The 228096-nt window shown below is 71.9% G+C and carries 216 protein-coding genes, 1 tRNA gene, 4 pseudogenes and 2 riboswitches (1 of these 223 only partly in view); of the genes and pseudogenes, 98 read left to right on the top strand and 123 right to left on the bottom strand.

What is annotated here, in order from left to right; translation table 11 throughout:
* A protein-coding gene (gene metH / locus ABZU69_RS12865) for a methionine synthase (protein WP_354964635.1) crosses the window boundary here: on the bottom strand, positions 1-3262 show its 5' portion. It extends 353 nt beyond the left edge of the window; 3262 of the gene's 3615 nt are visible here — the first part of the coding sequence; the start codon lies at positions 3260-3262; its stop codon lies off the left edge, out of view.
* Between the two features lie 26 nt (positions 3263-3288).
* A riboswitch (S-adenosyl-L-homocysteine riboswitch) is annotated at positions 3289-3364 on the bottom strand.
* Positions 3365-3743: 379 nt separating this feature from the next.
* On the opposite strand from metH, the gene ABZU69_RS12860 reads away from it, so the two are divergent.
* The 3 genes from ABZU69_RS12860 to ABZU69_RS12850 all read left to right on the top strand — a co-directional run bounded on the left by ABZU69_RS12860 (position 3744) and on the right by ABZU69_RS12850 (position 5055).
* Entirely contained in the window at positions 3744-3851 is a 108-nt protein-coding gene (locus ABZU69_RS12860; RefSeq protein WP_354964532.1) for a winged helix-turn-helix domain-containing protein, read from the top strand.
* Positions 3852-3934: 83 nt separating this feature from the next.
* Entirely contained in the window at positions 3935-4264 is a 330-nt protein-coding gene (locus ABZU69_RS12855) for a hypothetical protein (protein WP_354964531.1), read from the top strand.
* Positions 4265-4497: 233 nt separating this feature from the next.
* Positions 4498-5055 (top strand): integrase core domain-containing protein, encoded by a 558-nt coding sequence (locus ABZU69_RS12850; protein WP_354964530.1) that lies wholly within the window; start codon positions 4498-4500, stop codon positions 5053-5055.
* 86 nt (positions 5056-5141) lie between these two features.
* On the opposite strand, the gene ABZU69_RS12845 is transcribed toward ABZU69_RS12850, so the two are convergent.
* Complete coding sequence (locus tag ABZU69_RS12845; RefSeq protein ID WP_354964529.1) at positions 5142-5915, bottom strand: IclR family transcriptional regulator; 774 nt, start codon at positions 5913-5915, stop codon at positions 5142-5144.
* 203 nt (positions 5916-6118) lie between these two features.
* Between ABZU69_RS12845 and ABZU69_RS12840 the strand changes: the two genes are divergently transcribed.
* The 7 genes from ABZU69_RS12840 (at position 6119) to ABZU69_RS12810 (ending at position 11469) form a co-directional block, all read left to right on the top strand.
* Positions 6119-7252, top strand: coding sequence for a cupin domain-containing protein (locus ABZU69_RS12840; RefSeq protein WP_354964528.1), 1134 nt, complete (start codon positions 6119-6121; stop codon positions 7250-7252).
* Complete coding sequence (locus ABZU69_RS12835) at positions 7249-8133, top strand: fumarylacetoacetate hydrolase family protein (RefSeq protein ID WP_354964527.1); 885 nt, start codon at positions 7249-7251, stop codon at positions 8131-8133. The genes ABZU69_RS12840 and ABZU69_RS12835 overlap by 4 nt, the downstream gene beginning before the upstream one ends.
* Positions 8130-8843, top strand: coding sequence for a maleylpyruvate isomerase family mycothiol-dependent enzyme (locus tag ABZU69_RS12830; protein WP_354964526.1), 714 nt, complete (start codon positions 8130-8132; stop codon positions 8841-8843). Before ABZU69_RS12835 ends, ABZU69_RS12830 begins: the two co-directional genes overlap by 4 nt.
* Positions 8844-9007: 164 nt before the next feature.
* Positions 9008-9277, top strand: coding sequence for a hypothetical protein (locus ABZU69_RS12825; RefSeq protein WP_354964525.1), 270 nt, complete (start codon positions 9008-9010; stop codon positions 9275-9277).
* Positions 9255-10400, top strand: a complete 1146-nt coding sequence (locus tag ABZU69_RS12820; RefSeq protein WP_354964524.1) for an MFS transporter — start codon at positions 9255-9257, stop codon at positions 10398-10400. Before ABZU69_RS12825 ends, ABZU69_RS12820 begins: the two co-directional genes overlap by 23 nt.
* A 5-nt stretch (positions 10401-10405) precedes the next feature.
* The gene (locus ABZU69_RS12815; RefSeq protein ID WP_354964523.1) at positions 10406-10924 is read left to right on the top strand and encodes a nuclear transport factor 2 family protein; all 519 of its coding nucleotides are present in this window, start codon (positions 10406-10408) and stop codon (positions 10922-10924) included.
* 2 nt (positions 10925-10926) lie between these two features.
* Positions 10927-11469 (top strand): nuclear transport factor 2 family protein, encoded by a 543-nt coding sequence (locus ABZU69_RS12810; RefSeq protein WP_354964522.1) that lies wholly within the window; start codon positions 10927-10929, stop codon positions 11467-11469.
* A gap of 42 nt (positions 11470-11511) precedes the next feature.
* Here ABZU69_RS12810 and ABZU69_RS12805 read toward each other — a convergent pair whose 3' ends face one another.
* Positions 11512-11928: a transposase gene (locus tag ABZU69_RS12805; RefSeq protein ID WP_354964521.1), complete on the bottom strand. Its 417-nt coding sequence runs from the start codon at positions 11926-11928 to the stop codon at positions 11512-11514.
* Between the two features lie 17 nt (positions 11929-11945).
* A complete protein-coding gene (locus ABZU69_RS12800; RefSeq protein ID WP_354964520.1) occupies positions 11946-12824 on the bottom strand; it encodes an ISL3 family transposase in 879 nt (292 codons plus the stop codon).
* Positions 12825-13189: 365 nt separating this feature from the next.
* Between ABZU69_RS12800 and ABZU69_RS12795 the strand changes: the two genes are divergently transcribed.
* Positions 13190-13339 carry a hypothetical protein gene (locus ABZU69_RS12795; RefSeq protein WP_354964519.1) on the top strand — a complete coding sequence of 50 codons (150 nt, stop codon included), beginning with the start codon at positions 13190-13192 and terminating at the stop codon, positions 13337-13339.
* Positions 13340-13403: 64 nt separating this feature from the next.
* Here ABZU69_RS12795 and ABZU69_RS12790 read toward each other — a convergent pair whose 3' ends face one another.
* Genes ABZU69_RS12790 through ABZU69_RS12760 form a run of 7 tightly spaced genes read right to left on the bottom strand, consistent with a single transcriptional unit; the run spans position 13404 to position 22535 of the window.
* Entirely contained in the window at positions 13404-14549 is a 1146-nt protein-coding gene (locus ABZU69_RS12790) for an alanine racemase (RefSeq protein WP_354964518.1), read from the bottom strand.
* Entirely contained in the window at positions 14546-16144 is a 1599-nt protein-coding gene (locus ABZU69_RS12785; RefSeq protein WP_354964517.1) for an IucA/IucC family protein, read from the bottom strand. The genes ABZU69_RS12790 and ABZU69_RS12785 overlap by 4 nt, the downstream gene beginning before the upstream one ends.
* Positions 16141-17766: an IucA/IucC family siderophore biosynthesis protein gene (locus tag ABZU69_RS12780; RefSeq protein ID WP_354964516.1), complete on the bottom strand. Its 1626-nt coding sequence runs from the start codon at positions 17764-17766 to the stop codon at positions 16141-16143. The genes ABZU69_RS12785 and ABZU69_RS12780 overlap by 4 nt, the downstream gene beginning before the upstream one ends.
* Positions 17763-18932: a siderophore biosynthesis protein gene (locus ABZU69_RS12775; RefSeq protein WP_354964515.1), complete on the bottom strand. Its 1170-nt coding sequence runs from the start codon at positions 18930-18932 to the stop codon at positions 17763-17765. Before ABZU69_RS12775 ends, ABZU69_RS12780 begins: the two co-directional genes overlap by 4 nt.
* A gap of 32 nt (positions 18933-18964) precedes the next feature.
* Positions 18965-20581: an MFS transporter gene (locus ABZU69_RS12770; protein WP_354964514.1), complete on the bottom strand. Its 1617-nt coding sequence runs from the start codon at positions 20579-20581 to the stop codon at positions 18965-18967.
* The gene (locus ABZU69_RS12765) at positions 20578-21828 is read right to left on the bottom strand and encodes an MFS transporter (protein ID WP_354964513.1); all 1251 of its coding nucleotides are present in this window, start codon (positions 21826-21828) and stop codon (positions 20578-20580) included. The genes ABZU69_RS12770 and ABZU69_RS12765 overlap by 4 nt, the downstream gene beginning before the upstream one ends.
* Positions 21825-22535 (bottom strand): siderophore-interacting protein, encoded by a 711-nt coding sequence (locus ABZU69_RS12760; protein WP_354964512.1) that lies wholly within the window; start codon positions 22533-22535, stop codon positions 21825-21827. The genes ABZU69_RS12765 and ABZU69_RS12760 overlap by 4 nt, the downstream gene beginning before the upstream one ends.
* Positions 22536-22738: 203 nt before the next feature.
* On the opposite strand from ABZU69_RS12760, the gene ABZU69_RS12755 reads away from it, so the two are divergent.
* The 3 genes from ABZU69_RS12755 (at position 22739) to ABZU69_RS12745 (ending at position 24934) form a co-directional block, all read left to right on the top strand.
* On the top strand, positions 22739-23299 hold the full coding sequence (locus tag ABZU69_RS12755) for a GNAT family N-acetyltransferase (protein WP_354964511.1): 561 nt from the start codon (positions 22739-22741) through the stop codon (positions 23297-23299).
* 227 nt (positions 23300-23526) lie between these two features.
* A complete protein-coding gene (locus ABZU69_RS12750) occupies positions 23527-23712 on the top strand; it encodes a hypothetical protein (RefSeq protein WP_354964510.1) in 186 nt (61 codons plus the stop codon).
* Between the two features lie 421 nt (positions 23713-24133).
* Positions 24134-24934 (top strand): SDR family oxidoreductase, encoded by an 801-nt coding sequence (locus ABZU69_RS12745; RefSeq protein WP_354964509.1) that lies wholly within the window; start codon positions 24134-24136, stop codon positions 24932-24934.
* A gap of 23 nt (positions 24935-24957) precedes the next feature.
* On the opposite strand, the gene ABZU69_RS12740 is transcribed toward ABZU69_RS12745, so the two are convergent.
* The 4 genes from ABZU69_RS12740 to ABZU69_RS12725 all read right to left on the bottom strand — a co-directional run bounded on the left by ABZU69_RS12740 (position 24958) and on the right by ABZU69_RS12725 (position 27713).
* Complete coding sequence (locus ABZU69_RS12740; protein ID WP_354964508.1) at positions 24958-26025, bottom strand: DUF2855 family protein; 1068 nt, start codon at positions 26023-26025, stop codon at positions 24958-24960.
* A gap of 60 nt (positions 26026-26085) precedes the next feature.
* Positions 26086-26259, bottom strand: a complete 174-nt coding sequence (locus tag ABZU69_RS12735; protein WP_354964507.1) for a hypothetical protein — start codon at positions 26257-26259, stop codon at positions 26086-26088.
* A gap of 297 nt (positions 26260-26556) precedes the next feature.
* The gene (locus tag ABZU69_RS12730) at positions 26557-26889 is read right to left on the bottom strand and encodes a nuclear transport factor 2 family protein (protein WP_354964506.1); all 333 of its coding nucleotides are present in this window, start codon (positions 26887-26889) and stop codon (positions 26557-26559) included.
* A 32-nt stretch (positions 26890-26921) separates the two neighbouring features.
* The gene (locus ABZU69_RS12725; RefSeq protein ID WP_354964505.1) at positions 26922-27713 is read right to left on the bottom strand and encodes an SDR family oxidoreductase; all 792 of its coding nucleotides are present in this window, start codon (positions 27711-27713) and stop codon (positions 26922-26924) included.
* A gap of 115 nt (positions 27714-27828) precedes the next feature.
* Between ABZU69_RS12725 and ABZU69_RS12720 the strand changes: the two genes are divergently transcribed.
* Complete coding sequence (locus ABZU69_RS12720) at positions 27829-28332, top strand: helix-turn-helix domain-containing protein (RefSeq protein WP_354964504.1); 504 nt, start codon at positions 27829-27831, stop codon at positions 28330-28332.
* A gap of 54 nt (positions 28333-28386) precedes the next feature.
* Here the strand turns inward: ABZU69_RS12720 and ABZU69_RS12715 are convergent, their stop codons facing one another.
* The 3 genes from ABZU69_RS12715 to ABZU69_RS12705 form a co-directional block, all read right to left on the bottom strand.
* Positions 28387-29568 (bottom strand): FAD-dependent oxidoreductase, encoded by a 1182-nt coding sequence (locus tag ABZU69_RS12715; protein WP_354964503.1) that lies wholly within the window; start codon positions 29566-29568, stop codon positions 28387-28389.
* An 80-nt stretch (positions 29569-29648) separates the two neighbouring features.
* Positions 29649-30593 carry an RNA polymerase sigma-70 factor gene (locus ABZU69_RS12710; RefSeq protein ID WP_354964502.1) on the bottom strand — a complete coding sequence of 315 codons (945 nt, stop codon included), beginning with the start codon at positions 30591-30593 and terminating at the stop codon, positions 29649-29651.
* A 145-nt stretch (positions 30594-30738) separates the two neighbouring features.
* The gene (locus ABZU69_RS12705) at positions 30739-32208 is read right to left on the bottom strand and encodes an MFS transporter (protein ID WP_354964501.1); all 1470 of its coding nucleotides are present in this window, start codon (positions 32206-32208) and stop codon (positions 30739-30741) included.
* A gap of 281 nt (positions 32209-32489) precedes the next feature.
* On the opposite strand from ABZU69_RS12705, the gene ABZU69_RS12700 reads away from it, so the two are divergent.
* Positions 32490-32969, top strand: coding sequence for a helix-turn-helix domain-containing protein (locus tag ABZU69_RS12700; RefSeq protein ID WP_354964500.1), 480 nt, complete (start codon positions 32490-32492; stop codon positions 32967-32969).
* 9 nt (positions 32970-32978) lie between these two features.
* On the opposite strand, the gene ABZU69_RS12695 is transcribed toward ABZU69_RS12700, so the two are convergent.
* A complete protein-coding gene (locus ABZU69_RS12695; RefSeq protein WP_354964499.1) occupies positions 32979-34154 on the bottom strand; it encodes a zinc-dependent alcohol dehydrogenase in 1176 nt (391 codons plus the stop codon).
* A gap of 262 nt (positions 34155-34416) precedes the next feature.
* Here ABZU69_RS12695 and ABZU69_RS12690 point away from each other — a divergent pair, with 262 nt between their 5' ends.
* Positions 34417-34575: a hypothetical protein gene (locus ABZU69_RS12690; RefSeq protein ID WP_354964498.1), complete on the top strand. Its 159-nt coding sequence runs from the start codon at positions 34417-34419 to the stop codon at positions 34573-34575.
* A gap of 50 nt (positions 34576-34625) precedes the next feature.
* Here the strand turns inward: ABZU69_RS12690 and ABZU69_RS12685 are convergent, their stop codons facing one another.
* Genes ABZU69_RS12685 through ABZU69_RS12665 form a run of 5 tightly spaced genes read right to left on the bottom strand, consistent with a single transcriptional unit; the run spans position 34626 to position 41989 of the window.
* A complete protein-coding gene (locus ABZU69_RS12685; protein ID WP_354964497.1) occupies positions 34626-36815 on the bottom strand; it encodes a glycoside hydrolase family 27 protein in 2190 nt (729 codons plus the stop codon).
* Between the two features lie 48 nt (positions 36816-36863).
* Entirely contained in the window at positions 36864-38957 is a 2094-nt protein-coding gene (locus ABZU69_RS12680; RefSeq protein WP_354964496.1) for an alpha-galactosidase, read from the bottom strand.
* A complete protein-coding gene (locus ABZU69_RS12675) occupies positions 38954-39775 on the bottom strand; it encodes a carbohydrate ABC transporter permease (RefSeq protein WP_354964495.1) in 822 nt (273 codons plus the stop codon). Before ABZU69_RS12675 ends, ABZU69_RS12680 begins: the two co-directional genes overlap by 4 nt.
* Positions 39775-40692 (bottom strand): sugar ABC transporter permease, encoded by a 918-nt coding sequence (locus tag ABZU69_RS12670; protein WP_354964494.1) that lies wholly within the window; start codon positions 40690-40692, stop codon positions 39775-39777. The genes ABZU69_RS12675 and ABZU69_RS12670 overlap by 1 nt, the downstream gene beginning before the upstream one ends.
* A 1-nt stretch (position 40693) precedes the next feature.
* Positions 40694-41989, bottom strand: a complete 1296-nt coding sequence (locus ABZU69_RS12665; RefSeq protein ID WP_354964493.1) for an extracellular solute-binding protein — start codon at positions 41987-41989, stop codon at positions 40694-40696.
* A gap of 158 nt (positions 41990-42147) precedes the next feature.
* Here ABZU69_RS12665 and ABZU69_RS12660 point away from each other — a divergent pair, with 158 nt between their 5' ends.
* The 8 genes from ABZU69_RS12660 (at position 42148) to ABZU69_RS12625 (ending at position 49337) form a co-directional block, all read left to right on the top strand.
* Positions 42148-42894: an SDR family oxidoreductase gene (locus ABZU69_RS12660; RefSeq protein WP_354964492.1), complete on the top strand. Its 747-nt coding sequence runs from the start codon at positions 42148-42150 to the stop codon at positions 42892-42894.
* Between the two features lie 37 nt (positions 42895-42931).
* Entirely contained in the window at positions 42932-43642 is a 711-nt protein-coding gene (locus ABZU69_RS12655) for a FadR/GntR family transcriptional regulator (RefSeq protein ID WP_354964491.1), read from the top strand.
* Positions 43639-44784 carry a galactonate dehydratase gene (gene dgoD / locus ABZU69_RS12650; protein ID WP_354964490.1) on the top strand — a complete coding sequence of 382 codons (1146 nt, stop codon included), beginning with the start codon at positions 43639-43641 and terminating at the stop codon, positions 44782-44784. The genes ABZU69_RS12655 and dgoD overlap by 4 nt, the downstream gene beginning before the upstream one ends.
* Positions 44778-45626, top strand: a complete 849-nt coding sequence (locus ABZU69_RS12645; RefSeq protein ID WP_354964489.1) for a hypothetical protein — start codon at positions 44778-44780, stop codon at positions 45624-45626. The genes dgoD and ABZU69_RS12645 overlap by 7 nt, the downstream gene beginning before the upstream one ends.
* Before the next feature lie 11 nt (positions 45627-45637).
* Positions 45638-46261: an aldolase gene (locus tag ABZU69_RS12640; RefSeq protein WP_354964488.1), complete on the top strand. Its 624-nt coding sequence runs from the start codon at positions 45638-45640 to the stop codon at positions 46259-46261.
* Positions 46258-47199: a sugar kinase gene (locus tag ABZU69_RS12635; protein WP_354964487.1), complete on the top strand. Its 942-nt coding sequence runs from the start codon at positions 46258-46260 to the stop codon at positions 47197-47199. The genes ABZU69_RS12640 and ABZU69_RS12635 overlap by 4 nt, the downstream gene beginning before the upstream one ends.
* A 46-nt stretch (positions 47200-47245) precedes the next feature.
* Complete coding sequence (locus ABZU69_RS12630; protein ID WP_354964486.1) at positions 47246-48130, top strand: SMP-30/gluconolactonase/LRE family protein; 885 nt, start codon at positions 47246-47248, stop codon at positions 48128-48130.
* A gap of 103 nt (positions 48131-48233) precedes the next feature.
* Positions 48234-49337 (top strand): L-dopachrome tautomerase-related protein, encoded by a 1104-nt coding sequence (locus ABZU69_RS12625; protein WP_354964485.1) that lies wholly within the window; start codon positions 48234-48236, stop codon positions 49335-49337.
* A 5-nt stretch (positions 49338-49342) separates the two neighbouring features.
* Here ABZU69_RS12625 and ABZU69_RS12620 read toward each other — a convergent pair whose 3' ends face one another.
* Positions 49343-50098 carry a dienelactone hydrolase family protein gene (locus ABZU69_RS12620; protein ID WP_354964484.1) on the bottom strand — a complete coding sequence of 252 codons (756 nt, stop codon included), beginning with the start codon at positions 50096-50098 and terminating at the stop codon, positions 49343-49345.
* Between the two features lie 166 nt (positions 50099-50264).
* Here ABZU69_RS12620 and ABZU69_RS12615 point away from each other — a divergent pair, with 166 nt between their 5' ends.
* Genes ABZU69_RS12615 through ABZU69_RS12605 form a run of 3 tightly spaced genes read left to right on the top strand, consistent with a single transcriptional unit; the run spans position 50265 to position 51642 of the window.
* Complete coding sequence (locus ABZU69_RS12615) at positions 50265-50714, top strand: hypothetical protein (protein ID WP_354964483.1); 450 nt, start codon at positions 50265-50267, stop codon at positions 50712-50714.
* Positions 50711-51214: a universal stress protein gene (locus ABZU69_RS12610; RefSeq protein WP_354964482.1), complete on the top strand. Its 504-nt coding sequence runs from the start codon at positions 50711-50713 to the stop codon at positions 51212-51214. The genes ABZU69_RS12615 and ABZU69_RS12610 overlap by 4 nt, the downstream gene beginning before the upstream one ends.
* 44 nt (positions 51215-51258) lie before the next feature.
* Positions 51259-51642 carry an SAV_915 family protein gene (locus ABZU69_RS12605; RefSeq protein ID WP_354964481.1) on the top strand — a complete coding sequence of 128 codons (384 nt, stop codon included), beginning with the start codon at positions 51259-51261 and terminating at the stop codon, positions 51640-51642.
* Here the strand turns inward: ABZU69_RS12605 and ABZU69_RS12600 are convergent.
* The 7 genes from ABZU69_RS12600 to ABZU69_RS12570 form a co-directional block, all read right to left on the bottom strand.
* Positions 51630-52310 carry a response regulator gene (locus ABZU69_RS12600; protein WP_354964480.1) on the bottom strand — a complete coding sequence of 227 codons (681 nt, stop codon included), beginning with the start codon at positions 52308-52310 and terminating at the stop codon, positions 51630-51632. The two genes, ABZU69_RS12605 and ABZU69_RS12600, sit on opposite strands and share 13 nt — an antisense overlap.
* On the bottom strand, positions 52307-54859 hold the full coding sequence (locus tag ABZU69_RS12595) for a DUF4118 domain-containing protein (protein ID WP_354964479.1): 2553 nt from the start codon (positions 54857-54859) through the stop codon (positions 52307-52309). Before ABZU69_RS12595 ends, ABZU69_RS12600 begins: the two co-directional genes overlap by 4 nt.
* Positions 54860-54935: 76 nt before the next feature.
* Positions 54936-55817: a potassium-transporting ATPase subunit C gene (locus ABZU69_RS12590; RefSeq protein WP_354964478.1), complete on the bottom strand. Its 882-nt coding sequence runs from the start codon at positions 55815-55817 to the stop codon at positions 54936-54938.
* Positions 55817-58024 carry a potassium-transporting ATPase subunit KdpB gene (gene kdpB, locus ABZU69_RS12585; RefSeq protein ID WP_354964477.1) on the bottom strand — a complete coding sequence of 736 codons (2208 nt, stop codon included), beginning with the start codon at positions 58022-58024 and terminating at the stop codon, positions 55817-55819. The genes ABZU69_RS12590 and kdpB overlap by 1 nt, the downstream gene beginning before the upstream one ends.
* Before the next feature lie 20 nt (positions 58025-58044).
* Positions 58045-59700: a potassium-transporting ATPase subunit KdpA gene (kdpA, locus tag ABZU69_RS12580; protein ID WP_354964476.1), complete on the bottom strand. Its 1656-nt coding sequence runs from the start codon at positions 59698-59700 to the stop codon at positions 58045-58047.
* The gene (kdpF, locus tag ABZU69_RS12575; protein ID WP_089017935.1) at positions 59700-59789 is read right to left on the bottom strand and encodes a K(+)-transporting ATPase subunit F; all 90 of its coding nucleotides are present in this window, start codon (positions 59787-59789) and stop codon (positions 59700-59702) included. The genes kdpA and kdpF overlap by 1 nt, the downstream gene beginning before the upstream one ends.
* A 335-nt stretch (positions 59790-60124) precedes the next feature.
* The gene (locus ABZU69_RS12570) at positions 60125-61165 is read right to left on the bottom strand and encodes an SAM-dependent methyltransferase (protein WP_354964475.1); all 1041 of its coding nucleotides are present in this window, start codon (positions 61163-61165) and stop codon (positions 60125-60127) included.
* Positions 61166-61237: 72 nt separating this feature from the next.
* On the opposite strand from ABZU69_RS12570, the gene ABZU69_RS12565 reads away from it, so the two are divergent.
* A complete protein-coding gene (locus ABZU69_RS12565; RefSeq protein ID WP_354964634.1) occupies positions 61238-62032 on the top strand; it encodes a zf-HC2 domain-containing protein in 795 nt (264 codons plus the stop codon).
* 20 nt (positions 62033-62052) lie between these two features.
* Here the strand turns inward: ABZU69_RS12565 and ABZU69_RS12560 are convergent, their stop codons facing one another.
* Entirely contained in the window at positions 62053-62697 is a 645-nt protein-coding gene (locus ABZU69_RS12560; RefSeq protein ID WP_354964474.1) for a TetR/AcrR family transcriptional regulator, read from the bottom strand.
* A 467-nt stretch (positions 62698-63164) separates the two neighbouring features.
* On the opposite strand from ABZU69_RS12560, the gene ABZU69_RS12555 reads away from it, so the two are divergent.
* From ABZU69_RS12555 to ABZU69_RS12515, 9 genes are all read left to right on the top strand, one after another.
* Positions 63165-64331 carry an acyl-CoA dehydrogenase family protein gene (locus tag ABZU69_RS12555; RefSeq protein WP_354964473.1) on the top strand — a complete coding sequence of 389 codons (1167 nt, stop codon included), beginning with the start codon at positions 63165-63167 and terminating at the stop codon, positions 64329-64331.
* Complete coding sequence (locus tag ABZU69_RS12550) at positions 64321-65535, top strand: acetyl-CoA C-acetyltransferase (RefSeq protein WP_354964472.1); 1215 nt, start codon at positions 64321-64323, stop codon at positions 65533-65535. Before ABZU69_RS12555 ends, ABZU69_RS12550 begins: the two co-directional genes overlap by 11 nt.
* Positions 65536-65549: 14 nt before the next feature.
* Entirely contained in the window at positions 65550-67718 is a 2169-nt protein-coding gene (locus ABZU69_RS12545) for a 3-hydroxyacyl-CoA dehydrogenase NAD-binding domain-containing protein (RefSeq protein ID WP_354964471.1), read from the top strand.
* Positions 67715-68872, top strand: a complete 1158-nt coding sequence (locus tag ABZU69_RS12540; RefSeq protein ID WP_354964470.1) for a CaiB/BaiF CoA-transferase family protein — start codon at positions 67715-67717, stop codon at positions 68870-68872. Before ABZU69_RS12545 ends, ABZU69_RS12540 begins: the two co-directional genes overlap by 4 nt.
* A gap of 253 nt (positions 68873-69125) precedes the next feature.
* On the top strand, positions 69126-70445 hold the full coding sequence (locus ABZU69_RS12535; protein ID WP_354964469.1) for a reverse transcriptase family protein: 1320 nt from the start codon (positions 69126-69128) through the stop codon (positions 70443-70445).
* A 136-nt stretch (positions 70446-70581) separates the two neighbouring features.
* Positions 70582-71040, top strand: a complete 459-nt coding sequence (locus tag ABZU69_RS12530) for a YbaB/EbfC family nucleoid-associated protein (protein ID WP_354964468.1) — start codon at positions 70582-70584, stop codon at positions 71038-71040.
* A gap of 4 nt (positions 71041-71044) precedes the next feature.
* Complete coding sequence (locus ABZU69_RS12525) at positions 71045-71386, top strand: hypothetical protein (RefSeq protein WP_354964467.1); 342 nt, start codon at positions 71045-71047, stop codon at positions 71384-71386.
* The gene (locus ABZU69_RS12520) at positions 71370-72449 is read left to right on the top strand and encodes a hypothetical protein (RefSeq protein ID WP_354964466.1); all 1080 of its coding nucleotides are present in this window, start codon (positions 71370-71372) and stop codon (positions 72447-72449) included. Before ABZU69_RS12525 ends, ABZU69_RS12520 begins: the two co-directional genes overlap by 17 nt.
* 14 nt (positions 72450-72463) lie before the next feature.
* Positions 72464-72733, top strand: coding sequence for a hypothetical protein (locus ABZU69_RS12515; protein ID WP_354964465.1), 270 nt, complete (start codon positions 72464-72466; stop codon positions 72731-72733).
* Positions 72734-72754: 21 nt separating this feature from the next.
* Here ABZU69_RS12515 and ABZU69_RS12510 read toward each other — a convergent pair whose 3' ends face one another.
* Both ABZU69_RS12510 and ABZU69_RS12505 read right to left on the bottom strand, forming a co-directional pair.
* A complete protein-coding gene (locus ABZU69_RS12510; RefSeq protein ID WP_354964464.1) occupies positions 72755-73588 on the bottom strand; it encodes a cytochrome c oxidase assembly protein in 834 nt (277 codons plus the stop codon).
* A gap of 43 nt (positions 73589-73631) precedes the next feature.
* On the bottom strand, positions 73632-74123 hold the full coding sequence (locus ABZU69_RS12505) for a DUF2243 domain-containing protein (RefSeq protein ID WP_354964463.1): 492 nt from the start codon (positions 74121-74123) through the stop codon (positions 73632-73634).
* Positions 74124-74401: 278 nt separating this feature from the next.
* Between ABZU69_RS12505 and ABZU69_RS12500 the strand changes: the two genes are divergently transcribed.
* From ABZU69_RS12500 to ABZU69_RS12485, 4 genes are all read left to right on the top strand, one after another.
* A complete protein-coding gene (locus tag ABZU69_RS12500; RefSeq protein WP_354964462.1) occupies positions 74402-75658 on the top strand; it encodes a DUF2786 domain-containing protein in 1257 nt (418 codons plus the stop codon).
* Positions 75659-75806: 148 nt separating this feature from the next.
* On the top strand, positions 75807-76163 hold the full coding sequence (locus tag ABZU69_RS12495; protein WP_354964633.1) for a YciI family protein: 357 nt from the start codon (positions 75807-75809) through the stop codon (positions 76161-76163).
* Positions 76160-77413, top strand: a complete 1254-nt coding sequence (locus tag ABZU69_RS12490; RefSeq protein WP_354964461.1) for a DUF6596 domain-containing protein — start codon at positions 76160-76162, stop codon at positions 77411-77413. Before ABZU69_RS12495 ends, ABZU69_RS12490 begins: the two co-directional genes overlap by 4 nt.
* A 35-nt stretch (positions 77414-77448) precedes the next feature.
* Positions 77449-78075: a dihydrofolate reductase family protein gene (locus tag ABZU69_RS12485; protein WP_354964632.1), complete on the top strand. Its 627-nt coding sequence runs from the start codon at positions 77449-77451 to the stop codon at positions 78073-78075.
* A gap of 20 nt (positions 78076-78095) precedes the next feature.
* Here ABZU69_RS12485 and ABZU69_RS12480 read toward each other — a convergent pair whose 3' ends face one another.
* The 7 genes from ABZU69_RS12480 to ABZU69_RS12450 all read right to left on the bottom strand — a co-directional run bounded on the left by ABZU69_RS12480 (position 78096) and on the right by ABZU69_RS12450 (position 84211).
* Positions 78096-79571, bottom strand: coding sequence for an alpha/beta hydrolase (locus ABZU69_RS12480; RefSeq protein WP_354964460.1), 1476 nt, complete (start codon positions 79569-79571; stop codon positions 78096-78098).
* Positions 79572-79693: 122 nt separating this feature from the next.
* Positions 79694-79963, bottom strand: a complete 270-nt coding sequence (locus ABZU69_RS12475) for a hypothetical protein (RefSeq protein ID WP_354964459.1) — start codon at positions 79961-79963, stop codon at positions 79694-79696.
* Positions 79960-80307, bottom strand: coding sequence for a helix-turn-helix domain-containing protein (locus ABZU69_RS12470; RefSeq protein WP_354964458.1), 348 nt, complete (start codon positions 80305-80307; stop codon positions 79960-79962). The genes ABZU69_RS12475 and ABZU69_RS12470 overlap by 4 nt, the downstream gene beginning before the upstream one ends.
* 161 nt (positions 80308-80468) lie before the next feature.
* Complete coding sequence (locus tag ABZU69_RS12465; RefSeq protein WP_121656519.1) at positions 80469-80642, bottom strand: CsbD family protein; 174 nt, start codon at positions 80640-80642, stop codon at positions 80469-80471.
* 72 nt (positions 80643-80714) lie between these two features.
* Positions 80715-82970, bottom strand: coding sequence for a heavy metal translocating P-type ATPase (locus tag ABZU69_RS12460; RefSeq protein ID WP_354964457.1), 2256 nt, complete (start codon positions 82968-82970; stop codon positions 80715-80717).
* 12 nt (positions 82971-82982) lie between these two features.
* A complete protein-coding gene (locus ABZU69_RS12455) occupies positions 82983-83987 on the bottom strand; it encodes a hypothetical protein (protein ID WP_354964456.1) in 1005 nt (334 codons plus the stop codon).
* Between the two features lie 14 nt (positions 83988-84001).
* The gene (locus ABZU69_RS12450; protein WP_354964455.1) at positions 84002-84211 is read right to left on the bottom strand and encodes a copper ion binding protein; all 210 of its coding nucleotides are present in this window, start codon (positions 84209-84211) and stop codon (positions 84002-84004) included.
* 153 nt (positions 84212-84364) lie between these two features.
* Here ABZU69_RS12450 and ABZU69_RS12445 point away from each other — a divergent pair, with 153 nt between their 5' ends.
* Positions 84365-84661, top strand: coding sequence for a metal-sensitive transcriptional regulator (locus ABZU69_RS12445; protein WP_030329541.1), 297 nt, complete (start codon positions 84365-84367; stop codon positions 84659-84661).
* Positions 84662-84700: 39 nt separating this feature from the next.
* Here the strand turns inward: ABZU69_RS12445 and ABZU69_RS12440 are convergent, their stop codons facing one another.
* The gene (locus ABZU69_RS12440; RefSeq protein ID WP_354964631.1) at positions 84701-86662 is read right to left on the bottom strand and encodes a heavy metal translocating P-type ATPase; all 1962 of its coding nucleotides are present in this window, start codon (positions 86660-86662) and stop codon (positions 84701-84703) included.
* 442 nt (positions 86663-87104) lie between these two features.
* On the opposite strand from ABZU69_RS12440, the gene ABZU69_RS12435 reads away from it, so the two are divergent.
* Together ABZU69_RS12435 and ABZU69_RS12430 are read left to right on the top strand one after the other, a co-directional pair.
* A complete protein-coding gene (locus tag ABZU69_RS12435) occupies positions 87105-88481 on the top strand; it encodes a YibE/F family protein (protein ID WP_354964454.1) in 1377 nt (458 codons plus the stop codon).
* Positions 88482-88647: 166 nt separating this feature from the next.
* A riboswitch (cyclic di-AMP (ydaO/yuaA leader) is annotated at positions 88648-88778 on the top strand.
* A 4-nt stretch (positions 88779-88782) separates the two neighbouring features.
* Complete coding sequence (locus tag ABZU69_RS12430; RefSeq protein ID WP_354964453.1) at positions 88783-89802, top strand: hypothetical protein; 1020 nt, start codon at positions 88783-88785, stop codon at positions 89800-89802.
* A gap of 55 nt (positions 89803-89857) precedes the next feature.
* Here the strand turns inward: ABZU69_RS12430 and ABZU69_RS12425 are convergent, their stop codons facing one another.
* Positions 89858-90586: a carbonic anhydrase gene (locus ABZU69_RS12425; RefSeq protein WP_354964452.1), complete on the bottom strand. Its 729-nt coding sequence runs from the start codon at positions 90584-90586 to the stop codon at positions 89858-89860.
* 199 nt (positions 90587-90785) lie between these two features.
* Between ABZU69_RS12425 and ABZU69_RS12420 the strand changes: the two genes are divergently transcribed.
* Complete coding sequence (locus ABZU69_RS12420) at positions 90786-91124, top strand: helix-turn-helix domain-containing protein (RefSeq protein WP_354964451.1); 339 nt, start codon at positions 90786-90788, stop codon at positions 91122-91124.
* Between the two features lie 51 nt (positions 91125-91175).
* Entirely contained in the window at positions 91176-92423 is a 1248-nt protein-coding gene (gene mycP, locus ABZU69_RS12415; protein ID WP_354964450.1) for a type VII secretion-associated serine protease mycosin, read from the top strand.
* A gap of 96 nt (positions 92424-92519) precedes the next feature.
* On the opposite strand, the gene ABZU69_RS12410 is transcribed toward mycP, so the two are convergent.
* From ABZU69_RS12410 to eccCa, 6 genes are all read right to left on the bottom strand, one after another.
* Positions 92520-93884 carry a hypothetical protein gene (locus tag ABZU69_RS12410; RefSeq protein ID WP_354964449.1) on the bottom strand — a complete coding sequence of 455 codons (1365 nt, stop codon included), beginning with the start codon at positions 93882-93884 and terminating at the stop codon, positions 92520-92522.
* 16 nt (positions 93885-93900) lie between these two features.
* Positions 93901-94467: a hypothetical protein gene (locus ABZU69_RS12405; RefSeq protein ID WP_354964448.1), complete on the bottom strand. Its 567-nt coding sequence runs from the start codon at positions 94465-94467 to the stop codon at positions 93901-93903.
* A gap of 37 nt (positions 94468-94504) precedes the next feature.
* Positions 94505-95962, bottom strand: a complete 1458-nt coding sequence (locus tag ABZU69_RS12400; protein ID WP_354964447.1) for a S8 family serine peptidase — start codon at positions 95960-95962, stop codon at positions 94505-94507.
* Positions 95963-96114: 152 nt separating this feature from the next.
* The gene (locus tag ABZU69_RS12395) at positions 96115-96393 is read right to left on the bottom strand and encodes a WXG100 family type VII secretion target (RefSeq protein ID WP_074316323.1); all 279 of its coding nucleotides are present in this window, start codon (positions 96391-96393) and stop codon (positions 96115-96117) included.
* 26 nt (positions 96394-96419) lie between these two features.
* A complete protein-coding gene (locus ABZU69_RS12390; protein ID WP_074316322.1) occupies positions 96420-96728 on the bottom strand; it encodes a WXG100 family type VII secretion target in 309 nt (102 codons plus the stop codon).
* Between the two features lie 250 nt (positions 96729-96978).
* Positions 96979-100944, bottom strand: a complete 3966-nt coding sequence (gene eccCa, locus ABZU69_RS12385) for a type VII secretion protein EccCa (RefSeq protein WP_354964446.1) — start codon at positions 100942-100944, stop codon at positions 96979-96981.
* Positions 100945-101113: 169 nt separating this feature from the next.
* Here eccCa and eccD point away from each other — a divergent pair, with 169 nt between their 5' ends.
* Positions 101114-102511, top strand: a complete 1398-nt coding sequence (gene eccD / locus ABZU69_RS12380; RefSeq protein ID WP_354964445.1) for a type VII secretion integral membrane protein EccD — start codon at positions 101114-101116, stop codon at positions 102509-102511.
* 58 nt (positions 102512-102569) lie between these two features.
* Here the strand turns inward: eccD and ABZU69_RS12375 are convergent, their stop codons facing one another.
* Positions 102570-103757, bottom strand: coding sequence for a type VII secretion protein EccE (locus tag ABZU69_RS12375; RefSeq protein ID WP_354964444.1), 1188 nt, complete (start codon positions 103755-103757; stop codon positions 102570-102572).
* Between the two features lie 162 nt (positions 103758-103919).
* Between ABZU69_RS12375 and eccB the strand changes: the two genes are divergently transcribed.
* From eccB to ABZU69_RS12335, 8 genes are all read left to right on the top strand, one after another.
* Complete coding sequence (gene eccB / locus ABZU69_RS12370; protein WP_354964443.1) at positions 103920-105446, top strand: type VII secretion protein EccB; 1527 nt, start codon at positions 103920-103922, stop codon at positions 105444-105446.
* 88 nt (positions 105447-105534) lie between these two features.
* Complete coding sequence (locus tag ABZU69_RS12365) at positions 105535-105903, top strand: hypothetical protein (RefSeq protein WP_354964442.1); 369 nt, start codon at positions 105535-105537, stop codon at positions 105901-105903.
* On the top strand, positions 105896-107191 hold the full coding sequence (locus ABZU69_RS12360) for a WXG100 family type VII secretion target (RefSeq protein WP_354964441.1): 1296 nt from the start codon (positions 105896-105898) through the stop codon (positions 107189-107191). The genes ABZU69_RS12365 and ABZU69_RS12360 overlap by 8 nt, the downstream gene beginning before the upstream one ends.
* Before the next feature lie 194 nt (positions 107192-107385).
* Positions 107386-107745: a hypothetical protein gene (locus ABZU69_RS12355; protein WP_354964440.1), complete on the top strand. Its 360-nt coding sequence runs from the start codon at positions 107386-107388 to the stop codon at positions 107743-107745.
* Between the two features lie 156 nt (positions 107746-107901).
* Positions 107902-108696, top strand: coding sequence for a hypothetical protein (locus ABZU69_RS12350; protein ID WP_354964439.1), 795 nt, complete (start codon positions 107902-107904; stop codon positions 108694-108696).
* Between the two features lie 109 nt (positions 108697-108805).
* Complete coding sequence (locus tag ABZU69_RS12345) at positions 108806-109147, top strand: YkvA family protein (RefSeq protein ID WP_354964438.1); 342 nt, start codon at positions 108806-108808, stop codon at positions 109145-109147.
* 31 nt (positions 109148-109178) lie between these two features.
* Positions 109179-109586 (top strand): TIGR03618 family F420-dependent PPOX class oxidoreductase, encoded by a 408-nt coding sequence (locus ABZU69_RS12340; protein WP_354964437.1) that lies wholly within the window; start codon positions 109179-109181, stop codon positions 109584-109586.
* A gap of 240 nt (positions 109587-109826) precedes the next feature.
* The gene (locus ABZU69_RS12335; protein WP_354964436.1) at positions 109827-110471 is read left to right on the top strand and encodes a C39 family peptidase; all 645 of its coding nucleotides are present in this window, start codon (positions 109827-109829) and stop codon (positions 110469-110471) included.
* 9 nt (positions 110472-110480) lie between these two features.
* Here the strand turns inward: ABZU69_RS12335 and ABZU69_RS12330 are convergent, their stop codons facing one another.
* Positions 110481-111785, bottom strand: coding sequence for an FUSC family protein (locus ABZU69_RS12330; protein ID WP_354964435.1), 1305 nt, complete (start codon positions 111783-111785; stop codon positions 110481-110483).
* Between the two features lie 154 nt (positions 111786-111939).
* Positions 111940-112122, bottom strand: coding sequence for an antitoxin (locus tag ABZU69_RS12325; RefSeq protein ID WP_354964434.1), 183 nt, complete (start codon positions 112120-112122; stop codon positions 111940-111942).
* A 190-nt stretch (positions 112123-112312) separates the two neighbouring features.
* On the opposite strand from ABZU69_RS12325, the gene ABZU69_RS12320 reads away from it, so the two are divergent.
* Complete coding sequence (locus ABZU69_RS12320) at positions 112313-113446, top strand: AI-2E family transporter (RefSeq protein WP_354964433.1); 1134 nt, start codon at positions 112313-112315, stop codon at positions 113444-113446.
* Here the strand turns inward: ABZU69_RS12320 and ABZU69_RS12315 are convergent.
* Complete coding sequence (locus tag ABZU69_RS12315; RefSeq protein WP_354964432.1) at positions 113441-114118, bottom strand: dienelactone hydrolase family protein; 678 nt, start codon at positions 114116-114118, stop codon at positions 113441-113443. The genes ABZU69_RS12320 and ABZU69_RS12315 overlap by 6 nt on opposite strands.
* 222 nt (positions 114119-114340) lie before the next feature.
* Between ABZU69_RS12315 and ABZU69_RS12310 the strand changes: the two genes are divergently transcribed.
* Complete coding sequence (locus ABZU69_RS12310) at positions 114341-114520, top strand: hypothetical protein (RefSeq protein WP_210911137.1); 180 nt, start codon at positions 114341-114343, stop codon at positions 114518-114520.
* A 108-nt stretch (positions 114521-114628) separates the two neighbouring features.
* Here the strand turns inward: ABZU69_RS12310 and ABZU69_RS12305 are convergent, their stop codons facing one another.
* The 10 genes from ABZU69_RS12305 to ABZU69_RS12260 form a co-directional block, all read right to left on the bottom strand.
* The gene (locus tag ABZU69_RS12305; RefSeq protein ID WP_354964431.1) at positions 114629-117001 is read right to left on the bottom strand and encodes a glycoside hydrolase family 65 protein; all 2373 of its coding nucleotides are present in this window, start codon (positions 116999-117001) and stop codon (positions 114629-114631) included.
* A complete protein-coding gene (locus tag ABZU69_RS12300) occupies positions 116998-117792 on the bottom strand; it encodes a beta-phosphoglucomutase family hydrolase (protein ID WP_354964430.1) in 795 nt (264 codons plus the stop codon). The genes ABZU69_RS12305 and ABZU69_RS12300 overlap by 4 nt, the downstream gene beginning before the upstream one ends.
* A gap of 59 nt (positions 117793-117851) precedes the next feature.
* Positions 117852-118316: a DUF4442 domain-containing protein gene (locus ABZU69_RS12295; RefSeq protein ID WP_354964429.1), complete on the bottom strand. Its 465-nt coding sequence runs from the start codon at positions 118314-118316 to the stop codon at positions 117852-117854.
* Positions 118317-118378: 62 nt separating this feature from the next.
* Positions 118379-119389, bottom strand: a complete 1011-nt coding sequence (locus ABZU69_RS12290) for a hypothetical protein (protein ID WP_354964428.1) — start codon at positions 119387-119389, stop codon at positions 118379-118381.
* Between the two features lie 92 nt (positions 119390-119481).
* Positions 119482-120777: an ABC transporter ATP-binding protein gene (locus tag ABZU69_RS12285; RefSeq protein WP_354964630.1), complete on the bottom strand. Its 1296-nt coding sequence runs from the start codon at positions 120775-120777 to the stop codon at positions 119482-119484.
* A 128-nt stretch (positions 120778-120905) separates the two neighbouring features.
* Positions 120906-123116: a bifunctional glycosyltransferase family 2 protein/CDP-glycerol:glycerophosphate glycerophosphotransferase gene (locus ABZU69_RS12280; protein ID WP_354964427.1), complete on the bottom strand. Its 2211-nt coding sequence runs from the start codon at positions 123114-123116 to the stop codon at positions 120906-120908.
* Between the two features lie 15 nt (positions 123117-123131).
* Positions 123132-125156 (bottom strand): DUF5941 domain-containing protein, encoded by a 2025-nt coding sequence (locus tag ABZU69_RS12275; protein WP_354964629.1) that lies wholly within the window; start codon positions 125154-125156, stop codon positions 123132-123134.
* 41 nt (positions 125157-125197) lie between these two features.
* Positions 125198-125944, bottom strand: coding sequence for an ABC transporter ATP-binding protein (locus ABZU69_RS12270; protein WP_074316275.1), 747 nt, complete (start codon positions 125942-125944; stop codon positions 125198-125200).
* A gap of 1 nt (position 125945) precedes the next feature.
* The gene (locus ABZU69_RS12265; protein WP_354964426.1) at positions 125946-126773 is read right to left on the bottom strand and encodes an ABC transporter permease; all 828 of its coding nucleotides are present in this window, start codon (positions 126771-126773) and stop codon (positions 125946-125948) included.
* Positions 126774-126843: 70 nt separating this feature from the next.
* Positions 126844-128214 (bottom strand): L-serine ammonia-lyase, encoded by a 1371-nt coding sequence (locus tag ABZU69_RS12260; RefSeq protein ID WP_354964425.1) that lies wholly within the window; start codon positions 128212-128214, stop codon positions 126844-126846.
* 571 nt (positions 128215-128785) lie between these two features.
* On the opposite strand from ABZU69_RS12260, the gene ABZU69_RS12255 reads away from it, so the two are divergent.
* Positions 128786-128995: a PspC domain-containing protein gene (locus ABZU69_RS12255; RefSeq protein ID WP_354964424.1), complete on the top strand. Its 210-nt coding sequence runs from the start codon at positions 128786-128788 to the stop codon at positions 128993-128995.
* Positions 128996-129237: 242 nt separating this feature from the next.
* On the opposite strand, the gene ABZU69_RS12250 is transcribed toward ABZU69_RS12255, so the two are convergent.
* From ABZU69_RS12250 to pdxH, 7 genes are all read right to left on the bottom strand, one after another.
* Positions 129238-130053 carry a DUF4230 domain-containing protein gene (locus tag ABZU69_RS12250; protein ID WP_354964423.1) on the bottom strand — a complete coding sequence of 272 codons (816 nt, stop codon included), beginning with the start codon at positions 130051-130053 and terminating at the stop codon, positions 129238-129240.
* Between the two features lie 99 nt (positions 130054-130152).
* Positions 130153-131316 (bottom strand): acyl-CoA dehydrogenase family protein, encoded by a 1164-nt coding sequence (locus ABZU69_RS12245; RefSeq protein ID WP_354964422.1) that lies wholly within the window; start codon positions 131314-131316, stop codon positions 130153-130155.
* Between the two features lie 44 nt (positions 131317-131360).
* Positions 131361-131666 carry a type II toxin-antitoxin system VapB family antitoxin gene (locus ABZU69_RS12240; protein WP_007454850.1) on the bottom strand — a complete coding sequence of 102 codons (306 nt, stop codon included), beginning with the start codon at positions 131664-131666 and terminating at the stop codon, positions 131361-131363.
* A 188-nt stretch (positions 131667-131854) separates the two neighbouring features.
* A complete protein-coding gene (locus ABZU69_RS12235; RefSeq protein WP_354964421.1) occupies positions 131855-132457 on the bottom strand; it encodes a nitroreductase family protein in 603 nt (200 codons plus the stop codon).
* A 23-nt stretch (positions 132458-132480) separates the two neighbouring features.
* Positions 132481-133410: an aldose 1-epimerase family protein gene (locus ABZU69_RS12230; protein ID WP_354964420.1), complete on the bottom strand. Its 930-nt coding sequence runs from the start codon at positions 133408-133410 to the stop codon at positions 132481-132483.
* A gap of 18 nt (positions 133411-133428) precedes the next feature.
* Entirely contained in the window at positions 133429-134727 is a 1299-nt protein-coding gene (locus tag ABZU69_RS12225) for an MFS transporter (protein ID WP_354964419.1), read from the bottom strand.
* Positions 134724-135353 carry a pyridoxamine 5'-phosphate oxidase gene (gene pdxH, locus ABZU69_RS12220; protein WP_354964628.1) on the bottom strand — a complete coding sequence of 210 codons (630 nt, stop codon included), beginning with the start codon at positions 135351-135353 and terminating at the stop codon, positions 134724-134726. The genes ABZU69_RS12225 and pdxH overlap by 4 nt, the downstream gene beginning before the upstream one ends.
* A 280-nt stretch (positions 135354-135633) precedes the next feature.
* Between pdxH and ABZU69_RS12215 the strand changes: the two genes are divergently transcribed.
* The 3 genes from ABZU69_RS12215 to sepH all read left to right on the top strand — a co-directional run bounded on the left by ABZU69_RS12215 (position 135634) and on the right by sepH (position 139399).
* Entirely contained in the window at positions 135634-136740 is a 1107-nt protein-coding gene (locus ABZU69_RS12215) for a citrate synthase 2 (protein WP_354964418.1), read from the top strand.
* Positions 136741-137006: 266 nt separating this feature from the next.
* Positions 137007-138134, top strand: coding sequence for a phosphoserine transaminase (gene serC, locus ABZU69_RS12210; RefSeq protein ID WP_354964417.1), 1128 nt, complete (start codon positions 137007-137009; stop codon positions 138132-138134).
* A 185-nt stretch (positions 138135-138319) separates the two neighbouring features.
* Entirely contained in the window at positions 138320-139399 is a 1080-nt protein-coding gene (gene sepH, locus ABZU69_RS12205) for a septation protein SepH (protein ID WP_354964416.1), read from the top strand.
* Between the two features lie 84 nt (positions 139400-139483).
* Here sepH and thpR read toward each other — a convergent pair whose 3' ends face one another.
* The 5 genes from thpR to ABZU69_RS12180 form a co-directional block, all read right to left on the bottom strand.
* The gene (gene thpR, locus ABZU69_RS12200; RefSeq protein ID WP_354964415.1) at positions 139484-140062 is read right to left on the bottom strand and encodes an RNA 2',3'-cyclic phosphodiesterase; all 579 of its coding nucleotides are present in this window, start codon (positions 140060-140062) and stop codon (positions 139484-139486) included.
* An 11-nt stretch (positions 140063-140073) separates the two neighbouring features.
* Positions 140074-140583, bottom strand: coding sequence for a hypothetical protein (locus ABZU69_RS12195; protein WP_354964414.1), 510 nt, complete (start codon positions 140581-140583; stop codon positions 140074-140076).
* Between the two features lie 147 nt (positions 140584-140730).
* Positions 140731-142014: an MFS transporter gene (locus tag ABZU69_RS12190; protein ID WP_354964413.1), complete on the bottom strand. Its 1284-nt coding sequence runs from the start codon at positions 142012-142014 to the stop codon at positions 140731-140733.
* A gap of 72 nt (positions 142015-142086) precedes the next feature.
* Positions 142087-142536: a MarR family transcriptional regulator gene (locus ABZU69_RS12185; protein WP_354964412.1), complete on the bottom strand. Its 450-nt coding sequence runs from the start codon at positions 142534-142536 to the stop codon at positions 142087-142089.
* 118 nt (positions 142537-142654) lie between these two features.
* The gene (locus tag ABZU69_RS12180) at positions 142655-144133 is read right to left on the bottom strand and encodes an NCS2 family permease (RefSeq protein WP_354964627.1); all 1479 of its coding nucleotides are present in this window, start codon (positions 144131-144133) and stop codon (positions 142655-142657) included.
* Between the two features lie 88 nt (positions 144134-144221).
* On the opposite strand from ABZU69_RS12180, the gene ABZU69_RS12175 reads away from it, so the two are divergent.
* Positions 144222-144467, top strand: a complete 246-nt coding sequence (locus ABZU69_RS12175) for a DUF2530 domain-containing protein (RefSeq protein WP_354964411.1) — start codon at positions 144222-144224, stop codon at positions 144465-144467.
* Positions 144468-144502: 35 nt separating this feature from the next.
* Here ABZU69_RS12175 and ABZU69_RS12170 read toward each other — a convergent pair whose 3' ends face one another.
* Positions 144503-145342 (bottom strand): DUF3027 domain-containing protein, encoded by an 840-nt coding sequence (locus tag ABZU69_RS12170; RefSeq protein ID WP_354964410.1) that lies wholly within the window; start codon positions 145340-145342, stop codon positions 144503-144505.
* Positions 145343-145429: 87 nt separating this feature from the next.
* Between ABZU69_RS12170 and ABZU69_RS12165 the strand changes: the two genes are divergently transcribed.
* Positions 145430-147031, top strand: a complete 1602-nt coding sequence (locus ABZU69_RS12165) for an MFS transporter (RefSeq protein WP_354964409.1) — start codon at positions 145430-145432, stop codon at positions 147029-147031.
* Positions 147028-147678, top strand: a complete 651-nt coding sequence (locus ABZU69_RS12160) for a futalosine hydrolase (RefSeq protein WP_354964408.1) — start codon at positions 147028-147030, stop codon at positions 147676-147678. The genes ABZU69_RS12165 and ABZU69_RS12160 overlap by 4 nt, the downstream gene beginning before the upstream one ends.
* A 15-nt stretch (positions 147679-147693) precedes the next feature.
* Here ABZU69_RS12160 and ABZU69_RS12155 read toward each other — a convergent pair whose 3' ends face one another.
* Positions 147694-148524, bottom strand: coding sequence for a GNAT family N-acetyltransferase (locus ABZU69_RS12155; protein ID WP_354964407.1), 831 nt, complete (start codon positions 148522-148524; stop codon positions 147694-147696).
* Positions 148525-149001: 477 nt separating this feature from the next.
* On the opposite strand from ABZU69_RS12155, the gene ABZU69_RS12150 reads away from it, so the two are divergent.
* A complete protein-coding gene (locus ABZU69_RS12150; RefSeq protein ID WP_354964406.1) occupies positions 149002-149850 on the top strand; it encodes a 1,4-dihydroxy-6-naphthoate synthase in 849 nt (282 codons plus the stop codon).
* Here ABZU69_RS12150 and ABZU69_RS12145 read toward each other — a convergent pair.
* Together ABZU69_RS12145 and ABZU69_RS12140 are read right to left on the bottom strand one after the other, a co-directional pair.
* Entirely contained in the window at positions 149811-150197 is a 387-nt protein-coding gene (locus ABZU69_RS12145) for a cold shock domain-containing protein (RefSeq protein ID WP_088986676.1), read from the bottom strand. The two genes, ABZU69_RS12150 and ABZU69_RS12145, sit on opposite strands and share 40 nt — an antisense overlap.
* A gap of 27 nt (positions 150198-150224) precedes the next feature.
* The gene (locus ABZU69_RS12140) at positions 150225-150848 is read right to left on the bottom strand and encodes an HAD family hydrolase (protein ID WP_354964405.1); all 624 of its coding nucleotides are present in this window, start codon (positions 150846-150848) and stop codon (positions 150225-150227) included.
* A gap of 83 nt (positions 150849-150931) precedes the next feature.
* Here ABZU69_RS12140 and ABZU69_RS12135 point away from each other — a divergent pair, with 83 nt between their 5' ends.
* Positions 150932-153418 carry a helicase-associated domain-containing protein gene (locus tag ABZU69_RS12135; protein WP_354964404.1) on the top strand — a complete coding sequence of 829 codons (2487 nt, stop codon included), beginning with the start codon at positions 150932-150934 and terminating at the stop codon, positions 153416-153418.
* 35 nt (positions 153419-153453) lie between these two features.
* Here ABZU69_RS12135 and ABZU69_RS12130 read toward each other — a convergent pair whose 3' ends face one another.
* Positions 153454-153690: a hypothetical protein gene (locus tag ABZU69_RS12130; protein WP_354964403.1), complete on the bottom strand. Its 237-nt coding sequence runs from the start codon at positions 153688-153690 to the stop codon at positions 153454-153456.
* 98 nt (positions 153691-153788) lie between these two features.
* A complete protein-coding gene (locus ABZU69_RS12125) occupies positions 153789-154679 on the bottom strand; it encodes a L,D-transpeptidase family protein (protein ID WP_354964402.1) in 891 nt (296 codons plus the stop codon).
* Between the two features lie 173 nt (positions 154680-154852).
* On the opposite strand from ABZU69_RS12125, the gene ABZU69_RS12120 reads away from it, so the two are divergent.
* Positions 154853-156532, top strand: a complete 1680-nt coding sequence (locus ABZU69_RS12120; protein ID WP_354964401.1) for a DNA repair helicase XPB — start codon at positions 154853-154855, stop codon at positions 156530-156532.
* Positions 156533-156543: 11 nt separating this feature from the next.
* Here ABZU69_RS12120 and ABZU69_RS12115 read toward each other — a convergent pair whose 3' ends face one another.
* Positions 156544-157263 (bottom strand): hypothetical protein, encoded by a 720-nt coding sequence (locus ABZU69_RS12115; RefSeq protein ID WP_354964400.1) that lies wholly within the window; start codon positions 157261-157263, stop codon positions 156544-156546.
* A gap of 176 nt (positions 157264-157439) precedes the next feature.
* Complete coding sequence (locus ABZU69_RS12110) at positions 157440-158396, bottom strand: zinc metalloprotease (RefSeq protein WP_354964399.1); 957 nt, start codon at positions 158394-158396, stop codon at positions 157440-157442.
* A gap of 247 nt (positions 158397-158643) precedes the next feature.
* Between ABZU69_RS12110 and ABZU69_RS12105 the strand changes: the two genes are divergently transcribed.
* Positions 158644-159129 carry a carboxymuconolactone decarboxylase family protein gene (locus tag ABZU69_RS12105; protein WP_354964398.1) on the top strand — a complete coding sequence of 162 codons (486 nt, stop codon included), beginning with the start codon at positions 158644-158646 and terminating at the stop codon, positions 159127-159129.
* 27 nt (positions 159130-159156) lie between these two features.
* On the opposite strand, the gene ABZU69_RS12100 is transcribed toward ABZU69_RS12105, so the two are convergent.
* Positions 159157-159909 (bottom strand): TIGR03089 family protein, encoded by a 753-nt coding sequence (locus tag ABZU69_RS12100; RefSeq protein WP_354964397.1) that lies wholly within the window; start codon positions 159907-159909, stop codon positions 159157-159159.
* A 141-nt stretch (positions 159910-160050) separates the two neighbouring features.
* Here ABZU69_RS12100 and ABZU69_RS12095 point away from each other — a divergent pair, with 141 nt between their 5' ends.
* Both ABZU69_RS12095 and ABZU69_RS12090 read left to right on the top strand, forming a co-directional pair.
* Positions 160051-161100 carry a hypothetical protein gene (locus ABZU69_RS12095; protein WP_354964396.1) on the top strand — a complete coding sequence of 350 codons (1050 nt, stop codon included), beginning with the start codon at positions 160051-160053 and terminating at the stop codon, positions 161098-161100.
* 54 nt (positions 161101-161154) lie between these two features.
* Positions 161155-163464, top strand: coding sequence for an esterase-like activity of phytase family protein (locus tag ABZU69_RS12090; protein ID WP_354964395.1), 2310 nt, complete (start codon positions 161155-161157; stop codon positions 163462-163464).
* A gap of 328 nt (positions 163465-163792) precedes the next feature.
* Here the strand turns inward: ABZU69_RS12090 and ABZU69_RS12085 are convergent, their stop codons facing one another.
* From ABZU69_RS12085 to ligD (ABZU69_RS12075), 3 genes are read right to left on the bottom strand one after another with little or no spacing between them, the layout of a single operon-like run.
* On the bottom strand, positions 163793-164737 hold the full coding sequence (locus ABZU69_RS12085; RefSeq protein WP_354964394.1) for an inositol-3-phosphate synthase: 945 nt from the start codon (positions 164735-164737) through the stop codon (positions 163793-163795).
* Between the two features lie 30 nt (positions 164738-164767).
* Positions 164768-165679, bottom strand: coding sequence for a non-homologous end-joining DNA ligase (gene ligD, locus ABZU69_RS12080; protein WP_354964393.1), 912 nt, complete (start codon positions 165677-165679; stop codon positions 164768-164770).
* A complete protein-coding gene (ligD, locus tag ABZU69_RS12075) occupies positions 165669-166610 on the bottom strand; it encodes a non-homologous end-joining DNA ligase (RefSeq protein WP_354964392.1) in 942 nt (313 codons plus the stop codon). Before ligD (ABZU69_RS12075) ends, ligD (ABZU69_RS12080) begins: the two co-directional genes overlap by 11 nt.
* An 85-nt stretch (positions 166611-166695) precedes the next feature.
* Here ligD (ABZU69_RS12075) and ABZU69_RS12070 point away from each other — a divergent pair, with 85 nt between their 5' ends.
* The 6 genes from ABZU69_RS12070 to ABZU69_RS12045 all read left to right on the top strand — a co-directional run bounded on the left by ABZU69_RS12070 (position 166696) and on the right by ABZU69_RS12045 (position 172134).
* Entirely contained in the window at positions 166696-167727 is a 1032-nt protein-coding gene (locus tag ABZU69_RS12070; RefSeq protein WP_354964391.1) for a Ku protein, read from the top strand.
* A gap of 73 nt (positions 167728-167800) precedes the next feature.
* Positions 167801-168439, top strand: coding sequence for a DUF4241 domain-containing protein (locus ABZU69_RS12065; protein WP_354964390.1), 639 nt, complete (start codon positions 167801-167803; stop codon positions 168437-168439).
* Positions 168440-168550: 111 nt separating this feature from the next.
* Positions 168551-169264: an FKBP-type peptidyl-prolyl cis-trans isomerase gene (locus ABZU69_RS12060; RefSeq protein ID WP_354964626.1), complete on the top strand. Its 714-nt coding sequence runs from the start codon at positions 168551-168553 to the stop codon at positions 169262-169264.
* A gap of 187 nt (positions 169265-169451) precedes the next feature.
* Positions 169452-170276 carry a hypothetical protein gene (locus tag ABZU69_RS12055; protein ID WP_354964625.1) on the top strand — a complete coding sequence of 275 codons (825 nt, stop codon included), beginning with the start codon at positions 169452-169454 and terminating at the stop codon, positions 170274-170276.
* Between the two features lie 31 nt (positions 170277-170307).
* Positions 170308-170964 carry an HAD family phosphatase gene (locus tag ABZU69_RS12050; protein WP_354964389.1) on the top strand — a complete coding sequence of 219 codons (657 nt, stop codon included), beginning with the start codon at positions 170308-170310 and terminating at the stop codon, positions 170962-170964.
* Between the two features lie 159 nt (positions 170965-171123).
* Positions 171124-172134, top strand: coding sequence for an NADPH:quinone reductase (locus tag ABZU69_RS12045; RefSeq protein ID WP_354964388.1), 1011 nt, complete (start codon positions 171124-171126; stop codon positions 172132-172134).
* A gap of 186 nt (positions 172135-172320) precedes the next feature.
* Here ABZU69_RS12045 and ABZU69_RS12040 read toward each other — a convergent pair whose 3' ends face one another.
* Positions 172321-173970 (bottom strand): fatty acid--CoA ligase, encoded by a 1650-nt coding sequence (locus tag ABZU69_RS12040; protein ID WP_354964387.1) that lies wholly within the window; start codon positions 173968-173970, stop codon positions 172321-172323.
* Between the two features lie 56 nt (positions 173971-174026).
* Between ABZU69_RS12040 and ABZU69_RS12035 the strand changes: the two genes are divergently transcribed.
* Positions 174027-174518 (top strand): NUDIX domain-containing protein, encoded by a 492-nt coding sequence (locus ABZU69_RS12035; RefSeq protein WP_354964386.1) that lies wholly within the window; start codon positions 174027-174029, stop codon positions 174516-174518.
* A 58-nt stretch (positions 174519-174576) separates the two neighbouring features.
* Here ABZU69_RS12035 and ABZU69_RS12030 read toward each other — a convergent pair whose 3' ends face one another.
* Positions 174577-175608: an aldo/keto reductase gene (locus ABZU69_RS12030; RefSeq protein WP_354964385.1), complete on the bottom strand. Its 1032-nt coding sequence runs from the start codon at positions 175606-175608 to the stop codon at positions 174577-174579.
* A gap of 120 nt (positions 175609-175728) precedes the next feature.
* On the opposite strand from ABZU69_RS12030, the gene ABZU69_RS12025 reads away from it, so the two are divergent.
* Positions 175729-176361 (top strand): TetR/AcrR family transcriptional regulator, encoded by a 633-nt coding sequence (locus ABZU69_RS12025; protein WP_354964384.1) that lies wholly within the window; start codon positions 175729-175731, stop codon positions 176359-176361.
* 45 nt (positions 176362-176406) lie between these two features.
* Here ABZU69_RS12025 and ABZU69_RS12020 read toward each other — a convergent pair whose 3' ends face one another.
* Positions 176407-178083 (bottom strand): MDR family MFS transporter, encoded by a 1677-nt coding sequence (locus ABZU69_RS12020; protein ID WP_354964383.1) that lies wholly within the window; start codon positions 178081-178083, stop codon positions 176407-176409.
* Between the two features lie 126 nt (positions 178084-178209).
* Here ABZU69_RS12020 and rfaE2 point away from each other — a divergent pair, with 126 nt between their 5' ends.
* Both rfaE2 and ABZU69_RS12010 read left to right on the top strand, forming a co-directional pair.
* The gene (rfaE2, locus tag ABZU69_RS12015; protein WP_354964382.1) at positions 178210-180054 is read left to right on the top strand and encodes a D-glycero-beta-D-manno-heptose 1-phosphate adenylyltransferase; all 1845 of its coding nucleotides are present in this window, start codon (positions 178210-178212) and stop codon (positions 180052-180054) included.
* The gene (locus ABZU69_RS12010) at positions 180051-180929 is read left to right on the top strand and encodes a glycosyltransferase (RefSeq protein WP_354964381.1); all 879 of its coding nucleotides are present in this window, start codon (positions 180051-180053) and stop codon (positions 180927-180929) included. The genes rfaE2 and ABZU69_RS12010 overlap by 4 nt, the downstream gene beginning before the upstream one ends.
* Positions 180930-180943: 14 nt before the next feature.
* On the opposite strand, the gene ABZU69_RS12005 is transcribed toward ABZU69_RS12010, so the two are convergent.
* The 3 genes from ABZU69_RS12005 to ABZU69_RS11995 are packed head-to-tail and all read right to left on the bottom strand — an operon-like array spanning position 180944 to position 183111.
* Entirely contained in the window at positions 180944-182050 is a 1107-nt protein-coding gene (locus tag ABZU69_RS12005; RefSeq protein WP_354964380.1) for a glycosyltransferase family 9 protein, read from the bottom strand.
* Positions 182051-182059: 9 nt separating this feature from the next.
* Complete coding sequence (locus ABZU69_RS12000; RefSeq protein ID WP_354964379.1) at positions 182060-182608, bottom strand: Hsp20/alpha crystallin family protein; 549 nt, start codon at positions 182606-182608, stop codon at positions 182060-182062.
* Positions 182608-183111 (bottom strand): DUF2231 domain-containing protein, encoded by a 504-nt coding sequence (locus ABZU69_RS11995; RefSeq protein WP_354964378.1) that lies wholly within the window; start codon positions 183109-183111, stop codon positions 182608-182610. The genes ABZU69_RS12000 and ABZU69_RS11995 overlap by 1 nt, the downstream gene beginning before the upstream one ends.
* 178 nt (positions 183112-183289) lie before the next feature.
* Here ABZU69_RS11995 and ABZU69_RS11990 point away from each other — a divergent pair, with 178 nt between their 5' ends.
* Positions 183290-183907, top strand: a complete 618-nt coding sequence (locus ABZU69_RS11990) for a pyridoxamine 5'-phosphate oxidase family protein (RefSeq protein ID WP_354964377.1) — start codon at positions 183290-183292, stop codon at positions 183905-183907.
* A gap of 19 nt (positions 183908-183926) precedes the next feature.
* Here the strand turns inward: ABZU69_RS11990 and ABZU69_RS11985 are convergent, their stop codons facing one another.
* The 3 genes from ABZU69_RS11985 to ABZU69_RS11975 all read right to left on the bottom strand — a co-directional run bounded on the left by ABZU69_RS11985 (position 183927) and on the right by ABZU69_RS11975 (position 186092).
* Complete coding sequence (locus ABZU69_RS11985) at positions 183927-184334, bottom strand: VOC family protein (protein WP_354964376.1); 408 nt, start codon at positions 184332-184334, stop codon at positions 183927-183929.
* 134 nt (positions 184335-184468) lie between these two features.
* Positions 184469-185569 carry a hypothetical protein gene (locus ABZU69_RS11980; RefSeq protein WP_354964375.1) on the bottom strand — a complete coding sequence of 367 codons (1101 nt, stop codon included), beginning with the start codon at positions 185567-185569 and terminating at the stop codon, positions 184469-184471.
* Positions 185559-186092 carry a SigE family RNA polymerase sigma factor gene (locus ABZU69_RS11975; RefSeq protein ID WP_354964374.1) on the bottom strand — a complete coding sequence of 178 codons (534 nt, stop codon included), beginning with the start codon at positions 186090-186092 and terminating at the stop codon, positions 185559-185561. The genes ABZU69_RS11980 and ABZU69_RS11975 overlap by 11 nt, the downstream gene beginning before the upstream one ends.
* 351 nt (positions 186093-186443) lie before the next feature.
* Between ABZU69_RS11975 and ABZU69_RS11970 the strand changes: the two genes are divergently transcribed.
* Positions 186444-186989, top strand: a complete 546-nt coding sequence (locus ABZU69_RS11970) for a 2'-5' RNA ligase family protein (RefSeq protein WP_354964373.1) — start codon at positions 186444-186446, stop codon at positions 186987-186989.
* 69 nt (positions 186990-187058) lie between these two features.
* Here ABZU69_RS11970 and ABZU69_RS11965 read toward each other — a convergent pair whose 3' ends face one another.
* The gene (locus ABZU69_RS11965; protein WP_354964624.1) at positions 187059-187223 is read right to left on the bottom strand and encodes a VOC family protein; all 165 of its coding nucleotides are present in this window, start codon (positions 187221-187223) and stop codon (positions 187059-187061) included.
* Between the two features lie 560 nt (positions 187224-187783).
* Here ABZU69_RS11965 and ABZU69_RS11960 point away from each other — a divergent pair.
* The 3 genes from ABZU69_RS11960 to ABZU69_RS11950 all read left to right on the top strand — a co-directional run bounded on the left by ABZU69_RS11960 (position 187784) and on the right by ABZU69_RS11950 (position 189853).
* Positions 187784-188353 carry a YcxB family protein gene (locus ABZU69_RS11960; protein WP_354964372.1) on the top strand — a complete coding sequence of 190 codons (570 nt, stop codon included), beginning with the start codon at positions 187784-187786 and terminating at the stop codon, positions 188351-188353.
* A gap of 234 nt (positions 188354-188587) precedes the next feature.
* Positions 188588-188899: a hypothetical protein gene (locus ABZU69_RS11955; protein WP_354964371.1), complete on the top strand. Its 312-nt coding sequence runs from the start codon at positions 188588-188590 to the stop codon at positions 188897-188899.
* Between the two features lie 189 nt (positions 188900-189088).
* Positions 189089-189853 carry an alpha/beta hydrolase gene (locus ABZU69_RS11950; protein ID WP_354964370.1) on the top strand — a complete coding sequence of 255 codons (765 nt, stop codon included), beginning with the start codon at positions 189089-189091 and terminating at the stop codon, positions 189851-189853.
* 335 nt (positions 189854-190188) lie between these two features.
* On the opposite strand, the gene ABZU69_RS11945 is transcribed toward ABZU69_RS11950, so the two are convergent.
* A complete protein-coding gene (locus tag ABZU69_RS11945; RefSeq protein WP_354964369.1) occupies positions 190189-190647 on the bottom strand; it encodes a GNAT family N-acetyltransferase in 459 nt (152 codons plus the stop codon).
* A 388-nt stretch (positions 190648-191035) separates the two neighbouring features.
* On the opposite strand from ABZU69_RS11945, the gene ABZU69_RS11940 reads away from it, so the two are divergent.
* Both ABZU69_RS11940 and ABZU69_RS11935 read left to right on the top strand, forming a co-directional pair.
* Entirely contained in the window at positions 191036-191869 is an 834-nt protein-coding gene (locus tag ABZU69_RS11940) for a hypothetical protein (protein ID WP_354964368.1), read from the top strand.
* A gap of 554 nt (positions 191870-192423) precedes the next feature.
* Positions 192424-193035 carry a hypothetical protein gene (locus ABZU69_RS11935; RefSeq protein WP_354964367.1) on the top strand — a complete coding sequence of 204 codons (612 nt, stop codon included), beginning with the start codon at positions 192424-192426 and terminating at the stop codon, positions 193033-193035.
* Between the two features lie 208 nt (positions 193036-193243).
* On the opposite strand, the gene ABZU69_RS11930 is transcribed toward ABZU69_RS11935, so the two are convergent.
* The 3 genes from ABZU69_RS11930 to ABZU69_RS11920 all read right to left on the bottom strand — a co-directional run bounded on the left by ABZU69_RS11930 (position 193244) and on the right by ABZU69_RS11920 (position 195932).
* A complete protein-coding gene (locus ABZU69_RS11930; protein ID WP_354964366.1) occupies positions 193244-193783 on the bottom strand; it encodes a TetR/AcrR family transcriptional regulator in 540 nt (179 codons plus the stop codon).
* 22 nt (positions 193784-193805) lie between these two features.
* The gene (locus ABZU69_RS11925) at positions 193806-194255 is read right to left on the bottom strand and encodes a hypothetical protein (RefSeq protein ID WP_354964365.1); all 450 of its coding nucleotides are present in this window, start codon (positions 194253-194255) and stop codon (positions 193806-193808) included.
* 459 nt (positions 194256-194714) lie between these two features.
* A complete protein-coding gene (locus tag ABZU69_RS11920; RefSeq protein WP_354964364.1) occupies positions 194715-195932 on the bottom strand; it encodes a low temperature requirement protein A in 1218 nt (405 codons plus the stop codon).
* A 238-nt stretch (positions 195933-196170) separates the two neighbouring features.
* Between ABZU69_RS11920 and ABZU69_RS11915 the strand changes: the two genes are divergently transcribed.
* Entirely contained in the window at positions 196171-196392 is a 222-nt protein-coding gene (locus tag ABZU69_RS11915; RefSeq protein ID WP_354964363.1) for a hypothetical protein, read from the top strand.
* A gap of 17 nt (positions 196393-196409) precedes the next feature.
* On the opposite strand, the gene ABZU69_RS11910 is transcribed toward ABZU69_RS11915, so the two are convergent.
* Positions 196410-196483: transfer RNA gene (locus tag ABZU69_RS11910), tRNA-Thr, on the bottom strand.
* Between the two features lie 233 nt (positions 196484-196716).
* Here ABZU69_RS11910 and ABZU69_RS11905 point away from each other — a divergent pair.
* Positions 196717-198393: a metallophosphoesterase gene (locus tag ABZU69_RS11905; RefSeq protein ID WP_354964623.1), complete on the top strand. Its 1677-nt coding sequence runs from the start codon at positions 196717-196719 to the stop codon at positions 198391-198393.
* Between the two features lie 24 nt (positions 198394-198417).
* Here ABZU69_RS11905 and ricT read toward each other — a convergent pair whose 3' ends face one another.
* The 6 genes from ricT to tmk all read right to left on the bottom strand — a co-directional run bounded on the left by ricT (position 198418) and on the right by tmk (position 204542).
* Positions 198418-199257 (bottom strand): regulatory iron-sulfur-containing complex subunit RicT, encoded by an 840-nt coding sequence (gene ricT, locus ABZU69_RS11900; protein WP_354964362.1) that lies wholly within the window; start codon positions 199255-199257, stop codon positions 198418-198420.
* Between the two features lie 299 nt (positions 199258-199556).
* On the bottom strand, positions 199557-200237 hold the full coding sequence (locus tag ABZU69_RS11895) for a hypothetical protein (protein ID WP_354964361.1): 681 nt from the start codon (positions 200235-200237) through the stop codon (positions 199557-199559).
* Positions 200237-200542, bottom strand: a complete 306-nt coding sequence (locus ABZU69_RS11890) for a hypothetical protein (RefSeq protein ID WP_354964360.1) — start codon at positions 200540-200542, stop codon at positions 200237-200239. Before ABZU69_RS11890 ends, ABZU69_RS11895 begins: the two co-directional genes overlap by 1 nt.
* Position 200543: 1 nt before the next feature.
* A complete protein-coding gene (locus ABZU69_RS11885) occupies positions 200544-200873 on the bottom strand; it encodes a YbaB/EbfC family nucleoid-associated protein (protein WP_053659404.1) in 330 nt (109 codons plus the stop codon).
* Positions 200874-201018: 145 nt separating this feature from the next.
* Positions 201019-202284 carry a DNA polymerase III subunit delta' gene (locus tag ABZU69_RS11880; protein ID WP_354964359.1) on the bottom strand — a complete coding sequence of 422 codons (1266 nt, stop codon included), beginning with the start codon at positions 202282-202284 and terminating at the stop codon, positions 201019-201021.
* Positions 202284-204542, bottom strand: a complete 2259-nt coding sequence (tmk, locus tag ABZU69_RS11875; RefSeq protein WP_354964358.1) for a dTMP kinase — start codon at positions 204540-204542, stop codon at positions 202284-202286. Before tmk ends, ABZU69_RS11880 begins: the two co-directional genes overlap by 1 nt.
* Positions 204543-204692: 150 nt before the next feature.
* Here tmk and ABZU69_RS11870 point away from each other — a divergent pair, with 150 nt between their 5' ends.
* Entirely contained in the window at positions 204693-205901 is a 1209-nt protein-coding gene (locus ABZU69_RS11870; protein WP_354964357.1) for an amino acid deaminase/aldolase, read from the top strand.
* A gap of 41 nt (positions 205902-205942) precedes the next feature.
* Here the strand turns inward: ABZU69_RS11870 and ABZU69_RS11865 are convergent, their stop codons facing one another.
* A complete protein-coding gene (locus ABZU69_RS11865; RefSeq protein ID WP_354964622.1) occupies positions 205943-206548 on the bottom strand; it encodes a TetR/AcrR family transcriptional regulator in 606 nt (201 codons plus the stop codon).
* A gap of 226 nt (positions 206549-206774) precedes the next feature.
* Between ABZU69_RS11865 and ABZU69_RS11860 the strand changes: the two genes are divergently transcribed.
* Positions 206775-208118, top strand: coding sequence for a D-arabinono-1,4-lactone oxidase (locus ABZU69_RS11860; RefSeq protein WP_354964356.1), 1344 nt, complete (start codon positions 206775-206777; stop codon positions 208116-208118).
* Here ABZU69_RS11860 and ABZU69_RS11855 read toward each other — a convergent pair.
* The 7 genes from ABZU69_RS11855 to ABZU69_RS11825 all read right to left on the bottom strand — a co-directional run bounded on the left by ABZU69_RS11855 (position 208094) and on the right by ABZU69_RS11825 (position 217458).
* The gene (locus ABZU69_RS11855; RefSeq protein ID WP_354964355.1) at positions 208094-209320 is read right to left on the bottom strand and encodes a CapA family protein; all 1227 of its coding nucleotides are present in this window, start codon (positions 209318-209320) and stop codon (positions 208094-208096) included. The genes ABZU69_RS11860 and ABZU69_RS11855 overlap by 25 nt on opposite strands.
* 80 nt (positions 209321-209400) lie before the next feature.
* The gene (topA, locus tag ABZU69_RS11850; RefSeq protein ID WP_354964354.1) at positions 209401-212220 is read right to left on the bottom strand and encodes a type I DNA topoisomerase; all 2820 of its coding nucleotides are present in this window, start codon (positions 212218-212220) and stop codon (positions 209401-209403) included.
* A gap of 372 nt (positions 212221-212592) precedes the next feature.
* Positions 212593-213342, bottom strand: a complete 750-nt coding sequence (locus ABZU69_RS11845; RefSeq protein ID WP_354964353.1) for a hypothetical protein — start codon at positions 213340-213342, stop codon at positions 212593-212595.
* Positions 213333-213875, bottom strand: a complete 543-nt coding sequence (locus ABZU69_RS11840; protein ID WP_354964352.1) for a hypothetical protein — start codon at positions 213873-213875, stop codon at positions 213333-213335. The genes ABZU69_RS11845 and ABZU69_RS11840 overlap by 10 nt, the downstream gene beginning before the upstream one ends.
* 116 nt (positions 213876-213991) lie before the next feature.
* The gene (locus ABZU69_RS11835; RefSeq protein ID WP_354964351.1) at positions 213992-216340 is read right to left on the bottom strand and encodes a sodium-translocating pyrophosphatase; all 2349 of its coding nucleotides are present in this window, start codon (positions 216338-216340) and stop codon (positions 213992-213994) included.
* A 327-nt stretch (positions 216341-216667) separates the two neighbouring features.
* Positions 216668-217105: an ATP-binding protein gene (locus ABZU69_RS11830; RefSeq protein ID WP_354964350.1), complete on the bottom strand. Its 438-nt coding sequence runs from the start codon at positions 217103-217105 to the stop codon at positions 216668-216670.
* Positions 217102-217458: an STAS domain-containing protein gene (locus ABZU69_RS11825; RefSeq protein WP_354964349.1), complete on the bottom strand. Its 357-nt coding sequence runs from the start codon at positions 217456-217458 to the stop codon at positions 217102-217104. Before ABZU69_RS11825 ends, ABZU69_RS11830 begins: the two co-directional genes overlap by 4 nt.
* Positions 217459-217598: 140 nt before the next feature.
* On the opposite strand from ABZU69_RS11825, the gene ABZU69_RS11820 reads away from it, so the two are divergent.
* From ABZU69_RS11820 to ABZU69_RS11810, 3 genes are all read left to right on the top strand, one after another.
* Positions 217599-219977, top strand: coding sequence for a DEAD/DEAH box helicase (locus ABZU69_RS11820; protein ID WP_354964348.1), 2379 nt, complete (start codon positions 217599-217601; stop codon positions 219975-219977).
* 97 nt (positions 219978-220074) lie between these two features.
* Positions 220075-220278 (top strand): hypothetical protein, encoded by a 204-nt coding sequence (locus tag ABZU69_RS11815; RefSeq protein WP_354964347.1) that lies wholly within the window; start codon positions 220075-220077, stop codon positions 220276-220278.
* Between the two features lie 109 nt (positions 220279-220387).
* Positions 220388-220966: a hypothetical protein gene (locus ABZU69_RS11810; protein ID WP_354964346.1), complete on the top strand. Its 579-nt coding sequence runs from the start codon at positions 220388-220390 to the stop codon at positions 220964-220966.
* Positions 220967-221142: 176 nt separating this feature from the next.
* Here the strand turns inward: ABZU69_RS11810 and ABZU69_RS11805 are convergent.
* The 3 genes and pseudogenes from ABZU69_RS11805 to ABZU69_RS11795 all read right to left on the bottom strand — a co-directional run.
* Positions 221143-221481: pseudogene (locus ABZU69_RS11805) on the bottom strand (Rv3654c family TadE-like protein); the annotation flags it as partial.
* A 284-nt stretch (positions 221482-221765) separates the two neighbouring features.
* Positions 221766-222083, bottom strand: coding sequence for a TadE family type IV pilus minor pilin (locus ABZU69_RS11800; protein WP_354964621.1), 318 nt, complete (start codon positions 222081-222083; stop codon positions 221766-221768).
* A 125-nt stretch (positions 222084-222208) separates the two neighbouring features.
* Positions 222209-222364 (bottom strand): DUF4244 domain-containing protein, encoded by a 156-nt coding sequence (locus ABZU69_RS11795; protein WP_354964345.1) that lies wholly within the window; start codon positions 222362-222364, stop codon positions 222209-222211.
* 4 nt (positions 222365-222368) lie between these two features.
* Between ABZU69_RS11795 and ABZU69_RS11790 the strand changes: the two are divergent.
* Positions 222369-223643: pseudogene (locus ABZU69_RS11790) on the top strand (TGS domain-containing protein); the annotation flags it as partial.
* A gap of 740 nt (positions 223644-224383) precedes the next feature.
* Here the strand turns inward: ABZU69_RS11790 and ABZU69_RS11785 are convergent.
* Entirely contained in the window at positions 224384-225532 is a 1149-nt protein-coding gene (locus tag ABZU69_RS11785) for a hypothetical protein (RefSeq protein WP_354964344.1), read from the bottom strand.
* Between the two features lie 308 nt (positions 225533-225840).
* A pseudogene (locus ABZU69_RS11780) lies at positions 225841-226251 on the bottom strand (zinc-binding dehydrogenase); the annotation flags it as partial.
* 12 nt (positions 226252-226263) lie between these two features.
* Here ABZU69_RS11780 and ABZU69_RS11775 point away from each other — a divergent pair.
* Positions 226264-226503, top strand: a complete 240-nt coding sequence (locus ABZU69_RS11775) for a hypothetical protein (protein WP_354964638.1) — start codon at positions 226264-226266, stop codon at positions 226501-226503.
* A 57-nt stretch (positions 226504-226560) separates the two neighbouring features.
* Here ABZU69_RS11775 and ABZU69_RS11770 read toward each other — a convergent pair.
* Positions 226561-226716: pseudogene (locus ABZU69_RS11770) on the bottom strand (alcohol dehydrogenase catalytic domain-containing protein); the annotation flags it as partial.
* On the opposite strand from ABZU69_RS11770, the gene ABZU69_RS11765 reads away from it, so the two are divergent.
* On the top strand, positions 226663-227847 hold the full coding sequence (locus tag ABZU69_RS11765) for a helix-turn-helix domain-containing protein (RefSeq protein ID WP_354964343.1): 1185 nt from the start codon (positions 226663-226665) through the stop codon (positions 227845-227847). The pseudogene ABZU69_RS11770 and the gene ABZU69_RS11765 sit on opposite strands and share 54 nt — an antisense overlap.
* The last annotated feature ends 249 nt before the right edge of the window (positions 227848-228096 follow it).

The following is a 228096-nucleotide window of genomic DNA, read 5'->3' as shown; positions in this document are numbered from 1 at the left end:
GGGCCTTCAGGTGGATGTACTCGGCGAAGGCCTCGGCAAGCCTGTCGGCCAGCGCCTTAACCATGATCGCGCGGTAGTCGTCGTGCCGGGCCTCATAGTGCGCGGCCAGGGAATCGGCGCCGTGGATAGTCACGGCGAAGCCACCCAGGTGGTCACCGTCGGGGGCCACGTAGTCGGCCAGGCAGCGGTTGTCGCGGCCGGCCGGTTTCACCGTCTGCTGGCGCAGCATCGGCAGGCGCACCCCGCTGCCGAGGACAATGTCGTCGCCCTCGGAGTGCGCGGGCCAGAAGCCGTAGACGCCTCGGGCCTGGAAGGAGTCGTCCTTCGTGATCTTTTCCAACAGTGTGTTGGCGTCGTCGTAGAGCTCGCGGGCGACCGGCTGATCCAGGATCGCCGGGAACTTGCCCTTGAGTTCCCAGGCCAGAAACAGGAACTGCCAGTCGATCATCTCGCGCAGCTCGGGAAGGGTGGGCTGGACCGTCCGCCGGCCGGTGAAGTCCGGGGTCGGCAGATCGCTGAAGTCGACCTCCTCGCGGTTGGCGCGAGCCTCAGCCAAGCCGAGCATCGGCTGGGAGCGCCGGTTGGCATGCGCCTCGCGCAACTGCTCCTGCTCGACGCGGTTGGCGCGGTCCAGCTCGCGGGCCCGGCCATCGTCGAGCAGGTCGGACACCACGCCGACGACCCGGGACGCGTCGAGCACGTGCACGGTTGTGCCGTCGTACGAGGGGGCGATGCGGACGGCGGTGTGTTGACGCGATGTCGTGGCCCCGCCGATCAGCAGGGGCACCTTGAGGCCGCGGCGCTGCATCTCGGCGCCGACTGTGACCATCTCGTCCAGCGATGGCGTGATCAGGCCGGACAGGCCGATGGCGTCAGCGCCTTCGGCGACGGCCATGTCCAGAATCCGGCCGGCCGGAACCATCACGCCCAGGTCGATGACCTCGTAGCTGTTGCAGCCCAGGACCACGCCGACGATGTTCTTGCCGATGTCGTGCACATCTCCCTTCACGGTCGCCAGCACGACCTTGCCCTGCCCGCGGCCCGGGTCGACCCGGCCCTCCAGGCGGGCCTGCTCCCTCTCGGCCGCCATGAACGGCTCGAGGTAGGCGACCGAGCGCTTCATCACCCGGGCGCTCTTGACCACCTGCGGCAGGAACATCTTGCCGGCGCCGAACAGGTCGCCGACGATCTTCATCCCGTTCATCAGCGGACCCTCGATAACATCGAGAGGTCGGGCCAGGCCCTGCCGGGCCTCCTCCGTGTCCTGCTCGATGAAGTCGACGATGCCGTGGACCAGCGCGTACGACAGCCGCTCGGTCACTGGTGCCTCGCGCCAGGACAGGTCGACCTCGCGCTTCGTGCCGGAACCGGTAACGGTCGACGCGAAGGTGACCAGGCGGTCGGTGGCGTCCGGGCGCCGGTCGAAGATCACGTCCTCGACGAGTTCGACGAGGTCGGCGGGGATATCGGCGTACACGGCGAGCTGGCCGGCGTTGACGATGCCCATGTCCAACCCCGCGCGGACCGCGTGCAACAGGAACGCGGAATGCATGGCCTCGCGAACCACGTCGTTGCCTCGGAAGGAGAAAGACAGGTTGGAGATGCCGCCGCTGGTGCGAGCACCCGGGCAGCGCGCCTTGATCAGCGGGAGGGCGTCGATGAACGCCTTCGCGTATCCGTTGTGCTCGGCGATGCCGGTGGCGACCGCGAGGACGTTCGGGTCGAAGATGATGTCCTCCGGCGCGAACCCGGCCTGCTCGACGAGCAGATCGTAGGCCCGGCCGCAGATGGACATCTTGCGTTCGGTGGTGTCGGCCTGGCCGTGTTCGTCGAAGGCCATCACCACCACGCCGGCGCCGTAATCGTGGATCCGGCGGGCCTGAGCCAGGAATGACTCCGCGCCCTCCTTAAGGCTGATCGAGTTGACCACGCCCTTGCCCTGCACGCACTTGAGGCCGGCTTCGAGGACCGTCCACTTCGAACTATCGATCATCACTGGGATCCGGGCGACCTCGGGCTCGGCGGCGATGAGGTTGAGGAAGGTCGTCATGGCGCGCTCGCTGTCGAGCAGGTCGGCGTCCATGTTGACGTCGAGCAGGTTGGCGCCGCCGCGGACCTGCTCCAGGGCCACGTCGACCGCGCCCTGATAGTTGTCCGACTCGATGAGCCGGCGGAACTTGGCCGAGCCGGTGACGTTGGTGCGCTCACCGATCATCACGAACCCGGTGTCTGGTCCGATCGTGAACGGCTCCAGCCCACTGAACCGGGTGGTGTCAGCCGGGACGGCAACTGTCCGTGGCGGTGTGCCGGCCACGGCGGCGACGATCCGGGCGACGTGGGCCGGTGAGGTGCCGCAGCAGCCGCCGACGATGTTGACCAAGCCGGACGCGGCAAACTCGCCGATCAGGCCGGCGGTCTCCTCCGGCGTCTGGTCGTAGCCGCCGAAAGCGTTCGGCAGACCGGCGTTAGGGTGACACGCCACATAGGTACCGGCGATCTTGGAAAGCTCCTCGACGTGCGGGCGCATCTCGGCCGCGCCCAGCGAGCAGTTAACGCCGACGACCAGCGGTTCGGCCCGCTCTATCGAGCGCCAGAAAGCCTCCACGGTCTGCCCCGACAGGGTCCGGCCGCTGAGGTCGACGATGGTGACGGAGATCCACAGCGGCAGATGCGGCGCGACCTCACGGGCCGCGGCGATTGCGGCTTTCGCGTTCAACGTGTCGAAAATCGTCTCGATCAAAAGCAGGTCGACACCGCCCTCGGCCAGGGCCGAGATCTGCTCGGCGTACGCCGCGCGCACTTCGTCGAAGTCGACGGCGCGATACGCCGGATCCTCGACCTGCGGCGATAGCGACAACGTCAGGTTCAGCGGCCCGACCGAGCCGGCCACGAACCGCCCACCAAACTCGTCCGCCGCCTGCCGGGCCAGCCGCGCACCCTGAACGTTCATCTGATGAACCAGTGACTGGAGCCCGTAGTCGGCCTGGCCGATCCTCGTCGCCGTGAAGGTATTGGTGGTGGTGATGTCGGCGCCGGCGGCCAGATACTGCCGATGTACGTCCACAATGACGTCCGGCCGCGTAAGGTTGAGCAGGTCCGGATCACCGCTAACGTCCTGCGGATGGTCGACAATCAGGTCGCCTCGGTAGTCCGCGGCGGTGAGCTGCGCGCCCTGCAACATCGTTCCCCAGGCGCCGTCCAACACCAGAATACGCTGGGACATCAGCTGCCGCAGCGACGATGCAGTGCTTCTCTGGCTCAATAGCGCGCTCAAGCAGCCGCCTCCGAAGCTCGGAGGCGCCCTTGTTGAAGAAATGAAGGCCGAGCGTGGCGGGCTCCGCCCGTCGCAGCGCCTCTCGACCCGACAGGCAGATAGTACCCAGACCCGCTTGTCTAGACGTCCCGGTGAGAACCCGACGTCTGACGGCTGCGGTCACGCGGCAAGCCCGATCATGACGAGCACCCGCCCTTCACGGGCGATGTGGCGGCGGGGCCACATCGCCGCCACGAAACGATGACGCGGCGTTATCGGCTCAGTAGGGGGTCCGAACTCGGCACCGTCCCGCCGGCACGGATCGCTTCTGAGCTGCGGGTTTCGGAGAAGTCGGCACGGCAGGGCGGCGCGGATTTACGGCCGGAGGGCTGGCGGCTCTAGCCTCGTCCGAGCCCGACGGCGCGGACTGTAGACCCACGGCTGAGCAGCGCGCAAATAGCTTGCCGGGTTGCTAGACGAAGGTCTGGTCGTGCCGGGGTGTGTTGACGCTCGGTGGACGTTGGCTCGGGTCGCGAGATTGATCGAGCGCCGGTTCGGCGTCGCCTACACGCTGCGCGGGGTGTCCTATTTGCTGTGACGGATGTCCGGCTTGTACCGTGCCGAAACTCGTCGCACAGGGTGTGAGCTGCTGTTTCGCGGCAGTGACGCAGGATGGCAGGGGTGTTGGTTCGGCTGCTGTACCTGAGTGCGGTGCGGATGTTCGGCTGGTTGCCGCTGGCCACGCGCAGCGAGTCCGCGCTGGTCGCAGAGTTGCTGGTGCTGCGCCACGAGGTGGCGGTGCTACGCCGTCAGGTCGGTCGGCCGCGCCTGTCCTGGCCGGAGCGGGCGGTGTTGTCCGCGCTGGTCCGGGCCCTGCCACGGGAACTCTCAGGCATCGGATCGTCACCCCGGCCACCCTGCTGGCCTGGCATCGCCGGCTGGTCCGCCGGCACTGGACCTACCCGAGCCGGCCCGGACGACCACCGATCAGCGACGATGTCCGGGACCTGATCCTGCGCCTGGCCAGGGAGAATCCCGGCTGGGGGCACCGACGCATCCAAGGCGAACTCGTCGGACTCGGCCATCGGGTCGGCGCCGGCACCATCCGTCGCATCCTCGCCAGCTCGAAGCGCGGTCCCGCCCCACACGAGATCGACACCAATTGGCGGACGTTCCTGCGCGCGCAGGCGTCCGGCCTGCTGGCGACCGACTACTTCCACATCGACACCGTCACGCTGCGGCGGATGTATGTGCTGTTCGTCATGGAGATCACGACCCGACGGGTGCACATCCTCGGCGTCACCGCCCACCCGACCGCCGCCTGGACTACCCAGCAGGCCCGCAACCTGGTGCTGGACCTCAGTGACCGTATGACACTGTGCCGGTTCCTGATCCGCGACCGCGACGCCAAGTTCACCGCGTCGTTCGACACGGTGTTCGCCGCCGAAGGCATCGACGTGGTGAAGACTCCGCCACGCACGCCCAGGGCGAACGCGTTCGCGGAACGCTTCGTGCGCAGTGTCCGGGCCGAGTGCACCGACCGGGTATTGATCTCCAACGAGCAGCACGCCCGTACCGTGTTACGCCACTATGAGGACCACTTCGACCGGCACCGGCCACACCAGAGCCTGGATCAGCATCCACCCGACTACGACCCCGGCGTGGTCGTCGCGATCGACAAGCCGATCCGCCGGCGCCGCGTCCTGGGCGGCGTGATCAACGAGTATCACCGGGCAGCTCGAGCTACTCGCAAATTCGCAGCCCACAAGCCCGAAACAGAGTTTTGGCACCGTACAGGGTGAGATCGTGCCCGCGGTCTGAAAGGCAATTCGTCAGGCGTGACACGCCGGGAGTCCCGTCCCGGTACGCCGCGAAGGTGCCGGCGGTGTCATTCTTTCCGGCTGTCCGTGCTGACGGTGGGACTGGTGAGGTCGTGCTCGATCCGGCTCGCGGTCGTGGTCAAGGCGGCGATCCAGTCCGGCAGCCGGTCCCGGGAGAACCTCGCGGTCGGCATGGCCAGGCAGACCGCCGCGAGCGGTACTCCGCGGGCATTGCGGACAACTCTCCCGATAGCGGTGACGCCGTTCTCGGTCTTCTGGTCGTTGAGGGCGAAGCCTCGTTGACGCACGAGTCGTAGCTCGCGCCGCAGCCCGGCTAGATCGAGTTCCGGTGGTGTCCCGGCACCGTACAGGGCTGCCAGGTCGGCGTCGTCGAGGGTAGCGAGCAGGGCCTTGCCGCCGGAGACGAGGTGCGCGGGCAGCACGCGTCCCTCGCGGTTGCCGACGCGCAGGACTTGGTGGCATTCGACCGAGACCACGAACCGGATCTGGTCGCCCACCCGGACCTGCAGATTGACGGATTCGCCGACTTGTTCCATCAGGTTGCGCAGGTGTGGCAGCGCGACCGCGCGCAGGGTGGACACCGGTTCCGGCGTGGCGGCCGCGACCCGCAACACGGGACCCGGGTGGTAGCGCTTGTCCTCGTCCTGTTCTGCGAAGTCCCGGTAGACGAGCATCGCGAGCAGGCGATGCGCGGTCGAGCGGGCGATTCCCAGCCGCGCGGCGGCGTCGGAGACCCGGATCGGACCCTCCTGTTGCAGCAGCAGGGCGAGGTGCAGGGCATGGTCCACGGACTCGATCGCGTACGCCGGCTTGTTCTGCATGACAGAATAGTAAATCCCGGGTGACAGAACCTACCTAGAGTTCACCTCGCGAGATCAACCCAGTGAACTGGGCCGGAGCCACGACGCTGCCGGCGGCTCGGCGCTGGCTGGTGTTCCGTGCCCACACGTGCGACAGACGCAGGCACCCGGCCGCCCGCCGCCGCCCGGCCAACCAGAAGAAGCCGACACAGAAAGGAGCGCAGGTGTCCGACGATGCCCGCGACGTCCCTTCGCCGACCTCAGCGACAGCCAGTCCGGCCGAGGCCGGCGGCCAGCCGGAGCCGAGGCCGGCGCTGGAGCAGCTCTACCGCGGCTTCACCGACGAGCAACTCGTCCCGCTGTGGACCGAGATCGGCAACCTGATGCCGATGCAGCCGACTCCCGTGACGCAGCCGCACATGTGGCGCTGGCAGCACCTGCTGCCGCTGGCCGAGCGGGCCGGCGACCTGGTGCCGGTCGGCCGCGGCGGCGAACGGCGGGCCATCGCCCTGGCCAATCCCGGCCTGGGGGGCGCGCCGTACGCCACCCCGACCCTGTGGGCGGCGATCCAGTACCTCAACCCCCGCGAGTCGGCGCCCGAACACCGGCACAGCCAGAACGCCTTCCGCTTTGTGGTGGAGGGTGAGGGGGTGTGGACAGTGGTCGACGGCGATCCGGTCGCCATGCGACGCGGAGACTTCCTGCTCACTCCGGGTTGGCACTTCCATGGCCACCACAACGTCAGCGACGCCCCGATGGCCTGGCTCGACGGCCTCGACATCCCGTTCGTGCACTACACCGGCTCGGCGTTCTTCGAATTCGGCCCGGAGCAGGTCAGCGACACCTCCACCCCCGCACGCTCGCGGGCCGAGCGGCTGTGGGCCCACCCCGGTCTGCGGCCGGTGTCCCGGTCGCAGCGGGAGACCAGTTCCCCTATCGCCGCATATCGATGGGAGTACACCGACGCGGCGCTGGCGGATCAGCTCGTGCTGGAGGACGAAGGGCACCCGGGCGTGGTCGAGCCCGGCCATGCGGCGGTGCGCTTCAGCAATCCCACCACCGGCGGGGATGTGATGCCGACGTTGCGCGCCGAGTTCCATCGTCTGCGTCGCGACACCGTGACCGCGAGTAGCCGGGAGGTTGGCTCGTCGGTGTGGCAGGTCTTCGACGGTCGCGGGACCGTGCGGATCGGCGACCGGGAGTGGTCGGCCGAGCGCGGGGACATCTTCGTCGTACCGTCCTGGGCTTCGCTGGTCCTCGCCGCCGACGACGGCCTCGACCTTTTCCGATTCTGTGACACGCCGATCTTTGAACGTCTGCACGCCCACCGTGTGCAGGTTGAAGGAGCACATCGATGAGACTCGCCACTCTGCGTACCCCGAAGGGCACTCGGGCGGTCCGGGTAGCGGACACCGGTTACGTCGACCTCGGAGCCGACGACGTGGGTGCCCTGCTGGCTGACCCGGAATGGCGGGTACGGGCTGCGGCTGGCGAGCCGACGTACGAGCTGGCGGGGGCGGAACTCGCCCCCGTCGTACCGGCCCCGGGCAAGATCCTCTGCGTCGGTCTGAACTATCGAAGCCACGTCCTCGAGATGGGCCGCGAGCTGCCGACCCACCCCACTCTGTTCGCGAAGTACCCCGAGGCGCTCGTCGGCGGAACCGACCCGATCGTGCTGCCGCCCGAGTCCGACGCGGTGGACTGGGAGGCCGAACTGGCCGTGGTCATCGGTGCGACGGTACGCCGGGCCGACGAGCGCGAGGCCGAAGCCGCCATCGCCGGCTTCGCCGTCCTCAACGACGTCACCATGCGCGACTGGCAGTACCGCTCCGTCCAGTGGCTGCAGGGCAAGACGTTCGAGGCGAGCACCCCGTTCGGGCCGGTGCTGGTGACCCCCGACGAGCTGCCCGGCGGCGTACGTCCCCGGCTGCGGCTCACCGGGTCCGTCGACGGCGAGGTGGTGCAGCAGGCCTCGACCGATGACCTGGTGTTCGACCCGGTCGCCCTGGTGCGGTACATCTCGCGGATCCTCACCCTGCGTCCGGGGGACGTGATCGCCACCGGCACCCCCGGCGGAGTCGGGCACGCCCGCAAGCCCGCCCGTTACCTGCGGCCGGGCGCCCGACTGGTCACCGAGATCAGCGGCATTGGCCGGCTGGACAACCTGACCGTCGCCGAGGAGACGACCGGCGGCGACGTGCCGCTGGACGCCCCCGCCACATCGGAGCCGCCGGTATGAATGCCGCCGGCGGCGACCGCCTCCGCCGAGGGTGGCTGGGCCTGGGGACGGAGCTGCTGTTCGTCACGATGGACCGGCTCGACGACGCGGCGCTCGACCAGCCGACCGGGCTGCCCGGCTGGACCCGCCGGCACGTGCTGGCGCATCTGGCGTCCAACGCCGAGGCGCTCCGGCGGCTGGCCGGCTGGGCCCGTACGGGACAACCGAACCCGATGTACGCCTCACCCGAGCAACGCGCGGCGGACATCGCGCAGGGTGCCACCCTGTCGCCACAGCGGCTGCGGGACCGGGTACGAACCTCGGCGCACCGGCTGGCGGCCGATCTAGCCGAGCTACCCGACCCGGCCTGGCAGGCGCGGGTGATCACCGCCCAGGGCCGCACCGTGCCCGCGAGCGAGATCCCGTGGATGCGCACCCGGGAGGTGGCGGTGCACGCGGTCGACCTGGCGGGCGGGACCGAGTTCGCCGACCTGCCCGCGGACCTGCTGGCCGCGCTGATCGCCGACGTGACCGCACGTCGTTCGTCGCTCGGCGACGGTCCCAAGCTACATCTGCGAACCACCGACGACGAGCAGGTCTGGCGGGTCGACGGCCACGGCGAGCCGGTCACCGTGAGCGCACCCCTGGACGTGCTCGCGCGGTGGCTCACCGGTCGCGCCGACCAACCGCCACCCGGCGCCCCGGCCCCCGCGTTGCCCGCCTGGCTGTAACCGGCTATCAGCGCCGCAGCCGATTCGTCCGTCGTGATCTGGTCCGGGCAGCGAAGCCGGTTGCCGGAGCGGGGGCCTACCGAGCATACCGATCAGTCCCACAAGGGCTGACCAAGAAAGCAACCAAATAGCTGTTTCCTGCTCGCCTGATACGGAGAGATAGATTGAGAACGACAACAGCAGAGGCGGACGATTCCTCACAGGTCGCGCCGGCCAACTCCCAGGCCCGCCGGGTGACGGCCGCTTCCGTACTCGGCACCGTCCTGGAGTGGTACGACTTCTTCCTGTACGGCACCGCTTCGGTCCTCGTGTTCAACAAGTTGTTCTTTCCCGGCGCCGGTGACCTCGGTGGCACCCTCGCCTCGTTCGCGACCCTCGGGGGTCGGTTTCTTAGCCCGACCGATCGGCGGTGTGATCTTCGGCTACCTCGGTGACCGAAAAGGTCGCAAGATCACGCTCATCGTGACCCTCATGACGATGGGTATCACGACGACCCTCATCGGACTTCTTCCCACGGCCGATACCTTCGGTATCGGGGCGCCCATCCTGCTTGTCATTCTGAGGGTGGTTCAGGGAATGGCGGTCGGGGGTGAGTGGGGCACCGCCGCGGCCATGATCGTCGAGTCAGCTCCCCGGCAGAAGCGCGGGCTGTATGGTGGCTGGCTGCAGATCGGCGGTGGCGTGGGGACCATCCTGAGCACGGGATTATTCTCGCTGATGGCTCTGCTGCCTGAGGACCAATTCCTCGCCTGGGGTTGGCGAGTTCCGTTCTTGTTCAGTGTGGTGCTGGCGGTCGCGGGCCTGATCATGCGACGCACCCTGCAGGAGACCGAGGTATTCCAGTCGGTCAGGTCGGATGAGCGGAACAAGAGGAAGTCTCCGACGCTCGAGGTGTTTCGGCGTCATCCCAAGGAACTGCTTATCGCGGCGGGCCTGCGGCTCTCGGAGAGCGTCACCTACTACATCGTCACCGTATTCACGCTTTTCTACACCACGACCGTACTGAAGATGAGCAAGCAGGTGGTGCTGCTCTCGACGATCCTCGTCGTGACCATCGCGATTGCCACCCTTCCCCTCTTCGGCAGTCTGTCGGATCGCGTCGGTCGCCGGCCCCTCTACCTGGGTGGGGCGCTACTGTCGGTTCTTCTCGCGGTAGTCTTCTTCCCGATGGTCTCCACCGGTTCGGTACTCTTGATCGTGCTGGCGTTCGTTCTCATAATCAACACCGGCCGCGATCTGCAGTACGGTCCTCAGGCGGCTTATCTGAGCGAACTCTTCGACGACGACATCCGGACCACCGGCGTCAACATCGCCGCGCAGATCGGGAACGTCGTCGGCGGCGGGTTCGCGCCGTTCATCGCGGCGGCGCTGTACGCAGCCGGTGGGCTGACCCCGGTGGTCATCTACTTCGCGGCTGTCTGTGCCCTGTGCGCCGTGGCCGCCTACTTCGCACCGGAGACGGCCGGGCGGGAATTCGGCGCGTCTCGTGAGACGGCCACGGACAAGGTCGCGTCCGCCGCTGGCTCGAACCTCGGCGTGTCCTCTCAGGGGGCGTAGCACTCATGGCGGACCAACCGGGGCGAGAAGCGATCACCGATGTGATCAATCGCTACCTGATCACCGAGTTGCTGGCGCGCTACTGCGAGAAGCTCGACGAGTACGACATAGCCGCACTCGCCGATGTCTTCGCTGATGACTGCGTCATGGACCAAGGGCCCGGCAGGGGAGGGCCGATCAAGGGTCGCGACAAGGTGCTGGCCGGCATGAAGGCGAGGCAGGCGCTCTTCCGGCGGACCCAACACATCCTGGGGCAGACCAGCCTCCGGTTCGACGCTGGCGGGGCGAACGCCCTCACCTACGTGACCGCCTGGCACCAGGGCTGGGACATGACGACCGGTGTCGCTCGTCTCCGCTATCGCGACCGCCTGGTGCTCAGGGTTGACGGATGGCTGATCCAGTCCCGTCGAGCAGAGGCGCTCGGCGCCGAGGGGTTCGACGAATCCCAGTGGAACTGGGTCGCCAGAAAGGCCCCTGACGATTCGGAGGCCCCGATGAATATAACTGATCGTGATCGGAAATGACTATGACGAGCGATTCTTCCTACCTGCGGACGTTGCAGGCGAAAGAGCGGTTGCATGAACTCGAGATGGCGTACTGCCGGGGCATAGACCGGCGCGATCCCGAGCTGCTGCGGTCCATCTACTTCGACGACGCGGTCGTGCAGCACGGCAACATGTTCACGGGCACCGCCGATGGCTTCGTGGGCTGGATCCTGGGCGATTTCGTCAAGAGCTACGAACTTACCGCTCATTACGTGTTCAACGAGTGGTACCAGGTGGCTGGGGATCGGGCAGAGGGTGAGGTCCACCGCATCTCCTACCACCGTATTTCCGAACCGGCGAGCGAGATAGTTGCGGCGAGCCGAACCTTCAACCGCTATGAACTGCGACACGGCGTCTGGAAGATCAGTTACCGCGACGTCATCCGGGACTGGATTCAGGAACGCCCGGTGGATACGGCGCTGTACAACGGGAAGTTCGCTATGGAGATCAGCCGGCCCGGGCCGGCGGACCGGAGCTACGAGGTGCTGTCCATCTTCGGTCGGGGGCCGATCGACGGAGCGTGAGTCGGCGAACCGATCACACCGTGTCATGACGGCTCAGCGAGGTTAGCGGGGGTTGAGGTGTCCTCGGGTGCGTCGGGTGGTGGCGCAGCGGGTGCGTAGTCGCTGGTTGACGGGGTTGCGGAAGCCGTAGGCGTCGCGGGCGACGGTCTTGATCACTCGGTTGGTGCCCTCGGAGCCGGCGTTGGTGATTCCGGTGCGGATGAATGCCAGGATCTGGGGCCACCAGGTCTGCACGGTGGTGGCCAGGCGTTCGAGTTCGGGCAGGTCGGCGTTGGCGCACCGACGGTAGAAGCGGTACCGCAGTGCGGCGATGCGTTCACGGTCCGGGTCGGTGCGGGCCAGCGCGAGCAGGTCGAGCAGGTCTTCCTTGGCGTTCCACGCCGTCAGGATCGGCACGCCGATGCGTGCGGGCAGCGCGGACAGTTCGGCTTCGAGGTCGTCGACGTGCTCGGCGCGCATTCGGGCGGCGGAGCGGGTCAGCCGGTTGCGCAGCTCCCACTCACGGTTGCCTTTGCGTCCGCGCCGGCCGCGGCCTGCACGGTGACCCGGCGGCGGACCTCGGTGACGGTGGCGTTGGCCAACTGGACGAGGTGGAAGTGGTCGACGACGAGCTGTGCGTGAGGCAGCACCCGCTCGACGGCGGACTTGAAGATCGTGCACATGTCGATCGCGACGTGACGGACCTGATCACGCCACTGCGGTGGGCGGGCCAGGAGCCAGTCGGCCACGACCTGGGCGGTGCGGCCCTCGACCTGACCGAGCAGCCCTTGCCCGCCCGACAGATCGCAGAACCCGACGTGCCAGCGGTCCACGGTGCTCTGCCACGTGCCGGTGGCCTCGTCGAACACGAACTTCGGCCGGCCCCGTCGGATCTCATCGATGCCCAACACCTCGACAGGTCGCGGCTGCTCAGGCAGCACCGCAGCCGCATGCGCCGCGAACGCGGCGGCGACCACCGGCCAGGACACCTCATGATCCCGCGCCGACTGCACCACCGTGCGTCCACCGTCGGCGACCGCGGCACCGGCCGCTGCCCGCAACCGTGCGGTCAACCGCTTACGGGCCGGCACGGCCGCCACCGCCTCGGTGAACGACCCCCGCCGGCAGCCAGGCTCATCACAACGCCAACGGCGCTTACACCACCGCAGACTCGGCCGCCGCCCTCCCACGGGCAGGTCACGCGGCCGGGTCACCCGCCGGCCCTTCGACCTACGCGCCGGTGTTCCGCACTCCGGGCATTGCCGTGCCTGCTCATCCGCGGTGACCAGGTCCACCACCGGACCGTCCGGCCCGTCAGCGACTCCGACGACCGCCAGACCGGCAAGGCCCAACAGCCGCGTCGTATCCTCAACCATGCCCGTGGCTCTTCTGTTGTGATCAGCTTGCCTCGACAACAAGATGATCACCAAGGCCACGGGCACCCTCACACCAGGGTCCACCTCGGACAGACCGGCGGCATCAGCCGACCCCCATCAACTTCGTTGAGCCGTCATGACGCTCCTGGCGGCTTACCACGGAAAAGGCTCTGATCCGGGTAACCCCAGGATCAGAGCCCTGAAGGGGCGGGGCCGGTCAACCCCTTCGGTCAGGGATTTTGTGACCGGTCTGTCCTGGTTCCCGGCTCGGTGCAGACAAACGCCGGCGAGGGGTCGGGGTCCAGGTTCGACCGTAGATCGACCCGCGTGGCGGGCTTGGCCTTGACGCCGGCCCCGAGCGGCGCATGACCTCCGGCGGCAACTCGGGCTCGCCGGTGCTGAACGCCAGCCACCGGGTGATCGCCCTGCACCACCTCGGCGGTTGCCCGTCGAACCAGGGCGCGAAGGCGCACCTCATCTACAACGAGATCGCCAGTCTGATCGACAACGGCTGACGACGGCCGACGACAACGGGCCGTCAGGGCGCGATCCGCCCCGACGGCCCACCGGCATTTACGGTCACGACCGCAACGGCCGAGCCGCCCAGTCGGCGGCGAGCTCATCCGGGTCACCGGTCCGGAACAGCGGCGGCTCGTGCAGCAGGAAGTCGCGGTGGCTGATGTTCCAGGCGTACGCGCCGGCCATGGCGAAGGCCAGCACGTCCCCCACGCCGATCGGCCCCGCGGTGGCCGAGCGGGACAGCACGTCCTTCGGGGTGCAGAGCTGCCCGACCACGGTGACCGGCCCGCCGTCGCTGCGCGGGCCGTCGGCACCGCGCCGCCGGTGCACGCTGAACGGTTGCGGGTGGCCCTTCGCCGCGGGTGTACGCAGGTGGTGGGTGCCGCCCGCCACCACCACGAACCACTCGCCGTAGGAGCGCTTCACGTCGACCACCTCGGTGAGGTACGCCCCGCAGTAGGCGGTGACCGACCGGCCCGGCTCGATGCGCAGCCGCAGGCCGGGGTACGCGTCGAGGACGTCCGCCAGGGCGCGGCCGTAGCTCACCCAGTCGAATCGCGCCGTCGGGTCGCCGTAGTCGACGGTCATTCCTCCCCCGACATCGACCTCGGCGGCACCGACCTCGGCGACGGACCAGCGGACCACGGCGGCGGCGACCGCGCCGGCGAGCGGGGCGTCCAGTCCGCTGGCCAGGTGGGCGTGGATTCCGCGCACCTCGACGCCGGCGGGCGGCCGGCGGGCACACTCCACCGCGTCGGCCGGATCCATGCCGAACGGGCTGGGTCCACCGCCCATGATCAGGCTCGCGCCGGGCGCGGCCACCGGCAGGTTCACCCGCAGCAGCACCTGGGCCGACCGGCCCGAGGCGGCGGCCAGCGCGCCGATACGCCGCAGCTCGGCCGGCGACTCGACGTGGATGCGGTGCACTCCGGCGGCGAGGGCCGCGGCAAGATCCTCGTCGGTCTTGCCGGGCCCGGCGTACGCGCCCGGCGCCCGGCCCGGCAGCACCTCGGCCAGCCTGCGCAGCTCGCCACGGCTGGCGGCCTCGAACCCGTCGACGACCGGGGCGAGGGTCCGCAGCACCCCCGGGTCCGGGTTCGCCTTGACCGCGTACAGCAGCTCGATCCCCTGCGGCAGCGCCGCGCGGACGGACCGGGCATGCGCGGCCAGCCCGTCGAGGTCATGGACGTAGACCGGTCGGGTCACCGTGGCCCGCCCATCGGATTCGGCACCGGCACGAACGGGGCGGCACGGTCGGCGTCGCGTCGCCACCGGACCAGCAGGTTCGCCTTGGCCACCAGCGGCTCTCCACTCAACAGCGCACGCAGCTCGGGCGGATCGCCGAGGTCGGCCGACACCGCCTCGACGACCGTACGGAGCTCCTGCCACAGCCGCGGCTCGATCCCCGGTCGCCCGTCGGCGAGAGCGCCGCAGACCCCGCCCAGGTGGTTGACGAACAGGCAGTAGACGATCCGGCGGCGGGCGTCCCGCGGACCGTAGCCGACCTGCGGCGGGACGCCGTCCGGCCAGCTGGCCCACCGGTCGGTGTCCAGCTTCAACCCCTCCAGGTCCCGCAGCAGCATCCGCACCGGGTGACGCTCCCGGTCGAGGACCACGACCACGTTCTGCAGATGCGCCTCGTGCACGACGCCGTGGCTGAGCCAGCAGCGCAGCACCGCCGGCACCAGCAGCCCGATGTACGCGCGCCACCAGGGCACCGGATCCGGTACCGCCAGCGGCGTGGCGGCCAGCGCCGCCGCCAGCACCGGGGTGTCCCCGGGTCGCAGGTGCGGACGCAGGCCGGTGCGCAGGATCGTCCCGTACGCCTCGTCCGCGCCCGCGACGTTGACTGTGCGGTAGGCAGGCTCGGCGAGCACCCCGACCCCGGCCGGCATCGGCACCCGGGCCAGCAGCTCGGTCAGGGCGACCGCGCCGGTGAGTTCGTACCGTGCGTTCTTGCGCAGACAGTTGGTGATCCGTACGTGCAGGCTGGTCTTGACGAACAGATCGGCGTCGGGGGCGTAGAGGGTGCGGACGCTCGCTGTCGGCCGTACCGGAACACCAGCCGCACCGAGGTGGCGAAGCCGCGGGTCCGCTGGCGGGATCAGCGACAGCTGCCAGGGGTGCACCGGCAGCACCCGGTGCCCGGCCGGGGGCCGCGGCGGGTCGAGGGCGGTGATCAGCGGGTCGAAGGGCCCGGCGCCGGCGACGAGGTCGTCCGGTACGGCGAGCCAGTGCAGCCGGAACGCGGTGCGCAGCTCCGGCGCGTAGGCCCGCCAGCTGTCCGGATCACCGCTGCGCCACTTCGGCGTGGGGTGGTGGGGGTGGCCGAAGATCAGCGACTGTTCGGAATCGACGTACGCGTCGATGGCCGGCTCGCCGGTGGGGGTGGGATCCTGCGCCGGACGCTCGGCGAGCAGCCGGGCCACCGTGTCCCGGCTGGCCTGGACCTGCCCGAGGAACTCGTCGTTCACCTGGCCGGTATGAGCGGCGAGCTCCGCCGCGACCAGGGCGGCCAGGCCGGCAGCGTCCAGGTCCTCCCACCGGCCGTCGTCGGTGTTCCGCTGCACCGGCCCGACGTACCGGTGCGCGCCGAGCGGCGAGGTTCGCGCGACGGCGCAGCGCAGTGTCACGCCAAGGTGCCGCAGCAGCAGGCGGGCGGCCCCGCCGACCACGGTGGCGTTGCCATCGGGCAGGGCGATCTCGCGCAGCAGGCAGCCGAAGACGGTGTGGGCCGCGGCCAGGTCGGCGAGGTGGCTGGCGCCGACGCCGGGCCGGGAGCGCAGCTGAGCGCTCGTCATCGTGCCTCCCGGAGGTAGTTCGGGCCGGTGCGCCGGTAGTACTTGTTGACGTCAGAGCAGCCGAGCCGCTGCTTGGGCAGCAGGGTGCCGGCGGTGAGCATCGCCTTGATGGGCAGGTGGGCGGCCCGCAGGACCCGCTCGGTGAAGGATCGCACCGCCGGCCCGTCGCCCCAACGGTCCCGCGCCGCCGCCAGCCGGGGCGCGAGCGCGGCGGCCGGTGCGGGCACCGGCAGCCCTCTGTCGGCCAGGGCGATCAGGGGCGCCGCCGCGGCCAGGTGCAGGGTGATGGTGATGAACACGTCGGCCAGCTCCTGCGGGTCGCGTGCCCACATCCGCTCGTCCCGCAGCGGGAGCCCCGCCGGGCCACCATGCCGGAGGTCCAGTCGGGCGCCGTCGTTGTCCTTGTAGAGCAGGCCGACCGACCCGTCCGGGTGCACCAGCAGGTGGATGTTCTGCGGGTGCGCCTCGAGGGCCACCCCGTGCCGTAGCCAGAGGCAGACGTGCCAGTCGAGCAGCAGATCCAGGTAGGAGTCAAGCAGCGTCTCGGGCCGTCCGCGGCTGACCCGTTCGAGGACGGTGCCCGCGACCGGATCGGGTGCGGCGAGGGCGGCGACCGGCACCACCTGCACCCCATCCAGATCGCGCGGATACCGGCGCAGCAGGAAACCGCGACGTTCGTCGCCGTCGACGTACGCGTAGGTGCTCTCGTCGGCATGACGGATCCGGCCGGCGAAGGCCGGTTCCGCGGTGGCGATCCGGTCGAGCAGCCCGGCGACCGTCGCACCGTCGACCAGCGAGCCCGGGTGCAGTGTCCGCCGGTTGCGGGCCCCGAGGCTCGCGGTCGGCAGCGGCACCTTCAGGTGCAGGTACGGGTCGTGGTCGAGCGCGACGGTCCGCATGGAGAGGGTGGGCCGCGCGGAGATCATCGGTAGGTCCGCCGTCGGTATCGCGTCGCGTGCCGCGGTGAGCGGATGCGCCGGCATCAGCACCTGATCCGGGCGGGGAGCCGACGGCCACCACGCCGGAAGGTCGCCGGTGCTGGTCACGTCCTCGACCGGAACGGCGTACCAGCGCAGGGGGAAGCGCGGCGCGTGCTCAGGCGCGTACCGGAGAAGGTCGTCGTCGTCGAGTCCGTGCCGGCACCGATCGGTGGGGTAGACCGGATGACCGTGGTGCGCGGCGAGCACGTCGTCCAGGAGCGCCGCCGCCATGCCGGTGGGGGTGATCGCACGCTGGGCGGCCACGGCGGCGAGCACGCGTGGCCGGGCACGGGCGGCGAGCCGCCGGGCCCGCAGGTCGGCTCGGCACTCGGCACCGAAGTCCCGCCAGCCCGCCTCGGCCTCGACGTCCCCGTGCGGAGCGAGCAACCTCAGCAGACCGTCCAGTGTGTCTGCCCGCCGGGTGTCCCCGTCGATGACGACGTGCACCACCGGTGCGGCGCTGCGCAGGACCTGCTGGAAGCCGTCCGCGCGAACCGGAATCCGGAGCATCCCGGCGTCGTGCGGGACTTCCCACCAGTCGGGAGCCGCCAGTCTGCCTCCGCTGAGCAGGCCGAGGTGGTCCTCGCGCAGCAGCGCGTCGAGCACCCGGAGGAACACCTCCCGCTCGCAGTCGTCGCTCACTCGACAATCGTCCACTGGAGGTCGCGGCGGAAGGTGGCAAGGGACGCTCGGACGCTGTCCTGGTCGGGGCCGATCGCGTGCAGCACGGCGAGGTAGTCGCGGTTGGTGCCGGTACGGGCGGCGGTGCGGCCCACCTCGCGTAGGGGTCGGCAGCTCAGCCGGACGTCGCCCCGGGTCGTGTCCAGTCGGCCGGGTGCCGCGGCGAGCAGGCCCGTCCGGTCCGCGCAGACGTACTCGACCCGGGCGTACCGGTCGACGGTGGCGGGCAGGTCGAGGGCGGCCAGCGGTTCGCCGAGGTGCAGCCGGATGACGTACTCGAACAGCGGCACGCCGAGCAACTCGGCGAGGATCAGGTCCATCCGGTCACCGATGAGGCGGTAGTTGACCTCGATGAGGCGGACCCGGCCGTCCTGGACCACGTACTCGGTGTGGCAGGCGCCGAGGCCGACCCCGAGCGCGTCGAGCCGCGCTCGCAGCTGGGTGCTGGTCGGCTGCGCCGGGGGTGACCAGTCGAGGCTCTCCTCGGTGAAGGTGGGCGGCGGCCCGAGGTGGGTGCGCCACCCGCCGAGGTCGGCCAGCGCCGTACCGTCGCCGAGGGTGTCGTAGGTCCGCAGCTCTCCCGCAAGGTACTCCTCGACCACGAGGGCGACGTCCGGCCGCCGGCCGCGGATCTCGGCGACCCGGGCGCCCAGCTCCCGGTGGTCGGCCACGAGGTAGGCATCCTCGCTGGCCACCCCCTCGCGGGGTTTGACCACCGCCGGGAACATCTCCTCCGACACGGCGGGCGGGACACCGGGGCCGACGGCGACGGAGCGGACCAGGTCGAGCCCGGCCGCCTCGATCGCCCTGCGGGCCGCGGCCTTGTCCTTGCAGAGACGTGCCGCGTCGGGATCCTTGCCGGGAAGACCGAGCTTGCGGGCGGCGACGGCGGTCACCTCCTGAAGGTGGTCGCTGTTGGACAACAGCGCCACCGGTCGGTCGGGTGCTGTCGCCGCGACCACCGCTGCCGCGTCCCGGATCGCACACCGCGCCACCGGCGAGCCGGCCGGCCACTCCCCGGGTCGATCGGTCAGCACGGTGACCGGCAGACCGAGCGATGCCGCCGCCGGGAGGAAGCCCTCCAGGACGGCGTCGGTGGGGTTGAGCGCGGTGATGTAGAGCCGCATACCGCCTCCGTCGACTAGGACTATCGCCGTTATTAGGCTAGCCTATCCTTATTGTGGAGGTATGCGCGGTCTGGGTGGCTCTGCTGCCTACCCCCGACGGGCTCAGACTCCGACCGGTGCGCCCGGTGCAGCAGCCCGGCGGCCACCAGGCCACCGACCAGGACTGCGACGGCGCCCACCGTCTGCCCGGTCTCCAGCGCCGAGGCGAAGGCGACGGTGACCGCCTCCCGTTCCGGCCCTTCACGGGCCGCGGCGAGAGCCGCCGGGAACGATCCGGCACCGGCCAGGGTGGCCGGCAGCAGGGCGGCGAACCGGGCGTTCAGCACGGCGCCCAGCACGGCGATGCCGAGGCTGCCGCCGACCTCGGTCATGGTGCCGTCGACCCCCGCGCCGGCGCCGGCCTTCTCCGCCGGGATCGCGCTCATCACCGCCTCGACGATCGCCGGATTGGCCAGAGCGCAGCCGACACCCATGACGAGCAGCCCACCCAGCAGCACCCCGTAGCCGTCGGAGGGGAGCAGGGTGACCACTGCGAGACCACCCGCTAGCAGCGTCATGCCCACGGCGATGGCAGCAGCCAACCCGAGCCGACGGATCAGGGCCGCGGCGACGCCGCTGACGTTCAGCAGCACAATGGACAGAGCGAACGGCGCCATCCGCAGGCCGGCCTCCCAGGCCGGGTAGCCGCGGACGAACTGCAGGTGCTGGGTGAGCAGGAACAGCGCGCCGGTGGCCCCGAACGTGATCAGGACGACGCCGGAGATCGCGCCGACGAAACGCCGGTCCCGGAAGAAGTGCATGTCCAGCATGGGGTCGGTGGTCCGCCGCTCCCAGTGGACGAAGAGCCCGAGCAGGAGTACGCCGACGGCCGCCGTGCCGAGCACCCCAGCCGACACCCAACCCCGCTCCGGCCCGGAGATGATCGACCAGACGACGGCGGTCAGCCCGGCGGTGGAGAGCACCGCGCCGACCACGTCGAGGCGGCCACCGGCCGCATTCCGGGACTCGGGTATCAGCGCACGGCCGACCACCAGGCAGACCAGCACGACGGGGACGTTCATCAGGAAGATGGCGCCCCACAGCAGGTGGGCGAGGATTGTGCCACCGATCGGTGGTCCGACAGCAAAGCCCAACGCGCTGGTGGCAGCCCAGATGCCGATGGCCCGGGACCGTTCGGCACCGTCGAACACCTGCATCGCGACCGCGAGGGTGGCGGTGACCAGCAACGCACCACCGATGCCCATCCCGGCCCGCGCGGCGATCAGCTGCCCGCTGGTGCTGGCGAGGCCGGCGGCCAGCGAGCCGAGCCCGAACAGGACCAGCCCGGCGAGCAGCATCCGACGGCGCCCGTACCGATCGGCGGCGCTGCCGGCGGTGAGCAGCAGACCCGACAGAACCAGCGCGTACGCGTTGATCATCCATTGCACGTCGGCGGTGCTGGCGCCCAGCTCGGTGGTGAGCACCGGCACCGCCACGGTCAGCACCGTGTTGTCCAGCACCACGACGAGCTGGGCGGCACAGAGCACGGCCAGGATGAGCCACCGGTGGGGCAGCCGGGCCGACGCGGTGGTCAGGGTGGCTGACCGAACCGCCGTCTGACCGGCGGTCGGCGCGTCCACAGCCGCCCCGTGTCCGCCACCGAATGTCATGCCACTGCCTTCACAGCGTCCGGTGTTGGCTCCGTGGCCGACCCGGGGAGGGGCGCACGGGGGAACCGTCGCTGGTGCGCGAGGCCCAGGGCGACCCCGGCGACCACCAGCAGGATGGCGGCGACCGCGACGGCCGGATAGCCGACCCGATCGGCCGCCGCGAGGCCGACGGAGGCGGCCACGAACGAGCAGACCAGCCCGAACGACGACAGCACGGTGAAGTCGGTGCCGCCGGTGCCCGGTCGGGAGTAGTCCATGTTGACCGTGTAGAGCACGACGTTGGCGATCGTGTAGGCGACCATGAAACAGCAGAGCGCGACGACCGTCCCGGCCAGCGGCGCGCGGCCGTTCATCAACGGCAGCAGCATCATCGTCGACACCACCAGGGCCAGTCCCCCGAGCACCAGCACACCGCCGCGCCCGAACCGACCGATGCCGAGCCCCGCGAGCAGACCGGCCACGATGGCCGGCGCGCTGATCACCACACCCGTCACCACGCCGATCCGGCCCAACGACCATCCCGCGTCGACCAGGGCCGGCGTCACCAGGGCGTACGCCATGCCGGCGCCGACGTAGACCAGGGGCACCACGCCGAACGTCCACCACCGGCACCCCGGCTGGCCGAACACCGACAGCAGCGCCCGGTAGGCCGTGCCGACCCGGGCCACCCGGTCGGTACGGGCCGGCTCACGGAACCGCCACACCACCAGCAGGCCGATGGCTGTCAGCGCGGCCAGCAAGCTGATCGCCGGCACCCAGCCGAACCGGTCGTAGACCACCACGCAGGCGCCGCCGCCGAGCAGGTTGCCGAGGTAGCTCGCCGCCACCTGGATGCCGTTGCCGGTCCCACGGGCCGACTCGGTGAGCATCCGCACGGCGACCGCGTCCACGGCGATGTCCTGCGTGGCGGAGAAGAGGACGTACAGCGCGCAGATGGCGATGACCGGGCCGAGCGCGTCTGCCGGGCGGGAGAACGGCAGCAGCGCCAGCAGGGCGATGACCAGGGCGCTCTGGAGCACGAGCAGCCAGGATCGGTAGTGGCCACGGCGACGGGAGCCGTACCGGTCGAGGATCGGCGCCCAGAGGAACTTGACGGGCCAGATCAGACCGACGATCTGCAGCAGGGCCAGGGTGTCCAGCGAGGTGCCGCCGTCGCGCAGGATGGCGGTCAGCCCGACGGTGATGAAGCCGATGCCGAGATACTGCGTGACGTACAGCGCGGTCAGGGTGCCGAGGCGACCCGTCATGCGGCTTTCCAGTACGCGAGAGACGTCAGCTGACCCTTGTCGACGCTCAGGGTGCGCCGGACGTGCCGGACGATGGTGCGGGTGCTGGCCGCCTCGCAGGCCACCCAGTAGTGGGCCGCGTCGCTGGCGGGCAGGGCGGCGCAGACCGTGTCGACCAGGTGCTGCCCGGCGTCGCGCCGAGGCACCCAGGTGACGTCGTGGTGCGCCCTGGCTCGTGGCGTGAGCGCCTTCCCGCCCTCGTGGGCGTACTCCAGCCAGACCGTCGCCTGGATGTCGGCGCCGGCGTCGAGCAGGCTGTTCACCGCCGGCAGGGAGGCCGCGTCGCCAACGAGGTAGAGGTGCCCGGGTGCGGGGTCTGGCAGCTGGAACGCGCTGCCCTGGACGGTGGCGCCGATGGTGTCGCCGACCCGTGCCGTGGTGGCCCAGCGTGCGGCGCAACCGTCGTGGATGGCGAATTCGAGGCTGAACCGGCCCGTCGCCGGGTCGGGGTCCACCAGCGTGTACGCGCGCTGGTGTGCGCGGCCGTCATTGTCGAACCACAGCCGGACCCACATCGTGGGGTGGACCCCGCACGCCTCCAGCAGGCCGCCGCCGTCCAGGAGCAGCCGCTGGTAGTGCCCGTCGATCGACTCGGCGCCCAGCACGGTCAACCGAAAGTCCCGGCCTCCCATGGCTTTGAGGACCAGGGCCTCCCAGTTCCGTTTCACGCACCCCTCCAGGTAAGGTCAGCCTTCGTTAGGGGAGGGTAACCTAACCTGACACCGGACGGAACACGTGTCCCCCTCGCTTCGGCGCAGTGCCTGAATGAGCCACGCCGACCGCGACGAGCGCCAGTTGTGGGCGGACGGGCATCGACGCACTCGCCCGGTCACGGCCCACCTCACCGCCCCTCAGCACAGGACAGCGCGACATGACATACCAGGAGAAGATCCCCGGCCTCGGCGAGTTGTCGCTGGTGACCGTCGACCCCGACCGGCACGCCGAACTCCTGCACGTCTGGGTCACCCGCCCCCGCAACTCCTTCTGGGGCATGGGGTCCCACACGCTGGAGCAGGTACGCGAGATCTACGCCTTCGTCGACAGCCTGCCGACGCACCACGCGTACCTGATCATGATCGACGAGGAGCCGGTCGGCCTCTTCCAGACCTACCAGCCCGAGGCGGACCCGGTCGGCGAGCGCTACCCCGTCCAGCCCGGCGACGTCGGGATGCACCTGCTGCTCAGCCCCGACCGGCGCCTCGCCCAGGGCCTCACCGCCGCCGCCGGTCCCGCCCTCGCGCGCTTCCTGTTCCGCGACCCGGCCGCCCAGCGGATCGTCGTCGAGCCGGACGTGCGCAACCACCTCGCGCTACGCCGACTGGAGGTCGAGGGCTTCACCTTCGGGGCCGAGATCGAGATGCCGGACAAGCGCGCCCGGCTCGCTTTCCTCACGCGCGCGCGGTTCGAGTCGGACCACCCGACCCCGGCCTGACCGCCGACTCGGCCGGCAGCGGAGGGTGCTCGCGCACTGAGGGCATGCGCTGGCGCATGACGAACGGCGATGCCGGGTATGGTGCGGTGTATTGGTGTCGCCGGGCCTTCCCCGGGATCCAGACACCGCGCTCTGGCGCCAGTGCGAGCGCCGCGTTTGTCACGAGGTTGTGCGGCAGGAGTTGCCGACGGCCCAGACTCACTCCTTGTTGAACAAAGGACCCGTGCATGACATCGAACGGAACTGATCGACCCGTGTTGTTTCTCGCCAACGCGGCCGCCGACGGGCTGGACAGCTCGAGCGTGACCGTCGACGGCAGCGAGGAGGCCATGCGGCGCCTACGCCATCCGTTCGCGGTGAAGCCGGCCCGGCCTACTGCGACGGCGGGCGACAACCCGGAGCAGCGCGACTGATTTGAGGCTTCCACTCCATCTGCCCCACCACGGGCTCCCCACTCACGAGCATCCTGCCCTCGCCACGCTGCCGGAAACCGGGCGCAGGATCCTGAGCCGCGCTTTCACGGCAGCCAGGCCCAGGCCCAGGTCGGCATCTCGCGACTGCACGCCTCCCGGCTGATCACCCAATCGTGGCCGGGCTGCGCGGCCACCTCTCCGACGACCGCGCCCGGACCTGTTCCGGCATAGATTTTCTGGGTCGGCCGGGGCCAGCTTCGGCGGCAGGATCCAGCGCCGATCCGGCGGGCGGTAGGCGACGAATCCCTCCTGACAGCACCACTCACGCTGCCGGGTCCGGCCGGCGCCGTTACGGTCGAGGTTGCCGGAAGCGGTCCCCCGACCCGGGGTGGCCGGGGAAACGCCGACGAACAGGACAGCCATGACGGTTCACATCGATCTCGCGGGCAGGACCGCGCTGGTCACCGGTTCGACCCAGGGGATCGGCGCGGCCATCGCGGCCGGCCTCGCTCGCGCGGGGGCCCGGGTGGCGGTCAACGGCCGTACCGCCGCCAGTGTCCAGAAGGCGGCGGTGGCGTTGCGGAGCGAGGTCCCCGGTGCCGACGTGATCGAGGTCGATGCCGACGTGGCCAGCGACGAGGGCACCGCCCGGACCCTCGACCTGCTGACCACCGTCGACATTCTCATCAACAATCTGGGCATCTTCGGCCCCACTCCCGCGCTGGAGATCTCGGATGACGAGTGGCGTCGCTACTTCGATGTGAACGTGCTGGCCGGCGTCCGACTGACCCGGGCCTACCTGCCCGGGATGATGGAGCGCGGCTGGGGACGCGTGCAGTACATCGCCAGCGACTCGGCGGTCGCGATCCCGGCCGAAATGATCCACTACGGTGTCTCCAAGACGGCATTGCTCGGCGTCTCACGCGGGTTCGCGAAGGCTGCCGCCGGCACGGGCGTGACCGTCAACTCCGTGCTCGCCGGGCCCACCCACACCGGCGGCGTCGAGGGCTTCATCTCCGACCTCATGGGCGACAGCCTGCCGTGGGACGAGGCGCAGCGGGAGTTCATGCGGCAGCACCGGCCGCAGTCCCTGCTTCAGCGGCTGATCGAGCCCGAGGAGATCGCCAACATGGTCACCTACCTCGCCTCTCCCCTCGCCTCCGCGACGACCGGCGCCGCGGTCCGGGTCGACGGCGGCTACGTCGACGCGATCATCCCGTAGGCGTTCCGACTGGGCATCGCCACTCAGAGCTGGACGATGTGACCCACCCGTGGTGGCGTACGGCCGCCGAGGACCTCGATCCACGCGTGCCGCAGGGCTTCCGGCCCCGCGCCGACCCGGACGTCGAGCCAACCGCTCACCACCGCGGTGAACCGTTGCCAGGCCTCGCTGAACCGTTGGTCCAGCCCTTCGCGGCCCCAGTCCAGGCTGCGCTTGCGCATCTGGACCGGCGCGAAGAACACCTCCTCGGCCGCGTCGGCGTTCGGGGTCTGGTTGGTGAGCCCGACCGCGATGTCCCGGACGAGTTGGTCACCGAGGTGTCGTCGCAGAGCGGTACGGGTCGATGGCGCTCCGGACAGATCGAGATAGACGGTCGGAACCACGTCGAGGACGCCGATGTCGTCGTAGGAGTGGACCTCGTCGTAGCAGCCGAGCGACCGTGTGAAGGCGACGTTGCCCGGTGCGGTGAGCCCGACCAGGCGCGGGCCACGGCCGTGCAGTTCGAACGCCGTGGCGTAGGCGGTCTTGCTGGACGCCGACGACATCACCAGCGAGGTTGCGCCGTGGAAGCCGTTGTCGGCGACCTGGTCGGCCAGCATGAAGGAGGTGAAGAACAGCGGCCGGAACAGGACCAGCAGATCCTCCTGCTCGGGCCGGTACGCCGAGTCGCCGGTGGTCGACCGGTAGGCGTTGTACGGCGAGGGCAGCCCGGCCCGGTGCGTGCTCGCGTCGCGGAACCCGGACGCGTCCACCCGGTGTGGCCGCACCACGAGGTGACCCGCGGGCGGGAGGTAGCCGTAGACCCGCTGCCCCTCCGCGACCTCCGGAACCGTCGACGCGATCACCTCGGCGAAGCCCCACAGCGGCGGGAGCCCCCACTGCGACCCGAGCCCACGGGCGTCCGGCGGGAAGAACTGCCAGTAGCGCATCGAGTCACCGAGCACCGCGTAGGTCACGTTGTTGGCGGTCAGGCCGACACGGTCCACCCGGAGCAGCGCCTCACCGTCGGACAGAGCGGAGGTCGCGCCATCGACGATGGTGGTCCGGCCGAGGTCATCACGGGCCACGGCGAATGTCCATGAGGCAGGCATGGTCTGAAGCTAGACAGTCCCGGAAACGGAGACAAGTGCACTCTCAATGCAAAATCCCGCTCACGGGGAGGGCGCGTCGGCCAGGTCGGCCGGGTCGAGGTGCAGGGTGGCGAGCAGGCCGGAGTGCTTGGCCGGGTCAACCTGCTCCGGGAGCTCGCGCTCGACCCAGTCGGCTCTGGCCTGCTGGCCCCGATCACGAAGTGCGTTGACGATCCGGTCCCTGGCGATCTTCATCTGGTGCTCCCTGGTTGAGCCGTCCCCAACGGTCATGCTCGCCGGACGGCGGTGTGAACGGGTCGGACTCCACCACCGGCCATCGCGCTGAACCCGAATGTGCGGTGACCGGTTGATCCGACAGCCGGACGTGGTCAGTGATCAACCAACACGACCAGCACTCGCGGCGATGAAGATGACGATCGTTAACGCCCCTCGTGGGCTGGTGGCGACAGCGACTGCCGGCCACCGGGGCCCCGGGCGACATGCCCACCGTACGCCCTCGCCCTGTGGAAACGCACAATCCGGCGCTGGCCGTCAGGGTGCGATGCGGAGGACCCGGATCGCGCTGTCGTCGTAATCGCTGAAGCGGTACCTGAGCCCGGCGAACGGACTGCCTGGAAAGTCCCCGGTGATCGTCGTGGTCACGATGGTGCCGGCGGGAATGATGTAGACGTCGGTGATCTCGTACGACACCAGCGGCACCTCGCGGCGCCACTCGCGGATCGCCTCGATGCCGCGGTACTCGGTCGACTCGTCCTCGACGACGGCGTCCTGCGCGAACAGGGCGAAGTAGTCCTCGGAATCCGGCTGGCCGGCGAGTTCGAAGTAGCGGCGAATGATGTCCGGCGTCGCCTGGTTGGCGGTCATTGTTCGGTGTCCCTTCTGCGGGTCGGGTCGGGTCAGACCGTCGGAATGGTGCCGCCGTCGATCACGTGCTCCGCGCCGACGATCGACGAGGCGCGGTCGGAGACCAGGAAGGCCACCAGGTCGGCCACCTCGTCCGGGCGTGCCGGGCGGCCCAGCGGGATACCGCCCAGGGAGTCCATCAACTGCCCGAGGGCGGTGTCGCGGTCGACGCCGTTCCCGGCGGCGAGGCGGTCGACCAGGGCGTCGGCGGCGGTGGTCTGAATGAAGCCGGGTGCCACGCAGTTGACCCGGACGCCGTACGGCGCCACCTCGTTGGCCAGGCCCTTGCTGTACGCGGTCAGCGCCGCCTTGGCGGCCGCGTACCCGAGGGTGGCCTCGTACATCGGCTTGCGGCGCTGGATCGAGGAGAGGTGCACGATGGCACCGGCGCGCTTCTCGATCATGGATGGAACGAGGCGCCGGTCGAGGCGTACCGCGCCGAGGAGGTTGAGGTTCAACTCGTCGGCCCAGGCCTGCTCGGTCAGCGCGGCGAAGCCACCCGCCGGGGCGTGCGACCCGCCGACGACGTGCACGACGATGTCGGCGCCACCCTCGCCGAGCAAGCGTTCGGCCACCGCCTGCGCGCCGTCGACGCTCGACGTGTCGGCGGCGATGAACCGGTCGGTGAACTCGAACTCCTCGGGCTCACTGCGGGCACTGATCCACACGTCCGCGCCGACCTCGCGCAGCCGGGCGGCGATCGCCGCGCCGGCACCCTTCGTACCGCCGGTCACCAGGGCGCGGCGGCCCTGGAGCGAGTCCCGTGCGGACACCGTTTCGGACATCGGACACCCCTGTCTGCGCAGCATGAAGCGGGCGTCGTCGGGACGCCGTATAGTTGCTTCTGAAACAGAACCTACTGACTTCGACAGTAGCACCGACTCGAAAGAGGGCACATCCGTGGCAGGAAAGATCCGCTTGGAGGACCGCGAGTGCCCGCTGTCCAGCGCACTGGGCTACGTGGGCGAGTGGTGGACACTTTTGATCCTGCACGACGCCTTCGACGGGTACACCCGGTTCGACCAGTTCCAGGCCAACCTGGGCGTCTCGTCCAGCATCCTGACCAGCCGGCTCAAGACCCTCACCGGCCAGGGGCTGCTCGAACGACGTCGCTACCAGACCAGGCCGGACCGCTACGAGTACGTCCTCACCGACCTCGGCCGCAGCCTGCGGCCCGTCGTGGTCGCCCTGGCCGCGTGGGGCAACTCCCGCCTGGACCCGAGCGAACGCAGCATGATCCTGGTCGACCGGAACACCGGCGTGGAAGCCGATCCGGTCATCGTCGACCGGAGCACCGGTCGTCCGCTCGACGACAGCGACTTCGTCTTCGCCGCCGGCCCGGCCGCCAGCGAGATCATGCGCAAGCGCTACGAGCACATCCCGACCCAGTCGGCACCTCTCTGAAACACGCCTTGGTGGCCGCAGTCGTAAGTTCTTCACGCCGGCAACGCTCTTTCGTCATGACCGGGCGAGGAGTCGGGTCTCCACTGCGTCGGTGACCGCGAGGTGCCGGCGGCGGCTCGGCATCATCATGGTCGGGTGGGAGATGCTCCAGGCCGCGCTAGCGCAGATCATCTCCTTGATGCGGGCGGCGGTCCGGCCCGTGATGACGGTGGACGTGACCTGATCCTCGGGGGTCACGCGCTGGATGATTCCATCGCGGCGTCCGAGGCTGATGCACTGCAAGGAGTAGCCGATCGTGGTCTCGGGAACCTTGCGACCGGTCAAGCGCGCGGCGATGACGTCGGCCGCCAGCCACGCCATCGGGTTTGCCGAGGCGCAGGACATCCGCAGTGGCTTGCCGCCCGCTCCTTCGGCGAGCGCGGCGTCGCCGACGGCGTACACATCGGGGTGCGAGACCGATCGCATACTGGCGTCGACGACGATCCGGCCACTGTCGGACACCTCAAGGGTGGTGGCGGCCGCGATCGGGTGCACGGTGAAACCCGCGGTCCACACGGTCACCTGAGCCTCGATCTTTCTACCTGCACCGGTGACCACGCCGTTCGCTTCGACGCGCGTGATGTCGGCATGGTCGTGGACCGTGATGCCAAGCCGGTCCAGGGCGCCGCGCAAGTGGCGCTGGGCCTTGTCGCTGAGCCAGCCGCCGACGCGGCCACGGGCGGCGATCGCGACCTCAAGGTCCGGGTGGGCTTCGGCGATCTCGGTGGCTGCCTCGATGCTGGTCAGGCCGCCGCCCACGATCAGCACGGTCCCACCGCACTTCACCTCGCTCAGGCGCGCCCGCAGCCGGAGCGCGGCCTGCTTGCCGGCCACGTTGTAGGCGTGCTCTGCGACACCGGGGACGCCGTGATCGGTGATGGCACTGCCCAGGGCGTACACGAGAGTGTCATAGACGAGGGTCTCACCGCCGAGATCGACGGTCTTGCCTTCCACATCGACAGCGGCGACCCGCGCGGTCCGGACCTGTACGCCGGTGCCCGCGTAGACGTCGCGCAGTGGGCGAGGCTGCAGATCTTGCCCGCTCGCGAGCTGGTGCATGCGTACCCGTTCGACGAACTCCGGGTCGCCGTTGACCAGGGTGATCTCGATGTCGTCGCGGTGCAGCCGCTTGGCGAGGCGCCCGGCGGTGTTGGCTCCGGCGTATCCGGCTCCCAGGACGACGATGCGGTGCTTCATGGCTCGCTCCTATCTGGTTGCTTTCACCTCCTGAACCGGACAGGCGCGCGATCCCTGACAGGGAACGAGTGTGAGCTGGGTCACCAATCCACCACCAGTGGGCGATGGGGTCCAGCGGCCGCCCACTGTCGCGCGACGCGCTGAAGTTTGTCCGGGTTGACCTGGATGTGGATCGACGCCAGACCGTCGGGGGTCGCATCGAGGCAGAACACGCCGATGACCTGCTCGTCGACCTCCGCCAGCACGGCAGGACCGCCGTTGACGACGACGGCGTAGAAGGCGGGAGTGCCACCGACGAGGGCTCGCTTGGCATCGCTCGGCTGGAACAGAGCACGCAGGTACTTCGCGATGTCCATCGCTCCGATGACCGGGGTCCTGCGGGCATGAACCTTGCCGCCGCCGTCGGCCATGCTGACCGCGTCGTCGACGAGCAGCCGGATCAGCGGCTTGGTGTCGCCACTGAGGGCCGCGGCGAGAAACTCCTCGACGATCTTCCGGGCGGCGACCGCATCGATCTCCGTGCGGGATCGTTCGACAGCCAGATGCTGCCTGGCACGCCGGTAGATCTGCTGACAGTTCGACTCGGTGATGTCCAGAATCTCCGCGATCTCGCGGTGCGCGTACCCGAACGCCTCGCGCAGCACATACACCACGCGCTCATTGGGGGACAGCCGCTCCATCAGGGTGAGCATCGCCATGGAGACCGACTCGCGCTGCTCGAGGGTGTCGGCGGGACCGAGTATCCGATCTCCGTCCAGCACCGGCTCAGGGAGCCACTGCCCCACGTACGTCTCCCGCCTGGCCCGCGCCGAGGTGAGCTGGTTGAGGCAGAGATTGGTGACCACCTTCGTCAGCCACGCTTCGGGCGTCTCGATCCGTTCCCGGTCCGCCGCATGCCAGCGCAGGTACGTATCCTGCACCGCGTCCTCCGCATCACCGGCCGATCCCAGCAGCCGATAGGCGATCGCCTCCAAGCGGCCCCTGGAGCTCTCGAACAGATCGGCCTCGTGCGTGCGGAGCGACATTGCCCCATGATTGATCATGCGCGCAGGCCGCGTCTACTCGCCCCAGACACCCTGGATCACCCGTGTGAGACCGTGGCCAGGGATGCGGGCCCTGCCGTACTGGACCCCGCCGCATGACCCCCGAAGGATTTACACCTCAGACCACTTAGTGCTGGTGCGGCCGGTTTCGGACGAGGGCGAGGGCGAGCACGGCGGTCGCGAGGAAGACGATGCCGTTGACCCGCAGGCCGGCCTGTACGCCGGCGGTCAGCGCCTCGGCGAGCGCGGACCGGACCGGTTCGGGCAGCGCCGGGTCACCGGTGGCGCCGCCGGCCACCGCCGTCCGCACCGCCGTCCGGGTCGGCTCGCCCACCTGGTGAGCGGCGAGCCGGTCGGGCAGGTCGGCCAGCATCGTGGTGGTGAGCAGCGTGCCCAGCAGGGACGACCCGAGCACCGAGCCGACCTGGCGGGCGGCGTTGACCGCACCGGAGGCCATCCCGGCCTGGGCGGGCGCGACGCTGGCCAGCGCCGCCGCGGTCGCCGGGGCCACCACCAGGGCGCTGGCGGCGCCGAACAGGGCCAGCAGCGGCCAGCGGTGGTCGAACGGGGTGGTCGGGCCCTGGGCGGCCAGACCGAAGCTGGCCAGGGCACCGAGGACGAGACCGACGGTGAGGGGGGCCTTGAACCCGGTGCGGCGGATCGCACGCCCGGCGGCGAAGGCGGCGACCGCGTAGACACCGAAGAGCACCAGCATCCGCCAGCCGGTGTCCAGCGGGCTGAGCGCCTGAGCACGCTCGTGGAACAGGACGAGCAGGATCGCCACACCGGTGAAGCCGAACAGCGACACCGCCGCGACGACCATGACGGCGCTGAACGACGCGGACCGGAACAGCCGTACGTCGAGCATCGGCGCGCTGGTACGCAGCTCGACCAGCACGAACCCGACCAGCGCGGCGGCGGAGACGATCCAGGTCGTCGCCACGACCGGGCTGGTGTAGCCGTCCCGGCCGCCCCTGATCATGGCGTAGACGGCGGCGGCGATGGCGATGGTGCCGAGCAGCAGACCCGGCACGTCCAGGCGGCCCGCGCCCTGCCGGGACTCGGCCACCCCAATCGCGGCCACGACGAGGGTGACCACACCCAGCACGATCGTCGACAGGAAGACGCTGTGCCAGTGAAAGTGCCGCAGCAGGGTGCCGGCGATCAGCGGCCCGACCGCCAGGCCGATGCCGGAGGCGGCCGACCAGGCGGTGATGACCTCGGTGCGTCGGTGCGGGTCGGTGAAGGTCGCGCCGAGGATCGCCAGGCTGTTCGGCAGGATCAGGGCCCCGCCGAGGCCCGCCACCAACTGCCCGGCGATCACGCAGGCCGCGGTGGGGGCCGCGGCGACGACGGCGCCACCAACGATCATGGCGATGACGCCGGCGGCGAACATCCGCCTGCGCCCGTACCGGTTGCCCAATGTGGCGGCGGACAGGACCAGGCTCGCCACCACCAGGGTGTAGGCGCTGGGGATCCAGATCAGGGTGGTCGGGTCGACGCCCAGGTCGCGCTGGATGGTGGTCAGGGCGGAGACCGTCGCGGTGATCTGGAGGAACGTGATCATCGCGCCCAGGCACATGGCGATCAGGGTCACCGCGCGGGAGCCGCGAACGGATGGACGCGCGGTGGCGGTCGGCGCGGGTGCGCTCGCGTGCGGCGGGCGTGCTGATCCGATCGGGGCCGTGGTGCGCTGGTCGGTCACAGGGGGTCCTAAGGTTCGGTCCACGCGGGTGCCGGGTCGACGGCGACGGCGGGGAGGCGGACGGCGCCAGTCAGGCAGCGCCGGCTGACGTGAGCTGACTTGCGCATAGCTAAGCCAGAGTCCAGTCAAGCACCTGACTAGCGATTGCGCAAGTCAGGCCGTACGCTGGTGGCATGGCGGATCTACGTGACGACCGCGACTCCTGGTCGATGGCGAACTGCTCGGTCGCCCGCGCGATGGACATCGTCGGCAGCAGATCGACCATGCTGATCATGCGGGAGGCATTGCTCGGTACGCGCCGTTTCGACGACTTCGTCCGTCGGGTCGGGGTCGGCGAGCCGGCCATGGCCGCCCGGCTCAAGGAACTGGTCGGCGCCGGCCTGCTCGAACGGATCCCCTACCGGGAGCCGGGGCAGCGCACCCGCCACGAATACCAGCTCACCCCCAAGGGCCGTGAACTGCTGCCGGTGGTCACCGCCCTGCGCAACTGGGGTGACACCTGGGCCGCCGACGAAACCGGCCCCGGCCTCCTCGTCACCCACCACGGTTGCGGCAAGCCGATCCGCGCGGTGCTCCGCTGCGAAGCCGGCCACGACGTCAAAGACGACGAGACCGACATCCTCGCCGGGCCGGGCCTGATCCGGCGCGGGTGACCGCAGGCGTCATCCGGCCGGTTCGAAGACGGCCCGTACGCAGCCGTCGATCCTGTTCTTGAACATGCTGTAGCCCTGCGGAGCCTGGTCGAGCGGCATGGTGTGGGTCGCCAGGTGCTCGGTGACCAGTTCGTCGCGCGCCATCCGTTCGAGCAGCATCGGAATGTAGCGGTGGCCGTGCTGCTGGGCGCCGCGCAGCGTGAGGCCCTTGTTCATCACCGCGCCGAGCGGGAACCTGTCCACCAGACCGGCGTAGACACCGAGCAGGAACACGCTGCCACCCTTGCGGCAGTTGTGGATGGCGTCCCGGGCGGCTACCGGCGCGTCCGGCTCCAGCCGCAACTGCTGCTTGATCTGGTCGTACCATGACTGCGGGCCGGTGCTGTGCGACTCCATCCCGACCGCCTCGATGCACACGTCCGGCCCCCGCCCGCCGCTGCGTTCCAGCAGTTCGCCGCCCACATCGTGGCTCTGGTAGTTGAGGGTCTCCACCCCCAGGTGCGTCTCCGCCATCCGTAGCCGGTCGTCGAAGCGGTCGATCACGATCACCCGTTCGGCGCCCAGCAGCACCGCTGCCCGCGCCGCCATCTGGCCCACCCCGCCGGCGCCCCACACCGCCACCACGTCACCGGGCCGGACACCGCCCAGGTCGGCGCCCATCCACCCGGTGGGAGCGGCGTCGGAGGCGAACAGCGCACGCTCGTCGCTCACCCCGTCCGGAACCGGGAACGCCCCCTGGTCCGCGTACGGGACCCGGATGTACTCCGCGTGACTGCCCGCGAAGCCGCCGAGGGCGTGCGAGTAGCCGTAGCAGCCGCCGAGCATTGGGCCCCGGGGGCTCTCGATGACCGCCGGGTTGGTGTTGCCGTTGTCGCACAGCGAGAACTGCTGCTGCTGGCAGTACCAACAGCGACCGCACGAGATGAACGAGCAGACCACCACCCGGTCCCCCACCCGGTGCCTACGCACCTGGGGGCCGACCTCGACCACCTCACCCAGGAACTCGTGGCCGAGGACGTCGCCGCGCTCCATGAAGGGGAGGTAGCCGCCCAGCAGGTGCAGGTCGGAGCCGCAGGTCACCGTCTTGCGTACCTTGATGATCGCGTCCTGCTCGTTGCGCAGCTGCGGCTCCGGCACCTGGGTCACCGCCAGCTCGTCGGCGCCCTGCCACACCAGTGCCTTCACCGCCGCCCCTCCTGTCGGCCCTGCCGTCTCACCGTCCGGTCCGACGCTAGCGGCGGGCCGGCGCGGCGGCGGTGGTTCAGCCGGGTTGCTGCCAGGCGGCGAGGCGGAGCCCAAAATGACGCCCAAAGTACCCGTGACGTTACGAGCTTGTTTCCAAGGTTTCCGGCAGGTTACGAGCGCCTCTCGACGATCGATACCGCTCCTACGTTTCGGCCACCGTCATCAGTCGTGGCGGCCGGCACCGAACGTTGGAGGCAACGACGTGCCACAACCGAACGCACATCGGACCGGACGGACGGCGGCGGGTGAACCGGCGCGGGCCGCGGGGGCGATGGCCGAGCTGGAGGCCGGCATCGAGGGCCACGACGCGCCACTCGCCCTGGCCGTCCTGCGCCGGTGCCGGGAGCTCGTTCCGGACTGACGCGTGGTGTGCCGCCGACGGAGGAGCCGCCGACGGCACACCACAATGGATCAGAGAACGATCTGGTGCACCCGGTCGTCGACGCCGCGTACCGCCAGCCAGGCGCTGCCGTCGGCGCCTGCGGCGGCGCCCGGTGCGCCCCGGAACGCGTCGGTGGCGAACTCGCCACGACGGAACCAGCCGCCCCACGCCCCGTCGACCAGGTTGCGCTGCCAGAGCCGGTTGTCGGCGGCCAGCGCGAAGAGGTAGACCCGCCCCTCGGTGGCCAGCAGGGTCGGGCTGCCGCTGGTGGTGCCGCCCAGGCTCGTCCAGGCCGACCAGGTGGTGCCGGTCCGGCTGCGCCACCACACCTCGTCGGTGCGGCTGCGGACCGCGACGTGCAGCACGCCGGCGTCGTCGACGACGGCACTCGGCCGGCCGTAGATCGGCCGGTCGTCGGGCGCGCCGATGCCCGTCCAGCCGCTGCTCGGGGTACGCGAGAAGAGCATGCCGTCGGCACCGCGGACGATCAGCGTCCACTGGGTCGGGCTGGTCCAGGCCACCGTGGGCCCGTCGGTCACCGTGCCGCCGAGGCTCCGCCACGGCCCCCACTTGCCGGCGACGTAACTGCGCTGCCAGGCCGCGTTGTCGGTGCCCCGTACGAAGACGTCGATCCGCCCGCCGGCGGAGCCGTACGCGGCCGGCTGGCCGAGGATCCGGCCGCCGACCGGGCCGCCGAGGGACGTCCACCAGGTCCCCCAGGTCGCACCCGAGCGGGTGTTCACCGCCAACGCGCCCTGCGCCGTGCGGACGAAGGCGGTGGCGTGCGTGTCGTCCACCCGGACCAGCGCGGGGCTGGCGCTGGCGGTGCCGCCGAGGCTGGCACCGGCGACCTGGTCGGCACCGGTCAGGCCGAGCATGGCCACCCCGTGCGCCGGGACCTGGACGGTGTACGAGCCGGTGAACGGCTGGACCCCGGCCGTGCCGGGCTCGGCGTCGACGGTGGTGCGGGCCCACAGGTCGCGGACCGCGACCGGCCCGCCGAGCGCGACGTCAGCGAAGTTGACGGTGATTTCCTGGGCGGTGTCGTGCCGGTTCAGCAGTGCGACCGCCCGCCGGCCGGAGCCGGTGAGCACCTTGCTCCAGACCTGCGCGTCGACCCCGGTGTCGGCGACCTTGACGCCCTGCCGGACCAGCCGGTCCTGGTTCACCGCGATGATCTCCGGGTTGGTCAGGGCAGAGATCATCTCGCTGGGCAGGCCGCGCGGATCGGAGCCGATGACCAGCGGGGCGGCCATGATGGACCACATGCCGAGCTGCGTCTTGGACTCCTCCAGGCTCAGCTCGTACCCGCCGCCGGGCAGCGGACGCATCGGCAGCAGGTAGTCCGGGTCGTTGTAGTGCCCCGGCCCGGTGGCCGCCGGGTGGTACGCGTTGACGTCCATGTTGCGCAGCACCCACGGGAACGCCCACTGCGGCGTCGGGTCGGTGAGCCCCACGTCCGTGTAGGTTCGCCAGGAGTCGGCGACGGTGGGCGCGTACGTGTAGGTCCAGGTGGAGAGCTGCTCCGGGGTGTACGGGCCGCCGCCCCAGTCGGAGCTGACCGGGTTGCAGATGTTGAGCAGCATCAGCCGGGGCGACTGGCGTACCGCGTCGGCGAGCTCACGGAAGGTCGCCTCCGGGTCGAGGCCCGCGGCGCGGCCGCAGAGCCAGTCGGCCTTGAGCGCGTCGAACCCCCAGCCGGCGAACTGGGCCACGTCGGCCCGGTAGTGGCCGTTGCTGCCCAGCCCGCACTGCCCGGGCAGGTACGGCCCGGCGTCGGTGTAGATGCCGGCCTTCATGCCCTTGCTGTGGATGTACGCCGCCAGCGCGCCCATCCCGCCGGGAAACCGGGCCGGGTCGGCGACCAGCCGGCCGGCCTCGTCACGGGGGGTGGGCGCGGCCCAGTTGCCGTCGATCCAGACGTAGGTGTAGCCGGCGTCCCGCAGGCCGCTGCTGACCATGAAGTCGGTGACCGATCGGACCTCGACCTCGGTGGGATCGCCACCGAGGCCGAAGTAGGTGTTCCAGCCCTGGTAGGGCGTCGGGGCCAGCCCGCTGTTGAAGAAGGCCGGGGCGCCCTGGTCCTCGGCGCCGGTGGCGGCGGGGGCGTGGGCCGGGGACGGATCGCTGTGCGGTGGGCCGGCCGTGGCCGGCAGCGGGCCGACCAGGCCCAGGCCGAGCACGGCCAGGGCAACGGTCAGCGGTCGGATCAGGCGCATGGGGGGTACTCCTGTCCCTCGGGGGTGGGGTGCGGTGGTGCCCCGGCCTCAGTCGCGGCGCAGCACGATGAGGTCGGCGTCGTGGGTCGCGCTCCAGTGCACCGGCAGGCCGACCGAGCTGAGGTGGCTGCCGGAGTAGTGCCGGTCGCCGTGCCGGTAGCGGGCGGCCGGGTCGAGGCCCCGCAATGGCAGCCGGACCGGGCGGGACGGGAGCAGGCCAGCGCCGTCGAGCCGGCCGGTGTGCCAGGCCAGCACGACCACCCGGCGCTCGTCCGGCGCGGTGTACTGCACCGCACAGCGAGCCTGGTCGGGGCCGCCGATCAGGTGCGCCTCGCCGTACGTGACGACGTCCCGGATCTCCTTGTACCGGGCGATCCAGCCGGCCGCCTCGGCCCGCTCGGCGGCGCTCCAGGCCCGGATGTCCGCGCCGATGCCGAGCACGCCGGCCATCGCGAGCACGAACCGGAACGCCAGCGAGCGCGGACGCGGATCGAAGAGGCCGGGCGCGTCGGTGACCCAGGAGCTGAGCAGGTGCGGGGCGTTGGCGTGCAGGAAGCCGTACTGGATGGCCAGCCGGTCCAGCGGGCCGGTGTTGTCGCTGGGCCAGAACACGTCGGCGCGGGCGGCCATCGCCAGGTCGGTCCGCGCGCCCCCGCCGGCACACGCCTCGATCAGCACGCCGGGGTGGTTCCGGCGCAACCGCTCGTAGATCCGGTGCAGGTTGGTCACGTGCGCGCCGTCCAGGTCGAGCGGGCCGACCCCGCCCGGGCGCCCCGGCTCGGTACGCGGCCGGTTGAAGTCCCACTTCAGGTAGTCGATGTCGTACCGGCGGAGCAGACCGTCCACGGTGGAGTGGACGAACTCGGCGACCTCCGGCCGGCCCAGGTCGAGCAGGTACTGGTTGCGTACGGGGGTGAGCGGACGGCCGTGGACGGAGTAGACCCACTCCGGGTGCTCGGCGTAGAGCCGGGACCGTGGGTTGACGCACTCCGGCTCGACCCAGAGCCCGAAGTTCAGCCCGAGCGCGCGGACGTCGGCGATGAACGCGTCGAACCCGGCCGGGAACTTCGCCGGATCCGGCGTCCAGTCGCCCAGCCCGGCGGTGTCGTCGTCGCGGCCGACGAACCAGCCGTCGTCCACCACGAACGTCTCCACGCCCAGCTCGGCGGCGATCTCGGCGAGCGCCAACTGGCTCTTCGCCTCGACCGCGAAGTAGGTGGCCTCCCACGAGTTGTAGAGCACCGGGCGCGGCGTCAGCCGCTCCCCGGCGAGCAGCCGCTGGTGGGTGTGCCAGACCCGGGCCAGGCCGTCCAGGCCGTCCGGGCTGTACGCCCCGGTAACCATCGGCAGGGTCAGCCGGTCGCCGGGGGCCAGCTCCAGCGGGCCGTCGACCAACTGGCGGCCGGCGCGGACCCGGGTCAGGCCGCCGGTGTCCCGCTCGGCGCTGATCTCCCACGAGCCGGTCCAGGCCAGCGCCGTCCCCCAGGTGGGGCCGGCCGGCTCGGCGGTGTCCCGCACGGCCAGCCAGGGAACGTGCAGGTGCCCGGGTACGCCCTGCGAGCTGCCGATGGTGAACGTGCCGTGGCCCAGCTCGACGTGGGAGAGCTGGAACTCCTGCGCCCACTGCCCCCACTGGTGGCTGAGCAGCGCGCCGTGCGGCGTCGGCACACAGAACCCGGCCGACCCGGCCCGCACGACCCGCAGCGGACCGCTGCCCTCGTTGGTCAGCTCGACCCACCGCTGCACCACGTCTGTGCCGGCGGGCACCCGGTAGTGCACGGTGGCCCGCAGCCCGGTCACCGGGTCGGCGAAACCGACCGCCAGCTCCCGCTGGTCGGCGTCGACCCGCACGTCGGTGTGGCCGAAGCCCACCCGGCGCTCCCCGCTGGCCGTCTCCACCACCAGGTCGGCGCCGGTGAACGGCCGGTCGGCGTCGGTCGCGTACTCGATCGGGGCGGCGTCCCCGGCGGTGAGGAACGGCACCGGGCCGTCGTAGGCGACCGGGGAGGGGCCGTCGGAGACGCCGTGCGGACCCCACGCGACAAGCTCCAGCCAGCGGCCGTGCGCCGGCACGGTCACGGTGTACTCGGTGTGCGCGCCGCGCAGCGTCCAGCGCTGCCCGCCCGGCGCGGGGGCGGTCACTTGACCGCCCCGAGCGCCAGGCCGGAGACGAAGTGCCGCTGGAAGCGCAGGAAGACCGCGACGGTGGGTACGGCCGCGATGACCGTGCCGGCGGCGATGACGTTCCAGGACGAGACGAACTGACCCTGGAGGCCGAGCAGTGCCGGGGTGACCGGCATGTTGTCGTCGGTGCGCAGCACGGTGATCGCCCAGAGCAGGTCGTTGAAGATCCAGGTGAAGGAGAGCGCCCCGAGCGCGGCCAGCGCGGGCCTGGTCAGCGGCAGCATCACCCGGGTGAAGATCTGCGCCGTGCCGGCACCGTCGATCGTGGCCGCCTCCTGGATCTCACCCGGCAGGTCCCGCATGAAGCCGTGCAGGACGAAGGTGTAGAAGCCGAGCCCGAAGCCGACCTGCACCGCGATCAGCGCCCACAGCGTGTCGTACAGGCCGGTCAGCTCGCTGAACTTGGCCACCGGGATGAGCAGGATCTGCGGTGGCAGGAGGTTGCCGGCGAGCATCAGCAGCAGGATGGTCCGGCGGCCGGGGATCCGGAAGCGGCTCAGCGCGAACGCGGCCATCGCGGCCAGCCCCAGGCTCAGCGCCACCGACGGGATGGTGACCAGCATGCTGTTGATGAGCGCGCGCAGCTCGCCGCCGTCGGTCCACGCCTGTCGGTAGGTGTCCAGGGTGAACGAGCGGGGCAGGCTGCCGACCCCGTGCGCGGCGATGTCGTCGAACGACCGGGTGGACATCACCACGACCCAGAGCACCGGGCCCAGCCAGAGCAGCGAGAGCAGAATCATGCCGGTGTGGAAGGCCCCGGTGCGGAGCTTGTTCATCACGCTTCCTCCCGGAACGCGCGGATCAGGTAGCCGAGGATGACCGCCAGCGCCAGCACGAAGATCACGACGGCGATCGCGGAGGCGTAGCCCAGGCGCAGGCTCTGGAACGCGGTCGAGTACATGTAGGTGCTGAGCAGCTCCGACGAGTGGTACGGCCCGCCCTTGGTCAGCGACCAGACGATGTCGAACGACCGCAGCGAGTCGATCACGATGACCGAGAGCACGACGGCGTTGACCCCCTTGAGCTGGGGGATGGTCACGTGCCGCAGCCGCTGCCAGGCGTTGGCGCCGTCCATCCGGGCCGCCTCGTGCAGCGCCGGGTCGATCGCCTTCAGCCCGGCCAGGAACAGCACCATCACGTACCCGATCTGCCGCCACAGCGCGGGCAGGATCACCGCGTACAGCGCGGTCTGCGGGTCGGCGAGCCAGGGCCGGATCAGCTGCTCCAAGCCGACCGACCGCAGGAACGAGTCGAGCAGCCCGTCGGGTTGGTAGAAGACCCGCCAGACCAGCGCGGTCACCACCAGCGAGAAGACCACCGGGGTGAACAGCGCGGCCCGGTAGAAGCCGACCCCGCGCCGTTCCCGTTGCAGGACCAGCGCCATGCCGAAGCCGCCCAGCACGGAGAGGCCGCCGAAGAGGACCAGCCAGATCACCGTGTTGAGCAGCGCGCCCCGGAAGGTGGCGTCGCCGGCCATCTCCACGTAGTTGTCGACGCCGACGAAGGTGGGCGGCGACATGCCGTCCCAGCGGGTGAGGGAGAACCAGAAGCCCTGGATCGCCGGCCAGAAGACCCAGACGCTCTCGACCAGGAACGGTACGAGGACGAACGCCACCAGCAGCGGCGACAGTCGAGCCGACCGTCGCCGCCGCCGGGTGGGGGTGACCGAAGTCGTGGAGATCGTTGCTGTCACGTCAGCCCTTGAAGACCTTCTCGGAGCCGCTCTGCCACTCCCGCAGGATCGCGTCGATCTGGTCCGGCTTGTCCATGAACTTGGTCAGCGCGGTGTCCGCGGTCGGCTGGAGCGCGTCGCTGGAGTCGCGGTTGAAGAACTGGGTCAGCTCCTTGGCGCCGTCGAGCATCGCCTTGCCCTTGACCACGAGCGGCGAGTCGGACGCCTTGGCCTTCGGGTTGGCCGGCAGCACGATTCCGGAGCTGGCCTTGACGTACGCCTCCTGCGCCTCGACGCCGGCCAGGTAGGTGAGCAGAGCCTTGGTGCCGGTGGAGTTGGCGGTCTTGGCGCTGGCGAAGAAGCCGTCGGTCGGGGCCTCCTCGGCCACCGGCACCGCCGGGTCGATGATCGGGAACTGGAAGAAGTCCAGGTCGCCGAGAGCATCCTTGGGCGCCGCGTCGGCGAAGAAGGTGCCGATCAGGAACATGCCGGTCTTGCCGGCCAGCAGGGCAGTGGTCGCCTCCTGGAACGGGTAGGCCTTGCCCTTGGGGTCGAAGTAGGGCAGGGCCTCGCGCCAGCGGGTGAAGACAGCCTTGACCCTGGGGTCGTCGAAGCGCTGCTTGCCGGCGAGCAGCTCGCGGTGGAACGGAGCGCCGTTGATCCGGATGTTGAGGTAGTCGAACCAGGCGGACGCCACCCACGGGGTGTCGCCGAGACCGATGCCGATGGGCGGGATGCCCTTGCTCTTCAGCGTCTCGCACAGCGCCAGGAACTCGGTCCAGGTCTTCGGCTCCCGCACGCCCCACTTGGCGAAGTTGGACTTGCGGTAGAAGAAGCCCCACCAGTAGTTGTTCATCGGCACGAAGACCTGCTTGCCGCTGGCGTCGGTGGAGAGGGTGCGTAGCGACTGGGGGTAGTCGCCCAGCGACTTCCAGACGTCGGAGACGTCCAGCAGGAGGTTGCGGCTGGCGTAGTCGTTGGCGACCGAGCCCGCGTACCAGGTGTAGAGGTCCGGCGGGTTGGCCGAGGTCAGGTACGTCGGCAGCTGGGTCCGGAAGGTCTCCGAGGCGATCGTGTTGAGGCTCGCCGTGCCCTTGCCCTGCGCGTTGAAGTTCGCGATCAGCTTCTCCATCGCCGCCTTGGCCTGCGGCGAGGAGAGGTTGGACTGGATGGTGACCGCGCCGGAGCCGTTGCCCGCCGTCGGCCCGCTCGCGGAGCTGGCGCACGCGCTGAGGAACGAGCTGGCGCCGAGGGCGCCCAGGCCGGCGAGCCCGAGGTGGCCAAGGAATCGCCGGCGACCGGGGTCGAAGTCGCTCACGGGGGTGTCCTTCCTCTACGACACGTAGCGTCACGGCGCAATGTGTCGGCCATGTGAATGGTGTGACCAGAAGGTTGCATCGACCCTCGGCGGCTGTCAAGATATCTTCGTAATTAATGATTAGATGAGACCAAGGCGAGGGTCAGGTGGATCAGCTTATGCGCCGGCTTGAGGGCAAGAACGCGCTGGTCACCGGCGCGATGGGCGGGATCGGCGCAGCCATCGCCCGACGACTCGCCGCCGAGGGAGCGGCAGTCGCGCTGCTCGACGTGGCCGACTCGACCCCGCTGGCCGACGAGCTGACCGCCCGGGGCGACCGAGCACTGTCCGTAATGGGCGATGTCAGCGATGAGGCCGACTGGTCAGCCGCCGTGGCGGCGGTGCACGGCAGCCTCGGCCCGGTGGACATCCTGGTCAGCACCGCGTACGCCGTGCAGGTCGCCCCGGCACACGAGACCAGCCGACAGTCCTGGGACCACCAGCTCGGGGTCAGCCTCACCGGCTCGTTCCTCGGCGTACGCGCCTGTCTGGACGATCTGCGGGCACGCGCGGGCTCGGTGGTGCTGATCTCCTCGGTGCACGCGCTGGTCGGGCTGCCCGGGCGACCCGCGTACGCCGCGGCCAAGGGCGGCCTCGTCGCGCTCGGCCGCCAGCTCGCCGTGGAGTACGGCCCACAGGTGCGGGTCAACACCGTGCTCCCCGGGCCGATCCTCACCGACGCCTGGGCCGAAGTGTCCGAAGAGGACCGTCGACGCAGCGTCGCGGAGACCGTGGCGAAGCGGTTCGGCACGCCGGACGAGGTGGCCGCGACGGTGGCCTTCCTCGCCTCACCGGACGCCGCCTACGTCACCGGCGCGAGCCTGGTGGTGGACGGTGGCTGGACCGCGGTGAAAGCCTCGGCCTGAGAGATCGATACCGACCAGCGAGAAGGCCAGGAGAGCATTGGCACAGTACGCACGCCGCGGCGTCCACGGGCAGACCGTCGAAGCCATCGCCCGCCGCATCCTCACCGGTGAGATCCCCGCCGGGGCGACCCTGAACATCGTCGCGCTGCAGGAGGAGTTCGACGTCAGCCTGACGGCGCTGCGCGAGGCGCTGAAGGTTCTCTCGGCCAAGGGCATCGTCGACGCCCGGCAGAAGCGCGGCACCTTCGTCCGGCCGCGGGCGGACTGGAACCTGCTCGACGGTGACGTGATCCGCTGGCAGTTCGCCGAAGGCCCCCACGAGCGCCTGCTCGACCAGCTGCACGAGGTCCGCGCCATCATCGAGCCGGCCGCCGCGCGGCTGGCCGCCACCCGGGCCACCGAGGACGACATCGCCGCGCTCGACCGGGCGCTGGTCGAGATGGCCGAGGCCAACGGCGACCCCGCCGCCGCCGTCGCCGCCGACCTCTCCTTCCACCGCGCGCTGCTCGCCGCCACCCACAACGAGCTGCTGGAGCGCATGGAGGTGGTGATGGAGACCGGGCTCGCCGAGCGGGACCGGCTGGTGCACGGCGGCGCGTCACACGACGACCCGGTGCCCAGCCACCGCGCCGTGGTCGACGCGCTGCGGGCACGCGACGAGACGGCGACCGAGACCGCCATGCGTGAGTTGCTGGACAAGGCCGTCCGGGACGTCGAGAAGGCACGGGGACAGAGGGGCAGTCAGTGAAGATCGAGCGGATCGAGACCTTCCTGGTCGCGCCACGGTGGTTGTTCTGCCGGGTGGAGACCGACGACGGGCTGGTCGGGTGGGGTGAGCCCGTCGTCGAGGGGCGCGCCGAGGTGGTGCGCAGCGCGGTCGAGGTGCTCTCCGAATACCTGATCGGCGAGGATCCACTCCGGATCGAGCAGCACTGGCAGGTGCTCACCAAGGGCGGCTTCTACCGCGGTGGCCCGATCCTCTCCAGCGCGGTCGCCGGCCTCGACCAGGCGCTCTGGGACATCGCCGGGCAGGCGTACGGCGCACCGGTGCACGCCCTCCTCGGTGGGGCCGTCCGGGACCGGGTGCGCATCTACTCCTGGATCGGCGGGGACGAGCCCGACGAGGTGGCCGACGCCGCTGCCGCGCAGGCCGCCGCCGGTCTCACCGGGGTCAAGATGAACGCCTGCGGGAGACTGTCCGCCATCCCCACCTCCGCCGAGGTGGACGCGGTGATCGGCCGGGTCGCCGCAGCCCGGGAGGTGCTCGGCCCCGACCGGGACATCGCACTGGACTTCCACGGCCGGGCCGGGCTGGCCGCGATCCGCCGGATCCTGCCCGAGCTGGCCCCCCTGCGTCCGTTCTTCGTGGAGGAACCGGTCCTGCCCGACCAGGCCCACCACCTGCGCGACATCATCGCCGGTACGCCGATCCCGGTGGCCACCGGGGAACGGCTCTACGGCCGCTCCGAGTTCCTCGGCCCGTTGCAGGCCGGGGTCGCCGTGGTCCAGCCGGACCTGTCACACGCCGGCGGGATCTCCGAGGTGCGCCGGATCGCCGCGCTGGCCGAGACGTACGGCGCGTTGCTGGCCCCGCACTGCCCGCTCGGCCCGATCTCCCTGGCGGCCAGCCTCCAGGTGGCCTTCGCGACGCCGAACTTCCTGATCCAGGAGCAGAGCATCGGCATCCACTACCACTCCGGCTCCGAGCTGCTGGACTACCTGGTCGACCCGGAGCCGTTCCGGTTCGTGGACGGGCACATCGCCCGGCTGGACCGGCCCGGCCTGGGCATCACGGTCGACGAGGCGGCGGTGCGGCAGGCCGCTCGTACCCCACACACCTGGCGGAACCCGGTCTGGCAGCACCGCGACGGGTCGTTCGCCGAATGGTGACCGGGGCGGCCGGGCCCGTGCCGGTGCCGGTGCGGGTGGCGTACGACGCGGCACGAGGCGGCCGGTGGACCAGCCTGCGCGGCGGCGGCCGGGAGTGGCTCTGGCGGGGGTCGGAAACCGGCCGGCACGAGGTACGCCCCGACGCCGCGTTCATCGACGCCGGCGGGCTGGAGGAGTGCCTGCCCACCGTGCGCGGCCGGCCCGACCACGGCGAGGTGTGGTCCCGGCCGTGGCGGACAGCCGGTCCCGGAACGGTGGTCATCGAACGCCCCACGTTCACGTTGACCCGCCGGATCACCGACCGGGACGGCGTGGTGGTGGCCGACTACCGGCTGGCCGCTGAGCCCGGCCACCGGTTCGTGTGGGCGGCGCACGCCCTGCTCGACCTCTCCCCCGAGGCCCGTCTCGACGCGCCGGCCGGCACTCCGACCCGGCTGCACCCGGAGGCCGCCGCTCTGCTGTCCCCGGGCACCTGGCCCGCCGGCAGCCCCTGGCTGACCGGGCCCTGGCCCGCGCCGGCCGGGCTGGCGCTGGACACCCTCGGCCCGGACGACGGCACCGCGCTCGGTGCGGTGCTGCTCGACTGCCCCCGGGTTCAGGTGACCGACGGCGCCGACCGGCTGACCCTGGAGCTGGAGTGCGCCGACCAACCCCGCAGCACCGCGCTCTGGCGCAACCTGGGCGGCTGGCCCGCCACCACGCCCTACCGCAGCATCGGTGTCGAACCGATGCTCGGCGCCGCCTTCGACCTGGCCGATGCCGGTCCGTCCGACGCGGCGGTCGTTCCGCCCGCCGGTGAGGTCGCCTGGCGGCTCGCCCTCTCCGCCCACCGCTTCCGGTAAGGACGCCCGCGATGAACCTGCTCGACGAACTGCGTACCCACCGACTGCTGGCCATCGTCCGCGGCCCCGACCCGGCCGCCGCGCTGTCGGCGGTGCTCACCCTGGCCGAGAGCGGCGTCGCGCTGGTCGAGGTCTCGCTGACCGGGGCCGACGCGCTCGGCACCATCCGGCGGGCCCGAGCCGCCCTCGGGCCGGACTTCGCCCTGGGCGCGGGCACCGTGCTCAGCGCCGAGGACGCCCGCGCGGCGGCCGACGCCGGCGCCGGCTTCCTGGTCACCCCGGCGTTGGCGCCGAGCCTCGCCGAGGGCGGCCGGCTCGGACTGCCGGTGCTGGCCGGCGCGCTCACCCCCAGCGAGGTGGTGCAGGCCAGCAGCGGCGGAGCCACCGCGATCAAGCTCTTCCCGGCGGCCTCGCTGGGCGGGCCCGACTACCTCGGCGCGCTGCGCGACCCGTTCCCCGGCATCGCGTTCGTGCCGGTCGGCGGGGTTGACGCCGACGGCGCGCGGCGCTACCTCGACCGGGGGGCCGTCGCGGTCGGCGTCGGCTCCCCGCTGCTCGGCGACGCCGTCCGCGGCGGCGACCCGGCGGCGCTGCGCGAGCGCGCCGCCGTCTTCCTGGCTGCGGTCCGAGCGTGACCGACCTGCTCACCCTGGGCGAGACGATGGCGGCCTTCCGCGCCACCGGCCCCCTGCGGCTGGGCGGCACCGCCGGGATCTCGGTCGCCGGGTCCGAGTCGACCGTGGCCATCGGCCTGGCCCGGCTCGGCCACCGGGCCGCTTGGGTCGGGGTCACCGGCGCCGACGAGCCCGGCGAGCTGATCCGCCGCACGCTGCGCGCCGAGGGCGTTGACCTGACCTGGTCCCGGGTGGACCCGACGGCCCCCACCGGGCTGATCCTCTTCGAATCCCGGGTCGCCGACATCAACCGGGTCACCTACCACCGCACCGGGTCGGCCGGTTCCCGGCTGCGCCCCGCCGACGTCACCCCCGCCTTCGACCCGACACGGCCACCGCCCCGGCTGCTGCACGTCACCGGCATCACCTGCGCGCTGGGTGCCGAGCCGTACCAGGCCGTCGTGGCGGCCGTGCGGCTCGCCCGCGCGGCGGGCAGCACCGTCTGCCTGGACGTCAACCACCGGCACCGGCTCTGGTCCATCGCCGAGGCCGCCGCCGCGCTACGGCCGCTGCTGCCCTCGATCGACCTGGTGGTCGCCTCCGACGACGAACTGGCCGTGCTGACCGACGCCGCCGACCCGGTCGCGGCGCTCCGGGCGGCCGGCGTGACCGAGGTCGTGGTGAAGCACGGCGCCGACGGGGCCACCAGCCACAGTGCGCTCGGCACCGTGCACCGCCCCGCCCGCGTGGTGCCGGTGGTGGACACCGTCGGCGCCGGCGACGCCTTCGTGGCCGGGCTGCTCTCCGCCTGGCTGGACGGGGCCGACGCACCGGCCCGGCTGGACCGGGCGGTCACCACCGGCGCGTTCGCGGTGGCCACCCGGGGTGACTGGGAGGGCCTGCCCGACCGGGCCGAGCTGGCGCTGCTCGACCACGGGCCCGGCGGCACCGTGCGTTGAGCGCCGGTACGGCCGACCGCCGGAGAAGATTCGTTGGAGGAGCGAGATGGAGCTGACCGAACCGACCGCGTGGAGCACGGACCGGTTGGAGCTGGGCGAGGGGCTGCGCTGGGTGGCCGGCCGCCTGGTCCTGGTCGACCTGCTGGCCGGGCGGCTGCTGGAGACCGACGGCGACCGGCCGGGCCCGCTGCGGGAGCTGCGCCGGCTGGACGTCCCACTGGGCGCGGTCGCCCCGGTGGCCGGCAGCCCCGGCGCCTGGCTCGCCGCCGCCGGCACCGGCGTCGCGCTGCTGCCCGCCACCGGTGACCCCCGGCCGGTCGCCGACCTGGTCGCCGGCGGGCCCGAGCCGGCCCGGATGAACGACGCGGTCGCCGACCCGCACGGCCGGTTCTGGGCGGGCAGCATGACGTACGCCGGGGTGCCTGGTGGGGGCACGTTGTACCGGCTGGCTCCCGGCGCGGCGCCGGTGCCGGCCATCACCGGGTTGACGGTGCCGAACGGTCCGGCCTTCGACGCCGCCGGCACCACCATGTACCTGGCCGACTCGCCGCGCGGCGAAGTCGACCGGTTCAGCGTCGACCCGCACACCGGTGCCCTGCACGGGCGGGAGCCGTTCCTGCGGCTGACCACCTCCGAAGGCGGCCCGGACGGGATGACGGTCGACGCGGCGGGTCACCTCTGGGTCGCGCTGTGGGGCGGCTCGGCGGTACGCCGCTACCGACCGGACGGCACGCTGGACCGGGAGATCCGACTCCCGGCGACCCAGCCGGCCGGCATCTGCCTGGGCGGCCCCGATTTGCGCCGGCTCTTCATCGGCACCGCCCGGTACGGGCTCGCGCCGGCCGGACCACTGGACGGCGCGATGCTCGCGGTCGACGTCCCGGTCCCCGGCCTGCCCACCGCGCTCGCCGCCACGCCGGGCGACGGCTGACTGGAGGCATATCGGACGCCGGGGCGGGAATGACCACCCTCGGTCGGCGTGGGCCCGACCGACCGGCAGGGGGCGAGGCGATGAGATCCGCGCGGCGGGCGTCATGAACGGGCCGGTCGGCGACGAGCCGCTCGGCGAGCTGGAGCTGGTGCACACCTTCACCGGCCCGATGCCGACCGGCGTGAGCGTCTCGCACCGGGGCCGGATCTTCGTCAACTTCCCGAAGTGGGGCGACGAGGTGCCGGCCACCGTCGTCGAGCTGCGCGACGGCCGGGAGGCGCCCTACCCCGACCAGCCGTGGAACGACCCGTCGGGCGACGACGACGCGGGCGCGTTCGTCTCGGTGCAGGGCATCGTGGTGGACCCGGCCGACCGACTCTGGGTGCTGGACACCGGCAGCCCGATGTTCCAGCCGACGAAGCCGGGCGGGCCGAAAATGGTCCGGATCGACCTGGACACCGACCGGGTGGCCCAGGTGATCACGTTCCCGCCGGACGTGGCGCTGCCCACGACGTACCTCAACGACGTCCGCTTCGATCTGCGGCGGGGCGAGTCGGGGGTCGCGTACATCACCGACTCGGCGAGCACCGGGCCGAACGGGATCATCGTGGTGGACCTGGCCAGTGGGGCCTCCTGGCGACGGCTGCACGACCACCCGTCCACCAAAGCGGAGCCGCTGACGACGTTCCGCCCGGTGGTCGAGGGCCGGCCCTTCCTCGAGCGGCCGGCGGACGGGCCGCCGAACCCGGTGGGCATGGGCGCCGACGGCATCGCCATCTCGGCCGACGGCACCCGGCTGCACTACTGCCCACTGGCGTCCCGGCGCTGGTACAGCGTGTCCACCGAGGCCCTGGCCGACCCCGGGGTCACCCAGGAGGCGGTCGCGGCGACCGTGGTCGACGAGGGTGACAAGGGCACCGCGTCGGACGGGCTGGAGACCGACGACGCCGGGCGGCTCTACCTGACCTCGTACGAGCACAACGCGGTGCTGCGCCGGCGGCCGGACGGCGAGTACGAGACCGTGGTCCACGACCCTCGACTGCTCTGGCCGGACACCATGTCGGTGGCCGCCGACGGGTACCTCTACGTGACCGCCAACCAGCTGCATCGGCAACCGCAGTACCAGCGGGGGCAGGACCTGCGGCGCCGGCCGTACGCGCTGTTCCGCACCCGGATCGACGCCGGGCCGGTGCTCCTGCGCCGCTGACCGGGTCAGCCGATCGGCAGCGCCCGGTCCAGCAGGTCGAACAGGGCCACCCAGTGCCGCTCGGTGGCCGGCTCGTCGTACGCGGCGCTGTCCGCCATGGTGTAGCCGTGGTGCGCGCCCGCGTACACCTCGGAGCGGTACCGGACGCCGGCCGCGTCGAGCGCCTTCTCCAGCGTCGCGATCTGCTCGGGCGTCATCGACTGATCCTCGTCGGCGTGCCCGAAGTACACCTCGCCGGTGATCGAACCGACGCCCAGGTGGGGGCTGTCCGGCGCGTCGGTGACAATCCGTCCGCCGTGGAAGCTCGCCGCCGCGGCGATCCGGTCCGGGTGCGCCTCGATGGCCCGCAGCGCGTTCGTGCCGCCCATGCAGTAGCCGGTGACCGCCACGGGGCCGGGCCGCACGTCGTCGCGGGCCGCCAGGAAGTCGAGGTAGGCCGCCGTGTCCCGGCTGATCACGTCGGCGGTCAACCCCCTGACCAGCGGCATGATCTTCTCCAAGATCGCGCCGCGCTGGTCCGCCTCGCCGAGGCGGGACAGGTCGAACAGCGGCGCGCGGCCGGCACGGTGGAACAGATGGGGCGTCAGCACCAGGTAGCCCCGGGCGGCGATCCGCTCCGCCATCTCCACCAGGCGCGGGCGCGGGCCGAAGGCGTCCTGGAAGAGCAGCACCGCCGGGAACGGGCCGTCCCCGTCCGGCCGGGTGAGGCAGGCATCCGCCACCCCGTCGCCGGTCGGGATGTCCACCGTCGTCGTCTGCACCAGGTCCTCCTCGTACGCCCACCGTCGGTCCGTCAGGAACGCTACCCGTCAGGTCAGGTCGCCCCACCGGCAGTCGGCGTGAACAGGACGTCAAGGATTGGCGGTGGCCCGTCAGAACGGCGTATCGACGGGCGGTCCGCCGTCGCCGACTGGTGACGATGGGTCCATGAGCCCTTGGCGGATGACGCGCTGGGAACGGGGACACCTGCCGGCCGGCACCGAGACACCGTCGGCCCGGGACGGCACACCACGTGACGACCGCCCCGGCCCGCTGGCGGAACCTCGCACGACCGGGTCGGACGAGCCCGAACGCCGGCACGAGGCGCTGGTCAGCGTCCGACTCGGCTCGTCCGCGCCCGGCAGTCACCTGGTGGAGTACCTGCGGCACGAGCCGTGCGTGGTCGCCGCGTGGTGGATCGCGGCCGACGTGGACGCCGTGGTGCGGTTCTCCGCCGACAGCATCACCGTGCTGCACCGGGCCGTGGCCGACCTGCGACGTCGCGCCGGGGTGGAGGTCGTGGTGGCGCATTTCATCCTCCGCGCGCTCGACCTGGCCACGCCGGCGGATCCGCGCGTCGTACGCGACGCTCCGGCCTGGGCGGTGCCCGCAGCATGAGCCGCACAGCCATCGCCCCGCGGATCGTGGTGGGCGTCGACCGGTCGTTCGCCGGGATGCAGGCGCTGCGCCGCGCGGTGCAGCTGGCCCGCCGCGACGGCACTCAGCTCGACGCGGTGCGGGCGTGGGTCTTCGCCCCGACGTGGCGGCCCGGCACGCTGACCTGGCGCTGGCAGGACGAGTGCGACCAGGCGGCCCGGGCCTACCTGCGGACCGTCTTCGACACCGCACTGGGCGGCATGCCCCGGGACGTGGCCGTGCGACTGGTGGCGACACAGGGGTACGCCGGGCAGGTGCTGGTCGACCACGCGCACCGGGAGTCCGACCTGCTCGTCGTCGGCAGCCCAGAACGGGGACGGTTGGGCCGGTCGCGCGGGCACGTCACCCGGTACTGCGTGGAACGGGCCGCCGTGCCGGTCATCGCGGTCCCCGCGCCGGCCTGGGCGCGGGCCGCGACGATCCGCCGCTTCGCCCGCGACCTCGAACGTTTCAGCCGATGACCGTCGCCAGAGCGACGGCACGAACGGAAAGGATCGCCCCGACCATGGACGAGGCCCCGATAATCTATGCCGTTCCGGTGCGGGATCTGCCGGGACGGATGGTGCGGACGGTGCGAACCGGCCGGTCACCGCAGGGTCAGCGGGTGGGCATCGCCTTCACCCGGTCCGAGTTGCTGGTCACCGCGATGGGCGCCGATCAAGCGTGGGAGGAGCTCTGCGAGTCGGCGCTGCGCGGCATGCTGCGTCCGCTCGGCATCGACCGGATCCAGGTCGACCCGCTGCTGGTGGCGCCGCCGCTGGACCCGAGCATCGGCGATCGGGCAGCTCCGACCGTGCCGGCCCGGGGACCAGCCACGCTTGTCGGCCCACGCGACATGATCGACCCGGTCCCGGTCGGCACCGGATCGGGCGCCGGTCAGGGGCGGTAGCGGTAGCCCATCCCGGGCTCGGTGATGAGATGCCGGGGCCGGGCCGGGTCGTCCTCCAGCTTGCGCCGCAGCTGGGCCAGGTACTGCCGCAGGTAGTTGGTCTCGTTCTGGTACTCCGGCCCCCACACGTCCTGGAGCAGCTGGCGCTGGCTGACCAGCTTGCCGGGGTGGCGCAGCAGCTTCTCCAGCACACTCCACTGGATGGGGGTCAGCTTCACCTCGGTGCCGTCGTCCCGCCGGACGGCGTGGTCGGCAAGGTCGACGGTGTGTTGGCCGATCCGCAGCGCGGGTACCGCCTCACTTGACGCGCCGAGCCGCCGGGTCACCGCGCGGATGCGGGCCAGCAGCTCCTCCACCCCGAACGGCTTGGTGACGTAGTCGTCCGCGCCGGCGTCGAGCGCCGCGACCTTGTCCTCGCTGCCGGCCCGCCCGGAGAGCACGATGATCGGTACGGCGGTCCAGCCCCGCAGCCCGCGAATCACCTCGACCCCGTCGATGTCGGGCAGCCCGAGGTCGAGCACCACCAGGTCGGGCGGGTGGCTGGCGGCGGACTTCAGCGCGGCCGCCCCGGTGCCGGCGACGTCCACGTCGTACCGGCGGGCGCGCAGGTTGATCCGCAGGGCCCGCAGGATCTGCGGTTCGTCGTCGACGACCAGGATGCGCGTCATTCCTGCGGCCCCTCCGAGCTGGTCTGCGCGGCGGCGGGCAGCCGCAGCACCATGGTGAGCCCACCGCCGGGGGTGGTCTCGGGGCTGATGCTGCCACCCATCGCCTCGGCCAGACCCCGGGACAGGGCAAGCCCGAGGCCGACGCCGGTCTGGTTGTCCCGGTCACCGAGGCGTTGGAACGGCAGGAAGACGTGCTCCCACTGGTCCTCCGGGATGCCCGGCCCACGGTCGATGATCCGCAGTTCCACCTGGCCGGCGTGCGCGCTCGCGGTCACGGTGGGCGGCTGCCCGGGCGGGCTGTACCGCAGCGCGTTCGCGATGACGTTGACCAGCACCCGCTCCAGCAGGCCGGGATCGGCGGTGGCCGCGGGCAGGTCGGCCGGGATGTCGGTCACGACGGCGGCGGCGGGTGGGCCGAGTTCGTCCAGCGCCCGGGGTACGGCGTCCTCCAGGCCAATCGCGCTCGCCGTGATGCCGAGGACACCGGCCTGGAGCCGGCTCATGTCCAGCAGGTTGCCGACCAGCCGGGCGAGCCGGTCCAGCGACTCCTCGGCGGTCTCCAGCAGTTCCGCGCGGTCCTGCTCGTCGAACTCGATGTCGGGGCTGCGCAGGCTGGTCACGGCCGCCTTCGCCGACGCCAGCGGCGTACGCAGGTCGTGGCTCACCGCGGCGAGCAGCGCGGTACGCATCCGGTCCGCCGCGGCCAGCGGCCGGGCGGTGGCCGCCTCCTCGGCCAGCCGTTCCTGGCGCAGCGCTACGGCGGCCTGGGCGGCGAACGCCTCGACGATCCGCCGGTCGGCCGCCTCCAGCCGCCGGCCACTCAACACAACGGTGATCCGCTCGTCCACCGGCACCGCCGTCTCACCGCCGTCCGGCGTGTAGGCCGGCCGCTCGCCGACGCTGGCCACCACGCACCAGGCGCGCTCCTCGCGGGCGCGTTCCGGGCGACCACCGGCCTCCTCGGCCAGCTCCAGCACGCTCACGGCGCGCAGCCCGAAGGTCTGCCGAAGCTGATCCAGCAGCGCGGGCAGCGGGCGTTCGCCGCGCAGCACACCACCGGCGACGGCGGCGAGGGTCTGCGCGTCGGCGGCCGCCCGCGCCGCCTCGCGGGTCCGCCGCGCCGCCACGTCGACGATCCAGCTCACCGCCAGCGCCACGCCGACGAAGACGGCCAGGGCGAGCAGGTTGTCCGCTTCGGCGATGGTCAGCGTGCGGTACGGCGGGGTGAAGAACCAGTTGAGCAGCAGCGAGCCGCCGAGCGCGGCGACCAGGGCCGGCCACAGCCCGCCGACCAGGGCGACCGCCACCACGGCCACCAGGAAGAGCAGGATGTCGTTGGTCAGAGTCAGGTCGGGCAGCGACCTCAGCAGCAGGGTGAGCAGCGGCACGCCGAGCACGGCCAGGGCGAAGCCGAGCAACCGGCGGCGCCGGGACAGCGCCGCCGGCACGGCCCCCGCCCGGCGTCCCCTGCCGGCCTCGGTGTGGGTGACCAGGTGCACGTCGATCGAGCCGGAGAGCGCGGTGGTGGTCACGCCGACGCCCCTGGCGAACAGCTGCGCGAAGCGGCCCCGGCGGCTGGCACCGAGCACCAGCTGGGTGGCGTTCACGCCGCGGGCGAAGTCCAGCAGCGCGGCCGGCACGTCGGTGCCGAGTACCTGGTGGTAGGTGCCGCCGAGGCTCTCCACCAGCACCCGCTGCCGGGCCAGTTGCGCCGGGTCGGCGCCGGCGAGGCCGTCGCTGCGGGCCACGTGCACGGCGAGCAGGTCGGCGCCCTTGCTGCGGGCGGCGACCCGGGCGGCCCGCCGGATCAGCGTCTCGCCCTCCGGGCCGCCGGTCAGCGCCACCACCACGCGTTCCCGGGCCTCCCAGGTGGTTTCGATGCCCTGCTGACTGCGGTACCGGTCGAGTTGCTCGTCGACCTTGTCGGCCAGCCAGAGCAGCGCCAGCTCGCGCAGCGCGGTGAGGTTGCCGACCCGGAAGTAGTTGCCCAGCGCGGCGTCGATCTTGTCGGGGCGGTAGATGTTGCCGTGCGCCATCCGCCGGCGCAGTGCCTCGGGGGTCATGTCGACCAGCTCGACCTGCTCGGCGGCGCGGACAATCTCGTCCGGCAGGGTCTCCCGCTGAACGGTGCCGGTGATCTGGGCGACGACGTCGTTGACCGACTCCAGGTGCTGCACGTTGACCGTGGAGAGCACGTCGATCCCCGCGTCGAGCAGCTCCTGGACGTCCTGCCAGCGCTTGTCGTGCCGGGAGCCGGGCACGTTGGTGTGCGCCAGCTCGTCGACCACCGCGATCTCCGGCCGGCGGGCCAGCACCGCGTCCAGGTCCATCTCGGTGAACTCGGCGCCCCGGTAGTTCATCGTGCGGCGGGGCACCTGTTCCAGGTCGCCGAGCATGGCCGCGGTGCGCTGGCGGCCGTGGGTCTCCACGAAGCCGATCACCACGTCGGTGCCGCGCGCGGCCCGCCGCTGGGCCTCCTCCAACATCGCGTACGTCTTGCCGACGCCGGGGGCGGCCCCGAGATAGATGCGCAGTTCTCCGCGTGGCACGAAACTATCCTCTCCGATTAGAAGGAAGGGCCCCTTCTTAACGCCTGGCGATAAGAAGGGGCCCTTCCCAACGCGGTCAGCGAGCGGGGAACTGCTTGTCGAGCGCGATGTTGAGCTCCAGCACGTTGACGCCCGGTTCGCCCATGAAGCCGAGCGCCCGCCCGGTGGTGTGCTCAGACACCAGCCGGCGGACCGCCTCCGGGTCCGCGCCGCGCTCACGCGCGACCCGGTTCACCTGCAGCTCGGCGTACGCCGGACTGATCTGCGGGTCGAGGCCGCTGGCGCTGGCGGTGACCGCGTCGGCGGGCACCGCCGGGTCGGCGGAAGCGTTGCCACGGATCGGGGTGACCACCCCACCGGCGGCCACGTAGTCCTCGCCGGGCTGGGCCAGCTCCACCTGCACCCCCTGGTACGAGGGGACGAACGGGGTGGTCGGGGCGGTCTGGTTGACGCTGACCACCCGGATGACCGGGCCGGTCAGACCGTCGGCACGGAAGACGGCGAGCACCGCGCCCACCCCTTCGGCGGTGCAGAACGGGCGCCCGCCGTCGACGCCGTTGAGCTCGCCGACCTCCTTGCTGCGCCCGCAGACCTGGGTGAGCAGGCTCTCGCTGGACTCCTCCGGGTCGGTGGCGATGGTGTCGACCACGCTCTCCGGGCCCAGGTTGCTGGCCGAGGTGGCGGTCGGGTCGTAGCCGTCGCCGGCGGCCGACGGGCGGGACTGGAAGTACCGCGGGACGGGGTTGCCGTCGCCGTCGGTGAAGGACTGGCCGATCAGCGAGCTGCCGACCGTCTTGCCTCCGGCGTCGATGAGCGACCCGTCGGCCTTGTGGTTGAGGCCGGGCAGCTGGCCGACCGCGACCAGAGCCAGCGGGTAGACCAGCCCGAGCAGCACCGTGAAGACGAGCAGGGCGCGCAGGGCGGCGAGGTGTTGGGCGAGCCAGGTGGGTAGGCGCATCACGAAATCCCCGGGATGAACTGGATGAGCAGGTCGATGAGCTTGATCCCGATGAACGGCACGATGATGCCGCCCAGTCCGTACAGCAACAGGTTGCGGCTGAGCAGCTTCGACGCGGCGGCCGGCCGGTACCGCACGCCACGCAGGGCGAGCGGGATCAGCGCGATGATCACCAGGGCGTTGAAGATGACCGCGGACAGGATCGCCGACTCCGGGCTGGACAGCCGCATGATGTTCAGCGCGTCCAGGCTCGGGTAGAGGCCGGCGAACATGGCCGGGATGATCGCGAAGTACTTCGCGATGTCGTTGGCGATGCTGAACGTGGTCAGCGCGCCCCGGGTGATCAGCAACTGCTTGCCGATCTCCACGATCTCGATCAGCTTGGTCGGGTCGGAGTCGAGGTCGACCATGTTGCCGGCCTCCTTGGCGGCCGACGTGCCGGTGTTCATCGCCACCCCGACGTCGGCCTGGGCGAGCGCCGGCGCGTCGTTGGTGCCGTCACCGGTCATCGCGACCAGCCGGCCACCCTCCTGCTCCCGCTTGATCAGCGCGAGCTTGTCCTCGGGCGTCGCCTCGGCCAGGAAGTCGTCCACCCCGGCCTCGTCGGCGATCGCCTTCGCGGTGCGCGGGTTGTCGCCGGTGATCATCACGGTCCGGATGCCCATCCGACGCATCTCGTCGAAACGCTCCCGCATACCGGACTTGACGACGTCCTTGAGGTGGATGACGCCCAGCGCGCGGGCGGGCTCGCCGTCGACCTGCTCGGCGACGACCAGCGGAGTGCCGCCGGTGCCGCTGATCGCGTCCACGATCTCGCCGACCTGCTCGGTCGGGTGCCCGCCGTTCTCCCGGACCCACTTCATCACCGCGGCGGCGGCGCCCTTGCGGACCCGACGCGCCGTCCCGACCGCGCCGCCGTCCACGCTGGCGTCCGGCGTCAGGTCGACGCCGCTCATCCGGGTCTGGGCGGTGAACGGTACGAAGGTGGCGTGCGGCATCACGCCGGGCTCGCGCTCGCGCAGCCCGAACTCGTTCTTCGCCAGCACCACCACCGAACGGCCCTCGGGGGTCTCGTCGGCCAGGCTGGACAGTTGCGCGGCGTCGGCCAGCGTTGCGGCCGTCACCCCCTCGACCGGTACGAACTCGGCGGCCTGCCGGTTGCCCAGCGTGATCGTGCCGGTCTTGTCCAGCAGCAGGGTGTTGACGTCGCCGGCCGCCTCGACGGCCCGGCCGCTCATGGCCAGCACGTTGCGCTGCACCAGCCGGTCCATGCCGGCGATGCCGATGGCGGAGAGCAGGGCGCCGATGGTGGTGGGGATCAGGCAGACGAGCAGCGAGATCAGCACCACCCCGGTGACACCGGAGTCGGTGATCGCGCCGCTGTCCGGCGCGGCCGCCTGGTACGCCTTGGAGAAGATGGCCAACGGCTGAAGGGTGACCACGGCCAGCAGGAAGATGATCGTGAGCGCGGCGAGCAGGATGTTCAGCGCGATCTCGTTCGGCGTCTTCTGCCGGTTGGCCCCCTCGACCAGGGCGATCATCCGGTCGATGAAGCTCTCCCCCGGCTTCTGGGTGATTTTCACGACGATCCGGTCGGAGAGCACCCTGGTGCCGCCGGTGACCGCGCTGCGGTCCCCGCCGGACTCCCGGATGACCGGGGCCGACTCGCCGGTGATTGCCGACTCGTCGACGCTGGCGATGCCCTCGACGATGTCGCCGTCACCGGGGATGATGCCGCCCGCCTCGACCAGCACGATGTCGCCCTGGCGCAGTTCCGGCGCGGGCACCGCCTCGTCGGAGTAGGCGTTCGCCCGGGCGCCCGGCGTCCAGTTGATCAGCCGGGTGGCGATGGTGTCCCGCTTGGCCTGCCGCAGCGCGGCGGCCTGGGCCTTGCCCCGGCCCTCGGCGACCGCCTCGGCCAGGTTGGCGAAGAGCACGGTCAGCCAGAGCCAGATGGTGATCGCCCAGGCGAACACCGACGGGTCGGTCACCGCCAGGATGGTGGTGAAGGCCGCGCCGACCTCGACGATCAGCATCACCGGGTTGCGCCACAGCGTGCCCGGGTTGAGTTTGCGCACAGCGTCCGGCAGGGACCGGATCAGCTGCTGGGGGTCGAGCAGACCCCCACCGACCCGGTTGCCCTGGGTCGCCGGGGTGCCGGGCGTCGGTTGCTCGCCGGTCCCGGATGTCACAGGGGTGACGGACATGTCCTCGTTCCTCATGATGGTCACAGCCCCTCAGCCAGCGGGCCGAGCGCGAGTGCGGGAAGGAAGGTCAGCGCGACGAGGACCACGGTGACGCCGACGACCATCCCGATGAACAGCGGTCGGTGGGTCGGCAGGGTGCCCTCGGACGCGGGGGTGGGTGCCTGGCGGGCCAGCGAGCCGGCCAACGCGAGCACGAAGATGAGTGGTAGGAACCGGCCCAGCAGCATGCACAACCCGAGCGCGGTGTCCCACCAGGTGGTGTTGACGGTGATGCCGCCGAACGCGGAGCCGTTGTTGTTGCTGGCCGAGGTGAACGCGTACAGCACCTCGGAGAGGGCGTGCGGGCCGACGTTGAGCGCGGTGGAGTTGTTGCCGGTGGCGAACGCGGCCGCCGTACCGACCAGCACCAGGATCGGCGTGATCAGGAAGTAGAGCGAGGCGAACTTGATCTCCCGTGAGCCGATCTTCTTGCCCAGGTACTCCGGGGTGCGGCCCACCATCAGGCCGGCCACGAAGACGGTGATCACCGCGAGGATGAGCAGGCCGTAGAGACCGGAACCGGTGCCTCCCGGGGCGACCTCGCCGAGCATCATGTTGACCATCGGCACCATGCCGCCGAGCGAGGTGTACGAGTCGTGGAACGAGTTCACCGCACCGGTCGAGGTCAGCGTGGTGGCGGCGGCGAAGGTGGCCGAGTTCGACACGTCGAACCGCACCTCCTTGCCCTCCAGCGCCGCGCCGACCGCCTGCGGCACCGTTCCGTGGCCGGCCAACTCGAAGACGTTGGTGATGGCCACGCTGGCGAGCGCGAGGATGCCCATCACCGCGGCGATGGCGTAGCCCTGCCGGTTCTGCCCGACCATCCGGCCAAAGACCCGGGGCAGGCTGAACGGGATCAGGAGGATCAGGAAGATCTCCAGCCAGTTCGTCCACGAGGTGGGGTTCTCGAACGGGTGGGCGCTGTTGACGTTGTAGAAGCCGCCACCGTTGGTGCCCAGCTCCTTGATCACCTCCTGGCTGGCGACCGGACCACCCGTGATGGTCTGGGTGCCCCCGGTCAGGGTGCTCACGTCGGTGCCGGCGGAGAGGTTCTGCACCGCACCGCCGATCATCAGGAGGATGGCGCCGAGCACCGCGACCGGCAGCAGGATCCGCAGCGTGATCCGGGTCAGGTCGACCCAGAAGTTGCCGAGCTGCCCGGTGCGGCTGCGGGCGAAGCCCCGTACCAACGCCACCGGGACCGCGATGCCGACCGCCGCCGAGACGAAGTTCTGCACCGCCAGGCCGGCCATCTGCACCAGGTGACCCATCGTCGACTCACCCGAGTACGACTGCCAGTTGGTGTTGGTCACGAACGAGACGGCAGTGTTCCAGGCGCCGTGCGGCACCACCGGGTCGAAGCCCAGCGACAGCCACAGGTGGTTCTGCACCCGCTGGAACAGGTAAAGGAAGAGGATCGAGACCGCGGAGAACGCCAGCACGCTGCGGGCGTACACACCCCAGGTCTGCTCGGCGGCCGGGTTGACCCCGACCAGGCGGAAGATCCCCCGCTCGACCCGGGACTGCCGGGTGCTGGAGACCGCCCGGAACATGAAGTCGCCGAACGGCTTGTAGACGGCGACCAGGGCCGCCACCAGCGCCAACACGAAGATGACGCCTGCTGTGGTCATCGTCATCAGAAGCGCTCCGGGAACAACAGGGCGAACACCAGGAACGCGCCCAGGACGATCGCGAGCACCAGGCCCACGGCGTTGACGGCACTCACAGCTTCTCCACCGCCCGCACGACCAGGGCGAGCACTGCGAACAGCGCCACCGTCAGGACCACGAACACCACGTCAGACACGCTGACTCCTCATACCGGAAAGGGTCGTCGCGACCGCCTCCCGGTCGCGCCGGGCAATCAAAGCCCCACCACCTCCCCGACGACAGGGGCAATAACGCGACCATGACGGCGGTGGACTTTTTCTTGACGCGGTTTTCACAACCGCACCCTGAACAGGTGAAATGCGGCACGAATCGCTCAGGTACGGCGGGGTGCGGCAGCGCCCGTGCGCGGACGGAAGGCGAGGAGAGGAGAGGAGAGGAGGCGCGCGCCGGGTCAGGCCGGTCGGCGGGCCACCAGCACGTCGCGCATGATCGACTGGTCCACCCGGTGCCGCAGCGCCAGGTAGGGCTCCGCGTCGACCACGGTCAGGCCGGCGGCGGCCAGCGCCGCCGCCGCGTCGTCCCGGCCTGCGACGTGGGTGTTCCAGGAGATGCCGAGCGCCCCGCCGGGGCGCAGCAGCCGTGCCCAGACCGGTGCGGCGTCCGCGAGCAACGCCAGCGGGTCCCGGGTCAACCCGTGCTCGGCGGTACGGCTGCCGTGCTGGACGCCGTACGGTGCGTCCGCCACGACAAGGTCGAAGGTCTCCGGCCGGAAGAACTCGGCGGCCCTGGTGGTGTCGGCGTTGACCACGTCCAGCAGGTGGAGCTGGCCGGCCTTGTGCTCCTCGCGGGTGGGCGCCAGCTCGATCCGCACCCGGCGACCGACGACCTTGCGCTCCCGTCGCACCGGCCCGGACTCCAGCACCCGATGCTTGATCCGCTTCTGCTTTAGCCAGGTGGTGATGAACGCCCGGTAGGCCTCGACGTCCTTCTGATCGCGCTCCACCCCGGCGGCGTCGAAGCCGTACATCAGCGCCTGGTTGAGGGTGGTGCCGCGACCGCAGAGCGGGTCGAGCACCCGGAACCGCCGGGTGGTCAGCTCACCGGCCCAGTCCGAGGCGAGCAGGGTGACGTTGAGCAGCAGCTTGGTGAACTGCTCGTTGGTCTTGCCCGCGTACTTCTGGATGGTGATCAGGTCGTCGTCGTAGCGGTCCAGCCGGCTCCACTCGATCGGGCGCAGCAGCTCGCCGACGACCTCGAACAGCACGTACCCCGCGGAGAGGTTGCCCAGCATGGCCAGGTCGCGCTCGGTCAACCCGTCGCCGGCGAAGGCGAGGTACGTGGCCCCGCCGACCGTCGTCGTGCCCACGTCGCCGATCCGGCCATCGAGCGCCGACCGGCCGAAGATCTCCAGCTCGGCCCGGGTGAGGTCGATGGCGGAGCGGGCGTACACCCGGTTGGTCGAGGGCAGGATCAGCAGGCCGTAGCGCGTCATGGTCCGGCGAGTATTCCACAGGCAGCCAGGGTGCCCGGGAACTGGAGCGGGGGCCGGACCGACTACCCGTACATGGGGTGTGAGCAGTGGCGGGAGGTCCTGTCGGCGCAGTTGGACGGCGAGGAGACCGCCGCGGAACGGTCGGCGGCACAGCGGCACCTCGACGGGTGCGCCGAGTGCCGGGTCTGGTTGACGGCTGCGGCGGCGTTGACCCGTCGGGTCCGTACCCGTCTGGTCACCCAAGCGCCCGACCGGACCGACGCGATCCTGGCCGTCGCGGTGCCACCGGCGCGACGGTCGCGGTGGCGACCCGGCGCGGCCTGGCGCGGCCGGCTGGTCGCCGGGCTGCGGGCGGCGCTCGGGCTGCTCGGCGCGGTGCAGCTGGTGCTCGGCCTGGCCCAGGTGGGCCGTGGTGCGGCCGCCGACCACCTGCACCCGACCGGCCAGCACCTGTGGCACGAGTCGGCCGCCTGGAACGTGGCGGTGGGCGCCGGCTTCCTCTTCGTGGCGGTACGCCGGAGCCCACCGGCCGGCCTGGTGCCGATGCTCAGCGCGTTCGTCGGCACGCTGCTGCTGCTCTCGGTCAACGACCTGGCCACCGGCACGGTGGGTGCGCAGCGGCTGGTCAGCCACGGTTTCCTGGTGGGCGGTTACCTGATCACCGTGCTGCTGTCCCGGCCCGGACTGCGACCCGGAGGCCCCGCGCCGCAGCGGCAGCCGGCGCCGTCACGTTGGCGGTTCCGGGCGGACGAGGTCGACCGGCCGCTGCGGGTGGTCCGCTCGGAGTCCTACCCGGCGCAGGCCGCCGACCGCCACGCCACCCCGGCCGCACGAGCTGGTCAGGCCGGTGACCGTCGCGCAGCCTGAGCGCCGGAGGCGCGGGCCGGTCAGCTCGCGCCGGCCTGGCCGCTGCCGCCCACGATGACCTCCGGGATGACCTGCTCGACGATGGTCAGCAGCGTGATGGTGAGCAGCACGTGCACCTGGGCTCGGGTCAGCGCGCCGCGCTGGAGCCATTCCCGCGCGGTCGAGGTGGCCAGCCCGCCGTAGGCCCGAACCATCCCGCGCAACTCCTCGCGGTGCTCCGCCTCGTGGGCCAGGCCGACGGCGACCAGGATCCGGTCCGCGGCGACCTCCTCGGCCTCGGCGAGCACCCGCTCCACGTCGGCGTCGCCGCCCATCCCCCGGGCGGTCACGGCGGCCAGCCAGGAGGTGCTGTGCCGGGAGACCACGTCGAGGAACCAGGAGACGCTGGCGTCGACCCGGGACCGCAGGTCCCCCTTGGGCAGCCGCTCCAGGGCCACCTCGGGGATGGTCACCATGACCCGGACGACCTCCAGGTAGAGCTCTTTCTTGGTGCCGAAGTAGTGGTTGACCAGGCCGCGCGCGACACCGGCCTCCCGGGCGATGTCGGTGGTCGACACATCCGGGTACGCGCGCTCACCGAACAGCCGGACCGCGCAGGCCAGGATCTGCCCGCGCCGGGCGTCCGGCTCCAACCGGCGGCGGCGCGGAGCCGTCTCGACACTCATCTGCCCGACCCTATCGGCGGCTCACTGTTCCGGCCTAGGTTCGGGCTCACGCGGAGGGCACAGGTGGGGGCACGTCCTCCACACGCAGAGTCAGCGCCGCCAGTGGACCGGCGTCCTCACGGTGGGTCGCCTCTGCGCCGGGGGCCCCTGGCCTCCGTCTTCCCTTTGCTCTGCTTCACTCCACGCAACACAGGCTGTGAGCAGCAGGTACGCCCCGGTCGCCGTGCGACCGCGCGATTGCCAGAATGAGCGCACGGTAACTGTTGCGCCCGTTGAAGCAGAGCAAAGGGTGCAGGGTGGGAGCGCCCAGCTCAGGGGCTCATCACGTTGGGTCACGGGACATGGGGGCGCCGAGTAGTGCCGCAACCGCCCGCCGCCGGCCCTCGTCGAGGCATCGGCAGTCGTGGCGTCCGCCCGATGATCGAGAGTTATTGACATGCCGTCAACAGGGCGCGAGGGTGTTGCACATGCCGACGCTCGCATCCGACGGTTCCTCCTCACCCTGGCGTGAGGCGGAGCACGACGACCTGGCCGATCTCGCCCGCACCTTCTTCACCAAGGAGGTGCTGCCGCACGCCGAACGCCTGCTGGCGCAGGGCCATCCGGACCGCGAGCACTACCGGCGCGCCGGCGAGCTGGGGCTGCTCGGCCTGTCCGTCCCGGAGGAGTACGGCGGCGGGGGCGGCGACTTCACCCACGAGGCGGTCATGCTGCACGAGCAGGCGTACACCGGGGAGAGCAGCCTCGGGCTGGCCGTCCACAGTGGAATTGTCACCGGCTACCTGGCGGCGTACGGCAGCGAGGAGCAGAAGCGGCGCTGGCTGCCCGGCCTGTGCCGCGGCGACCTGATCGGCGCGATCGCGATGACCGAGCCGGACGGCGGCTCCGACCTCCAGGCGATGCGTACCCGGGCCGTCCGCGACGGCGACGACTACGTGGTCACCGGGGCGAAGACGTTCATCACCAACGGCGGCCTGGCCGACCTGATCATCGTGGCCGTGAAGACCGACCCCGAGCAGCGGGCCGCCGGTGTCTCGCTACTGGTCTTCGAGGTCGGTGGCGACCCGGCGGGCTTCCGCCGGGGTCGGCTGCTCTCCAAGATCGGGCTGCACGCCAACGACACCGCCGAGCTGTTCTTCGACGAGTTCCGGGTGCCGGCGGCCAACCTGCTCGGCGGCGCCGAAGGGCTGGGCTTCATCCAGCTCATGCAGCAGCTCCCGCAGGAGCGACTGGTGATCGGCGTCGGCGCGGTCGCCGCGATGGAGCGTGCGATTGAGCTGACCGTCGCGTACACGAAGGAGCGGGCCGCCTTCGGCAAGCCGCTGATGGGCCATCAGAACACCCGGATGGTGCTCGCCGAGTGCGCCACCCGCACCCGGGTCAGCCGGGTCTTCCTGGACGACTGCATCGTCCGGCACACCCGCGGCGAGTTGGACGTGGCCACGGCCGCGATGGCGAAGTTCTGGCTGACCGACGGCCAGTGCGAGGTCATCGACCGGTGCCTGCAACTCTTCGGCGGCTACGGCTACACCACGGAATACCCGATCGCCCGGATGTACGCCGACGCCCGCGTTCAGAAGATCTACGGCGGCACCAACGAGATCATGAAGGAGTTGATCGCCCGTGCCCTCTGAGGCGTACGTCTATGACGCGGTCCGCACCCCGCGCGGACGCGGCCGGGACACCGGCGCGCTGCACGGGGTCAAGCCGATCTCCCTGGTGGTCGGCCTGATCGACGCGCTGCGCGAGCGGAACCCCGGCCTGGACGTCGACCGGCTGGAGGACCTGCTGCTCGGCATCGTCACCCCGATCGGCGAGCAGGGCGGCGATCTCGCCCGGGCCGCGGCGCTCCTGGCCGGGCTGCCCGACCAGGTCGGCGGGGTGCAGCTCAACCGGTTCTGTGCCTCCGGGCTGGAGGCGGTCAACTCTGCCGCGGCGCGGATCCGCTCCGGCTGGGAGCATCTGCTGCTCGCCGGCGGGGTCGAGTCGATGTCCCGGGTGCCGATGGGCTCCGACGGCGCGGCCTGGGCCACCGACCCGCAGACCGCGCTGGCCACCTCGTTCGTGCCGCAGGGCGTCAGCGCCGACCTGATCGCCACCCTGGAGGGCTTCACCCGCGACGACGTGGACGGCTACGCGCTGCGTTCGCAGGAGCGGGCCGCCAAGGCGTGGGCAGGTGGCCACTTCGCCCGCTCGGTGGTGCCGGTCCGCGACGGCAACGGGCTGGACATCCTCACCGTGGACGAGCACCCCCGCCCGGAGACCACCCGGGAGGCGCTGGCCCGGCTCACCCCGTCCTTCGCCACCATGGGCGAGGCGGCCGGCTTCGACGCGGTCGCGTTGCAGAAGTTCCACTGGCTGGAGGCGATCGAGCACGTCCACCACGCCGGCAACTCCTCCGGCATCGTGGACGGCGCGGCGCTGGCCCTGATCGGCTCGGCGAAGGTCGGCCGGGACCTCGGCCTCACCCCGCGCGCCCGCATCGTCGGCGCGGCGGTCAGCGGCGCCGACCCGACGCTGATGCTGACCGGCCCGATCCCGGCCACCCACAAGGCGCTCGCCGCCGCCGGGCTGACCGTCGCCGACATCGACCTGTTCGAGATCAACGAGGCGTTCGCGGCGGTGGTGCTCAAGTACGTCCGCGACCTGGGCCTGGACCCGGACCGGGTGAACGTCAACGGCGGCGCGATCGCACTCGGCCACCCACTCGGCGCGACCGGAGCGATGCTGCTCGGCACCGCGTTGGACGAGTTGGAGCGCCGCGACCTGCGCCGCGCCGTGGTGACCCTCTGCATCGGCGGCGGCATGGGCGTCGCCACCGTCATCGAGCGCTGCTGACCCGGAGGACGACCATGACCGACACCATCCGGTACGACCGCGGCGCGGACGGCATCGTCACGCTCACCCTGGACGATCCCGACCAGTCCGCCAACACGATGAACCGGGCGTACGCCGCGTCGATGAGCGCGGTGCTGGACCGGCTGGAGGCCGAGCGGGACGAGCTGACCGGGGTCATCGTGACCAGCGCGAAGTCCACCTTCTTCGCCGGCGGTGACCTGCCGGAGATGGTCCGGGCGACGCGCGCCGACGCGCCCGCGCTGGCCGAACTGCTCGGCACCATCAAGCGGGACCTGCGCCGGCTGGAGACGCTGGGCCGGCCGGTGGTCGCGGCCGTCAACGGCTCGGCGCTCGGCGGCGGCCTGGAGATCGCGCTCGCCTGCCACCACCGGGTCGCGCTGGACGCGCCCGGCAGCCGGCTCGGGTTGCCCGAGGTGACCCTGGGCCTGCTGCCCGGCGCCGGCGGCGTCACCCGGACGGTGCGGATGCTCGGCCTGGCCGGGGCGCTGACCACGGTGCTGCTCACCGGCCGGCGGATGCGCCCGACCGACGCCCTGGCTGTCGGCCTGGTCGACGAGGTGGTGTCCACCCCGGCGGAGCTGCTGGACCGGGCGCGGGCCTGGATCGCCGCCAACCCCCGGCCGAGCCAGCCGTGGGACCGTCCGGACTACCGGATGCCCGGGGGGACCCCGGCCAGCCGGTCGCTGGCCGCGCAACTGCCGGCCTTCCCGGCCACCCTGCGCAAGCAGCTCAAGGGGGCCCGGCTGCCCGCGCCGGAGGCGATCCTGGCCACCGCCGTCGAGGGCGCCCAGGTCGACCTGGAGACCGCGTTCACCGTGGAGACCCGGCACCTGATCGGGCTGCTCACCGGGCAGGTCGCCAAGAACATGATCGCCGCGTTCTTCTTCGACCTGAAGGCGGTCAACGGCGGCGCGGCCCGACCGTCCGGAGTGGACGCCGCACCCGTGCGCCGGGTCGCGGTGCTGGGCGCCGGCATGATGGGCGCTGGCATCGCGTACGCCTGCGCCAGCGCCGGCCTCGACGTGGTGGTGAAGGACGTCTCGCCGGAGGCCGCGGGCCGCGCCCGGGAGCACGCCGAGAGGCTGCTGGCGCGGAAGGTCCGCAAGGGCCGCGCGACCGAGGCGGACGCCCGAGCCGTGCTGGACCGGATCACCACCACCGACCGGGTGGACGCGCTGACCGGCTGCGACGCGGTGATCGAGGCGGTCTTCGAGGACCCGAAGCTGAAACGGTCGGTCTTCGCCGAGGTGCTGCCGGTGCTGGCGCCGGACGCCCTGCTCGCCTCCAACACCTCCACCCTGCCGATCACCGGACTGGCCGCCGGGGTGGACCGCCCGGCCGACTTCATCGGCATGCACTTCTTCTCGCCCGTGGATCGGATGCCACTGCTGGAGATCGTCGTCGGCGAGCGGACCGGCGACGCGGCGCTGGCCCGGGCGTTCGACCTGGGCCGGCGGATCGGCAAGACCCCGATCGTGGTCAACGACGGCCGGGGCTTCTTCACCAGCCGGGTCATCGGCCGGTTCATCGACGAGGCGGTCGGCATGATCGCCGAGGGGGTGCCGGCCGCCTCGGTGGAGCAGGCCGCCCTGCAGGCCGGCTACCCGACCGGGCCGCTGGCGCTGGCCGACGAGGTGAGCCTCACCCTGATCCAGCGGATCCGCCGGCAGTTCGAGGCGGCCGGCGAAGGCTTCCTACCGCTGCCGGCGCACCGGCTGGTGGACGAACTGGTGGACGCGTACGACCGGCCGGGGCGCGCCGCCGGGCGCGGCTTCTACGGGTACGCCGACGGCACGCGGGGCCGGTTGTGGAGCGGTCTCGCCGAGCTGACCACCGACGCGGGCCGGGCGGTGCCGTTCACCGACCTCCAGGAGCGGATGCTCTTCGCCGAGGCGCTCGACGCGCTGCGCTGCCTGGACGAGGGGGTGCTGCGGACCGAGACCGACGCCAACATCGGCTCGATCCTCGGCATCGGCTTCCCGGCCTGGACCGGCGGGGTGATCCGCTACGTCCGGCAGTACGCGGGTGGCCCCGCGGGCTTCGCGGCCCGTGCCAACGAGCTGGCCGACCGCTACGGCGGCCGGTTCGCGCCCCCCGCCGACCTGGTCGACCGGCTCGCCTCCTCGGCCACCCGCCCCACCGAAGCGGTGAGCGCAACGTGACGGCCACCGACGTGCCGGCGGGCGGCAGGCCGGACGGGCCGGGGCGCGGTGGGCCGCTGGCCGGGGTACGGGTTGTCGAGCTGGCCAGCCTCGCTCCGGCGCCGTTCGGCTGCATGGTGCTCGCCGACCTCGGCGCGGACGTGGTGCGGGTGGACCGGCCGGGCGGCCCGGCCGCAGGACGGCTGGCGGCGCCGACCGGCGGGCCGCTGCAACGCGGCCGGCGGGTGACCACGCTCGATCTGAAGTCTCCGGCCGGAGTGGCGGACCTGCTGCGCCTGGTGGATCGGGCCGACGTGCTGGTCGAGGCGTACCGGCCGGGGGTGGCCGAGCGGCTGGGCTTCGGGCCGGAGACCTGCCGGGCCCGCAACTCCCGGCTCGTGTACGCGCGGATGACCGGCTGGGGTCAGGACGGCCCGCTGGCGCCCCGAGCCGGACACGACATCGACTACATCGCGGTGGCCGGGGCGCTGGAGCCACTGGGTCGGGCCGGCGAGCGTCCGTACGCCCCGATGAACCTGCTCGGCGACTTCGGTGGAGGCGGCATGCTGCTCGCCGTGGGCGTGCTGGCCGCGCTGCTGGAACGGGAACGCTCCGGCTCGGGTCAGGTGGTCGACGCGGCGATGGTGGACGGTTCCGCACTGCTCACCGCGTTCCTGCACGGGTTGCTCGGCACCGGCTTGTGGGCCGCACCGCGTGGGCGCAACATGTTCGACGGCGGGGCACCGTTCTACGACACGTACCGCACCGCCGACGACGGCTTCATGGCCGTCGGCGCGATGGAACCGGCCTTCTACGCCGAGCTGCTGACCGGCCTCGGCCTCGCCGACGAGCCGGACCTGCCCGCCCAGTACGACCCGAGCGGCTGGGACGAGCTGCGCCGGCGGTTCACCGAGCGGTTCGCCGAGCGGACCCGGAACGAGTGGACGGCGGTCTTCGCCGACCTGGACGCGTGCGTCGCGCCGGTGCTCGCCCCCCGCGAGGCGCACCGGCATCCGCACAACGCCGCCCGGGGCACCTTCGTCGAGGTCGGTGGCGAGATCCAGCCGGCCCCGGCACCCCGCTTCGACCGGACACCGACCGGCCAGCCTGCCCCGGCACCGGACCCGGAGCACGACGTCCTACCCGTCGACACGATCCTCGCCGACTGGCCGTGACCCGCGCGGCGGGCCGGCCACGGACCCGCCTGGCACCGGGCGACCGGGGATACGCTGCCCGGATGGCAGCGTGCCCCGAGCTGACCTGGCCGCGCCCCCACCGGGGACGCGGTCGGAGTCTCTCCGGGGCAACCCCGGGGGCGTCACATCCACCTGGGCACCACACCACAGGTGCGTCGGCACGCTCCGCGAGCCTGTGCACCCGTACGACCGGGATTCGTCGGGGCACGCTGTCATCCACCCCGGGCCGGCCGTGACGACAGTCGGCTCGCTGGCCGTCGCGCTCGCCGACGCGTTCCTGGCGGCCGACCGCTGGCAGCGCGGCGACCTGGTCGCGTCCGGCGGGCGGGTGCTGAGCGTACGCCGCCGTTGGCTGTGGCCGGTCGCGGACGCCGCGGTCGCCGCGTACCCCCGGGCCCCGCGTGACCGGCCCCGGGAGCTGGCCGCCTTCCTGGCCAACCTGGCGCTGCTGGGCGAGGTGGTCGGCGCGGCGCGGCAGCGCGGCCGACCCGTCGCGGTCCGCGCCCGGCCGGTGACGCCGACCCGCACGGTCCGCCGGCCCTGGTCGACCCCGGTCCTGGACGACCTGGCCGACCTGGCCCGGCTGCTCGACCTGGCTCCGGAGCAGCTCGACTGGTACGCCGACCGCCGGGCGATGAACCGCCGCGCCGACAATCAGCGTCTGCACCACTACCGGTATCGCTGGGCCGCCGGCGGCCGGTTGATCGAGGCGCCGAAGCCACGGTTGCGCGCGCTGCACCGGCGGCTGCTCGCCGAGGTGCTGGGCCCGCTGCCGGTGCATCCGGCGGCGCACGGGTTCGTGCCCGGCCGTTCGGCGCACACCTTCGCCACGGCGCACGCTGGGCGGGCGGTGGTGGTCCGCGTCGACCTGGCCGCGTTCTTCAGCAGCGTGCCGGCCCGACGGGTGTACGGGTTTCTCCGGACCGCCGGCTATCCGGAGCCGGTTGCACATACGCTCGCCGCGATCTGCACCACCCGAACTCCACCGGCGGTGCTCCGTGCCGCGCCGGCCGACCTGCCCGAACGGCCGTGGCGGCTGAGCGTGCTGCGCGGCGGGCACCTGCCGCAGGGCGCGCCCACCTCGCCTGCGCTGGCCAATCTCTGTGCGTTCCGGCTCGATCGCCGGTTGACCGGGCTGGCCGCCGCCTTCGACCTCGACTACCAGCGGTACGCCAACGACCTCGCCTTCTCCGGCGAGCTGCCGCCCCGGCGGGTCGCCGACCTGCTCGCCGCGGTGACCGAGGTGACCCGAAACGAGGGCTTCCGGGTGCACCCGGGCAAGACCCGGGTCCGTGGCCGGGCCGACCGGCAGCTCCTCGCCGGGCTGGTGGTCAACGAACGGCCGGCGGTGCCGCGCGACGAGTACGACCGGCTGCGCGCGATCCTGCACAATGCCGCCCGCACCGGCCTGGCCGCCCAGAACCACGCCGGCCACCCGGCCTTCGCCGAGCACCTGGCGGGCCGGGTCGCGTGGGTCGGTCACGACAGTCCCACCCGCGCCGCCAAACTTGCGCCCCTCCTCGCCGCCGCCCTGGCCTCCTCGGGGCCCTGACGGACCAGAGGGACGCGACGACCAGCAGGTCACCGGCCATCTGTGGAATCCACAAAGGACTTCAGGCCGCGAGGGCAGGCGTCGCGTTGGTACTGTCGCTCCCCGGACAAGGACTGCGAGTCGTAGGGGGACGAGCATGGCGAGCGGAATCGATCCGTCCGGCCTGAGTCGCTCACTCGAAGAGGCGATGCGCCTGCTGAGCCGGGCCACGGATTCCGCCTCGGCACAGCCGGGCGGGGCCGACGAGCAGGGCGACGGGCCTGTGCCAGCTGCCGAGCAGATGGTGGGGCGGGGCACCGGCGGTGACGGTCTCGTCGAGGCGGAGGTGTCCGCCTTTGGCGGCCTGGAAACTCTGGTGATCGACCCGAGCCTGTCCCGTGCTGGCACCAGCGCCATCGCCGAGTACGTCCTGGAGGCGGTCAAGGCGGCACAGGCCGACGAACGCGCCCGGCGCGCCGAGCTGACGGCCGCTGTCGGTGCCGACAGCGCGGCCCTGACCCGGCAGCTCGAACGTGTCTCGGAGGACGCGTTCCGCGGGTTCGAGCAGATGATCGGCGACCTGGACGCGGTCACCCGCCGGATGGATCGACGCTGAGCCCATGTCCGACGGGATTCAGGTCGACGTCGACGCCCTCCACGCCGCGGCGGGCTCGCTCACGACCACCGGCCAGCAGCTTGGTGCAGAGGTCAGCAGCCTCGAGTCGACGGTGAACGGCGCGGGTAATCCGTGGGGCGCCGACGAGGCGGGCTCCCTCTTCGGAGCCGTGTACGTCGAGGTGCTCACGCATGCGCTCGACGTGTACCGGTCGATGGCTGACCAGTTGCTGGAGGCCGCCGCGAACCTCGACCTCGGCGCCGACGCGCACGAGGCGACCGACATCGCCAACGCGGAACTCTTCACGAGGATGGAGCTGCCCGGTGGGTATGCAGCTACCTCCTGAGCTCGTCGAGGCTCTGGGCTGGGTCGGCTTCACCTGGCCGACCGCCGACGAGGAGCTGCTGTTCGAGGCGTCGCAGCTGTGGTTCGCGTTCGCCGGCCGACTGCGTACGGCGGTCGGGGAGGCGGAGGCGGGCGCTGCGAAGGTCGGGGCGACCAACATCGGGGACGACGTCCGGGCGTTCGAGCAGGCATGGCAGGGCGAGGAGGGCGCGCCGCGCCGGATGGAGGACGGCGCGCAGGCGGCCGAGCTGATCGGCATGGCGTTGCTGGTGATGGCCATCATCACTTTGACGCAGAAGATCCTCGTCATCGTCCAGCTGACGATCCTCGTCGTGCAGGTGGCGATCGCGCTGGCGGCGGCCGCGCCCACCCTCGGCGCCTCGCTGGCTCAGATCCCCGTCTCGATCGGCCTGGCCCGGATGGCGATCCAACGGATCATCAAGGAGGTCATCGAACGGGTCGTCAAGGAGATCATTCCGCGGTTGCTGAAGCGGGCGAAGACGCTGCTGCGCCGTTTCGCGCGCAAGGGCCCGAAGCGCGGCGGCCCGGGACGAACCCCGGTGCCCGGCCCGCACACCACGCCCCGTTACCACAACACCAAGCCGATGCTCGACAAGTACCGGAACGAGCACCTGCCGGGAGGGCACTTCCCGACGGCGGTGCGCCGACTCAGTCCGGAGGAACTCGAACAGCACCGGGTGTTCTTCGACAGCAACGGCGTCCTGCGCAGCGCGAAGAACGGCGAGCCGTTCGACACCTCGAGCGCCCAGACCGTGTTCAGCGGCAACGGCCAGGCGATCTTCGTGATGGACCGGAACGGCAACCTCTACGCGTCCAACTACCAGAAGGTGGGCGACTTCCACCACTCGACGCTGGGTAACGGGCAACCGGTCGCGGCGGCGGGCGAGCTGGTCGTCAAGGACGGTATGGTCCAGCACGCGACGGCGCGCAGCGGTCACTACCAGCCCGACGTGAGCCACATGGGCAACCTCGATGCCGAGTTCAAGCGCAACGGCCTCAGTGACGTCCCGATCATGGGCTGGGACGGCAGACAGATCTTCTAGGGGAGTTCACAAGCATGGGTACGGACAGTTGGAAGGGCCACGTCAACGGGATCCTCTACGGGATCCAGTTCGACCGGGCGCTCGACGACACCGTGGTGACGCGGGTCGCCGACGGCGTGGTCGGCGGGCTCTACCCGGGTGACCGGGCCGAGACGCTGGACGCGCTCGATCAGGCGCTGCGCTACTCGGGCCCCCTCAACGACCAGGCCGAGACGCACCACAGCGAGGAGAACATCCGGGCGTTCCTCGGCCGACTCTCCACCGCCCTCTCAACCCGCGGCTGACCCCCCGGGCCTCCGTGTCGATCAGGAGGTTCCCGCCCGGGACCTGACCTCTCGTTCGGGGAACCTGGTCGACCGAGATGGTCGCGCCGGGTGGCGGCGCAAGGGGCGGTGGTACCAGGTGGCGAAGAGGGCGACGGCGAGCAGCAGCTCGGCCACGTCCCCGCCGTAGTACATGAGCTGGGCGGCGGAGCGGAACGCCGCCGGGTCGGGGTCGGCCAGCCCGGGCGGCAGGGTGCCGGCGTGCGCGTAGAGGTACTTGGCGAGCGCGGAGTGCCCGGCCGCCGCGCCCAGCAGCGCGCCGAGCCGCACGGCCAGCCCGGGACGGCGGGGTGCCGGGTCCGGGCCGGCCAGCGACAAGGCGAACAGGTATCCGGCGGCCAGGTAGTGCAGGTGCAGGGCGTGGTGCAGGGTGGGCTGGCGCTCCGCCGCCGCGTACAGCGGGGTGAGCAGCACCAGGGCCAGTCCGCCCGTGCTGAGCAGCGCGGCGGTGACTGGGTGGGCGATCGGGTGCAGCGGGCGGGCGCGCAGCAGCCGGCCGATGAACCGGCGGGTGGGTGTGGACGCGATCCGCAGCAGCAGTGTCACCGGGGCGCCGAGCACCAGCCCGAGCGGGGCCACCATGCCGAGCAGCAGGTGCTGTGTCATGTGTCCGCGCGGATCGTCGGGGAGCTGCGCGAACGGCCCGACCGCGACCGCCAGCACGGCGCAGCCGGCCAGCCAGGCGCCGCTGCGCCGGTGGTCCCAGCCCCTTGGATCGCGTGCGGCGGCCACGAGGTAGCCACCGGCCAGCAGACCGACCGCCGCCAGCGGAAACCAGCCCGGGCCATCCGCGGCGTGCCCCCCGTGCGCGATCACCGGCGCCGCGAACCAGCCCGGGGCGTCCGGGCGAGGGTCGCCGTCACCGCTGGCCGTCGCGTGGCGGTCGGGATCGCGCCCGCCAGACCAGCGCGGCGCCCGCGAGCAGCAGTATCGCGCCGCCTACGTTCCACACCACGTCGTACGGCACCAGGTGGACGCCGTAGCGGATCTGGTGCAGCCGGAGCACCTTGTGGTCGACCAGCCCGTCGAAGAGCTGGAAACCCCCGGCGCCGAGCAGGACGCCACCCCAGGCGAAGCGGGCCGCCAGGGCGCCTCGCCGGCGCAGGTCGGCGAACCAGAAGAACCCGCCGACCAGGGCGATCAGCTCGGCTGCGTGCAGCAGCCCGTCGGAGAGCAGACCCACCGACAAGGTGGACCGGTCGTAGAAGTGGTGCCAGGCGAGCAACTGATGGAAGACGATCTCGTCCACCGCGGCCATCACCGCGACCCCGATCAGGACACCGGCGAGGATGGACGACCGGACCTCCGGCACGGCGGCGGTGCGCGCACTCGGCAGGCTCGAACCGACCACCACACACCTCGCATCCGCCTCAGGTGAGGGTCGAACTACCCGAGACCGGGCGGAACATGCCCATCGAGCCGCAACAGGCGTCCAGCCGGCGGTGATCGACACGAGATTGGCGATGTCGGGGTGTCGGACCTGGTGGGACACCGCGACTTCCCGGACCTCGTGTTGATCGAGGCCCCGCCGGTCAGCGGGGCGACGACATCCCCGTTTCGCGCCTCTGGCACGGCTGACGGCATGATCATGGAGCCTGAGAGGCAGCGAACCCGGAGAGGGAGGTGCACGTGCCGGACGCGGACGAACTCGTCGCCGAGGCGCTCGCGGCGGTGCGCGGCACCGACGTACGGCAGGCCGAACGGCAGCTGGACCGGCTGATGGTCGGCACCGGCGCGACCGACGGCACGGCGGCGGTGGACACGGCGCTGTTGCGTCGCCTGGTCCGCGGCGTGGCGCGGCTGTGGCCGCGCGGCTGGCAGCCGGCCGACCTGGACCGGCTCACCACCCGGCGGTTCGGCGCCCGGTCGGCACGGCTGGTGCGGGACGCGATGGCCGCCCAACGGCGCGAGCAGACCGGGCCGGTTCCGGCCTGGTGGGACGAGCAGTTGCGCGAGCTGGCCGCCGAGGTGTGGTGGGACGACGACCGGAGCGTGCTGTCCGGCTGGTCCGCCCGGGAAGGGCTGGATCGGGTCGACGCCCTGCGCACGGCGGTGGACACCCTCGTCCTGGTGGAGAGCCTGCCGCCGATCGCGGTGCTGCGTCCGCCACCCGGCACGACCGGGGCGGCGGCAGCGAGCCGCCCGGCCGGCGCGGCCCGCAGTGGGTCCGGCATGCTCGAACGGGTACGGGCGCTGCTGGCCAAGGCCGAGTCGACGACCTTCCCGGCCGAGGCGGAGGCGTTGACCGCCAAGGCGCAGGAGCTGATCGCCCGGCACAGCATCGACGAGGCGCTGCTGGCGGCCGGGGCCGACCGGGGCGACCTACCCGGCGGCGTGCGGCTCGGCACCGACACCCCGTACGCGGGTGCGAAGGCGCTGCTGGTGCAGGAGGTCGCGGCGGCGAACCGCTGTGCGGCGGTCTGGTCCGACGACCTCGGCTTCGCCACCGTGCTGGGCTGGCCGGCCGACCTCGTGGCGGTGGAGCTGCTCTACACCTCGCTGCTGGTCCAGGCCACCGCCGCGATGCTGCGCGGGCGGGCCGAGCGGCGACCGGGGGCCGGGCGGCGGACCCGCGTCTGGGACGAGTCCTTCCTCAACGCGTTCGCGCTGCGGATCGGCGAGCGGCTGCGCGCGACCACCGAGGCGGCGGACCGGGCGGCGGCCGAGACGGCCGGCCCCGAGCGGCTCCTCCCGGTGCTCGCCGCGCGCGGCGAGGCGGTCCAGGAGCGGCTCGACACCCTCTTCCCGGGCGTCACCCGGCACCGGCTCAGCGTCCGCGACGCCGAGGGCTGGTCGTCCGGCACCTCCGCGGCGGACCGCGCGTCGCTGGACGTCGGCGGGGGGCCACCGCCCCGACAGGTACCGGGACGCCCCGACCCACGTTGACCCAGGCAGCGTGGGAACCGCCACCGTCGAAAAATTCTGCGATGGTCTTCGGTAGGCGGTAGGGAACGGAGCTTCGGCTCCGACCCTCCGGTGAACCGCGTCCCGACCGGGGCGCGACCAGGACCCGAGGAGCATCGCCGTGAAGTACATGCTGCTGATCTGGAACCGGCCCGGCTTCACCGAGGAGCTGACCGAGCGGGAGCGCACCGCCCTGTTCGGCGAGGTCGACGAGATCATGAAGGAGCTGACCGAGTCCGGTGAGCTGGTCGGCGGTCAGGCGTTGGCCGACCCGTCGCAGACCCGGACGGTCCGGCTCGCGGGCGGCCACCCGGAAGTCGTCGACGGGCCGTTCATGGAGAGCAAGGAGCAGTTCGCCGGCTACCTGGCCGTCGACTGCGACACCCCGCAACGGGCCGCCGAGATCGCCGCCCGCTGGCCGGACGTGCGCTTCGGCGGCGCGCTGGAGGTCCGCCCGATCATGGACGAGGCCGGGACGGAGATGTGACCGACGACCGGACGGTCGAGGACCTGCTGCGTACGCTCGCGCCGCAGGTCCTCGGCCTGCTGGTCCGCCGGCATGGGCAGTTCGACCGGTGCGAGGACGCGGTGCAGGAGGCGCTGCTCGCCGCCGCGACGCAGTGGCCCGGGCAGGGCTTGCCGGACAACCCGCGCGCCTGGCTGCTCACCGTGGCCAACCGCCGGCTCACCGACGAGTGGCGCAGCGAGCGAGCCCGCCGGGACCGCGAGGTGGCGGTGGCGCTGCGCGAGCCGGCGTACGCCGGGGTGGCGCCGGCGGCCGACGCGGAGCCCGCGGTGGCGGACGCCGACGACACCTTGACCCTGCTCTTCCTCTGCTGCCACCCGGCGCTGGCTCCCTCGGCGCAGGTGGCGCTGACCCTGCGCGCCGTGGGCGGGCTCAGCACCGCACAGATCGCCCGGGCGCACCTGGTGCCGGAGGCCACGATGAGCCAACGGATCCGCCGGGCCAAACAGCGGATCGAGGCCGCCGGCGCCCGGTTCAGCATGCCCGCGCCGGGTGAGCGCGACGAGCGGCTGCGGACGGTGCTCCGGGTGCTCTACCTGATCTTCAATGAGGGGTACACCGCGTCCAGCGGGCCGGACCTGCACCGGGTGGAGCTGACCGGCGAGGCGATCCGGCTCGCCCGCGTCCTGCACGGGCTGCTGCCCGGAGACGGCGAGGTGACCGGGTTGCTGGCGCTGATGCTGCTCACCGATGCGCACCGGGCCGCCCGGGTCGGCCCGGACGGCGAGCTGGTGCCGCTGACCGAGCAGGACCGGGACCGGTGGGACCGGACGGCCATCAAGGCCGGCGTCGCGCTGATCACCGAGGCGCTGACCTGGTCACCGCCCGGCCCGTACCAGCTCCAGGCGGCGATCGCCGCGGTGCACGCCGAGGCGCCGACGGCGGCGGCGACCGACTGGCGGCAGATCGCCGCGCTCTACCGGCTGCTCGCCCGGATCGCGCCGAATCCGATGGTCACCCTCAACCAGGCGGTGGCGGTGGCCATGGTGGACGGTCCCGAGGCCGGGCTCGCCCTGCTCGCTCCGCTGGACGCCGACGAGCGCACCGCCGGGCATCACCGGCTCGCCGCGGTCCGGGCCCACCTGCTGGAGCTGGCCGGGCAGCTTCCGGCGGCGCGGGACGCGTACCGGGCGGCGGCCCGGGGCACCACCAGCCTGCCCGAGCGGCGTTACCTGGAGCTGCGGGCAACCCGACTGTCCGCCCAGCGATGAGTTCCGGCGGTCGCGGGAGTCGACGTGGCATGGGAATGGTGAGCAGTCAATTGTCGATCTCGTTGGACGGGTACGTGGCCGGGCCGGACCAGAGCCCGCAGGATCCGCTGGGCCGGGGCGGGCTGCGGTTGCACGAGTGGTTCTTCGGCCTGGACAGCTGGCGGGCGCAGCACGGGCTGACCGGCGGCGAGCGGGGAGTCGACGCCGACCTGGTCGACGAGCTGACCCGGGACGTCGGGGCGTACGTGATGGGCCGGCGGATGTTCGGCGGCGGGGACGGCGACTGGGACGAGAGCTGGCAGGGCTGGTGGGGCGACGATCCGCCGTTCCACACCCCGGTCTTCGTGCTCAGCCACCATTCCCGGGCGCCGCTGGTGATGCGGGGTGGCACCGAGTTCCGGTTCGTCACCGACGGCATCGAGTCGGCGCTGCGGCAGGCCCGGGAGGCGGCGGGTGACCGGCAGGTGTCGATCGCGGGCGGCGCGAGCACGGTCCGGCAGTACCTGGCCGCCGGGCTGATCGACACCCTGCATCTGCACCTGGTGCCGATCTTCCTCGGGGCCGGTGAACGGCTCTTCGACGGGATCGCGCCGCGGCTGGAGCAGGTGGCGGTGGTGGCCGGGCCGACCGTGGCGCACCTGCGCTACCGCGTCCTGCGCTGATCGGGGCGCCAGCGGGTCGGTCACGCCGACGGTTCGACGGCCGGGCAGCTGGTGCCCGGACGGGGCGCCAGAACGCTGGTCAGGTAGCGGTCGACAGCGCCGGCCACACACGGGCTGGTGGTGTAGCTGCCATGCCCCCATCCCTGATAGGTGAGCAGCACGCCGTGCTCGCCCAACTGCCGCGCCACGTTGGTGGCCCAGTTGTACCCGCTGGCCGGGTCGTGCACGGTGGCGGCGAGCAGCAGCGGCACCTCGGTGCGGACCCGCAGCCGGTGCTGCGGGTTGGCGACCGGCGCCGGCGTGCCCAGGCAGGTCACGGGGGCGAACACCGCCGGCGGATAGCGCAGGTCGGGCGCGAGCCGGGCCATCCGGCGCAGGTGTCCGGCGTACTCGCGGTAGTCGCGGACGGGCAGGCTCCAGTCCTGGCAGAAGACCGCGAACGGGTACGGAGCCACGGCGTCGCCCGTCGACGTGTCGCCGGCCGTGGGTGCGGTCGTCGGCGCGGTGACGGCGTCCATTCTGGCGATCCACCCGGCCAGCTCCGGCCACCGGTGCGTCTCGTAGAGCTTCTTGTGGGCGAGCCGGCTCAGCTCGAACGGGGTGAGAGCCGCACCGGGCCGGTCCGGGTCGGTCAGCGTTCCGAGCGCGGCCCGGCCGTGCAGCCCGGCCCAGACCTCCCGGACGTCCCGCCCCCTGAGCGGGCAGCTGGTGGTTCGGGCACACCAGGCGACGAATTCGTCGAACGCGTCTTCCGCGGTGACGGCCTGGGTGTCGAGGAAGGCACGGATGTCGAGGCTGTGATCCATCGCGGCCTCCAGCACCATGGCCCGGACCCGGTGCGGGAACAGCTCCGCGTACCGCTGCCCGAGCAGGGTGCCGTACGAGCTGCCGTGGAAGGTCAGCAGCCGCTCGCCGAGCGCGGCGCGGACCGCGTCGAGGTCGCGGGCCGCGCTGGTCGTGTCCACGTGGTCGTAGAGCGGCCCGGTCCGGGCCCGACAGTCGGCCCGCAGCAACGCGTTGCCGGCCAGCGTGGCGTCGAACTGAGCCTGGTCCGCTATCAGCTGCGGTTGCCGGGCGAGCAGGTCGGTCGAGCAGATCACCGGGTGGCTGCCGCCGGTGCCGCGCGGGTCGAAGCTGACGATGTCGAAGCGGCGGCGCAGCTCGGCGCTGAACCGGGAGCTGCCGGTCACCACCCGGTCGACCCCGCTGTCGCCCGGCCCGCCGGGGCCGAACACCAGTGCGCCGGTCCTTGCGGACGGGTCGGTGGCCGTCCGACGGGCCAGCGCCAGGTCGAATCTCTCGCCTCGAGGCCGGCGCCAGTCCACCGGCAGGGACAGCGTGCCGCACTCGGCGGTGGCGTCCCCGGGGCAGGGCCGCCAGTCGATGGTGGGGCCCGGTTGTGCTCGGGCGGCGGCCGGGCCGACCGGGGTGAGGCCGGCAGCCGTGAGGGCCAGGGCGACCGCCCAGCCGACGGTGGATTTGCGTACGGGCAGCATGGAGTGCTGTCCTCTCCTCGAAGGAGCGTCACGGGAGAAACTCGCCCACCGGGCGAGGTGGTGCTGCTTCCACCGGGCCGTCGAGTAGCCGCTCGACGGCCCGGTCCTTTCGTGCGCCGGGTTCAGTCGACCTCGCGCAGGACGCGTTCCAGCGCGCCCATCCGGGTCTCCATCCCGCTTAGCCGGCCGTCCAACGCCGCGAGCAGTCGGGCGTTCTCCGCCTGGGCCTGAGCGGCGGTCTCGGCGAGCCGGCGGTAGTCGTCCGCGCGGGCCGATTCGAGCCGGGCCCGTCGGGTCTTGGCGAGCTGCACGATGGTCACCGTGAACACGCTGATCAGCAGGGCGAAGATGCCGATCGCGCCGACCACCTCGGTCCAGTCGTGCTCGCTCATCGCTCCGCTCCGGGCTGCTCGGCCGAGTCGGGCACGGTCAGCGTCTCGACCGCCGCCGCGATGATCTCGGGGGTGAGTGTGAGCACGAAGGGCTCCACCTCGTAGTAGTTCATGGCTTTCCCGTCCTCCGACAATTCCAGGCGTGCGGTGACCAGCCCGGCCGCCGCCAGCTTCCGTAGGTGGACCTGCAACAGCGCCCGGCTGATGCCTAGTTGCCGGGCCAGCCGGCTCACGTAGGCGCGCTCGCGGGCCAGTGCGGCGACGACCCGCAGCCGATGCGGGTTGGCCAGGGTGGCCAGCACCCGGACCAGGTCGTCACCGGTCGGCGGCGGAGCGGCACTCATAAGCAGCCCTTGCACATGCCAAGAGAAGTTAGCAGGTGCCGACGCGCGGCGACCGGGGTTCGGGAGCGAATCAGGGGGATCTCAGGGTCCACCGAGGGGCCGGACAGACAGCACGCCGGGCCGGTGAGATCACCGGCCCGGCGTGCGGAGTGCGTCGTACGTCAGCTCTTGAAGGCGTCCTTGATCTTCTCGCCCGCCTGCTTGAGCTTGGCTCCGGCCTGGTCGTTGCGACCCTCCGCCTCGAGCTGCTCGTTGTCGGTGGCCCGACCGGCGCCTTCCTTCAGCTTGCCGGCCGCATCCTCGGTGGCGTTGTTGATCTTGTCGTCGATACCCATGTGCCAACCTCCATCGCGAGCGTCGCTACGCCACCAGCAGTACCCCTGCCATCGCCGGTCCAACCATCCCGACTACACCCCGTCGACGGGGGCGGCCGGGCGGAACCGTCGCAGGCGCAGGCTGTTGGCCACCACGAAGACCGAGGAGAGGGCCATCGTGGCGCCGGCGATCATCGGGTTGAGCAACCCGGCAGCGGCCAGCGGCAGGGCCGCCACGTTGTACCCGAAGGCCCAGAACAGGTTGCCCCGGATGATGCCGAGCGTGCGACGGGACAGCCGAATGGCGTCCACCGCGGCGTCCAGGTCGCCCCGGACGAGGGTGAGGTCCGACGCCTCGATCGCCACATCGGTGCCGGTGCCCATCGCCAGGCCCAGGTCGGCCTGCGCCAGCGCCGGGGCGTCGTTGACCCCGTCGCCGACCATCGCCACCGACCTCCCCTCGGCCTGGAGTCGCCTGACCACGTCGACCTTGCCGGCCGGCAGCACCTCGGCGATCACCTCGTCCACGCCCACCTCGGCGGCGACCGCCCGGGCCACGGTGACGTTGTCCCCGGTCAGCAGGACCGGGGTGAGCCCCAGGGCGCGCAGCCGGGCCACCGCCGCCCGGCTGGTCGGCCGGACCACGTCGGCGACCGCGAGCACACCGCGGGCCCGCCCGTCCCAACCGGCGACGATCGCCGTCCGACCGATCGCTTCCGCGTCGGCGACCGCCCGCTGGACCTCCGGCGGTACGTCGAACCCGCGCTCGCGCAGCAGCCGGAGCCGACCGATCAGCACACTCCGGCCGTCCACCGTGGCGCTGACGCCCAACCCCTCGACGTTGGCGAAGCCGGTCACCGGGGGCAGCGTCCCGGCCTCGGCGGCGCCCGCCGCGACCGCCCGTGCGATCGGGTGCTCGGAGGCGGCTTCGACCGCCCCCGCGAGCCGGAGCAGCTCGGCACGGTCCGTACCGGCCGCCGGCACGACGTTCACCAGGGTCATCCGGCCGGTCGTCACGGTGCCGGTCTTGTCCAGCACCACGGTGTCCACCCGCCGGGTCGACTCCAGCACCTCCGGTCCCTTGATCAGCACGCCGAGCTGAGCGCCCCGGCCCGTGCCGACCAGGAGTGCGGTCGGCGTGGCCAGGCCGAGCGCGCAGGGGCAGGCGATGATCAGCACGGCCACCGCGGCCGTGAACGCGGCGGTCGGCCCAGCCCCGCTGCCGAGCCACCAGCCGAGGGTGCCCACGGCGAGCGTGATGACGATCGGCACGAACACGCCGGAGATCCGGTCCGCCAGCCGCTGCACGGCCGCCTTGCCGCTCTGGGCCTGCTCGACCAGGTCGGCCATCCGGGCGAGCTGGGTGTCCCCGCCGACCCGGGTGGCGGTGACGACGAGCCGGCCGCCCGCGTTGATCGTGGCACCCACCACGCCGTCGCCCGGGCCGACCTCGACCGGGACCGACTCGCCGGTGAGCATGCTGGCGTCGACGGCCGACGTGCCCTCGTCGACCACGCCATCGGTGGCGATCTTCTCGCCGGGGCGGACCACGAACCGGTCACCGACGGCGAGCTGGTCCACCGGGATCAGGGTCTCCACCCCGTCGCGGAGCACCGCCACCTCCTTGGCGCCCAGTTCGAGAAGGGCGCGCAGGGCGGCGCCGGCGGTCCGCTTCGAGCGGGCCTCGAAGTAACGGCCGGCGAGGATGAACACCGTCACCCCGGCGGCGGCCTCCAGGTAGATGTTGCCGGCGCCGTCGGTGCGGGTGATGTCGAAACGGAACGGGTGGGTCATGCCGGGCATCCCGGCGTCGCCGAGGAAGAGCGCCCAGAGCGACCAACCGAACGCGGCGAGGGTGCCGAGCGAGACCAGGGTGTCCATGGTCGCCGCGCCGTGCCGCAGGTTGGTCCAGGCGGCCCGGTGGAACGGCAGCCCGCCCCAGACCACCACCGGGGCGGCGAGCGTCAGCGACAGCCACTGCCAGTAGTCGAACTGCCAGGCCGGCACCATCGCCAGCACGACCACCGGCACGCTGAGCGCCACCGACACCCAGAGGCGGGTACGCGGGCCACGCAGCGCGTCCACCGGCTCCTCGGCGGTGGAAGGTGGGGACGGCAGGGACGCCGTGTAGCCGGTCTTCTGCACCGTGCCGATCAGGTCGTCCGGCGTGACGCCGTCGACGTACCGGACAGTGGCTTTCTCGGTGGCGTAGTTGACGGTCGCGCTGACCCCGTCCATCCGGTTCAGCTTCTTCTCGATCCGGGCGGCGCAGGCGGCGCAGGTCATTCCGCCGATCGCCAACTCGATCCGGTTCGGCGCCTCGGGCAGCGGTCTGCTGGTGGTGGTCATCATCTGGTCCCGTCAGTTGTGCCCGTGCCCGGGGATGCCGTGGTCGGCGTCCCCGGTCGGCGCGGGTCCGCTCGGGGTGGGATCGGTCGGGGTGGGATCGCCACCGGTCGTCGGTGCGCCGGTGGGCGGGGTGGGCGAGGTGCCGGCGACCACGGTGAACTCGGCGGTGTGCACCGACCCGCCGTGCCGGAAGTCGAGGTAGAGCCGGTAGCTGCCGGCCGAGGGCACCTCGGCGAGGAAGGTGACAGCCGGACCGGGCGGGGTGCGCCCGTCGCCGGGTGTCCCCTCCGGGTGCACGTGCAGGTATGCCAGGTCACCCCGGCGCAGCGCCACGAGATGGCCGTACGCGCCCAGGTAGGGCTCCAGGTCGGTCACCGGCCGCCCGTCCCGGCTGACGGTCAGTGTGAGCGGCGAGGTCCGGCCGGGCTGCACCGCGCCGGCCAGGGTGACCGTGTAGCCGTCGACGGTCGTGCTGGTCGCCGGCGCGGGCAGCGGCCGTTCGGCCAGCGTTCCGGGGACCGTCACGTCCACCCCGAGGGTCAGCGGCTCTCCCCCGGTCGGGGCGAAGTCGGCGAACGCCCGCCACTGCCCGGGGCCGGCCAGTGGGGTGGCGACGCGCCACGTGCCGTCCGGGGCCAGGTCGGGATGCACGTGGCGGAAGCCGGAGAGGTCCCGCCGAGCGACGATGAGATGCATCCGCTTGTCGTGCGCCACGTCGAACCGGGTCACCGGTCGGCCGTCCGGGCCGCCGATCCGAAAGGCGAACTCGCCGGCCGGCGCGGCGACCGGTTCGAGGGTGTAGCCGCGGTCGGCGACGAGCAGGCCGCCGGGGAGCCGGTCGGCCGCCTCATCGTGCTCTCCGTGGCCGGCCGGGCCCGGCTCGTGGGCGGCCCCGTCGTCGTGCCGGTTCTCGGCGACCGGGGCGGCGGGACCGGCCACCTGACCGATCCCGTACGCCGCGCCGAAGACCGCCGCGAGGCCGAGGGCGAATCCGCCCAGTCTGGTCACCGTATTCATGCCGGGCCTCTCGATCAGGCGTCGACGAGGTCGTAGCCGGCCTCGTCGACGGCGGTCCGGACGACTTCCACGTCCAGCGGCCGGTCACTGCTGACGGTGACCCGGCCGGTGGCCAGGTCGACCTGAACCTCGCGCACACCCGCGATGGCGCCGACCTCGGCGCTGACCGAGCTGACGCAGTGCCCACAGGTCATGCCCTGCACCTGGTACGTCGTGTTGACCATCGAACCGTCTCCCTCCGCCACCTCCGAGCCTATACCCCCCAGGGGTAAATCGAAGGCGGACGTCTGTCCTTGTGTTGTACCGGTACCCGGTGGGGGTATCCCGACAGAAAGGGACAGTACCATACCCCCCAGGGGTAGGCTACCCTGGTCGCCATGACCGCACCCACTCCGATCCGCGGATACACCGCCAGCAAGGATCAACTGCTCGCGCGGCTCCGCCGTGTCGAGGGGCAGGTCCGGGGCATCGAGAAGATGGTCGACGACGACCGCTACTGCATCGACGTGCTCACCCAAATCTCCGCGATCCAGGCCGCGCTGGACAAGGTGGCGCTGGGGCTGCTCGACGGGCACGCGCGGCACTGCATGCACGAGGGCGCCGCCGAGGGCCGGGCCGACGAGATGGCCACCGAGATGATGGCGGCGGTCGGCCGGCTGATGAAGCGCGGCTGAGACCGGGTGACGCTCGCCCGGTCCGACCGGACCGGGCCGTCACTCGGTCTCCGGGTCGAGGCGTACCCCACGCAGCAACTGGGCGTTGAGCGCCACCACGATGGTGGACGCGGACATCAGCACCGCGGCCAGCGCCGGGCTCAACGCCACCCCGGCCCACGCCAGCACCCCGGCCGCCAGCGGCAGCGCCACCACGTTGTAGCCCGCCGCCCAGGCCAGGTTCTGCCGCATCTTCCGGTACGACGCCCGCGAGAGCCGGACCACGGCACCGACCCCGCGCGGGTCCGACGAGGCCAGCACCACCCCGGCGGACTCGATCGCCACATCGGTGCCCGCGCCGATCGCGATGCCGACGTCCGCCCGCGCCAGCGCCGGCGCGTCGTTCACCCCGTCGCCGACCATCGCCACGGTCAACCCCCGCCGCTGAAGCTCGGCCACCCGGCCGTCCTTCTCCGCCGGCAGCACCTCGGCGAAGACCTCGTCGACACCCCGCCGGAAACCCAGGTCGGCGGCGACCGCCTCGGCCACCGGACGGGCGTCACCGGTGATCATGGCGATGGCGCGGACGCCCGCGGCGCGCAGCTCGACGATGGCCTCCCGGGCCTCCGGACGTACCTCGTCGGTCAGCGCGAACGCGCCGAGCACGGCGTCCGGCGGCCGTACCAGGTACAGCACCGCGGCGCCCCGCGCCGACCAGTGGCCGATCGCCGCCTCCAGCTCGGCCGGGAGCGACAGGCCCAGCTGCCGCAGCAGCGCCGGACCGCCCACCGCGTACTGCGTACCGTCGACGGTGGCCTGCACCCCGCGCCCCGGCAGCGACCGGAACCCGACGGCCGGGGCCGGTCCGACGCTCCCGGCCGCCGCCACGATCGCCCGAGCCAGCGGATGCTCGCTGTCGGACTCCACGCCGGCCGCGATCCGCAGCACCTCGTCCCGCGCGACGCCGGGTGCCGTCGCCAGGTCGGTGACCACGTGCTCGCCCCGGGTCAGGGTGCCGGTCTTGTCGAACAGCACCGCGTCGACGGTCCGCATCCGCTCCAGCGCCAACCGGTCCTTGACCAGGATCCCGGACCGCGCGGCCAGTGCGGTGGAGAGCGCGACGACCAACGGAATGGCCAGCCCGAGCGCGTGCGGGCAGGCGATCACGAGGACGGTGACCGCGCGGACCACCGCCTCGTCGGGCCGGCCCAGCGCGGTCCAGACCAGCACGGTCAGCACGGCGGTGCCGGTGGCCAGGTAGAACAACGCGGCCGCGAACCGGTCCGCCAGCAGCTGGGCCCGCCCGCCGGAGCGCTGCGCCTGCGCGACCATCCGCTGGATGCCGGCGAGCGCGGTCTGCTCACCCAGCGCCTCGACGCGGACCCGGATCGCCGAGTCGGTGGCGACGGTGCCGGCCACCACCCGGTCCCCTGCCGACCGGGCGACCGGACGCGACTCTCCGGTGATCATCGACTCGTCCAGCTCGGCGCCGCCGTCGACGATCCGCCCGTCCGCCGGAACCCGCCCACCCGGCCGGACCAGCACCACCTCGCCGACCCGCAGCTCGGTCACCGGCACCGGCTCGACCCGCCCGTCCGCCGCCACCCGCTCGGCATCGTCGGGCAGCAGCGCGGCCAGTGCCGCGAGCGCGCCCCTGGCCTGACCGATGGCCTTCATCTCCTGCCAGTGCCCGAGCAGCATGATGGTGACCAGCGCGGCAAGCTCCCACCAGAAATCCAGGTCGAAGGCGCCCACGCTGGTGGCCAGTGACGCGGTGTAGGCGACGGTGATGGCCATCGCGACCAGCAGCATCATGCCCGGCGCCCGATCGCGGACCTCGCGGACCGCGCCGACCAGGAACGGCCAGCCGCCCCACCAGAACACCACCGAGCCGAGCACGGGCCCGACCCAGGACCGGCCCGGGACGTCCAGCCCGAGGCCGAGCCGGTCCAGCACCAGGTGGCTGGTCAACACCACCGGCACGGTGAGCACGAGGCAGACCCAGAACCGGCGGCGGAACATCGCCGGATCGTGCCCGGCGTGCTTGTCGTGCTGATGTGGCCCGCCGTCGGCGTGTCGCTGGTGGCCACCGGGCCCGGCGTGGCGCTCGTCGGCGGCGGGACGATCGGGGTCGGGCGGCGACGGAGCGGGCATGACTCCAACATGCCGGTCCGGAACCCGCCACGCGAGCGGTTCGACCACCCGACACTCCGGCACGACCTGCGTCCCCGGGTCGGGCTGGTTAGCATTCCGACGATGGCCCTCCGGATCCCGCTACGCAGTTGGGCAGAGGTGCCGCCACGTTGTGGCGTCACCTCCCGCCGACCGGGCCGAGCTTTCACCCTGCGTGGTCACGAGGTCGCCGTCCAGCGATCCGGCGCGCTCGTCGCCGCTTTCCCGCGGCGGCGGTGAACCGACCGGCCCGTCGGCACGTACCCCGCACCGGATCGTTGGGAGTCTCGCATTGGGTTCCGACCACACCCGCTCCGCTCCGTCCGCCCCACCCCGGGTGCGACGGATCCTCGTCGCGACGGTGGTGCCCCTCTTCGTCGCGACCGTGCTCGCCGCGGTCGTGCTCTGGCCTCGCGACGGGTCACCGCGGACCGACGGCGGTGCGAACGTGCCGCGCTACCACGGCACGGTGACCCGGGTGGTGACCGAGCCGTGCCCAGCGGCGGCGCCGAACCCCGAGGGCACACCGAGCGTCGGGGACGGGCCGTGCGGCACGGTGGACGTCCGGGTGAACGACGGGCCGGCCTCCGGCCAGCGGATCCAGACACCCGTGCCCGCCGGACCCGGCGCGCCCCGGGTCGAGGTCGACGACGAGGTCATCCTGGTGGAGCTGACCGATCCGACCGATCCGACCGCCAGCAGTTGGAACATCGCCGAACACCAGCGCGGCGCGCCGCTGCTGTGGCTGGCGGTGATCTTCGCCGCCGCGATCGTCGCGTTCGGCCGGTGGCGGGGCCTGGCCGCTCTGGCCGGGTTGGCCGCCAGCTTCGCCATCCTGCTCACCTTCGTGCTGCCCGGAATCGGCGCCGGCCGGTCGCCGCTGCTGGTAGCGGTGGTCGGTGCCGCGCTGATCATGTTCGTGGTGCTCTACCTGACGCACGGGGTCAGCGCGCAGACCTCGGTCGCGGTGCTCGGCACCCTGGGCAGCCTGGTCCTCACCGGCGTACTGGCCACCATCGTCAGCGGCGCCACGCACCTCACCGGCTTCGGCAGCGAGGACGCCACCACCCTGTCGATGTTCCAGGCCGACGTGGACCTGCACGGCCTGCTGCTCGCCGGGATCATCATCGGCTCGCTCGGGGTGCTCGACGACGTGACCGTCACCCAGGCGGCCACCGTGACCGAGCTGGCCAACGCCAACCCCGGGCTGACCCGGTTGCAGCTCTACCGGGCGGCGACCCGGGTCGGCCGGGCGCACATCGCCTCCACCGTCAACACCATCGTGCTGGCGTACGCGGGCGCCTCGTTGCCGCTGCTGCTCCTGCTCACCGCTGACTCGCGACCGATCGGGCAGATCCTGACCAGCGAGTTCCTCGCGCAGGAGATCGTCCGCAGCGGGGTCGCCACGCTCGGGCTGATCGCCGCCGTACCGCTGACCACCGGGCTGGCCGCGATGGTGACCGCAGCCGGCCGGCAGACCACCGCGCCCGCCGCCGAAGCGCCCGCCCCGCGACCCCAGCCCGACCGCGCCGAGGCACTGGCGGCGCTGAGCTCCCCGCGCACGGATCGGCCCGACCTCACGTCGCCCGACCCGACGCGGACCACACCCTCATCCACCGCCACCGACCGGTGGCCAGAGCCGAACAGGAGCACGGATACGGCATGGTGACACTCCTCAACGTGACCACGTCGGGCGTCCGCCCTGAGAACCGCATCACTGGTCACTCAGCGCCATGGCGAAATGACGCTTTTAGTCGGTATCAGGGCGTAGCTCAGCCGATGGGCTCTCGGGTAACCTCACTGCCGGTTACCGATGAAGGCGCGAAGCGGCGCCTGCGGTGCCACCGCCCAATCGCCAACCGGCGAGCCGGGAACCCAGGTACGTGGGGTGAATCCGCGACAGCGGTAGGGGCCACTTCCGCCCCGAACCCGTCAGCTAACCCGGTCGGCGGTCGACGGAAGGGAACATTGTGACGGCACCCCTACGCCGCTGGTTGACACCCGTGGTGGCCGTGATCGCCGCACTGACCGTGCTCGCCGGGCCCCTCCCGGCGCAGGCCGCCCCGACGACCCCCACACCGTCCGGGCACGAGGAGGACGGCGAGCCCCAGCTGCTCAACGACGTGATCGAGCAGACCAACCGCAAATTCTCCGCGGCCAAGTCCAAACTGAACACGTCGAAGAAGAAGCAGCTGCAGCTGGCGCTGGAGGTCGACCGGGCCAAGGCCGACCTGAACGCACTGGCGCCGCAGGTCGGGCAGATCGCCGCCCAGTCGTACCGCACCGGCCGGATCGGCCCGCTGGCGATGCTGCTGGAGAGCGAAGCCCCGGACTCGTTCGTCCAACGTGCCGCCGCGCTCGATGAGATGAACATGGTCAACGAGAAGAAGCTCGCCGAGGTCAACGCGGTGAAGACCCGCGCTGAGCAGGCCAAGCTGGCCCTCGACGCGGAGGTCCGCGAGCAGCAGAAGCAGACCGCCCTGATGGCCAAGGAGAAGCGCGAAGCGGACAAGGCCCTCGCCCTGGTCGGTGGGAAGGGCTTCACCGGCGGGCTGGTGTCGGCCACCTCACCGGTCGCCCGGCTCGGCCCGGGCCGGACCGCCGACGGCGACTGGAAGTCCGAGTCGTGCAGCCAGAACGACCCGACCACGTCCGGCTGCGTCACCCCGCGCACGCTGCACGCGTACAAGGAGGTCAAACGGGCCGGATTCAACCGGTTCGTCGGCTGCTACCGATCCGGGGGGCCGTGGGAGCACCCGAAGGGCCGCGCCTGCGACTGGTCTCTGCAGAAGAGCGGCTTCAGCCCGTGGCACAACGAGGACACCCGGACGTACGGCAACAACGTCGCCGCGTTCCTCATCCGCAACGCCGACCGGCTCGGCATCTACTACGTGATCTGGAACCGGCAGATCTGGTTCCCGGCGACCGGCTGGAAGTCGTACAGCGGGCCGTCGAACCACACCGACCACGTACACATGTCGCTGCTCTGACCCACGCTCTCCGTCGAGGGCCGTTCCGCGTGACGCGGAGCGGCCCTCGACGCGTTCAGGCGGCGGGCGCGGCCGGACCGACCGGCGTGCTGGCGTCGATCGGTCCGTCGAGCGTCGTGGCCGGCACGGCGGCCACCGGACGCACCACTCCGGCGGCCAGCCGGTACGACACCCCTACCACCGCGCACCGCCCCCGCTCCACCTCGGTGGCCAGCACGGGCGACTGCCCGAGCAGCGCCTCGACGGTCTGTGCGATGTGGATGTCGACGATGCGGCCGATGTCGTCCACCCCCTCCGCCTCGGCCCGACGCAGGCTGGGCAGCACGGCGTCGACCACCGCGCCCAGGTGCCCCTGGGGCGGGTTGCCGGTGGCTGCCGACTCACGGGCGGCCTGCACCGCACCGCACGAGTCGTGGCCGAGCACCACCACCAGCGGGGTGCCGAGCACGGTCACCGCGTACTCCACGCTGCCCAGCACCTCCGGGCCGGTGGTGTGCCCGGCGGTACGGACCACGAACAGGTCGCCCAGCCCACGATCGAAGATGATCTCGGCGGCCAACCGTGAGTCGGAGCAGCCGACGATCACCGCGAAGGGGTGCTGCCCGTCGGCCACCGCGGCCCGGTGTCCGGCATCCTGGTTGGGGTGGCGGGGTGCGCCGCGGACGAAGCGCCGGTTCCCGGCGATCAGCTCGGCGTACGCCTGGGCCGGCTCGGTGAGTGCCGGCGTCGGGTCGGCAGTACGCTGCGAACCCGGCTGCTGGCCGGGTGTACCGGGACGGCTCATCCCCGCACCTCTTTCCACGCGTTGACCTGCTCAACCGACTCATCAGCGGGGCGGCGGCGGGCGCTGGTCCGGGTTCCACGGTCACACGCACCACAAGATGCGTCAAGTTATACGTGATATAGATTTCATACGTTGCCCCTCGGAGCGCCGCTCCGGCGACGCTCCAGGGGGCACGAAGCACCGGAGAGGCGGACCCACGATGGCGAGCTCGGCGACGGCGGCTGGCGACACCGGCGGCCGGAACTGGACGTTCCTCACCAACCACGGGCACGTTCTGCTGGCCATCGGCCGCGACCCCACCGCCCGGCTGCGCGACGTGGCGGCCGAGGTCGGCGTGACCGAGCGGGCCGCGCAGGCGATCGTCGCCGACCTGGAGGCCGGCGGCTACCTGCGCCGCACCCGGGTCGGGCGGCGCAACGAGTACACCCTCAACCCGGCCGGCCACTTCCGGCACCCCGCCGAGGCCGACCGCCAGGTCGGTGCTCTGCTCGCGCTCTTCGCCGAGACACCCGCCCCGGAGGCCGCCCCCCGCTCCTGAGCGCCCTCGCCGGGCCGTTGCCCGACCGCGACACAGCGGTAATCTCTGCGGGTGCGCGAATGCCTGCCGTTGAGCGCGACCGACCCGTCCCGCCGCCGTACCGGACGTGCCGTCCACGCTGTCCTCAGTGGAGCGCTGGCGGTCCTGCTCGGCGCCGCCCTGGCGGTCGTCCCCTCCCCGGCGGTCGCGGCGCCGCCCACCTGTGGCCCAGGTGGCGAGGACGGCCTGGTGGAGATGCCGTGGGCACTGCGCCGGCTGGACCCGGCCTCGGCGTGGCCGCTGTCCCGGGGCGCCGGCGTGACGGTGGCGGTCATCGACTCCGGGGTCTCCGCCGTCCACCCGCTGCTCAAGGGCCAGGTGCTTGAGGGCCGGGACTTCAACGGCCTGCCGGCCAGGCAGGGCCAGTGCGACGAGGCCGGGCACGGCACGATGGTGGCCGGCATCATCGCCGGCAAGGAGGGCACCGGCGTGCCGTTCAGCGGCATCGCCCCGGCGGCCCGCATCCTGCCGATCCGGGTGCTGCCGGACACCAAGGGCACCAACGACGAGGCGCTGCCCGGGCAGATCGCCGCGGCCATCGACTACGCGGTCGGGCAGGGCGCCGACGTGATCAACCTGTCCCTGGTGACCCTGGACCGCCCCGAACTGGAGGCGGCGGTCAAGAACGCGCTCGCGAAGCGGGTGGTGCTGGTTGCCGCCGCCGGCAACCGGCAGGAGCAGCAGCAGGAGAAGACGGGTTACCCGGCCGCGTACGAGGGTGTGATCGCGGTGGCCGGCGTCGACGAGCAGGGCGGCCACGTGGGCACCTCGGTCAGCGGCGCCTACGTCGACGTCGCCGCACCGGGGTTGAACATCGTCGGCCCGGCCCCGCGCGGGAGCGGCTACCGCGCCGAGCCGACCGGCGGCACCAGCTTCGCCGCCGCGTACGTGTCGGGAGTGGCCGCGCTGGTCCGGGCAGCCCACCCGCAACTCGACCCACAACAGGTCGCCGACCGGCTGGAACGGACCGCGGACAACCCGCCGGACGGGCACAACGCCGAGATCGGCTACGGCGTGGTCAACCCGTACCGAGCCGTGTCGAGCCTGCTGGGCACTCGTACCGATCCGCCCGCCGGTGCGCTCCCCGCGCCCGCCCGGTCGGACGACCCGCTGGGCTGGCAACGCAGCGCCGCGATCTGGGCGGCGGCGGTCGGCGGGCTGCTCGCCGCGCTGCTGCTGGCCGCCCGGCCGATCATGAATCGAGGCCGCCGACGCGGCTGGCGCCCGGGACGGCGCACCGACGCAGCGATCACCAACTGACCGGCGCCGCTTGATCGCGCCTGGCACGGTCTCCGGCGGCCGTGCCCGCCACGGCACCGACGAGTCGTCCCCGTCGGTGCCGTGCCGTCCTGACGATCAGCGCAGGATGCCGGAGGTGCCGCCCCCGTCCGCGCCCCACACGTCCTCGTCCTCCTCCAGCCAGGTGTTGCGGGGAGTCTCCTCCTCGCCGTAGCCGGCGCCCGCACCGGCGCCCATCCCGGCCATACCCGCGCCTCGCGCACCCGCGCCGCGGCCGCCGGCCCCGGCACCCGTCGCGCCCCGACCGGCACCGCCCCGGCCGGCACCGCCGCCGGCGGCGCCACCCATCCCGGGTGCCATGCCGCCGCCCGCGCCCAACTTGCCGCCCGCGCCGACGCGACCGCCGCCCCGGCCACCACCGCGGCCGGCGCCCGCCGCGCCACCACCCATCATCGGGCCCATGTTGGGGGAGACCGCCCGGCCGAGAGCGCCACCGCCCGCGAGAGCGCCCGTGCCAGCGCCGGCTCCGGCGCTACCCAGGCCGCCGCCGCTGCCGAGCCCACCGGCACCGCCGAGACCGGAGGAGCCCAGGCCGCCGCCCCCCAGGCCGGAGCCGAGACCGGGCGTCCCGCCGCCGCCGGCACCCGCGAGCCCGCTGCTGTAGTCGTCCTCCAGACCCCCGGTGCCCGGCACCCCGCCGGTGCCGGGGTAAGCGCCCGAGCCGGTGCCGTACCCACCGGAGAGGTCGGGGTGCGTGCCGGAACCGCCGGGCAGGTTGCCGGTGTCCGGCATGCCGTTGGCGTCGATCGAGGGCCTGGCGCCCAGGTCGCCGATGGACGGTTTGCCGCCGCCGATGTCCGGTACGCCACCGACCCCGCCACCACCGCCGCCACCGTTGTCCAGCTTCGGAATCTCGGTCTTCGGTGTCTGGTTCTGGAAGCCGCTCGCGTCACCCGGGGTGCCCGGGGCGATGTTCTGGTAGTCGCCGCTGACCCGCTGGTATACGCCCGCAGCCTCGTCGGACCGGTCGTTGATCCAGTCGGCGACCGCGGTCACCGGATCCAACCAGCCGAGGAAATCCGGCGCCACCTTGGCCTCGAAGAAGCCCACGCTGAGGGTCAGCTTGGCGTTCCGCGCCTCCAGCACGTCGTTGACGCAGGTCGCCGGGACCGGGAAGTCCCGCTGGGCGGCGGTGAGTTTCTCCGCGGCGCTCTTGAGCGACTGGACGATGCCGGTGCCCTTCTCGGCGTCCGCCACGATGTTCCCGGTGTCCTTGGCGATCTGCTCGACGTGCCCCTTGAACGCCTCGTACGCGGGGCCCTTCCAGACCGTGCCCAGGTCCTTGATGTTGGTGTCGAGACTCTGCTTGACGTTGTCGAGATTCTTGATCAGCTGCTCCCAGCCAAGGGCGGCGCTCTCCACGTCACCCGGCCGGCCGTCGATGACGACCTTCTGGCACATCTCTTCCCAGCTCAGGCCCATCTGCGTCCTCCCCGTTCTAGCGACCGTCGCCGTTGCCGGCCACGTCGCCGAAGACCCGCTGCATGTCGGCGGCGGACATCGCGTTGGCGTGCTCCGCCGTCTCGTAGTTCTCCTTGACCTGACGCAGTGCCTCCGCCGCGTCGTACAGGCTCTGGGAGAGCCGCCGGACGCCGCTCTCGGTGCCCTGGTAGAGCCCCTGGTGCTTGGCGGCCAAGCGACCGGCCCAGTCGAAGCCACCGAGCGGGCTCGCCGGGCCCCCGGGCGCCCCGGTCGCCGCGCCGGCGGCCGCGCCGCCCATCAGGTCCTGGATGTCGACCATGTCGTAGGAGAGCTTGTTCAGGTACGCCGCGTGGGTCTCCAGCCAGTCGATGGCCGAGTCCAGGCTGGTGGCGTCCCACTCGGTCTTGACGCCCGCCTCGCCGGGCGCGGTGACCAGACCCTTCGGCGTCGCGGCGTGGTTGACGTTGTCGATCTCGAAGCCGGTCACTGCCAGACCCGGCGTCATCACCCCGGCCGCCGGGACCGGGATGTAGATGTCGTTTGCCTCGAACCGTTCCGGCTGCTTGGTCGTGTCGTCCGTCATCGGTCCCCTCCCCGAAAACCTGACTGGTGGTCCGCGCTCACTGCTGCTTTGGGCCGGTTGGCGGTGGAGCGTGCCCCGGGCCGGCACCCGGCCAACCAGGCCCGCCCGACGGCGGTGCCGGCGCGGCCTGAGCCGGCGGGTAGCCGGGCGCGGGTTGGCCCGGCGGCGGATAACCCGGCGTGGTCTGAGCCGGCGGATAGCCCGGCGGCGGATACCCGGGCGCGGGCTGGCCCGCCGGCGGACCGTAGCCCGGGCCGGGATGTTGCGGTGGAGCCTGACCCGCTGACGTCGGCCAACCGGGCGGACCCGCGGGCCAACCCGGCGGCGGCCCCGGGGGGCCGGAAAGCGGACCGCCGACGGCCACCCCCTTACGCCGCTTGCGACGCCGCAGCACCACCAGCAGGATGACCAGCGCGACAATCGGCACAGCCAGGCAGAGCCCCACCTGGACGATGGCGCCGGCTTTGTTGGTGACCCCGAACTCGACCGCCGAGCCGCCATCGTCGCCGGGCCGGGCGGCGCCACCGCCGGGCCGGGTCGGGTCGGCCGCCGTGCCCTCCAGCAGCGGATTGGCCGTCACCGCCGGCACCGAACGGGTCAGCGCGGCGAGCGGGTCGACCGCACCGAAGCCGAACTGCGGGTCCCGACCGGCCGGCCCGGCATCCCGAGCGGTCTTGACCAGCCGGTTGATGACGTTGACCGCGTCGAGGTTCGGATATTTGGCCCGGACCAGCGCCGCCACCCCGGAGAGGATGGCGGCCGCCGAGCTGGTGCCGCTGGCCACCGTGTAGCCGTTCGGCGAGACCGCCTTGGGCGCCGGCCCGATGATGCTCTCCATGGGTGCGGCGAGCACGATCTCCGGGCCCTGCACCGAGCCGGCGAAGAAGCCACCGCGCTTGTTCAGCCCCGAGACGGCGATCACGCCGGGGATGTTGGCCGGGAGGGTGACCTGCCGGTCGCCCTCCTCGATGTTTCCGGCGGAGACGACCACCACCGCGTCCTTGCCCAACGCGTACTTGACGGCGTCCGTCAGGTCCGGATCGGGGCGAGCCGGGTCGCCACCGTAGGAGATGTTGATGACGTCCGCGCCCGCGTCCGCCGCCCAGCGGATTGCGAGGACCATGTCGACGCTGGCCGCACGGGGCCCCATGGAGACCGGGAGGATCTTCGCGGCCGGCGCGATGCCCAACTCCCGCGTCGTGCCCCCGCCGCGGCCGGCGATGATGCCGGCCATCGAGGTGCCGTGCCCGGACTCCGCGTCGTCGTCGCGCCGCCCGTCGGGAGCGGCGGCAGCATTCACGCCGTGCCCCGGCAGCACCTGACCGCGCAGGTCAGGGTGCGAAGGATCCACACCGGAGTCGACGACCGCGACCACGACGCCCTTGCCCCGGGTGATCTCGTGCGCCTGGGGAATCTTCAGCGAGTCGAGATACCACTGCAGGCCACGGACCGTGTCGGCGGCGCGGGCGGGTGCCGGGACCGCGGTGGAGGCCATCGCGGCACACAACGCCAACACGGCCGCGGCGGTGACCCGCGCCGAACGGAAAGACTTCCCCGTACCCATCGCTCTCCCAGAACCTGTGTCGACGCCAACGCAATGCGGCTCCGGTCCGGTCGAACCGGACCGGAGCCGCACCGGTGATTGTCTCAGCCCCACACCTTGGCGTTGCTCATCTCGGTGGAGACGTAGTTCTCGCGGGCGATGCCGACGGCGCCGCCGATCTCGTTCAGGATCCGGTTGATGTCCCGGACCGACGAGTCCCACTTCGCCTGGTGCTGCTCGTAGGCTGCCCGGTCCTCGCCGTCCCACTGGAGCTTGGACAGCATCGACCGCAGCGTGTCCAGCTTCTCGTCGATGGTCTTCGAGATGGCCTGCATCTGCTGGTTGCTGCTCTCGAGGACCGCGTAGTCAACCTTGATCGTCACGATTTCCTCCTCTGCTAACTACGGGATCACGGGTTGAGAGCAGAGTGGAACTTGTCCAGCATCTGCTGCTGCTCTTCGTCGTTGACCTGGTGCGTCGTACCCGACTTGTCGAGCAGGTCAGCGATGCTGTCCATCGCCGTCAGCAGGTTGACGGTGTCCTCGTTCCAGCGCTGCATGAGCGACTGGAAGCCAGTGGACGCCTGACCCTTCCACGCCATGGCCAGGTCGTCGACTACGTTCCACAGCTTCTTCAGCTCGCCGTCGACCTCGCTGCGCGTGGACCGCACGTCACTCGCGGCGGTATGCAGAGTCGCAGCTTCGACCTCGAACGCCATGCTTCACACCCTTCCGTCATGTTGTGGCGGCGGCTTTGCCGCGCCCCTCCCCCGCGGCAAGGCAGCAACACCCCACCGACGGACACTCCAGTGAAGACCGTAGCGGAACCGGTCCAGCCCGCGCAGCCCTGACCGGCCACGTTCGATGGATAGTGATGAATCAGGGCACGCGGATCCGATGGTCCGCGGCAATTCGAGCGTTCCGTGGCCTGGTCGGCCACCGGAACGACCCGGCCCGAGCCGACCCTCGTCACGACGGCTCGGACCAGGCGGTCTGGATCAGCTGCTGGCCGTCCCGGCGGCGAACGAGAGTGCCCCGGCCGGGTGGCTGCGGGCTCGGTCGCAACGTGCCGAAGACCGCGCCCTCCTCCCGGTTGCCGGACATCAGCAGGCCGGGCGAGTCCAGTTCGCGCAACCGTTGCAGCACCGGCTCGTAGAGCGCCCGGGACACCCCGCCGACCCGGCGCGTGACGATCAGGTGCAGGCCGATGTCACGGGCCTGCGGCAGCAACTCCTGCAGGGCGCTGAGCGGATTGCTGCCACCGGACGCCACCAGGTCGTAGTCGTCCACCATGATGTACAGGTCCGGGCCCTTCCACCAGCTGCGGTCACGCAGTTGCGCGGTGGTGACGTCCGGGCCGGGCAGCCGGTTGGCCAGCGCGCTGCGGATCGAGCCGAGGCCCTGGGCGAACGCCTGGTTGGACGGGGCGTAGTCCAACAGGTGGTCCCCCTCCACCGCGCCCAGCAGCCCGCGCCGGTAGTCGGCGATCACCAAACGGGCCTGCGCCGGCGTGTACCGCTCGGTGATGCCCCGGGCGATCAACCGCAGCAGGTTGGTCTTGCCGCACTCGGCGTCGCCGAAGACCGTCAGGTGCGGCTCGTTGGCCAGATCCAGGTAGACCGGTGCGAGCGCCGACTCGTTGACGCCGATCGGCAGGCCGGGCGCCGACCGGTCGATGATCCGGGCCAGCTCGGCCACGGGCAGCCGGCGCGGCAGCAGCCGCACCTTCGGCGCCGGACGGCCCGGCCAGTTGGCCGCCACGTGCCCGGCCAGGGCGATCGAGGCCTCGCTCAGGTCCTCGATGTCCCGGCGTCCGTCGATCCGCGAGATGGCGGTGAGGAAGTGCAGCTTGTCGCGGGTCAGGCCGCGACCGGGTGCCTTCTCTGGCACGTTCGTCGCCGCGCGCCGGTCGATCTCGGACTCCGACGCGTCACCCAGGCGCAGCTCCAGCTTGGTGCCGAGCAGGTCCCGCATGTTGATCCGGATCTCCGCCCAGCGCACCGCCGTGAGCACCACGTGCACGCCGAAACCGAGGCCCCGGTTGGCCAGCGTGGTGATGGTCTGCTCCAGCTCCTCGTACTCCTGGCGCAGCGTGTTCCAGCCGTCCACCACCAGGAACACGTCGCCGAACGGGTCGTCGGCGAACTCGCCGGCGGCCCGGCGACGGCGGTAGCTCGCGACCGAGTCGATGCCGTGCTGGGCGAATCGCGTCTCCCGGTCGTCCAGGACGGCGACCACCTCGGCCACCGTACGGCGCACCGCCTCGACGTCCCGCCGGCCGGCGACCCCGGCCATGTGCGGCAGCCGCTCCAGGCTGCGCAGCGCGCCGCCGCCGAAGTCCAGGCAGAAGAACTGCACCTCGCGCGGGGTGTGTGTGAGCGCCAGCGAGGCGAGCAGCGAACGCAGCATCGTGCTCTTGCCGCTCAGTGAGCGACCGACGATGACCACGTTGCCGCCGGCGCCGGCCAGCTCCACCATCATCGGGTCACGGCGCTGCTCGTACGGGCGGTCCACCACGCCGACCGGCACGGTGAGCCGTCCCCGGCCCGGCCAGGACGCGGTGCACAGCCCGTACGTCGGGTCGACGGCCAACTGGCCGAGCAGCTCACCGAGGCCCGGCGGGTCGGCCAGCGGCGGCAGCCACACCTGGTGCGCCGGCTGGCCCCGGCCCTTGAGCTGGTCGATCAGCACGTCGAGCATCGCCATGGCCTTGCCGTCGGCCGGCTGCTCCGGCTCCGGCGCGGTGTCCACCGGCAGCTGCGGGGTCTGCGCCGGGATGAAGTCGACGCCGTACGGCACGATCCGGCGCTGCACCAGGGCCTGCGACGCGGACGCCTGCTGCCCCGGCGCCCGGTACGGCCCCGACACGTACGCGGCACGGAACCGCAGCATCGTGCTGGTGTCCGTCTTCAGGTAGCCGTGGCCCGGCGCGTTCGGCAGCTCGTACGCGTCCGGAACGCCGAGCACGATCCGGCTCTCCACGGCCGAGAAGGTACGCAGACCGATCCGGTAGGACAGGTGGGTGTCCAGGCCGCGCAGCTTGCCCTCCTCCAGCCGCTGGCTGGCCAGCAACAGGTGCACGCCGAGCGACCGGCCCAGCCGGCCGATCATCACGAACAGGTCGATGAAGTCGGGCTTGGCGGCGAGCAGCTCGCTGAACTCGTCACAGATGATCAGCAGGCTGGGCATCGGCGCCAGTGGTTCGCCGGCGGCCCGGGCCTTCTCGTACTCGAAGCGGGAGACGTAGTTGCCGGCCGCCCGCAGCAGCTCCTGTCGGCGCACCATCTCGCCCGCGAGCGCGTCGCGCATCCGGTCGACCAGCGGCAGCTCGTCCGCCAGGTTGGTGATCACCGCGCTGGTGTGCGGCAGAGCCTCCAGCGAGGCGAACGTCGCGCCGCCCTTGAAGTCCACCAGGACGAAGTTCAGCTCCTCCGACGAGTGCGTCACCGCCAGCGCGGCCACCACCGTACGGAGCAGCTCGCTCTTGCCGGACCCGGTCGCACCGATCACCAGACCGTGCGGGCCCATGCCCTCGTGCGCCGACTCCTTGAAGTCCAGCTCGACCACGTTGCCGTCCGGGCCGACGCCGAGCGGGATGCGCAGCCGGTCCCGGTGACCACGCGGACGCCAGGTCTGGTGCACGTCCACGGCCGCGGCGTCGCCCACGCCGAGCAGGTCGGGCAACTCCATGCTGCGGGCCAGCGGCTCCTCGTTGCTGGCCTGCTGCTGGGACAGCCGGTAGGGGGCGATCTGCCGGGACAGCCCCTCGGCGGCCTCGGCGGTGAGCCGGTCCGGTCGACCCAGCCGCGACGACGAGCTGCCCCGGACCAGCTCGAGGTTGCTTCCGTCGCCCACGTCGAGGCAGAGCAGCCAGCGCCCGGCGTCGCGCGGCACCGTCCCGGACAGGTCGATCAGCGTCGCGCCGAGCAGCCCCTGACCCAACAGCTGGCAGGTCGGCGCGATCTCACCGCCGTCGACCACCACGACCACGTGCGGCGCGGTGGTCAGCGGCTTGGCCTCGGACGCGAACCGGGGTCGCCCGGCCAGCTCCCCGGCGAGTGACTCCTCGGCCTCGGCCAGGCTGGCGAAGACCATCCTGCGGGCGCCGGCGGCGTCGATGCGCCCACTGTGGTGGGCGTGCGGCAGCCACTTCACCCAGTCCCAGACCGACTGCCGATCCGGTGCGGCGACCACCGCGATCACCAGGTCGTCCGGGGCGTGGAAGGTGGCCAGCTGACCCAACGCCGCCCGGGTCAGGTCGAGGACCGGCTCCCGGTCGCCGCGCAGCACCACCCGGCTGAACGCGCGCACCGACAGCGCGGTCGGCAGGTCGGGCACGGTGGAGTGTGCCCGGACGAACCGGCGCAGCGCGATGGCGCTCATCGGCTCCAGGTCCTCGACCGGCTTCGTCTCCGGCGGGACGATCTCCACCGCCAGCCGCTGCGGGCCGAGCGCGATCCGGGTCTCGCCGAAATCGTCCTCGGTGATCCGCCGCTCCCAGAGCCGCCGGGACGCCGCGATCGACCAGAGCGCGTCGGGCTCCGGGTGCCGCCAGGCCATCGCCGCCCGCTGCTGCCCCGCCGCGCGCCGGGTGCGCTTGCGCATCTGGGCGAGGTAGCGCATGTAGTCGCGGCGATCGGCGTTCAGCTCCGCCTTGTCATTGCCGCCGCCGTTGGTCAGCGACCCGATCGCCATCCCGAGCATCGAGACGCCGAACAGACCGCCGGCGACGTACGTCATCATGCCGCCGCCCCGGCCGGCGTAGAGGAAGGCCATCGCGCCGACCCCGCAGACCATCGGCAGGATCATGAGCAGCTGCCCCATCCCGCGGGGCGTCGGTTCGGGCAGCTCGGGCGGGGACTCCAGCAGTACCTCGCCGCGCGGCAAGGCCGGCCCCGGCTGACGCGGGAGCCGGCGGAACACCACCGTGCTCACGGCTGTCTCCTCCCCAGAAGCGGCCTCAACGACCTGCCGTCGCGGACCCAAGTCCGCGGGTGGGCATCGTACGTGCCCGTCATCGTAGGTAATCTCCCGTGGGCGCGGTGGACCCGCACCGCGCGGCACCGCGGGCCCGCTGATCGTAGAAGGACACCAGGAGGCCACTGTGGCAACGAAGACGGCGACCGGTGGTCTGAGCCGGATCACCATCGTGGCTCCCCGTACCCGAATGGATCTGGCCCTGCCGTCGGACGTGCCGATGGCCGACCTGCTCCCCACCCTGCTGCGCTACGCCGGGGAGGACCTGGCTGACGAGGGGGTGCGGCACGGCGGGTGGGCACTGTCCCGGTTGGGCGGTGCGCCCCTGGACGGTGGGCGTACCGCCGGGCAGCTCGGCGTCCGCGACGGCGAGGTGCTCTACTTCAACCCCCGGTCCGAGGCGGCCCCGGAGGTCGTCTTCGACGACGTGGTGGACGCGGTCGCCACCGCCACCAACCAGCGCCCCGGCGCCTGGCAGGTCGGCGCGACCCGTTCGTTCGCGGTGTTGTTCGCCGCGGTGGCGCTCGGCGCCGGCGCGCTGGCCGCGCTCTTCGCCGGCCCGCCGCACCTGCCCGGCGCGGTGGCCGCCCTGCTGGTCGCGGTGGCGCTGCTGGTCGGCGCGGCGGTGCTGTCCCGGGCCGCCGGGGACAGCCGGACCGGTGCCGTGCTGGCCATGGTGGGCCTGGTGTACGCCGGCACCGGCGGCCTGCTGCTCCTCGCCGGCGATCGCCCGCTGACCGAGCTGGCCAGCCCGCACATCCTGCTCGCGGCCACCGCCGTGGTGGTCGCCGGGGCGGTCGCCGCGCTGGCCGTCGGCGACCGCTACCCGCTCTTCTTCGCCGCCCTCGGCGTGGGTGCCGCGATCGGCCTGGGCGCGCTGCTCTGTCTGGCCTTCGGCATGGACGCGCCGGGCTCGGCGGCGGTCGTGGCAGCGGTGGCGTTCGGCGTGGTGCCGGCGCTGCCGATGGTGGCCTACCGGATGGCCCGGTTGCCGGTGCCGTCGATCCCGACCGGCCCGGAGGACCTGAAGACCGACAGCGAGTCGGTCGACGGCCGGCAGGTGCTCCAGCAGAGCGAGCGGGCCGACGAGTTCCTCACCGGCCTGCTGTGGACCGTGTCGCTGCTGGTGCTCGGCGCCCAGCTGGTGCTGGCCCTGGACGGACGCCTCCCGGCGGTGCTGCTCTGCCTGGTGCTGGCCCTGCTCTCACTGCTGCGGGCCCGTCCGCTGCTGGGCCGGGCCCAGCGCACCCCGGTGCTGCTCACCGGCACCGTCGGGCTGGGTCTGAGCGCCGCGGCCACCTTCGCCAGCGGGTCGCTGCCGGTCCGGCTCGGCCTGATCCTCGGTGGGCTGCTGCTGGCCGCCGTGATCAGCCTGATCTACGGGCTGACCGTGGCCGGTAAGCCCATCTCCCCGGTCTGGGGCCGGCTGCTCGACATCGTCGAGATCATGCTGATCATCGCGCTGGTCCCACTCGCCGTCTGGGTCTGCGGTCTGTACGGCTGGATCGTCAACCTGCGGCCCTGACCGGGGGCTTTCCCGCCCGCAGACCAACGAGCCGGAGGGCTGGTCGGCGGGCGGGCGATCAGCGCGGTTGCGGACGGACGGAGCCGCCCAGCACGGAGGCCACCGGCGCGCTGGCGTAGACACCCGGGCCGTGCTGACCGTCCACCGACCGAGCCGGCGTGCCGGCCCGCTGCGCGATGTCCCGGACAACCTTGACCAGCGCCTCGACGTGGTTGTCCATCGCCGCGACACGCAGCAGCGGCGCCGCCACCCGACCGTCCGGCGACACCGCCGCGGCCACCGTGTGCGACGGGGCGGAAGTCGCGGTGATCGCGTCCACCAGCGGGCCGAGCGGGGCGTCCGACCGGCTGCGCAGGGCCAGGCAGCGATGCGTCCAGCCGCCGCCGCGCAGCCCCTGCCAGGATTCCGCCGGGGGCTCCGGCACCAGGTCCAACCCGGCGGCCGAGACCACGGCCGCCCGCAACTCGTCGCGGCCCAGCGGCCGGTGGGCCAGCCCGGCGGCGGTCAGCGCCTTGCCCAGCCGGCCGATCCCGGCGGCCAGTGTCCGGTGTACGCCGGGCAGCCCGCCACCCCGGCTCACCGCCTCGACCCGCGCGTCGCGGACGGTGAGCCGCAGTGCGACCCACACCGTCCGGTGCGCGGCCGGCGGCGCACCGGGCGCCGGATACCAGACCAGGGTGTGCGCGACGACCTGAGCCCGGGACACCGGGGCGGCGAAGTCCGCGAGCACCCGCAGCGCCTGGTCCATGGTCGACGCCTCCACCGAACCGACGACCGCGCCGGTGGTGGGTTGCAGCGCGACCGCCGCGAACCAGCCCTGGTCGTCCTGCCCGATGCCGAGCCGGGTGCCCCGGTCGGTCAGCTCGATGACGCTCAGCTCGGGGGCGAGCGCGGCCAGGCGCGGGTCCGATGCCGCGCCGCTGGTCAGGGCCGCCGCCGCGCGCTCGCGGCGGCGTCGCAGCCGCCGGCGCAGCAGCAGGTCCTCGAACCACCAGCGGCCGCCCCGACGGGCGAACGCGGCCAGTACGACCAGCGCCGCCGCCGTGCCCACCGTGGCGAGCAGCCAGCTGGGCCCGGTCGCGGCGGCCCAGACGGCGACCGCGCACAACTCCAGCACGACGAGCTGCCCGACCAGCACCGGACCGACCCGTCCCCGGCCGGGCCGATCGGCCGGCGGCGTCGCCCGCGCCGGAACGTCGGACGGGTTCGTGGCCACTCGGGCGGGTCGCGCCTGGACCTGCGTCATCGGTGACTGTCCCTCCTGCACGGTACGGCTCCACGCCGGGTCGGTCCGGCGCCGGCCACGGGCGGTGGTCCCAAGGACCCGCCGTCGGCCCCTTATCGTAGGGAAGCCCGCGACGGCACCCCGACCCTGATCGTCGCGGATCCACCCCGCCGGAGGTAAGTCATGCGGACCCGCCGCGATCAGGTGCAGGCGTACCGCTTCGTCACCCGCCGGATCGTCTCCGCGTTGCTGTCGGGCGATCCGGAGACCACGAACCTGCCGATGCGACGGCTCGGCATGGCCGTCTTCGGCAGTGTGATCGCCGCGGCCGTGGTGCTCGGCGGTGTCGGCGCGTACGGCCAGTTGACCGGGAACACCGCGCCGCTGGAAGAGAACACGCTGGTCATCGAGCGGGAGACCGGTGCGACGTACGTGTTCGTGGAGGGGCAGCTGCACCCGACGCTCAACTACACCTCGGCGCGACTGATCCTGAACGAGGCGGACCCGGCGGTGCGCACGATGTCCCAGGCGTCGCTGCGGGACCGGCCGCGGGGCCGCACGGTCGGCATCGTCGGCGCGCCGGACGCGTTGCCGGACCGCAAGTCGCTGACCGGGCTGCCGTGGTCGGTCTGCGACGTGCCCGACCCGGCCGACCCGCGCCACTCCACCACCCGGGTGGTCATCGACCGGGCGCTGCCCGGCGGCACGCCGCTGGGTGACCGCGCGGTGCTGGTCACCGTGGACGACCAGCGGCACCTGCTCACCGGCAACGCCCGCCTCCAGGTGCTCGGCGGCGACCAGGCGATCGCGGCGCTGCGGATGACCGGCACGGCACCACTGCCGGTCGGGCAGCAGCTGCTCAACGCCGTACCGGCCGGGCCGCCGTTGCGTAAGCCGTCGCTGCCCGGCCTGGGCGAACGCAGCGGGTTGAGCCTCGCCGGCAAGCAGGCCTCCGTCGGTCAGGTGTTCCGGGCGGCCGGGCAGCACTACGTGCTGACCCGGGAGGGGCTCGTCTCAATCTCTGAGATCACGGCCCTGCTGATGATCAGCGGCGGCGGTCAGATCATTGACATCACGCCGGATCAGGCCGGCCGGCTCTACACCGACAAGCGGCTGGACGAGGAGGGGCTGCCGCAGACGCTGCCCGCCCTGTACCCGGCCAGGGCCGGGCAGACGCTGCTGTGCGCGACGTACCGGGCCGGCAGCGGCGGCGGGCCGCCGACCACCACCGTGGAGGTCTTCGACCGGGCACCGGCGGAGCTGACCGCGAGCGAGTCGGGCCCGGTGCCGGTGCGGCAGACCGACCGGGACGCGGTACGCACGGCCGAGGCCGTGCTGCTGCCCGGCGGCAAGGGCGTCCTCGCCCAGGCCGCGCCCGGCGCCGGGACCAGCGGATCCGGTGCCGCCGGGTCGACGGTCTACCTGATCAGCCCGCAGGGCATCCGGTATCCGCTCGGGTCCGGTGAGACGCTGGCCGTGCTCGGCTACGGCGGGGTCACCCCGCTGGCGGTGCCCGGCTCGCTGCTGGCGCTGATCCCGACCGGGCCCACCCTGAGCCGTGAGGACGCGTCGACCTACTTCTCGCCCGGCGGGAAGCCGTCGACGACGCCGCCACGGGAGCCGACCCCGTCCGCCACAGCCAGTGGCGCTCCGGCGACCGGCGGAACGGGTGGTGGAGTGGCCACGGCATCGATCGAAGCCGACGACTGAGCGGCCCGGACGGGTCGCCCCGGATCGCACTGGTGGACTAACCTGGGCTCGCTGACGGTTGTCAACCAGAACGACGGGGATGTTTGCCATGACCGGGCGTACGGAAGTCGACCTGCTGTCCCTTGAGGACTTCCACCAGCACCTGGCGGCGCGGCTGAGCCAGGCCGAGTCGGTGCTGCGCAAGCTCAACACCGAGATGCAGTGCAGCCCCCCGGCACTGGGCTCGTTCACCGACGCCACCCACAACGCGCGTCGTTACAGCGAGGTCCACCAGTCCTATGTCGACCAGGCCGAGCGGCTGCGGCAGGCGGTGCTGGCCGCGCAGCATTCGACCAGCAAGATCCTGACCAACTACCGCACCGCCGAAGCGCGTAACGCGGCCAACGCCACCGACATCACCGCCGCGCTGACCGGCGTCGACCGGGCGTTGCAGCCGAAGGGGGACGGGCGTGTCTGAGTACACCCAGCGCTACCAGGGCAGCAGCCACCAGCAGCTCTACGACGCCGTGATGGCCGGCAAGCCGGAGCAGATCGACGGCGTGGCCGCCCAGTGGGCCTCCCTCAAGGGCATCCTTGACGGTCTCGGCCGGGAGCTGAGCGGCGACCTCGAAAAGCTCGGCAACACGTGGACGGGCTCGGCAGGTCGGGAGTTCCAGCGGCGGCTGACGCTGATCGTCGACCACGCCGAGTCGCTGGGCGCGGGGATGGCCGACGTCAAGCAGGCGCTGACCATGATGGCCAGCCAGTTGCGCACCGCGCACAAGCAGGCGGAGAGCCCGGACGAGACCGACGACAACGACAAGGCGGTCTCCGGGGCGCTCAAGGGCGCCGCCTTCGGCCTGCCCGGCGCGGTCGTCGGGGGCATCATGGGCCACCAGCAGGACAAGGAAGAGCAGGAGAAGGCCCACCAGCGGATGGTGAACGTGGTGGCCGAGCTGGCCGCCGGTTACGACCTCTCCGCCTACGACCGGGTGGTCAACCCGCCCCCGCCCCACCCGGACACGCCGAAGACCACCAGCGACGACGCGACGACGCCACGCAGTGTCCCGGTCACCACCACGCCGACCGCCGCGCCCACCGCCTCCCGTAGCACCGCGCACACCGGCGGCGCGACCATCGCGACGCCCGACGGCGTCGCTCCGCCCCCGGTCGCCGGCGACGGGTCCGGCCCCGGCCAGGACGGCGCGGGCACCGGCGGCACGCCGGCCGTTGCCACCGGTCCGGGCAGCGGCGCGGGTGGTTTCACCACCTCCCTCGCCGGTGCGGATCCGGTGGTCGGCGGTGCGCTGCTCGCCGGCGGCGCCGCCGGGCTGGCCAACCTGTCCGGGCCGACCACCGTGGCCGCCAGCGCCGGCGGCACCGGGCCGGGTCTGCTCTTCGGAGCGCAGGGCGGGGCACCGGCTGGCGGGGTGCTGCGGACGTCCGCCCTCGCCGGTTCGGGCAGCACGCCCAGCACCCCGGTCCGAGCGACCACCGGTGGTGCGGCCGCGGCCGAGAACCGCGCCGCCAGCGGAGTCGGGCGCAGCATGGACGGTCGGCGCGCCGAGTCCACCGGCCGGTCGGCGGTGGCCGGTCGGCAGGGGGCGGCGGGCGGCAGGGGAGCCAATCGCCCGGGGGTGCTCGGCGGGCACGGCCGACCGGAGTCCGAGGAGTCCGACGAGCGGATGACCTGGCTGACGGAGGACGAGATGGTGTGGCGAGACGGCGGAGACGCTCCGCCGTCGGTGCTCGGCACCGCCGACTGATTTCCGCACCGGCGCTCGCCTGTCGGCGGCGCCGTAAGAACGCTCCGCGGTGACCCCTGCCGGACCAGATCCGGCGGGGGTCACCGCTGTTTCGGCCCGCCAGCTCCGTCCACAGTGCGCGGCGTGGTGACGGTCACGCGCGAACGGGCCGTTGCCGAGCTGCGTCGGCGCGGGGCGGGGGTTAGGTTGGTCGGGTGTCCTCCGCAGCGCCCGTCCGCCCAGCCCGGTGGGCCGTGCTGCGGTCCCTGCGGGAGCTGACCCGGCTGGCGGTCACCGCGCTGGTGCTCGCGGTCGGCCTCGGCGGCGCCCTCGCCGCGACCCCGCCCCCGGCACCGACACAGCTGCGGCCCAGCGTCGTGAGCAGCCGGGTGGAAACCCTCCGGCCCGACGCCGTTCCGGCCGCCCAGCGGGCGGACCAGCCGGCCGCGTCGCGGCCCGTCAGCACTGTCGACACCACCGCGGCGACCGGCCCGGTCACCGGTGGCGCGAAGCACCCGCCAGCCGATCAGTTCGGGCGTGGTATCCCGCCCCGGCGCGGCCCGCCCACTCGCTGACCCCGGCCGACCACCGGCCCGGCGATTTCCGCAGCCCGATCCGGCTCATCCGTCCGGGCGCTCCCGTCACCGTCTTCGACGTGACCCCGCCGGCACACCGGCCGTCCGTCCGCCGCCACCCGTCGACACCCGTCGTTCGACCCTGAGGTGCTGATCATGCAGACCGTCCTCTCCACCGTCCTGCCCGACGTGCCTCGAGCCGCCGCCATCTGGCTGAGCCTGCTCGGGGTGGTCGCTGTCACTGTCGCCGCCCTGCTGTTGCGGCCCGGCCGGATCCGTCTCGATCCGGGTGCTCGGATCCGCCGCGCAGCCATGCCCAGCCAGCTTGAGCAGGTGCAGGAGGAACGGGAGCAGAGTCGCTACGCGCAGGAGGTCGCGGTGGCCGCCGAACGGGCCGCCACCACCGCCCAGCGCCGCCGGGCGGAGTGGGTCGCCGCGCAGGAGGAGGTCGAGACCGCCTGGCAGGCCTACGAGGCGGCCGAGGCAGCCGTACGGCGACTGAGCGCCGCCGCCGCGATGCCGTTGCCGCACACCTCCCGGACCCCCGCCGAGTACGTCGACCGCGAGCGCTACCTGCACCGGGCAGCGCTGGACGCGTACTGGCGGCGGGAGCTGTCGGTGGAGCAGCTCAGTGACGTCTTCGCGCACCGCGACGGCTGGGACCCGCGGCTGCACCCGGTCGAGCAGGAGCTCGTGTTGCAGCGGGCGATCCGCGACAATCTGGCGGCCCGGCACGCCGCCGCAGGAGAGCGGGAGCAGGCCGCGTGGCGTGCCGCCGAGCTGGCCGTGGCGGCGGCGCGGAGCCTGCGGGAGGAGGCCCACGCGGCGAGCGGACGGCGGGTTGCGGAGTCGGCCTCCGTGCTGCCGCTGAGCGAGGTCGTCCCGTCGGTCGAGCAGACCCGGGAGACCCAGGTGATCGCCCGCGGCCGTGCGGCGGTGCCCGCGTTCTGACCGGTCGGCATGACCGGCTGCCCGGCGGCGCGTTCGGGAGCGGAGAACCAGGCCGGGTGCCGGCCCCCGTCACCGGGCCGTGCGGGCTCCGGTGGGTTAGCGTGACGGAATGTCCCGACAGGCATGGGTCCTCGTGGGGATCGCCGGCATTCTGGCGATCGCCACGCTGGTCGGCGCGGTGGTGCTGGCGGTGCGGGTGGTGCGGACCCGACGGCTGCTGGCCGGGCTCGGCGCGGGCGGCAAGGTCGCCTTCTACGGGGCGCTGATCTACACGATCTTCCCGGTCGACCTGCTCCCGGACCCGATCTACCTGGACGACATGGGTGTGCTGGCGGGCGCCTTGATCTACCTGACCCGCCTGGTGCACCAGCGCCGGGCGGCCGGACGCCGGCTGCCCGGGCAGCCGGACGCGCCCCCGGACCCGGACCGGGCGCGCCGCTCCGTGCCATGATCGTGGTCGGGTCGGCAGACGGGGGACGGTCATGGCGGGCGATCATCGGCTGGACGTACGCGATGAGCGCGTTGCCGCGTTCTGCGCGGAACGGCACCTCGCGACGCTGACCACCGTGCGCGCCGACGGCACCCCCCACGTGGTGCCGGTCGGGGTCACCCTCGACCCGGCGGCCGGGCTGGCCCGGGTGATCACCTCCGGCGCCTCCCGCAAGGCCCGGCACGTGGCTGCCGGGGGCGCGGCGGGCGTCCCGGTGGCCGTCTGCCACGTGGACGGCCGACGCTGGCTGACCATCGAGGGCCGGGCGGTGCTCCGCTCGGACCGCACCGCCGTCGCGGAGGCGGAGCGCCGCTACGCCGAGCGGTATCGGACTCCGCGTCCGAATCCGGAGCGGGTGGTCATCGAGATCACCGTGACCGGCCTGCTGGGCAGCCTCTGACCCCCCGATCGGGACGTCGGCCTGATGACCGTTTCCTCCCCTGACGCCTGATTGGCCGCTCACCGTCGCCCGTCCCGGTCAGCCGGCGGCGGAATGCCGGCCGGAGCAGGGCCGTTACACCCCCGGTACGCCCCGGCCGAGACTGCCGCGGGTCGTCGCTCCTGTTGAGCCGACCGCCATTCCCGGTGCTGCCGCCCTCCGCCACTCGGAGGCGCCAACCCCCCGAACGGAGACTCGACCATGAATCCGATCATCCAGAAGAGCGGCCTGTCCGTCGCCGGCATGCTGGTCGCCGGCGGTTGCGCCCTCGCCCCCGCGGTGGCCGCGCAGGCCGCCCCGGTGCAGGGCGCACCGACCTCGGCGAGCCAGAGCGACCGTTCCGCCGAGCGGGTCCTCGGCATCGACTACCAGGCTCAGCCGAACTTCTACTACTGCGGCCCGGCCGCCACCCGCATCGCGCTCTCCGCGCAGGGCAAGGCGCCCTCCCAGGACGAGGTGGCCAAGCTGCTCGGCACGACCGAGGCGGGCACCCCCTCGGCCCTGGACACCACCCGGGTGCTCAACGAGCTGACCGGCGGCAAGTACCGGACCACGGAGATCCGTGACTCGGTGGCCCGCCCGGAGCAGGTTGAGCAGCTACGCCGGGACGTGCTGGCGGCGGTGGACGCCGGCCGACCGGTGGTGGCCAACATCAAGGGCACGACGGTGGACACCGACGGCAACCCGCACTCGTACGAGGGCGGGCACTATCTGACCCTGGTCGGCTACCGCGACGGTGGCGACATGATCCGGATTGCCGACCCGGCCGACCCGGCGCTGGGCGAGTACTGGATGACCCTGCCGAAGGTCGCCAACTGGATCGCCGAGCGGGGCTACTCGTCCTGACCCTGCCGTTCATCGGGCCGGTCTCCCCCTGTCGGGGAGGCCGGCCCGCTCATCGTCGCGGTTGCGGGCGGCGAGGTGCGAACGCCGTCGGGCCCGGGCGGCCCGGGTCGGCCGGGACCGGTGCAGGCGTCGCCGGAGCGGCGGGTGGACGACCGCCTCGCCGGCCCCGGCCGCCCGGCGGACGACCGAGTTCGCATAGTCCGGCTCGCATCCGGCGGCCCGGAGCAGATCGCTGGCCGCCGTACGCAGGCCGGTGACGAGCGCGTCGCCGAACGACTTGAGGCCGGCCGCGGTGGCCCGCCCGGCCAGTTCGGCACACTGTTCGACCAGCCTGCGGGTGCACTCGGTGTCGTTTCCGACCCGGCACTCCCTGCGCATCTCCGCCACCGCCTGGCCCAGTCGGGCGACCGCGTCCGGCAGCTCCGGCGGGATCGGCTCGTCGTACTGGAGGGCGGTCGTCGACCAGCGGGCCATGGCCCGGCTGTCCAGCATCAGCCGCTGGAGGTAATCGGCACTGCGGGCGTACCGGTGGAACTGCTGGCGCCGGTGCCAGCGCACGGGTGCGATCGTCACCACCTCCTCCGCCCCGCTCAGCGAATCGTTCAACCGACCCAGATCACCCTCGGTGGCACGGAGCCGTTCCAGGACGCGCATCGCCCGGTCGGCGTCGCGCTCGCGCAACGCATGTGCCAGCTCGTCGAGCTGCTCGCAGAGGACCGCGTAGATCGGCGTCGCGGCGCGGTCGAGCGTCCGTATCGGGTTGATCGGCAACAGCAGCGCGACCACCACCAGGCCGACCACCCCACCGACCAGCGCGTCGAAGATGCGGGGCAGCTCCAGGCCGCGCTCCATCGGAGCCAGCGTGGCGATCAGCACGGCGGTACCGCCGGCCTGACCGACGAGCTGGCCACCCTTTCCTGCCACCAGCAGCGCGCTGGCGATGGCCAGGGCCACCACCATGCCGGTCTGCCACGGCCCCGAGCCGAGGAAGAACCGCAGCGTGTCGCCGATGACGATGCCCAGGCCCACGCCGGCCAGCAGCTCGAAGGTGCGCCGGGCCCGCTGACCGATGGCGGTGGCGATCGTACCGACGGCGGCGGCGGGTGCGAAGACGTGCGCGCCGGGGCCGAGCAGGTGCTGGGCGATCAGGGCGGCGAGCGCCGCGGCCAGCCCGGCCTGGATGGCGATCACCAGGGTGACCTCCCACTGCCGGGCACGGACCCGGCCGGCCTCCCCGCTGCGGTGCAACGCCCTCTCGGCGGCCTGGTCGAGCCGTGACCGGTCGCTCTCGGATGGTGGTCGGACATCGGCCATGGCGACGGTTACCCGGACGTCGGGGGGACAATCGTTCCCATCTGCCCCGGAGGCCCCCAGCGGCACCGATCGCTTCGGCGAGCTGCTCGCCCAGCGCCCGGGCAGGGGACCCGGGCCGCCGCGTGCACGGCGACCCGGGGAACGGCCCGGTAGGTCAGCGGACCTGGTCGCCCTCGCCGGTACGCGCCTGAGCCTGGTCCACACCCTTGTCGATCTTGTCGTCGTACTTTCCGCCGGTGCGCTTGTCGGCCATGTCGCCGGCCTTGTCCAGCCCCTGGTCGACCTGCTTGTCGTGCTTGTCCGCGAAATCCTTGGCCTTGTCCATGAAGTCACCCACGGCGCTCCTCCTCCACTCTGGTCACTCCCGTCAGCGTTCCCTGGGCCCGGCAGCGCAAACCGGTCGCAGGGGGTGGTCAGGAACGGCCCGCTACACCCGCCACGCCGGCCGTTCACCCACCGTTGAAGCGGTATGGGTGTCGGCACACGCCGGGCCGGGTACCGACCTCGCGAGATCGAGGAGGGCCGACATGGCGGCAGACGAGCCCGGGGCGGGCATCGGGGCGACAACGGGCGGCCCCGGGCCGCGCCAGGCGTGGGCGGCGCTGCCCTGGCTGGTCCGGATCGCGGTGCTGTGGAGCGCCTGCCTGGTGGTGGTCGTCGCCGGGCTCTATCTGCTGGGCCGGATCGCCGTGCTGCTGGCGCCGTTGGCCATCGCGCTGGCCGCCACCATCTTCCTCACCGCGCTGCTCGACCCGGTGCTGCTCCGGCTGCGCCGGTTGCGGCTGCCCGCGGCGCTGGCCGCGCTGCTCACCGTACTTTTGCTGCTCGGCATCCTGGTGGGGGTCGGCGCGCTCGTGTGGAACCTGACGGCGAGCCAGTTCGACCAACTCAGCCAGGAGCTGACCCAGGGGCTGGACCGCACCCGGGACTTCGTCACGTCCACCCTGCCCGTCACCGACGCGCAGCTCGACCGCCTGGTCGACCAGGCGCGGCAGGGGCTGAGCGGGAGCTCCCCGGACCCGGTGGCCGGCGCCCGGACGGTGACCGAGGTGCTGGGTTCCGCGTTGCTCGCCCTGGTGCTGCTCTTCTTCCTGCTCAAGGACGGCCGCTCGATGTGGCACTGGGTGCTGTCCCGGACGACCGGCCCGAACCGGCCTGTCGTGGCCGAGGCCGGCCGGGCCGGTTGGCGGACGTTGGGCGCGTACAGCCGGGGCACCATGCTGATCGCCGCGATCGACGCGATCGGCATCGGCCTGGCCCTGGTGGTGCTGCGGGTGCCGCTCGCCCTGCCGCTGGCGCTGATCACCTTCCTCGGCGGTTTCGTGCCGATCATCGGCGCGACGGTGGCCGGCGCGGTGGCGGTGCTGGTGGCCCTGGCCGCCAACGGGCCGACCACGGCGCTGCTCACCCTGGCCGCTGTGATCGCCGTGCAGCAGATCGAGGGCAACCTGCTGGAGCCGCTGGTCATGAAGCGGCAGGTCCGGCTGCACCCGGCGGTGATCCTGGTGGCCGTCACCGCCGGCACCCTGATCGCGGGCATCGCCGGCGCCTTCGTCAGTGTCCCGATCACCGCCGTCCTCTGGCGCGTCATCGACACCGTCCAACGCCACCACAACCCCAGCACTCCCGCGGGGGCGTCGGATGTCCCGTCAACCTCATGATCGACGCGACGGGGCGGTCGCCCGGCTGAGGTGCGTGGTGAACCAGGTGCCGGCCTGGTCGGCGACCTGGTCGAGGGTGCCGGGCTCCTCGAAGAGGTGGGTGGCACCGGGCACCACCCGCAGCTCGCCGACCTCCCCCAGCTCGGCCAGCGCCTGCTCGTTGAGCGTGATCACCTCCTCGTCCAAGCCGCCGACCAGGAGCAACGTCGGCGTACGCACCTGCGCCAGAGCGGTGCCGGCCAGGTCCGGTCGGCCGCCCCGGGACACCACCGCGCCCACCAGGTCCGCGCGGGACGCCGCCGCGACCAGGGCGGCGGCGGCACCCGTGCTTGCCCCGAAGAGGCCGATCGGCACGTCACCGGCGGGGCGCTCGGCCGCCATCCAGTCCACGATCCCGGCCAGCCGGCCGGCCAGCAGCCCGATGTCGAACCGCAGTTCGGCGGTGCGCGCGTCCTCTTCGTCCTCGGTTGGGGTGAGCAGGTCCGCCAGTACCGTGCCGAGCCCACGAGCGTTCAGCGTCCGGGCCACCGCCACGTTGCGCGGGCTGTGCCGCGAGCTGCCGCTGCCGTGCGCGAAGAGCACCGCGCCCACCGGCTGAGCGGGCAGCATCAGATCTGCGGGGAGTTGGGCGTCCCCGATTGGGATGGTCACCGTGCTGCGCTGCTCGTCCATGCCCCACCTCCCCGTACTCGCCTGTGCTGTGGGTACCCAACTCGTCGCGCCGCACGCACCGCCGCCGTGCCGGGTCAGCGGACACGGCGACGGGACGCCGCCGGCTTGCCAGTGACCGCACCGGCTGTGGGTGGTGTTTGCCGGGTGGACCGTCGGGTAGCCGTGGGGCGACCGCAGACCGTGTCGGCGCACACCGCGCCCCGACGGATCGCGAGGATCGTCATGGCCCAGCAGCAGACGTCGCGGCAGCAGCAGATGGACGAGCGGAACCGGCGGGAACAGGACGCCGAGCGAAGCCGGGACTGGGGGGACGAGGCCGCGCAGGCGCGTACCTCCGAGGATCCCCGGGCGATGGCGCCCAGGGACGCGTTGGGGCGCCCTTCCACCGGCGAGCCCGTCTGACGCACCGGCCGGGTCCACCGATCCGACGGCCGGGGCCGGCCCGGCGCTCGACGGTCGGGGCCCACGTGAGATTCGAGGGCTGGGACGGGAGCTATCCCGTCCCGGCCCTCACTCCTCGTGCTCGGGCAACCGCAGCAGCGGTGACCTGCCCGGCGGCTGCTCCGGCTGCGGCCCGGACGGATCGGCCGGCGGCACCGGCACGGTCACCGGCTCGTCGCAGGTGATCCGCAGCACCTGGTCGTGGTGGCGCAGCTCCACCACGTCGTCCGGGCCGCCGTGGCGCAGCGAGTACGTCGTCTGGTGCGGCCGGACGTCCACCCGCAACGCCAGCCCGCGCCACTGGAGCGAGAACTCCAGACGGCTGAGTCGGCTGGAGAGCCGGGGCGCGAACGACAGGCGACCATCGTGGTCCCGCAACCCGCCGAGCCCACCGACCAGGGCGAGCCAGGCGCCGGCCAGCGAGGCCATGTGCACGCCGTCCCGAGTGTTCTCGTTGAGGTCGTGCAGGTCCATCAGCGCGGCCTCGCGCAGGTAGATGTGCGCCAACTCGGGATGGCCCACCTCGGCGGCGAGCACCGCCTGGGTGCAGGCCGACAACGACGAGTCGCGTACGGTGCGACGCTCGTAGTACAGGAAGTTGCGCACCTTCTGGTCCGGGGTGAACGCGTCCCCCCGCCAGTGCATGGCCAGGACCAGGTCGGCCTGCTTGACCACCTGCTTGCGGTACAGGTCGAAGTACGGGTAGTGCAGCAGCAGCGGGTACTTCTCCGCCGGCGTGTGCGCGAAGTCCCACTCCTGAAGCCGGGTGAACCCCTCCGTCTGCTGGTGGACCTGGAGCTCTTCGTCGTACGGGATGTGCATCGAGCTGGCCGCGTCCCGCCAACTCGCCGCCTCCTCGTCGGTGACCCCGAGGTGGAACGCCTCATCCTGGTAGCGCATCACCACCTCGGCGGCGGCGAGCAGGTTCCGCTGCGCCATCAGGTTGGTGTAGATGTTGTCGTTCTTGATCGCGGTGTACTCGTCGGGGCCGGTGACCCCGTCGATGTGGAAGTGCCCGTGCCGGTCGTGGTGGCCGATCGAGCGCCACAGCCGGGCGGTCTCCACCAACAGCTCCAGCCCGATCTCCCGTTCCAGCTCGGTGTCCCCGGTGGCCAGCACGTAGCGGCGCAGCGCATCGGCGATGTCGGCGGCGATGTGGAAGGCCGCGGTGCCGGCCGGCCAGTATCCGGATGATTCCGGACCTTCGATGGTCCGCCAGGGGAAGGCTGCGCCCTTGAAGTTGAGCGTCTCGGCCCGCTCCCGGGCCTGCGCCAGGGTGCTGTGTCGCCAGTGCAGCGCGTTGCGCACCGCGCTCGGCTGGGTGTAGGTGAGCACCGGCAGGACGAACATCTCGGTGTCCCAGAATGCGTGCCCGTCGTAGCCGGGGCCGGTCAGCCCCTTCGCCGAGATCGGCCGACGCTCGGCCCGGGCACCGGCCTGGAGCACGTGGAAGAGGCCGAAACGGACGGCCTGCTGCACCTCCGGGTCCCCCTCGACCCGTACGTCGGCGGCGTCCCAGAACGCGTCGAGGTAGGCGCGCTGCTCGCGGCAGAGCCCGTCCCAACCGTCCAGTCGGGCCCCGGCCAGCGCCGCGCCGACCTGGTCCCGCAGCGCGGGCAGCGAGCGCCGGCTCGACCAGCCGTACGTCAGGTACTTGACGATCCGCAGTTTCTCGCCGGGCTTGAGCACGCAGGCGATCGTGGTGCGGACCCAGTCCTCGTACCCCTCGGACTCGATGGTGGTGCGGTCCGGGCCGTGCACCTCGTGCTCCATCGCGGCGGCCACCCGCAGGCCGGAGACCTTGGTGCGGTGGATCAGCTGCCCACCATCCGGTGTGGTCAGCTCCTCCTCGGCCTGCAACGGCGATTCCAGCACCGCCGCGACCCTGGGGTCCGAGCTCTGCGGTGGCAGCGTCTCGTTGGCGACCAGCTCGGACTGCACGATCAGCCGGAGCGGCCCGTCGACGGGCTCCACCTCGTAGCTGATGGCGGCGACCGACCGCTGGGTGAACGACACCAGCCGGGTGCTGCGGACCTTGACCTCGTGGCCGGCCGGCGAGCGCCAGTGCAGCTCCCGGTGCAGGGTGCCGGCACGCATGTCGAGAATCCGCTCGTGGGAGAGCAGCTCGCCGTAGCGCACGTCGAGTGGTTCGTCGTCGACCAGCAGCCGGATCAGCTTGCCGTTCGTGACGTTGACGATGGTCTGCCCGGACTCGGGAAAGCCGTAGCCGGCCTCCGCGTACGGCAGCGGACGCAGCTCGTAGAACGAGTTGAGGTAGGTGCCGGGCAGGCCGTGCGGCTCGCCCTCGTCGAGGTTGCCGCGCAGCCCGACGTGCCCGTTGGAGAGCGCGAAGACGGACTCCGACTGGGCCAGCACGTCCATGTCGAGCCGGGTCTCCCGAACGTGCCAGGGCTCGACCGGATAGGCCCGCTCCCGGATCACGCCGGGCCCCGTTCCGCCGTCGTGTGGCGAGCCGCGGGCGGGCTGGCGTCACCCGCGTCGAGCAGGTCGGCGAGGTCGCTGACCACGACGTCGGCGCCGTGCGCGCGCAGCTCGTCGGCCTGACCGACCCGGTCGACGCCGACCACGTAACCGAAGCCGCCGGCCCGGCCGGCGGCCACCCCGGAGAGCGCGTCCTCGAAGACGGCGGCCTGCGACCGGTCGACACCGAGCAGCCTGGCCCCGGCGAGGAAGGTGTCGGGGTGCGGCTTGCCGCGCAGGCCCTGGGACCGGGCGACCAGCCCGTCGACCCGCTCCTCCAGCAACGGTTCCAGCCCCGCGGCGGCGACCACCTCGCGCCCGTTGGCGCTCGCGGTCACCACGGCTCGACGCAGCCCTGCGTTGATCGCCGCCTCCAGGTAGCGCACCGAACCCGGGTAGACCTCGACGCCGGAGCTGCGCAGGCGTTGCAGCAGCAGGACGTTCTTGCGGTTGCCGACCCCGTTGACCGTGTCGGCGTCCGGCGAGTCGTCCGGGCCGCCCTCGGGCAGCACGATCCCGCGGGAGGCCAGGAAGGACCGGACGCCGTCGGCGCGGGGTCGGCCGTCGACGTAGCGGTTGTAGTCCGGGCCGGGGTCGAACGGCTGGAACGGTTCACCGGTGGCTGTGGCGCGCTGCCGCAGGAATTCGTCGAACGTCTCCTTCCACGCGGCGTTGTGCACCTTGGCGGTCTGCGTCAGCACACCGTCCAGGTCGAAGAGACAGGCGGTCACGTGAGCAGGTAGGCCCAGCACGCTACGAATCTAACCATCCGTCCGGGTCGGCAAACCATGTTTCCGCCGCCAGACGGCGCTCAGTTCGGCCGCAGCGTCCAGACCACGGTCATCGCCGAGGTGGGCGTGCCGTCCTCGGTGGTGATCTCGACCTCGACCGGGAACTCCGGCCGCCTGCCGGACTCCAACTCCTCGATCACCTCCAAGGCCGGCCGACCGAGCCGCGCGGTGGCCAGCACCGGGCCCCGTGCCAGTTTGCGGTAGGCGATCTCGGCGCGGACGGCGAGCGGCACGGCACGGTCCAGCAGCTGCCCGAAGGCGGCCAGCACGACCGCGCCGGAGGCCGTCTCACCCAGGGTGAACATGGCCCCGGCGTGCGGCCCGCCGACGTGGTTGTGGGTGGCCGGCGAGTCGGGGAGACGGACGACCGCCCGCACCCCGCCTTCCGCCTCGGGTGCCACCTCGACAAATTCGAAGCCGAGCGTACGGGCGAACGGCACCGCTTCCAGCATGCCGGCCGCCACCTGGCGGGAGTCGATGGTCATAGGCTGACGTTACTAGCCGGTAACCAGCCCGGCAACCAGGGATTTCCCGGTCCCGTCGGTGCTCAGAGGTTGGCGATGGTCCGCAGGATCTCCGCGTAGAAGTTGCCGTCGATGCTGCGGAAGAAGGCGAAGTCCTGACCCGGGTCGCCGAAGAACGGACGCAGCGTCCACGCCAGCTGGGTGCCGACGAAGCCGAAGAGCAGGATCCAGATGTAGAGCAGGGTCATGCTGGCTGGCCGCTGCGTCGGCTCGCCACGGCGTACCGGCTGGTTGGCCCACTGGCGGTGCGGCTGCGGGTAGCCGGGCGGCAGCATGCCGGGCGGGAACGAGGCGTTGGCCGGCTGCCCGCTCCACTGGGCGGGGACCTGCGCCGGGGCCTGCGCGGCGGTCGAGCCGACCTCGGGGGTGGCGCCGTTCGGGACCGTACCGGCCGACCCGGCCGCCGCGGCGCCAACCGGCACGGCGACCGGCTCGGCGACCTGGCCAGCCGGCGCGGCAGCCGGCACTGCGCCGGCGGGCACGGCGGCCGGCACGGCCTGCGCCGGGGTCTGAGCCTGGGCCGCCGCCGGGGCGAGCAGGCCGTGGTCGTTGAGCACCTGCATCCCGCCGGTCAGGAAGCGCAGCCCGACCAGCGCCGACAGGGTCAGGATCGCCACGTTGAGCAGCTTGAAGAAGCCGTAGTCGGGCGCGGTGATCAGGAAGAAGAGGCTGATCGGCGCGAACGCCACGGCGAGCATCGAGGTGACCGTGATCGCCACCATCACCAGTGCCAGTGACTGGCGCACCGAGAGGCGGGCACCGAAGACCAGATTGAACAGGTAGAGCGTGGGCAGGCAGATGGCCAGCGTGACCAGGAACAGCAGCGGCAGCTTCAGCGCGGAGGTCAGCGCCATCAACGGACTGTGAAAGGCACCCAGAACCGCCCCGTAGCAGGCGAGCGCGATGGCGGAGCTGGCCAGCATGCGTCCGGTCAACGCGTTCAGGTCGCGCTCGGAAACGATCTGCTGCCAGATGCCCTGCCGGTCGCGCAGGATGCGCTCGATGACGAGCGGGCTGGGACGGTCACCCGACACGGGTGCACCCCTCTCGGTGGTCTTTCATGTGGACTGGGTGCGCAGACCGTAGGACACCGGCAGCGCCTTCGCCACCCCGCTCCGGCGTGGCGTCAGCGCCATCCCACGTCGATCCGGCCCCCGCGCTCGTCGAAGAAGTGCAGCGCGTCCATCCGGACCGCCACGGCGAGTGGGTGACCCGCGGCGACCGCCGGGTACGGCGCCAACCGCACCGCCAGCTCCGCCGGGCGGCGATGGTGCCGACCGGGGTCGGGGAGCACGCTCGTCCGGGTGCCACCCGCGGAGTCGTCCGCATCCATGGCCTTGCCCGTCAGCCGCTGCATGACCGAGCTGAACCGGCGCAGGCCGCGCTGGCCCACCGGCGGCTCGTCCAGCCGCGCACCCATCTCGTCGACCACGATCGCGGTGGCGCCGATGTCGAGGAACGCCAGCGACTCGTGCCCGTGGTGCTCCAGGTAGCGGATCCGGCCACGCAGCACGTCGCCGGGGCTGTCCGGGGAGACCGGGGTGAGCGCCTCGGCTCGCATGCCGACCACGATCCGCTCGCCGTGGTAGTGCGCCACGGCCCGGCTGCGGATGTCGTCCCAGGGTAGGTAGAGCGACTGCTCGCCAAGGTTGAGCGTGACGTACCGGTCCAGGTGCACGTAGACCGACGCCTCGAGCAGGTTCATCCGCGGGCTGCCCAGGAAGGCGGCCACGTAGAGCGTCGCCGGCCGCCCATACACCTGGGTGGGGGTGCCCACGTCCTGGAGCACCCCACGGCGCATGATCGCCACCCGGTCGGCCATGGTGAGTGCCTCGGCCTGGTCGTGGGTGACGTAGACGGTGGTGACGCCCAGCTCCCGGGTGAGGCCCGAGATCTCCGCACGCAGCTCCGCACGCAGCCCGCTGTCCAGGTTGGACAGCGGTTCGTCCATCAGGAACAGCCCGGGCCGGCGGACGATGGCGCGGCCCATCGCCACGCGCTGCCGCTGCCCGCCCGAGAGCTGACCCGGCTTGCGGGCGAGCACGTCGCCGATGCCCAGCGCGCTGGCGACGTCGGTGACCCGCTCACCCCGCGGGGTCGGCTCCATCCCGGCCAGGCGCAGCGGGAAGGCGATGTTGTCACCCACCGTCATGTGCGGATAGAGGGCGAAGTCCTGGAAGACCATGGCGATCTTCCGGTCCCGCGGCGGCAGGTCGTTCGCGAGCTCCCCGTCGAGCAGCACCGCACCCTGGGTCGGGTCCTCCAACCCGGCGATCATCCGCAGCACCGTGGACTTGCCGCAGCCGGACGGGCCGAGCAACACCATGAACTCGCCGTCGTTCACGTCCAGATTGATGCTGTCGACGGCCAGCGTGCCGTCCTTGAAGATCTTGGTGACATCCTTGAGCGCGACGGTGGTCACCGTCTCCTCCCCCAGCTCGTCGACCGAACTCCAGAAGACTGTGACCAGGATCATTGAATCAGCACATCGGGTGAACGTCTCATGTTCGACTGATGACGCTGCCATTAAGCGACACCGGGCCGGTGCGATCAGCAGCGCGAGGCCCTCTCGTCCGGCTCACCCAGGAACACCCGGCGCACCACCCGCTCCGCCGCGCGCCCGTCGTCCAGCCCGCAGAACCGGCCCCGGAAATGGGCGCGGGCCTTGGTCGCCGCGTCCGAGCGCACCGCGTCGGTGCGGAACAGGTCGAGCAGGTCGGCGAACGTGGTGGCCATCGCGCCCGGCGGCTCCGCCGTGACGTCGAAGTAGACGCCCCGGGCCAGCCGGTACGCCTCCCAGTCCGGGGCGTAGAGCACGATCGGCCGATCCAGCACGGCATAGTCGAACATCGCCGAGGAGTAGTCGCTGACCAGCACGTCGGCCACCAGGTAGAGGTCCTCCACCCGCTGGTGGCCGCTGACGTCGCGGACCCGTTCCCGGTCCACCGCGCGGCGGGGGCTGCGATCCCGGTCGTGGAAGTAGTGGCTGCGCATCAGCAGCCGACCGGAGTCACCCAGCGCCTCGACGAACCGGTCCGGGTCGAACGGCGGCCGGTAGCCGGGCAGGTGCTCGCGGTGCGTCGGGGCGTACAGCACCACCTGCTCGTCGGGGCCGAGACCGAACTCCGCGCGCAGCCGGCGTACCTCGTCGGGGCCGGCGTTGACCAGTCGGTCGTTACGCGGGTAGCCCACCTCCAGAGTGGTGTACGTGGCCGGGTACGCGCGGTCCCACATCTGGGTGGAGAAGCTGTTCGCGCTGACGCTGTAGTCCCAGCGGTCAACCCGGCGCAGCAGCCCGGCGAAGTCCATCCGGCCGGCACCGATCGGGTAGCGCTGCTGGTCCAGCCCCATCACCTTGAGGGGCGTGCCGTGGTGGGTCTGCACGTGCACCTGCTCCGGCCGCTTGCGGACGAAGTCCGGGAAGTTGACGTTGTTGACCAGCCACCGGGCCCGGGCCAGCGCCCGGTAGTAGGCCGGGGTGCCGGCGACCACGTACTCCGCCCCGGCCGGCACGGTGTCCACCCGGTCCCGGCGCACGATCCACACCCCGCGTACACCGGGGGCCAGCCGGCGGGCCACCTCGTAGATCGCCGCCGGGTTGCAGGCGTACCCCCGGTACCAGTAGGCGGCGTACACCGCGAGCGTCGGATCCACCGGCCGCCGCAGCTCGGCGCGGTAGTACTCGCGCAGCAGGCCGTCGCGGGTCAGTCGGGCGCCGCGCCGGGCGGCCGGCCCGACCCGACGACGGGTGGTGCGAGCCCGCCGGCGGGCGGTGTCGCGTGCCCGGCTCGCCGCCCGCAACGCGCTGAACGTCCGCCAGCGGCCGGTGGCGACCAGCCGGTGCTTGATCCCTTCCACCCCGTCCGGCGCCGGGTACCCGCCGTCCGGCAGCCAGCGCGCGTAGTCGGCGGTGATCTGCGCGAAGAAGGCGGGCCGCAGCTCCGGGGCGATCCGCTGGCCGTTGCCGAGCACGGTCAGGTAGTGCCAGATCATCCGCTCGAAGACCGCCGGCCGCAGGGCGTCCGCCGCCGGCCCCCAGGTGTCCATGAGGTGGAAGACCCGGTGCCACTGCGGGAACACCTCGAAGTGCCGGTCACCCCGGGTCCGGGTGATCGCGCCCGCCCGGCGCTGCCGGTAGTTGACGCAGACCCGATCGAGTACGCCGATCCGCTGCGCCGCCATCAGCACCGGGTAGCTGAACGAGACATCCTCGTACCAGCCGGGCGCGAAGCGCAGCCCCAGATCGACGAGGAACTCCCGGCGTACCAGCCGGTTCCACGCGGTGTGCAGCAGCCGCATCGCCTCCGGCCGGTCCCGCAGTCGGAAGGTGGCCGCGCCGGGCGACTCCGGGAACACCTCCGCCATCGCGCTGCGCGTGGCGGTGTCGTTCCAGTGCGTCCGGACATGGTCGACCAGCAGCACGTCCGGCCGGGTGGCACGTAACCGCTCGGCGACCTCCGGCAGGCACTCCGGCGCCAGCCAGTCGTCGCCGTCGAGGAACCAGACGTACTCCCCGACGGCCCGGTCCAGCCCGACGTTGCGGGCCGGACCGAGGCCGACGTTCTCCGGCAGCCGGATCGACCGGACCCGCTGGTCGCGGGCGGCGTACTCGTCGATGATCTCGCCGCTGGAATCCGGGGAGCAGTCGTCGACCGCGATCACCTCGAGGTCGGTCTCCGGCTGGCCGAGGATCGAGTCCAGGCACTCGCGCAGGTATCCCTGCACGCGGAAGGCCGGCACCACGAAACTGATCAGGGTCATCCGGCCGTCCCTCCGTCAGCGCGGCGCGCCACCTCCCGCGCCCGCCGGCGCGGCCGACGCCCGCGCGCTACGGGCCGGCCGGACGAACCAGGCCAGGACGACGCTCGCCACGAAAACCACGAGAAGGTATGTACCGAGTGTAGCCATGCCGATACTCACGATTCCGGCAATCGCCGCGAGGGCCAGCAGCACCGAACGTCCCTCCCAGCCCAGCGTGGCCGGGTGCAACGGGGGCGCCGCCTGCCGCTTCTCCAGCCGGGCGGTCAGGTCGTAGTGGTGCACGGTGAGCACGAAGACGTAGCCGAAGATCAGCCACCCCGGCGCGCCGCCGACCACCCCGACCGCGATCGCGAACAGGTACTCGGCGGCCCGCAACGCGGCGGGCACCAGCCAGTCCAGCGGACCGTTGTGCGCGGCCCCGGCGCCCAGGCCACCGACCAGCAGCACCAGCAACGCCACCGGCACCGCCCAGCGCAGCCCGTCGGGCACGTCGCCCAGCAACGCCGCGACCAGCAACGCCGCCGAACCCAGCGCGGCGATCACCGCCAGGGTGAGCGGCCCCATCGGGCGGACCACCGGCAGCCGGCGGGCCAGCGGGCCGTCGTCGCGGTGCAGCGTGGCATCGACCGTGTCCAGCACCGGCACCCACATCCAGCGGGCCCGCAGCGTACGCAGCGCCCCGGTGTACGCGAACGCCAGCACACCCCACACCAGTACCGCGATCAGACTGACCAGCGGATTGAACAGCGCCACGGTCAGCGCGATCAGCGCCCACCGCTCGCCGATCGGAAAGACCACGGTCCGCTTCAGCCAGTACGACAGCGAGCCGGTGTCCGCCTGCACCCGGGTCGACGCGGCGTTCAACCGGTCACCGATGCCGCCACTGGCACCCGTCGCCGCCCGGGGCCGACGCGCCGCCTCGTCGTGCAGCACGCCGTACCAGGTGTCGGTCATGTGCCGGACGGTCTGCAACGTCATCGCGGCGATCGCCAGCGCCCAGCCGTTGCCCAGCCCGGCGTGGCTCACCCCGAAACCCAGCCCGGCGTAGACCAGGTACTCCTTGGCGCGGTCGGCCATCGTGTCCAGCCAGCCACCCCAGGCGCTGAAGTGCCGGGTGTAGCGGGCCAACTGGCCGTCCACGCAGTCCAGCACGAACCCGAGGTAGAGCAGCACCGCGCCGCTGACCAGCGCGGGCCGCCCGCCGACCCCGAACAGCACCGCGGCGGCCAGCGCGAAGAGCACCGAGATCACCGTCACCCCGGTCGGGGTGAGCCGGAGCCGGGCCGCCACCCGCACCACGTACGGCGACCAGGTGCTGACGAAGTAGGTCGAGAAGAAGTCGTCCTTCTCCTTCACCGCCAGCCGCAACTCGGCCCGGTCCTCGTCGACCGCGGTCACCGCCGCCTCGGCGGCGACCAGCCCAGCCGCGTCGTCGACCCGGTGTGCGACGAGCAGACGTACCCGCTGGGCGAAGATCAGGGTGCCGAGCGCGGCGAGACCCGCGACGAGCCGGTCCACGGCGGACCCGGGGCCGCCGGCCGGGACCGGCGCGAGACGCCCGGCCGGCCCGGCGCCCTCGGTGGGCCGGAACGCGGAAACCTCCCCGGGCGGACCGAGGGGGGTGGCGACCGGCAGCACGCCGATCGCGGCGGCCCGGGCGGCGGCGGCCAGGGTCGACAGGTCAGCCACGCCGACCCGCAGCGCGCCGCCGAACACGCCGGTGGCCTCGCCGTCCAGGGCGTCCACCGCGCCGGCGTCGACCACCTGGCCACGTTCCTCGCGCACGGCCGTCCGCCCGGGCACCGCCGGGTCGGTGAGCACCAGTGCCACCGTCGGCCCCACCGGGCTGGTGGCCAGGTGTCTCAGCACGGCGGTGTGCGCGACCAGGTCGGTGCCGGTGATCAGCAGCGGGCCGGTGGCGTGGTCGGCCAGGGCGGCCAGTTCGTCCAACCCGGCGGCGAAGCGCACCTCGTCCGCCCCGGCCTGCCGCAGCTGGGCGGCGAGCCGGTCGGCCAGCGGCTCGCCGGTCGCGGTGGTCAGGCCCGCCGCGGACGTCCCGGCGGCGAGCACGATCGCGAGCGTCACCGCGGGACCGCGGCGTGGTACGCGTCGAGCGCCTCGGCGATGGTGCCGTCGAGCATCAACCGGCCCGCGTCGAGGTACAACCCCCGACGGCAGAACCGGGTCAGGTCCTTTTCGTTGTGTGACACCAGCACCAGCGTGCGCCCCTCCCCGAGCAGACGATCAATCGTCGCGTAACACTTCTTGCGGAACTCCGCGTCACCGACCGCGGTCACCTCGTCCATCAGCAGGATCGGGTGCGGCAGATGCGAGATGATCGCGAAGCCGAGCCGCACCTTCATCCCCGACGAGTAGTGCCGCACCGACGTGTCGATGGCCCGTTCCACCTGCTCACCGGCGAACTCGACGATCTCGTCGAAGTGCCGCTTCAGATAGCCCGTCGATAGCCCGTGCAGCCCACCGACCAGGTGCAGGTTCTCCCGCCCGGTCAGGTCGTTGGAGAAACCGGCGGAGAGCTCCAGCAGTGGCGCCACCGCGCCGTGCACCCGGATGCTGCCCTCGTCCGGAATGAGCACCCCGGCGATCAACCGCAGCAGGGTGCTCTTGCCGGTGCCGTTGCGGCCGATCACCCCGACCGTCTCGCCCGGCTCGACGGTGAACGACACGTCGCGCAGCGGCCAGAACTGGCCGGGCAGGGCACCCCGACCGCCCCGGTGGATGAACAACTCCCGCAGCCGCAGTTGCCGGCGGCGGTTGCGGACGAACCGGATGCCCAGGCCGTCGGCCTCGATGATCGGCGCGGCCATGTCAGAGTTCCTTGAGCACTGCGGGTTCCAACCGGCGGAACGACCACCAGCCGGCGGCCAGCACCAGCAGGCTGCCGACGACCGTGGTGGTGAGCAGCCGAGCGTCCGGGAACTCATCCGGGTACCAGATCGCGTGGTGCAGCTGGAAGATCCCGACCAGCGGGTTCAGCTCGTACGCCACCTTCAGCCAGCCCGGCAGGCCGGATTCCCGCACCAGACTCAGCGGATAGATGATCGGAGTGGCGTAGAAGAGCACCCGGATGATCAGCCGCATGAACCGCTCCACGTCACGCATCAGCACGTTCCACGCGGACAGCAGCAGGGCCAGCCCGATCAGCAGGACGGCTTGGACGACCACCGCGAGCGGCAGGGAGAGCAGCGACCAGCCGGGATGGATCCGGCCGTGCGCCCCGTAGATCACCGCGATGGCCATCAGGATCGGCAGACCGGCCAAGTACTCAGCGAACCGGCCGGTGACCCGGCCGATCGGGAAGACCTGGCGCGGCACGTTCATCGTGGTGATCAGCCGGGACTGACCGGTCAGCGCGTTGGTGGCCTCGCTCAGCGCCGAACTGGTCCACATCCAGGCGAAGATCCCCGTGATCAGGAACAGCGGATACGATCCGGCCGCCTCACCGAGGTGCCGCCCGGTGTCCCGCGAGTAGAGCACGCCGAAGACGAACCAGTAGATGGCGCCCATGCCGAGCGGCTCGATCAACGACCAGAGATAGCCCAGCACCGACTGCTGGTACTTGACCGCCAGGTCCCGTCTGACCAGGATGCGCAGCGAGTTGCGGTGCGACCACAACGCCGCGACGCCAGAGGTCACCGCTGCCTCCCGCCTCCTGAAACGGTCGACAGGTTAGCAGTCGGTGAACGAATGCCCCGAGTCGGCCAGATCAGCACTCGATCACGTTGACGGCCAGGCCGCCCCGCGCCGTCTCCTTGTACTTGACCTTCATGTCGGCGCCCGTCTCCCGCATCGTCTTGATGACCTTGTCCAGGGACACCGCGTGCACACCGTCGCCGCGCAGCGCCAGCCGGGCGGCCGTGATCGCCTTGATGCTAGCCACCGCGTTCCGCTCGATGCAGGGGATCTGCACCAGGCCACCCACCGGGTCGCAGGTGAGCCCGAGGTTGTGCTCCATCCCGATCTCGGCGGCGTTCTCCACCTGCTGCGGGGTGCCGCCGAGCGCCTCGGCGAGGCCCGCCGCGGCCATCGAGCAGGCCGAGCCCACCTCGCCCTGGCAGCCGACCTCGGCGCCGGAGATCGAGGCGTTCTCCTTGAACAGCACGCCGATCGCGCCGGCCGCCAGCAGGAACCGCACCACGCCGTCGTCGGAGGCACCCGGCACGAACCGGGTGTAGTAGTGCAGCACCGCCGGGATGATCCCCGCCGCGCCGTTGGTCGGCGCGGTGACCACCCGGCCGCCGGCGGCGTTCTCCTCGTTCACCGCCAGGGCGAACAGCGTCACCCAGTCCATCGCGCGCAGCGGATCGGTGGTCGCGGTGTCCGCCTCCAGGCTGCGCCGCAGCTCCGCCGCGCGCCGCCGGACCTTCAACCCACCAGGGAGTACGCCGTCCCGCTCGCAGCCACGCTCCACGCACTCCCGCATCACCCGCCAGATCTCCAGCAGGTCGGCCCGGATCTCCGCCTCGCTGCGCCAGGAACGCTCGTTGGCCAGCATCACCTCACTGATCGAGAGGCCGGTGGCGGTGGTCACCTCCAGCAGCTGCGCCCCGGTCAGGAAGGGGTACCGCACCCGGGTGCTGTCCGGCTTGATCCGGTCCGCGCCGGCCGCCGCCTCGTCCACCACGAAGCCGCCACCGACCGAGTAGTAGGTGCGGCTGCGCACCTCGGCGCCGGTCCCGTCGTACGCCACGAAGGTCATCCCGTTCGGGTGGTACGGCAGCGACCGGCGGCGGTGCAGCGTCAGGTCCCGGTCCGGGTCGAAGTCGATCTCGTGCGCGTCCAGCAGGCTGATCCGCCGCTCCGCCCGGATCCGCTCGACCCGGGGGCCGACGGTGTCCGTGTCGACCGTCTCCGGTGCCTCGCCGGCCAGCCCGAGCAGCACCGCCCGGTCGCTGCCGTGGCCGTGCCCGGTGGCGCCCAGCGAGCCGAACAGTTCGGCCTGCACCCGTGCGGTGTCGGTGAGCAGCCCGTCGGCCTTGAGCCCGGCCACGAAGGTGCGGGCGGCCCGCATCGGCCCCACCGTGTGGGAGCTGGACGGCCCGATGCCGACGCTGAAGAGGTCGAAAACACTGATCATGGCTGCGCTGCGCTTCCTCGCCGTCGTCCCGTGGTGCGGGATCCGGCCCGGTCGTGGCCACCGGTCTGGCGGCCCCGCTCGTGGCCGCCCGGTCGGGTGGCCGCCGGCCACCCGGGGTGTGGGTGCCCAACCAGCGAGCCTACCCGCCCAGTTCACGGCCCACCCGGCCACCGCGACGTGATCGCCGGACCGCCACTCACCCGCCGTCTCACCGCCACCTCCCCGCCCCGTCCCGGCGACGTCCCGTCGCAAGATCGCGCACGATCCAGGATGTAGCGGCTTCCGCTCATGCCCGAGAGCACTACATCCAGGATCGAGCACGATCTCCTCGGGGAGTGCGCGTCGCGGAACGTCGGCATGACGCGGAATCCCCGCGTGGCGCCGACGCCGGCGCGGGCCTCCGATTGGGCGGGACGGGGTGCGGCACCGGAGGCGTCGGAGCGGAGCCGCACGGGTAAGTACCTACGGGTCCACGGGTTGCCGATCCTCCTCGGGACCGAGGGTGAACTGGCCGTCCCTTTCTACCGTGGATTGCAGACGCGGCGTACCGCCGCAGAGTGGGAGTACGACGATGAGTCGCAAACTGGTTCGGCCCCGCCAGGGGCGCATGATCGCCGGTGTCTGCGCCGGCCTCGGTCAGCGGTTCGGCATGTCCGCCGGGATGGTCCGGCTGCTGTTCCTGCTGTCGCTGCTGCTGCCCGGCACCCAGGTGATCGTGTACCTGATCCTCTGGATCCTCATGCCGAACGAGGACCGCTACCTCGCCTCCACCCGGCACTGACCCTCACCCACATCCCACCCCGACCGAAACCGCCCCCGCCCCCGGCCCGCCCCGGGCTGAGGCAGCAACTTCTGGGAAGTTGCTGCCTCACGACGGCCGGAAACACCAACATCCCTGAAGTTGCGTGGATCTTGCGCCGGGACGGAGCGCGAGGCACGGCGCGGGGCGCGGAGAGTTCGATGACGGAAGCGCCCGCCCTGACGGTCGTCGGGGCGGGCGCTTCGACGTGCGAGGTCCAGCGGTCAGGGAGCGGTGTAGGTGACCGTGACCTGCTGGTAGCCAAGGGAGCGGAGCAGCCCCTCCAGCATCTTGCGGGTGTTCTCCTCGGCTCGGGCGGAGAGCCCGCTGTCCCGGGCGGCGGCGGTGATCCGTTCCTCGGCGAGCTGGTAGACCTGCTGCTGCCGGTTGGGGTCGTTGCCGACCAGGTCGCCGAGCCGGTTGATCAGACCGCGCTGCTCGGCGAACACGTAGCTCTTTTCCAGGTCGAGGTTGGTCTCGCCGAGCTGCGGCGCGGGCAGCTTGATCTCGACCGAGGTGCCGTCGGCGGATTCGACGACAGCGCCCTCCCCGATCTTGCCGAAGTCGACGTACGCCTCGACGCTGCCCGCCCCAACGAACAGGGTGCGCTCGTTGAGCAGGAAGTCCGGTACGTTGCGCCGGTCGTTCTGGGTGTCGACCACGACCTGGAAGTTGCCCTCGGCGGCCACGTATCGGCTGAGGTCCCGGATCGACTTCAGCAGCGGCGGCTGGCTGCGGTCGGTCTGCTCCTTGGCGAACGGGTTGCGGAACTCCGGCAGGAGCCCGGTCGCCTGCACGCCGAGCAGCACCACCACGGCCAGCGCGGCGGCCCCGAGAAGCACGAGCAGACCGCGGACCGGACCACCGGCACCGCCGCTCGTCGGCCCACTGGTGCCGCCGGGGCCACCGGAGTCGCCCGGGCCGGCCGGGCCGCCCGGCACGGGTTCCGTCGGGGTGTCCGACCGTTGCCGGAGATCGTCGCCCGTGGGGTATCCGGGGAACTCCCTCGTAGGCTCGTTGATGCCAGCGTCGCGGGCCATCACGCTCACCGTCCTCGTCAGACACGTCGTCTGCCATTGACGGTACGGCCCCCGTACGACACCCGCGCGTCGAGCGACCGGAAAGCGTAAACGGGCAGGTCAGGCGAAGGCCGAGACCCCGGTGAGCCGCTGTCCGATGACGAGCTGGTGGATCTCCGAGGTGCCCTCGTACGTCAGCACGCTCTCCAGGTTGTTCGCGTGCCGCATCACCGGGTATTCGCCGGAGACGCCGTTGGCGCCGAGGATGGTGCGGCACTGCCGGGCGATGGCCAGGGCCTCCCGCACGTTGTTCAGCTTGCCCACGCTGACCTGCTCGGGCCGCAGCCGGCCGGCGTCGGCGAGCCGGCCCAGGTGCAGCGCGAGCAGTTGCCCCTTCACCAGCTCGACGGCCATGTCGGCGAGCTTCGCCTGGGTGAGCTGGAAACCGGCCAGCGGACGACCGAACTGGGTACGGGTGGTGGCGTACGCCAAGGCCGTCTCCAGGCAGTCCCGGGCGGCGCCGACCGAGCCCCAGACGATGCCGTACCGGGCTTCGGTGAGGCAGCTCAGTGGGGCCTTGAGCCCGACCGCCTCGGGCAGTTGGGCGTCCGCCGGGAGCCGGACGTCGTCCAGCACGATCTCGCCGGTAACCGACGCGCGCAGCGACATCTTGCGGCGGATCTCGCGGGCCGTGACACCGGGCGTGTCCATGGGTACGGCGAAACCCCGGACGCCCTCGTCGGTGCGCGCCCAGATCACCGCGACGTCGGCGATCGGCGCGTTGGTGATCCACATCTTGCCGCCGGTGAGCACCCAGTCGTCGCCGTCGCGGCGGGCCCGAGTGGCCATCGACGCCGGGTCCGAGCCGTGGTCCGGCTCGGTCAGGCCGAAGCAGCCGATCGCCTCGCCGGTCGCCATCGACGGCAGCCAGCGCTGCTTCTGCTCCTCGCTGCCGTAGCGCCAGATGGCGTACATGGCCAGGGAGCCCTGCACGGAGACCAGGGAACGGACGCCCGAGTCGCCGGCCTCCAGCTCCTGGCAGGCCAGCCCGTACGCGACCGCGGAGGCGCCGGCGCAGCCGTACCCGGTCAGGTGCATGCCGAGCAGCCCGAGCTTGCCGAACTCCCGGGCCAGCTCGCGGGCCGGCACCCGGCCCTCCTCGTACCAGTCGGCGACGTGCGGGCGCACCCGATCGTCGATGAGCTGACGTACGACGTCGCGGATCTGCCGCTCCTCCTCGGTGAGCGACGGGTCCAGGTCGAGCAGGTCCAGTGGAGCGGTCATGGACGCCACCTTAACGAAGACTCAGGCCGATGGGCGCGGACGCGTCATTCGATCGGCTCGGAGAGCACCAGCACCCGGGCGTGGATCTGGTTGCGCTGCTGCAGGGCGGCGCGCAGGGCCCGGTGCAGGCCGTCCTCCAGGTAGAGCCCGCCATTCCACTGCACCACGTGGGGGAAGAGGTCCCCATAGAAGGTGGAATCCTCGGCGAGGAGCTTGTCGAGCGCCAGCTCACGCTTGGTGGTGATCAACTGGTCCAGGCGCAGCGGTCGCGGCGGGATCTCCGCCCACTGCTTGAGCGTCAGGTTGTGCTCTGGATAGGGACGCCCGTCCCGGACCGCTCTGAAGATCACGACGGCACGCTCCCCTCCCCGTGGCCGAGCCGACCGGCGGCGCCGAGCCGGGTCGCGGCGGGCACCGCGTGGCGCGGTACCGATGACGCGTGCCAGCCTAGCCGCCCAGCGCACACCACGTTCTGCTCCCTGATGTCAGTTTCGCTACCGCTCGTCCGATCCCCAACCGGACGAACGGGACGCCGCACTCAACTCCACCGGCCGCGCCGCACCACCTCGTCCACAGGACGGCGACCTCGGCGCAGCGACGGTGACCTATGGTCGGGTGCGCGGTAACCGATTGTGATGGCTCCGACGGGTCGATGGTCCGTCGGCACGCCGAACGCGTCCCGGTAAGCGGCCAGCCGCTGCGGCGGGATGCCGAAGAAACACGCGCCCAAGCCCTCGTCCACCGCGGTGAGCAACATCAGCAGCGCGGCGAACCCGGTGTCCACGTACCAGTAGGGCACCGGCCAGCGGTCGGTGGACCCGTCCGTCCAGCCCTTGTCCGGCTCCGCGTACCGCTGGAGGTAGGCCGACTCGTTGGCGTGCGGCACCACGATCAGCGGCGCCCGGCGCATCCCGGCCAGCCACCGCTCCCGCCCACCACCGTCCGGCGTGGTGGCCGCCCAAAACCGCTCCCGGTCGGCCGCCTCCTCCAGCACCAGGAAACCCCAGCCCTGCGCGAACCCGGCCGACGGGGCGCGCACCGCGTGGTCGAGCAGCCGGTCCACCACGTCGGGCGGGACCGGGCGGTCCGGGTCGTAGTTGCGCACCATGCGCCGACGCCGGACGACCTCGGCGAACTCCATCCCGTTCTCCCCGCCGGCCCGGCTCAAGCCCCGGGGCGGATGCCCCAGGCGCCCCGCCAGGTCGCGCCGGGCTTGAGCGTGAGCACATCCTTGCCCGAGCGGAACGCGTCCGGAGGGCAGGTCATCGGCTCGATCGCCACCGAACGACGATGCCGTTCGCCCGTGAGCGCGTCCCCGGTGAACACCTGCCACCAGCCGAACTCCTGGTCCGCCCAGATGCTCACCCCGGACGAGCCGTCCGGCGCGGCCAGGCTCACCGACGAGCCGCCGTCGGCGTCGGCGATCACCTGACCGAAGCAGAGGTCCAGCTGGGCACGGCCGATCCGGCGGGGGCTGGTCCAGTCGTACTCGGTACCCGCCACCGGGGTCGCGCCGACCGGCAGCAGCCGCCCGTCCACCAGCAGCCGGGTACGCGTCGGCAGCCGCATGACCAGGTCGTCCACCGCGACGCCCGGCAGTTGCAGGTACGGGTGCACGGAGAAGCCGAACGGCGCCAGCGCAGCGCCTGTGTTGGTCACCTCGTGCTCGGCGCGCAGCCCGCCCCGGCCGACGCTCCACCGGCTGCGCAGCCGCAGCGGCCACGGGTAACCGGGCTGCGGCGGCAGGTCGTAGCCGACCGTCACCGCGTCCGCCGACTGCTCCAGCAGCCGCCACGGCACCCAGTTGACCAGCCCGTGGATCGCCACGTGCCGCTCCGGCTCGGTCAGCGGGAGCTGGTGCGTCCGGTCCCCGAAGGAGTAGCGGCCGTCGCGGATCCGGTTCGGCCAGGGCGCCAGCACCTGCCCGGCGCAGCCGGGGCAGACCTCGTCGGCCTGGTACCCGTCGACCAGCTCGACCCCGTCGTGCCGGTACGTCCGCAGCCCGCCGCCCACCTCCACGATGACGGCCTCGTGGCCGGCGGCGGAGATGGTCCACTGGGCGCCGGAGAAGGGGCGCTGGTCGGGGCTGTCCATGCCGGCGACCCTAACCGGTCACGTCCGGTCCCCGCTCGACGCCGCCGCCCGGTAGCGCAGCAGCGCCGGGAAGGCGGCCGCCAGCGCCACCACGAGCACCGCCGAGGCGAGCCCGCCGGCCACCCAGGCCACCCCGACGCCGAACCCGGCGGCCATCGTGCCGGCCCGCAGGTCGCCCAGGCGCGGACCGCCGGCCACCACGACCGTGTTCACCCCCTGCAACCGGCCGCGCATCCGATCCGGCGCGTAGATCAACAGCATCGACTGGCGCAGCACCGAGCTGACCAGGTCAGCGGCACCGGCCACGGCCAGCAGGGCGATCATCAGCCAGAGCTGACGGGCCAGGCCGGCCGCCGCGATCGCCACCCCCCAGCCGACCACCGCCAGCACCAGCCCGAGCCCCTGCCGGCGAAGCCGGCCGATCCAGCCGGAGGTGAGCCCGCCGATCATCGAGCCGATCGCGATGGCGCTGTAGAGCCAGCCGACCGCGGCGGGATTGCCGAACCGCTCGGTGGCGATCTCCGGGAAGAGCGCCCGGGGCATGGCCAGGATCATCGCGATCAGGTCCACCCCGAACGAGAGCAGCAGCACCGGCGTGGTGGCCAGGTACCGGAACCCGTCGATGACGCTGCTCAGGCCGGCCCGACGCGGACCGTTCTCGGCCGCCGGGTCCGGTTCGGGCGGCATCGCCGGCAACCGCCACGTCGCCCAGAACGAGGCGCCGAACAGCACCGCGTCCACCGCGTACGCGATCGGCAGTCCCACATCGGTCCGCCAGATGGCGAAGATCAGCCCGGCGGCCAGTGGTCCGAAGACCGAGGTGGCGGTGAAGGTGGTGAAGTTCAACGTGCTCGCGGCCGGCACCAGCTCGTCCGGGACCAGCCGGGGCAGGATCGCGCTCCGGGTCGGTGAGGTGATCGCGAAGGCGGTCGACTGCAACGCCACGAGCAGCAGCAGGAGCAGCGGGCTACCCAGCCCGAGCAGGGCGTGCGCCAGCAGCGCCACCGTCGATGCCCAGAGCAGCACGCCGCCGCCGAGCAGCACCCGACGCCGGTCCCGGGCGTCGGCGACCGCACCGCCCCACAGGCCGAACACCAGCAGCGGCAGGAAACCCGCCACGCCGAGCAGGCCGACCCAGAACGATCCCTTGGTCAGCCCGAACATCTCCACCGGCACGGCCACCGCGGTGAACTGGAAGCCGAACATCGCCACGCTGTTGCCGAACCACACCCTGCGGTACGCCGGCACGCGAAGCGGACGCAGATCGATCGCCCAGCGGCGCGCTCCGCGCGGCCGGGCCTCCTGCACACCGGTCACGGTGCCAACCGCTCGACGGTCCAGCCGCCCTCGTCGAGCAGGCGGAAGCGCAGCCGGTCGTGCAACCGACCGGCCCGGCCCTGCCAGAACTCCACCGTGTCGGGTCGGACCCGCAGTCCACCCCAGTGCAGCGGGGTCGGGATCACCGGCTCGCCGTCGAACCGCTCGGCAGCCGCCCGGTAGCTCTCCTCCAGCGCCGCCCGGTCCGGCACCACCTGCGACTGCGGGCTGGCCCAGGCGCCCAGTTGGGAGCCGCGCGGGCGGCTGGCGAAGTACGCCTCGGCCACCGAACGGTCGACCGGGGCGACGCGCCCGGTGACCACCACCTGACGCTGCATCGGGAACCACGGGAAGACCAGGCTGGCGTGCGGATTGGCGGACGCCTCGACGCCCTTGCGCGAGAGGTGGTTGGTGAAGAAGACGAAGCCGTCCGGGTCGTACCCCTTGAGCAGCACCGTCCGCCCGCTCGGCCGGCCGGCGGCGTCGGCGGTGCCCACCACCATCGCGTTGGGTTCGGGTAGCCCGAAGGCCACCGCGTCGGCGAACCAGCGGTCGAACTGCGTGTGCCAGTCGGCGGCCAGGTCAGCCTCGGTCAGGCCCAGGTCCGCGGCGTACTCGTTACGCATCGCGGCCGGGGCGGGTGTGTCGCCCGTCACGTTCCCACTCCTTCTCGGCGGCCCCGCCGGCGCCCTCCCGCGCTGGCCAGACCGCAGCGCCCAGTCTTGCCGAGCGGCGCGGAGAATGCGCGTCCGGGGATGTCGTGTGCAGCACAGTCGCAGCGGGTCGCGTATCCGGTTACTCAGCAGGCAAGATGTTCCGAACACATCCCTGAGGGTCGCCTGAGGCGCTCGGCCGACCGGGCCGGATGAGCTCACCGGGCGCACCGACCAGATCCAGGAGAGCGACATGGCCGATTTCAAACCCGGGCTGGAGGGCGTCGTCGCCTTCGAGACCGAGATCGCTGAACCTGACCGTGAGGGTGGCGCGCTGCGCTATCGCGGGGTCGACATCGAGGATCTGATCGGCCAGGTCTCGTTCGGCAACGTGTGGGCGCTGCTGGTCGACGGCCGGTTCGGGCCGGGCCTGCCGCCGGCGGAGCCGTTCCCGGTGCCGGTGCACTCCGGCGACATCCGGGTGGACGTGCAGTCCGCAGTCGCCATGCTGGCCCCGTACTGGGGGCTGAGCCAACTGCTGGACATCTCCGACGAGCAGGCCCGCGAGGACCTCGCCCGGGTCTCGGTGACCGCGCTCTCCTTCGTCGCACAGTCCGCCCGGGGCCTCGGCCTGCCGGCGGTGCCACAGAAGGAGATCGACAAGGCGCAGACCATCGTCGAGCGGTTCATGAAGCGCTGGCGGGGCGAGCCCGACCCGCGGCACGTCAAGGCCGTCGACGCGTACTTCATCTCGGCTGCCGAGCACGGCCTGAACGCCTCCACCTTCACCGCCCGCATCGTCGCCTCCACCGGGGCCGACGCGGCGGCCTGCATCTCCTCCGGCATCGGCGCCCTCTCCGGCCCGCTGCACGGCGGCGCCCCGTCCCGGGTGCTCAGCATGCTGGAGGCGGTGGAGCGCAGCGGGGACGCCGAGGGCTACGTCAAGGGCGTGCTGGACCGCGGCGAGCGGCTGATGGGCTTCGGCCACCGGGTCTACCGCGCGGAGGACCCCCGCGCCCGAGTGCTCCGGCGTACCGCCAAGGAGCTGGGCGCGCCGCGCTTCGAGATCGCCGAGGCGCTGGAGAAGGCGGCGCTGGCCGAGCTGCAGGCCCGACGCCCGGACCGGGTACTGGCGACCAACGTCGAGTTCTGGTCGGCCGTGGTGCTGGACTTCGCCGAGGTGCCGGCGCACATGTTCACCTCGATGTTCACCTGCGCCCGGATGGGCGGCTGGAGCGCGCACATCCTGGAGCAAAAGCGCCTGCAGCGGCTCGTCCGCCCGTCCGCCCGCTACGTCGGCCCGGAAAGCCGCAAGCCCAGCGACGTCGAAGGCTGGGGCGCCATCCCCCACGGCGTCTGAGCGGTAAGGAAGGGCCCCTTCTTAACGCCTCGTGTATAGGAGGGGCCCCTTCCTAACACCGCGCCCGGCAGGCGGAGCCGGGTGTGGCGAAGGACTCAGGCCGGCCCTCGGGACCGCGACATCCACCGCCCGGCCAGGGTGCGAGGATGGGGGCCGGCAGTGTCGCCGGATCGCCGGTACGGATCCCGGCCCGCCGTGCGCCCCGCGTACGCGCCCGCCGCCGCACCGGGCCCCGCCCCCGCCCATGCGGAAGGACCTCCAAGACCGTGGCTGACGCACCGCTCATCCGGATTCCCGACGAGATCAAGCCCGCCGACGGACGCTTCGGCTGCGGCCCGTCCAAGGTCCGTCCGGCGGCCGTGTCCGCCCTCGCCGAGGTGGCCACCAGCTACCTGGGCACCTCGCACCGGCAGAAGACGGTCCGCGACCAGGTGGCCCGGCTGCGCTCCGGTATCGCCGAGTTCTTCTCGCTGCCCGAGGGCTACGAGGTGGTGATCGGCAACGGCGGCACCACCGCGTTCTGGGAGGTCGCCACCTTCGGCCTGATCCGGGACCGGGCGCAGTTCGCCAGCTTCGGCGAGTTCGGCGCCAAGTTCGCCAAGTCGGTCAAGGACGCCCCGTTCCTGGGCAATCCGACCATCCGCAAGGCCGACGCGGGCAGCGCGCCGACGCTGGTCGCCGAGGCCGGCGTGGACGTCTACGCGACCCCGCAGAACGAGACCTCGACCGGCGTGGCCGTGCCGATCAGCCGGGTGGCGGGGGCAGACGAGGGCGCGCTCCTGCTGGTCGACGCCACGTCCGGCGCCGGCGGCCTGGAGGTCAACGTCGGCGAGACCGACGTCTACTACTTCGCGCCGCAGAAGTGCTTCGGTTCCGACGGCGGTCTCTGGCTGGCCCTGATGTCGCCGGCCGCGCTGGACCGGGCCGCCGAGATCAAGGCCTCCGGGCGGTACATCCCGGCCTTCCTCGACCTGGTCACGGCGATCGACAACTCGCGGCTGCAGCAGACCTACAACACCCCGGCGCTGGCCACCATCTTCCTGGCCGCCGAGCAGACCGACTGGATGAACGCGCAGGGCGGGCTGGCCTGGGCCGCGAAGCGCACCGCGGAGAGCGCCGCGACGGTGTACGGCTGGGCGGAACGGTCCACTGTGGCCACCCCGTTCGTCAGCGACCCGGCGCTGCGGTCCAACGTGGTCGCCACCATCGACCTCGTCGACGGGGTGGACGCCACGGCCGTCGCCAAGGCACTGCGCGCCAACGGCATCGTGGACACCGAGCCGTACCGCAAGCTCGGTCGCAACCAACTGCGGGTGGCACTGTTCCCGGCCATCGAGCCGGCCGACGTCGAGGCGTTGACCGCGTCCATCGACTACGTGGTCGAGCGCCTCTGACGATCGTCACGGTCGGTGTCCATCGGGACCTCGGCGGACACCGACCGTGATCATCGTTGCAGCTCAGTCGCGACATGCGGGGTGTCGCTTCCCCCACCCCGAGACAGATGCGCGTACGGTGGTCCGAGACGCCTGGGTGGCCGACTCGTGGCGTGCGGCCAGCGAAGCGGGACGGAGGCAACGCTATGCGCCCAGTACGCTTCGTCGCCCTCTCCGAGGACGGCCATGCCCTGGTTCTCGCCGACGAGGTCGGGCGGCTGCTCGCCCTGCCGATCGACGAGCGGATCGCCGGCGCACTGCACGCCGAGCCGGGTGCTCCGCCGCTCGCGGTGGCGCCGACCGCCGCCGACCCGATCCCCTCACTGTCCCCCCGGGACATTCAGGCCCGCATCCGCTCCGGTGAGTCCGCCGAGGACGTCGCCCGGATCGCCGGTGTGCCGGTCGACCGGGTCCTGCGCTATGCCGGCCCGGTGCTCCAGGAGCGGGCGATGCTCGCCCAGCACGCCCGCCGCACCCGGCTCAAGGGTGCGGAGAAGCCCACCCCGCTGGCCGAGGTGGTCAACGGCCGACTGAGCCAGCACGGCATCGACACCGAGAAGATCTCCTGGGACGCGTACCGCCGCGACGACGGCACCTGGCGGATCATCGCCACCTGGCCCTCCGGCAAGGCCACCGCGCAGGCGATCTGGGATCTCGACAAGACCCGGCAGGCGGTCACCCCGCACGACGACATGGCGCAGTACCTGTGCGCCGAGCGGCCCACGCCGATCCTCGGCCAGGAGCCAGCGCCGGAGCGGGGCGGGCACGCCCTGCCCGGTCCGTCACGCGGCGAGCCGAGTCGCGGTGGGCACGGGTTGCCAGCAGCCTCCGAGCACCCGCGTCCCGGCCGGGACCCGATCCGAGCCGGGCGGGACGCACTGCTCGCCTCACTGGACCGCCCGCTCGGCGCCTCGTCGGGCCGCGGCCTGGAGCCGCGTACCCCGGCTGCCCTCGCCGGGTCCGACACGCCCCGGCAGCGGCCGGTCGGTGGCGGCGCAGCGGCACTGCTGGGCGGCGGCCAAGGGTCGGCCTTCGACGACGACTCGGACGCGCCCAAGGAGGTGCCGGCCGTGCCGTCGCTGGCGGTGCTGCGGCCCCGCCGGACGGGCGCCGCGGCGGCTGCCGGCGGCGAGTCCACCGATGCCAACGGCAAGCCGCGCAAGCGGCTGCCGAGCTGGGACGACGTGCTCTTCGGCAGCGGTCCGGCCGCGCGCGAGTCCTCCTGACGCTTCGCGTTGGCGGGTGGCGGTTCGCCACCCGTCAGCGCGAGGCACGCCAAGTGCCCGTGGCAGGGCCGGTTGCGGGCTGAGTCAGAGCGGCCAGGCGGCGAGGCGGTCGTAGCGCGGCCGGGGGCCGAGGTGGCTGCGTACCAGCAGCAACTCGGTCGCCGCCCACGGCGGGCCCTGGTAGTCGTCCAGGGCGGCCCGGTCGGCGTCAACGTCGGCCACGTCCACCAGGTCGCCGGGCCGAGCGACGGTCAGGTGCGGGCGGAACGGCTTGTCGTCGTGCGGCAGCCGGGCGTGCCGCAGCCGGGACCGGATCAGTCGCGCCAGCACGTGCAGCGCCTCGACGTCACCCCGGCAGTCCACCCAGAGCACGGTGAACCGCCCCCGGCCGAACCGGCCGCCGCCGCCGAGGCTCAGCCGGGGCGAGGCGTCCCGGCCGTCCCGGAACCACTCGGCAGCCAGCCCGAGCGCGCTCTCCACCTCGACCAGCCGGGCCGTCTCGACGTCACCGAGGAAGGCCAGGGTTAGGTGCAGGTGGGCCGGGTCGGCGAGCCGTACGTTGGTGCCGGCGGCCGCTGCCGCCCCGACCCTCAGCCGGGCGACCTGCGCGCCGAGATGGGTGACCGCTTCGGCGGGCGGACAGACCGCGACGAAGAGCCGCAACCGTCGACCGCTCAGCGGTGCCGCTGCCGGTGCCCGGCTCGGGCCGCCGGCAGGGTCAGCCCGGCGGCGTGCAGCACGCCTTCCACCCGGACCCGCTCGATCTCCTGGTCGACGCCGCTCAGCTCGGCGAGGTGTTCGGTGATGCCGAGGGCTCGGCACGCCAGTCGGAGCCGGTCGTCGTACGCCTGGACCACCGCGCCGTGCCAGACCATCGGCCGGCCGGTGCCGCCGAGCCGCTGGCCGCCGAGGCGCCGCAGGTCGGCGGCGAGTTGTTCCAGGGGCCGCCGGTCGGTGCGGTCGAACTCGCTGAGGTCGATGTCCCGAGTCAGGGCGTCGGCCTCGATGGCGCGGTCGAGACGGGCGATGGTGCGTCGTTCCCGTCGGCGCTCACGCCACTCCGACCAGCCGCAGACCACCCGATCCAGGATCTCGTCGGCGCAGAAGAGCAGGGCGAACGCCGCCGGAAGGCTGGCCACGGCGAGGAACGCCAGGGCCAGCATCAGCGCGCGTCCGACTCCCACGTATCGACGCTAAGCCCCGTCGCGCCGGCCCGCCACCTGATTGGCCGCATCCGCGCCATGCGCTCAACACGACGTGCTCCCGGGCCCGGGTTAGGAAGGGCCCCTTGTTATGCAAAATCCGATAACAAGGGGCCCTTCCTTCACACCTCAGCAGTCGGTGGAGGTGACGTAGAAGCGGGGCATCGGCAGCACCCGGAATCGCAGCCGGGCGCCGGCGCGGCGCAGCTGCCAGGTGAGCGCGATCAACGCGGTGGCCAGCGAGATCAACCCGCCCATCCAGATGCTGGCGCCAGCGCCGAAGTGCTCGGCGATCCAGCCGATCAGCGGCGCGCCGACCGGGTTGGTGCCCAGGAACACCAGGACCCACAGGGCCATCACCCGCCCCCGGAAGGCCGCGTCCACACCCAGCTGGACCCGCTGGTTGGCGGCCTGGGCGAAGAAGACCATGAAGAAGCCGGTCGGCACCAGCAGCGTCACGACCAGCCAGTAGGTGGACGCGAAGCCGACCAGGGTGCCGAAGCTGGCGCAGGCGATCGCGGCACCGAGCACCAGCCAGACCGACGGTCGGCTGCGCCGGCCGGTGCCGCTGAGCGCGCCACCCAGCGCGCCGACCGCCAGCGCGGTGCTGAAAAGGCCGAACGAGGCGGCACCGGTGTGGAAGACCGTCTTGGCCAGCGCGGCCAGGGTGAGCTGGAAGTTGAACAGCGACATGCCGATCACCGACATCACCGCCATCGGCAGCAGCAGGTCCGGGCGGCGCCACACGTACCGCAGCCCGTCGACCACCCGGGCGGACGCCCGCTCGTCCCGCGGCAGCAGGGCGTCGCGGTGCAGTTCGGCCGTCCGCATCCGCACCACGTTGACCAGCGGCGCGATCGAGCTGAGCGCGGTGAAGAGGAAGACCGGCCCCACGTCGAAGGCGGCGATGGCCAGGCCGGCGACGGCCGGGCCGACGATCCGGGCGGAGTTGAACACGGCCGCGTTCAGCGACAGCGCGTTGGGCAGCAGCGACGTGCCGACCAGCTCGGAGACGAACGCCTGCCGGACCGGGGTCTCCACGGCGTTGGCCGTGCCGAGCAGCGCGGCGAAGGCGAAGACGTGCCAGAGCTGCACGAGGTCGGTGAGGACCAGCAGGGACATGCCGAGCGCCAGCACGGTCCAGAAGGCGTTGGCCGCGAAGAGCAGCACCCGCTTGTCGTACCGGTCGGCGAGCCGGCCGGAGAGCAGCGTGAGCAGCAGCACGGGGGTGAACTGCAGCGCGGTGACCACGCCGAGCGCGGTGGCCGAGTTGTCGGAGAGCTCGAGGACGAGCCAGTCCTGGGCGATGAACATCATCCAGACGCCGATCAGCTTGATCAGCTGGCCGGATGCGAATAGCCGGTAGTTGCGAACCTGCAGGGACTGGAACATCGTGCTCAACTTGGCCCGCACTCTTGGTGCGCCTCCTCCGGGACGTACGCGTCATCGACAGGTGACGGCACGGCCCGGTGGCGCGGGCGCGGCTCAGGCGCGAGCGAGCTGCTGAAGAATCTGGGCGGCCCTCTGCAGGGTCTCCCGTTCGTCCTCGTCGAGCGCGGCCAGCCGGTGGGCCAGCCACTCATCGCGGGCCCGCTCGAACTGGTCGAGCACGGCCTGCCCTCCTTCGGTCGCCGCGAGGATGACCTGCCGGCCGTCGGTCGGATGGGGGGTCCGCTGCACAAGGCCGCGGTCCTCCAACTTCCCGACGATCTTGGTCATCGTCGGCGGCTGCACCCGCTCCACGTCGGCCAGTTCCCGGGGCGTCAGCGCGCCCGCCAGCCGCAGGCTGGTGAGCGCGGAGACCTGGGTGACCGTGAGGTCGCCGACCGGTCGGGCCTGGCGGACCCGCCGGTTGAGTCGGGTGATCGCATCACGCAACTGGGGAGCCAGTTGCGCCGGTGGCACGCGTTCCGCCGTCACCGTCCGCTCCGTCACGATAGTTAGCTTAACTAATGAGCCTGGCTAACGACATCCGATATGACCAGGCTCACGAGGACGTTCGTGCTGTTCCGGGCGGGGGAATCCGATTCTGATCCCCCCGCCCGGACGTGCGTCAGAGCACCAGGGACTCGATCGGCCCGCGCAGGAAGTACAGCACGAACAGCGCGGCGACCCCGTACAGCAGCGGGTGGATCTCCCGGGCCTTGCCCCTGGCCAGCTTCACCACCACGAAGGTGATCAAGCCGGCGCCGATCCCGTTGGAGATCGAGTAGGTGAACGGCATCAGCACGATCGTGAGGAACGCCGGGATGGCGATCTCGTAGTCGGACCAGTCGATCGTCCGCACCGCGGTCATCATCAGGAAGCCGACCACCACCAGGGCCGTCGAGGCCGCCTCGAACGGCACGACCACCACCAGCGGGGCCAGGAACATCGCCAGCAGGAAGAGCACGCCGGTGACCAGGTTGGCCGCCCCGGTCCGGGCGCCCTCCGCGACACCGGCGGCGCTCTCGATGTACGACGTGTTGCTGGAGGTGCTGGCCGCGCCGCCGGCCGCCGCGGCGATCGAGTCGACCAGCAGGATCTCCTTGGCTTTCGGCGGGGTGCCCCGCTCGTCGAGCAGGCCGCCCTCCTGGCCCACCGCCACCATCGTTCCCATGGTGTCGAAGAAGTCCGTGATCAGCAGCGTGAAGACGAACATCAGCACGACCAGCCAGCCGGCCCGGCCCCACGAGTCGAGCACGTTGAACTTGCCGAGCAGCGACAGGTCCGGCAGGTCCACCACCGTCTTCGGCAGCTCCGGCACGTTCAGCGACCAACCCTTGGGGTTGGGCTGACCGTTGACGAAGGACGGGCCGATGTTGCCGATCGCCTCCACGATCACCGCGAGCACGGTCGAGGCGAGGATGCCGATCAGGATCGCGCCCTTCACCCGGCGGACCACCAGCACCAGGGTGAGCAGCAGACCCACCACGAAGACCAGCATCGGCCAGCTCACCAGCTTGCCGCCGATGCCCAGGCCCACCGGGACGGTGGTGTTGGCGGCGTCCGGAATCCGCCGGACGAAGCCGGCGTCCACCAGACCGATGATGGTCAGGAAGAGGCCGATGCCCACCCCGATCGCGGTCTTCATCTGGGTGGGCACCGAGCGGAACACCGCGGTCCGCAGACCGGTCAGCACCAGCACCGCGATGATCACACCTTCGATCACCACCAGGCCCATCGCATCGGCCCAGGTCATCTCCGGCGCGATTTCGTACGCCACCAGCGCGTTGACGCCCAGACCGGCGGCGAGCGCCAGCGGGAACCGGCCCACCACACCCATCAGGATCGTCATCAGGCCGGCGACCAACGCGGTCGCCGCGGCCAGCGCGGGGATCGGGAGGGTCTTGCCGTCGCCGTCGACGGCCCCGCCGAGGATCAGCGGGTTGAGCACCACGATGTACGCCATCGTGAAGAAGGTCGCCAGGCCACCGCGCACCTCGCGGCTCAGCGTCGAGCCACGGGCGGAGATTTCAAAGAACCGGTCGAAGCCGTTACGCGGATGAGCGGGGTCGGGTGGTGTGCCGTTCTCGGGCGGCGTTACTGCCATCAGGTCCTCGCAGGTGATCTTCCAGTTGTCGCGCGCATCGTCCCAGATCACCAGCGGGCAGGGGAAGTCGATCGCGTACGCTTGCCGGGTGCCGAACGAGCAGCCTCCGCGGCCCGCGCCGCTGGACCCACCGATGGTGCCGTTCGCCGTCGCCGGGCTGATCGGGTGGGCAGTGGCCGGGCTGGTCCTGTTGATCTTCTTCCGGGGCTGGCTGACCGAGCACGATCACGAGAACTGGCTCTGGACCTGCCTGGCCGGTTTCCTGTGGGGCTTCCCCGGCCTCGCCGTGATGATGCGGCACGACGCCAACCGACGCCGCCGCCGCACGAGCTGATCCCGCCGGAGCGCCGGCACACCCGGCGCGGACCGTCAGGGGTGCCCGTACGGCTCCGCCGGCTCGGCGGCCTCCACCGAACCCGGGGCGCGGCTCACCGACATGGCCTCCACCGCGCTGTCGTCGTAGACCGTGGGCAGTTCCTCCACCGCGGTCTCGGCCGCCTCGATCAGCGTCTCGGAGTGGGCGCCGCAGCCGTGGTCGGCGCTCACCACCCGGCCGTCGTCGGGAGCGTAGAAGTTGCCGCACGCGCCGAAGGCCAGCCGCATCGCGCCGGCCAGCGGCAGGTAGAAGCCGCAGGTGCCGCAGCGGGCGGCGGCCGGGGCAGCGGTGGAGATCGCCGCGGCCGGGCCGTGATCGCCGTCGTACCAACGCTGCGCCGCGTCGGCGCGGCCCTCCCGGGAGAGCACACGGGCACGACCGAGGCCCAGTTCCCAGGCCGTCTCCTCGACCGCCGGGTCGTCCGAGAGCAGGTAGGCGGGGGCCAACCGCTCATCGTCCGGCGCGGTCGGCAGCAGGTCACCAGGGCCCAGGTCACCCGGCTTGAGCCGCTCCTGCCAGGGCAACCAGCCGGGCGCGAGCAGCGCGTCGGGGCCGGGCAGCAGCACCGTCTCGCAGATGGTCACCGTGCGGCTGCGCGGCACCCGGGTGACGGTGACCGCCCAACGCCAACCGCGGTAGCCGGCGAGACGGCATTCAAAATAGTGGGTGACCAGCCGGTCGCCCTCGGCCACGACCTGCAGGTGGTCGCCGACTTCGTCGGCGTCCACCTCTGTGATGCCGGCGCGGGCCACCTCGACGGCAGCGGCGCAGACCTGGTCGAGACGGGCGGCGCGGGTGGAGGCGGGCCTGGTCACCTCACCATTGTTCCCCATGCGTCGAACAGGGGTGACAGGGACTCCCGGGGAACCTTTCGCCGCAGTGCTGCGCGTACCTCGATCGGATGGGCGAGGATGGTGGACATGCCGTCGTACTCCCGCTCCGGGCGATCCGTCCTCGGGCGCACCGTCGGCACCAGCATCCGCACCATCCGGCTGCTGTTGCGTGGTTCGGTGGGCAGCGGGCGCTGGGTGACCCGCCGGGCCGGCCGGGCGCGCGCCCGGGGTGCCGGCGGCGAGGTCGGCATGGTCCGCCTGTTCGACCTGCACGCGGTGTCCTGCGCCGGAGACACTCTGATCGCCATCGGCCTGGCCGGGACGATCTTCTTCAACGTGCCGTTGGGCGAGGCCCGCAGCAAGGTCGCGCTCTACCTTCTGGTGACCATGGTGCCGTTCGCGATGCTCGCCCCCGTGGTGGGCCCGCTGCTGGACCACTTCCGGCACGGCCGGCGGTACGCGCTGGCCGCCACCATGCTCGGCCGGGCGTTCCTGGCCTGGTTGATCTCCGACTACATCCACGGCTTCGGGCTGTATCCGGCCGCGTTCGGGGTGCTCGCGCTGTCCCGGGCGTACGGCGTGGCCCGGTCCGCGGCGGTGCCCCGGCTCCTGCCGGAAGGGCTCGGCCTCTCCCAGGTGGGCGCGCGGGCCAGCGTCTACGGCACGGTAGCGGGCGCACTGGTGGCCCCGATCGGGCTGGCGGCGTTCTGGTTCGGGCCGCAGTGGCCGCTACGGGTCGCGTCGGTGATCTTCCTGATCGGCATGGTGATCTCCCTGCGCCTGCCACCGAAGGCGGATTCGGAGCCACCGGAACGGGTCCCCCGGCCGCTGCGCGCGCTGGGCCGTCGCCGGGGGGACCGCCCACTGGGGCGGGGCCGACCCGCCGGCCGTCTGGTGATCGCCACCCTGATCGGCTCCGCGACCCTGCGCGCGGTCTACGGCTTCCTGCTGCTGTTCCTCGCCTTCGCCATCAAGAAGGGCGACCTGACAACGGTGATGTTCGGTCGGGACCTGGGCGCCGAGTGGGCGCTGGGGCTGGTCGGCGGCGCGCTGGCGGTCGGCAGCTTCCTGGCCACCGCCGTCGGCACCCGCCTGCGCATCCACCGGCCGACCGCCATCCAGTCCAGCAGCATGATCATCGTGGCCGGGGTGGCCGTACTCACCGTCATCCGCTTCTCGCTGCCGATGGTGGCCCTGCTCTGCCTGGTCACCGCGCTGGTCAGTGGGGTGGCCAAGCTCGCCGTGGACGCCTCGATCCAGGAACGCATCCCGGAGCGGCTGCGGGCCAGCTCCTTCGCCCACTCGGAGACGGTGCTGATGCTGGCCTTCGTGGCGGGCGGCGGGCTCGGGCTGGTGCCGTTCGACGGTCGCACCGGCATCGCGGTCGCCGCCGGAGTGGGCGTCCTGGCGGCGACCCGGGGTGTGCTGGTCGCCGCACGGCTGCGCGGCGAGAAGCTGGCCGGCCGGCCGCTGGGCGACGACGAACTGGCCGACGACGAGTCGACGGACGACTTCGGTGACCGAACGCCCACCTCTCCGGCGCCGACCCAGGCCGGCTCGCCGCAGTACGACGACCCGGGGCTCGCACCACCGGGCTACCACATCTACCGCCCCTCCTCGGCGGTCGGCGGACCGGGTGGCGGCGCGGACGACGAGACCCGCCGGGAGTCCCCCGGGCCGCTGTCGTGACCGGCCTGCTGGTGGTGACCGCGGTGCCCGCCGAGGCGGACGCGGTCCGCGCGGGGCTGACCGACGCCACCGTCACCGTGGCCCCGGTCGGGGTGGGCCCGGCCGTGGCCGGAGCCGCCACAGCCCGACTGTTGGCGCTGGCCGAGGCGGCCGGGCGCCCGTACCGCGCGGTGGTCAGCGCCGGCGTGGCCGGCGGCTTCGTCGGGAGGGTGGAGGTCGGCGACATCGTGCTCGGCACCGCCAGCATCGCCGCCGACCTGGGCGCCGAGTCACCGGACGGCTTCATCCCCGTCGACGAGCTGGGCATGCCGCCCGCGCTGCTGGGCAACGGCAGCGTGGTGCCAGCTCACCCACGGCTGCTGGCGGCGCTGCGGGCCGCTCTGCCGTCCGCCACGACCGGCGCGGTGCTCACCGTCAGCACGGTCACCGGCACCGTCGCCAGCACCGAGGAGCTGCGCCGCCGACATCCGGGGGCGGTCGCCGAGGCCATGGAGGGGTACGGGGTGGCGGTCGCCGCGGCGCAGGCCGGGGTGCCCTTCGCCGAGCTGCGTACCATCTCCAACCCGATCGGCCCCCGCGACCGCGACGCCTGGCGGCTACGCGAAGCCCTCACCGCCCTGACCACAGCGGCCCCGGCGCTGCGCTGACCCCGGCAGGGCGGCTCAGACTTCGAGGGTCAGCGCCGACGGTCGATTCGCCTGCAGCTCGAACCCGCAGGCGAGCAGAAATTCCACGTTGCCAAACTCGGCAATCGCGTGGGCGGTCCGGATGCCGGCCGTTGCCATCTCCTTGGCCAGCAGCCCGATCAGTTGACGCCCAATGCCCAGGGTCCGTAGGCCGGGAGCAACGACCACGCCTTCCAACACCAGCTCACGCCGGTCACCCCAATCTTCGCCGAGGAGGAGGTCCACGCTCCGCTCATGGGCCCTCAGCTCACCGACCGGCCCGGCCCCGGGCACCTCGGCAAGAAAACGCCAGGACGTGGTGGGCAGTCCTTCGGGGGCACGTCGAAACCCCACCTGGGCCCGCGTCCGGTCCCGCCTCCGCCGCTCGTCTCGCCGCGCTCGATCCAGGTCGTAGGTCAGCTCTGGAACGCGCACCGGCCACAACCGCTCGGGGAGCGTGTACGAATGCACCCACCAGGCACCCGGCCAGTCCCGCAGGGTCCGGACCCGACGGACGTCGAGGTGCGCGGGGTAGCGACGCCCAGCCTCGTCCCGCGGTTCGTCGTCCGACACGCTCGACGATTCGGCGTCGTCTGGGGTGGAGCACGGGTCGCCGGGCAGCCTGAGCGCAAGCTCGCCGCCTGCCGCGCGGACCAGACGCTCCACCGTCCGGAACGCCGGCTCGCCGCCCTCGCCCGCCTCAATCCGGGCCAGCGTGCTTTTCGGGACCCCGGACCGCTCAGCCAACTCCCGCTGGCTCAGGTCGGCACGTCGACGAAGATCCCGCAGAGCCGCCCCGACGTCGATCGCACCCTTGCCAGCAGCCATCCGTCCATGGTTTTCCGCTCAGCCTCGCGCCGTCAACAGCCCTCTCCCACCTGTGGATAAGCCTGTGGACAGCGCCGCCGCCGCTGCGCGTAGCCCCTTCGTCGGCGCCTGTAGAGCTGCCCCATTGATGGGGCGAGCCGATGGGCAGCTGGGACAGACCCACGATCGGGCACCGTCACGGCCACCAGCTACCCGCCACCCCCCACCACCGCCGCCGCCATCAGCCGCCGCAACCAGTACGCCCACCCAAGGTCACGGCGCCCCACAGATGGGGCAGCTCTACAGGAGTGACAGTGACACCCCATACCCTGACGGTGTCTTCCGAGCAGCTGGCAGTGAGTGCCAGGGCGTGCGGCGGGAGTGGCAGGGGCGTGGGGCGTGCGGCCGGGGGCGTGAAGGCTCGCCGGAGGGCCAAGCAGGTCACAGTGAGCCGGGTGGGCGCGCGGGAGCGTGCGGGGGCGGGGCTAACGTGGAGGCGTGGCGCTCTCCCTGGCGATCTCGCCCTGCCCCAACGACACGTTCGTCTTCGACGCCCTGGTTCACGGCCGGGTACCCGGCGCACCGCCGGTCGAGGTGACGTACGCCGACGTGGACGTCACCAACACGGCCGCCGAGCGGGGCGCGTTCGACCTGGTGAAGGTGAGCTTCGCGGCGCTGCCGTGGCTGCTCGACGACTACCACCTGCTGCCCTGCGGGGGCGCCCTCGGCCGCGGGTGCGGGCCGCTGGTGCTCACCCGGGGCGACCGCACCGGCGGGCCGGACCGCACCGACCTGACCGGCGCCACGGTGGCGGTGCCGGGTGACCGGACCACCGCGTACCTGCTGTTCCGGCTCTGGTCGGCGGGCCGGCCGCCGGCCCGGATCGAGGTGGTCCCGTTCCACGAGATCATGCCGGGCGTCGCGGCCGGCCGCTACGACGCCGGGCTGGTCATCCACGAGGCACGGTTCACCTACCACCGGCACGGCCTAACCGCGCTGGTCGACCTCGGCGAGTGGTGGGAGGCCGACACCGGCCTGCCCATTCCGCTCGGCGCGATCCTGGCCAAGCGCGGCGTGGTGGACCCGGAGGCCGCAGCCGGCTGGGTCCGCGAGTCGGTCCGACAGGCCTGGGCGGACCCGGCGGCCAGCCGGGAGTACGTGCTCGCGCACGCCCAGGAGATGGAACTCGACGTGGTGGACCGGCACATCGGCCTCTACGTCAACGAGTTCACCGCCGACCTGGGCGAGGCCGGTTTCGCGGCGGTCGCGGCGCTGCTCGACCGCGCCGCCGACGCCGGCCTGGTGCCTCAGACCTCCAGCTCGCGCGCGACCGCGTGGACCAGCTGAGCGATCTTCTGCGCGGTCTTCTTGTCCGGATACCGGCCCCGGCGCAGATCCGGCTGAACCTTCGCCTCCAGCACCTTGATCATGTCCTCGACGAGGCCGTGCAGTTCCTCAGCCGGCCGGCGCCGCAGCTCCGCCATCGACGGCGGAGCGTCCAGCAGCTTGACTCCCATGGCCTGCGCGCCCCGGCGGCTGTCGACCACGCTGAAGTCGACCCGCTGGCCACCCTTGAGGTCGGTGACGCCCGCCGGCAGCGCGCCCTTGGGCAGGAACACGTCGCCGCCCTCGTCACTGGTGACGAAGCCGTATCCCTTGGCCGTGTCGTACCACTTCACTCGACCCGTAGGCACCTGAAAACCCCTGCTTCACTTGAGCCGCTACTGCTCCAAGGCTAGCTGGATCATGCCGTCGAGCGCCGCTGGGAATCCGGTGAGGTCGTCCAGCACCATTTCCGCCCCGGAGGCACGCAGCTCATCCGGGGAGCACGGCCCGGTGGCGACGCCGATTCCGGGCACCCCGGCCGCCCTCGCCGCCACCATGTCCGCCACATGATCCCCGACGTAGTGGGTCGCCCCGTGCTCCCGCAGAGCCGTCGCCTTCTCCTCGGCGAACAGGTCACCGGCCAGCTCGTCGACCGCGAGGCCGAGGTGGTCCAGGTGCAGGCGGGCCAACCGGCCGACCTTGGACGTGACGACCAGCACCCGTCCGCCCCGCGCGCGGATCCCGTCGATCGCCTCCCGCGCGCCGGGCAGCGGCACCGTCGGGGTGATCGCGTACGCCGGGTACAGCTCGCGGAACGCGTGCACGGCCGACTCGACCTGCTCCGGCGGGAACCAGTGCGCGATCTCCGTGCGCAGCGGCGGACCGAGCCGGGACACCGCCAGGTCCGCGTCCACCGGCACGCCGGTCCGGGCGGTCAACGCCCGGTAGGCCGCGGCGATGCCGGGGCGGGAGTCCACCAGCGTCATGTCGAGGTCGAATCCGACGGTCAGAGCGGGCATGCCCAGAAACGTACAGGCGACTCCCTGCCGGGCGGACGTCCGAGGGGCGCGACGGCCCGGTGCCGGGCTAGCGTGGTAAGACGATGACCACCTCACTCGCCGACCACCTGCGGTCGCTGCCCGACGAATCGCTGGCCGCGCTCCTCCAGCTGCGGCCGGACCTCGTCGTGCCCGTGCCGGCCGACATCTCCGCCCTGGCCATCCGGGCCCAGTCCCGGGTCTCGGTGGCCCGCGCGCTGGACGGGCTGGACCAGTTCACCCTCCAGATACTGGACGCCGCCCGGCTCACCCGGGACCCGGACGAGGGCACCACGGCCACCGAGGCGGTGCTCGCCATGGCGACCGCCGGGCCCCACCCGCCGGCGCCGACGGCCGTCCGGGCCGCCGTCGGCCGGCTGCGCGCGCTCTTCCTGCTGTACGGCCCGGAGCACGCGCTCCAGGTGGTACCCGCCGTCGACGAGGTGGCTCCGTACCCCGCCGGGCTGGGCCGGCCGGCCGCGGAGCTGGACCCGCGCACGGCCGCGCTCTGCGCGGACCCGGCGAAGCTCCGGCGGACGCTGCTCGCCGCTCCTCCCTCGGCCCGGGCGATCCTGGACCGGCTGGCGGCCGGACCACCGGTGGGCAGCGTGCCCCCGGGGGCGTTGCAGGCACCGCCGCTCGGCGCGGAGGACGCCCTGCTCTCGAACCCGACCAACGGCGGCGCGCCGACCGGCTCCCCGGTGCGCTGGCTGGTCGACAACCGGCTGCTGGTCCCTGTCTCGACCGGCTCGTCGACGACCACCGGCACTGTCGAGCTGCCCCGCGAGGTCGGCCTGCTGCTGCGCCGCGACAGCGGCCCGCTCGGGCCGCTGCGCACCAGCCCGCCGCCCGTGGCCGCCGCGCCGCGCGAGGCGAAGGCGGTCGACTCCGCCGGAGCCGGACAGACGATGGAGGTGGTCCGGCACACCGAAGGGCTGTTGGACCAGCTCGCCGCCGAACCCGCGCCGGTGCTGCGCTCGGGCGGCATCGGCGTACGGGACCTGCGCCGGCTGGCCCGCACCGCCGGGCTGGACGAGCCGACCACCGCGCTGCTGCTGGAGGTGGCGTACGCGGCGGGGCTCGCCGGCGAGCTGGAGCTGCCCGGTGCGACCACCACCCGGTACGGGGCGGATCAGCAGGTGCTGCCGACCGGCGGGTACGAGGTGTGGCGGGCCGCCTCGCTGGCCCAACGCTGGGAGCAGCTGGCCCGCGCGTGGCTGACCATGACCCGGCAGGTCGGGCTGGTCGGCCGGCGCGATGACCGGGACCGGCCGATCACGGCGCTCTCCGCCGAGGCCGAGCGCGCCGGAGCGCCGGGCACCCGACGGGCGGTGCTCGCGGTGCTCGCCGACCTGGAACCGGCGACCTCACCCACTCCGGAGGAGGTGCAGGACCTGCTGGACTGGCGGGCGCCGCGACGCAGCCGGGGCCGGGAGGCCGCCCACCGCGAGGTGCTGGCCGAGGCGGCGCAGCTCGGCGTCACCGGCCTGGGGGCGCTCACCTCGTACGGCCGGCTGCTGCTGGCCGACCTGACCTCGGCCGACGAGTCGGGCGGCGAGGACCCGCTGGGGCTGCACGCGGACGCCGAGAGCGGCGACCCGTCCAGCGCGGCACGGGCGCTGGACGCGCTACTGCCCGCCCCGGTCGACCACTTCCTGGTGCAGGCCGACCTGACGGTGGTGGTGCCCGGGCCACCCGAGCCGGCGCTCGCCGCCGAGCTGGAGGCGATGACCGAACCCGAGTCGGCCGGCGGGGCCAGCGTGCACCGGGTCACGACGGCGAGTGTGCGGCGAGCGCTGGACGCCGGTTACTCGGCCGACGACCTGCACGACGTATTCCGGCGGCGGTCGCGTACCCCGGTGCCGCAGGGGCTCACCTATCTGGTGGACGACGTGGCCCGCAAACACGGCGGGTTGCGGGTCGGCCTGGCCGGGGCGTACCTGCGCAGCGACGACGAGACGCTGCTCAGCGAGGTGCTTGCCGACCGGCGGCTGGAATCGCTGACGCTGCGCCGGCTCGCCCCGACGGTGCTGACCACCCCGTACCAGGTCGGTCGGCTGCTGAGCGCGTTGCGCGACGCCGGGTACGCCCCGGCGCAGGAGGACGGTAGCGGCGGCACGGTGCTGTCCCGGCCACGGATCCGGCGGGCCCCGGCCCGGGTGCCCGTGACCATCCGGACGTTGGATCCGCTGGTCGCCCCGAAGCTGCCGATGCCTCGGCTGCTGGGCGTGGTGGAGCACATCCGGCGGGGTGAGGCGGCGGCGCGGGCGGCCCGACGGGCACCGGCGGTGGTGCGCGGCGGGGCTGTCGGCCTCGGCGGCGGCCCGGTGCCGGCGCACACCCACAGCGAGGCGCTGGCCGTGCTTCAGCAGGCCGTGCGGGATCGGGCGCTGGTCTGGGTGGGATACGTGGACGCCCATGGTGCGACCGCGTCCCGACTGGTCAAGCCGGTCTCGATCGGCGCCGGCTACCTACGCGCCGAGGACGAACGGACCGAGATGCTGCACACCTTCGCGCTGCACCGGATCACCGCGGCGGTGCTGGCGGACTGACCGGAGGCCGGGCGACGCCGGTCGGTGCGCGCTGGTCAGCGTCGGCTGCGGCGTACGGTGCCGACGACCGAGATGATCAGCAACAGCGCGAAGCCGGCGCCGGCGGACTCCCCGATCGAATCGACGAAGCCCTGCCGCAGCACCAGCCAGCCGAAGAGAAACCACCCGACGAGGAGCGCCGCCGCGACGGCGTACGCGACCACGGTCGCGCGGGACACCTCGTCCGGTGGAGCCTGGTCGTGCGCTTCTATGACGTCACGGTCGACCGTCATACCCAGCCTCCCCGCCCGGTCCGGCCCTGGACTCCCAGGGTGTCACTACCGGGACCGGTGTGACAGGGGATAAAACCCCGAGTCGGGCGGGTCGTCGCTCAGGTGCCGGGGCGGCGGCCGATCAGCACCACCCGGGTGCCCACCTTCCCCAGCTCCCACATCCGGACGGCGTCGGCGTGCAGCAGGTTGACGCAGCCGTGCGAGCCGATCGACTTGTTGTGCAGGTAGGTGGTGGTCTCGTGGAAGCCCATCCCCTGGGTGAAGTGCTGCCAGTACGGCAGCCACACCTCGTACGGGTCGGACCACTCCTTCGGATTGCGGTAGTTGACCTTGTAGGTGCCGGCCGGGGTGCGGTAGCCGGCCATCCCGGTGCGGGTCACCGTCGGCGCCATGATCACCTTGCCGCCTCGGACCGCCCAGACGGTCTGCCGGGTCAGGTCCACGCAGAAGGTGGTGCCCGTGCCGGCCTTGCAGCGAGCCGTGTCGGTGGTGCCGAGGCGCTTTGCCACGTCGTAGGTGGTCGGCCCGGCGCGACCCTCGACGGGGCGGATGCCGTACCGCCGCTGGAACTTCTTGATCGCGGCGCAGTCGGCGGCGGACTGCCGGCCGTCCACGGTCACCGGCCCGAACCCACCCAACCGGGCCAGGTAGGTCTCCACGGCGCGCTGGTGCTCGCCCTGCGGGCAGCCGGCGGCCGGCTTGGCGGTGCTGGTGGCCGGTGCCGGCCGCGTGCTGCTGGTCGGCGTCGGCGTGACACTCCGGGTGGGCTTCGGTGTCGGCGTCCGCGTCGGCGCGGTCGTCGCGGGCCGGCCGCGCTGGTCCGGCCCGGGCGTGCCGCTCGCCCCCGTTACCTGTTCCGCCGCACCTGCCGGGGCGGCTCCCCCGCCGCCACCCCCGCCGGCCTGCGGATCGAACGCGCACGCACCGGCGCCGACCAGCGTGACCACCACCAGGGCGACAAGTCGGGAAGTGAGCCGGACATGCTTCATGGGACCTCCCCTGGGCTGTCGTCCCTTTGCTAGACGTTTGCAAGTGCCATGTCGGTTGCGCCCGGTGAGCATCTTTCTTCCGACAGTCCGCACCGTGCAACACTGGATGGTCGGCCAGCGGCGGGTAAGCAGGCGCCACGACCGGACGGCCAACCGGAGGAGAGGACCCTGGCGTGAGCGGTGGACCACTGATCGTGCAGTCGGACAAGACCCTGCTGCTGGAGATCGACCACCCGGACGCGCAGGCCTGCCGAATTGCCATCGCACCCTTCGCCGAGCTGGAGCGCTCTCCCGAACACGTGCACACCTACCGGCTGACCCCACTCGGCCTGTGGAACGCCCGCGCGGCGGGGCACGACGCCGAGGGCGTGGTCGACTCGCTGATCAAGTACTCGCGCTACCCGGTGCCGCACGCGCTGCTGGTGGACGTGGCCGAGACGATGGACCGGTACGGCCGGCTCCAACTCGCCAACGATCCGGCGTACGGCCTGGTGCTGCGCGCACTGGACCGGCTCGTGCTGATCGAGGTGGCCAAGAGCAAGAAGCTCGCCGGCATGCTCGGCAACAAGATCGACGACGACACCATCCAGGTGCACCCGTCCGAGCGCGGCCGGCTCAAGCAGGCCCTGCTCAAGCTGGGCTGGCCGGCGGAGGACCTGGCCGGCTACGTGGACGGCGAGGCCCACCCGATCGAGCTGGCCGAGGCCGGCAAGGACGGCGGCAAGCCGTGGACGCTGCGGTCGTACCAGCGGGAGGCCGTGGAGGCGTTCTGGGCCGGCGGGTCGGGCGTGGTCGTGCTGCCCTGCGGCGCCGGCAAGACCCTGGTCGGCGCGGCCGCGATGGCCGAGGCGAAGGCCACCACGCTGATCCTGGTCACCAACACCGTCGCCGGCCGGCAGTGGAAGCGGGAGCTGATCGCCCGCACCTCGCTGACCGAGGAGGAGATCGGCGAATACTCCGGCGAGCGCAAGGAGATCCGCCCGGTCACCATCGCCACGTACCAGGTGCTCACCTCGCGGCGCGGCGGCGCATTCACCCACCTGGACCTGTTCGGGGCCCGCGACTGGGGCCTGGTCGTCTACGACGAGGTGCACCTGCTGCCCGCGCCGATCTTCCGGTTCACCGCCGACCTCCAGGCCCGCCGCCGGCTCGGCCTGACCGCCACCCTGGTTCGCGAGGACGGCCGGGAGGGTGACGTGTTCAGCCTGATCGGCCCGAAGCGGTACGACGCCCCGTGGAAGGACATCGAGTCCCAGGGCTGGATCGCCCCGGCCGAGTGCACCGAGGTCCGGGTGACGCTGACCGACGCGGAGCGGATGTCGTACGCGACCGCGGAGGCCGAGGAGCGCTACCGGATGGCGGCGACCGCGCGCACCAAGCTGCCGGTGGTCCGGGCTCTGGTCGACCGGCACCCCGACGACCAGGTGCTGGTGATCGGCGCGTACATCGACCAGCTGCACCAGCTCGGCGAATACCTGGACGCGCCGATCATCCAGGGCTCGACCACCAACAAGGAGCGCGAACGGCTCTTCGACGCGTTCCGGTCCGGGGAGATCCGCACGCTGGTCATCTCCAAGGTCGGCAACTTCTCCATCGACCTGCCGGAGGCGGCGGTGGCGATCCAGGTGTCGGGGACGTTCGGGTCTCGCCAGGAGGAGGCGCAGCGGCTCGGCCGGGTGCTGCGGCCGAAGGCCGACGGCCGGCAGGCGCACTTCTACACGGTGGTGTCACGGGACACGATCGACACCGAGTACGCGGCACACCGTCAGCGCTTCCTCGCCGAGCAGGGCTACGCGTACACCATCGTGGACGCCGATGACGTCCTCGGCCCGAAGCTCCCGACCGTCGACTGACACGTGCGAAATCACGACGTTGGGGGCGGGCAGCGGTCCGGGAGCGTGACCTCGCCCGGCCGGTGGTCGAACGTTGTCATCGTGAACCACTCGTCCAGCTCCGGGTCGAAGAGGTTCTGCAGGCCGAACTGCAACACCTGCCACCACCGGCTCGGATCCCGCTGGTCGACGTAGATGTCGCCGAGCGCGATCGGGAACCGGAACACCTCGCCCGGCACGGAGGAACCCCCGACGACACCGACCCGCCAGTGGTCGACGTGCCGGTCCTTCTCCCCCTGCAGGATTTCCGGTCCGACGAAGCGCGCGGCCTTCAGCTTGTCGTTGAAGATCTGTCGGTTGAAGAACCCCGGGACCTTGCTGCACGCCCGCGGCGGAAACAGTGGGATGTTCGGCCACTTGTAGGTGAGCGTGTAGAGCGTGTTCTCGTAGATCAGGTTCGTGAACCAGATCGGATGCTCCGGGCCCCCGGCGATCATCTGGCTGTTGCCGTCCCTGCCCTGCCAGGTGAACGGCACGTCGATCCCGAGGTCGCGAACGATGTACCGGCCGGTGCCCTGGAAGTCGGCCGGGAGCTGCGGGGGCCGGGGCTCTTCCGGGTGGGACGAATCGGCTGCCTGCGCCGCGCGGGGCAGCGGCGGCGCGGCGGCCGGGCCCGGTGCGAGCACACCGAGGGCGAACAGGCCGCCGGCGACCGCCGAGATCAGTGTCCGACGTGTACGCCTCGACGCCATGTCCCCTCCGCCGGTGTGGAAAGCGGCCGGCGCTCCGACAGCGCACGTGCCTTCGGCGAAGCGTATGAGCGGGCGAGATGTGAGAAATGGTGGAACACGTCGGCTCCACCGGAAGGGTGAAGCAACGGGGTCGACGAGCCACCATCCAGCGGCCCGTCGACCCCGAGACGCGCTATCTACCCGGCGCCGCCGGCCCGGAACGCCACCCAGGCGTCGCTCATCCGGTCCGCCTGTCCGACGGTGAACATGTTCATGCAGGAGTCCTGCGTGTAGTCCATGAAGTTGTGGATCGGGTCCAGCCCGGGTGCGGTGCAGGTGTCCGCGCCCAGCGGGCAGTCGAACTGCGGCGCCGCCTCCCGCGGAGTGTCCGCGACGAAGTCGCCGGCAGCGGAGCACCCGTGGGCGAAGGTGTGCTCCAGCATGAGCCAGTGCCCCACCTCGTGGGTCAGGGTGTCACCGAGGGAGTACTTGCCCGCCGTACCGCCCGGCATCGACTCGTCGAGCATCACCACGCCGTCGATGTAGTCCCGGCCGTTGTTGTAACCCTTCGGGAAGTACGCCCAGCCGAGGAGCCCGCCGCCGATGTTGGCCGCGTACACGTTCAGGGTTTTCGAGTCGCCGGTGTACAGCGCCTTCTTCATGTCCCGCTCGTTCTTGCCCGGCTCGACCGTGTACCAGGCGCTGTTCACCGTCCACGTCGTGTCGACGAGCGAGAACCGGAACGGCGTGTCGGAGGCGTTCGCTGCCGTGCGCCCCGCGAACGAGTCGTTGAGCACCGTCATCTGCGCCGCGATCAGGGTGTTCCACCTGGCCGTCTCGGCCGCGCTGAGCGGTTGGTCGGAGACCATGTGGAAGACCGTCGGCACGGTCACGCTGCCGTTGGCGAGGCGCGGGGCGTCCTTGATCACCCCGTAGGCGTTCGCCTCGTTGTTGGAGTACAGCTTCGGCTCTTGCGCAGTGGCGCCCTTGGCGACCCGGGCCGCGCTGTGCGCCTCGGCACCCGGCTCACACGCGCCGACACCCGGGGATACGGGAGCGGGTGCCGCCACCGCGGCGTAGCCGCCACCGGACGCCAGGAGCGTCGCGGCGGTGGCGGTGAGGACTGCCAGTCGGAAGATTGGTCTCCTGTGCATCGGTGCACCTCTCGAGGGAATGGAGACGGCGCGGGGTCGTCGTGATCAGCTCGACGACGTCGTCTTCCCGGTATGAGATCACGTCGGTGGCAGCGGCAAAAGGCCTGCGTACAGGGCTGATGGGGGGTGTAACGGCAGGGGGCCGAGGAGCGCTGTTATCGCTGTCACCCTGCCGTTCTGTCACAGGACTCTGCTCGCCGGCATCTCATGTTCGTCCGATCGAACGCCGGAAGTGAAGGACGGAACCATGGACGCCCGATTCAACATGTTCGACAACGAGATCGCCATGAAGTTCGCCAAGCGGTTCGCCAACGCCGGCATGGTGATTCAGCAGTCGCCGCTGCCGAAGTCCACGCAGGAGTTGGTGTCCCTTCGGGCCAGCCAGATCAACGGCTGCGGCTGGTGCATCGACGCGCACACGAAGGACGCCGCAGCGGCCGGCGAGAGCCCGGTTCGGCTCAACCTGGTGGCCGCCTGGCGCGAGTCCACCGTCTTCACGGAGGCCGAGCAGGCCGCGCTGGCGCTCGCCGAGGAGGGCACCCGACTCGCCGACGCCTACCAGGGCGTGTCCGACGAAACCTGGGCTCAGGTGCGCAAGCACTACGACGACGACCAGATCGCCGCGCTGGTCGCCCTGGTCGCCCTGATCAACGCGGCCAACCGCCTCGCCGTGATCGTGCACCAGCGGGGCGGTTCCTACGAGCCCGGCATGTTCGCCGCCGCGTTCGACTGACCTGGACGACGGCCGGAGTGACGTCCCCTAGAGAACCCGGGTGACCTGCTCGGCGGCGACCACCGCGTCCCGCCGAGCAGGGTCGAGGTTGGCGCTGATCACCACGGACGCGCCAGCGGAGAGCGGGGCCAGCAGCCACTTCAGCGGCTGCTCGTGCTCGGCGGCGTCGACCAGCAGCCGGTCGCCGGCACGTAGGTCCAGCATCTCGGCGATGCCCTGGGCGAGCGCGCCCCACTGGCCGTAGGTCGTGCCGTCCGCGCTGGCCGGGTCGGACGGGTGAATGGCGGTGTGGTCGGGCGTGGCGTCCGGGTGCCGGAGCACCTCGGCGGACCAGTCGAGCCAGCCCAGCGGCACGTCGGCCAGCGCCCCCGGCCCGGTACCGACGAGGTAGCGGTGTGGAGCGTCCGGCACGTCCTCCAGCCAGTCGTCCTGCCGCTCGGGGGTCACGAAGACGGCATCGAACGGCCGGTCGCCGCCCGGTTCGAGGACCGGCAGGCCAGCGGTGGCGCGGGGCCGGAACGACACCGCGAGGCCGGAGGCCCAGGCGCCCAACAGAACCGCAGCGGTACGCCAGTGCGGCGGCAGCAGCACCGCTACGCGGCTGCCGGGGCCGAGCCCGCAGCCGTCCCGCAGCAGACCGGCGCTGCGCGCCGCCCAGGCGCCGACCTGGTGCGCGGTCAGGTCGACCCGCTCGCCGGTCGCCTCGTCGCGGTAGCTGAGCAGTGGACGCTCGGCGTCGGCGGGCGGGACCGACAGGTCGGCCGTGGCGGTTGGCTGCATCTCCACGCTCCCCGGGTGACGGCGTCGAACCACCCTACTCAACGACTTTGGTCGCGCCCGTCGTCGGCCGATGGCCGTAGTGGATGTCCGGGTGGCCCGCGCAGGGTACGGGTGGTCCCGGAACGTCGCCGAGGAGCGCCCATGCCGACCGAGTGCCACCCCGCCGCCGACTCGCCCGTCACCGCCGACCGTCTTCCACTGCGCCGCCGGCTCGTGCCGGTGGTCGCGTTGCTGCTGCTCGCGCCCTGGGCCGCCGAGTGCTCCTGGGGCGGTTTCACCCTCGAAGACTTCCTCCCGGTGGTGCTCATCCTCGGGCCGATGTACGGCGGGGCCGCCATCCTGATCCGGGAGACCGCCCGGCACCTCGGCGCGGGATGGCCGGCGATCGTGCTGCTCGCCGCCGCGTTCGGCGTGCTCCAGGCGGGCCTGGTCGACCAGTCGCTGTTCAACCCGGGCTACCTGGACGACACCGAGTACGCCGACACCCGAGCCGCCGCCGAGGCGACGCTGGTGCCGGGACTCGGGTTCAGCGTCCGACAGGCCTTCGACTACGTGGGCAACCACATCACGTTGACCATCTGCGCGCCGATCGTGATCGTCGAGTCGTTCCTCGGCCGAAACCGCCGGCTCCGCCCGTGGCTCCGCCGGCCCGGGCTCGTCGTGGTCGGCGTGATCTACCTGCTCGGTAGCCTGCTGATCTTCTCGGACAGCGGCCGGAAGGACTTCCTGGCCAGCCCGCTCCAGCTGACGTTCGCCGCGGCGGTGGTCCTCGCGCTCGTCGCGCTGGCCCTGCTGCCCCGCTGGCGCCACCCAAACCCGCGGCGCGCCCGTCGGGTGCCCGGCCCGATCTGGGTGGGCCTGGTGGTCGTTCTCGTCCACCTCGGCACCGACCTGACACCCGGTTGGCCGGGAATGGCCGTCGCGCTGGCGCTCGCCGCCGGCACCGGAGGGCTGATCGCGTACTGGTCGTCCCGCGCCGGCTGGGGGCAGCGGCACGTGCTCGTCGCCGGCTCTGGGAGCCTGGTCAGCGCGGCCGCGTTCGCGTACCTGGTGCCGCCGTACTCCCCGGCGAGCCCGGCGGCGGCGCTGGCCGGCGACGTGGCGGTCAGCGTGGTCACCGTGGTCCTGATCGGTGGCGCCTGGTGGCGGCTGCGCCGCACTTCGCCGGCTGTTCATGTGCGCGCAAGCTGATGCTCCTTCTCGGGTGTCAACCTCCGTCCGGGTACGACCTAACGGAGGAAGTCCTTGACATTCAGAAGAGCATTCACCGCGCTCACCGCGGCCGGTGTCGCTGCCGCCAGCCTGACCGGTGTCACCCCCGCGTCGGCCGGCGGACACCACCACTCGGACACGTCGCGCGCCTTCGATCGGGTTGCCACGTACCCGGTCTTTCAGAACCGTCCGGCCGGTGAGGACCCGGCGACCCCGACGGTCGCCGAGATCTCGGCGGTCAGCCCGGACGGCCGGACCCTGGTTCACACGGACGCGCTGGCCCGACGGATCGGCTTCCTCGACATCTCCCGGGCCGACCGGCCGCGCGGCCTCGGCACCCTCTCCCTGGCGCAGCTCGGCAACGCCGAGGACGAGCCGACCTCGGTCGCCGTGGTCGGGAAGTACGTAATGGTGGTGGTGAACACCAGCAGCAGCTACACCGAGCCGTCCGGCCGGCTGGACGTGATCGAGCTGGTCAGCCGCAAGCGGGTCGCGAGCTTCGACCTCGGCGGCCAGCCCGACTCGATCGCGATCAGCAAGGACCAGCGGTACGCCGCGATCGCCATCGAGAACGAGCGCGACGAGGAGGCCACCCCGCCCGGCGGCGAGGAGGGCGACCTGCCGCAGGCACCCGCGGGCTTCGTGCAGATCGTCGATCTCGCCGGCAAGACCCCGGCCGGTTGGCGGCTGCGGCCGGTCCCGTTGACCGGCGCCGACGGGAGCGCCCTGCCCGCCCTGGTCCAGGCCGGCCTCGCCGCGCCGACCGACCCGGAGCCGGAGTACGTCTCGATCAACAGCCTTAACCAGCTGGCGGTGACGCTTCAGGAGAACAACGGCGTCGCCCTGGTCGACCTGCCCACCGGCCGGGTCACCAAGGTGTTCAGCGCCGGCACGGCGACGATCAGCGGGATCGACACCGTCAAGGACGGCACGATCAACCTGACCGGCGGCATCACCGATGTGCCGCGCGAGCCGGACGCGGTGGCCTGGATCGACGACCGCTACCTCGCCACGGCGAACGAGGGTGACTGGCGGGGCGGCACCCGCGGCTGGTCCGTCTTCGACAGCCGCAGCGGGCGGGTCGCCTGGGACGCCGGCAACACCTTCGAGCGGCTCGCCGTCACGTACGGGCTGCACAACGAGGACCGGGCCGCGAAGAAGGGCACCGAGCCGGAGGGCGTCGCCGTCGCCGAGTACGACGGCGTGCGGTACGCGTTCGTCGGCTCGGAGCGCAGCAACTTCGTCGCCGTCTACGACCTGAGCCGGCCGACCGACCCGCGGTTCCGGCAGGTGCTGCCGGCCACCAACGGACCGGAGGGGCTGCTGCCCATCCCGTCGCGGGGGCTGCTCGCCGTCTCCAGCGAGGAGGACGACGCCTCGGTCGGCGTCCGCGCCTCGGTGTCGCTCTACCAGCTGGGCCGGGGCACTCCGGCGTTCCCGAGCATCGTCTCCGGCACCGACCGGGCGGGTACGCCGATCGGTTGGGGCGCCCTCGGCGCGCTGACCGCGGCACCCGGCAAGCGGGACCAGCTCTACAGCGTCACCGACGCGGCGTACAGCCAGACCCGGATCCTCACCATCGACGCGAAGCGGACGCCGGCCGTGATCACCGGTGCGCTGCCGGTGAAGGACGCGACCGGCGCACCGGTCGGGTACGACGCGGAGGGCATCTTCGCCCGTCCGCAGGGCGGCTTCTGGCTCGCTGTCGAGGGCGCCAAGGGCCCGGAGAACAAGCTGGTCCGGCTGGACGACGCCGGGGTCACCCGGCAGACCGTCGCGCTGCCCACGGAGGTCGCCGCCGGTCTGGCCAAGCAGGGCCTGGAGGGGGTCACCGCGACCACCGACCGGCAGGGCAGGGAGATCGTCTGGGTGGCCGTGCAGCGCGAGCTGAGCACCGACCCGGCCGGCGTGGTCCGGCTGGGCCGGTACGACGTCGCGGCCGGCACCTGGAGCTGGTTCGGTTACCGGTTGGGCGCCACCAGCGTCCCGGGTGACTGGATGGGCCTCTCCGAGATCACCGTGGTCGGCGACCGGCTCGCGGTCATCGAGCGGGACAAGCTGAACGGCCCCGCCGCCACGGTGAAGCGGATCTACACGGTGCCGCTGCCGGGCGGGGCCGCGGCGCCCGGCCCGCTGCGGGTGCTGCCGAAGACGCTCGCCGTCGACGTGCTGCCCGCGCTGCGTGCCACCAACGGGTGGACGCAGGAGAAGCTGGAGGGCCTGACCGTGGCCGGCGACGGCGAGGTCTACGCCATCACCGACAACGACGCGGTCCAGGACGCCACCGGCGAGACGGTGCTCCTGCGGCTGGGCTCCAGCCGCAAGGTCTTCGGCCGCGACTGACCCCTCACCGCGTGCCTCTCGGCCCGGCGTCCACCGCGAGGGGGCGCCGGGCCGATCACGCAGGGTGATTTGATTCCGGGCCCCGGCCGCCGCACCCACCCCAGACCCTTTGCTCTGCTTACCTATACGCAACACTCACACTCCGCGAGCACAGGTATGGCCACCGCCCACGCAAGCCATCGTGAAGCCGCAGCTCAACGTGGTGTTGCGCCCGTGTAAGCAGAGCAAAGGGGTTGAGCGGTCTGGCCGGGGGCACCGATGCCCGTCGCGCTCAGTGACGAGCACCCGCCACGCCATCCGGACACCCACCGTCACGGTGGCCTGAGGGTCAGATCGCCGTGCCAGGCGGGGACTTAAGCAGCGACGACGCCTCGGCGAGATAACCGCCGCGCCCAGCTCGGAGCGCGCTCGCCGCCATGCGAATCAGATCGATGTTGACGCCGGCAGCACCGCTCGGGTCATGCACCTTCAGCTTCACGTCAAGGCTTATCGCCGTCTCACCCCAACCCTGCGCCTCGATGTTGAGATGCGCCACCTTCTGCGACTTCAGATGCGGTAGGTATCCGAGCGGAGCCAGTTCGACCTTGTCAGCCGCCGACAGCGCATTGAGCTTGGACTGCTTCTTGGTATTGGAGTTCTCAACCAGGTTCCGGAAGTCTTCGGTACCTCCCAGATTGACCTGATATGAACTCACCAGGGTGAGCCCCCGCTCCTCGAGCAACCGCAGCAACGCGTTGTGCACCACCGAGGTGCCGAACTGGCTGGCCAGGTCGTCACCGAGCAACGGCAGGCCGGCCTCCTGGAACCGTTCCCCCCACATCGGGTCGCGGGCTATCGCGTCGGACGTGGTGTTGACGAAGGCGACACCCGCTTTGCAGGCCGCCTCGGCGTAGGCCCGGGCGGTCTCCGGCCGGCCGCTCGGTGCGGAGTAGAGCAGCACCTCCGCCCCGGCCAACGCCGCTGCCACCCGATCCACCTCAGTCGCATCGACAAGGCCCCTGGTTACGGGCACGTCCGCCCTGGGAAGATCGCAGTCGAGACGGGGGAAGTTGTTGGGCGCCACGAAGATCGCCTCGGTCAGGTCCTTGCCAATCTTCTCCGCGGAGGTGGCGAAAGCCGCGACGAAATCGATGTCGGCCACCCCGAGACCGTCGATCATCGGCCTACGAACACCCACCAGGCTGCCGGTCTGGCGGTAGAGAGCAATCCCCTGCACCAATGCTGACGTGTTGTTACCGACTCCCGCGACCGCAACTCTCACCCGTTCGACCATGGGCACGAGGGTACGAGAGCCGGCATCGCCTCAGACGGGCAGTTCCGGGCCACCGTCGAGCAGCGGGGCGAGCAGGTCGCCGTACTCCTCGACCCGGTCCAGCACCTCGGCGGCGGTGAACTGGCGGACGGCCGGCTTCCGGCCGCGGGCGCCGGCCTCGACCTCGTCCCAGGTCAGTGGCGTCGACACCGATGGCATCGACTGTGCCCGCAGGGAGTACGGCGCCACGGTGGTCTTCGCCGCGTTGTTCTGACTCCAGTCGATGAAGACCTTCCCCGGGCGCAGGTTCTTCGCCATCTTCGACACGATCAGCTTCGGGTGCGCCTTCTCCAGTTCCTGAGCGATCCGCCGGGCGTAGTCCGAAACGAGATCGGAGGACTGGATGCCGGCGATCGGGCAGCAGAGTTGCATGCCCTTCTTGCCGGACGTCTTCGGGTACGACTCGATCCCGTCCAGAGCGAGCCGGTCGCGCATCAGCACCGCCACCGGGCAGCACTCGGCGAGCCCGGCCGGTGGGCCCGGGTCCAGGTCCACCACCATCATGTCCGGGTGCTCGCCGACCTTCCACTGCGGCGTGTGCATCTCCAGCGCGGCCAGGTTGGCCAGCCAGACCAGCGTCGGCAGGTCGTCGGCGACCACGTAGTCGATGGTCTCCCGACCCTTGGTCGACCCCGGCGCGGGCAGCGTCTCCACCCGTACCCAGTCCGGCGTCGCGGCCGGCTTGTTCTTCTCGAAGAACGACTTGTCGTCGACCCCGTTGGGGAACCTGATCCGGGTGAGTGCCCGGTCCCGCAGGTGCGGCAGCAGCACCGGCGAGATCCGCGTGTAGTAGTCGATCACCTCGCCCTTGGTGAAGCCGGCCGACGGATAGAGCACCTTGTCCAGATTGGACAGGTCCAGCGCGCGGCCCTCGACGTCCACCCGCAACCGGTCAGCTGGCATCGTCGACCTCCTCCGGCGGCTTGTCCGGGCGCAACCGCAGCACCCGGGGGAAGCGCAGTCGGCCGTCCGGGGTGCGCTGGCCGTACTTCACCTCCACCACCACCCGGGGAGTTACCCAGATGGCACCCCGGGCATCCTCGCGTGGCACACCCGGCGCGAACGGTGACACGCCGGAGCGCAGTGGCTCCAGCTCGGCGAGGAGCTGCCGTTCGATGGCCGCGCCGATCCCACCTCCCACCCGGCCCCGGTAGATCAACCGGCCGTCCGGCCCGGGTACCCCGACCAGCAGCCCACCGATCCGGCGCGCGCCCGGTCGCCAGCCGCCGATGACGAAGTCGCCGGTCACCTCCAGCTTGACCTTCACCCAGTCCGGCGAGCGCACCCCGGGGCGGTAGACGGCGCCGACCCGCTTGGCCATCACCCCCTCCAGTCCGTGCTCGCTGGCCGCCTCGTAGGTGGCCGGACCGTCGGCGAAGACCGGCGGCACGGCCCACCGGGCACCGCCGAGAGCGAGCCCGTCCAGAGCCTCCCGACGGCGCTCATACGGCCAGCCGGTCAGGTCGTCGCCGTTCAGCCGGAGCAGGTCGAAGATCATGTACGTCACCGGCATGACCGCCGCCAACCGGGCCGCTTTGTTCCGGTCCCGGACGTGCATCCGTTCGGCCAGCGCGGTGAACGACGGCTGCCCACCCTCACCGAGCAGCACCACCTCACCGTCGAGCAGCGCGTCGTCGACCTGCTCAGACAGGGTGGCCAGTTCGGGGTACGCGGCGGTGATCTCCACGCCGGAACGGGCGTACAGGTGCTGGCCGCCGGCCGAGATGTCGGCCAGCGCGCGGACACCGTCCCACTTGAACTCGTACGCCCAGCCGTCACCCGCCGGGAGCGGCCCGGTCATCGCGAGCATCGGCTTGAGCGGCGCGCCGGGCACGACCCGACTGTAGTAGCAGGCCGAACACCTCGCGTCCGGTTCCTTCGGATGCGAGCATGGTCGATACCGGGGAAGGGAGCAGAGGATGCGGGCCATCTGGAAGGGAGCCGTGTCGTTCGGGCTCGTCTCGATCGGGGTGAAGCTCTACTCCGCGACCGAGGAGAAGGACATCCGGTTCCACCAGGTGCACCGTGAGGACGGCGGCCGGATCCGGTACAAGCGCACCTGCTCGGTCTGCGGCGAGGAGGTCACCTACGACGACATCGCCAAGGGCTACGACATCGGCGGCGGGGAGATGGTGATCCTCACCGACGAGGACTTCGCCGACCTGCCGCTGACCAGCTCGCGCGCGATCGACGTGCTGGAGTTCGTCCCGGCCGACCAGGTCGACCCGATCCTCTACAACAAGGCGTACTTCCTGGAGCCGGAGGGCACGGCGACCAAGCCGTACGTGCTGCTGCGCGACGCGCTACTCGACTCGGAGCGGGTGGCCATCGTCAAGGTCGCGCTGCGCCAGCGGGAGCAGCTCGCCACGCTCCGGGTCCGCGAGGGCGTGCTGCTGCTCAACACCATGCTCTGGCCGGACGAGATCCGGACGGCGGATTTCGGCTTCCTCGACGAGGACCTCAAGGTGCGCCCGCCGGAGCTGGCGATGGCGAGTTCCCTAATCGACTCGATGACCGGTGAGTTCGAGCCGGACGTCTTCACCGACGACTACCGGGCGGCGTTGCAGGAGGTCATCGACGCCAAGGTGGAGGGTCGGGAGGTCGTGCAGCCGGAAGAGGTGGAGGAGGCGCCGGCCGCGGCGGTGGACCTGATGGCCGCGCTGAAGGCATCGGTGGACCGGGCTCGGACGGCCCGCGGCGAGCAGCCGGCCCGTGGTGGCGGCGGCGAGCCGACGCCCATCTCGTCGGCCCGCTCGGCCAAGAAGGCGGCCGAGAAGAAGGCGGCGAAGGCGCCCGCGAAGAAGACCGCGGCGAAGAAGACCGCCGAGAAGAAGACGGCCGCGGCCAAGGCCGAACCGGCGAAGAAGGCCGCCAAGAAGACTCCCGCGAAGAAGGCGGAGCCGGCGAAGAAGACGGCGGCCCGGAAGACGGCACCCCGCAAGACCGCCTGACCACACGGCAGCGACGGAGGCGTCGGCCGAACCGGGTACGCTCCGCCGGCCGCTGGCCACCGGAGGAGCCGCCATGCCGTACACCCCTGATCTGGACCGGTTGTTGACGCCCGGCGCTCGCTTCACCGACGCGCACGGCTCGTACGTGATCGAGGCCCACCCGGTGGGCGACATCGTGCTGCCGACCGGCCAGGTGGTCGGGTGTGACCCGCTGGTCTGCCCGGAGGCCGAGCCGTTCACGGTCACCGTGCCCCCGGGGCGGCATCCCGCCCGCGCCTGGGTGGCCGTGGTGCTCCGGGAGGACGCCGAGGTGGACCGCCGGGTGGCCGCGCTGGAGCTGGTGGTCCGGGACGCGCCGACGGTGCGCTGGGAGCCGGCTGTCGCCGGCGACCAGGACGTCGCCAGCCTCGGCGCGGACGACTACTTCGGGTACGGGGTGGACGCCGGCGCCGGCACCCTCGCCGACCCGACGGCGCTCACCGCCCTGGAAGCCTGGGACGAAGACCAGGTGGAAAAGGTCTTCATCCCGGCCGAGCTGCCCGCCTCACCGGTCCCGGGGTTGATCACCGCGGTGCTGGAGGAGGCCACCGGCGCCAACGTCGTGACCGTCGCCACGGGATGGGGTGACGGCTGCTACGGCACCTGGATCGGGCGGGCCACCGATGGCGGGGTGACATCGTTCGTGACGGACTTCATGGTGGTGCCGGAATAACCGTCACGCCGGCTCGGGGCGAGCGCCCGCAGAGCGATCCGGGCGGTCCGGGGTGGGCACGGTGGGCCGTCAGGCGGGTACCGTGTGCGTCGGCTTTCCCCCCGGCACCGGGTGCCGGCCACACCTTCGCAGCAGGGAGTCGACGACGTGAGCGAGAGCACGAAGCAGAACCGGTCGGAGGGCCAGAGTCCGGCAACCAAGGCGGGGCGGCGGCTGGCCGCCCAGCTGGCCGCGCAGAAGGCGGCCGAGGCGAAGCGGCGCCGTCAGGCGTGGGCCGGTGGGCTGGCCGGCATCGCCGTGGTGGCGGTGCTGATCACCGTCTTCGTGCTGGTCGGTGGGGGCGACGACAAGCCCGCGAACCAGGCTGACGCGACACCGTCCGCCTCCGCGTCCGCCCCGGCCCCGGACGAGGCCGCCGCGCCTCCCGCACCGCAGCTGCCGGCGGACGTCGACCCGGCGCTGGGCAGCAAGCCGACCGTCGAGGCGGGCAAGGGCGAGCTGAAGAAGCTCACGGTGACTCCCCTGATCAAGGGCACCGGCCCGGCGGTGCAGAAGGGCCAGACCATCACCACGAACTACGTGGGCGTCTTCTACAAGGACGGCAAGGAGTTCGACTCCTCCTGGAAGGCCGGCCAGCCGGCCACCTTCCCGATCGGCGTGGAACAGGTCATCCCCGGCTGGGACCAAGGCCTGGTCGGCGTGACCGTGGGCAGCCGGGTGCAGCTCGACATCCCGTCCGAGCTGGCGTACGGCAAGGACGCCGCCGCCATGGGTCGGCCGGAAGGCCCGCTGCGCTTCGTGGTGGATGTGCTCGCCGCCCAGTGACCCGTCCGGATCGCCCCGGTGTTCGCCCGGGCGCGATGGAGTTGTTCACATGGGGCTTCCGGCCCGTCACCCACCGGCAGTAGGTTCGGCGTCACCCCGGGAGGCTCGCCTCCCGGGGTGAGCATCCGGACGGGACGCGGAGGTGCACGTGACGGCGCTGGACGAGCCCGGGCGGATCGCCCGGTTGATGTGGGCGCACTTCGAGCCGGTGCACGCTGTCACCTACTTCCACCCCCGGGCACGAGCGGCGTACGAGGCGGTCGGGCTGCGCGGCTACTGGCGGGGTTACTTCGCCGGCCGGTCCGCGCCGCTGGGCGCCACCGACGCGGCCCCGGTGATCGCCGCCTTCTTCAGCTTCGCGCCGCCGATGGTGAGCCGGGCACTGCCGGCGATCTGGCGGTTGGCCAGCCCGCAGGAGGCCCTGCGGGCCCGGCTGACCGGTGCCGTGCAGGCCCTCGCGGAGCTGACCTACGAGCTGCCAGAGGCGCACCTGGCGGAGGCCGCCGATCTGCTGGAGCGGGCCGCGTCGGCGACGCAGACCGCCGGCCGGGTGCTCGGCGCGGTCAACGCGGCGTTGCCGATCGGGGAGTACCCGCTGTCCCGGCTCTGGCAGGCCGCCACCACGCTGCGCGAGCACCGGGGAGACGGGCACGTGGCCGCGCTGGTCGCCGCCGGCCTGGACCCGGTGGAGACGCTGGCCTGGCGGGTCGCGGTGGACATGTCGCCGCAGAACCTGCTGGGCCGGGGCTGGTCCGAGGAGCAGTGGCGGGCTGCCCGCGAGCGGCTGGCGCGGCGGGGCTGGCTGAGCACGGACGGCGAGGCCACGGAACACGGCCGGGCCGCTTTCCAGGCTGTCGAGGACGCCACCGACCGGGCCGCCGAGCACCCGTGGCGGGCGCTCGGCCCGGACGACACGGACCGGCTGCGCAACCTTCTGGAGCCGATGGCCCGGGCCTGCCACACCCTGATTCCGGCCGACAGCCCGATCGGGCTGCCCGCACTGCCCGGCTGACCGACGGCCCCCGGTCCGGCAGGATGGGGCCGTGGTGGATGCGGTGGTCTTCGACCTGGACGGCGTGATCGTGGATTCCGAACCGGTGTGGGAGGAGGTCCGGCGGGCGTACGTGGCGACGCACGGCGGAGCCTGGCAGCCGGACACCCAGCGCCGGCTGATGGGCATGAGCACCAGCGAGTGGGCCCACTATCTCAGCGGTGAGCTGGGCGTGGCGCGCACCGCCGGACAGGTCGCCGACGAGGTGGTCGAGGAGATGACCCGGCGCTACCGGGAGCACGTACCGCTGATCGACAACGCCGACCAGGTGGTGCGCCGGCTGGCCGCGCGGTGGCAAATGGGGTTGGCCAGTTCCTCGCCGACCCGGCTGATCGCGGCTGCACTGGCCGCCACGGGTCTGACCGACGCGTTCGCCACCACCCTGTCCACCGAGGAGACCGAGCGGGGCAAACCGGCGCCGGACGTGTACCTGAGCGTCGCGGGGCGGCTGGGCGTCGACCCGGCCCGCTGCGTGGCGGTGGAGGATTCGTCCAACGGGGTGCGTTCGGCCGCGGCGGCGGGGATGCGGGTGGTGGCAGTGCCGCACGGTTCGTACCCGCTGGACCCGGACGCCGCCCGGCTGGCCGCGGTGACGCTGGGCGCGATCGGTGAGCTGACCCCCGAACTGGTGGATCAGCTGGCTGACTGATGTACGCCACGTCACCCGTTGTCCGGTCCCTCCCGCCTCGGGTGCGGTTATACGGTTTTCAGGGACCGGTGGGGCCGGCATGACGGGGACTGAGCGGGGTACCGCAGCCGGCGGTGCTCGACCCGGGTGCCACCCGCCGGACGGGTGAGGAGACCACGGATGAAAGCCATCGTGTACGAGCGCACCGGTGATCCTTCGGTGCTGCAGTTGGTCGACCGGCCGGTGCCGGAGCCGGGGGCGGGCGAGGTCCTGGTCCGGGTGGCGGTCTCCGGCGTGAACCCGACGGACTGGAAGGCCCGCCGGTCGTTCCCCCTGCCGGCCGGCTGGCAGATCCCCGGGCAGGACGGGGCGGGCGTGGTGGAGGCCGTCGGCGCCGGGGTGGACCCGGACCTGATCGGCGAGCGGGTCTGGATCTGGGAGGCGGCCTGGCAGCGGCCGTGGGGCACCTCGGCGGAGTACACGCTGGTGCCGGTCCGGCAGGTGGTCCGTCTCGGCGACGCCTCGTTCGACCTGGGCGCGAGCCTGGGGATCCCGTTCCTCACCGCGCACCGCTGTCTGACCGCCGGCGAGTTCATGCCGGACACGTTGCGGGCCGGCGCGCTGGCCGACCACACCGTGCTGGTGCAGGGCGGGGCGGGCGCGGTCGGCAACGCGGCGATCCAGCTCGCCCGTTGGGCCGACGCCACGGTGATCACCACGGTGAGCAGCGCGGAGAAGGCGCAGCTCGCGGCGTCGGCCGGCGCCTCCGTCGTGATCAACTACCGGGAGCAGGACGTGGTCGAGGAGGTACGCAAGATCGCTCCCGACGGGGTGCACACGATCGTCGAGGTCTCCCCGGCCCGCAACGCCCCGACGGACGTGCAGGTGCTCCGGAACGGTGGCTCGGTCTGCGTCTATGCCGACGACGAGCCCGAGGTGAGCGTCCCGATCCGGCCGTCGATGATGCGGAACGCCCGGTGGCAGTTCGTGCTGGTCTACACGGAGCCGACGGTGGCCAAGGCCCATGCCGTGCGGGACGTGGCCGCGGCGGCCGACCAGGGCGGCATCCGGGTCGGTGTGGAGGCCGGCCTGCCGCTGCACTACCACCGCCTGGCCGAGACGGCCGCGGCGCACCAGGCGGTGGAGAACTCGGCCGTGGGCAAGGTGCTGATCAGCACCAGTGACGCCTGATCAGGTCGCTGACCACCCAATTTCCCCGTCATCAGGACAGAGGCGAATAAGTTTCGCAACAATGACGGTGCGGGTCGCCCCGCGTGGAGCGGGCGGCCCCGGCGCGGTGCGAACGCCGGGGCCGCCCCTGGGGAGGAATGTTCAGAAGCACCCCTGCCCCAACAGGCGACGGTGCCGGGGAAAACGTTACGGGGCCGCCAGCTCCCGGACCGTCAGCTCGCCCCCGGCGTACCGCGAACGGACGACCTTCTTGTCGAACTTGCCGACGCTGGTCTTCGGCACCGTGTCGATGAACGCCCACCGCTCGGGCAGTTGCCAGCGGGCCACCGAGCTGGCCAGGAAGTCACGCAGCTCCTCGGCGGTCACCGAGGCGCCCTCCCGGACCACCACGGTGGCCAGCGGCCGTTCGTCCCACCGCTCGTCCGGCACACCAACCACGCACGCCTCCAGCACCGCCGGGTGAGCCATCAGCGCGTTCTCCAGCTCCACCGACGAGATCCACTCACCCCCGGACTTGATCACGTCCTTGGCGCGGTCGGTCAGCGTGATGTATCCATCCGGAGAGAGGGTGCCCACGTCGCCGGTGCGCAGCCAGCCGTCCCGGAACTTCTCCTCGTCCGGGGCGTCGTCACCGACGTACCGGGCGGTCACCCACGGTCCACGGACCTCCAGCTCGCCCACGGCCTTGCCGTCGGCGGGCAGCGGCTCGCCCAACGGGCCAACGATCCGCGCCTGCACACCCGCAGGCACACGGCCCTGCGTGTAGCGGTAACGCCACGCCTGCTCCCCGGTCGCGCCGGCCGGCGGACGGGAGACCGAACCCAGCGGGGACATCTCGGTCATGCCCCAGGCGTGGATGACGTCGATCCCGTGCCGCTCGTCGAACGCGTGCATCAGCGACGGCGGGCAGGCCGAGCCCCCGACGATCACCTCCTTGAGCGAGGAGGTGTCCACCTCGTGGCTGTCCAGGTGGGCCAGCAGGTCGGTCCAGATGGTCGGCACCGCGCCGGCCAGGGTGGGCCGCTCGGCGGCGATCATCTCGGCGATCGGCGCGGCCTGGAGGAACCGGTCCGGCATGATCAGCGACGCGCCGGAGAGAAACGCCGCGTACGGCAGCCCCCACGACATCGCGTGGAACATCGGCACGATGGCCAGCTCCCGATCGGTCGGCCCGAGACCGAAGCCCTCCGGCATGCAGACCTGCAACGAGTGCAGGTAGATCGACCGGTGCGAGTAGGCCACGCCCTTCGGGTTGCCGGTGGTGCCGGAGGTGTAGCAGAGCGCCGCGGCGTCCCGCTCGTCCACCTCGGGCCAGTCGAACACCTCGGGCCGGTCGGCGAGCAGGGCGTCCCAGTGGTGCACGGTGATCCGATCGCCGGCAGCCGCCACCAACGGCGCCGGGTCGCCGCCGCCGACCACCACCACGTGCCGCACGGTGGCCAGTTCGCCGATCACCCGGGCCAGCAGCGGGATGAGCGTGCTGTCGACCAGCACCACCCGGTCCTCTGCGTGGTTGGCGATGTAGGCGACCTGGTCGGGAAAGAGCCGGATGTTGAGGGTGTGCAGCACCGCACCCATGCTCGGCACCGCGAAGTAGGCGACCAGGTGCTCGTTGTTGTTCCACATGAAGGTGGCGACCCGCTCGTCGCCGGTCACCCCGCACTCGTCGCGCAGCGCGTGTGCCAGCCGGGCGGCCGCACGGCCCACCTCGGCGTACGTCATCCGGCGGGGTTCCCCGCCGGTCCAGGTGACCACCTCGGCCGTGCCGTGCACGGTGGCGCCGTGGTCGAGGATCCGGGAGACCTGCAGAGGGGCGTCCATCATCGTGCTACGCATGGGTAACAAGCTAGTGTCGCCGGTCACAGCTTGGGAACCCCCGTAAATTGTCGCAGGTGAGCATCTCCTGGGCCGACTCGTACGTAGGGCAGTTGCGCGCACTGGCCGGGGACCGGACGCTGATGTTCGTCGGCGCCCGCGCCGTGGTCCGCGACAACGCCGGACGCATCCTGCTGATCCAGCGCTCGGACAACGGCCAGTGGGCCATGCCGGCCGGGGCGATGGAGCTGGGCGAGTCGATCGCGGACTGCGCGGTGCGGGAGGTCCGCGAGGAGACCGGGCTCCGGGCGTTGCGGGTCTGCGCGTTCGCCCTCTACACCGGCCCGGACCGGACCAGCACCAACATGTACGGGCACACCTACCAGGTCTTCACCACGGCGTTCCGGGTCGAGGATTGGGACGGGCAGTTGTCGCGGTTCACCGACGAGACCACCGACGCCGGCTTCTTCCCCCGGGACCGGTTCCCCGCCCCGCTCTCCACCTCGGTCACCGAGACCCTGGCCGACCTGGACGTCTTCGAGCAGACCAACCGGCTGATCCTCAAGTAGGCCGTACCCGCCGTGCCCGCCCGGCCCGGCCAGTGAGCGCCGGACCGGACGACAGGCCTCACTGCGGGTAGCGGACCCCGGCGAACGCCTCCTGGATCCAGTTCGGGTACGCGACGGGCAGCTTGCTGATCTCGTCCAGCTCGGCGAGATCCTGCGCGGTCAGCGTCAGGTCCGTGGCGGCGATGTTGTCCACCAACTGCTCCTGCTTGCGGGCGCCGACGATCACGCTGGTCACGGCCGGCCGGGCCAGCAGCCAGGCGACCGCCACCCGGGCCGGGCTGACCTCGTGCCGCTCGGCGACGCCCTTGAGCACGTCGACCACGTCGAACCCGCGCTCGCGGTCCACCGGCGGGAAGTTGGTGAAGCCAGGCTGGGCGCTGCGCGAGCCGCTGTCGGCGACCGCGCTGTCCCGGCCGACCTTGCCGGAGAGGACGCCACCGGCCAAGGGGCTCCACACGGTGAGGCCGACGCCCTCGTCGAGCGCCATCGGCACCACGTCGCGCTCCACGTCCCGGCCCAGCAGGGAGTAGTACGACTGCACCGAGACGAAACCGGCCAGCTTCTCCCGCGCGGAGATGCCCAGCGCCTTGGAGATCTGCCAGGCGGCGAAGTTCGCGCAACCGATGTAGCGGACCTTGCCCTGCCGCACCGCGTCGTCGAGCGCGCGCAGTGTCTCCTCCATCGGAGTGACCTGGTCGAAGTTGTGGATCTGGTAGAGGTCGATGTGATCGGTGCGCAGCCGTCGCAGGCTGTCCTCCAACGCCTGCATGGTGTGCAACCGCGAGGTGCCGACGTCGTTCGGGCCGGGACCGGTCCGGGCGTGCGCCTTGGTGGCGAGCACCACGTCGCGGCGCCGCTTGCCGAGCGCCTGGCCGAGCAGTTCCTCGCTCTCGCCCTCGCTGTACGTGTCAGCGGTGTCGACGAAGTTGACGCCCGCGTCCAGCGCGGTGTCCACCAGCCGCTGGGCGTCGGGCAGCGCCAGCGCGCCGAGGCCGCCCCAGATCGGGTGCCCGCTGCCGCCGAAGGTCATCGTGCCGAGCGAGATCTCCGAGACGTACACCCCGGTGTTGCCCAGCAGTCGGTACTTCACGCGTTACTCCTCGTCGATCGGAGGCCTGCTTCGGCCACCCCGTGGTCACTATGTCGGACAGTGTGTCCGGTGACGAGCGTACGTCGCCCGTTCCGCCCCCGGCCACCTAGGATTTCGACCATGCCCTCGATCACCCGACGCCGCCCGCGCAACCCCGACGGTCGGGCCGCCGTCGAAGCGCGGGTGCTGGCCGCCACCGAGCGGCTGCTCCAGGAGGGGGCCCGCTTCACCGACCTCGGCGTCCAGCGCATCGCCGCCGAGGCGGGGGTGGCCCGCTCGACCTTCTACATCCACTTCCGGGACAAGAGCGAGCTGCTCATGCGCCTGGCCGGCAGCATGCGGGAGACCTCCTTCGACCGGGTCCAGGAATGGGATCCAGCCGACCCCGGCGACCCGCTCGACCGGCTCACCGAGGTCTTCAGCGACGTGATCCGGATCTACCGGACGTACGCCCCGGTGCTGGCGGCGATCAGCGAGGTCGCCGCGTACGACGAGGTGGTGCGGGAGTACTGGGCGGCCGGTTTCGAGCGGTTCATGGCGCGTACCGAGGAGGTGCTCCGCGCCCAGCAGCGGGCCGGTCGTACCCCGGCGAGCCTGGACCCGGCGACCGCGAGCCGGCTGATCGTGCTCGGCGGCGACCGGTTCCTCGCGCACCATGTCGCCCTGACCCCCGCCGACCCCGAGGTCGATGGTGCGGCCGCCCGGGAGCTGGCCGCGACCTGGTGGTACGGCGCCTACCGACGCCCCGCCTGACCACCGACCGCCCCGGACCAGCCGGGGCGGTCGAGGTGGACACGGTCAGATCATCGTCTGGGACTTGGCCTCCATGTCGGCGGCCGCCTCCTCCTTCGACTCGCGGGTCAGCGGCTTGCCGCCCGGCGCCGGGGCCTCACCGCCGAGCGGGTCGGCGCCGCCCTTGGCGCCCTGCGGACCGGCGCCCCGGAGCTGTTCGTTCGGCAGCGCCAGGGTGACCAGCACGGCCACGATCGCGATCAGGCCGGCGGTCAGGAAGACCATGTCCAGCGCGTCGACGAACGCGTTCTGGATGGCCGACCGGACCGGCCCGGGCAGGGCCATGATGGTTGCCGGATCGTTGATCGAGATGTTCGCGCCGCCGCTCGCCGCCACCTCGGCCTGCTGCTGCGGCGGAAGCTGGGCGATCGCGCCGGGCAGCCGGTCGCCCAGCCCTCCGGCGAGCCGGGACGAGAGCACCGCGCCGAGGATCGCCACCCCGAACGAACCGCCCAGCGACCGGAAGAAGGTGGCCGAGGAGGTGCCGGCGCCCAGGTCGCGCACGGAGACCGCGTTCTGCACCGCGAGGACCAGTGACTGCATGCACAGCCCCAGGCCGACGCCGATCACCACCATGTAGCCGAAGGCGATCCAGAGCGAGGTGCCCACCGACAGTTGGGTGAACAGCAGCATGCCGATCAGCAGGATCGCCGACCCGGTGACCGGGAACCACTTGTACCTTCCGATCCGGCTCATCGCCCGACCGGTGAGGATCGAGGTGACGATGATGCCGGCCATCATCGGCAGCATCAGCAGACCGCTGCGGGTCGGTGAGGCGCCCTTGACGATCTGCAGGTACAGCGGGATGAAGATGATCGACCCGAACATGACCAGGCCGAGCACGAAGCCGGCCGAGTTGGCCAGCGCGAAGGTCGCGCTGCGGAACAGCCGCAGCGGCAGGATGGGCTCGGCGACCCGGGCCTCCTGGAGCAGGAACAGCACGGCGAGCACCGCGCCGGCGACGAACAGGCCGATGATCACCCCAGAGCCCCAGGGGTACTCGTTGCCACCCCAGCTCAGCGCGAGCAGCAGGCTGCTCACCCCGGCGACCAGCAGGCCGGCGCCGAGCCAGTCGATCGCGTGGTCCCGGCGCTCGAACGGGATGAGCCGCATCACGTGGTAGCAGACCACGATCGCCAGGATCGCCAGCGGCACGTTGATGTAGAAGATCCACCGCCAGTCGGTCTCCGCGAAGTAACCACCGACCAGTGGACCGGCCACCGACGAGATTCCGAAGACCGCACCGAACAGCCCCTGGTAGCGGCCCCGCTCCCGGGGTGAGACGACGTCCGAGATGATGGTGAACGCCAGCGTCAACAGACCACCCGCGCCCAGGCCCTGGATGCCCCGGGTGATGATCAGCTGGGTCATGTTCTGCGACAGACCGGCCAGCAACGACCCGACCAGGAACGTACCGATCGAGAAGAGGAAGACCGGGCGGCGCCCGTACAGGTCGGCCATCTTGCCGTACAGGGGTGTCGACGCGGTCGAGGCGAGCAGGTAGGCGGTGACCACCCACGAGTAGTGGTTGATCCCGCCCAGCTCCCCGACGATGGTCGGCAGGGCCGTGCCGACGATGGTCTGGTCGAGGGCGGCCAGCAGCATGCCGGTCATCAGACCGATCATGAGCAGCCGGATCTGCTGGCGACTCAGCACCGGCGCGGCAGAGGCTTCGGTGGTCATGGGCCCTTCTTTCCCGACCAACGCGGAACATGCGTCGAACCAGGAAAAACACGTCCGCCTCGGCCGGCCACTGGAGTGGATCACCACGGAGGTTTGACCCCGAGGGTGCTGGGGACCCGGGGAGGCATGGCAGGAGCAGCAGCGGAACACCGCCGGCTCGCCACCGTCGTGGAGAGCTGGCTGGGGCGCCCCGTCCTGATCATCGGCGACGCCATGTTGGACGAATGGCGGTTCGCCGACTCCGACCGGCTCTGCCGGGAGGCGCCCGCCCCGGTCCTCACCCTGCGGCGGCGGATCTCCGCCGCCGGCGGGGCCGCGAACACCGCCGTCAACGTCGCCACCCTCGGTGGACGGGCGGTGCTGGTGGCACCGGTCGGTGCCGACGTCGCCGGTGACGAACTGCACGACTGCCTGGACCGCGCCGGCGTCTGGGACCGTACGGTCAACCAGCCCGGTCGCCCCACCCCGGTGAAGCGGCGGATGCTGGCCGGCAACCAGATCCTGCTCCGGGAGGACTCCGGCGGCCCGGACGCGCTCGCCCCGGACGGGGTGACCCGGCTGCTCACCGCGCTGGACTGTGCCACCGAGGAGCTGCGCGCCGCCGCCGGCGGGGAGGCACCGACCCTGGTGGTCTGCGACTACGGCCTGGGCGCCCTGCCCGCGCCGGTCCGCGCCTGGCTGGTCGAGCAGCGGGAGCGCTACGCCACGGTCGCGCTGGACGCCCACGACCTGGCCGACTGGCGGGGGCTCGCGCCGACCGTGGTCACCCCCAGCTTCGCCGAGGCGACCCGGCTGCTGGCCCGCGCCGGCCGCGCGAACCGCCCGGCGGCCGGCATCGAACTGCACCTGGAACACCCCGACAGCGACCCGGCCGACGGACCATCCGAGCTGAGCGTGGGTGCCGCCCCGGGTGGGGCGCGAGCCGACGCCGTCAGCGCCGGAACCATCCCCGACCCGACCCGGGCCGGCCATCCGGGGCCGGTCGGCGAGCCGACGCTCAGCGAAGGCCAGGTGGCCCTCACCGGCGACGGACTCAGCGTCACCGGCGCCGGCGTGACCGTGAACACCGAGGCCGGAGAGGGCGTCGACCGGGCGGTGCTGGCCGAGGCGCGCCTCGCCGACCTACGTGCGCACACCGGCGCCGACGTGGTCGCGGTGACCCTGGACACCGAGGGCGCGGTTGTCGGCGGCGCCGACGGGGAGCCGCGACGCAGCCACAGCACCCCGGTGCCGGCGAGCCATGCCGTGGGTGCCGGTGACGCGTACCTGGCGGCGATGACGCTGGCCCTGGCCGCCGACGCGCCGCTGCCCACCGCCGCCCAGCTCGCCCAGCTGGCAGCCACCATCACCGTGTCGGACACCGGCACCTGCGTGTGCCGACGGGAGGACCTGCTCACCGCGCTCGACCAGCCGCCGGAGAGCACCGGGCACCCGGTGCTCGTCGGCGCCGACGAGCTGGACGCGATCGTCGCCGAGTATCGCGACACCGGACGTTCGGTGGTGTTCACCAACGGCTGCTTCGACGTGCTGCACCGCGGGCACGTGCGCTACCTGGAGCAGGCCCGCGCCCTGGGCGACCTGCTCATCGTGGCGGTCAACTCGGACGGCAGCGTACGCCGGTTGAAGGGGTCGGACCGTCCGGTCAACCCGGTCGAGGACCGGGGCGCCCTGCTCGCCGCGCTGTCCTGCGTGGACCACGTGGTGATCTTCGAGGAGGACTCGCCCGCGGCGCTGATCGAGGCGGTTCGGCCGGACGTCTACGTCAAGGGCGGGGACTACCCACCGGAGCTGGTGCCTGAGGCGCCGCTGGTGCGCCGGCTGGGTGGCCAGGTGCGCACCCTGGGGTACGTGCCGGACCGGTCCACGTCCGCGATCATCGAGCGGATCCGGTCGCACAGTCAGGACCGGGAGCCCGACCCGTCGTCGCACGGCCAGGACCCGTCACTCCGCACCCGTACCCGAGCGTCGTGAACCGCCCACTCGACCTCGACACCCCGGAGGCGTTCCGCACCGAGCGGCTGGTCGACGTGCTGATTCCGACCCGTAACCGGCCCGCCGAGCTGGCGGTCACCCTGGCCGGCCTCGCCGCCCAGGAGGGCGTATCCGGCTTCGGGGTGGTGGTCAGCGACCAGTCCGACGGGGAGCCGGCGTACGCCCACCCCGCCGCCGCCACCATGGTCCGGGCTCTGCGCCACCGGGGCCACCCGGTGCTGCTGACCCGCCGGCTGCCTCGGCGAGGGCTGGCCGAGCACCGGGCGTACCTGCTGGCCACCTCGGCCGCCCGGTACGTGCTCAGCCTCGACGACGACGTCTGGCTGGAGCCTGGGGCGCTGCATCGGCTGGTCACCGCGATCGGGGAGCTGGGCTGCGGGTTCGTCGGCAACGGCGTGCACGGGCTCTCGTACACCGATGACCGGCGACCAGAGACGCACGGGCACTACGAGGAGTGGATCGGCCGGCCCACACCGGAGCGGATCCGGCCCGGCACCCCGGAGTGGAACCGGGCCCGGATCCACTCGGCGGCCAACCTGCTGCACGTCACCGGAGAGTTGGCGCTGCCGCCCGGTGCGTGGCGTGCGTACAAGATCTCCTGGATCGGGGGGTGCGTGCTCTACGACCGGGCCAAGCTCGTCGATTCCGGTGGCTTCGACTTCTGGCGGAAGGTGCAGGAGAAGCACCAGGGCGAGGACGTGGCCGCCCAACTCTCGGTGCTGGCCCGGCACGGAGGGGCCGGCATCCTGCCCAGCGGCGCCTACCACCTGGAGTCCCCCACCACGGTCACCGATCGGGACGTCGAGGCGTGGGAGGTCGTACTCGCCGACGAGGACACCCCCCAGCCAGCCTGAAAAGGCGCCCTTCCCTACGCCTGGAGCAGCTCCCGGGCGGCCTCCAGCACCTCGATCGTCGGCACGTCGCTGACGAAGGAATCCCGGTGCGGGCACTCGCCGTCGCCGGGCCGGTGCGGATAGATGCCGGGCGTGCAGTCCACCCCGCAGACCGGGCAGTGCACGATCCAGGAACAGATCGGCCGGTGCCGGCCGCGTAGCGGGTTGGCCGTGTTGATCAGGTTGCCGACCCAGTAGACGCCGACCGTCGGCGTACCCACCGCGGCGGCCAGGTGCAGCGGGCCGGTGTCGTTGGAGACGACCAGGGCGCAGCCGGCGTAGCAACCGGCCAACCCACCGAGGCTGAGCGTGCCCACCTGCGGCCGGACCGGCACCCCCGCCGCGGCGACCACCCGGTCCACCACCTCCCGCTCGCTCGGCGTACCGGTGACCAGCACCTCGAAGCCGTCGCCGTGCAGCTCGCGGGCCACCTCGGCGAACCGCTCGGCCGGCCAGCGGCGGCGGGTGTCGCTGGCGCCCGGATGCAGCGCCACCCGGGGTCGGTCCGGTGGGCCGAGCACCTGGTCCGCCTCCGCCCGGTCGGCGTCGGTCACGGCCAGCGCCGGCACGATGGTGGTCGCCGGCGCACCCACCAGGGCCACCGCCTCCAGGTAGCGGATCACCTCGTGCTGGTAGTAGATGTACCGGATCCACCGGTCCAGCGGCGGCGCGTCGTCGGCGCGCAGCCCCACGGTGACCCGGGCGCCGAGGCCGCTGACCAGCGGGTTGGAGTTGGCGCCGCCGCCGTGGATCTGCACCGCCAGGTCGAAGCCCTCGCCGGTGGCCGCCGCCAGGAAGTCGTCCATCGACGACTCCGCCTCACCCGCCTCCGGCGTGCGGATGCCCGGCGCCGGCGGCACCACCAGCACCCGGTCCACCGGGCCGGGCCGGTCGCGCCAGAGCTTCGCGTGCCACGGCGCGCCGAGCAGCACGATCTCCGCCTCCGGGTACGCGGCGCGCAGCGCGTCCAGCGCCGGCAGGACGAACAGGAAGTCGCCGAGCGCGTTGGCGCGCAGCACGGCGATCCGCTGCACGTCGGGGACGCGCCCGGCCGTCGGGCCGAGCAGGGACGGGGTGACCACGCGGTCCCGCTACGACCGGTCGATCTCGCCGACCGTGTCCGGGCGGTGCAACTCGCGGTCGGCGGCGGGATCGGCCGGCATCGGCGTACCGGTGGAGAAGTCGCCGGAACGCGGCCCGGTGCGGCCGACGGTGATGGTGCGCGGCCTGGGTCGGACCGCCCGCGGCAGCCGGACCCGGAGCAGGCCGTGGTCCATCACCGCGTCGATGCCCTCCGGGTCGACCCGGGCCGGCAGGTCGATGCGGTACTCGAAGCCGCGGGTCTCGAAGCCGCCCGGAATGCCCTGGTCGGCGTTGACCTCCGCCTCGGAACGGGCCCGTACGCACAACTCCCGGTCGTCCAGCTCGACCGCCACCTCCTCCGGCGCCACCCCGGGCAGCCGGACGACGACCTCCCAGCCGTCCGCGGTCTCGGTCAGCTCGACGTCGGACGTCCCGGCCCGGCCGCCGACCAGCCGGCTCAGCTCGGCGCGCAGCGACTGCAGCTCGCCCATCGGATCCCAACCCTGCTGCCGGCCCCGCCATCCCCGGCCGAAGCCGCCGGTCTGCTGCTCGGTCATCACACCTCTCCGATCCGCCGGGCGGCCGCGGGCGGCCGCAGTGAGCTGGGCGCGTCCAGACCGGCCTCGCGGTCGACGCCCACGCCGAGCCGGTCGACCAGTTCCCCGCCGAGCCAGGCGCTGATGCCGAGAAGGGCGACCGCCACCACCTCGATGGCGACCAGCGCGCCACCTGCGGCTCGGGAATCCGCGTTGAGCCGGACCGCCCAGACGGCGGCGAAGAGCAGGATCACGGCGACGTTCGCGCCGGCGTGCAGCAGACCCACCCGCTTGGCGCGGGTGCCGGTCGGGATCGCCAACAGGTCGAACGAGCCGGCCACCGCGGCCAGCAGGCCGCCGATCAGACCGACCGTGATGTTCCAGTACGCGACCTCGCCGAGGAAATCAGGCCCGCCGACGGTGTCCACCACGTCGAACAGCAACGCCGTGACGAGCAGCGCGACCGGGAACATGACCAGCATCGGATGGACCGGATGGCCCAGCACCTTGAGTCGGCTCTCCATCTTCCGGCCTCCACTGGTCGGCGTCCTCGTGACAGTTCGTGCTGCGGGCGCGTCGGGTGAGGCCGTACCCCCGACAACCGGGGGCAAACCTCGCGCTGGCCACGCAGGCCTAGGCTGGCGGACGAGGTCGTCGGACGGTGGTGCCCGCCACCCAGGTCAACGGCCGGGGGAGGATCACGTGACGGTGGAGATCACCTCGCACGAGGAACTACGCGAGCTGCTCGGCGTGCCGAACGCGCAGGCCGCCAACAAGGATCGCGCCCGCCTGCACGAGCGGGACCGCCAGTGGCTGGCCGCCGCGCCGTTCTGCCTGGTGGCCACGGCCGGCGCGGACGGCAGCTGCGACGTATCGCCCAAGGGCGACCCGGCCGGGTTCGCCCTGGTGCTGGACGACACGACCATCGCGCTGCCGGAACGACCGGGCAACAAGCGGGCGGACGGCTACCGCAACATCCTCGACAACCCGCACGTCGGGTTGCTCTTCATGATCCCCGGGCGGACCGACACGCTGCGAATCAACGGACGGGCCCGGCTGGTGCGGGACGCGCCCTGGTTCGACGACATGGTGGTCAAGGGGCACCGGCCGGTGCTCGCGGTGGTGGTGGAGATCGAGCAGATCTTCTACCACTGCCCCAAGGCGTTCATGCGGTCCGCGCTGTGGCAGCCGGAGACCTGGCAGTCGGACGTACTGCCGTCCCGGGCCCGGCTGATCAAGGAGGTCGAGGCGCCGGCGGAGAGCCTGGCGGACCTGGAACAGCGCTACGGCCCGGAGTACGTCCGAAGCATCTACGTCTGATCCCGCCTCGCCGTCGGTTTCAGGACGCTGGCTCGACGGACACCATCCACAGGTGACCGTCGGGGTCGGCGAAGGTGCCGGCGTACCCCCAGGGTTGTGCTGTCGGCTCGGTGACCACCTCGGCGCCGGCGGAGCGCGCCCGCTCGACGATCGCGTCCGCGTCGGCGGGCGAGGCGACGCTCAGGCTGAGCAGACACTCGCTCTGCCCCCGCGCGGCGGCCTCGTGCGGACCGATCACCCACCCGAATCCGCCGGTCGGGATGAGCATCAGCCGCAGCCCGTCGTTGACGACGAACTGCAACGGCTCCGGGATGCCGTCGTCAGCCAGCTCTCCCACCGTCTCCAGACCGAGACCATCCCGGTAGAAGCGGTGTGAGGTCGGACGGTCGGCGATCGGAAGACTGACGATTACGGGCGCGAAGGTCATGGGACGGGCTCCAGGGTGTCGAACGGACACTGTCTCCAGGATGGACGCGACCCGGCGCCAAAAGTCATCGGACCGCCGGTCGAACACCGAGCACCGGCACCCCGTAACCGCGGGGAATCGGCCTCGCCGATAGGTCACAGCTTGTCGATCAGCTCGGCCAGTGCGGCGTCACCCTGCGCGATGACCGTGCCGCCGGAAGCGGCGACCACCATGATGCGGTGGCAGCCGTCGAGTTCGACGTACGTCTGCGGGTCCCCGCCGGCCACTGACCACAGCAGCGCGAACCGGCTGGCTTGTCCGCTGCACGACTCCACCGGCCCGGCAGCCTTGAGGGCGTGCTCAATTGCCGTCCGGCGGTCCGCTGGCAGCACCGTCCCGTGCGCGAATTCGCCTTCGCTCCCCTGCGCGCTCTTCGACACCTGGTAAACGCAAAGGCGGACCTGCTGCCCGGCGGGGAACGGCTCCGGGAGGGCTCCGGTGCGGGGGCCCGGCTTCCTCGTCGTCTCCACCGACATCACGTCCTTCCAGCGCTGGCTGCAACCCGCTGCGGCGGCCTCAGCCGACTCGACCTCGGCGACCGGGCGGGTCGCCACAGTGGTCAGCGGCAGCGCGTCGAGGGCTTCACGTACCTCGGTCCGCAAATTCCGGCACAGGTCGATGGGAATCCCGGGCCGCATCCACCGGCCGTCGGCGTCGACGACCGCGAGCCAGGGCGCCAACGACAACATCATCAAGCACCCCCCTCGGTTTGGGCTCGGCTCGTCGGGCAGGCGGAGCGCGGTGACGAGGGCGGCGACGTCGTCGGCACGACGTTCCGTCGCCACCATGTCCTCGCCTCCGTCAGCGCGTCGCTGCGTCTCGTGTCCGCAGATGACGACCGCTGTCGGCGTGAAGTCACCATCGAGGCGGGGCAGGACGGCCACGTCCTCGGCCGTGATAGAGAAGCCAGGGGTGGCCATCTCCGGTGCCGCGTCGGCGCACGAGGTCCACCGCCCTTGTCCGCCCGAGTCGCCCGCCGCCTGGGGTGGAGGGGCGTGGTTGCCACCGGCGAGTATCTGCACCCCTCCGACACCTAGTGCAACTGTCATCGCTATGGCGAGCGCGCTGCTTCCGATCAGGCGCTGCCGGTGCCGGCGGACCCGCCTCGCCACCGCGCCAACCCGATCCACCGGCGGCGCCAGCGGGGGAACAGCCTCGGTCAACAGGAGTTTGATGTCCTCATCTTCATGCGTCATTTCGTGACCTCCTAGTGGCAGACAGCTCAAGGTTCGGATCGGTACGCAGAATCCGTAGGGCACGAGAGGCCTGCACCTTGACCGTGTTGTGCGAGCAGCCGAGCACTTCCGCTGTCCGCTGGACCGTCAGGTCCTCGACGTAGCGGAGCACCACGACCGCCCGCTGCTGTCGGCTAAGCCGCGCCAAGGCGCGGCGCACCGCGTCCCGGTCAGCGGACTCCCCGGCTATGTCGCCGTATTCCGACTTGTCCGGTGGCTGGCCTGGAATCTCATTGCGCCAACGACGCCGCCACCAGGACACGTACGTGGTGAACAAGGCCTTGCGCAGGTACGCCTCGGGATGCCCGACAGTCGTGATCGCGGCCCAGCGCCGCCAGACGTCTGCCAGAACCGTCTGCAACAGGTCCTCCGCCCGCCCGACGTCGCCGGTAAGCAGCCAGGCCGAACGTAGCAGCGCATCCGAGCGCGCCGCGACGAACTCGGCGAAGCCCTCCGGCGGCCTCAGTTCCCGGGGTCGTTGCATGTGTATGTGTACCTCCCACCTCATGAACGCTCTGGGAGGACAGTGCGGTTAACGCGCCAGCCGATCAAAATCCGCGCAGGGCAACACCGCTAGGCCAGGCAGGCGGCGTAGCCGGTGAGCATCGAGAAGCGGCCGAACCGGAAGTAGCGGGCGCCCGTCTACGACGCCTCGGGTAAGCAGATCGCAGCCCCGACCCCGCCTGGCCTGCAGAAACCCCTCTCGGCATCCCTCAGTGTCAGCGGCCGGGGTTCGACCTCTCGAGGACAGGACGAGGACCGAGACGGGGCACCACGCAGCACCGGTGGCGAAAGTCCGTAGACCAGCACCGGCCGTGATCGGGAAACTGCCGGGATGGAACCGACACAGACGGCGCTCATCGTGCCGATACCCGAGGCCGAGGAAGCGGTAGGCCGGTTTCGGGAATCCCTCGACCCGGCTGCCTCATGGGGCGTGCCGGCGCACGTGACCGTCCTCTACCCGTTTCTGCCTCCGCAGCAGATCAACGACCAGGCCCTGACCGCGCTGCGCAAGACCATTGCCGGCATACCGCGGTTCGACGTTGCGCTGACTCACATCGGCTGGTTCGGTGACACGGTCGTATGGCTTGCGCCGCAGCCAGACCATCCGTTCCGGAACCTCACCGCGGCGGTGTGGCAGCGATTTCCCGAGACCACCCCATATACCGGGGCGCACACCGAGGTGGTGCCGCACCTGACCATCGGCCAGGACGGACCCAAGCCCACACTGAGCCACGCCGCGGAGACTGTCTCCGCGCAGCTGCCGATCAACGCGGCCGTCGACATGGTTCGCCTCATCGCCGGAACGCCGGGCCTAAGCCCTTGGCGCACCGTCTGCGAGTTCCCACTGGGGGCGGATCTCCTCGTCGGGCAGTCGTAGACCGTCCAGCCTCCCCCGACGGAGACAAGGTGGACCGCCTCGCCGAACGCCCTTGGCCCCGTCGACGTTTCAGGACGCTGGCTCGACGGACACCATCCACAGGTGACCGTCGGCGTCGGCGAAGACGCCGGCGTACCCCCAGGGTTGTGCTGTCGGCTCGGTGACCACCTCGGCGCCGGCGCAGCGCGCCCGCTCGACGATCGCGTCCGACGCGGCGGGCGAGGCGACGCTCAGGCTGAGCTATCGGTCAGGTGCGTTAACAGGTGGTGCCCAGAGTTACCACGACAAGGTGAGGGTCCATGCGCTACGTCGGCAATCCGACGACGCTACGGTCCTGTTAACCCGTAGAGGAGACGAACCGGGAGCCACGCCGGGAATGAGTAGCGGTATTCGGTCGCGCCGGTAGGCCTACGAATTCTGCACCCGTGATTTCTTGCGAAAGACAGCCCAGGTCAGTGACTGCCGCGGCGGAACGGCGTCCTCTTCGGCAACGGCCGGCCAAGTCGAGCCAGCGCAGGACTGCCAGAGTGCACCTCGCCCGGCATCCCGAAGTCGGTCACTGGCTGCTGAGTCCGGGATGGTGCTGGTGGGTGGGCCTTCCCAGCCGGTCACGACAGGTACGCGTCGGCTCGGCCGCGGCTGCCCCGAACCATGTGGCACCGGATTGGCCGACCGGCCCCAGCACGGTTCCTCAACAGAGTACGCGTCCGCGTCGAAGGCAAGGACACAGTTGTCGGCCGACCCGGCATACCCATCCGCCAGACGGACGGGACGTCGGAAATACACTGCCCTTCATGTCATCCGAGCAGGTCACCGTCAGCCCGGTCGAACTCAGCTACACCCTCACCAAGGACGACTGGCTCGACGGCATCGTCGCCCACCGGCGCGACGTCCGGCGTCCCTGGCTGGTCCCGGTACTGATCGTCGCCGCGCTCGTCGGGCTCCTTCCTGGGCTCATCTCTTCTGACGGCTCCCGGGCCATGTCGGCGGCTCACATCGCAGTCCTCGCCACGGTGGCTCTCTTCGGCATCGGGCTCGGCCTGCTGCTGTTTCGGCTCCTGGTCGCCGCCCGCTGGATCTATCGCTGGCAGGTACGCCTGATCATGCGCGGGAATCCTTGGCTGTCCGAGCCCATCCGAACCACCGTGGATGACACCGGGATACGTCTCACCAGCGCAAGCCGGAGCGAAACAGCCGCGTGGTCCCAGTACCTGCGGTATATCGAGACGGAACGGTCGTTCGTTCTGCGCGCGTCTGAGCGGCTTGGCGCAGCGGTACTCGTGCTGCCCAAGCGCGGCCTGGTGACCGGCGATCCGGCGCGGCTACGGTCGTTGCTCGAGACCCACTGCCACCGGCGCGCTTGATTGCCACGCCCAGCGCCCTCCAGGAACACCCGCGCACCTGCACGGTTCCACCCGAATCTTCCGACATCGCTCACCGCTCTCCCACCGTCCGTGGACCCTCGTGCGGACTGGATGCAGACCGTTCCGTTGATGCGGGGGCCCGAAGCGTCAGCTTGGGAAATGTCGATGCCCGGCTGTAGCGTTCTGCCAGTGGGACGGCTAGCGGATCGGCGCCGTGACCTCGCCGGATGGTTGGTGACGCCGCTGTTCACCCTCGTGGCGGCTCCGGTGTTGGCCTGCATCGTAGGAATGTTGGGAAACCTCGGGGACCACAACGGCCCACCGGCGCTGTGCGAGCAGGCCATGGCTGACAACATGTGCGAGGAGACCAGCCTCGGGGTGATCGGCGGGCATGTGGTGATCTCAGGCACCATGTGGTTGCTGCTCTGGATTATCCCGTGGTGGCGAGGTCTTCGCACAGTGCGCGTTCTGCTCGCCGTCGCTGCGACCGTCGTTCTTGTACTCCTGCCGGTGCGGATGTTCGGCTGGTCGTTCTCGTACATCTGACAATCGCGCGTCGCGTTCCGGAGGAACTGCTGGCACCTCTCGTGCCGCTCGAAGGCCGCTCGCTCATGCCAACTTCGCCGGTGTGACGCCACACGACCTGCGGCACACCGCTGCGAGCCTGGCCGTAGCGGCCGGCGCCCTCACCGCTCCCGGAGTGCGGAAAACTGCAGGGGCCTAACATTCCAGGTCATGCGTGGGTTCCTCACGGTTGGGAGTCGCAGGCTTTCGTATCTGGACTTTGGCGGTTCGGGTACTCCGCTCCTGGCTCTTCACGGGCACTACAACGAAGCGTCGGCATTCGCGCCGCTGGCTGAGGCGCTGGCACCGCGGTGGCGGGTGATCGCGCTCGATCAGCGTGGGCATGGAGCGTCGGACCGTGCCGAGAGCTATGAGCGGGACGACTATGTTGCCGACGTCGCCGCCTTCCACCGGCATCTGGAAGTCGGCCCTGTGGCGGTGCTGGGCCACTCACTCGGCGGTGTGAACGCCTACCAGTACGCCGGCCGGCACGCGGACCGGGTCACGGCGCTGATCGTCGAGGACATCGGCGCGGTTGTGGACTGCGACTGGTCGTTCACCACCAGCCTCCCCCGCCACGCGCGATCCCGCGATGCGCTGGCCTCGGCCCTGGGCGCGACGGCTCCCTATCTGGAGTGTTCCTTCCGCCGGTCGAAGGACGGCTGGGGCTTCTCGTTCGACATCGATGACACGGTGGCGTCCCAGAAAGCACTCAACGGTGACCACTGGAAGGACTGGCTTTCGGTAAGCTGCCCCACCCTCCTGATCCGTGGAACGCGCAGCGATGAACTGGCGGCCGGCCACGCTCGCGAGATGATCGCCCGTCGCGCCGGCCAGGCCCGTCTTGCCGAGCTGCCAGCCGGTCACGTGGTGCATCACGATGCTCAAGCGCAGTTCGCTGCCGCTGCCAGTGCCTTCCTGTCCGAACTCGACTGAGCCAGCGGAGGGTGGGGAGCAACATGGGCGTCATGTTCCCTCCTGTGACTGGTGGCCGATCAACCAGACATCCGGTGCCGGCCACTCGCAATCGGTTTTCTCAACGGGCGGCGGAACGACGTGCTCGCTCATCGGCTACGACAGGACGTTGGTCGGCGGCTAACCTGCCACCCCTCGATCGCCGGACCCTGTCCCATATCACCTGGCGGAGCTGCGTCGCACATCAGCTGTCGGATCACAAACGGCTCGCCGAGTGTCCTGTCACGGGACATGCTTGACACCCGAGTCCCACCAGATGCTCGACATGATCACGAGTCCCAGCGGAGGAAGCGGTTTCACTCCGGCTGCCAGCGGAGCCAGCGCTGGTCATGCTGGAAGCCCACCCGCTGGTAGAAGGGCACTGCTCGTTCACTGGAATGGACGGTCACGTGCTCCAGGTCCAGCTTGCGGGCCTCGACCAGTACGGCCTCCAGAAGAGCCGGACCGGTCCCGCAGTCGCGTAGCTCAGGCACCACATACACCGACTGGACGTCGCCGCTGCGCCGAACGTGCTGCGCGGGAGTGGGTACTCGGTCAGCGACGATCAGCCATGCCATGCCGACTACGTCTTCGTCTACCTGGGCGAGGAAGGGCAGGTGGGTTGACAGGTGGTGGACGACCCAAGTGGAAAACAGCTCCATGAAGGCGGCGCGGTCTGTTCCGGTGTAGCCGCGTTCCTCGGTCAGCCGCCGCCACCGAAGACCGCCTAAAACCGCAGCGTCGGACACCGTCGCCTCACGAACGGCCACCTGCATGCCGGCTCTCCTCCGTAGTTCGATGACCCTGGACGTGTATGCCGGCCTGTTCGGTGACGACCTGGACGCGGTCGCCAACGTCTTGGACGAGGCGGTCACTGCGCATTACGAGTCGCTAGCGACCCTGACGTCTTGGCGCTGCGCCGCTCGATCCGGCTGGCGCCGGTGTGCGCACCAGTCCGCTGACGTCCGCGGACTTGGCTGCTCGGTTGGCTGCTCCTCGCCACTGCCGGTAGCAAAGCTCCCACGGGCGATCACCCGGACGGCAACCGACCGGTGAGACAGCGGATCTGTTCGCCACCTGGCCGCCAAAGGCAGACGTAAGCAGGACCTGGCCCCGCCCGGCGCCGTCCGCGAGCCAAATCGGCCAACGGGTAGATTGACGCCGATGAGCAGTCTGTTGCGTCAGGAGTTGCTGGGGTTGGCCCGCAGTCGGACGCTGTGGCTCCTGCCGCCCCTGGTCGCGTTCGCCGGCCTGAGCAGTCTTTCGTTCAACGACGACGCCTACATGTTCTACGTCTACTACGACCCGCAGACCCTAGAAGAACAGCTTGACGCGTACCACTTCGACGTCAAGGCGATCCACACCTCGGGCCTCGGCTGGGCTCAACTGGCCGCGCTGGCGGCCGGGGCGTTCCTGGTACTGCGTGATCCACGACTGACCGGCCGCCCGGCCCGGCTCTCCCTGCCGGCCCTGGAATCGTCGCCGGCCCGGCTCCCCCCGCCGCCCCGTCCCGGCCGGTACCTGGTGGCGAAGGCGGGCGCGGCCGCGCTGTTCGGTCTGCTCCTCGCCGTGGCCGACCTCGCCGCCGTGCTGCCACTGGCGTCCAGAGTGGTCGCCGACCACTGGGTTCGGCGCGAGCTGGCCTCGAAGGACATCTTCTTGCCGGTGCAGATCTTGGCCGAGGAGTCGGTGTGGCCGGTGGTGCTTCGTGCGGCGGCCGGCGTCCCGCTGTTCGCGATCGTTGGGATCGGCCTGGCCGCGCTACTCAACCGCTGGTGGGCGGTTACGGTGGCCGTCGTCATCCCAATCTGCGGGTCGCTGTACGTGACCGCTGACCCGTTCTTCGGCGCCCTGACTGCTCCGAACCGACCGGCCCTCGCCGCGACCCTGATTCCGAGCCTGGGCGGGGCCGCGATCGCCTTCCTGCTCGGCTACGGCGCGACGCGGTGGCGACTCGCCCGGGCGCCCGCAGTCCGGCCGACCGGCGCGGAAGCTTGAGGCTTCGGCCGCAGACGGGCCAGAGACGACCCGACGCTTGGCCACGGACACTCGCTTACAAGGCGCTTCCGGCAAGAGTCGCAGCGTCCGCTGACGTCCACTGGGTCCGGGCCGGAGGCCAGATCCGTATGAGCATGTCCGGCCTCGGCCGCCAGCGATGATGTCAGCCACGGATGTCAAGCCGCCTCTGCTGCCGGCTGCTTGCTCGCCGCGGGCATGACCCCCGTCGGGGGGAGCCTGGTCGGCGTTGCCGGCTGGTATCAACCGACGTCGTCTCGTGCCCTCACGCACCGGGGCCGTGTCACCCCCTTCAGCCGTCATCATCGCGCGGCAAGCAGCCATGCTGACTCTCTGCTGACTCGGCATGGCGGTCGCTGCCGGTGCGACTCCTCGCTCACAAGCTCTGTGCAGCAGGTCCGTCGACGCTCGGCAAGGGCCGTGGGCTGCCATCGTCCTGTGCGGTTGCTCTCGTCACTGCTGCCAACTGCGGCGGGAGCGCGCTGATGCCTCGCCCACGGTTGCTCGACCTGTTTTGCGGTGCCGGCGGTGCGGCGATGGGCTACCACCTGGCGGGGTTCGAGGTGGTCGGCGTGGACATCCGTCCACAGGCGCGGTACCCGTTTGCCTTCGTACGGAGCGACGCACTCACGTTCCCGCTTGACGGCTTCGATGCCGTCCATGCCTCCCCGCCTTGCCATGATCACAGCGCTCTCGTGAGTCGCGTAGGGGGTGACGGGACGGGCTGGATGCTCGACGCGACGCTCCGCAGGCTTGCCGCGTCCGGCCTCCCGTGGGTTGTCGAGGACGTCGAGGCCACCCCCCGGATGCTGGGATCCCGCATCCTGTGCGGAAGCGAGTTCGGCCTACGCGCGGGCGGTCGGTGGCTGAGGCGGCATCATCGGTTCGCATCCAACATGCTGTTGATGGGCGCCGGGGGCTGCCACTGCTCGAAGCGCCCTATCGGCGGGGTCTACGGCACCGGTGGCGGTGGTCAAATGACCCGCGGCTACAAGTTCACCCACGCCGAGGGAGCCGCGGCGATGGGCATCGACTGGATGACGCGTGCTGAGCTGTCGCAAGCCATCCCCCAAGCCTACACCAGGTTCATCGGAGAACAGCTACTCCACCGCATCAGCCACGGCCCTTACTTGGCTGCCGCCGCATGACCCCGACTCACGTCGGCCAAGGCCGGACCGGGAGCGCAACTGGCCGTCATGCCACTGGTCGGACCCGGCGCAGCCCTGACCGCCGCCGGTTGGCGCCCTGTCGACGCCTGTACGTGCTTCTCAGGCGGCCCCTCGGAAAAGTCGGCGTGAGAGCCTGCGTCCGTCATGAGGCCGACCTCCGTTCGGCATCGTGAGAAAGGTGCGTGTGTCACGGGTCGCCGTCGAGCTGTGGTGTGCAATAGATGGCGAACGCGCTGATCGCGTGGGCCCAAGCCGCGTCGAGGTCGGCGTTGGGTGGGAATCGGTCGGCCAGCTCGAGATCGACAAGGCCGTGCGCGAGGCCCCAGATGGCACGCGCGGCTGCGACGTTGCCGCCGGTGACCTTCAACAGGGGCGCGGCCGCCGCGGCCTCGACGCCGGACGCGAGACGTGGACGATTCAGGGAATGGCGGGCACTGAGCTCGTAGAGGCGAGGGTGCTCAAGCGCCCATCGCCGGTAGGCGGCGACGAGCGTGGCCAGGTCGGCGCTGGCCCCGGCCAGCACGGCACCGAGCCGTTCCAGCGCGCGCTGTTGCAGTGCAGCTTCGATCTCGGTCTTGCCGGCGATGTGCTTGTACAGCGAGGGTGCCTGGATCCGCAGTTCGTCGGCGAGGCGCCGCATGGTCACCGCGTCTGGGCCTTCACGTTCCAGGATCCGCTCGGCCGCGTCGACCACCTCGCCGCGGCGGTTCACCAGCGCCTCGGACAAGCCGGGATCGCTATCAGCGCCCTCATCCGGCGCGCTGGGTGGTGCCGCGCCAGTCCGGGGACGACGTCCAACCGCGACTCAACACGTAGGCGCCGACGAGGAGCACAGAGACGGTGCCATCCCAACCGACGATCGTTGCGGTGTCGGCGATGCCGGCGTGAGCGGCGTAGAGCAAGGCGGTCACCGTGAGCGCGATCTTGTGGAAGATCACCAGCTCCCACACACCTCGGTAGCTGCGCGGCGCCAGCGCAAGCAGCACGAACAGGCCCGCGAAGACGACGAGGCCGTAGGCTCGCCAGGTCTCGACGACTTTGGTCCCGCCATCGGCGTCCCAAACCGTGCCGGCCGCGGTGAGCGCGGCACCGGCGGCGCCGACGGCGGCAAGCCACAACATGATCCTTGCGATCCGATCGCGGCCAGATCGCGGCGACCGCGCCGATGTGGTCGACACGGTGGAACTGCTGGTGATCATAAACTCTCCTCGGATCTGGCTAACAGCGTTAGCCTGACCGTAGGCTAACAACGTTAGCCTCGTCAACGGGTAGTCGGCCCCGGGCGCGACAAATTACGGCACGGGGCAGGGCGAGCAGCGCGACGACCACGACCAAGCAACGAATCGTCAGGAGGCCGCGTCGCGGATGGAGGGGGCGCTGTGGTCAGGTGTATGAGGCTTTGGCTGCTCGCTTGGCTGCTCGGCCTGGCGAGAGCATGGAGAAGGCCCAGGTCATGATCGGCGATCAAGCCGGTGACCTGGGCCTTCTGGTGGAGCCGCCTGACGGAATCGAACCGTCGACCTACGCATTACGAGATCAAACTGCCCGTGCCGCCGACCTGGGCACATGGGGGCCTGGCAGCGGAAATCCTTCCGACATCCCTCAACGCTTCCCCATCATCTGTGGACCTCTTGCGGACTGGATGCGGACCGCCTCTGCTAGGCGGACGGGGACGGGGCCTCCAGTGGGCGGCCGGCGGCGCGTCGAGCGTCCGCAACGGCGACGCCGAGCAGCACGACCGCAGCGACGATGGCGGCAAGCAGCGGCGGGCCGAAGAACAGCGGCGGCGCCAGCAGGACCAGAACGCCGATGCCGACGAGCCGGCGCACGGCGAGCCGGTTGAAGACGACCCGTTCCAGCCGACTGCGGCCGAACAGGAAGATCGCCGGCCCGCCGAGGATGACCACGAGCCAGGCCGGCACGGAGGGCCCCTCCGGATGCGCCAACACGATTTCCGCGCCAGCCGCGGCCAAGGTGATGCCGAGAACCATGAGCAGATGGGCCACACCGACGATCCCGCCGGCAGCTGCCCGGTTCGACGACATCTCGACGGCCTCGGCCAGCACCTGGCCCGCGCGATAGAAGTAGATCCGCCACATCAGCACGGACGACAGGAACGTGACCACCAGGGCCGCCTTTGCGGCGAGCGTGGTGGGGTGGGTGGCGTAGGTGAGGCCTATGGACAGCACCGTCTCGCCGAGCGCGATCAACAACAGTTGCTGGTAGCGCTCGGGGAGGTATCGGCTGCTGGCCATCGCCCACGCGCTGGTCGGTGGCCGGCCCAGGCCGGGTACCGGCCATCTGACCCGCGCCACGACCAGGTCCACGGTGATGGCGATCAACCATAGGGCGAGCCGGAGGTTTCCGCGCATCGCCGCCCCGGCGAGCCAAATGACGCCGGAGATGCTGGCCCAGATGGCCAGGCGGGTGTAGAGCTCCCGTACCTGCTCGTGCTCCCGTAACAGGGGCCGGAGCACCAAGGGGCGTCCGATGTGCAGCACCACGTACACGATGGCGAAGGTGGCGCCGTGTTGCTCGAACTCGTACAGGGACGTCGCCATGATCAGCAGGCCGAACGCGCTGACCAGGACCAGCAGCTGAATCCAGCCGTTGCGGTAGTCGAACCGGCTGGTGAGGTACGCGGTGGTCGTCCACAGCCACAGCAACGGCAGGGCCAGAACGGCCGCGTACAGCAGCGACAGCCAGCGCACGCCCACATTGTCGGAGAGAAGGTCCGGCCCCATCCTGCTGACGACCCCGACCAGGGCGAAGACCAACACCAGGTCGAAGAACAGCTCCAGGAAGCTGGCCTGCTGGGCGTCCTCCTCGCCGCGCATGATGCCCCCGGTCTGCGCCGGCTCCGATGGTCGCCCCATCCGCCCATGGTTACGGGAGGATCGCTTTGCGTGCACCGATTTCGCCCGTTTCATCAACCGGCGGCGACGGCGGTAACGCTCGCGTGAGCCAGGCACGGATGACACCTGCGCCGATCCGTTGACGTTTGTGGGCGCCCAGCTGAGTAAAGAGCGGATCTCCTCGTCGGGCAGTCGCAGACCGTCCAGCCTCCTGGGACGGGGACCAGGTGGAGCGCCCTACACGGCGGCGAGTCTGGCCGTGGCGGCGGGCGCCAACGTCAAGGCGGTGCAGCGGATGCTCGGGCACGCCTCGGCGTCGATGACGCTGGACGTGTACGCGGGGCTGTTCGGTGACGACCTGGACGCGGTCGCCAACCGGCTGGACGAGGCGGTCGCTGCGCGGGGTGCGGACTATCTGCGGACTGGCACGGCCGGCGGCGGTGTTGTCGACCTCGGGAAACGGCGAAGCCCAGGCCGATGACCTGGGCTTCCGTGCCGAGCCGCCTGACGGAATCGAACCGTCGACCTACGCATTACGAGTGCGTCGCTCTAGCCGACTGAGCTAAGGCGGCAACGATCGTCAAGTGTACGGCACCCCCACGGCCGTCGCCCGAACGGGGTACCCCCCTCCCCGCCCGCTGCCATCAACCGGACAACCGCCGTCATCTGGACGTTTACCGGACAGCGGATCATCCGGGTCGGTACTACGCTGCGGCGGGTGAGCGACGATCACGCCCCCCTCGACCGCCCCGACCAGCAGGACCCGGCGGACGGACGTCCCGACGGCCCGCCGGCCGGGGAGCGGATCGCCCACCGGCCCCGCACCACCGACCCGCTGGAGCTGGGCTTCACGCCGCGCAAGCCGGTGCCGTGGCTGGCCCCGTTCCTGCTGATCAGCACCGGCATCCGGACGCTGCTGGCGATGCTCTTCGGGGCGTACCTGGACAAGCGCGAGTTGCAGAACGCGTTCGGCGACGACGCCTTCCGCCAGGCTGGGCCGGACGGCGGGCTGTGGCTCGACTACGTGGCCGACCTGGGTGATGGCTTCAACGCCACCTACTCGGTGGCGTACCTGCTGGCACAGCCGGAGCTGACCGTGGACGGGCACCGGCTGCCCCGGGCGCAGACCCTGGTGATGGGTGGCGACCAGGTGTACCCGTCGGCGGCCTACGCCTCGTACGAGGATCGTTGCAAGGGCCCCTACCAGGCCGCGCTGCCAGCGACCCCGCCGGAGCGGCCCACCCTCTTCGCGGTGCCAGGCAACCACGACTGGTACGACGGCCTGACCGCCTTCCTGCGGTTGTTCGTCCGCTCCAGGGACCGGCACTTCGGCGGCTGGGGCACCGGGCAGTCGCGCTCGTACTTCGCCGTGGAGTTGCCGGCCGGCTGGTGGCTGCTCGGCGTCGACGACCAGTCCGGCTCGTACCTGGACGACCCGCAGCTGGCGTACTTCGACGAGGTGGCCCGGCGGCTCGGCCCGGAGTCGAAGGTGATCATCGCGACGCCGGCGCCGGCCTGGGTCAAGGCCGCCGACCATCCGACGGCGTACGACTCGGTCGACTACTTCATCCGAACGATCATCGACCCGACCGGGGCGCAGGTCCGTCTGCTGCTCTCCGGCGACCTGCACCACTACGCCCGCTACGCGGGGCCGACCCGGCAGCTGATCACCTGCGGCGGCGGTGGGGCGTACCTCTACCCGACGCACAAGCTGCCGGAGCGCATCGAGGTGCCGCCGCGGGACACCCTGGCCCGGCGGGCCAGCCGTGCCCAGCCGTACGACCTGGTGGCCCGCTATCCGGACGCGGCCCGCTCGCGCCGCTACGGCTGGGGCATCTTCCCCCGGCTGCCGTTCCGCAACCCCGGTTTCACCACCCTGCTCGGCACCCTGCACACGCTGCTGATGCTGGCCATGGCGGGCGCGGCCGCGAACTGGGCGGACGCCACCGATCAGCGGCTGTTCACCGTACCGCTGGTGTTGATGTTGCTCGTGACAGTGCTGGCGGCGGCTCTGTTCGCCAAACCGCCGAGCGCGAGCGGCAAGCGGCACGCGCGGCACTGGATCCTCGGCGTCAGCCACGGCCTGGCACACGTCGGGCTGGCCGCCGCCGGCACCTGGGCCTGGTTGGCGCTGCCGCTCTACGACTGGCCGTGGCCGCTGCCGGTGGTCGCCGCGGCGGTGCTCTACGGCCCGGTGAGCGGCCTGCTGGCCAGTCAACTGGTGGCGGCGTACCTGCTGGTGGCGGGGTCGTTCGGGGTGAACGTCAACGAACTCTTCGCCGGTCAGGGCATCGAGGACTCGAAGGCGTTCCTGCGGTTGCGCATCGACCCCGACGGCACGCTCACCATCTACCCGGTGGCCGTCGACCGGGTCTCCCGCGACTGGCAGGTCAACCCCGACCAGTCCCCCACCGCCAGTTGGCTGACCCCGAAGTCCCCCCTGACCCCCCGCCTGGCCGAACCCCCCATAGTCCTGCACTGACCGGTCGGACGGGGCCCTGCGGGGTCAGGACGTGTAGTGCTGGTCGTGGGCCTGGCGGGGGGCGCAGACGGAGGCGCGGGAGCAGGAGCAGCGGGAGCCGTCGGCGTCGAGCCGGACCGTCACCGCGTCACGGGGGACGCTGTGGCCGACCACGCGGCCGTCGCCCTCCGGCGTCGAGACCCGGCTGCCGACGGTCGGGGCGGTCTCCTGGAAACGCTGGTAGAGCGGGTGCTCGTACTTCAGGCAGCACATCAGCCGGCCGCACGCGCCGGAGATGCGCAGCGGATTCAGCGGCAGGTCCTGGTCCTTGGCCATCCGGATGGTCACCGGCTCGAAGTCGGTGAGGAACGTGGCGCAGCACAGGTCCCGCCCGCACGAGCCGATCCCGCCCTGCACCCGCGCGGAGTCCCGTGCGGAGAGCTGCCGCAGCTCGACGCGACAGTGCAGGGTGGCGCCCAGGTCACGGACCAGGGAGCGGAAGTCCACCCGGTGCGGCGCGGTGAAGTAGACGGTGCTGCGCTCGCCGCCACCCTCGGTGGAGCCGAGCACGTGGTCGACGGCAACCACCTTCATCGGCAGGCCGTGCGCGCGGATCAGCCGCTTCGCGGCCACCTTGGCCTCGGCCTTGCGCCGACGCAGCGCCTCGTCCCGGCGCAGATCGTCGTCGCCGGCCAGCCCCACCAGCCGGGGGAAGCCTTCGGTCTCCTCGGTCACCCACTGTGCGGCCCAGACGCACTCGGCCACCTCGGGCCCGTCGTCGGTCGGCACCAGCACCTTGTCGCCGACCTGCGGGCGCAACTCGCCGGGGTCGAGGTAGTAGAGGCGCCCGTACCGGTTGAAGCTGACCGCGCAGAGCATGCCCATGCACCCCACCCTACGACGGATCACCGCCGGAGGGCGCGTCGGCCGTCGCCGGGCGACTACCGCCCGCTGCCATCCATGACCGTCGACTTGACCGATGGCAGGGCCACCCGTCGTGCCGTTGCTCCTCGCCCGGACGGTTGAATCCTGGCCGCAGTAGGGGACAAACGCGTCCGGGCGGCGTTGAGTGGAGGCAGACCTGCGGGGGGTGCAGGGGGAAGACCACGGCGTCGCCGTCGGTGCCGGCTCAGGCCGGGCGCCCGCGGGCGACGCCGTGGCCTGTCCGGGGCGCGGTCGGCCGGCTACCAGCCGACCTGGGTGGTCTGGTCGTGCCGGGGTCGACCGTCCACCGGCGGCCGCCAGGCGGACTCGGCCAGGCTCGGCGCCCATTGGTGCAGCAGCGTCTCGGCACCGTCGTACGCGACGCAGAGCACCGCCAGCACCCGCGCGGCGATCTCGGCCGCATCGGCCACGCCCGGCCCCACCGGGCCGGGCCGGAGCGGCATGCCCGTGGCCGTGGCGGCGACCACGGCGACCGCCTCGGCCGAGCGGAGGATGTCGGCCAGGGTGCGGGCCAGGGCGAGCCGGGTGCCCTCCACCCAGTCGGCGAGGGCGTCGGCGTATCCGGCCGTGGACTCCAGGCGCCCGACCAGGCTCTCCGGCCCCTCGTCGAGGTGGCGCAGCAGTGCCGCCCGCTCCTGCCCGTAGGCCGAGGCGGCTGGGCCGGACCAGAGCACGGGGTCGCTGAGCGCGGCGGAGACGTCGTCGTACCCCCGGACCAGCCGGCGCACCGCGTGCCCGGCGCCGGCGAGCGGCGCCGGATGAAGGTCGAGGAAGCCGCGGACCGCGTCGCCCGGGAGCACCTGCATCCGGCGCAGCAGCGGCCAGACCCGGTGCCCCTCGGGGACCCCGGCGGCCAGCAGTGTGTCCACCCGGCGCAGCAGGTCCAGGCCGGGCTCGGCGAGCCGGTCCAGCGGGTCCATCAGGGCTCCCCGGTGATGCGGCGGCGGGCGGCCCGGTCGACTTCGCCGTAGCGGTCGGCGGCCTCGCGCACGGCCGAGGCGGCGGCGGCCAGCCGACCGGCGGCGGCGCGTGCCTCGCGGGCCCGGTCGTCGGTGGCGGCGGTCCACTGCCGGTGCAGGGCGCGGCCGATCTCGCCGGGCCGCCCCGGGGCGTCCGTGCCGAAGGCTGCCTGGGCCGGATCGCTGGCGGTGACCGTGCGGGACAGGGCGGTGAGCGTGGTGCTCGCCTCGTCCAGCCGGGCGGAGAGCGCGCGCAGTGTGTCCATCTCAGGCCCCCGCGAGCGGTCGGTAGGCGGCGAACGTCTCGTTGTGCAGCTTCTCCCGGGCCCACTCGGCGGCGTCGGCCGCGGCGGTGACCGCGGCCTGCACGGAGCCGGCCACGTCTCGCGGGCTGCGGCTGTGCAGCGGCCCAAGGAACCGGACGTCGGTGATCCGCCCACCGGCGGTGACCACCACCTCGACCAGCCCGTCCGGCGAGCGGACGGTGACCTCGACGGTCGAGACCGCCTGGTCGAACTCGGCCTGGAGCGACTCGATCCGGCGGTAGCGCCGAACCGCCTCCTCGATCCAGGCTTCGTCGATCTCCCCCCGCGGCATCGGCCGACTCCTCCCGGATGACCCATCACTGAGCGTGCCGTCACCGTCACAACAGCACACCGGACCGTACCGCACAGCAATCGCGCGTGTCGATGCCTGTGGATGACCGGTCCGGCGGGCGGGACCACGGCACGGAGGGTGCGGGTCAGCCCTTCCAGAGGGCGAGCATCATCGCCTCGACGGCGATCCGTGGCTTGACGTTCGCCTCGATAGCCGCCCGGCAGGCGAGCACGGCCTCCAGCCGGCGCAGCGACCCCTCGGCGTCCCACTTCTGTGCCCCGGCGCCGGCCAGCACGGCGGTGTCGGTGTGCACCGGGGCGACCGGAGCGCGCAGCGCCATGGTGAGCGCGTCCCGGTAGAAACCGGCCAGGTCGACCAGCGCCCGGTCCAGCGCGTCCCGTTGAGCCCGGGTGGCCCGCGACTTCTGCCGCTTCTCCAGCTCCTTGAGCTGCCCGGCGGCGCCCCGCATCGCGCCGGCCGCGCCCCGGCCGGTGCCGCCGGCGCCGAGCGCGGTCTCCAGCGCCGCCCGTTCGGTCGCGTCGGCCTCGGTGACCGACGCCTCGGCCTCCGCCTCGGCCGCCTCGATCAGTGCGGACGCCGCGTCGAACGCCGCGCCGACGCCGGTCAGCCGGCGAGGCACCGCGAGCACCGCCTCGCGCCGCTGGCGGGCCTCCGGGTCGCGGGCCAGCCGGCGGGCCCGACCCACGTGCCCCTGCGCGGCCGCCGCCGCCCACTGCGCCACGTCGGGGGCGATGCCGTCCCGACGGACCAACACCTCGGCCACCGCCGTGGCCGGCGGCTGCCGCAGGGGTACGACGCGACAGCGCGACCGGATGGTCACCGAGATGTCGTCCGGGTGGGTGGAGGGGGCGCAGAGCAGGAACACGGTACGCGGTGGGGGCTCCTCGATCGCCTTGAGCAGCGCGTTGCCAGCCGCCTCGGTGAGCCGGTCGGCGTCCTCGATGATCACCACCTGCCAGCGCCCGCCGGACGGGGTGCTGGCCGCGCGGAGCACCAGCGCGCGCATCTCGCCGACGCCGATGGAGAGCCCCTCCGGCACCACCATCCGGACGTCGGCGTGGGTGCCGCCCATCGTGGTGTGGCAGCCGGGGCACTCGCCGCAGCCGGTGCCGTGGACGCACTGCAGGGCGGCGGCGAAGGCGCGGGCGGCGACCGAGCGGCCGGAGCCGGGCGGCCCGGTGAAGATCCAGGCGTGGGTCATCCCGGCGCTCGGGTCGACCCGGGCCGGTGCACCGGCCCCGCCGTCCGTGCCGGCCGGGCCGGCGGCGATCAGCGCGGGCGAACGGTCGGCCGCGCCCACGCGCAACACGGCCGCCGCCGCGGCGGCGGCCCGGCGCAGCTCGGTCACCGCCTCGTCCTGACCGACCAGGTCGGCGAAGACCTCCGGCATCAGGTTCGATGCTCCATCGTCACCAGCTCCGCGTCGGATAACTCCGGCTGCACCGAGGTGTCCGGACCCTGCGCCGGCCTGGGGTGCACGATGCCGCCCGGATTTCCGAGCATCTCCTCGACGCGTCGGACCACCTGCCGGGTGATCTCCTCGGCCGGTCGGGACCCGTCGAGCACCAGGTAGCGCTTCGGGTCGGCGGCGGCCAGGTCGAGGAAGGCGTACCGGACACGCTCGTGGAACGCGATCGACTCGGCCTCCAGCCGGTCGACGCCCGCGCTGCGCGATGCCACCCGGGACAGGCCGGTCTGCGGCTCGACGTCCAGCAGCACCACCAGGTCGGGCTTGAGCCCGCCGGTGGCCCAGGAGGAGAGCCAGGAGACCTCGTCGACCGGGAGTGTCCGCCCCGCGCCCTGGTACGCCAGGGACGAGTCGACGTACCGGTCGCTGATCACCACGCCGCCACGGACCAGCGCGGGTCGCACCACGGCGGCCACGTGGTGCGCCCGGTCGGCGGCGTAGAGCAGCGCCTCGGCGCGCGGCGAGGGCGCCTCGTCGCCGGAGGTGTCCAGCACCAGCGACCGGATTCGTTGACCGACCCCGGTCGCCCCCGGCTCGCGGGTGACCACGACGTCGCGCCCCTGGCCGCGCAGCCGCTCGGCGAGCGCGGCGAGCTGGGTGGACTTGCCGGCGCCCTCACCGCCCTCGAAGACCACGAAGAGCCCGGCGGAGACGAACGGCTCGGCCGGCATCAGCGGGCGACCCCGGATGGAGCCCCAGAGGTCGGCGAGGACCGGGACGCCCTTCTTGTCGTCCATCTGACCGAACGCGCTGATCCCGGCGAAGATGCCGGCGACCCCGGCGGCGAGCAGCAGCAGCCGGGTCGACGAGACGGACAGGCCCAGGTCGGCGATCTCCAGCTTGCGCGAGCCACCGACACCGGCGAGCAGGCTGCTCAGCGCGATGGCCAGGATCAGCACCAGCCGGGTGCCGATCTGCACGACGGCGAAGACCCGGCCGCGCACCTCGTCCCTGATCTCGCCGCCGAGCAGCGTGGTGCCGGCCAGGAAGGCCATCCCGGCGCCGGCGCCGACCAGCACCGCGCCGACGATCGCCATGGACAGGTGGATGGCGAAGGCGAGGGTCATCACGGCGGCGCTGGCCAGCACGATGCTCATGCCGAACCAGCGGCGCCGGGACATCTCCTTGACGATCATCGGGCCGAGCCCGATGCCGAGTGCCAGGCCGACGAAGATGGCACCGAAGAGCAGCGAGAACGCGGCGTCACCGGCACCCAGCGAGCTGGCGAAGAACTTCGCGGTGCCGATGACGATGCCGCCCCCGGCGAACGCGCCCAGGATGCCGAGGACCAGCCCACGCACCAGCGGGGTCTGGCCGATGAACTGCCAGCCCTCCTTGAACTGGCGCAGCATGCTCTGCTCGTGGCGGTCGCCCTCGGCAGTCTGCCCCTGGCTGATCTCCCTGATGCCGAACGCGACGACCAGGGCGGTGGCCAGCCGGGACAGGGAGTTGAACCAGAGGGCCAGTTGGGCCGGCTCGGCCCAGTCCGGGAAGTTGCCGCCGGTCACGCCCCGGACGCTGCGGTCCAGACCGGCGCTGACCAGCGCGGCGAGCACCGGGGTCAGGCCGTACGTGGTGATCAGCGTGAGCTGGTTGGCCGCCTCCAGCCGGGCGCGCGGGATCAGGTTGGGGACCGCGGCCTCCTTGGCCGGGATCCAGATCAGGGTGATCGACTCGATCAGGAAGGTGGCGATGGTCGCCCACAGGACCACCACCGCGCCGCTGGCGCCGGCAAGCGCCACCATCGGGATGGACGCGAACAGGACGAACCGGAGCAGGTCGCAGATGACCATCGTCCAGCGTCTGTCGAACCGGTCGGCGAGGACGCCGGCGATCGGTCCGAGCACCAGTGCGGGCAGCAGCCGGATGGCGATGACGCCACCGAAGACCGCGCCCTGGGCAGTGCTGCCCTGCACCTGGGAGGCGGCGAAGACCGAGGTGGCCAGCAGGCCGAGCCAGTCACCGAAGGAGGCCGCGCCGAGCACGATCCAGAGCCGGCGGAACGGCCGGATGCGCAGCACTGACCGGATGGCGGCGTAGCCGGATGAATCGACCTGGCTGCCGCCGGACTGGTTGGCGGCGTTGCCCGGCTGGCCTCCGGAGCGCGACACGCCGTGCGACTCGCCGCTGTTCTGGCTTTCGATGGCCGTACCTCCACGTGCCGGCCCATCGCTGGGCATTCCCGGTGGAACACTCTAGACCCGGTGGGGAGCCATCCCACTCGCGACATTCTCCTGCTCGCTGAGCCTAGGCCGCCGAAGGCACCAACCGCAGCCCGGGTTATACGCGAGGGTGTTTCGCATTTGCCGTCAGACAGTTAGCGTGCACACGTGGCCATCGAAAGCGACAAACTTCGCGAGCGCCTGGATCGCGCGACCGCCCACCTCGACCCGCCGTACGCGGTGGTGGATCTCACCGCCTTCGACGCCAACTCGGCCGCCCTGGCCGACCGCGCCGCCGGCAAACCGGTCCGACTGGCTAGCAAGTCGGTCCGCAGCCGGGAGCTGATCAGCCGGGCGCTCGCCCGGCCCGGTTGGCGGGGCGTGATGGCGTTCACCCTGCCCGAGGCGATCTGGCTGGTCCGGGCGGGGGTGAGCGACGACGTGCTGGTCGCGTACCCCAGCGCGGACCGCTCGGCGCTCGCCGAGGTGGCAGCCGACCCGGCGCTGGCCGCCGCGATCACCCTGATGATCGACGGCAGCGGGCAGCTCGATCTCATCGACGCCGTGCGAGCCCCCGGGCAGCGCGCCGAGCTGCGGCTCTGCCTTGACCTGGACGCCTCCTGGCGACCGCTGCGCGGGCGGGTGCACGTCGGCGTCCGCCGCTCACCGGTGCACAGCGCCCGAGCGGCCGGCGCGCTCGCCGCCACCGTCGCCGGCCGCGCCGGCTTCCGGCTGGTCGGCCTCATGTCGTACGAGGCGCAGATCGCCGGCCTGGGCGACGCGCCGCCGGGGCAGGCGCTGCTGGCCGGCGCGATCCGGCTGGCCCAGCGCGGGTCGTACCGCGAGTTGCTGGCCCGCCGGAGCGCGGCGGTGGCCGCGGTCCGTCAGCACGCCGACCTGGAGTTCGTCAACGGTGGCGGCACCGGCAGCGTGGCCGCGACCAGCGCCGATCCCGCGGTCACCGAGGTCACCGCGGGATCGGGCCTGTACGGGCCGACGCTGTTCGACGCCTACCGTGCCTGGCGGCCCACCCCGGCGGCGTTCTTCGCCTGCGCGGTGGTGCGTCGGCCGACGCCGGAGCTGGCGACCGTGCTCGGCGGCGGCTGGATCGCCTCCGGCCCGGCCGCCGACAGCCGACTGCCCCGACCGTGGTTGCCGGCCGGCCTGAAGCTGGTCGGCACCGAGGGGGCCGGTGAGGTGCAGACCCCGCTGGCCGGCGCGGCGGCGGCAACCCTGGCCATCGGCGACCGGGTGTGGTTCCGACACGCCAAAGCCGGTGAGCTGTGCGAACGGGTCAACGAGCTGCACCTGGTCGACGGGGACGCGATCGTGGCGACCGTGCCCACCTACCGGGGTGAGGGGCAGGCGTTCCTCTGACGCCACCCCCGCTGCCCGGTCCGCCCACCCGGCGGGCCGGGTCAGGCGGGCTGGGCGGCCGCGGCCTGCTGCTCGGCGGTCGACCGCGCGCTCTCCGGGCCGTCGACCTGGCGGTGCAGGTACTCCCGGATCAGCGCCTTGGCCTCGAGCAGCACCCGCTCGTCGCCGTCGGACCTCCGGCGGAACGCGAGCTTGATCAGCGCGTCGGCCGCCTCCACCGCGATCTCGAGGACGAAGCGGAGCTTCGGGACGTCGGTCAGCCCGAAACGCTCGGTGAGCACCCGCGCCAACTGGTCGGCGATCACGCCGTTGTTGTCGCGCTGCTCATCGAGCAGGTGCAGGTCGACCACGTCGCCGAAGTGCAGGGTACGGAAGCCGGGGACGGTGCGGTGCATCGTGATGTACTCATCGATCCCCGCGTCGACGCCGTCCCACCAGTGGGTCATCTCGTCCGAGGCGAACCGCTCGTCCAGCCGCTGGAGGTAGGACTCCATCGTGCGCAGGGTCAATGCCTGCACGATCGCCCGCTTGTCCGGGAAGAACTGGTAGACCGACCCGATCGCCACCTCGGCGCGCTCGGCGAGCACGGTCGTGGTCAGCCCTTCGTACCCCACCTCGTCGACGAGTTCGGCGCAGGCGTCCAACATGCGCTGTACCCGCGCGACACTTCGACCCTGCACCGGTACGCGGCGCAGCGGCCCGGTCGTGGCGGCTGGTGTGGACACTCGGCGCCACCCCCCTTCGACGGATGAACATATCTCCACGTCACGAGTCCGTGACTACCGGTACAACGAGCGGACCGCAATTGCGGTATTTACCAGCTACAACGTTCCTGATATGAAGTCACTTCATATTCATTTTCGAGGAGCGAGCATGGTCGGCACCGCACCGCTCACCGCCCGCTGGTCCAACTGGGCCGGTAACCAGCGTGGCAGCGCCAGCGCAATCCTCCGCCCCGGCTCGCCGGCTGACGTCGCCGAGGCCGTCCGGGCCGCCGCCGCCTCCGGCGGCCGGATCCGGGTGGCCGGCAGCGGCCACTCATTCACCGCCATCGCGCTCGCCGACGACCGGCGGATGGAGCTGTCCGAGCTCGACACCATGGTCAGCGTCGACCTCGAGCACAGGCTCGTCACCGTACCGGCAGGGATGACCCTGCACGCCCTCAACGGCCTGCTCGCCCGACACCGCCTCGCCCTGCCCAACCTCGGCGACATCGACGCGCAGACGGTCGCCGGGGCGATCTCCACGGGCACCCACGGCACCGGCGCCGGCTTTGGCTGCCTGTCCACCTTCGTCGAGGCGATCACCCTGGTCACCGGCACCGGGGAGGTGCTGCGCTGCTCCGCCGACGAGAACCCGGACGTCTTCGCCGCCGCGCGGGTGTCGCTCGGCGCGCTCGGTGTGCTCGTCGAGGTGACCCTGCGCTGCGTGGACGCCTTCGTGCTGCACGCCCACGAACGCCCGGCCGCGCTGGCCGACGTGCTCGACGAACTGCCGGCACTGATCGACGGCCACGACCACGTCGAGTTCTACTGGTTCCCCTACACCGAACGGGTCCAGGTCAAGACCAACGACCGGGTACCCGCCAACGACCGGCCGCTGCCCCGATGGCGCGGCTGGCTGGACGACGACTTCCTGGCCAACACCGTCTTCGCCGGCGCCTGCCGGCTCGGCCGGGCCGTGCCGACGCTGGCACCGAGGATCAGCGCCGTCTCCGCCCGCGCGCTCACCGAACGCCGGTACACCGGCCGCTCCGACCGGGTGTTCTGCACCCCGCGCCGGGTCCGCTTCCTGGAGATGGAGTACGGCCTCCCCCGCGAGGCGCTACCCGAGGCGCTGGCGGCACTCCAGCGGATCGTGGACGGGCTGCCGTTCAAGGTGCTCTTCCCGGTGGAGGTGCGGTTCACCGCCGCCGACGACATCTGGCTGTCGCACGGCTACGGCCGAGACTCCGCGTACATCGCCGTGCACCAGTACGTCGGCATGCCGTACGAGCCGTACTTCCGGGCCTTCGAGGAGGTGGCCGCCGGACTGGGCGGCCGGCCGCACTGGGGCAAGCTGCACTACCGCGACGCCGCCTCGCTGGCCACCGCCTACCCGCGCTTCGCCGACTTCCTGGCCGTCCGCGACCGCCTGGACCCCGACCGCGTCTTCACCAACGCCCACATCGACCGCGTCCTCTGTGGCGGCGCTCAGCCGCCCGACGCCACCACCTGATCCGGGCCGGCGCCGAGGGACCGGACGTAGCCGAGCACCCGCTGGTACGCCGCCCGGTAGTCGCCCCGCAGACCCGGCGGGGTGGCCGGGTCGGCCAGCGCTGCGGTCAGGTCGACCAGCCGGAGGGCCGGTGCCAGGTCGGTCCAGGTTGGCAGCGCCTCCATCCGGGTCACCGTCCAGCGCCCCGGGGCGGTCTCGGTGAAGGTCGCTCGCGCCATCACACCCTCGCGGTTGTCGTCGATCGGCTCCGCGTGCCGGGCCAGTTCGTTGCCCATGCCGAAGACCACCCACTTGTCGCCGAAGCGCTGGAACGGCTGCACCGCGTGGGCGTGGTGGCCCAGGATGAGGTCCACGTCGGGCGAAGAGATCAACTGCTGTGCCCAGGCCCGCTGGTCGGCGTCCGGCAGGTGCTGGTACTCCGTACCCCAGTGCAGGCTGAGCACGACGATGTCGGCGCCGGCGGCGCGCGCCTCGTGGGCGGCGGCGAGGATCTCTGGCGGATCGATCAGGTTGGCCAGCCACGGCTGGCCCGGGGGGCGGCTCAGCCCGTTGAAGTTCAGGCTGTACGCCAGGTGGGCGACGCGGACGTCGCCGACCTGGTAGATCCGGGGCGTGGCCGCCTCGGCGGCGCTGCGGGCGCTGCCGGTGTGCCCCAGCCCGGCGACTTCGAGCGCGCGGACCGTCCGGGCCACCCCGTCGGCGCCCTGGTCGAGGGTGTGGTTGGAGGCGGTCGAGCAGCCGTCGAACCCGGCACCGCGCAGCCCCTCGAGCACCTGCGGGGGCGCGTTGAACGACGGATAGCCGGCGAACGGGCCGGCGGGATCGGCCAGTGGCGTTTCGAGGTGGCACAGCGCCAGGTCGGCGCCGCCGACGGCTGGGGCGATCCCGGCGAACATCGGGGCGAAGTCCAGGCGGCCGGCCCGGGCGCCGTCCCGACGCGCCTGGTCGGTCACAGCGGGATGAACCAGAACGTCACCCGCGGCGACGAGTCGCACGGTCCGCCGATTGGCGGCATCCCGGGTCGGCCCGGTGGACGACCCCGGGGCGACGGTCTGCGGGGCAGCCTGTGACGCGGTGGCCCCGGCCGGCGCGGAGCTCTCGGCATCCATCGCCCAGGAGCCGACCGCGGCCACGGCAAGCAGCAACGCTCCCGCCGACGCGCTGACGAGTAAACGGCGACGCGTGGCAGTGGTGGCGAACATCCCCTCACGTTAGGGAACCTCCACCAAACCCTCGTACCAAATAGGACATTTCATCCATTAGGGACAGGGGTCGGTGACCGTCACTCCTCGGCGGGCCTGGCGGCGGCCTTCTTCGGGGCCGCCTTCCTGGCAGTGGTCGCCTTGGCGGTGGTGGTCTTCTTCGCGGCGGTGGACTTGCTGGCAGCGGCCGTCTTCTTGGCCGCCGTGGCCTTCTTCGCCGGAGCCTTCTTCGCCGCCGCCTTCTTCTTCGGCGCCGGACCCTTGGCCCGCTTCTCGGCCAGCATCTCCGAGGCTTCCTCGATGGTCAGCGCCTCCGGGGTCTGCCCACGCCGCAGCGACGCGTTGAACTCCCCGTCGGTGACGTACGGGCCGAACCGGCCGTCCTTGATCACCATCGGCTTCTCGGTCAGCGGGTCGACGCCCATCTCGCGCAGCGGCGGCGCCGCGGCCCGCCGTCCACGGGCCTTCGGGGCGGCCAGCAGCGCCAGCGCCTCGTCCAGGCCGACCGTGAACATCTGCTCCTCGGACTCCAGCGACCGGAACTCCTCGCCCCGCTTGACGTACGGGCCGTAGCGGCCGTTGTTGGCGAACACCTCGACCCCGTCGGGCGCGACGCCGACCAGCCGGGGCAGGCTGAGCAGCTTGAGCGCCTCCTCAAGGGTCAGCGAATCCGGCGTCTGCGAGCGCAGCAGCGAGGACTTCCGCTCGCCGCTGGACACGTACGGGCCGAACCGGCCGGACTTGAGCACGATCGGCTCGCCGGTGCCCGGGTCGTCGCCGAGCTTGCGCTCGCCGCTGCCACCGAGGAACAGCTCGTGCACCTTCTCCGGGGTCAGCTCGTCGGGGGCCAGCCCCTCGGGGATCGTCGCCCGGTCACCCTGGGTGCCACCCTCCTCACCCTCGGCCGGTGCCGCCGGCTCGCCGCCGGGCAGCTCCCGCTGGAGGTACGGCCCGTACCGGCCCACCCGGACCACGACCTCCCGGCCGTCGTCGTCGGTGAAGAGCGGGATGGAGTTGACGCTGCGTGCGTCGATGTCGCTGAGGTTCTCGGTGACCAGCTTCTTGAGCCCGCCGGAGCGGGCGATGCCCTGGTCGCCGGCACCGTTGGCGCCGCCGAAGTAGAACGCGGTGAGGAAGTCGACGGCGGCGTGGCCGCCGCCGGCGATCTCGTCCAGCTCGTTCTCCATCGTGGCGGTGAAGTCGTAGTCGATGAGGCGCGGGTAGTGCCGCTCCATCAGGCCGATCACCGCGAAGGCCAGGAAGGTCGGGATCATCGCCTGGCCGCGCTTGGTGACGTACCCCCGGTCCTGGATCGTCTGCATGATCGACGCGTACGTGGACGGCCGGCCGATGCCCAGCTCTTCCAGTGCCTTGACCAGCGACGCCTCCGTGTAGCGCGACGGCGGCTGGGTGTGGTGGCCCTGCGCGGCGAGTTCGTCGGCGGTCAGCGGCTGGTCCTTGACCAGGGTGGGCAGGCGGCGCTCGGCGTCCTCGGCCTCGGCGGTCTCGTCGTCGCTCGACTCGACGTACGCGCGCAGGAAGCCCGGGTCGGTGATGGTCTTGCCGGTGGCGCCGAAGTCGGCCTCCTCCTGGGAGGTGGAGACCGCGCGGATGCGCACCGAGACGCTGGAGCCGACCGCGTCGGTCATCTGCGAGGCGATGGTGCGGCGCCAGATCAGCTCGTAGAGCTTGAACTCCTCGGCGGACAGCTCCTTGGCCACCTCGCCCGGGGTGCGGAAGTTGTCCCCCGCCGGGCGGATCGCCTCGTGCGCCTCCTGCGCGTTCTTCACCTTGCCGGTGTAGCGGCGGGGCTCCGGCGGCACGCTGCGCTCGCCGTACAGCTCGACGATCTGCCGGCGGGCCGCCGAGATGGCGGTCTCCGACAGGTTCACCGAGTCGGTACGCATATAGGTGATGTAGCCGTTCTCGTACAGGCGCTGCGCGGTGCGCATCGTCTGCTGCGACGACAGGCGCAGCTTGCGGGCCGCCTCCTGCTGGAGCGTCGAGGTGATGAACGGCGCGTACGGGCGGCGGCGGTAGGGCTTCTCCTCGACCCGGGTGACGGTGAACGGCCGTCCCTCGAGCCGGGCCGCCAGCCCACGGGCGCCGCCCTCGTCCAGGTGCACGACGCCGGCCCCGGGCTTCACTCGACCGGTGGTCGGCTCGAAATCCTTACCGGTGGCGATCCGGTCGCCGTTCAACGCGATGAGGGTGGCGTTGAACGCGCGCGGCCCCTCACCGACGTTCGCCACGGCGAGAGTGGCCAGAATGTCCCAGTATTCAGCGGTGCGGAAGGCCATCCGCTGCCGCTCCCGCTCGACCACGATCCGGGTCGCCACGGACTGCACCCGGCCGGCCGAGAGCTTCGGCATGACCTTCTTCCACAGCACCGGAGATACCTCGTAGCCGTAGAGCCGGTCGAGGATCCGCCGGGCCTCCTGCGCGTCGACAAGGTCGCGGTCGATCTCGCGGGGGTTGGCCACCGCCGCCTGGATCGCCGGCTTGGTGATCTCGTGGAAGACCATCCGCTTGACCGGCACCTTGGGCTTGAGCGTCTCCACCAGGTGCCAGGCGATCGCCTCACCCTCGCGGTCCTCATCCGTCGCCAGGAAGATCTCGTCGACCTCCTTGGCCAGCTTCACCAGCTTGCTGATCTGCTGCTTGCGGTCGGCGGAGACGACGTAGAGCGCGTGGAAGCCGTTGTCCACGTCCACCCCGAGCCGGGCCCACGCCTCACCCTTGTACTTGGCCGGCACGTCGGCGGCGTTGCGTGGCAGGTCGCGGACGTGACCGAAGCTGGCCTCCACGACGTACCCCGGGCCGAGGTAGCCCGAGATCGTCTTGGCCTTCGCCGGTGACTCGACGATGACCAGACGGGTGGTTCCAGCGTTGCTCGGCACGTCTCTCCCCGACCTCACTCCTGCTCGTGGTCTGCCGGCCCCCGGACAGCGACCGCTCTCGACCCCGCCGTCGCACCGGCGGTCCGGATGTCCAACGTAACGCGCCGTCCGCGTTTCGGGTTTCGCGGGCGGCAATCCGCTCCGGCGCGGCGGTCCACTTCCGCCCCACCGCGCTCGGCACTGCCGGACGGCGCCACCGTACACCGTGGGTAGGGCTCGAAGCGGGTCACTGTGACGATGGCGGACCCTCGGCCGAGGTCCGACCCGCCCGTTTTCCGCCCGGATCAACCCGCCGGCTGTCCGGCACCAGACAGCCGCGGCCGCCCGGGCGCCACCTCCGCCTTGAGGGGAATGACCCGGTTCGTCCCCTGGTCAGGGTCGGGTCGGCCAGGCGTCGGCCGGTGCCGCGCGCGGCGGCCCGCCGACCAGTTCGGCGAGCCGGCCCAACCGGCGCCGGCCCGTGATCCGGTACCCCGGGCCGCCCTCGTCCGGGCCGAGCAACGTGCCGGCGAGCCCGGCGGTGGCGAGCGCCGTGCCGACCGGGTCCCAGCACTCCTGGTCACCGGCGCCGAGCCGTAGCAGGAAGCTGTCGGGTGGCTCCGGCGTCCCGGCGGCGGCGAGCCACAGCCGCAGCCGCCGGCCGGTCAGGTGCAAGGTGGCCGGCGGACGTTTCGCCGGGCCGTGCAGCCACGCGACCGCGAGCGGCTTCAGGACCCGGGTGTACGAGGTACGGACGGCGTGTCGCGCGTCCCCGGTCGGCTCCCAGCTCGCCGCCAACCCGCGCAGCGCCAGCTCCGCGACCAGCACGTGCACCCGCCAGGCGGCGTCCACGTGCACCGAGAGGCGGGCGGTGCCGCCCATCCGCACCATCTCGCCCGGCCCGGCGAGCAGTCCGGCCAGGTCAGCGACCGTCGGTTCGGCCGCCTCCGCGCCGAAGAAGACCAGTTGATGTCCCGCGTCGTCGGTCTGCGCCGGCCCGGAGGACGGCCCGCTCGACCCGTGCCGGGTCGGCCCGCTCCGCCGTCGCGTCGCCTCGGAAGCCGACGGGTCGGGCTCGGGTGCCGGGAACAGCGCCGGGGGCGGCTGCGCCGCTCCGGTGTCGCCGAGCCCGCTCAGCGACACTCCGGCACCTCGTCGAAGGCTTGTTTCAGCTCCTCGGAGTTGAGCCGGCTGGTGTCCAGCGCGCTGGCGTCGTACTCCTTGTTGAGGGTGTCCACCGCGGCCCGCACGCCGTCGTAGAAGACGGTCGGCTCGCCGGTGCCCAACTTGTCGATGGTGTCGCGGGCCCGCCCGTAGGCGTCCCGCATCTTCCCCAGGGAACTGCGGAAACCGGCCGAGATGGCCTCACCGTTGTCCGTCTCCGGGATGCCGGCCTGCTCCACCTTGCGGCGCGCGGTCTCGCTGGCCTGCTCCGCCCCACCGAAGAGCCGCACCAGGTTCTCCTTGGCCTGCGCCGGCGTGGTCTGCGCGGTCATCTGCTCATCCGTGCTGCTGGTCAACTTGCTGATCTCGGAGCGCCACGGGGTGAGCGCGCCGCAGACCGTCGCCGCCCAGGCCCGTGGGCTGGGACCGCCACCGCAGCCGGCGAGGACAACGACGAGCGTGGCCAGGACCACCGTGAGCTTTCCGGCGGCAGACGCCTGGCACGTACGCATGCGTTGCAGCGTACGACCTCCGCCCAGGCGTGGCACCGGTCAGACGGCCCCGGAGGAGGAACCGACGGTCCCCGGCCGGCGTGGCACGCCGACCGGGGACCCGGTGCCGAGGATGGTCAGGCGTTGACCGTCTCCGGCCGGTGGTCCGTGCTGCCCGCACCGGTGTCGGAGTCGTCCATCGCGATGCCCTTGCGCTTGCTGAACACCACCGACGCCACGATGATCAGCGCGGCCACCACCGCGATGGCCACCCGCACGGGGGTGTTCCGGTCGTCGCCGATGCTGAACGCCACCACGGCCGGCGCGATCAGCAGCGAGACCAGGTTCATCACCTTGAGCAGCGGGTTGATGGCCGGGCCGGCGGTGTCCTTGAACGGGTCACCGACGGTGTCGCCGATGACGGTCGCGGAGTGCGCCTCGGAGCCCTTGCCCCCGTACGCGCCGTCCTCCACCAGCTTCTTGGCGTTGTCCCAGGCGCCACCGGAGTTGGCCAGGAAGACCGCCATCAGCGTGCCGGCCCCGATCGCCCCGGCCAGGTAGGCCGCGAGCGCGCCGGGCCCGAGGCCGAAGCCGACCGCGATCGGCGCCAGGATGGCGAGCAGGCCGGGGGTCATCAGCTCGCGCTGCGCGTCCCGGGTGCAGATGTCCACGACCTTGCCGTACTCCGGGCGCTGGGTGCGGTCCATGATGCCGGGCAGCTCACGGAACTGCCGGCGGACCTCCATCACCACGGCACCGGCCGAGCGGGACACCGCGTTGATGGCCAGCCCGGAGAAGAGGAACACCACCGCCGCACCGATGATCAGGCCGACCAGGTTGCGCGGGTTGGCCACGTTCAGCGAGTTGAGGATCTCCGTCCCGACGTCGCCCACGCCAGCCGTCGCGTACGCGCTGCGGAGCGAGTCGGTGTACGAGCCGAACAGCGCGGTCGCGGCGAGCACCGCCGTGGCGATCGCGATGCCCTTGGTGATCGCCTTGGTGGTGTTGCCGACCGCGTCCAGCTCGGTGAGCGTCCGGGCGCCGTGCTCGTCGATGTCACCGGACATCTCGGCGATGCCCTGGGCGTTGTCGGAGATCGGCCCGAAGGTGTCCATGGCGACGATCACGCCGACCGTGGTGAGCAGGCCGGTGCCGGCCAGCGCCACCGCGAACAGCGACAGGGTGATGGAGCTGCCGCCGAGCAGGAACGCGCCGAAGACGCCGGCACCGATCAGCAGCGCCGAGTAGACCGCCGACTCCAGGCCGATGCTGATGCCGGCCAGGATCACGGTGGCCGCGCCGGTCTGCGAGCTCTTGCCGATGTCCTGCACCGGGCGCCGGTTGGTCTCGGTGAAGTAGCCGGTCAGTGCCTGGATCGCGGCGGCCAGCACGATGCCGATCACCACGGCGCCAATGGCCACCAGCCGCGGGTTGCCGCCCGCGTCGGTGAGCCCGCTGTCGAACTCGCCGAAGGTCGCCGGGAGGTACGCGTAGGCGGCGATCGCCACCAGCACCGCGGAGAGCACCGCGGAGAGGTAGAACGCCCGGTTGATCGCGGTCAGGGCGTTGCGATCGGACGCGCGCAGCCGGGTGATGAAGACGCCGACGATCGCGACCAGCACGCCGATGGTGGAGATGATCAGCGGGAAGACCAGGCCATCCTCGCCGAACGCGGCCCGACCGAGGATCAGCGCGGCGACCAGCGTCACCGCGTACGACTCGAACAGGTCGGCGGCCATGCCGGCGCAGTCACCGACGTTGTCGCCCACGTTGTCGGCGATGGTGGCGGCGTTGCGCGGGTCGTCCTCGGGGATGCCCTGCTCGACCTTGCCGACCAGGTCGGCGCCGACGTCGGCCGCCTTGGTGAAGATGCCGCCGCCGACCCGCATGAACATCGCGAGCAGCGCGGCGCCGAAGCCGAAGCCCTCCAGCACGGTCGGTGCGTCGCCCCGGTAGACCAGGACGACCAGCGCGGCGCCGAACAGGCCGAGACCGACGGTGAGGAAGCCCACCACGCCGCCGGTGCGGAAGGCGATCTTCATGGCCGCCTCGCGGCCACCCTCTCGCTCCCGGGCGGCGGCGGCCACGCGCAGGTTGGCGCGGGTGGCCAGCCACATGCCGGCACCACCGATGGACGCGCTGAACAGGGCGCCCACCACGAAGAAGAGCGAGCGGCCGAACTTCACGGCGGTCTCGCTGCCGTCGGTGTCGTGCACCGGCAGCAGGAAGAGCAGCACCACGGCGATGACAACGAAGATCGCCAGAGTGCGGAATTGGCGGAGCAGGTAGGCGGAAGCGCCCTCCTGGACCGCCCCCGAGATCTCCTGCATGTTGGTGGTGCCCTTGCCGGCTGCCAGCACCGCCTTTGTCAGGGCGGCGGCGAAGACGAGCGCCACCAGCGCGATTACCGCGGCGATGACGACGTACGTGACATTGCTTCCGGTTAGGGACAGCCCGCCGGCGTCGGCGGCCAAGGTCTCGGACATCTGTGTCCTCCTGTTACCGAACACTCGCGCCGGTGAGTGGAGACGCACCGACCGGCGCCTGAACGCGGACTCGCAAGCGCGCGCCAACCCACCCCAGCGGACCAGCGATGACCACCCATTCCCGCTGGCTGCGGGATGGATCACTTGCTGACAACCCGGGTACTGTAGCCCTCCGGAGTGTTGGAGGTCACACCGAGGTGGCACCATGTCTCGATGATCTTCGTCGCTGTGTTATGAAACGAAATCTGATATAGGGCCCGGCCCATGGCAAAAAGGCCGCACCCCGGCGGGGATGCGGCCTGTATGGAACAGAACAGAACGAACGGGTCAGCGGCCGACCGGCCACACCATCCGCACCTCGGTGCCGACGCCATCGTCGACCGGACGCACCTGAAGGTCCTCGACGAAGCCGGCGAGCAGGGCGAAACCAACTCCGGTGGTCAGCGCCTCATCGGTGAGCGACTCGTTGGCCAGCTCGTCCGGCGGCAGCGCGGCCAGCCCGATGCCGGCCTCGATCGGCGCCCGGTCCACCACCCGCACCGCGTACGACCCGGCGTCCGACATCTCCACCAGCACCGGGTCGGCCAGGCCGTACTGGCGGTGCAGGGCCACCGCCCGGGTGCACGCCTCGCCGATGGCCAGGCGCACCTCGTCCAGCAGATCCTCGCGGACCCCCGCGCGCCGGGCGACGGCGACACCGACCAGCCGGGCGGTACGTACGTGCACCGGCGCCGGGGAGAAGGAGAGCTTGACTGTCGCCATCACGCGCTGGCACCGGTCGGTTCCGCGCCTACCGCCGCGTCGACCGAGGGGTACAGCGGGAACACCTGGTCCAGCGCGGTGATCCGGAAGATCTTGAGCAGCGGCTCCTTGTCGCAGACCAGGGCGAACGAGCCACCGGCCGTGCGGAGCCGCTTGAGCGCGCCGACCAGCACGCCCAGCCCGGTCGAGTCGAGGAAGTCCACCCGACCGAGGTCGACCACCACGTGCCGGGCGCCGCCGTCGATCAGTTCGAGGAGCCGTTCGCGGAGCCGGGGCGCGGTGTAGACGTCCACCTCACCGCCGACCTCGAGCACCGTGTGCTCGCCCACGGTGCGGGTCGCCAGCGACAGCTCCATCGGTCCTCCTCGCCAGAGCCGTAAACTCTCCTGGGCATCTAACCACTACCGCTGGGCCACCCTGCGGTCACCAACGGAAGCTCCCCCTTACCCCCCGGCCCGACTTTTCATCTCCGAACACCAGTGCGAGAGTGCAGGGCGTGTCGTCCGCAGCCACCGTATCCGCAGATCCCGGCCCCGAGCCATCGCCGGTCGACCTGCTGCGCCGGCTGCGCGCCCGAAGCGCCGGTGACCCGGTCACCCACGTCGAACGGGTGCCGGCCCGCGCCGGAGTGCCCGCACCGTGGCCGCCGTGGGCGCCCGTGGAGCTGCGCGAGGCGTTCGCCCGCCGCGGCGTGGTCGCGCCCTGGCGGCACCAGGCCGAGGCGGCCACCCTGGCGTACGACGGCGGCCACGTCGTGGTCGCCACCGGCACCGCGTCCGGCAAGTCCCTGGCGTACCAGCTCCCATCGCTGGCCACGCTGCTCGCCGACCCCCGGGCCACCGTGCTGTACCTGGCGCCGACCAAGGCGCTCGCCGCCGACCAGCTGCGGGCCGTGGCCGGGCTGGAACTGGAGGGCGTACGCCCGGCCTGCTACGACGGGGACACTCCGCGCGCCGAGCGGGAGTGGATTCGCCGGCACTCCCGGTTCGTGCTGACCAACCCGGACATGCTGCACCACGGCATCCTGCCCGGGCACGCCCAGTGGTCGGGCTTCCTGCGCCGGCTGGCGTACGTGGTGATCGACGAGTGCCACACCTACCGGGGGGTGTTCGGCTCGCACGTCGCGCACGTGCTGCGCCGGCTGCGCCGGCAGTGCGCCCGGTTCGGGGCCACCCCGGTGTTCGTGCTCGCCTCGGCGACCTCCGGCGACCCGGCGACCGCGGCCGGACGGCTGACCGGCCTGCCGGTGACGGCGGTCACCGAGGACGCCTCGCCGCGCGGCGGGGTGACCTTCGCACTCTGGGAGCCGCCGCTGCTGCCACCCGACTCGTCGGCGACCTCGTCCCCGGCGCCCGCCCAGGCGGCGGGCGGGCACGACGACGTGCCGGACCTCATCCAGGTCCGCCGGTCGGCGCTGCGGGAGACCGCGGACCTGCTCGCCGACACGGTCGCCGAGGGGGTACGCACGCTCGCGTTCGTCCGGTCCCGCAAGGGCGCCGAAGTGGTGGCCGCCAGTGCGCGCCGGTCGTTGGACGAGGCGGTGCCGGGGCTCGGCAAGCGGGTGGCCGCCTACCGGGGTGGCTACCTGCGTGAGGAGCGGCGTGAGTTGGAGCGGGCGCTGCTGCACGGTGACCTGCTGGGCCTGGCCTCCACCAACGCGCTCGAACTGGGCGTGGACCTGATCGGCCTGGACGCGGTGCTGATCTGCGGGTATCCGGGCACCCGGGCGTCGCTCTGGCAGCAGGCCGGCCGCGCCGGGCGCTCCGGGCAGGAGGCCCTGGCTGTGCTGGTGGCCCGGGACGATCCACTGGACACCTATCTGGTCCACCACCCGGAGGCGATCTTCGGTGCGCCGGTGGAGGCGACGGTGCTCGACCCGGCCAACCCGTACGTGCTGGCCCCGCAGCTCGCCTGCGCCGCGGCCGAGGCCCCGCTGACCCCGGCCGACCTGACACTCTTCGGTGACGGGGCGAAGGAGGCGATCGACGAGCTGGTGACGGCCGGGGCGCTGCGGCAACGGCCCACCGGCTGGTACTGGCGGCACCGGGAGCGCCCCGAGGTGGACCTGCGCGGCCAGGGCGGCGCCCCGGTCTGCGTGGTGGAGTCGGCCACCGGCCGGCTGCTGGGCACGGTCGACGGCGGCTCCTCGCACTTCCTGCTCCACCCCGGCGCGGTCTACCTGCACCAGGGCGTCTCGTACGTGGTGGACGACCTCGACCTCGCCGACGGCTGCGCGCTGGTGCACGTGGAGGAGCCGGACTGGTCCACTCACGCCCGGGACGTCACCGACCTGTCCGTGGTGTCGGTGCGCTCCTACGTGGACGCCGGGCCGGTCGGCATGTTCCTCGGCGAGGTGGACGTGACCAGCCAGGTGGTGTCGTACCAGCGACGCCGGATCGCCACCGGTGAGGTGATCGACACCCGGCCGCTCGACCTGCCCACCCGGGAGCTGCGCACGGTGGCGGTCTGGTTCACCCTGTCGCCGCAGTCACTGGCCGCAGCCGGTGTGCAGGCCCCGGACGTGCCGGGTGCGCTGCACGCCGCCGAGCACGCCGCGATCGGCCTGCTGCCGCTGATGGCCACCTGCGACCGGTGGGACATCGGCGGGCTCTCCACGGCGGTGCACCCGGACACCGAGGCGCCGACCGTCTTCGTCTACGACGGACACCCCGGCGGTGCGGGCTTCGCCGAGCGGGCGTACGGGACAGCGTCGGCGTGGCTGCGGGCCACCCGGGACGCGATCGCGGAGTGCGGCTGCGAGACGGGTTGCCCGTCCTGCGTGCAGTCGCCGAAGTGCGGCAACGGCAACAACCCGCTCTCCAAGCCGGACGCGATCCGGGTGCTCGACGTGGTGCTGGCGAACCTGCCCGCCTGAACCACCTTGCATGATCCCGAGCCGGACGGGGCACAATGATGGGAGCGCTTCCATCGATGCCTGCCTTTTCTGCCCGTCCCGTGCCCAAGGAGGAGCCGTGGCCGACACCATCGCCGAGACCGTCGACCTGCTCTACACCATCGACCAGGAGAAACTCACCCTCGACCAGCAGATCGCGCTCGGATCCGCACTGGCCGCCCTGGCCCAGGCAGAACGGCTGGAGCAGATCAACGAGCGGCTGCAGGGCATCCACCAGGTTCTCAACGGCTGGGCGCTGCGCGTCACCGTCGACGGCCGCTGACCTCTGCAGGGACGGCCGCACGGTCACGGGTGGGAGCGCCGGGACGCGGGCCGGCGGCGGTCGCCGGGCTGTGCGAGACTCCGGCGCACAATCCCCCTGAGGAGACCAGATGCAGCTCGACAACTTGCAGACCCTGCAGCAGTTCCACATCCGCCAGCGGCTGCGGATGATGGTCAACCAGTACGAGGTCCGGGCGGTCTCGCCGGACGGCACCGAGGGTGAACTGCTGGCCTTCGCGCAGCAGAAGCGGCTCGCCTTCAAGGAGCAGGTGACGATCTACACCGACGACTCCAAGCAGCAGCCCCTGCTCGGCTTCAAGGCCCGCCAGCGCCTCGACCTGGGCGCCACGTACGACGTGACCGACGCGGCCGGCAACCCGATCGGCCTGTTCCGCAAGGACTTCGCCCAGTCGCTGCTCCGTTCCACCTGGCACGTCGAGCAGAACGGCCTGCCGCAGGTGACGGGCCAGGAGCGCAGCATGCCGGTGGCGCTGCTGCGCCGGTTCGTCGACTCGCTGTCCTGGCTGCCGTACCACTTCGACTTCACCGCCGGCGGCCAGCCCGTCTTCTCGGTCGTGAAGAAGTGGGGCCTGCGCGACAAGTACATCGTCGAGGTACAGAACCCGCAGATCGACCGCCGCCTGGTCATCGCCATGGCCGTCGCTCTCGACGCGCTCCAGTCCCGCTGACCCACCCCGGCTCACCGAGCCACCCATCTTCTCGCCCGCTGGCCGGGACACGGGCCCGTCGGCCCACGTCCCGGCCAGCCGGCTGTCGGGCCGCCTGCTGTTCTGCGGCGCCTCTGGACCTGATGTCGTAGACGCATCGCGGCTGATGCCGTCGATGGGTGCGGGCCGCGCATCGTTCAACCGCGCACCGGGCCCGCGCGGGCCGTTGACGCCACTACCCGGGTCAGGCCGGGCAGCGGCGTGATCGCCACCTGGACGGTCACCAGCACATCCAGCCCGTCGGTACGACAGTCGACCAGCCGGCCACCGTTGCGACCAGCGATGTCCGCAGCGGACGCACACGCCGCCGCGTCGCCGTCGAGCGCCCTGGCCGCCCCGGCCAGCGCACCCAGGTCGGCCGCCACCGCCGCCCGTTGCGCCGCCATTCCGGCCGCGGCGACGGCGGCGCCGAATGTCCCCACCAGCACGAACACCAGACCCATCGCGAGCAGGAGCACGGTTGCCCCGCCTCGCTCAGCCTCCGTCCGCTCCGCATCGGGCGTGTGCCCGGGCGGGTATGCAGTCTCCGTCCGCTCCGCGTCGGGCCTGTCCCCGGGCGGGCATGCAGTCTCCGTCCGCTCGGCGTCGAGCCTCTCCCGGTGCGGACATTCGGTTTCCGGTGGCTCGGTGTGCGGTCGCTCGGTTTCCGGTGGCTCGGTGTGCGGTCGCTCGGGGTGCGGTCGCTCGGGGTGCGGTCGTTCATGGCGGAGGTGCGCCCGGCCCGGCCCGGTCTGCTGCTTCGGCATGCCTGGGCATTGGTTCATCGGCTGCCCTCGGTGGCCCCGGGTTCCACGGCCGCGACGGCGGTAGCGACCACGGTGATCCGCGGGAGGCGACCGCCCAACGCGCGTACGGGCGCCCGGACCGTCGCCTGCGCCCGGTCGCCGTCGACCGACACCGACACCTCCGCCCCCGGCGGCGCCGCGCGCAGGCCGCCGGCACTGCCGTCCGCGCCCCGGGCGGCGGCCAGCGCCGCCTCCCGGGCCGCGTGCAGGCAACTCGCCCGGGTGCTGACCGCGTTGACCGCGGCCAGGCCGGTGAGCAGGAGCAGGAGCAGCGCCGGCAGGCCGGCCGCCAGTTCGGCGGTGAAGGACCCCCGGTCCCCACCGGCTGCCCGGTCGACGAAGCGGAATCTCCGTCCGCCGCCGGCCGCCCACCCGGTGGTGCCGGACCCCCGACAGCGGCCGGTCTGCCGGCGCCCGATCACTTGAGCGCCCGGTCGATCACGGCGGTCAACGCCGACTGGACGTTGCCGGAGGTCAACACCTTCAACAGGATCCCCGCGAAGGCGACGGCGGCGAGAGTGCCGACGGCGTACTCGGCGGTGTTCATCCCGGCGTCGCCGTGCAGGCGGGCCATGAACCAGTCGTTGCACACGACGGTCATCGGGCCCACCGGCAAGCCGGTGGAGATGCAGATCCGCACGTACGCGATGCACCGCACCGCCGAGTTCGGCATCGCCGCGCACTGGAAGTACAAGGAGCACAAGGGCACCCAGATCGTCGGCCCGCCGGCGCACATCGACGAGATGACCTGGCTGCGGCAACTGCTGGACTGGCAGCGCGAGGCGGCCGACCCGAGCGAGTTCCTGGACGCGCTGCGCTTCGACCTGTCCAGCCAGGAGGTGTACGTCTTCACCCCGAAGGGTGACGTCATCCCCCTGCCGACCGGGTCGACGCCGGTGGACTTCGCCTACGCGGTGCACACCGAAGTCGGGCACAAATGCATCGGGACGCGGGTCAACGGCAAGCTGGTGCCCCTGGAATCCACGCTCTCCAACGGCGACGTGATCCAGATCGTCACCTCGAAGTCCGACACGGCCGGCCCGACCCAGGACTGGCTCGGCTTCGTCAAGAGCCCACGTGCCCGCACCAAGATCCGGCAGTACTTCAACAAGGAGCGCCGCGAGGAGGCGATCGAGGCCGGCAAGGACGGAATCGTCAAGGCCATGCGCAAGCAGGGCATGCCCCTGCAACGGATGCTCACCTCCGACGCGCTGATGTCGATCGCCCGGGACCTGCACCTAGCCGACGTGGCCTCGCTCTACGCGGCGGTCGGCGACAACCAGGTCTCGGCGCAGTCGGTGGTGCAGAAGCTGATGACCACCTACGGCGGCGAGGAGGGCGCGGCGGAGGACATCGCCGAGACCACCGTCGCCACCGAGCCGCCGCGCAACCGGGCCTCCAGTCACGACCCGGGTGTCGTGGTCCGCGGGGTCAGCGACGTCTGGATCAAGCTGGCCCGCTGCTGCACCCCCGTTCCGCCGGATTCGGTCTTCGGCTTCGTCACCCGGTCCGGCGGGGTCAGCGTGCACCGGGACAACTGCCCCAACGCCGAGGACCTCAAGGCCCAGCCCGAGCGGCTTCGCGAGGTGACCTGGAAACTCACCTCCTCGTCAAACTTCGTGGTGGCGATTCAGGTCGAGGCCCTCGACCGGCGCGGGCTACTTGTCGATACCGCGCGGGTGCTGTTCGACGAGCAGGTCAATGTCCTCTCCGCCACCGTCACCATCACCCGCGACCGGGTGGCAGTGAGCCGATTCAGCTTTGAGATCGCCGACCCAAAGCACCTGGGGCACCTGCTGGCCGCGGTCCGCAGGATCGACGGCGTCTTCGACGCCTACCGAACAACCGCATAGTTAGGCTGACCGGTGCCGGACTACGGGGCTACGCCGTCGGGGGATCGTAGGACTGGGGCGAATAGGGACGTAGCGAATACCGCCCGCCACCAAGGGCCCGGCCGGACATGTCGGTGTACGACGTGCCGCTGCTGCTCGGCGAGGAGGAGGGCTATTTCGGCGAGTCGTAGCAGGCCTGCGGTCGCGGGGCGACTCTCGCCAATCGCGAGGTGCAGGATCGCCTGGCATGACGCCGGCCACCTGGCCTGGCGACCCGCCCGCGTAGGCTGTCCTCCGGGGCCGTGGCGGCTCGCCCCGCATGACAGGGTGGCCGAGAAGGTGTGACGTTGAGCGACAACTTGGAGCAGTTAGGTCCAACAGGCTTCCAAGACCTTGCGGCCAGCCTAGCGGTCGCTTTCTTCGGGCCAGGTGTCCAGGTGATGGGCGCGGGCCGGGACGGCGGGCGGGACCTGTACCACCGGGGTTCGCTCATCTGGAAGCCGACGGAGGATCAGCCTGCCGAGGTGTGGGAGGGATACACCGTCCTGCAGGTGAAGCACCGGGCGACCCCCTCCGCCAACCACCAGGAGAACGCGGCCTGGCTGTGGGGGCAGGTCCGCGGCGAGCTCGATGACTGGGCCAACCCCTACGGAGATCGCAATCCGGTTCCCGACTTCCTGATCATCATCACGAACGTGATGCTCACGCCGTTCCCCCAGGTCGGCGGCCATGATCTTCTCAACGACAACATCAAGAGCTACCTAGAGCGCCTTGCCGACAAAACTCGGGAGGTCGACCCCGAAGCCGCAGAGGAGCGGAGGGCGCGCCTGGCCAGGCTGAAGCGCATCAAGAAGGTGCGTATCTGGGATGGCAACCAGATCCAGGCCTTGCTCAAGGTGCACCCGGGCATCCGCAACGCGTTTCCGGGGTTCCTCACCGCCGGCGACGTCTTCGCCGCGTTGGCACAGTTCACCGACACCATACCGCTGAAGGACCTCGAAGAAGGGCTCCGGGAGCACGCCAAGACCACGCTCATGGGCGAGGGTTTCATCTACTTCGACGAGGCGGGCAGCGGTGACGGCCAGGGGATCCCCGTCCACGACGTCGCCATCGACCTGCCCATCACCTTCGCCGCCGGCACGCGGCGTACGAGCGTAGTGAAGTACGTGCTCGACCGCGCCGAACATGTCCTCGCTCCCGGCGTCACCACCCAGGAGGCGCCCCGGCACATGATCGTCACCGGCGCGCCCGGCAACGGCAAGACGACGATCTCCAAGTTCCTCGTCCAGGTGTTCCGCGCGGCCATGCTCGAACGCGCCGAAGACCTCAGCGACGGGCACCGCGACGTCATCAAGGGCACCGCGGCAGCCCTGAAGCGCTTCGGCCGTGAGCTGCCGAAGAACCGCCGCTGGCCGATGCGCATCGACCTGGCCTTGTACGCCCAGGAAGGAGGGCTCAGCGACGACTCGACTCTGCTGCGGTGGATCGCCCACAAGGTTTCGCGCCGCTCCGACATGGGAGAGGTGAAGCCGTGGGCGCTGAGAACCTGGATGCAGAGGTGGCCCTGGCTGCTCGTCCTGGACGGCTTGGACGAAGTCACCGAACCGGCTGTGCGCAAGCGCCTGATCGAGCGAGTCACCGAGTTCGTCAACATCGCTGAGGCCGACAAATGCGACGTGCTGGTTGTCCTCACCACTCGCCCGGTCGGTTACACCGAGAACATCGCGCCCGCGCACTTCGAGCGGATCGACCTGGACTTCCTCGAACTCGCCGAGGCCGTCCGCTACGGCGAGCTTGCGACGAAGGTCCGCCTCCGCACGGACCTCGATCGCATCGAAAGAGTGCTCACACGCCTGCAGAAGGCCGCGGACGACGAGGCGCTGCAACACCTGCTGCGGACCCCGCTCCAAGTCTTGATCTTGACCATCATCATCGATGGCGCCGGACAGCTGGCCCCGAGCCGGCTGGCTCGGGTGGTGGCGAAATGCACTCGGCCCGGGCGCCTGATCCGGCCGTGCCGCGGCGGTTCACTGGCTGGGTCGCCAGCGTCGAGCCGGCCAGGGCATCGCCAGACGTCGACGTTGCGTTCGGCTAGTCCCATCAGTATCTGCGGCGAGATCTGCGGCGAGGTGAGCACTCATGTGTGGTGGACGACGCGGTGCGACGGCGCCGCTGCGGCCGCGTCCAGTCGGGTTGCCGCCAGGATTGACGCAGGAGGTCAGAGTGTCAGGATAATTTTTCCTTTGGTACGGCCGGTTTGGCCGATCTCGTGGGCCTTGGCGACCTGTTCGAGGGGCAGTACTGTGTCCACCTCGACGCGGAGCTGCCCCGTGCCGACCAGGTTGGCGAGGGACGTGAGCCCGGCAGCGTCCGGCTCGACGATCATGAATCGGGCGCGTTTGCCCTGCCGGGCTGCCTCCTCCTCCAGGTACGTCTCGGCCGGCGAGGCGAGGGCGACCAGGATGCCGCCCGGGCGCAGGGTCCGCAGCGAGCGCGGCCCGTACTCGCCGCCGATCGAGTCCATGACCACGTCGAGGTCGTGGAGGCGCTCGGCGAAGTCCGTCGTCGTGTAGTCGATGACCTCGTCGGCACCTAACCCACGGACGAACGCGTGCTTGGCGGCGCTCGCGGTGCCGATCACGTGTGCGCCGCGCGCCTTGGCGATCTGCACGGCGAGGTGGCCGACGCCGCCCGCGGCCGCGTGAACCAGTACGCGCTGGCCCGGCTGGACGTCGGCGACATCGACCAGGGCCTGCCACGCGGTGAGCCCGGCGAGCCCCAGACCGGCCGCCTCGACGTGGGACAGCCCGGCGGGCTTGCGAGCGAGGTGCCGCGACGGTGCCGTGACGTACTCTGCGTAGGTGCCGGCCGCCCGCGGTAGCAGTGGCATGCCGAAGACCTCGTCACCGGGCCGGAACAGCGCGGCGCCGACACCGACGGCCTCGACCACGCCGGACAGGTCCCAGCCCAGCCGCACCGGTCGGCCGAGCAGGCCGCCGGTTGCGCGGTGCCAGAGGTCGGTCGGGTTGACCCCGACCGCGTGGACCCGGACGAGTACCTCCGCCGGGCCGGGCTCGGGGCGGTCGACCTCCATCAGCTTGAGGACCTCGGGGCCGCCGAACCGGTCCTGTTCGATCGCACGCATCGCATGCCTTTCTGTTCATCTTCGGTGTGTGCGATCCACCCTGCCGGAGCGGCGTTCGATGGTTCGAGTGGCCAGATCGCCAATATGTGGAAGGATCTGGCCATGCATCGCGTGGTCGTCTTGGCGCTCGACGGCGTGTACCCGTTTGAGCTGAGCATTCCGGTCCGCATCTTCGGTACCGCTGTCGGTCCCGACGGTGAGCCGCTGTACGAGGTCGTCACCTGCAGCGTCGACGGCGAACCAGTCGCCACCAGCGCGGACTTCACCGTGGCCGTCCAGCACGGCCCTGAGGTGATCGACACGGCCGACACACTGGTGTTGCCGCCCTTCGTGTGCGATCCGATCGGCGACCAGGACTGGCTGCCTGAGCCGGTCGCGGCGGCGCTGCGCCGGCTGCGGCCGGATGCGAGGATCGTGTCCATCTGCACAGCCTCGTACGTGCTGGCCGCCGCCGGGCTGCTTGACGGCCGGCCTGCCACCACGCACTGGAACAATGCGGAGCATTTCCAGCGTACGTTTCCGAATGTGAAGGTCGATGCCGACGTGCTGTTCATCGACGACGGACAGGTGCTCACCGCGGCCGGCGTGGCGTCCGGCGTGGACCTGTGTCTGCACCTCGTGCGCCGCGACCACGGCAGCGCCGTCGCCAACCGGGTGGCACGGCTGTGCGTCGTGCCGCCGTGGCGCGAGGGCGGCCAGGCGCAGTTCATCGACCGCCCGGTGCCCGAGCCGGCGACCACGACCACGTCCGAGACCCGGCAGTGGGCACTCGGACAGGTGCACCGGCCGATCACCCTCGCCGAGCTGGCCCGGCACGCCCGCATGAGCGTACGCACGTTCTCGCGCCGCTTCCGCGCCGAGGTCGGCATGACACCAGTGCAGTGGCTCGCGCGGCAGCGGGTCGAACACGCCCGCCGTCTGCTGGAGACCACCGACCTGCCGGTCGACCGGGTCGCCGCCGAGGCCGGCTTCGGCACCGCCGCGTCGCTGCGTCAGCACCTGACCGGCGCGATCGGGGTCTCGCCGACGGCGTACCGGCAGACCTTCCGCACCATGGTGTCGACGGCCCGCGCGTCGTGACGTCCGCTTCTGCCGCTGACCGTGCGTCCGGCACCGCCCTGTCGTGTCGAGAACAGCGCGTCCGATCTTGAGACGTGCAAAGACGTGCAAAGCTTCGTGGGTGACGATTTCCTCGGAAGTTCTAGCTTCTGCGGCGGCCGACCCGACCTCTCCTGCCTGGGACTTCATCTGGCAAGAGTCGTGTCATCAGGGCACCTGTGACCCAGCCAGCGCGGTCCTGCTGCCCTGGCTGGCGCAGACCGGCGCCGC

This window comes from Micromonospora sp. NPDC005206 (genome assembly GCF_040608175.1).
Taxonomy (GTDB): Bacteria; Actinomycetota; Actinomycetes; order Mycobacteriales; family Micromonosporaceae; genus Micromonospora.
Note: the sequence above shows the minus strand (reverse complement) of the source record. Positions and strands in the feature narration are given on the sequence as shown.

Coding starts and splice junctions, on each gene's coding strand:
- ABZU69_RS12455 (WP_354964456.1), bottom strand. CDS start 83,987: ATGAATACGGTGACCAGACTGGGCGGATTCGCCCTCGGCCTCGCGGCG.
- ABZU69_RS12425 (WP_354964452.1), bottom strand. CDS start 90,586: ATGAGCCGTCCCGGTACACCCGGCCAGCAGCCGGGTTCGCAGCGTACT.
- ABZU69_RS12775 (WP_354964515.1), bottom strand. CDS start 18,932: ATGCGGCTCTACATCACCGCGCTCAACCCCACCGACGCCGTCCTGGAG.
- ABZU69_RS12770 (WP_354964514.1), bottom strand. CDS start 20,581: ATGACATTCGGTGGCGGACACGGGGCGGCTGTGGACGCGCCGACCGCC.
- pdxH (WP_354964628.1), bottom strand. CDS start 135,353: ATGCGTAACGAGTACGCCGCGGACCTGGGCCTGACCGAGGCTGACCTG.
- ABZU69_RS12815 (WP_354964523.1), top strand. CDS start 10,406: ATGGCGGACCAACCGGGGCGAGAAGCGATCACCGATGTGATCAATCGC.
- ABZU69_RS12480 (WP_354964460.1), bottom strand. CDS start 79,571: ATGCTGCCCGTACGCAAATCCACCGTCGGCTGGGCGGTCGCCCTGGCC.
- ABZU69_RS12785 (WP_354964517.1), bottom strand. CDS start 16,144: ATGACGAGCGCTCAGCTGCGCTCCCGGCCCGGCGTCGGCGCCAGCCAC.
- ABZU69_RS12105 (WP_354964398.1), top strand. CDS start 158,644: ATGGACGCCCGATTCAACATGTTCGACAACGAGATCGCCATGAAGTTC.
- ABZU69_RS12055 (WP_354964625.1), top strand. CDS start 169,452: ATGTGGGCGCACTTCGAGCCGGTGCACGCTGTCACCTACTTCCACCCC.
- ABZU69_RS11795 (WP_354964345.1), bottom strand. CDS start 222,364: ATGGCCCGCCTGCACGGCGACGCCGGGATGAACACCGCCGAGTACGCC.
- ABZU69_RS12235 (WP_354964421.1), bottom strand. CDS start 132,457: ATGGAGTTCGCCGAGGTCGTCCGGCGTCGGCGCATGGTGCGCAACTAC.
- ABZU69_RS11995 (WP_354964378.1), bottom strand. CDS start 183,111: ATGGAGAGCCGACTCAAGGTGCTGGGCCATCCGGTCCATCCGATGCTG.
- kdpB (WP_354964477.1), bottom strand. CDS start 58,024: ATGTCCGTCACCCCTGTGACATCCGGGACCGGCGAGCAACCGACGCCC.
- ABZU69_RS12245 (WP_354964422.1), bottom strand. CDS start 131,316: ATGACCGCTCCACTGGACCTGCTCGACCTGGACCCGTCGCTCACCGAG.
- ABZU69_RS12515 (WP_354964465.1), top strand. CDS start 72,464: ATGGGTACGGACAGTTGGAAGGGCCACGTCAACGGGATCCTCTACGGG.
- ABZU69_RS12040 (WP_354964387.1), bottom strand. CDS start 173,970: ATGCGTAGCACGATGATGGACGCCCCTCTGCAGGTCTCCCGGATCCTC.
- ABZU69_RS11880 (WP_354964359.1), bottom strand. CDS start 202,284: ATGCCGGAGGTCTTCGCCGACCTGGTCGGTCAGGACGAGGCGGTGACC.
- ABZU69_RS12255 (WP_354964424.1), top strand. CDS start 128,786: ATGAGTCGCAAACTGGTTCGGCCCCGCCAGGGGCGCATGATCGCCGGT.
- ABZU69_RS12525 (WP_354964467.1), top strand. CDS start 71,045: ATGTCCGACGGGATTCAGGTCGACGTCGACGCCCTCCACGCCGCGGCG.
- ABZU69_RS12640 (WP_354964488.1), top strand. CDS start 45,638: ATGAACCTGCTCGACGAACTGCGTACCCACCGACTGCTGGCCATCGTC.
- ABZU69_RS12070 (WP_354964391.1), top strand. CDS start 166,696: ATGCGGGCCATCTGGAAGGGAGCCGTGTCGTTCGGGCTCGTCTCGATC.
- sepH (WP_354964416.1), top strand. CDS start 138,320: ATGCGCCCAGTACGCTTCGTCGCCCTCTCCGAGGACGGCCATGCCCTG.
- ABZU69_RS12000 (WP_354964379.1), bottom strand. CDS start 182,608: ATGACCGAGCAGCAGACCGGCGGCTTCGGCCGGGGATGGCGGGGCCGG.
- ABZU69_RS11975 (WP_354964374.1), bottom strand. CDS start 186,092: ATGCAACGACCCCGGGAACTGAGGCCGCCGGAGGGCTTCGCCGAGTTC.
- ABZU69_RS11885 (WP_053659404.1), bottom strand. CDS start 200,873: ATGCCGCGGGGGGAGATCGACGAAGCCTGGATCGAGGAGGCGGTTCGG.
- ABZU69_RS12590 (WP_354964478.1), bottom strand. CDS start 55,817: ATGCGCCTACCCACCTGGCTCGCCCAACACCTCGCCGCCCTGCGCGCC.
- ABZU69_RS12710 (WP_354964502.1), bottom strand. CDS start 30,593: ATGTCGCTCCGCACGCACGAGGCCGATCTGTTCGAGAGCTCCAGGGGC.
- ABZU69_RS12700 (WP_354964500.1), top strand. CDS start 32,490: ATGGCGGATCTACGTGACGACCGCGACTCCTGGTCGATGGCGAACTGC.
- ABZU69_RS12605 (WP_354964481.1), top strand. CDS start 51,259: ATGGACGAGGCCCCGATAATCTATGCCGTTCCGGTGCGGGATCTGCCG.
- ABZU69_RS11980 (WP_354964375.1), bottom strand. CDS start 185,569: ATGACGCATGAAGATGAGGACATCAAACTCCTGTTGACCGAGGCTGTT.
- eccB (WP_354964443.1), top strand. CDS start 103,920: ATGCGGACCCGCCGCGATCAGGTGCAGGCGTACCGCTTCGTCACCCGC.
- ABZU69_RS12250 (WP_354964423.1), bottom strand. CDS start 130,053: ATGGCCCGCGACGCTGGCATCAACGAGCCTACGAGGGAGTTCCCCGGA.
- ABZU69_RS12140 (WP_354964405.1), bottom strand. CDS start 150,848: ATGCCCGCTCTGACCGTCGGATTCGACCTCGACATGACGCTGGTGGAC.
- tmk (WP_354964358.1), bottom strand. CDS start 204,542: ATGCCCAGCGATGGGCCGGCACGTGGAGGTACGGCCATCGAAAGCCAG.
- ABZU69_RS12465 (WP_121656519.1), bottom strand. CDS start 80,642: ATGGGTATCGACGACAAGATCAACAACGCCACCGAGGATGCGGCCGGC.
- ABZU69_RS12135 (WP_354964404.1), top strand. CDS start 150,932: ATGACCACCTCACTCGCCGACCACCTGCGGTCGCTGCCCGACGAATCG.
- ABZU69_RS12845 (WP_354964529.1), bottom strand. CDS start 5,915: ATGCAGAACAAGCCGGCGTACGCGATCGAGTCCGTGGACCATGCCCTG.
- ABZU69_RS12805 (WP_354964521.1), bottom strand. CDS start 11,928: ATGCGCGCCGAGCACGTCGACGACCTCGAAGCCGAACTGTCCGCGCTG.
- ABZU69_RS12335 (WP_354964436.1), top strand. CDS start 109,827: ATGAATCCGATCATCCAGAAGAGCGGCCTGTCCGTCGCCGGCATGCTG.
- ABZU69_RS12725 (WP_354964505.1), bottom strand. CDS start 27,713: ATGTCCGAAACGGTGTCCGCACGGGACTCGCTCCAGGGCCGCCGCGCC.
- ABZU69_RS12675 (WP_354964495.1), bottom strand. CDS start 39,775: ATGAACAAGCTCCGCACCGGGGCCTTCCACACCGGCATGATTCTGCTC.
- ABZU69_RS11935 (WP_354964367.1), top strand. CDS start 192,424: ATGGGCTACCACCTGGCGGGGTTCGAGGTGGTCGGCGTGGACATCCGT.
- ABZU69_RS12215 (WP_354964418.1), top strand. CDS start 135,634: ATGGCCGATTTCAAACCCGGGCTGGAGGGCGTCGTCGCCTTCGAGACC.
- rfaE2 (WP_354964382.1), top strand. CDS start 178,210: ATGGCAGGAGCAGCAGCGGAACACCGCCGGCTCGCCACCGTCGTGGAG.
- ABZU69_RS12375 (WP_354964444.1), bottom strand. CDS start 103,757: ATGACGCAGGTCCAGGCGCGACCCGCCCGAGTGGCCACGAACCCGTCC.
- ABZU69_RS12440 (WP_354964631.1), bottom strand. CDS start 86,662: ATGTTCCGCCGCCGGTTCTGGGTCTGCCTCGTGCTCACCGTGCCGGTG.
- ABZU69_RS12420 (WP_354964451.1), top strand. CDS start 90,786: ATGGCGAGCTCGGCGACGGCGGCTGGCGACACCGGCGGCCGGAACTGG.
- ABZU69_RS12495 (WP_354964633.1), top strand. CDS start 75,807: ATGCTGCTGATCTGGAACCGGCCCGGCTTCACCGAGGAGCTGACCGAG.
- ABZU69_RS12755 (WP_354964511.1), top strand. CDS start 22,739: ATGACATACCAGGAGAAGATCCCCGGCCTCGGCGAGTTGTCGCTGGTG.
- ABZU69_RS12155 (WP_354964407.1), bottom strand. CDS start 148,524: ATGGCTGCTGGCAAGGGTGCGATCGACGTCGGGGCGGCTCTGCGGGAT.
- ABZU69_RS12330 (WP_354964435.1), bottom strand. CDS start 111,785: ATGGCCGATGTCCGACCACCATCCGAGAGCGACCGGTCACGGCTCGAC.
- ABZU69_RS12745 (WP_354964509.1), top strand. CDS start 24,134: ATGACGGTTCACATCGATCTCGCGGGCAGGACCGCGCTGGTCACCGGT.
- ABZU69_RS12165 (WP_354964409.1), top strand. CDS start 145,430: ATGCCGTCGTACTCCCGCTCCGGGCGATCCGTCCTCGGGCGCACCGTC.
- ABZU69_RS12410 (WP_354964449.1), bottom strand. CDS start 93,884: ATGGGCCTGAGCTGGGAAGAGATGTGCCAGAAGGTCGTCATCGACGGC.
- ABZU69_RS11940 (WP_354964368.1), top strand. CDS start 191,036: ATGAGCAGTCTGTTGCGTCAGGAGTTGCTGGGGTTGGCCCGCAGTCGG.
- ABZU69_RS12685 (WP_354964497.1), bottom strand. CDS start 36,815: ATGCGCCTGATCCGACCGCTGACCGTTGCCCTGGCCGTGCTCGGCCTG.
- ABZU69_RS12630 (WP_354964486.1), top strand. CDS start 47,246: ATGGAGCTGACCGAACCGACCGCGTGGAGCACGGACCGGTTGGAGCTG.
- ABZU69_RS12800 (WP_354964520.1), bottom strand. CDS start 12,824: ATGGTTGAGGATACGACGCGGCTGTTGGGCCTTGCCGGTCTGGCGGTC.
- ABZU69_RS12180 (WP_354964627.1), bottom strand. CDS start 144,133: ATGGCAGTAACGCCGCCCGAGAACGGCACACCACCCGACCCCGCTCAT.
- ABZU69_RS11950 (WP_354964370.1), top strand. CDS start 189,089: ATGCGTGGGTTCCTCACGGTTGGGAGTCGCAGGCTTTCGTATCTGGAC.
- ABZU69_RS12085 (WP_354964394.1), bottom strand. CDS start 164,737: ATGGTCGAACGGGTGAGAGTTGCGGTCGCGGGAGTCGGTAACAACACG.
- ABZU69_RS11985 (WP_354964376.1), bottom strand. CDS start 184,334: ATGACCTTCGCGCCCGTAATCGTCAGTCTTCCGATCGCCGACCGTCCG.
- ABZU69_RS12850 (WP_354964530.1), top strand. CDS start 4,498: ATGTATGTGCTGTTCGTCATGGAGATCACGACCCGACGGGTGCACATC.
- ABZU69_RS11895 (WP_354964361.1), bottom strand. CDS start 200,237: ATGGACCCGCTGGACCGGCTCGCCGAGCCCGGCCTGGACCTGCTGCGC.
- ABZU69_RS12555 (WP_354964473.1), top strand. CDS start 63,165: ATGCCGACGCTCGCATCCGACGGTTCCTCCTCACCCTGGCGTGAGGCG.
- ABZU69_RS12470 (WP_354964458.1), bottom strand. CDS start 80,307: ATGAGTGCCGCTCCGCCGCCGACCGGTGACGACCTGGTCCGGGTGCTG.
- ABZU69_RS12170 (WP_354964410.1), bottom strand. CDS start 145,342: ATGGGGAACAATGGTGAGGTGACCAGGCCCGCCTCCACCCGCGCCGCC.
- ABZU69_RS12645 (WP_354964489.1), top strand. CDS start 44,778: ATGGTGACCGGGGCGGCCGGGCCCGTGCCGGTGCCGGTGCGGGTGGCG.
- ABZU69_RS12835 (WP_354964527.1), top strand. CDS start 7,249: ATGAGACTCGCCACTCTGCGTACCCCGAAGGGCACTCGGGCGGTCCGG.
- ABZU69_RS11865 (WP_354964622.1), bottom strand. CDS start 206,548: ATGTTGGACGCCTGCGCCGAACTCGTCGACGAGGTGGGGTACGAAGGG.
- ABZU69_RS12730 (WP_354964506.1), bottom strand. CDS start 26,889: ATGACCGCCAACCAGGCGACGCCGGACATCATTCGCCGCTACTTCGAA.
- ABZU69_RS12795 (WP_354964519.1), top strand. CDS start 13,190: ATGACCTCCGGCGGCAACTCGGGCTCGCCGGTGCTGAACGCCAGCCAC.
- ABZU69_RS12125 (WP_354964402.1), bottom strand. CDS start 154,679: ATGAAGCATGTCCGGCTCACTTCCCGACTTGTCGCCCTGGTGGTGGTC.
- kdpA (WP_354964476.1), bottom strand. CDS start 59,700: ATGACGATGACCACAGCAGGCGTCATCTTCGTGTTGGCGCTGGTGGCG.
- ABZU69_RS12565 (WP_354964634.1), top strand. CDS start 61,238: ATGGGGTGTGAGCAGTGGCGGGAGGTCCTGTCGGCGCAGTTGGACGGC.
- ABZU69_RS12270 (WP_074316275.1), bottom strand. CDS start 125,944: ATGGCCGCGCCGATCATCGAGGCCGACGGCCTGGGCATCCGGTTCGTC.
- ABZU69_RS12570 (WP_354964475.1), bottom strand. CDS start 61,165: ATGACGCGCTACGGCCTGCTGATCCTGCCCTCGACCAACCGGGTGTAC.
- ABZU69_RS12750 (WP_354964510.1), top strand. CDS start 23,527: ATGACATCGAACGGAACTGATCGACCCGTGTTGTTTCTCGCCAACGCG.
- ABZU69_RS12405 (WP_354964448.1), bottom strand. CDS start 94,467: ATGACGGACGACACGACCAAGCAGCCGGAACGGTTCGAGGCAAACGAC.
- ABZU69_RS12660 (WP_354964492.1), top strand. CDS start 42,148: ATGCGCCGGCTTGAGGGCAAGAACGCGCTGGTCACCGGCGCGATGGGC.
- ABZU69_RS12460 (WP_354964457.1), bottom strand. CDS start 82,970: ATGACCACCACCAGCAGACCGCTGCCCGAGGCGCCGAACCGGATCGAG.
- ABZU69_RS12445 (WP_030329541.1), top strand. CDS start 84,365: ATGACCGCACCCACTCCGATCCGCGGATACACCGCCAGCAAGGATCAA.
- ABZU69_RS11890 (WP_354964360.1), bottom strand. CDS start 200,542: ATGGACACACTGCGCGCGCTCTCCGCCCGGCTGGACGAGGCGAGCACC.
- ABZU69_RS12735 (WP_354964507.1), bottom strand. CDS start 26,259: ATGAAGATCGCCAGGGACCGGATCGTCAACGCACTTCGTGATCGGGGC.
- ABZU69_RS11840 (WP_354964352.1), bottom strand. CDS start 213,875: ATGCGTACGTGCCAGGCGTCTGCCGCCGGAAAGCTCACGGTGGTCCTG.
- ABZU69_RS12295 (WP_354964429.1), bottom strand. CDS start 118,316: ATGACCATCGACTCCCGCCAGGTGGCGGCCGGCATGCTGGAAGCGGTG.
- ABZU69_RS12340 (WP_354964437.1), top strand. CDS start 109,179: ATGGCGGGCGATCATCGGCTGGACGTACGCGATGAGCGCGTTGCCGCG.
- ABZU69_RS12520 (WP_354964466.1), top strand. CDS start 71,370: ATGCAGCTACCTCCTGAGCTCGTCGAGGCTCTGGGCTGGGTCGGCTTC.
- ABZU69_RS11855 (WP_354964355.1), bottom strand. CDS start 209,320: ATGTTCGCCACCACTGCCACGCGTCGCCGTTTACTCGTCAGCGCGTCG.
- ABZU69_RS11860 (WP_354964356.1), top strand. CDS start 206,775: ATGGTCGGCACCGCACCGCTCACCGCCCGCTGGTCCAACTGGGCCGGT.
- ABZU69_RS12715 (WP_354964503.1), bottom strand. CDS start 29,568: ATGAAGCACCGCATCGTCGTCCTGGGAGCCGGATACGCCGGAGCCAAC.
- ABZU69_RS12100 (WP_354964397.1), bottom strand. CDS start 159,909: ATGCAGCCAACCGCCACGGCCGACCTGTCGGTCCCGCCCGCCGACGCC.
- ABZU69_RS12475 (WP_354964459.1), bottom strand. CDS start 79,963: ATGAGCGAGCACGACTGGACCGAGGTGGTCGGCGCGATCGGCATCTTC.
- ABZU69_RS12045 (WP_354964388.1), top strand. CDS start 171,124: ATGAAAGCCATCGTGTACGAGCGCACCGGTGATCCTTCGGTGCTGCAG.
- ABZU69_RS12365 (WP_354964442.1), top strand. CDS start 105,535: ATGACCGGGCGTACGGAAGTCGACCTGCTGTCCCTTGAGGACTTCCAC.
- ABZU69_RS12600 (WP_354964480.1), bottom strand. CDS start 52,310: ATGACGCGCATCCTGGTCGTCGACGACGAACCGCAGATCCTGCGGGCC.
- ABZU69_RS12530 (WP_354964468.1), top strand. CDS start 70,582: ATGGCGAGCGGAATCGATCCGTCCGGCCTGAGTCGCTCACTCGAAGAG.
- ABZU69_RS11970 (WP_354964373.1), top strand. CDS start 186,444: ATGGAACCGACACAGACGGCGCTCATCGTGCCGATACCCGAGGCCGAG.
- ABZU69_RS12615 (WP_354964483.1), top strand. CDS start 50,265: ATGAGCCCTTGGCGGATGACGCGCTGGGAACGGGGACACCTGCCGGCC.
- ABZU69_RS11925 (WP_354964365.1), bottom strand. CDS start 194,255: ATGATCACCAGCAGTTCCACCGTGTCGACCACATCGGCGCGGTCGCCG.
- ABZU69_RS11835 (WP_354964351.1), bottom strand. CDS start 216,340: ATGTCCGAGACCTTGGCCGCCGACGCCGGCGGGCTGTCCCTAACCGGA.
- ABZU69_RS12765 (WP_354964513.1), bottom strand. CDS start 21,828: ATGACGGGTCGCCTCGGCACCCTGACCGCGCTGTACGTCACGCAGTAT.
- ABZU69_RS12310 (WP_210911137.1), top strand. CDS start 114,341: ATGGCCCAGCAGCAGACGTCGCGGCAGCAGCAGATGGACGAGCGGAAC.
- ABZU69_RS11945 (WP_354964369.1), bottom strand. CDS start 190,647: ATGCAGGTGGCCGTTCGTGAGGCGACGGTGTCCGACGCTGCGGTTTTA.
- ABZU69_RS12545 (WP_354964471.1), top strand. CDS start 65,550: ATGACCGACACCATCCGGTACGACCGCGGCGCGGACGGCATCGTCACG.
- ABZU69_RS12115 (WP_354964400.1), bottom strand. CDS start 157,263: ATGGCGTCGAGGCGTACACGTCGGACACTGATCTCGGCGGTCGCCGGC.
- ABZU69_RS12485 (WP_354964632.1), top strand. CDS start 77,449: ATGGTGAGCAGTCAATTGTCGATCTCGTTGGACGGGTACGTGGCCGGG.
- ABZU69_RS12260 (WP_354964425.1), bottom strand. CDS start 128,214: ATGATCAGTGTTTTCGACCTCTTCAGCGTCGGCATCGGGCCGTCCAGC.
- ABZU69_RS12810 (WP_354964522.1), top strand. CDS start 10,927: ATGACGAGCGATTCTTCCTACCTGCGGACGTTGCAGGCGAAAGAGCGG.
- ABZU69_RS12345 (WP_354964438.1), top strand. CDS start 108,806: ATGTCCCGACAGGCATGGGTCCTCGTGGGGATCGCCGGCATTCTGGCG.
- ABZU69_RS12230 (WP_354964420.1), bottom strand. CDS start 133,410: ATGGACAGCCCCGACCAGCGCCCCTTCTCCGGCGCCCAGTGGACCATC.
- ABZU69_RS12280 (WP_354964427.1), bottom strand. CDS start 123,116: ATGACCCTGATCAGTTTCGTGGTGCCGGCCTTCCGCGTGCAGGGATAC.
- ABZU69_RS12625 (WP_354964485.1), top strand. CDS start 48,234: ATGAACGGGCCGGTCGGCGACGAGCCGCTCGGCGAGCTGGAGCTGGTG.
- ABZU69_RS12110 (WP_354964399.1), bottom strand. CDS start 158,396: ATGCACAGGAGACCAATCTTCCGACTGGCAGTCCTCACCGCCACCGCC.
- ABZU69_RS12390 (WP_074316322.1), bottom strand. CDS start 96,728: ATGGCGTTCGAGGTCGAAGCTGCGACTCTGCATACCGCCGCGAGTGAC.
- ABZU69_RS12130 (WP_354964403.1), bottom strand. CDS start 153,690: ATGACGGTCGACCGTGACGTCATAGAAGCGCACGACCAGGCTCCACCG.
- ABZU69_RS11920 (WP_354964364.1), bottom strand. CDS start 195,932: ATGGGGCGACCATCGGAGCCGGCGCAGACCGGGGGCATCATGCGCGGC.
- ricT (WP_354964362.1), bottom strand. CDS start 199,257: ATGGGCATGCTCTGCGCGGTCAGCTTCAACCGGTACGGGCGCCTCTAC.
- ligD (WP_354964393.1), bottom strand. CDS start 165,679: ATGCCAGCTGACCGGTTGCGGGTGGACGTCGAGGGCCGCGCGCTGGAC.
- ABZU69_RS12065 (WP_354964390.1), top strand. CDS start 167,801: ATGCCGTACACCCCTGATCTGGACCGGTTGTTGACGCCCGGCGCTCGC.
- ABZU69_RS12020 (WP_354964383.1), bottom strand. CDS start 178,083: ATGACCACCGAAGCCTCTGCCGCGCCGGTGCTGAGTCGCCAGCAGATC.
- ABZU69_RS12350 (WP_354964439.1), top strand. CDS start 107,902: ATGCAGACCGTCCTCTCCACCGTCCTGCCCGACGTGCCTCGAGCCGCC.
- ABZU69_RS11825 (WP_354964349.1), bottom strand. CDS start 217,458: ATGGAGCTGTCGCTGGCGACCCGCACCGTGGGCGAGCACACGGTGCTC.
- ABZU69_RS12025 (WP_354964384.1), top strand. CDS start 175,729: ATGCCCTCGATCACCCGACGCCGCCCGCGCAACCCCGACGGTCGGGCC.
- ABZU69_RS12610 (WP_354964482.1), top strand. CDS start 50,711: ATGAGCCGCACAGCCATCGCCCCGCGGATCGTGGTGGGCGTCGACCGG.
- ABZU69_RS12830 (WP_354964526.1), top strand. CDS start 8,130: ATGAATGCCGCCGGCGGCGACCGCCTCCGCCGAGGGTGGCTGGGCCTG.
- ABZU69_RS12095 (WP_354964396.1), top strand. CDS start 160,051: ATGCCGACCGAGTGCCACCCCGCCGCCGACTCGCCCGTCACCGCCGAC.
- ABZU69_RS12400 (WP_354964447.1), bottom strand. CDS start 95,962: ATGGCCTCCACCGCGGTCCCGGCACCCGCCCGCGCCGCCGACACGGTC.
- ABZU69_RS12320 (WP_354964433.1), top strand. CDS start 112,313: ATGGCGGCAGACGAGCCCGGGGCGGGCATCGGGGCGACAACGGGCGGC.
- ABZU69_RS11960 (WP_354964372.1), top strand. CDS start 187,784: ATGTCATCCGAGCAGGTCACCGTCAGCCCGGTCGAACTCAGCTACACC.
- ABZU69_RS12315 (WP_354964432.1), bottom strand. CDS start 114,118: ATGGACGAGCAGCGCAGCACGGTGACCATCCCAATCGGGGACGCCCAA.
- ABZU69_RS12740 (WP_354964508.1), bottom strand. CDS start 26,025: ATGCCTGCCTCATGGACATTCGCCGTGGCCCGTGATGACCTCGGCCGG.
- ABZU69_RS11810 (WP_354964346.1), top strand. CDS start 220,388: ATGCAGCTCGACAACTTGCAGACCCTGCAGCAGTTCCACATCCGCCAG.
- ABZU69_RS12560 (WP_354964474.1), bottom strand. CDS start 62,697: ATGAGTGTCGAGACGGCTCCGCGCCGCCGCCGGTTGGAGCCGGACGCC.
- ABZU69_RS12450 (WP_354964455.1), bottom strand. CDS start 84,211: ATGGTCAACACGACGTACCAGGTGCAGGGCATGACCTGTGGGCACTGC.